Source organism: Tenacibaculum sp. MAR_2009_124, assembly GCF_900105455.1.
GTDB lineage: Bacteria > Bacteroidota > Bacteroidia > Flavobacteriales > Flavobacteriaceae > Polaribacter.
On sequence record NZ_FNSF01000002.1, the window covers coordinates 117,501 to 348,186 of the forward strand.

The window sequence follows — 230,686 nt, forward strand, 5'->3', positions numbered from 1 at the left end:
AATACTTTTTATGTCAAGAAGTTCATTCTCCAAAAATTGTATAGAAATAGAGGTAGTATCATTTTTTAGTACCGTTTCGTACAACTTACTTTCTAAACTAATAATTCTATCCTCAATACCTGGAAAGGTTAGTTTTCTTTTCAATACTCTGACATCACGATAGTAATTCTTTATGATGGCTTCTTTTAGCTTTTCAGAAACTTTTAAGGTTGTTTCTGGAGTTACGAAAGGATTTCCATCTCTATCACCACCAGGCCAAAAACCTATGTTAATTACATTGTTTATTAGTTCCTCAGCATCTCCGAAAATGTTTTCCTTTATATAGTCGTATATGTTTCCGAATGAACGATAGAATACATTTTCCAAATACCAAATTAAACTGATAGCTTCATCATACGGTGTAGGTTTACTTTGTCTGAAAAAAGGAGTTTTTCCAAGTTGAGCTAACAGTTGTGTAATTTGTTGTAAATCATTTTCTTTAATGGCTTCCGATAGTGCTGTAATGATTCCAAGAACAGAGCCAGGATAAAATTGTGTTGGATGTGCTGTTAAAACAATTCTTACTTTAAAATCTTGCAAGAATTCCCTTAGCTGCCCCATTTTATTGTTAGTGGAAGCAAATTCTTTTAAATTTCTTAGTGTACCAATACCATCCATATTATTAACCGTAGGAAAAGCAGCATCTTCAATGGCATCGAATAAAACAACTTGTCTTTCGATATATTGAATAAATCTAAAGAGTAAACTTATTTGACTTTTTTCGTCTCTTCGGGCTTGATATTTTTCAAAAAATGTTTTTACGATAGTAGTTGGGTCATCACCTCGTTCGTATCCTTTTTTACAAGTTTCATGAAATAGTGGTAGCAGTACACCTGTTTTGGTAATGCTGCTAAAAGGCAATGTCATAAAAATACTGTTGTATATTTTATATCGGGCCTCTACACTTTCTTCAAATCTTTTTATTTTAGGTAGTTTGGACATTGTAGTTTTATTTGTACTGAAAATTATAAAACGTTACGCAAGAATTCCCATTTTATATGGAAATTCTACGAAAACGTTTTAAACTAATAATTTATACACCAGGAAGATCTCCATAACCTTTAGTTCCTAAATAACTAGAACTAGTTAAGTATTTATCAATACCTATAGCGGCTTCCCTTCCTTCTGAAATTGCCCAAACGATTAATGATTGACCTCTTCTCATATCCCCAGCGGTGAATACATGAGGAACATTTGTTTGGTAGTTATTGGCTTTATAGTTGCTTCTTTGATCTAGGTCTAACCCTAATTGATCGCTTAAAGTCGTTTCAGGCCCTGTAAATCCGAGAGCAAGAAGAGCTAAATCACAAGGCCAAATTTTTTCCGTATCAGGTTTTTCAATGAGTTTTGGTCGTTCTCCTGGGATGATTTCCCATTCTACTTGAACAGTTTTTAACGCTGTTAAATTTCCGTCATTATCAGTAATAAATTCTTTGGTATTAATTAACCAATTTCTATCGCAACCTTCTTCGTGAGATGAGCTTGTTTTTAACTGTAATGGCCAGTAAGGCCAAGGAGTTTTTACACTTCTATCGAAGGGAGGTTTAGGCATAATTTCAAAATTTGTAACCGATTTTGCACCATGTCTATTGGATGTTCCTACACAATCTGATCCTGTATCACCACCACCAATAACAATAACATTCTTGCCTTCTGCTGATATATGTTCTCCTTCAATCTCTTTGTTAAATACTAATTTTGTTTGTTGCGTCAAGAAGTCCATAGCTTGATGAACCCCATTTGAATTGATTCCTTTAATAGGAATACTTCTTCTTTTTGTTGCGCCTCCACATAATAATATCGAATCGAAGTAATCGAGATTTTTAATATCGTAGTTAACACCAACATTTACGTTGGTTTTAAAAATAACACCTTCTTTTTCCAGAATTTTTACACGTCTGTCGATAATTTCCTTTTCAAGTTTGAAGTTAGGAATTCCATATCTTAGTAAACCTCCAATTTCGTCGTCTCTTTCGAATACTGTAACATTGTGTCCAGCTCTATTCAATTGTTGAGCAGCTGCTAAACCAGCGGGACCAGAACCAATAACAGCAACGGTTTTACCAGTTCTTATTTTTGGCGGGTTTGGTTGAATCCAACCGTTAGCAAAGGCTCGTTCAACAATGTTTTTCTCTATATTCTCTATTGAAACAGGATCATTCACTAGTCCCAGTACACATGCTTTTTCACATGGAGCAGGGCATAACCTGCCTGTAAATTCAGGAAAGTTGTTTGTAGAATGTAATATTTCAGAAGCTTTTTGCCATTCTCCTTTATATACCATGTCATTAAAATCTGGAATAAGATTCCCTAATGGACATCCACTATGGCAAAAAGGAATTCCACAGTCCATACATCGGGCTCCTTGCTTTTTTATTTCAGACTCTTTTAAGGCAATGGTAAACTCGTCATAGTTTTTAACCCTTTCGCCTACTGTTATACTTGATTCGTCTTGTCTTTCTATATCTATAAATCCTCCAATTTTACCCATAACTTATGCTGTAATTTTTTTTAACACTATTTTTTCTTCAGATAACCTCTTTAACGCCTTTTTGTAATCTTTAGGAAACACCTTAACAAATTTCTTTTTTATGGTTTCCCAATTTTCAAGTTGTTCTTTAGCAAGATCACTACCTGTATAGTTGTAGTGAACCTCAATATGTGTTTTTAGTTCGAAAAAGTCGTTGTCATCTAGAGGATCGATATCGATCATTTCTTTATTACATAAGTTGTTTACAAATTCGTTGTCTTCATCAAATACATAAGCGATTCCTCCACTCATACCTGCGGCAAAATTTCTTCCCGTTTTACCAAGAATAATAACTTTACCCCCAGTCATATATTCGCAACCGTGGTCTCCGACACCTTCAACTACGGCGGTTACTCCAGAGTTTCTTACAGCAAAACGCTCTCCTGCGATTCCGTTGATAAATGCTTTTCCTTTTATACCTCCATAGAAGCTAACGTTTCCAGTAATAATGTTTTTGGAAGCATCAAACGTGGCTGATTCAGGTTTTTTAACAATTAAAGTGGCTCCGGATAAACCTTTTCCGAGGTAATCGTTTGTTTCTCCTTCAACGGTAAGTGTAAGTCCTTTAGTTGAAAAAGCTCCAAAACTTTGTCCAGCAGAACCCTTAAATGTTACGTTAAGTGTATTTTCTGGAAGACCGTCTTCTCCGTATTTTTTGGAGATTTCATTGCTGAGAATAGCACCAACGGCCCTATCTGTGTTTTGAATTGGATATTGCAGATCTGTTTCTTTTGAGTTGATAATTGCGGACTTTGCATCGTTTAAAATTTTAAAATCTAGAACATTGTCTAAATTGTGGTTTTGTTTTTCTGTGTTATATTGAATTGTTTCTTTCTCTTGTTGTGGCTTGTAAAGTATCGCGGAAAGATCTACACCTTTAGCTTTATAATGATTAATTGCCTTGTTGGTGTTTAACTTATGGCTTTGACCAATCATTTCATTTAAAGTTCTGAAACCTAATTGAGCCATAATTTGTCTTAATTCTTCTGCAACGAAGTACATGAAGTTAATAACATGCTCTGGAGTACCTTTAAAGTTTTTACGCAATTCTGGATTCTGAGTAGCAATTCCTACAGGACAAGTATTTAAATGACAAGCTCTCATCATGATACATCCAGAAGCTACTAATGGTGCAGTTGCAAAACCGAATTCTTCGGCTCCTAATAAGGCTGCTATAGCTACGTCTCTACCTGTTTTTAATTGACCATCTACTTCTAATACAATTCTATTTCTTAATCCATTTAAAACAAGTGTTTGTTGAGCTTCTGCCAGACCTAGTTCCCACGGTAAACCTGCATGTTTTAGCGATGTAAGAGGAGAGGCTCCTGTACCTCCATCGTAACCAGAGACTAAAATTACATCAGCTTTAGCTTTGGCAACACCAGCAGCAATCGTTCCTACACCAACTTTGGATACTAATTTTACATTAATTCTAGCTTTTCTGTTGGCATTTTTAAGATCAAAAATTAGCTGAGCTAAATCTTCAATAGAATAAATATCATGGTGTGGCGGAGGAGAGATCAAACCTACATAAGGGGTCGAATTTCTCACATCAGCAATCCAAGGAAGTACTTTTTCACCAGGTAATTGTCCGCCTTCTCCTGGTTTTGCTCCTTGAGCCATTTTAATTTGAATTTCTTTGGCGTTGGTTAGGTAATTACTTGAAACACCAAACCTTCCTGAAGCAACTTGTTTTATAGCACTGTTTTTCCAGTCTCCATTAGATTCTTTTATGAATCGTAATTTGTTTTCACCACCTTCTCCAGAATTACTTTTTCCTCCAATCCTATTCATTGCAATGGCCAAGTTTTCATGGGCCTCTGCACTAATAGATCCATAAGACATGGCTCCCGTTTTAAATCTCTTAACGATTTCTGTCCATGGTTCTACTTCATCAATTGAGATAGGATCGAGGTTGTTAAATTCAAACAAGCCTCGTAGAGTCATTAAGTTTTCACTTTGTTCATTAATCTTATCGGCATAGGTTTGGTAACTCTCTTTACTTTTACCTCTTACAGCTTGTTGTAGTTTAGCAACAGTAGTTGGATTAAACATGTGTTTTTCACCATTCCTTCTCCATCTATAATCACCTCCAATTTCTAAATCTAGAACTGATTTATAGTTTTCAAGCTTGAAAGCCTTATCAAATCTTTTTTGAATGTCTTTTTCAAGAACAACTAGCCCTATTCCTCCAATCCTTGAAGGCGTATATGGGAAATATTTACTAGCGAATGTTTTCTTTAAGCCTAAGGCTTCAAATATTTGTGAAGCTCTATAAGAATGTAAAGTAGAGATTCCAATTTTGTTCATTATTTTAAGAAGCCCTTTTCCTATAGCTTTATTAAAGTTTTCGACAGCTGTTTCTTCATCTAAATCTTTAATAACATTTGTTTTAACTTGATCTCTAATGATTTCATTTACAAGATATGGATTAATGGCACTTGCTCCATAACCAAAAAGTGTAGCAAAATGATGTGGTTCACGAGCTTCTGCAGTTTCAACTACAATTCCGAATTTTGAACGTTTTTGTTTACCATTTAATGAATGATGTACATAGGAACAAGCTAATAAGGCTGGAATAGGGGCATACTCTTTGTCAACATTTCTGTCAGAAAGAATTATGATATTCTTACCTTCGTAAACCGCCTTTTCAACGGCAATTAGTAAATCATCTAATGCTTTTTCTAATCCGTTTACACCTTTAGAAATTGGATATAATATCGGAATCGACACCGCTTTAAAATCAGGATGATCTACGTTTTTTATTTTATCTAAATCGTCATTTGAAATAACGGGATTTTGAATCCTTAATTTTTTTGCTTGTTCGGGGATGACATCAAATATGTTACGATCACCACCTATAGCAAGACTGATATCGGTAATTAGCTCCTCTCTTATTCCGTCTAATGGAGGATTGGTTACCTGAGCAAATAATTGTTTGAAATAGTTGTAAAGTAACTGAGGTTTATCGGAAAGAACTGCTAGAGGAGTATCTGTACCCATTGACCCAAGTGCCTCTTTGGCTTTTGTCGCCATCGGAACTATTACTGTATTTATTTCTTCTATGGTATATCCAAAAACACGTAGCCTAGTTTTATAATTGGTAGGTTCAATAGGACACATGTTGTTGGTGTATGGAACCTTAGCTAATGGCAGAGTATGTTCAGAAACCCATTCTTGATAAGGTCTTTTAGAAACAATTTCTGACTTTATTTCTTCATCTTCAATAATTCTTCCAGCATTCATGTCAACTAAAAACATTTTTCCTGGTTCTAATCGACCGTGTCTTTCAACGTTTTCAGGAGCTACTTCTACAACACCAATTTCTGAAGACATAATAACGAACCCATCTTTAGTAACGGTATATCTAGAGGGTCTCAGTCCATTTCTATCTAAAAGAGCACCAATAAAATTGCCATCAGTAAAAGGGATAGAAGCTGGACCATCCCATGGCTCCATAATGCATGAGTTGTATTCATAGAAAGACTTTTTATCGTCAGACATGGTTTTATGTTTTTCCCATGCTTCAGGAACCATAATCATCATAACCTCTGGAAGAGATCTACCAGTCATTAATAAAAGTTCTACAACTAAATCCATAGAGGCAGAATCTGACTTTCCATCTCTAACAATAGGAAATAGTTTTTTAATATCTTCCCCGAACAAATCACTTTTCATAAGCTCTTCACGGGCTCGCATTCTACTTACGTTTCCTCTTAAGGTATTAATTTCTCCATTGTGGCACATATAGCGGAAAGGTTGTGCTAAGCTCCATGCGGGAAATGTATTTGTTGAAAAACGTTGATGTACTAGAGCTAATCTTGTAACAACATCTTTTTCTTTTAAATCTTTATAATATCTACCTATATCCTCAGGAATCAAAAGCCCTTTATAAATTAAAGTCGTTGTTGAAAGGCTTGGTAAATAAAAGTAATCAGCTTGAGAGAGTTTTGATTTAGCAATGATGTGCTCGGCTATCTTTCTCGCTGCAAAAAGTTTGGCATTAAACTGTAAATCTGTTAGATCTGAGTTGTTTTTATCAACAAAAAACTGTTTTATTTTGGGTTCTGTTTTCGACGCTATTTTTCCAATAAAAGAAGTGTCTACTGGAACATCTCTCCAACCTATAATTCTTAAACCCTGTTTGTTTATTTCTTTTTCAAGAATTGAAGTACAATAGTTTGATTGATTAGAACTTTTAGGAAGAAATACCATTCCAACGGCATATTCTTTAGGAGAAGGAATTGTAAAAGAGCAAACTCGTTTAAAGAATTCATGCGGAATGTCTATCAAAATACCTGCGCCATCACCCGTTCGTCCGTCAGAACTAACAGCTCCTCTATGCTCCAGTTTTACTAGAATTTCAAGAGCATTATGGATAATAGTATTAGATTTTTCTCCATTTAAATTACAAATAAATCCAGCACCGCAGTTATCTCTTTCGAACTCTGGGTAATATAATCCTTGTTGTTTCATTTGTTTGCTATTTTACAATAATTAATGTTTAACATAACTAACACCGTTAGTTTAGTATACTCAAGACAAACAGTTTATATAAACCATTCATCTTGAGTAAGCTTACACTAATACGCTATTTTTAATAGCGTATAGTTATCTATTTCTATTTTTGTATTAAAGAATACTTGTTTTTATTCACCTCTATCTCTTTTACCAGGATACGCAATTGTTCCATGCTCAGCTATATCTAATCCTTGTTCTTCAATTTCTTTTGAAACTCTTAGACCTATTGTTTTCTTTAAAGTAAAGAGTACAATAAAAGCAAGAACAATAGCCCATACAGCGTATGCAAAAGCACCGACAGCTTGCACTCCGAGTTGAGAAAAACCGCCACCATTAAAAAGGCCAATCGCTTTATCTCCATTTACACCCCAAAGTCCAATTACTAAGGTTCCCCATACACCTACAACTCCATGAACAGAGGCCGCACCAATGGCATCATCAATTTTTAATTTTTTCTCTATAAATTCAATTGAAAAAACAACTAATATACCTCCTATTAAACCTGCTAAAGCGGCACCTGTATCGGTCATGTTTCCACACCCAGCAGTAATACTTACAAGACCAGCCAAAGCTCCGTTTAAAGTTTGAGCTAAATGAGGTTTACCATACCATATCCATGTGGTAATTAAGGCGCCTAACCCACCAGCAGCTGCAGAAATATTTGTGAGGAGTACTACATTTGATGCAGCAATAGCGTCATCACCACCCCAAGCTAATTGAGAACCCCCGTTAAAACCAAACCATCCCAGCCATAGAATGAAAACACCTAAAGTGGCTAGTATTTGGTTGTGGCCAGGAATTGGCATTACTTTTCCGTTTACAAATTTCCCAATTCTTGGTCCTACTAAAATGGCTGCAACAAGAGCGGCCCATCCACCAACGGAATGAACGATTGAAGATCCTGCGAAATCAATGAATCCTATTTTTGTTAACCATCCTTCACCTTGCCATTGCCATCCTCCTGATATTGGGTATATAAAAGCTGTCATGATAACTGAAAATATAACATAGGTTGAATATTTTGTTCGACCTGCAATAGCTCCAGATACAATAGTAGCAGCAGTAGCGGCAAACATTGTTTGAAAAAGGAGATCTGCTCCCTCTCCTTGAAATAAACCGCTCCAGAAAAACCATCCATTAGTGGTATTCCCATACATTAAAGAATAACCAACTATCCAGTATGTTAAAGATCCGACACAGATATCTAGTAAATTTTTCATTGCAATATTTACTGCATTTTTTGATCGAGTCATTCCTGATTCAACTAGAGTAAATCCAGCTTGCATAAAGAATACTAGGATTGCTGAAAGAAGCATCCAAAGCATGCCCATATCTCCTTTAATTTTAGCAACTTCAGCTGCTAATTCAGAAGCGTTATTGTCTTGAATTATTGTTAAAATTAAACTCATAATAAATGATATTTTTATTCAAAAGAGTAAATAGCTGCAAGCGTTACTCCTGTTATACTTTTGTCGTTAAAAAATGTAACATCATCAGATGTATCATACCTAAGCTCCGTGATCACTTTTAAGTTTTTCATAATACTCTTGTTAAGAGTTAAGGTAAAAGCTGATTGACTTAAATCTCCAGCTGCTGATGTAGTTGTAAAGAATTCTGGTCTCAGTCCTAATGAAAAGTCATTTTTGAATTCTTTTTGTAAGTATAACGCAACTCCATAATAACCAGAATCAGCATCATCTGAATTTGCATATGCACCGTTTATTCCTAAATAGAAGTCATCTGTAATGTCGAATCCTCCAGTATAATCTAGATATAAAAAATCTTTAAAGCCAGAACCATCGGCTCCATATACTAAATTTAAGTACTGACCTTTGTAACCCGTTTGAAATCCTAGTTGATAATCGTCGGTAGGATTTGTTCCAGCCGTAATTATATGAGGATTTGTAACAGCCAACATAAAGCTTAAATCCTCCGATGCTGTATAGTCTACTTTTAATCCTGTATGTGAAAAGGGACCTGCATTAAATAGGTAGGACACACTGTAATTGAAATTTGCCGCTGGAGCTATAACTTCATATCCAAAAAATGTATTGAATTGTCCTAGCGTGAATTTTAAATCATCAGTAGCTTGGTAGTATACATACAATTGATTGATCGCTCCGTCGTATGCGTTTGCGGCATTGGCTCTTGGACCAAAAGCCAAGTCAGCAACTGCACCAATTTTCTCTTTTTCATAAGAAATAACGGCATTGGCCATTCCAAGCCCGAAGCCATTGGCAGAGTTATCAGACAAAATACCGGTAGTACCGATATCGCTTGAACTTAAATTGGTTGTGTAATACGTATCCACGCTTCCGCTTAGCGAAAAATTACTTTTTGTCTCCTTGGTTTGAGAAAAAGAGTTGAAACAGAGCATGGTTATCGTAACTGTAATAGGATTAAATTTTACCATAACTATTCGAATTTTTGATTAAATGAAGTGCTAATTTTCAACTTTTTATAGATATAACCAAATGGTATATAGTTTGTTAAGGGGGAAAAACGTTTTCGTAACCTGTTTGTTTGTCAAAAAAAGGGGGGTAAAAATTTTAATATGATAAATGAGGTAGATTTAAGTAGATATAAAATGAGAAGTACTCAAATAAAGTTTAAAATAATACCGATTTAATAAAAGTGCATTTTTATTGAAAAAAAATTGATTTATAATATGGATTTTTAGGTAAAATGGGTTTTTTGTTGATTTATTTTTATTAAAATAATGGATTTATTGAATTATCAATAATTTGTTTAGAATGATTCAAAATAAGGATTAGACTTAAAATGGTTGTAGATTTGGGGTATGAATTATAGTTATTCTTATCTTGTTAGAGTTCAGTATCTTGGGTTTCGATTTCATGGTTGGCAGAAACAACCTGGATTAAAAACGGTTCATTGGGCAATAGATAAAACATTAAAGTTTGTTTGTAAAGGTATACGCAATAAATCAGTTGGAGTTGGAAGAACGGATGCTAAAGTGTCTTCTGTCGATTATGCTTTTCAGTTGTTTATTGATATAGAGCTAACGGAGAATGATTTTGTTAATAGCTTTAATATAAACTCGCCGTCTGATATTAGGGCGGTGTCTATGAAAAGAATAACTGACGAGACCTTTAATATCATTCAGCATCCAAAAATTAAGGAATACAGGTATTATTTTTCATTTGGAGAGAAAAATCATCCATATTGTGCTCCGTTTTTAACGGGAGTTTTAGAGAAACTCGATATAGATGAAATGAAAAAGGGAGCGAAATTATTTGAAGGATACCACAATTTTATAAGGTATTGTACAAAACCATCTAAAGACACAAAAGTAGAAAGGACCATTAATGAGTGTGTTATTGTTGAAAATACCGAGCTGTCAGCATCGTTCTTTCCTGAAAAAAGTTATGTTTTAATTATTAAAGGACAAGGTTTTTTGAGGAATCAAATACGTTTGATCATGGGAGCATTATTTGAATTAGGAAAAGGAAATTATGATATAGATTTTATAAAAGAATCGTTAAATCCTAAAAGTAATATTGATTTTATGAAGACTATAGCGCCGTCTTCAGGATTGCATTTGTCTGAAGTCGATTTTAAATAGTTACTATACTTTTAGATAATGTCTCCATACCATTTTTCGAATACTCTTAAATCCTAAATCATTGTATAATTTTATAGCACCAGTATTTTCTTCGGCAACGTGTAAAATTGGAGTTTTATTCTTTTTTAAAATTTGTTCAGAAGTATATGCAACTAGTTGTTTTGCCATTCCTTTTCTAATATGATTTGGATGGGTTACAACGGCGCTTAATTCAATATACTTATCCATTTGAAGTCTTTCTCCTGAAACAGCGACTAGTTTATTGTCTATAAAAATGCCAAAGTAATCACCCATTTCGAAGGTTCTCTTTTTAAAGTAACCTGGCATGACTAACCAAACAAGCTTATAGAGTTCTTCAATATGGTTCTTAGTTAGTTTTTTAATTTTATAAGTATATGTCGGTTGTATTAATTTAGTGAGGATCATTTGATCACAAATAACGGTTCTATCCGAAATAATAGTAGGTGTATGTAAAGGTTCATTACCAACAACAAAAAAATCATCGCATAAATTACTGTATGCTTCCAGTGCATTTTGAGTTTTTTCAAGGTTTGAAAAACCACCAAACGGACAAATATCAGGATCGTAAAACTTCATACCTTCATATTCTATTGCGTATAATTTGTGTGTTTCCGTTAGAGCCTGCCATACAGGATTATTCAAGTCATTTGTATTCATTGTATAAATATAGGAAGAGTAGATAAAACTTATTGAATACTCAGAAACAATACCATTACAGTAATTTCAATTTGTAATGGTGTAAGTAAGAAACAAAAAAGCCCATCCAAATGGATGAACTTTTAAAGAAATATGTTTATGTCTTATAAGCTGAACAATACACCTAAACCAATACTGCTCACACTTCCTCCGTCGGATGAGATTCCATTATAGCTTCCCTGAATAGCAATGTTGTCTGCAACGTCATAACTAACTAAAGGTCTGTAATAAAAACCACCGTCATTACCTGTATTTATTCCAATTCCATATCCAATATCGGCTCCAATGCTGAATTTATCAGAAGCTTGATATCTTGCAGCTGCAGCAATAGGTAAGAATTGAGCATCATCATAACTAATATTACCAACTTCTTTGCCAAAAAAGTTGACGAAAGCTACTGATGGTCCTGCCTTAAAGTTGTCGGCAACATCGAATAAGTAGTTTGCTTCTGCACCAAGAGTAAAGGAAGAAAAATTACTGGCATCACCTACTGGAAGACCAAAGTTTACACCTACATTAAATTCTCCTTCTTGAGCTTGAATAGTAACCCCAAGCATAACTGCAATAATAAAAACTAGTTTTTTCATCTTTTTAAATTTTTAAAGTTGGTGTTGATTATTCAACTTCTGTGCCATTTTTAAAAAAGTTCCTATAAACAATGAAAAAACTAGTTTACCTGTCTGAAGATTAGCTTATCCTTTAATTAAGCTTCTCGAAATTACAATTTTTTGAATTTCAGAGGTTCCTTCATATATTTGAGTGATTTTTGCATCACGCATTAACCTTTCTACATGATAGTCTTTAACAAAACCATTACCACCATGAATTTGAACTGCCTCCACAGTTTGTTCCATGGCAACTTTTGAAGCATATAATTTAGCCATAGCTCCAGATTGATCGTAATTAGTTCCATTATCCTTATCACAGGCCGCCTTCATAACTAAATGGCGAGCAGCTGTAATTTCTGTATACATATCAGCTAATTTAAAAGCAATAGCTTGATGGTTACATATTTCGGTACCAAAAGCCTTACGCTCTTTAGAATATTTTAAAGCTAATTCATATCCACCTGAAGCAATACCAAGTGCTTGAGCGGCAATTCCAATACGACCACCTGATAAAGTTTTCATAGCGAATTTAAAGCCAAAACCATCCTCTCCAATTCTATTTTCTTTAGGAACTTTAACATCGTTGAATTGCAAAGTATGTGTATCTGAACCACGAATACCTAATTTATCTTCCTTCGGTCCAATATGGAAACCGTCCATACCTTTTTCAACAATAAAGGCGTTGATACCTTTGTGTTTTTTGCTTCTATCTGTTTGCGCAATTACCAGAAAAACATCGGCTCTACCTCCATTGGTAATCCAGTTTTTGGTACCATTTAAGAGGTAGTAATCCCCTTTGTCTTCGGCAGTAGTAGCTTGAGAAGTAGCATCGCTTCCAGCTTCAGGTTCACTTAAACAGAAGGCACCTATTTGTTCTCCCGTAGCTAATTTTGTTAAGTATTTTTGCTTTTGTTCTTCAGAGCCATACGCCTCTAAACCATAGCAAACTAATGAATTATTAACAGAAACCATTACTGAGGCTGAAGCATCAATTTTCGAAAGCTCTTCCATAATAAGAACATACGATACCGTGTCCATACCACTTCCTCCATACTTAGGATCTACCATAACTCCCATAAAACCGAGTTCTCCCATTTTTCGGACTAACTCATTTGGAAATTCTTGTTTTTCATCTCGTTCAATAACTCCAGGTAACAATTCGGTTTGTGCAAAATCACGCGCAGCATCACGAATCATTAAATGCTCTTCAGTAAGGTTGAAATCCATTTATCTATTTATTAATTTATTTGTTAAATTCGTAAAAAATGTTTTCAAAGATACGTTTTTGCTGTGAAATATTCAATAGACTTTTCTATTTTTACTGAATATGATAGAAGATTACTATTTTGTTATTGGTGTGATGTCGGGAACGTCATTAGATGGGATTGATTTAGTGTATACTAAATTTAGTAAAACGGATTATACTCGGTTTGAAATAATTTTTTCTGAAACGATTTCCTATTCATCAGAATGGGTAAAGAAATTACAGGAAGCTACGTCCTCTAAAAGAGAAAAGTTACAGATATTGAATATAGAATATGCGAATCTTTTAGCTACTGTTATTAATAGATTTAAAAAAAAGAATAGTATTGGTAAAATTGATTTCATTGCTTCACATGGACATACAATTCTTCATGAACCTAGTAAGGGAATTACATTACAAATTGGAGATGGTCAAACGATAGCAAACCAAACTTTTGAAAAAGTCGTTTGTGATTTTCGAACTCAAGATGTTAAATTAGGAGGGCAAGGAGCCCCATTAGTTCCAATAGGAGATAAACTTTTGTTTTCCAATTATGCATATTGTATTAATTTGGGTGGTTTCGCAAATATCTCTTTTGATAATAATTTTGGAACGCGTATCGCATATGATATTTGTCCTGTAAATATTGTTCTTAATTATTATGTTAGAAAACTAGGCAAAGAATACGATAATGAAGGAGAACTCGCAATGAGTGGAAGTATAAATGAAACGTTACTTGAAGAATTAAATAGTTTGGTTTATTACAGTGAAAAACCTCCTAAATCACTTGGTTTAGAATGGGTTCAAAAAAATGTGATTCCCTTAATCGATAACTATGAGGAAGATATACCTAAAATATTAAGAACTTTTGTTGAACATTCTGCCTTTCAGATAAGTAAATCAATTAAAGGAAATGGGAATGTTCTTTATACAGGAGGAGGAGTATTTAATACTTTCTTAATAAAAAGAATTGAGTTTTTTACCAAGCAAAGAGTAGTTTTGGCTGAAAAGATGCTTATAGAATATAAGGAAGCATTAATTTTTGCTTTTTTAGGAGTGTTGAGGGTTGATGATAAGATAAATTGTTTGGCGTCAGTAACTGGGGCTAGCTCTAATCATTCCTCGGGGGATATTTTTTATGGAGAACTTTCCTGAAACGATTTAGTTTAATTTTTTGTTAAAAGCTATTGGTTCAATGGAAACTTTTTGAGTATATAAAGTTTCCATCGTATTTTAGCAATGTATATAATCAATAATATACAATTTAAAGGTCATTGAAAACAAGTTATGCCCAATATGGGTAGTTAGGTAAAATAATAATACGTAACATATATTTTTTTGGTAAGTTTGTGAGGTAAGAAAAAATTAAAAATTATTTAGATGAATCAGCTTTAACTCCCCTTATAGGGGTACAAAATTATGATATATAATTAGCTATAGAGAGAAAAGAAACTAAAGTTGAACATTACTAAAAAATAAAAGATGAAAGAATTACTAAAAAAATATGAAGAAAAACAACCTGAAATAGTTTTTAACTGGAAAGATTCAGAAACTGAAGCAGAAGGCTGGACAGTTATAAATTCGCTTAGAGGAGGAGCTGCTGGAGGTGGAACCAGAATGAGAAAAGGACTTGATAAGTACGAGGTTATGTCCCTAGCAAAAACAATGGAAGTAAAATTCACTGTGTCTGGACCAGCTATTGGCGGTGCTAAATCAGGGATTAATTTTGATCCACATGACCCAAGAAAAAAAGGAGTATTACAGCGTTGGTATAAAGCAGTAGCACCATTATTAAAGAATTATTATGGTACTGGAGGAGATTTAAATGTTGACGAAATACATGAAGTAATTCCAATTACAGAGGATAGTGGCGTTTGGCATCCGCAGGAAGGAGTATTTAACGGACACTTTAAGCCAACAGAAGCTGATAAGATTAATAGAATTGGTCAGTTACGTCATGGAGTAATTAAAGTTCTTGAAGATGCTAATTTATCGCCAAGTGTTGCAAGAAAATATACAGTAGCCGATATGATTACTGGTTACGGTGTTGCAGAGGCGGTTAAGCACTATTATGAGATCTATGGAGGAAGCGTTGTTGGTAAAAGAGCAATTGTACAAGGTTTTGGTAACGTAGGTTCTGCAGCGGCATATTATTTAGCTCAAATGGGAGCAAAAGTAGTTGGAATTATAGATAGAGTTGGAGGGGTAATTAAAGAGGAAGGTTTTTCTTTTGAAGAAATAAGAGAGCTTTTTTTAAATAAAGATGGTAATACACTAATATCTGAGAATATGATTCCTTTCGAGGAGATGAATGCTCGAATTTGGAATTTACCTTGTGAAATTTTTGCTCCATGTGCGGCATCGAGATTAATTAAGCAAGATCAAATAGATCAAATGATTACTACTGGACTAGAGGTGATATCTTGTGGAGCAAATGTTCCTTTTGCTGACCAAGAAATTTTCTTTGGACCAATTATGGAGGCAACTGATAAGAAAGTAAGTTTGATTCCAGATTTTATATCAAACTGTGGAATGGCAAGAGTTTTTGCCTATTTTATGGAAAGAAGAGTTGAAATGACTGATGAGGCTATTTTTAGTGATACCTCAAATACGATAAAAAAGGCACTACAAAAATCATTTTCAAGAAGTGCCTCAAAAACGAAAATAAGTGAAACAGCTTTTGAAATAGCGTTGAAAGAACTAGTTTAAAAGCTATAAATTAAGTAATATGTTTAAATATTTTTTAGGTAACAGTCCAAAATGGTTTAAAATGACCATGATTGGCTTTTTAATCTTTAACATTTTTTCCTTTTTTATTTTAGGGAAAACAGTAACGGCTTGGCTTTTTATTGGGGAGTTTATTTTTACTCTAGCAATGGCTTTAAAATGTTACCCCCTACAATCAGGTGGTTTATTAGCCATTGAAGCACTAGCTTTAGGATTAACAACGCCTAAAAATGCGTACCATGAGGTTGATCAAAATCTTGAGGTTGTCTTACTGTTGGTTTTTATGGTAGCAGGGATTTATTTTATGAAACCTTTGTTAATGTATATTTTTAGTAAAGTATTTACTAAAATAAAATCAAAAGTAGTTTTATCCGTATTATTTGTGTTGTTGTCTGCCGTCTTATCAGCGTTTCTAGATGCCTTAACGGTAACAGCTGTTTTAATTAGTGTTGCGGTTGGGTTTTACGGGGTGTATCATAAAATTCATTCTAGTTCTTCTGATCATGATGAAGATGGTATTTTGGATAGAAAAGAACTTAGTGGAGAAACATTAGAGCAATTTAGAAGCTTCTTAAGAAGTTTAATTATGCATGGAGTTGTTGGTACTGCTTTAGGTGGTGTTTGTACTTTGGTTGGAGAACCCCAAAATCTTTTAATAGGAGAAAGATTAGGGTGGGATTTTATCGAGTTTTTCATGCAGATGGCTCCAATAACATTACCTGTATTAGTGTTAGGAGTTATTACTACAATAGTTCTAGAAATAACTTGCTGGTTTGGGTTCGGAGCGAAACTTCCGAAGGCTGCAGCTGAGATTATAGAAAGATATACTGAGAAAGAAGATCAGCAACGTACAGAAAAACAAAAATATGGACTTATTGTTCAGGGAGTTTCAGCATTACTTTTGATTGCTGGGTTGGCCTTACATATTGCTCCAGTTGGATTTATTGGTTTGGCATTGATTATTGTACAAACGGCATTCATGGGAATTATAGACGAGCATCAACTTGGACACGCTTTTGAGGAAGCACTCCCGTTTACTGGATTGTTAGTTGTATTCTTTATTATTGTAGCAATGATTCATGATCAACATTTGTTTAGTCCAATAATTCATTGGGCCTTAGAACAAGATCCGTCATCTCAGCCTGGGTTGTTTTATTTAGCAAATGGAATTCTTTCAGCCATTAGTGATAATGTTTTCGTAGCAACAGTTTATATTGGAGAGGTTGAAGCAGCATTTAAATCTGGTCAAATCTCAAGAGAGCATTTTGAAACATTGGCTATTGCTATAAACACAGGTACCAATTTACCAAGTGTAGCAACTCCAAATGGCCAGGCAGCATTTTTATTCTTATTAACTTCTTCGCTAGCTCCATTAATAAACTTATCTTACACGAAGATGGTGAAAATGGCATTACCTTATACAATTGTACTAGGTGGCGTGGGATATATAATGGTAAAGTTAATGTTAGGATAAAATATTAAGAAACATACATTTTATTTTATAATTTTGAATCCTGAATTTTACAATTCAGGATTTTTTTAAACAATTAAAAAAAAACTCATTCGTTATACTAGTTATACTTTGAAGTTACCCCCAAAAATGAAATGGTTAATTTTTTTAAATAGATAAGGCGTGAAAAGAGAGCATAGTGATGTATATGGTCATTTTTTCACGAAGTATAAAGAGAAAAGATGTGGCTTTATTGGGTAAATTTATTTATAAATGGTAGTAGTATTAAAAACTTAAATTCATTTTAATGATAGCATATTTTCAAGATCAAGCTGAGGTAGTAGAAGAAGTGTCACAAGAAAAGACATTATCTATTTATAATTTAATTATGGATGGAGGTATAGGAGGACAAATTATAATAGCTTTATTATTTGTGCTGTTGGCTGTGGCTCTATACATATATTTTGAACGCTTTTTTGCTATTAAAGCTGCTTCGAAAGTAGATAAGAACTTCATGAATCAAATAAAGGATCATGTGATGAATGGTAAATTAGAAAGTGCAAAATCATTATGTGATAATACAACCACTCCAGCTGCTAGATTGATTGGAAAAGGAATTTCTAGAATCGGGAAACCTTTAGAAGATATTAATAAAGCAATTGAAAATGCAGGTAAGCTTGAAGTGTATCAATTAGAAAAAAATGTAAGTGTTATAGCTACAATAGCAGGAGCCGCTCCAATGATTGGGTTCTTAGGGACTGTAATAGGAATGATTGTTGCAATTCATGAAATAGCTAATTCAGGAGGTCAGATAGATATAAAAATGCTTTCAGATGGATTGTATACGGCGATGACTACTACGGTAGCTGGTTTAATTGTTGGTATTATTGCTTATATTTCATATAATCATTTGGTAGTTAGAACCGATAAAGTTGTTTACCAAATGGAAGCGAAATCTGTGGAATTTTTAGATCTTTTAAATGAACCTGTATAGTTATGAATTTAAGAGGTAGAAATAAGGTTGACCCTAGTTTTAATATGTCGTCAATGACAGATATTGTGTTTCTGTTGTTAATATTTTTTATGTTAACTTCAACACTGGTTACGGTAAGTGCAATTGATGTATTATTGCCAAAAGCAGGGGGTAAAACAGAAAATAATACTTCTGTTGCAGTTTCAATTACTAAGAATTCATCTTTTTATATTGATAAATCTAAGGTTAGTTCTCGGAATTTGGAAAGAGAAATATTAGCAAAAGTAGGAGCGGATAAGAAAAAAACAGTTGTAATTCGAGGTGATCAAAATGTAGCGTATAAAAACGTGATGAAGGTTATCGATATAGCCAATAGGAATAAATTGAAAATGATTTTAGCTGTTAAAGGAAAATAATTTTATGCCCATATTAGAAACGAAACATAAGAAAAAATCTGCAGTAATAACAATAATCATTTTGTTATTACTTCTTTATGGTGTGTTTAATTTCGGAATGCAATATTTAGATCCTCCAATAGAATATGGGGTTGCTATAAATTTCGGAAATTCGGATGTAGGTAGAGGAGAACCTGTTGAAAAAACAAAGCAACAAGCAACAAAAGAGACGGTTGAAGAAGTTCAAGAGGAGCAGGTTGAAGAGGTTAAAGATGATGTTATAAAAGAGGATGTTATTACTGATGATACTTCTGAAGATGTTCCAGTGATAGAAAAAAGTAAAGAGGAAAAAAAGGAAGTAACAGAAACTCCTGAAAAGACGAAACCAAAAGAAAAGCCGAAGCCAAAACCTTCAAAAGCTACAAGTGATGCTTTAAATAGTTTATTGAATGGGGCTTCAAAAGACGGGGCTTCTGGAGGAGAAGGAGATGATGATAAAGATGGAACGAAAGGGAATCAAAATGGAGACCCTAATTCTTCTAAGTATTATGGTAAAGGAGGAAGTGGTTCTGGAGGGAATTATAATTTAGCAGGAAGAAGAGCTCTGTCTAAGCCTGTTGAGAAGCCCAATTGCCAGGAAGAAGGAACAGTGGTTGTTAGTATCGAGGTGGATAAAAATGGAAAAGTTATTCGTGCTATTCCTGGGGTAAGAGGAACAACTAATTCGGCATCTTGTTTATACGATGCTGCAAGAAAAGCAGCGTTAAAAACAAAATGGAATCCGGATTCAAAGGCTCCTACAAAACAAAAAGGAACTATTATTTATCAGTTTTCACTTTCACAGTAAATTCTTATTTAAATATTTTACAATAAATGACATACCAAGAAACACTCGATTGGATGTTTGCTCAGTTACCAATGTATCAAAAACAGGGTAAGACTGCGTTTAAAAAAGATTTAACCAATACGATAGCTTTAGCCAAGCATCTAGGAAACCCCGAAAGAAAATTTAAATCTATTCACGTTGCAGGAACTAATGGTAAAGGTTCTACGAGTCATATGATCGCTTCCATATTGCAAGAAGCTGGTTATAAAGTAGGATTGTATACTTCGCCACATTTAAAGAATTTTACTGAAAGAATTCGAATTAATGGAGAAGAGATATCAGAGGAATCTGTAAAGGATTTTATTTATGAAAATAAACAATTTTTAGAGAAGCAAGGACTGTCTTTTTTTGAGATGACTGTTGGTCTGGCTTTTAATGAATTTGCTAAGCAGAAGGTTGATATCGCTGTTGTTGAGGTAGGACTTGGTGGAAGACTAGATTCTACCAATATTATTACTCCTCAAGTGTCGGTAATAACCAATATTGGTATAGATCATACTCAGTTTTTAGGTGAAACATTACCAGAAATAGCTTTTGAAAAAGCAGGAATCATTAAAGATAATGTTCCAATAGTGATTGGAGAAAGACAAAAAGAAACTACACCAGTTTTTGAAATAAAGGCAAAAGAATGTAATGTAGAGTTAGTTTTTGCTTCAGATATGAAGGAGGAATATAAAACTGATTTATTAGGAGATTATCAATTGCATAATTCAAGAGCCGCTGTAACTGCAGTTAAGAAGTTAAATGGGTATGTTGTTTCTGATAAAAATATAAAATTAGGGCTTTTAAATGTTGTTCGTAATACTAATTTAAAGGGTAGGTGGCAAATTCTTCAAGATTCGCCAAAGATCATTTGTGATACCGCTCATAATAAAGAGGGGTTATCTTACACGTTAAAACAATTAAAAAAAGAAAATTTTGAACAACTTCATATCCTTTTAGGGGTTGTTTCTGATAAAAAATTGGAGGATGTTTTACCTATGTTTCCAAGAGAAGCTCGGTATTATTTTTGCAAACCGAATATTCCAAGAGGGCTTTCAGAAGAAGAATTGAAAAAAAAATCAAAAAAATATGGGTTGAAAGGGAAATCGTATTCTTCAGTTGATATTGCATATAAGTCTTTGAAAATTAATTTAAAAGAAAATGAAGTGGCTTATATAGGTGGAAGTACTTTTGTTGTTGCTGAAATTTTATAGAAAAAAACTTTGTAAAAAGCATTGTCAATTCTAAAAACTGTTATATATTTGCACCCGCAATTAGCAATTACTTTTATAGAGAATTGAAATGCAAAGCTCATCCTTAGTGAGTGTAAATAATTAAGGGCGCGTAGCTCAGTTGGTTCAGAGCACTTGGTTTACACCCAAGGGGTCAGGGGTTCGAATCCCTTCGCGCCCACAAACTCATCCTTAGTGAGTCTAAAAAAATAAGGGCGCGTAGCTCAGTTGGTTCAGAGCACTTGGTTTACACCCAAGGGGTCAGGGGTTCGAATCCCTTCGCGCCCACAGAAAAAAAGCTTTATCGATGTCGATAAAGCTTTTTTGTTTTTTGAAACTTAATCAAACATTTTTGTAACTTCGTAAGCTAAATTTTCTAAAGGAATTAATGAGTAAACCAATTATAGGTATTATAGGTCTCGGTTATGTTGGACTCCCATTGGCGAGGCTTTTCGCTACAAAATATAAGGTGGTGGGGTTTGATATTAAAGAAAAAAGGATTCAGGAGTTGAAAGAAGGTCTTGATTCAACATTAGAGGTTAATGAAGAGTTGTTAAGAGAGGTTTTGATAAGTCAATTAGATGTTGATAATGGTTTGTTTGTTACTTCAGATTCATCTTTACTTAAAGAATGTAATTATTATATCGTCACTGTTCCTACATCTGTAGATAAGAATAATCAGCCCGTTTTGAAACCTTTATTGTCTGCCAGTAAAACGATAGCAGAAAACCTAGTAACGGGTGATATTGTGATATATGAATCTACGGTTTACCCCGGAGCAACCGAAGAGGATTGCGTTCCTGTTTTGGAGGAAGTTTCTGGTTTAGGATATAATAAAGATTTTTATGTTGGTTATTCTCCAGAGAGAATAAGTCCAGGAGATAAGGTAAGGACAGTAGAAAATATATTGAAAGTTACCTCAGGTTCTACAAAAGAAACGGCATTAAAGGTTGATGAATTGTATAAATCAGTATTACAAAAAGGAACCCATTTAGCTTCTTCGATTAAAGTTGCAGAGGCTGCTAAAATTATAGAAAACTGCCAAAGAGATATTAATATTGCTTTCGTAAATGAGTTGGCAAAGATTTTTAATTTAATGGATATTGATACAAACGAAGTTCTTGAAGCAGCCGGTACTAAATGGAATTTTCTTCCGTTCAAACCTGGTTTAGTAGGAGGTCATTGTATTGGTGTTGATCCGTTCTATTTGGCTCAAAAAGCGCAGCAATTCGGTTATTACCCTGAAATAATATTATCTGGTAGACGGTTAAACGATAGCATGGGAGCGCATGTTGCTTCCGAAGTGATTAAATTAATGATAGATGGAGAAGTTAAGATAAAAAAAGCGCATGTGTTAATTCTTGGTTTTACCTTTAAAGAAAATTGCCCTGACGTTAGGAACACCAAGGTTATAGATGTTTATCATTCATTGAAAAGCTATGGTGTGGAAGTAGATGTTTTTGATCCTTTAGCTAAAGATGAAGATGTTAGGAATGAGTATGGTATAAGTTTGATACGAAATCTTCAAAGTAATTTCTATGAGGCTGTAGTATTGGCTGTACCTCATAATGAGTTCAAAACCCTAAAAATTAAAAGGTTGAAAAAGGAGGGTGGAGTTATTTATGATGTGAAGAACTTCTTGGATGATAAGGATAAAACATTATAGTCTATAGGTTTGGTAAGAGTAGTTCTTAAGTAATCTTTAAAGCAAAAGTAAATAGAGATCTGAAATGAAAAATTTTGCACTTATCGGAGCAGCAGGTTATGTCGCTCCTAGACATATGAAAGCAATAAAAGAAACTGGTAATAATTTGGTTGTTGCTTTGGATAAGTTTGATAGTGTAGGGGTGCTTGATAGTTATTTTCCGGATGCTCATTTTTTCACAGAGTATGAGCGGTTTGATCGATATATTGAGAAATTAAAAAGAAAAGAAGGAGAGAAGATCGATTACTTTAGTATTTGTACTCCAAATTATCTGCATGATTCACATGTCCGAATGGCTTTAAGAGTTGGAGCAAATGCAATATGTGAAAAACCCTTGGTCTTGAATCCATGGAATATTGATGCTTTAGAAGCTATTGAAAAAGAGTCGAAAGGCAAAATATATACAATTCTACAGCTTCGATTGCATCCAGCTATTATAAAACTTAAAAGAAAAATAGAAAGTGAAAATAGAAAAACTAAATATGATATTGATCTTACTTATATAACCTCACGAGGGAATTGGTATCATAATTCTTGGAAAGGAGATCAGAGTAAATCTGGAGGAATTGCAACTAATATCGGGATTCATTTTTTTGATATGCTGCTTTGGGTGTTTGGAGAATTACAAGAAAGTTTTGTTCACCTGAAGGAAGATGATAAAATGGCTGGTTACCTAGAGTTTCAAAAAGCAAGGGTTCGTTGGTATCTGTCTATAGACTCAAACTCGTTGCCAAAGAAGGCTGTATATGATGAAGTTAAAACCTATAGAAGTATGATTGTTGATGGGGTAGAAATAGGTTTTAGTGAAGGGTTTACAGATTTACATACAAAAAGTTATAGCTCTATTTTGTCTAATTTAGGATTTAAAATAAGTCAAGCAAGACCTTCAATAGAGTTAGTGTCTAAAGTCAGAAATGCAGAAAAGGTAAATTTAGGACAAAAACATTTTTTATTATAAAAGAAGATATATCTTTGTGCAGTAAAAAATAAAAGGAAAATGAAACCGACATGTTTAAACTAATCATTAGTATTTTATAGAATGATTTTTTTTAAATATCAAAGGTTACCTCTGACCATAGAAAAACAATAAAAACAAGCAGATGAAAATTGGTGTAACTTTTAGTGCTTTTGACTTACTACATGCAGGGCATATTAAAATGCTGGAAGAAGCAAAACGTCAATGTGATTATTTAATATGTGGTTTACAGACTGATCCAACCTTGGATAGGCCAGATAAGAATAGACCAGTTCAATCCGTTGTCGAAAGATATATTCAATTACGAGGCTGTAAATATGTTGATGAGATAGTACCATATGCAACAGAACAGGATCTTGAGGATATACTACGATCGTTTCATATTGATGTCCGTATAATTGGTGAAGAATATGCTAATAAGCAATTTACTGGACGTGATTACTGTGAGAAAAAAGGGATAAAATTATATTTTAATAATAGAGAGCATCGATTTTCTAGTAGTGGACTAAGAAAAGAAGTTCATGATAAAGAAAGTTTAAAAGATAAGAAGTGAGGTGGTTTAGTGAAGCAGTGAAATAGTGATGCGGTGAGTTAGTGAAAAAGGAAAGTAGTAGTTTGATGAATGTATATACCATACAGACTCATCCAATTAGTAAGTCACTATCTAATCAATTCACCTTATCACAATAAAAAAAGTAAAGACACCGAATCACCGAAAACTGATTCACCGTGTCACCAAAAAAAAGAAAATGAATCACAAAGAGCTAGAAGTTTGGAAAAGAAGTGTTGATTTGGTGATGAAAATATATGATATTTGCAGCGAGTTACCAAAAGACGAAAAGTATGGTCTGATTTCTCAAATGAAGAGAGCAACAGTTTCTATACCTTCCAATATAGCTGAAGGATGCGCAAGAGAGTCAACTAAAGAATGTATTCGGTTTTTGGATATAGCGAATGGTTCTCTAAGTGAATTAGAAACACAGTTAGTTATTATAGAGAGATTAAAATATTCTGAAACAGAGGCGCTGATTAATTCTGAAATTACGATCATCAGAAAAATGATTTACAAATTGAAAGAAGCGCTGAAAAGAAAGATTAGATAAAGTAGTGAGACAGTTAAATAGTGAGATGGTGAAAGCAATGAATTTGTGAAACAGTGAAATAGTGATGCAATGAGAGTGTGAAGTAGTGAAGTTTTGAAATTGTGAGAGGTGAAAACCGTTTTACTAATTCCAAGAATCACCGACCACAGATTCACTGAATCACCAAAAAAAACACCGAATCACCGACCACCGGTTCACTGTATTACAAAAATAATACCGATTCATCCAACATCGACTCACCGAAAACTGAATTACTGAATCACCGAAAAAAGACACTGAATCTCCGTGTCACAATAAAAAAAACAAAGACACCGAATCACTTAACACCGATTCACCGTGTCACTAAAAAAGAGTAAATGAATATAGCCGTTATTGGTTCGGGCTACGTTGGCTTAGTATCTGGCGTGTGTTTTTCGGAAATGGGAAATACTGTGACTTGTGTAGACAATGATTATGAAAAGATAGACAAGCTTAAAAAAGGTATAATACCAATTTATGAGCCAGGATTAGAACATTTGGTTCGAAAAAACGTTGAAAAGGAAAATCTTTTTTTTACAACATCTTTAGAGAGGGTTCTTGATGAGGTTGAAATTATTTTTATTGCGGTTGGAACACCCATGGGAGATGACGGTTCGGCTGACTTAAGTTCTGTTATTTCTGTAGCGAAGGATATTGGCAGAAGAGTTCAAAATGAAATAATAATAGTAAATAAATCTACAGTGCCAGTAGGGACAGCGGATAAGGTAAGAGAAACAGTGAACAACGAATTGGGGAAAAGAGGGGTTGAAGTTAAATTTGATGTTGTTTCTAATCCTGAATTTTTGAAGGAAGGGGATGCTATTAATGATTTTATGAAACCAGATAGGATTGTTATCGGGACTGATTCGGAAGTTGCGCTGACTAAAATGAAAGAATTGTACAGCCCTTTTTTTAGAACCCATGACCGTTTTATAACCATGGATATCCGTTCTGCAGAGTTGACCAAATATGCGGCGAACGCCATGTTAGCGACCAAAATCTCCTTTATGAATGAAGTAGCTAATATTTGTGAAAGAGTTGGAGCCGATGTTAATGATGTAAGAATAGGTATTGGATCGGACTCAAGGATTGGATACAGTTTTATTTATCCTGGGGTTGGATATGGAGGCTCATGTTTTCCTAAGGATGTTAAGGCTTTAAAGAAGATTGGTGAAGAGTACGGTTATGAAGCTCAGTTGATTAAATCTGTAGAGGATGTCAATAACCGCCAAAAAAATATCATTTCAGAGAAGGTTATTAAGAAATTCGGAGAAGATTTATCGGGAAAAACTTTTGCAGTATGGGGCTTGTCTTTCAAACCAGGAACAGATGATATGCGCGAAGCTCCTTCAATTTACACAATTAAGGAGTTAGTGAGAAGAGGCGCGAGAATAAAGGCTTACGACCCAAAGGCGATAGAAGAAGCTAAGAGATATTATTTAAAAGAATTTAAAGAAGTAGAATATTTTGACTCAAAATACGATGTTTTAAAGAAATCTGATGCCCTTATCTTATTAACAGAATGGAAAGAGTTTAGGTCTCCAGATTTCTCTGAAATAAGAAAGCAATTGAGGTCACCAATTATTTTTGATGGCAGAAATCAATATATCGCTTATAATTTAGAGAAGAAAGGAATAGAATATTATAGAATCGGGAAATAATGAAAAAAAAGAACTTAATTATATTTGGAACCAGACCAGAGGCTATTAAAATGGCTCCTCTAGTAAAAGAGTTTTTAAAAAATAAGGATGATTTCGAAACTAAAGTTTGTATTACAGCACAGCATAGAGAAATGTTAGATCAGGTATTAGATTTTTTTGAAATAGTACCAGAATATGATATGAACTTAATGAAGCCTAATCAAAATTTATATTCGTTAACAGCTGATATAATAACTGGTTTAAAACCGATTTTAGAAGATTTTAAGCCTGATTTTGTATACGTTCATGGTGATACAACTACAACAATGGCTTCTAGTATAGCAGCTTTTTATTCAGGAGCAAAGGTGTGTCATGTCGAAGCAGGTCTTCGAACTTTTAATAAAAGATCACCATTTCCAGAAGAAGTAAATAGAAGTGTAGCAGGAAGTATATGTGATTACCATTTTTCACCAACAACTATCTCTAAAAGTAATTTATTAAGAGAGAATATCTCTGAAGAATCAATATTAGTTACGGGTAACACAGTTATTGATGCTTTACATTTTAGCTCAAATAAAGTAGTTTCTGAAACTTATATAGATGAAGAGATTTTCATGCTTAAAGATTTAGTGAATCCTTCGAAAAGATTAGTCTTGGTTACTGGTCATAGACGCGAAAATCATGGGAAAGGGTTTATTTATATTTGTACTGCATTAAAAGAAATCGCTAATGCAAATGAAGATATAGAAATTATCTACCCAGTTCATTTAAATCCTAATGTACAAAAACCAGTTTATGAATTATTAGATGGTATAAATAATGTAAAGTTAATAGCACCATTATCGTATCCAGCATTTGTTTGGTTGATGAATCAATCTCATATAATTATAACAGATAGTGGAGGTGTTCAAGAGGAAGCTCCAAGTTTAGGTAAACCTGTTTTAGTTATGAGAGACACAACAGAAAGACCTGAAGCTGTTGAAGCAGGAACGGTGTTATTAGTAGGGACGGATAAAAATAAAATAGTAAAAGAAGCTCAAAAATTATTAAATGATGAAGATAGTTATTTGTCAATGAGTAAACTTCATAATCCTTATGGAGATGGAAAAGCATGTGGGCAAATAGTTAACTTTATTAAAGAATTATAAAAAAATGAATAAACCAGAAGTTGTAATGATTGGTCTTGGGTATATTGGATTACCTACGGCTGCGTTAATAGCACAAAATGAAGTGAATGTTCATGGTGTTGATATTAATCCAAAAGTTGTTGAGACTATTAACAGAGGTGAGATTCATATTGTAGAGCCTGAATTAGATCAAGCGGTTGAGAATGCTGTTAAAAATGGTTATTTAAAAGCTGCTACTAAAGCTGTAGTAGCAAATAACTATTTAATAGTGGTGCCAACTCCTTTTAAAGGTAAAAATGAGCCAGATATTTCTTTTGTTGAAGCAGCAACACGCGGTATTATTCCATTATTAAAAGAAGATGATTTATACGTGATTGAATCTACTTCACCGGTAGGGACTACGGAGAAGATGAGGGACTTAATCTATCAAGAGAGACCTGAGTTAAAAGATAAATTATACACGGCGTATTGTCCTGAAAGAGTACTTCCAGGAAATGTAATGTATGAACTGGTCCATAACGATAGAGTAATAGGGGGTATAGACGAAGAATCTACTCAAAAAGCGCTTGAATTTTATGGAAAATATGTAAAAGGAGAATTGCATAAAACTAATGCCCGCACAGCAGAAATGTGTAAGTTAGTTGAAAATTCTTCAAGAGATGTACAAATTGCATTTGCTAATGAGTTATCTTTAATTTGTGATAAGGCAGATATTAATGTTTGGGAATTAATAAATTTAGCAAATAAACATCCAAGAGTAAACATTTTGCAACCAGGATGTGGTGTTGGAGGACACTGTATTGCAGTTGATCCTTATTTCATTGTTTCTGAATATCCAATGGAATCTAAAATTATTGGTACAGCTAGAGAGGTAAATAATTATAAATCTTTTTGGTGTGCAGAAAAAATTCAAACTGCAAAATTACAGTTTGAATTAGAACATGGAAGAAAGCCAAAAGTAGCCTTAATGGGATTGGCTTTTAAGCCGAATATTGACGATTTACGAGAGTCCCCAGCAAAATATATTGTAAATAAAGTTTTGCAAAATGATAGTAATGGTGAATACTTTATCATAGAACCTAATATTGTAGAACATAAAGTTTTCAAATTAACTGATTATAAAGAAGCAATTGAAAAAGCCGATATAATTACTTTCTTAGTTGCACATAATGAATTTAGAGATGTTCAAATTAGTAAAACCAAAATTGTTTTGGATTTTTGTGGAGTTAAAAAAGTAACTTATGAATAGAAAAATATTAATAACAGGTGGAGCAGGCTTTATAGGATCTCATGTAGTTAGATTTTTTGTAAAGGAGTATCAAAACTATGAAATATACAATTTAGACGCTCTAACCTATGCAGGAAATCTGGAAAACTTAAAGGATATTGAAAAAAGGCCAAATTATAAGTTTATTAAAGCAGACATTACAAATGAAAACGAAATTAGGCGGCTTTTTCAAAAGTATAAATTTGATGGAGTTATTCATTTGGCTGCTGAATCTCATGTCGATAGATCAATTAAAGATCCTTTAGCTTTTGCAAGAACAAATATATTAGGAACATTAAATCTATTAAATAGTTTTAAAGAACTTTGGTTTAACGATTGGACAGGTAAAAGATTTTATCATGTTAGTACGGACGAGGTATATGGAACTCTTGGGAATACAGGCTTATTTACAGAAGAAACATCGTATTCTCCTAACTCACCTTATTCCGCTTCTAAAGCAAGTTCAGATCACTTTGTTAGATCGTATGGAGAAACTTATGGATTACGATATGTAATTTCTAATTGCTCAAATAATTACGGGCCTAATCATTTTCCGGAAAAATTGATTCCATTATTTATTAATAATATTATAAATAATAAATCACTACCAGTTTATGGTAATGGTAATTATACTAGAGACTGGTTGTATGTGATAGATCATGCTATTGCTATAGATAAAGTTTTTCATCAAGGTGTAAATGAGAATACCTATAATATTGGTGGTTTTAATGAATGGAAGAATATAGATTTAGTTAATCTTTTATGTAGTTTAATGGATGAAAAATTAGGTAGAGAGAGTGGAAGTTCTGAAAAGCTAGTAACATTTGTTAAAGACAGGCCGGGGCATGATTTAAGGTATGCAATTGATGCCAATAAGATAAATAAAGAACTGGGATGGAAACCTTCTGTTACTTTTGAGCAAGGGTTATCCATGACTATTGACTGGTATCTTCAAAATTCTGAATGGTTAGAAAGAGTTACTAGTGGAAATTACCAGAATTACTACAACAATTTTTATAGTATTAGATAAAAAGTATGAAAGGTATAATTTTAGCAGGCGGATCAGGAACTAGACTTCATCCGCTTACACTTGGAGTTTCAAAACAGCTTTTGCCAGTTTATGATAAGCCGATGATATATTATCCTCTATCAGTATTGATGTTGGCAGGGATTAAAGAGATTTTAATTATATCCACTCCTTATGATTTGCCAAATTTCAAAAAACTTTTTGGAGATGGAGCGCAGTTTGGTCTTAAGCTATCGTATAAAGAACAACCTTCTCCTGACGGATTAGCACAAGCTTTTATTCTTGGAGAAGCTTTTATAGGAAATGATGATGTGTGCTTGGTGTTAGGTGATAATATTTTTTATGGTGCTGGGTTACAAAAATTGTTAACATCTTCTGTACATATTGTGAAGAATGAAGGAAAAGCAGTTGTATTTGGAAACTATGTAAATGACCCCGAAAGATATGGCGTTGCAGAATTTGATAAGTATAATAATGTTATAAGTATTGAAGAAAAACCTAATGATCCAAAATCTAACTTTGCGGTAGTAGGATTATATTTTTATCCCAATTCCGTTGTAGAAATAGCTAAGAATGTAAAACCATCAGATAGAGGTGAATTAGAAATTACCTCGGTAAATCAAGAATATTTAAAATTGTCTCATTTAAAAATGCAGATTTTAAGTAGAGGTTTTGCTTGGTTAGATACAGGTACACACGAGTCCTTAACAGAAGCTACAGAATTTGTTAAAGCGGTAGAAAAAAGAACGGGACTAAAAATTGCTTGTTTAGAAGAGATCGCTTTAAAAATGAATATGATTGACAGATTAAAATTAAAAAACTCAGTAAAGGATTTGAAAGGAGATTATTATGATTACATAAAGAATATATTGAAATCTAATAATTGAATTTAAATTATAAAGAATCAATAATATTCTAAAAAAAACTAAAAAATAATTTTAGATTAATTTTGTTGATGTATAATATATAACTTATGAAAATTACAATTTTAACAGATAATCCGAAAAGTTGGGTATTACCGTACATTGAAGATTTAAAAAAGAAGTTATGTATTCATGACGTAAATCATATTTTTAGCTCAAAGGAAATTAAAAAAGGAGATTTAATGTTGATTCTAAGTTGTGAAAGTATTCTGAAAAAATCACATTTATCTTATCATACTAGCAATATAGTTGTTCATCCAAGTAAATTACCAATGGGTAAGGGGTGGTCACCAGTTGCATGGCAGATTCTTGATGGTTTTGATAAAATACCGTTAAGTTTGTTTGAAGCTAATGAAAAAGTTGATGCAGGTGATATTTATATTTTAGACTATTTCTATTTAAAAGGAGGTGAATTGAATGATGAAATTAAGCATAAACAAGGGACTAAAACAATTGAAATGGTTTTAAAATATATCGAAAACTTTGCCACAATTGAGGGGGTACCTCAAACAGGAGAAGAAACTTTTTATAAGAAAAGATCCATCAAGGATAGTCAACTTGACATAAATAAAACAATTAAAGAACAATTTAATCTTTTGAGAGTTGTTGATAACGAAAGATATCCTGCTTTCTTTTTTAAAGATGGTCAAAAATATAAATTAAAAATTTTAAAAGCTGATGATTAATTTTCTTAAGTCTGTGCTAAGAGAGGAGAATCAGTTTTTTTTAATTAAGGAAGTAGTTAAGTGTTAGAAAGAGAAGGGTTAAGTTGTAAGAGTGAAAATTACAAAAATACCATTTAGAGAATTGTATATTAGGTATTTTGATAAAGAATCCCATTACATATATGATGCTGTAAGTACGGGAGTTTTATCTAATTTGTTTCTGGAGGTAACAGAGATTAAAGAAATAAAGATAAAATATAGAATATTGTTTTACATAAAAAATATTAAGAAGCAAGCATCATTATTGAAATTAAAAACTACTTATTGTGGAGAAAATTGAATCAATAGAAACATCTTTTTTAAAGTCTGCTTTAACTGAAGAAAATCCATTTATCAAAACGGAAGATATTATAAAATGGTTAGAAATAAGGAATAAAGAAGTAACAGTAAATGTTAAAAAAGTTACATTTAATGAGCTTGAAAATTGGAAATTAAATAGAACAGCAGGGAAATTAAAGCACAGTTCAGGTAGTTTTTTTTCAATAGATGGACTTAAAGTAAAAACCAATATAGGGAAAGTACGACAATGGGAGCAGCCTATAATAAATCAACCAGAAATAGGCTATTTAGGTATTATTACGAAAGAATTTAATGGTCTTTTATATTTTTTATTACAGGCAAAAATAGAACCAGGTAATGTTAACAACGTGCAACTTTCCCCAACATTACAAGCGACAAAAAGTAATTATACTCTGGTGCATAAGGGAAAAAAACCATTGTATTTAGAATATTTTCAAAATGCAAAAAAAGAAGAAATCCTTATAGATCAATTGCAGTCAGAGCAAGGTGCTCGTTTTTTAAGAAAAAGAAATAGGAATATTATAATAAAAATAGAAGAAGAAATAGAGGTTCAAGAAAACTTTATTTGGCTTACATTAGCTCAAATTAAAAAGCTTATTTTACTTGATAATTTGATTAATATGGATACCCGCACAGTAATTTCGGGTATTACATTTCAATCTTCAGAGGGATGTCTTTCTGTGGGGCAGGAAGTTAACTCTATGTTGTTTAAAGATAGTTTTGAAGCGAAAATGTTACTATCGATATTACACACTAAACTTTCACTATATACATTTGAAGAAATTATAGGGTGGCTAACTTTTTTGAAATGTAAATACGAATTAGAAACCAGACCTATTTCCATCTTTGAAACAAAAAACTGGTTAATAAAAGATAATGAAATATATCACGCTGAAAATAAGTATTTTAAAGTAATAGCTGCTCAGGTGGAGATTACAAATAGGGAAATTTCATCTTGGTATCAGCCACTTATTGAGCCAATAGAAGAAGGTTTAGTAGCTTTTGTAGTAAAAGAAATAAAAGGTGTCTATCATTTTTTAGTACAAGCTAAAGTAGAATGTGGGAATTTTGACACAATAGAAATGGCTCCCACTGTTCAATGTATCACTGGAAGTTATAAGAATAGTAAAGAAGTACCTTTTCTAAATTATGTTTTAAGTGCCTCTAAAGAGCAAATAAAGTTTGATACTTTACAATCAGAAGAAGGGGGGCGCTTTTATCAAGAACAAAATAGAAGTATAATTATTGAAGCAGATAAAGATTTTTCAGAACAAGTTCCGGAAAATTATATATGGCTCACATTGAATCAGTTAACAACTTTTTTAAAGTTTAATAACTTTTTAAATATTCAATCTAGAAGCTTAATTTCGGCTATCAATTTTATTTAAAATATTTAATATGAGAATACCTTTTAACAAAGTATATATAGCAGGGGATGAAGAAAAATACCTTTTAGATTCGTTATATTCAGGTAGGCATTGCGGAAATCATTCATATTGCAAAAAAGTAATTTCTCTTATGAAAGAGAAACATTCATTTAATGAAATTTTTTTAGTGCCATCAGGTACGGCAGCTCTTGAAATGGGTGCATTATTAGCAGGGATAAAACCAGGAGATGAAGTTATTTTACCCTCTTATACATTCAGCTCTACAGTAAATTCTATTGTGATTTTTGGAGCAATACCTGTTTTTTGTGAAGTAGAAAAAGAAACTATGAATATTGATGCTTCCAAAATCGAGGAGTTAATTACACCGAAAACTAAAATGATTCTTCCTATTGATTATGCAGGGATTTCATGTGAAATTGATAAAATAATGGAAATAGCAGAAAAGTACGAGCTCATTGTTATGCAAGATTGTGCTCAATCTTATGGAAGTTATTATAAAGGTAAAGCGTGTGGTACACAAGCCCATATAGCTACATTTAGTTTTCATGAAACAAAAAATTTTAACGCAGGAGAAGGAGGAGCTTTAATGGTTAATAAAAAAGAATGGCGAGAGAGAGCTTATTTTTTACAAGAAAAAGGAACAGATAGAAGATTAGTACTAAAAGGAGTAAAAAATAAATATAGTTGGGTTGATATAGGTTCAAGCTATTTATTATCAGATATTCTAGCAGCTATTCTATTAGCTCAATTGGAAAAAGAAGATGAAGTGAAAGAGATTAGAAGTAAAATAACCAAAGCTTATTTAGAACTCTTCTCAGATTATAACAATAATATTTCTTTTTTCCAACTTTCTAAAAATGTTGAAATTAATCATCACGCATTTTGGGTGGTTTTTGATACAAAAGAAAATTCAGAACAGTTTATGACTTTGTTGAGAGAGAAAAATATTGCAGCTTATATTGGGTATCTGCCTCTTCATTCTTCAAAAAAAGGTATGACATTTGGTTATCAACCAGAAGATTTACCGATTACTGAACATTTGGCGTCAAAAATTGTAAGAATGCCTTTCTATACCGATTTAGGAAAGGAAGGTTTAGATTACTGTATTAAATCTATGAAAGAAGTATTAAATAAAATTTATAATTAATTCATTATGTTAAAATTTGCGGTTGTTGGATGTGGTAATTTAGCATTAAAATACTCAATACCAGCTTTGATTAATTCGAGAGAGAGTGAATTAATAGTTTGTGTAAATACTAGTGAAAAACCAAAAAAAATAATAGAACAAGAGTTTAATATTCCATTCGAAATATCTTTTAAAGAAGCTATAAGAAAATATGATTTTGATGCCGTTTATATATCAACTCCTACAGGGAGTCATGCAGAAATAGTTACGATAGCTGCTCACAACAAGAAACATATTCTTTGTGAAAAATCGCTCGGTGTAAACCCAAATGAAGTTTCAAAAATGATTGAAATTTGCAAAAAAAATAAAGTTGCCATTTTTGAAGGATTTATGTATCAATTTCACACACAGCATCGTTTTGTTAAAAAATTAATAGATAAAGGTGAAATAGGTACACCTTTACATTTTAAAGGATGGTTTGGTTTTCCTCCAATTAATCCAAATGATTTTAGGTATGATAAAAATAAAGGAGGAGGAGCAGTTTTAGATGCAGGATCCTATACAGTTCATGCGGCGAGACATTTTTTTAAAAGAGAGCCTATCAAAGGTTTTTCAATTATAGAAAATGAAGGGTATAAAGTAGAAATAAGAGGTAATGTATTGTTGAATTTTGATAATAATAGAACAGCAAGTTTAGCGTTTGGGTTTAATAATATGTATCAAAACAAATATACAATATGGGGTACTAAAGGAATAATTACTTTAGAAAGAGCGTTTGCAGTTCCACCAGATTTTAGTCCTATTTGTATATTAGAGAAGCAAGGTTATAAAGAAAAATTTACTTTAGAGCCATGCAACCATTTTATTGAAGAAATAAAATATTTCGTAGATAATTTTGTTAATGAAAAAATAAAAAAAGAATGGAGAAATGAAGCTTTAATTCAATCTCACCTATTAAATTTAATAAAAGAAGAAACCTTATTTTAACTTATTATACATGAAAGTACACGTATTTAGTAATGTACAAAATAAAAAAATACAATTATTTTTTTCTGATTATTATTTATATAAATTGGTAAGACTTACTTTATTACCTGAATTATCTGATAAAGATATTAAAATATATTCAGGTGCAAATTTAAAATTTCTGTAATGAATTTTGTTAAGTCATCATTGCTGACTGGAATTTCAGCTATAATAAGAGTTCTTAGTAATTTAATAATTACAAAAATTGTCGCAATTACAATGGGAGCATCTGGTATGGTTTTGTTAGGTCAGGTTACTAATTTAATAGGTTTTGTAAGAGCATTATCAACAGGAGGAGTTCAACAAGGTACAGTTAAGCTTGTAGCTGAAATATCAGATAATCAAGCAGAATTTAAAGATCCAATAAATGCTTCCATACAGATTTCTTTGCTTTGCTCAACAGTCTTGGTTTTGTTACTAATTCTTTTTAGAAAAACCATAGGCCTTTATTTTTTCTCAACTACTGATTATAACTACTTGTTTTTCGTAATTTCTGGTGCTGTTTTTTTTTATTCTTTAAATGTAATTTATTTATCAGTTTTAAACGGTTTAAGACACCTTAGGCTTTATATAATAGCAAATATAGTAGGTAATATAATCGGATTGTTAGTTAGTTTAATATTAATAAGTTTTTTTGAATCCCACGGTTTATTAATTGCCTTTTCCATAAATCAATCAATAGCGGTTGTAAGTACGCTCTATTTAATTAGAAATCAAAATTGGTATAGTGTTATTTTGGCATTGAAATCTAAAATAAATAAGAAGTATATAAAAAAATTATTAGCGTACTCATCTATGAATATTGTCAGTGCGATAACAGTTCCTCTGGCTTATGTTTTAATTAGAAAAATAATTATTAAAGAAAGAAGTGTTGATGAAGCTGGTTATTGGGAAGCTTTAATAAGAATTTCATCAGTTTTTGTAATGATTATTGCTACGGCTTATAGTACATACTTATTGCCTGCCTTTTCCATTTTAAAAGAAAAAAAATTAAGATTAGAATTATTGAACATATATAAAATAGTCATACCATTAGCAATAGTGTCTTCATCATTAATCTTTTTATTTAAAGATTATATTATTACCATATTATTCTCAAGGGATTTCGAATCTGTAGCAGGTTTTTTCAGGTTTCAATTAATTGGAGACACTTTTAAAATAATCACTTATGTAACAGGTTTTTTACTAATAGCTAAGGGAAAGGTTAAATATTATATAATTAATGAGATTATTCAGTTCTCAGTATATGTTGGTTTTTCGTTATTGCTTATATCGAAAAAAGGAATTGAAGGAGCCACAATGGCATATATGGTTACAGCAATTATTTGTTGTGTTTATCAATTATTGGTTTTTAGAAAAATATTATGGTTAAAAGATTAAAAATATTATTATTGGGTGAGTATAGTAATTACCACAATAATTTAGCTAAAGGATTATTAGAATTAGGACATGAAGTAATACTAGCTAATGCAGGAGATCATTATAAAAATTACTATCGAGATATTGATTTATCATATCATTCTAAAAATAAGGTTAAGTCTGCGGTAAAGAGGATTTGGATAGAGAATAAAAAAATAGGATTATTGAAAGGTTTTGATATTGTTCAAATCATCAATCCAAATACCTTTTCTAGATTTGGAAATAATATTTCCTTGTTTAGGCAATTGTTTTTAAATAATGATAAAGTTTTTTTGAGTGCAGTAGGGGATGATTATTTTTGGTGGAAAGCATATAGAGAGGGAAAATTTGAAAAATCACCACATAAAGGGACTTTGGAAGATGAAGGGAAAATGCAATCAATATGGGAAACGTCAAAGTCATTAATAAAGGCTAACGAATTTTTGGTGCAAAACGCAAGCGGTATAATACCAGGTTGTATTTCATATAAAATACCGTATGAACATTTTTCTAATTGTAGAAAAATAATTTTACAACCTATTGATGTTATGAAACATGATTTTATTGAAAATATAATAAGAGATAAGATTGTTTTTTTTCACGGAGGTCAAATAGGTCGCTATGGTTTTAAAGGGACAAGGGTTATAGATCAGGTTATGAGTGATTTATCTAGTAAGTATGCTTCAGATCTTATTTATAAAAGAACTGATAGTATACCATATGATGAATACATAAAAATAATAAATGAAACCAATATTTTAATAGACCAAATAAATTTTATAGAACCAACAATGAATGCATTAATTTCTATGTTAAAAGGTAAGGTTGTTATGGGAGGTTGTGAAGAAGTTTTTTTAAAAACACATGGTATTAAAGAATTACCTCTTATAAATATTTCAGAAAATAAAAAACAATTTACGTCTAAAGTTGAATGGATTTTAGATAATAGAATGTTGGTTAAAAATATGTCGTTATTAGCGAGTGATTATGTTAAAGAAAAACATTCGAACATAAAGATAGCTAGAGAGTTTGTAAAAGAATGGAAAAATTAAGTTAAAATGGAGCTTTTTTATTTTTTTACAATTCTGGTTTTAATTATTTTTTTCATTAATAAGAGGTTTTCAATACTCCTTTTAGTGTTAGGAGGGATGTTTTTTTTAATTAATTTACCATCTACAGGTTTGGATTATGATGTTTATAAATTGTCTTATGAAAGTTCTTTCATGGGAAATGAATTTCCTTTTTTTTCAACAGAATCAAAATTGGTGTCTGAGCCATTGTATTTGTTTTATACTTCTTTAGTTCGCTGTTTGACAGGGCTTAGTTTCTCGCAATTTTTGGCGTTTAATTTTTTAATTTGTTTTTATATTTCTTATTTGGCATTTAAAAATATATCATTAAATCTTTTTTTTTACTTTTGGTTACTTTTTTTACCTATTTTCTTTCCAACAGTTTTTTATTTTTCACCGAGATCATCTCTGTCATTTTTTATGGTTATGTTTGGTTTTTTAACTACAATTAAAAGTAAGCGTAAAGATAATCATGCAAGAAATTTAATTAGAGGTCTCATCTTTATGTTTATAGGTATGATGATACATTCTCAATTTATACCCATTGTTTTATATGTTTGCTTTATATCTTTTTTTTGTATACATCTTAAATCAAATTTTAAGGTTTACCGAAACAAGATTCTTATTATATCAATTTCAATTTTTCTCATTTTGAAATTTTCATTATCTTTTTTAAGTTATTTCGAGTCTTTCTTATCTTTACTTCCTTCATCAAAACTAGCAGTTAATAAATTACATTATTTGGAAGATGCGAGAAAAGGATTCAGATTATCAGGTTTATTCTCTATTTTTGTTTATCCAATAATGTCTTTTATTATTATGAAATATTTTTTTAAACAGAGAAGTTTTATTGGAGATAGAGACTTAAATAGATTTAAAACTTTAACTATGTTTCTTTTTGGAATTGCTATGTTCGGAGCAGCTGTTAACCTTGCCTTTATTGATACTCCACATCTAGCGGGTAGATTGGTTAGGTTTTCTGATTATTTTTGTTTCAGTGTTGCTATACCCTTAATTTTAAAAATAAGATACAATAATAAATTAGACTTAGTGATATTAATAGCTTTATTTTTGTTGATTCCAATAGTTTTTCCTGCAGTCTATCATAATACTATTTGGGGGTTTTAGTAATTGATTATTATAAATGACAAGAATGTTTAAAAAAAAGAAAATAATAATACTAGGTAAAAGACCTTTACCAATTGGAGGAGTAACAATTCATGTTGATAGATTACTTTCAAAATTAGAACAAGAAAAAAGCATAGATTATACTTTTCTCGAAAATAATAAATGGAATTTGATTAAGGCTCCTTTTATTATTCTAAATAAAACAATACATATACATAGTTCAAACCCTTATATTAGATTTTATTATGTTTTTTTAGCAAAGGTATTATTTAGTAAATCCATCTTGACAGTTCATGGAGATTTAAATAGATATAAATCTAGAGTAAAAAATAAAATAGATAGATTTTCTATAATGTTATGTAATATTCCAATATTATTAAATACCAAAAGCTATGCTATGGCTAAAAAAATTAATAATAAATCAGTTATTATTTCATCATTCATACCACCAAAAGAGACACATGGTTTGGAATTGAAATTGAGAAGTAAGCTAAAAGAATTTAGAAAAAAGTATGAATATATTTATTGTACTAATGCTTTTAATTTTGCTTATGATAAGAATATGAAAGAAATTTATGGAATTTATGAAATTATAAGTTTTTTTAAAAAAAAGAAGAATTTCGGATTAATTTTTTCAGATCCATCTGGTGCGTATTGGAACGAGTTTAAAGAAAAAAATATTGAATTAGGAGAAAATATAATAGTAATTAATGAACCTCATTCCTTTTATGAAGTGTTAAAGGTATCAGATGCTAGTATAAGGAATACATCAACAGATGGCGACTCTTTATCAGTTAAAGAATCATTATTTTTAAGGAAGAAAACTTTTTGTACGGATGTAGTTAATAGACCAAATGGAGTTGTCTTGTATGAGCTTGGGGGTTTAGAACAAATATTAAATGAGAGTAAAACGCAAGTTGAAATGTTAGAAAAAGATATAGAGATTAAAGATGCCTCGCTAGATTTAATAAAATTATACAAGAAACGTTGAAATAGTTAAAGATAATAATTTTAGCAAAAGAAGATTTTTAGAAACTATTTAGAATTTAATCATAGAAAAGAGAGATTTTGGTTGTTAAACCTTATGTGGGCTTAAATTATTTAATATGAAACAAATCATACAAGACCTTAAAAAAGGTCATACAATATTAGAAGAAGTACCAGTACCATTGGTGAAAAAAGGACATGTACTTATAAAAACTTCTAAATCATTAGTTTCTCTTGGAACTGAGAAAATGCTGGTAGAATTTGGTAAGGCAAATTTTATTCAAAAAGCGAAGCAACAACCGGATAAGGTGAAAATGGTTTTAGATAAGGTGAAGACTGATGGATTAAAACCAACAATAGATGCTGTTTTTAATAAACTAGGACAACCATTACCTCTTGGATATTGTAATGTAGGGGAAGTTTTTGGCGTGGGAAAAGGTGTTTCAGAGTTTAAAATTGGAGATCGAGTTGCGTCAAATGGAAATCATGCAGAATTTGTTTTAGTTCCTAAAAATTTAGTAGCAAAAATCCCAGATAACGTATCAGATGAAGAAGCAGCTTTTACGGTAATTGGTGCAATTGGTTTACAGGGAATTAGATTGCTAAACCCCACATTTGGAGAAACAATTGTAGTTGTAGGATTGGGGCTTATTGGTTTAGTAACTGCAGAACTTCTAAAAGCCAATGGGTGTAATGTTATTGGTTTTGATTTTGATCCTGAAAAAATTAAAATAGCAAAGTCAAAAGGAATAACAGCAATCAACCCATCGGAAGGAACAGATCAAGTAAAATTTGTAGAAACGTTTACGAATGGAGTAGGAGCAGATGGAGTTATTATTACAGCTTCAAGTAAGAGCAATGAAATTATCTCTCAATCAGCACAAATGTGTCGAAAACTTGGTAGGGTTGTTCTTGTAGGTGTAATAGGATTAGATATTAGTAGAGCAGATTTTTACAATAAGGAGATATCTTTTCAAGTTTCATGTTCTTATGGTCCTGGAAGATATGATGAAGAATATGAACAAAAAGGTAACGATTACCCAATAGGTTATGTTCGATGGACAGAAAAGAGAAACTTTGAAGCCGTACTAAAAGCTATTTCTGTTGGTTCATTAGATGTTAATCCGTTAATAACAGAGAAAGTTCCTCTTAAGGATTTTGAAACTATATATGGAGACATGTCTTCATCAAAATCAATTGCCTCAATTTTAGAATACAATTCAACGGAAGAACCTAAAAACACCGTTACATTAAACGAAAAAGAGTTTGGTGGAAATAAAGGAGTTATTGGTATTGTTGGGGCTGGTAATTTTACAAGTGCTACTATTTTACCAAATCTTAAAAAATTAGAAGCAGATATAAAATTTATCGCTAGTTCTGGAGGCTTGTCATCTACAACAATGGCAAAACAATATGGTATTACTAATTCAACAACGAATTACAAAGAAATACTTAGCGATAATGAAGCAGATTTAGTTTTTATTACAACCAAACACAATATGCATGCATCAATGGTACTCGAAACATTGAGAGCAGATAAAAGTGTTTTCGTTGAAAAACCATTAGCTTTAAATAGCGATGAACTTGATGAAATTATAGAAGAATATAATTATAGAAATGTTTCAATTTCTGTTGGATTCAATAGACGATTTGCTCCTTTGGCAAAACAAATGAAGAAAGTTTTAGGTAATGATAATACTCCTATGAATATTGTAGCAACAATGAATGCAGGGTTCATCCCTTCTGATGTTTGGGTACATGATATGGAAGTAGGGGGAGGTAGAATAATTGGAGAAGCATGCCACTATATTGATTTATGTACATATTTAGCTGGAAGTAAAGTAAAATCTGTTTGCATGAATTCTATGGGAGTTAACCCAGAAGAAAATACAGACAATGCGAGCATACTTTTAAAGTATGAAAATGGTACAAATGCAGTTATTAATTATTTTGCTAATGGTTCAAAAGCTTACTCAAAGGAGAGGGTTGAGGTATATTCTCAGGAAAGAACATTAGTTATGGATAATTGGAGAAAATTAAGAGGATTTGGATTTAAGAAATTCTCAAAGTGTTCTTCTAAACAAGACAAAGGTCATTATAATCAATTTAATGAATTAATTCGTAGTCAAAAATCGGGTGGTGAATCAATCATACCATTTGGAGAAATTGTAAATACAACTAAAGCATCCTTTGCTGCTATTGAATCTTTGAAAGAAGGAAGATGGATAGAAGTAAAATAATTACGTTATATCATACAATTAAATACTTAAAGTCTGTTCAAGTTTATTACAGGCTTTACTATTTATTACGTAATCGATTTATTAAAAAATCTTATTCTAATAAAGGAATAGATCGAACCAAAGATTTAATTTGGAGTGACGAAATTTTTAATAATAAATCTTATTTAGGAGCCAAAGATTTTGAGTTTTTAAATATTTTAAAGCGTTTTGAGAATAAAATAAATTGGAATTATTCTCAATTCGGAAAATTATGGACATATAATTTGAATTACTTCGATTTTTTAAATCAAAAGGAAATCTCTGTCGATGATGGATTAGAATTAATAAAAAATTACATCCGTCAAGATTCAGACTTGATAGATGGAAAGGAACCTTATGTTATTTCTTTAAGAGGGATTAATTGGGTTAAATTTTTGTCAAAGAATACTATAAAAGATAAAATCATTGATGAAACACTTTATTACCATTATCAAATTTTATTAGATAATTTGGAATATCATCTTTTGGGAAATCATTTACTTGAAAATGGATTTTCTTTACTTTTCGGAGGATATTATTTTAATGATGAAAGATTGTTAAATACAGCTCGAAAAATTTTAAAGTCAGAATTAGAAGAACAAATTCTAAAAGATGGAGCGCATTATGAACTTTCTCCAATGTATCACCAGATTTTATTAGGACGACTTTTGGATTGTATTCAATTAGTTAGGTGTAATGATAAAATTGATAACAAAAAATTATTAGGTTTTCTAGAAGAAAAGGCTTGTGTTATGTTGTCATGGTTGTCTAATCTTACCTATAAAAATGGTAATATTCCTTTGTTAAATGATAGTTCTATTGGAATAGCGCCAACTTCAAAAGAGTTATTCAGTTATGCTAAATCTTTACATTTAAACTGGAGAAAGATTAAATTATTTGATTCAGGCTACAGAAAATTCCAATCCCATATATTTGAAGTAGCAATAGATGTTGGGAATATCCAACCATCTTACCAACCAGGACATTCGCATTCAGACACTTTTAGTTTTGAACTATACGCTCAGAATATCCCAATTATCGTTGATCCTGGTGTTTCTACATATGAAAAGAATGATAGAAGACAGAGAGAACGAGGAACTTACTATCATAATACTGTTCAAATAGGTAACTTAGAACAAACTCAAGTTTGGGGAGGGTTTAGAGTAGCAAAAAGAGCTAAGGTTTTTGGTGTAATTGAAGATGAGAACAAAGTACTTGCCAAACATGATGGTTATAAAAATAAAGGAGTCATTCATTCGAGACAATTTCATTTGGATCGAAATACTTTCTCCATAAAAGATTCCTTGGAAGGCAAATCATCATTGGACAAAAAAATGATTTTACATTTTCATCCTGATGTTAATATAAGCGAAATTAGTAAATCTGAGTTCCAACTAAATAATCTAATATTGAACCTTACAGGGGAGTATGATAAAGTTGTTATTCAAGATTATGAATTTAGTATGGGGTTTAATAAAACAAGAAAAGGAAAAAAAATAGTGGTGTTTTTTAACGAAGAGTTGGAGACACGTATTACCGAAATGCAATTATGAAAATATTATTTTTAACATTCTATTTTGAACCCGATTTGTCAGCTGGGTCTTTTAGAAATACTTCCTTATTTAAAGAACTTTTAAATCACTTGAATGATGATGATACACTTGAGGTAATAACAACACATCCCAATAGGTATGACTCTTTCAAAGCAAAAGCCAAGGATAAAGAGGGAATTAAAAAAGGAGTAGTAGTTAACAGAATTAAAATTCCTGAGCATGGAAGTGGAATTATAGGACAAATTAAGTCGTATAAAGAATTTTATTTTAGAGCTTTAAATCTTACGAAGGATAAAAAATATGATCTAGTTTATGCTTCTTCTTCTCGTTTATTTACGGCATATCTTGGTGCAAAAATTGCCAGAAAGAAAAAAGCAAAACTTTATTTAGATATTAGAGATATCTTCAGAGAGACCATTACAGATTTATATAAGAATAAGATTATCAATTTAGGATTAAATTTAGTTTTGAAACCTGTTGAAAATTATACTTTTGGAAGAGCTGGGCATATAAACTTAGTTTCAAAAGGATTTAAGGGTTATTTTGAAAACTATAAAAAAGCAGAATATTCATTTTTCACCAATGGTATTGACGAATTGTTTTTATCCCTACCTATAGATAATATTGAAGAGAAAAAGAGTGAGGTTAAAACCATAATATATGGCGGTAATATTGGGGAAGGACAAGGATTAGACTTAATTATACCAGATATAGCTAAGAAATTGTCGAGGACACATAAATTTCAGATTATTGGTGATGGTGGTGCTAGAGAAAAACTAGAAGAAAAGTTAAAAGTAAATAATATCGAAAATGTTGAAATGATTCCTCCGGTCAGTAGAAATGAGCTAATAAATTATTACCAAAAAGCTGATTATTTATTTTTACACCTGAATAAGCATAAGGCATTTGAAAGAGTATTGCCATCTAAACTTTTTGAATATGGTACTTTTAATAAACCTATAATTGCTGGTGTAGATGGTTACGCTAAACAATTTTTAAAAGAAAATATGTCCAACTTAATTTTATTTGAACCAACAAATGCTGATGAACTTTATAATAGTTTGACGAATTTTGGATATAAGAATGAGGAAAGAATACAATTTAAGAAGAATTATAGTAGAGAAGAGATTAATAAGAGAATGACAAAGTCAATAATAAGTTTTGGGAATGACTAATAATGTTTTAATTAGTGGTATAACTGGGTTCGTTGGATCTAACTTATTTAATTATTTAAAAGAAGATTATAAAGTTCAGGGAGTTTCTAGGAAAACAACAAATGAATTGATTTCATATGATGCTTTGGATAGAGATATTTTAAACACAAATAAAGCGTTTATTCATCTTGCGGGTAAGGCTCACGATTTGAAAAATACTACTAAGGAGAATGAATATTTTGATATTAATTTTGAGTTAACAAAAAAGGTATTTGATAAGTTTTTAAAGAGTGGATGTGAAGTCTTTATTTTTATGAGCTCTGTAAAAGCTGTAGCCGATGAAGTAGAAAAGGAATTAACAGAATATCATAATCCAAACCCAATAACAGCTTATGGAAAATCTAAATTAGCAGCAGAAAACTATATTTTAAGTAAAGAAGTACCTAGGAATAAAAGGGTGTATATTTTAAGACCATGTATGATTCATGGTCCAAATAATAAAGGGAATTTAAATCTACTTTATAATTTTGTGGCTAAAGGAATTCCATATCCTTTCGGTAAATACGAAAATTGTCGTTCGTTTTTATCGATAGGTAATTTATGTTTTGTTCTCAAAGAACTACTAGAGAATGAAAATATTCCTTCAGGAATTTATAACGTTGCTGATGATGATCCACTCTCAACAAAAGATTTAGTTCTAAATATTGGCGCAGCAATATATAAAGATGTTAAAATTTTAAATCTACCAAAGTTTATGTTTGGTGTTTTGGGTAAAATAGGTGATATACTACCATTTCCTATTGATAGTGAGAAAATTCATAAATTAACAGGTAATTATGTTGTTGCAAACAAAAAACTCAAAGAAGTTTTAAAGAAAAAACTACCATTATCTGTAGAAGAAGGTATACATTTGACAATTAAAAGTTTTACAAAATAGAATTATAATAATGATACGTCTTTTTGATTTTATATTCTCATTATTTGGAATATTGGTTTTATGGCCTTTTGGCTTAATAGTTTATGTTTTAGGTTTGTTAGACACTGGATCACCAGTTTTTAAACAACAAAGAGTAGGGAAAAATAAAAAACCATTTACTTTGTTAAAATTTAGAACAATGAGTGTTAATACAAAATCAGTAGCAACGCATTTGGCTAGCAGTAGTTCTGTTACCAAGTTAGGGGCTTTTTTAAGAAAATCTAAATTAGATGAATTACCTCAGTTAATTAATGTTTTAAGAGGAGATATGAGCTTGGTAGGTCCGAGGCCAAATCTTTTTAATCAAGAAGAGTTAATAAAAGAGAGAGAGGAAAGAGGTGTTTATAATTCTTTACCGGGAATAACAGGTTTGGCACAAATAAACGAGATAGATATGTCTACTCCTAAGAAACTAGCGGAAGTTGACGCCGAAATGTTGAGTAGTTTGACTATAAAAAAGTACTTTCAATATATACTGGCCACAGTCGGAGGTAAAGGATCCGGAGATAGAATTAAAGAATAAATAAAAATAAGCTCAGCAATTTTCTGAGCTTATTTTTTTTATAACTTCGCTTAACTATCATTGCAACAAATATGAAATGATCCATAGTAAATCTTGATATGTATCGAGATTATTGTTGGCGAATTACATCTAGCCTAATTAAAAACAGTAAAAAATAAGCAGATGAAAGGCATCATCTTAGCAGGAGGTTCAGGAACACGATTATACCCTATAACCAAAGGGGTGTCGAAACAATTATTACCAGTATATGATAAGCCAATGATTTATTATCCGTTGTCAGTGCTTATGTTAGCTGGTATTCGAGATATACTCATTATTTCAACACCACAGGATTTACCTAATTTTGAAAAATTATTAGGGTCGGGAAAGGAATTAGGAATACGATTAAGTTATGCAGAACAACCTTCGCCAGATGGTCTAGCCCAAGCATTTGTAATTGGTGAAGAATTTATAGGAGAGGATGATGTGTGCCTAATTTTAGGTGATAATATCTTTTACGGACATGGGCTTCCTGAAATGCTTCAGAGAGCTATCCATAATGTTAAAGTAGAAAATAAAGTAACTATTTTTGGATATAATGTTAAAGATCCAAATAGATATGGTGTAGTAGATTTCGACGAGGGAGGAAATGCAAAGTCTATAGAAGAAAAACCGATCAAGCCTAAATCAAATTATGCTGTTGTAGGATTATACTTTTATCCAAATGATGTGATTTCAATTGCTCAAAAAGTAGAGCCTTCTGAAAGAGGAGAATTAGAGATAACTTCCGTAAATCAATCCTACTTGAATAAAGAATCTTTAAAAGTAGAACTTATGGGAAGAGGTTTTGCTTGGTTAGATACTGGAACTCACAGCTCTTTAATGGAAGCTAGTCAATTCATTGAAACCATTGAAAAGAGACAAGGGTTAAAAGTGGCCTGTTTAGAGGAGATAGCATTTCACATGGGGTATATTGATGAAAAACAACTTAGAAAGCTTGCTAAACCTCTTTTAAAAAGTGATTATGGTCAATATTTATTACATTTGATTGAAGATAAATAGTAATATGCCACCTCGAGCATTACTGGAAACCAAAATGTGTTATGATTGAGAGTAAACTGCGAATCAGTTGACAGGTTGTTTGCAGATGTCACCTCGAGCGCAGTCGAGAGGTTGTTCAATTAAAAATATTATTTTAGTTATGTGTGTATATCAAGCAGTATAGAAAAAATAGTTTCTTAATAGTAGACTACATCCGCAATGAATCTCGACTGCGCTCGATTTGACAAAAGTTAGAAAATACTATGAAAAAATATTATGTCTATATACTAAAGTGTTCAGATGGATTTCTTTATACAGGAATAACTAACGATTTGAATAGGCGAATTAAAGAACATCAAAAAGGTTTATTGAAAAAATGTTTTACTTACAAGAGAAGACCGTTAGAGTTAATTTTTAGTCAAAATTTTAATGATGTAGAGCAAGCAATATTTTTTGAAAAGAAAATTAAGAAATGGAGTGGTAAAAAGAAATTGGCATTAGCTCATGGTGATTTCGACATGTTAGTTATTTTGGCTGAGTGCAGGAATGCCACACACTATAAATACAATCCGAATAATGATTAGTTCTCGACAGAGTTTATCTTGAGCATTAGTCGAAAGGCTCGAACTGACATTATAGTCTATCAGTTGTTAATTTGATGCCTATTTTTAAAAAGTTGTCAGCTCGAGCGCAGTCGAGAGGTTGTTCAATTAAAAATATTATTTTAGTTATGTGTGTATATCAAGCAGTATAGAAAAAATAGTTTCTTAATAGTAGATTTAAACTACATCTAAAATGAATCTCGACTGCGCTCGATTTGACAAAAGTTAGAAAATACTATGAAAAAATATTATGTCTATATACTAAAGTGTTCAGATGGATTTCTTTATACAGGAATAACTAACGATTTGAATAGGCGAATTAAAGAACATCAAAAAGGTTTATTGAAAACATGTTTTACTTATAAGAGAAGACCGTTAGAATTAATTTTTAGTCAAAATTTTAATGATGTAGAACAAGCAATATATTTTGAAAAGAAAATTAAGAAATGGAGTAGTAAAAAGAAATTGGCATTAGCTCATGGTGATTTCGACATGTTGGTTATTTTAGCGGAGTGCAGGAATGCTACACACTATAAATACAAATCAAATAATGATTAGTTCTCGACTGCTACACAGGGTGTTTTCAATCAAAAAGTATTTTGATTTCAACCAATGCTCGAACTGACAAGTTTTTTAATTGATTTGCATATGTCACCCTGAGCGCAGTCGAAGGGTTGTTTGTGAGTAAGCTTTAAGTATGATTGTGGGGTTTAGGTTCACTACAGAGTTTATCTAGAGTGTTAGTCGAAAGGCTGGAATTGACACTATAGCCTGTCAGTTGTTAATTTGATAGCTATTTTTAGAAAGTTATCACCTCGAGTATCCCTGGAAACTAAAATGTTTTTTGATTGAGAGTAGACTGCGAATCAGTTGTTTGCAGTTGTCACCTCGAGCGCAGTCGAGAGGGTGTTTTAGGCGTATTCAAGTAATTTGTTCTCGACTGCGCTCGAACTGACAAGCAAAAAATATAATTTGTAAGGAGTAATGAAGAATATCTTAGTAACAGGAGGAGCTGGTTTTATAGGCTCACATCTAGTTCGTTTACTTGTAAGTAAGTATCCGAATTATCAAATTATAAATCTAGATCTTCTTACCTATGCTGGTAATTTGGAGAATTTAGTAGAGGTTCAAAATAAAAGCAATTATCATTTTGTTAAAGGAGATATTTGCGATCATGAACTGGTAAAAGAAGTTTTTCAAAAATATCAAGTTGATACGGTTATTCATTTAGCAGCAGAATCGCATGTAGATCGTTCTATAAAAGATCCGTTTTCTTTTGCTAAAACGAATGTATTAGGAACTTTGAGTTTGCTTCAAGGGGCTAAACAGGTTTGGGGTAATAATCTTAATAATAAGCTGTTTTATCATATTTCAACAGATGAAGTATATGGAACACTTGGTAAGTCGGGATTCTTTACAGAAAACACATCGTATGACCCTCATTCTCCATATTCAGCTTCGAAAGCCTCTTCGGATCATTTTGTACGATCTTTTTATGACACATATAACCTACCCATTATTATTTCAAATTGCTCAAATAATTATGGTTCCCACCAATTTCCAGAGAAATTAATACCACTTTTTATTAAAAATATCTGTAATAATAAACCCTTACCAGTTTATGGGAAGGGAGAAAATGTTCGTGATTGGTTGTTTGTTAATGATCATGCTCGGGCAATTGATGTTATTTTTCATAAAGGGAAAATAGGAGAAACCTATAATATTGGAGGTTTTAATGAGTGGAAGAATATCGATTTAATAAAAGTAATTATAAAAACTGTAGACAAGCTTTTGGGACGTCCTGAAGGAGCTTCGGAAGAATTAATAACTTTTGTAACGGATCGAGCTGGACATGATTATCGATATGCCATTGATTCAAGTAAATTAAAGAATGAATTAGGATGGGAACCCTCTCTTCAATTTGAAGAAGGGATTGAGAAGACTGTGAAATGGTACTTGGAAAATAAAGACTGGGTAGATAATGTTACGAGCGGAAATTATCAAAAGTATTATCAAGAAATGTATGGAAGCCAAGGGGATTAATCCCCTTGATTTTCTATTTTTACTTAAGTCTTTTTAGACTTAAATCCGGATTGTATTTCACAATAAAAAGACCTTTATTTTCAGGAGAACCAAATGTCTTTTTGTGATAGTCAAATTTGTTTTCAACTCTTAAAGAAACTCCTTCTTTGAAAGTTTCTGATAGTTTATTGCCAGAAGCAAGTCTCATAAGGACGTCATAAGTTACATCAAAGCCTTTTACTGCATAACTAGAAGGTAAAGTATTATTATTCTCTTTAAACTTGTTATAGAAAGCTTGTACTTCATCAGAGCTTTCATCTGCATAGCTATCGGAAACGTAGGTGAAATTAATGTTAGCTAACTTATTGTTATCTATGTTGTCATAGACTTTGTTTTTATTTGAAGTGAATACTTGAACAGTCATATTATCAGGTAACCCAATCATACTGTTAAGCGCATCTTTAATGGTAACATTATCTTCAGTAGCAATAATAACCCAATTATCTTGCTTCTCATTCATTTTACCTGTAAAACGCTCTCTTTTTATATATCCTTTTTCAGGTTTTAAAATATTCAATTTAGAAATTGAATCATGTTTTTTTAGGGAAGAGCTAATTGAATTGGCGATTCCTTTTGAATACTTGCTGTCATCACTTACAATAAAAATATTTTCTCCTTTATATACGTTCTTAAGATATGTAGTTAAGAAGTTAGTGTATGATTCTTTATCTGGAGATGACTTTACTATTTTAGAAGCAGTTAAACTATTCTGTTTATTTGAATAATGAGGGAAGATTACGACACCATTGGTTGCTTTAGAAACTTCTGTCGCTTTTTTAGAATAAAAAGGACCAATTACAACATCTTGATTTTCTAACTCATCATTATCTATTATAGAAGAGATGTTTTTCCCTTTTGTACCAGTATCAAAAATACGTGTATTTATAGTTATTCCTTGATTTCGTAAGGAATCAATAGCCATTTTCGCTCCCATATAAAAATCAGTAACCAAATTGGCTAGTCCATTTTTAAATATTCTTTTAGCACTTAACGTATCGTATTTTTCGGTTCTAAAAGGAAGTAATAGAGTCAAATTAATGGTTGATTCTTCTTGAATACTGTCTCTATAAAAAGAAAGCGTTTCACCTTTCTCAACATCTTCTTTTAGTTTTATTTTCAGAAGTTGTCCAATCGATAGTTGATTCTCTTTAATCTCAGGGTATTCAGGATTCAAACGAACTAAATCTTCTTTAGAAATATTATAAAAACGAGTAATACCATATACTGTTTCTTTACTTTGTACAGCATGGGTTAAGTATTTGTTTTTTATTTCTTCTTTATCTAATGTTACAGTTTCTTCAATTGTGTTAACGTTCAAAACTTGACCAATAGATAAAGTATTATTTTTTAACTCTGGGTAATCGGGGTTTAACTCGATGAGTTTGTCTTTCGTGATACCGTATTGTTTTGTAATTCGGTAAACGGTTTCCCCTGCTTGGACGGTATGAGTCTCATACCCACTAATAACAGTAGTTTGAAAAACAGTTTTTTCTTTTTCTTCAGAAGTATCATCAACAGCATCGGTTGTCGTTTCTTCTTTATCCTGAATTACAGCATAACCATTGTCATCTGACGTATTTGAAGAATTACCGTTTTTAATTTTAGGGTTGGGTATAACAATAACAGTATTTGGCGATGGGGTTTTACCGACGTCAGGATTGAGTCTTCGTAGATCTTTTGAGTCTATATTCAAACGTTCTGCGATATCATTCATCGTTTCCCCGTCTTGTACCTTATAGGAAACATAGCGCTTCTGCTGACCACATGAAATCGAAATTGTTAATATACCTGTTAAAATTAAAAACTGTAATTTCTTCATTTACTTTGTATATAATTTAATGAGTGATTTTGTATATAAACGTTATTCCCACTCAATTGTTGCAGGTGGTTTAGAACTGATATCGTAAACAACTCTATTAACACCTTTTACGTTATTTATTATTTTATTTGAGGTTTTTTGTAAAAATTCATAAGGTAAATTAACCCAGTCAGCAGTCATACCATCTGTACTTTCAACAGCTCTTAAAGCAACTACTTTTTCATAAGTACGCTCATCTCCCATTACTCCAACAGAGTTTACAGGTAATAGAATAGCTCCAGCTTGCCATACCTTGTTATAAAGACCACTTTCTTTTAATCCATTAATAAAAACGGCATCTACTTCTTGTAATATGCGAACTTTTTCAGCAGTAATATCCCCTAAAATTCGGATTGCTAAACCTGGACCGGGGAAAGGATGACGACCTAATAATTCCTTATCTATTCCCATTGAAGCACCAACTCTTCGTACTTCATCTTTGAAAATCATTCTTAATGGCTCAACGATTTTCAATTTCATAAAATCAGGTAACCCTCCTACATTATGATGACTTTTTATTGTAGCAGAAGGACCTCCTGTTGCAGAAACAGACTCGATCACATCAGGGTAAATAGTTCCTTGTGCTAACCATTTAGCATCTTCTATTTGATTTGCTTCATCATCAAACACATCTATAAATACCTTTCCTATTGCTTTACGTTTAGCCTCAGGATCAGATAATCCAGCTAATTCACCCAAGAAGCGTGCCGAAGCATCAACTCCTTTTACATTTAAGCCCATACCTTCGTATTGCTTCAATACATCGGTAAATTCATTTTTACGTAAAAGACCATTGTTTACAAAAATACAATGAAGATTACTTCCGATAGCTTTGTGAAGTAATACTGCGGCTACTGTAGAGTCAACTCCCCCAGATAAACCAAGAACAACTTTATCGTTACCAATTTTTTCTTTTAATTCAGCAACGGTTTCGTCAACAAAAGAATCTGGTGTCCAAGACTGATCAACCCCTGCAATTGATACTAAAAAGTTTTCTAATAATTGTTTTCCGTCTGTAGAATGATAAACTTCAGGATGAAATTGAATAGCATATGTAGTTTCTCCTTCAATTCTATATGCGGCATTTTCTACATCATTAGTACTTGCTAAAAGTACTGCATTTTCAGGTAATTCTTTAATGGTGTCGGAATGACTCATCCAAACCTGACTTCCCTCAGAAATTTGAGAAAGAAAATTTTCATTTTCTTTGATATACGAAAGATTAGCTCTTCCGTATTCTCTGGTATTTGACGAAGCAACCAAACCACCAGAAAAATGTGCTAAGTATTGAGCTCCATAACATACAGCCAATAAAGGTTTTTTACCTCTTATTTCCGATAAGTCAGGATGAAGAGGATCATCTGATCTAACAGAAATTGGGCTTCCAGACAAAATAACTGCCTTATAATTATCTAAGTTTTGTGGTAATTTGTTGTATGGGTGAATCTCACAATAAATATTCAACTCCCTTACACGGCGCGCAATTAACTGCGTGTATTGCGATCCGAAATCTAAAATAAGTACATTGTGTTGTTGCATCCGCAAAAATAATATTTAGATTTTAGATTAGCGATATATATAACTGTTTTTTTAAGTGTTAAGCAACACTAGCTTTATTTTTAATATTCTTATCAATAATACCACTGCCTACTGCTTCACTATCAACTACTTCACCGCCTCACTGTTCGCTAATATTTATAGACAATTGCATTTATATTCATCCCAGCACCAACTGATGCTAACATGATAACATCACCTTTGTTAATTTTTTGATCTTCAACCTCACCTTTTAAAACTAAATCGAGTAATGTAGGTACTGTCGCCACCGAACTATTTCCTAATTTGTGAATACACATTGGCATAATATTACTAGGGACTTGCATTTTATAAAGACGATAAAATCGCTTAATGATGGCTTCGTCCATTTTTTCATTGGCTTGGTGAATAAAAATCTTTTTTAAAGCGCTTATTTCAACTCCACTTTTATCCAAAGCTTCTTTCATGGCTAAAGGAACATTTGATAACGCAAATTCATAGATTTTTCTTCCATGCATTTTAATGTACCGAACATCTTTATCACTACTTCCATTATGTGAACTTCCGAAAAATAAATGATAAGCTTCGTCTTTGGCAAAAGTTTGGGCAGCATGACTCAAAACACCTGAATCGGATTTTTCAGATTTTTCAATAATGCAAGCTCCAGCGCCATCACTATATATCATAGAATCTCTGTCGTGATGATCAACAACTCTCGATAAGGTTTCTGCACCAATCACAAGAACTTTTTTTGCAATGCCAGATTGAATGAATGATTGTGCCTGAATAACTCCTTGAATCCAACCAGGACAACCAAAAAGTAAGTCGTAGGCAATACAATTAGGATTTTCAATTTTAAGCAAGTGTTTTACTCTTGTGGCTAAACTTGGTATCATGTCACTTTGAATGGTATTCGATCTGACATCACCAAAATTATGAGCAAATATAATGTAGTCTAAAGTTTCAGGATCAATATTAGCATCTTCAATTGCTTTTTGAGATGCGAGATAACCTAGGTCGGAAGTGTTTAAATTATTCTTAGCATATCGGCGTTCTTCAATACCTGTTATGGATTTAAACTTTTCTATGATAATAGTATTGTTATTCTCAAATGGAGTTCCATCAACATGTAAAAATCTGTTATCCGAAAACTGGATATTTTCCTTAGTTACGCTTGGAATGTAGGTCCCCGTTCCTGTGATTATCGAATTGATCATTTTTTGCTTCCTTTCTTGTGTAATTAACAAAGAAAGCATTTTTAATGACTTTTGGGTAAGTATTTGAAGACCTTTTGTTTTTTTTTACGATTTTGATAAAAAAAGATATCGAAAATTATAAATATGAGCTATCAAATGAAAAAGGAAGAAGTGATAGTAACGATTCTGTTTTTACAACTTGACCAATTTCACCCATAAATATGATTTCAATAGGCTGTTTTTGATTGATTTCGTATTCTGAAAGTGTTTGCCTACATGCTCCACAAGGACCAACAGGTTTATTTACTTCGGTTTCAGAGGAAGCAGCGGTTATAGCTATTTTTTTTACAATCATATCAGGAAACTCAGAGCCTGCTTTCCATATAGCGACGCGTTCAGCACACATACCGGAAGGATACGCAGCATTTTCTTGGTTATTTCCCGTCATAATTTTCCCATTGTTTAAAAGTAGAGCAGCACCAACATTAAACTTCGAATAAGGCGCATAAGCTTTGCGTCTGGCTTCTATGGCACAATGCATTAAATCGAAATCTTCTTTAGGTAATTCTGAAAGATTCTCAAAGATGGTAGCAGAAGAGTTAATTTGTATTTTTTTCATGGGTATAGTATATCAAAAAAGAGAGAAATTATACCAACTAAGTTTTAAAAAGAAACGGTTCATATGTGTCATTTTAGTGTTTAATTGGTATTCCATATTTAAAGTCAAAAAAAGCTGTCGTTTACGACAGCTTTATATTTTTTTCTAAGTTACTAAAAAAAATGAATTTTTAATAATCGTCATAAATTTGCCCCAAATCAAATGATAAAGAAAAACGCAATGTGTTTTCTAAAGGGTTGTTTACGTTAGATGTGTTCATTAAATATGATAAATCTAAAGAGAAGGCTCTGGCTTTAAACCCAGCTCCCATGGTGAAATATTGACGTTGTCCTTTTTGTTCACTTTCATGGAAATAACCTGCTCTTAATGCAAATGCTTTATTGTATAAATATTCAGCTCCTAAAGCCCAAGTAACCTCTTGTAGTTCCTCACTAAAGCTTCTGTCTCCCAGAGATGTAAACATACCTTCGAACCAGCCTCTTGTAGAGTTAGGGCTTGAAGGAACGAGTAGTTTTGTGAATTCTACATTCAACCCTAATAAGTTATAGTCATCCAAAATAAAGTCAAAACCTCCACCAAGTTTTAAATTTGTTGGAATAAAGTTAGGGTCCCCTGGAGTGTATTCAACTTTTGGGCCTATGTTGGCAATGTTGATACCTAATCTATAGCGACCATTGAAGCTTCCGTAGTTTTCTTCTTCTGATCTATAATACGCAGAAATATCAACAGCAAAAGAGTTTACCGCATCTAAATTATTAGAAACATCGAGATTTGAATTAATGTATTTTAAACCGACTCCCATAGAAAATGTTTCGCTTAATTTCATAGAGTAAGTACCCGTAATAGCTAATTCATTCGGGCTAATATTACCAGTTGAGGTTCCAGTGTTATCAGTTAGATCAATTCTACCAAGAGAAAAATACTTTAAATCAACCCCAAAAGCTGCATTTTCTTTGAATCGTTGAACATAGGAAAGGTTTCCTGCAAAAATATCATCTGTTAAATTTCTTAACCATGGAGTATAATTTACACCAATGCTAATTTCGTTTTCATTGAAAGCCGTTTTCGAAGCGTTGTGGAAAATAGAAAAAGCATCAGATGATGTTGCTACTCCAATATCTCCCATACCTCCAGCCCTAGCGTCAGAAGTAATTAATAAAAATGGAGTTGCAGTTGTAATACCTTGTTGAGCCCTAGTTGTTAAACTAAAACCTAATAAGAGTAGTAAAAGGGTCGTTAATGTTTTCATTTATGTTTTGATTGTTGATTTTGCAAATATAGGATTTTACGTTCTATTTATAGTATAACTAGTTTTTCATATTTCTCAAATGTACCATTGGAAACTGTGGATCTTACGTTTAATTTATAGACGTAAACTCCTTTACCAATTTTGTTTCCGAAGTCATCTAAACCATTCCATGTTATACTTCTGGACAAATTTCCTGTTGTTTGTGATATTTGATTTATCGTTTTAACCAATTTACCAGAAACTGTGAAAATTTGTACTCGAACTTCTAATGGCTCGTTGGGTTTGTTATGATTAAACCAAAATTCAGTATAGTTAACAAACGGATTAGGATAGTTTAAAACATTACTGATGTTTAGTTCCGAGTCACTCACAACCACAAACGATAACGTTATCTCTGAAGAATTATTGTAAGTGTCCCAAGCTTTTATTCTTAAGGTATGTAAACCTTCTGATAAATCTCGAAGTTTGTAAGATACATTTCCTTTGGTAAAGTCGTCCAGTTCGGTTTGATAATAATCGTTCAAAACAATAGGATCGGATTCGTTATTATCAAGAATTGCAACGATATCATGATCAACGGCAGTAATCGAAGTGTTAATGCCACTGGGATCGGCTAAGTTTATAAGTAAATTAGGAGAAGCATTCGTAGTTCCACCATCAACAAAAGATTCATCGTTTAGGAAAGCTTGTAGTTCTGGACCAATATTATCTTCTGGAGCATCGGGATTAATACCTCCTATAGTAACATCAAAGTTAGCTCCACCTTTGTCAATGGATTTATTATTCGCGTAGAGACTAATTTTGCCTTTTCCGAAGGCTATTTTGATATCTTTAGGAACAATAAACTCAAATTTAAACACACCATTATTTACCGAAGATTTTCCTCTGAATAATTTACTTTCTTGAGAATCGAAAGTATTGATAACTCCGAAACCGTCATTGTCTAAAGTTTGTTTGTCAACCGATTTGTCATAAATAGTAGTGCTTAAACTACCATTGAAATTTGACAGAATGTTGTCAGAATCGTCAGTAACAATTCCTTCTATAGAGACTCGTGACAAGGCTTTTAACGTATCTATAGACTGAGTAATGTCCTTATCATTAATTTTTGTTAGCTTAATGTTTGGTTTTGGTATAGCTAGTTTCATCGCAGGGTCTCCGAAATAGTAAATAAAATATTTCTGGCTACTGGAAGTTCTGTTTTTTGTTTCAATCAGATTTTCAGAAATTGTTAAATCTCGGTTGTTAAAATCAAGAACGTCTCTCGTTAACTCTTTATTAAAACGTTCTCCAAGGGAGATAAAAACATTTCTAGTAGTTGTAATCATGCTTACTGCTCCACCATTTTTATTTAAAAACAATTTCTCTCCAGCTGTATCTCTTGACGGATTGTCAAATCTAGAAAACTCGCAAGTTACCGTTATAAATAGAGGAAGTGTGTTAAAGTTGTTTAAAGCTTCAATTTGGGGGATTTCAAGAAGCCTTTCATCTGCTAATCCGTCCTCACCTCCATGTCCAAAATAATCGAATACTAAAGTCCCTTTTTCTATGGTGTTACTAATTGCGTTCTTTACTTGGGGATATCTTTCTCCTCCTGAAGTAGTTTCTTGTCTAAAGGCATCTGCATATAGTTTATTAATATTATAAAAAGGTTTATTCCTTTTAATGGAATCGGCAACTTCTTCCAAACCTGCTTGAAGAGTTCTATCGGCATCTTGATCAATATCATCAGCCAAAAGTGTAATTGAATTTCTCCAATCGCCAAAGGATTTTGAGCTGTAATAATTTAAAATCTTATCGATTACTTGTTTTGCTTCTTGTGGAGATGTGACAGGAATTCTACCAGAAGCGATATCAATGTCATTAGAAGTAAGCATTGAGCCATCAGAAGGGTCTATCATTACGAAATAGTCGTCTGTTACATAAGAAGAAACGTAATCAAAACTTTGGGTCGCATGAAACGTAGGGACCACATTGTTGTTGTTTGCTAGTCTGTCTTTATAATCATATGATGAATCTCCTAAAAAACAAACATACCGCAGCTTTCTTGCTGACGATGAGTTATCATAAAGTTGCTTAATAAAATCTCTAATTGCGGTAACATCGGGAGAACCTGATGAAAACTCATTATATATTTGATTAAGTTTTACTGCGACCGAGGATAAATTACTGTTGTTTTCATGATAATCTGTTAATCTTCTAGCTTCATTGTACAAATCGTCGTTTGTAATCACTAAATATTGAATGTTTTCTAAACTGTGTAAGTCTTGATTTTCAATAGGGTATGTTTCTTCAATGGAGGGTGTGTAAAAACTATTCGAAGGAATTGCAATAAACTCATCTAAAATATTACCATTAGTTTTAAAGCTAAAGATACCCGAATTGCCATTATTTTCTATGTTTTTCGGAGTTGTATGGTCTGATACATCCCATACTTTATCGATATTATTTCCTTGAATATCAAATTGAACAATTCCATTTGTATTGAATGCTTCAAAGCTTCTAAAGTTAAATTGATTTGTTTGGACGATTAAGTTTTTCTTTCCTGAAATTTCTATAAAATCCAAATATGCTTCTGCTGAAGGCAATCCACCGTTGTTATAATCTAGTTCAATTTGAATAGTATTAGACGAAGAACTAGGAATAGAAACTTCACTTGTTCTGAGAATAGCCAAAGAAGTGACACCTGAGCTTGAGCTAGGAGGGAAATTTAATGTCGTTAAATTCGTTCCTGAACTAGAAATGCTCATTTGAGATGATAAGGAAGAATTGGCAACAGTGCTAACTTTAATTTTTATGTTAGAGTTGGCCAATTGATTGGGAAAAGGAATACTAAATGTTTGGAAGTTTTCAGAACTAAAATCTTCTCCAAACCATAGTCTTCCGACTTCAAATAAATTTTTAGTCTCTCTTTCGTAAAAGATGAAATCATCAAAAGACGTTATCGTACGTATACTAGTTTGATTAGGTTGATTTAAATTTTGAATTCTCTTACCAGGAGTATCATCAATAATTAAAAAATAATAAGATTTATCTGAGTAAATATTTTGTCGATGATTTGTTTCCTCTGTTATTGGAGATACTTCCCAGTCATGAGGACCTTTTCCATAAAATAGGATATAATCGTCATTGTTAAAAACACCATCATCTTGCCCATGAACATAAATAGCGTTCTCTTTTAGGTCATTAATTCGAGGTGAATTGACAATTTCTGGTAACATAGTCCCTCCATTTCCAAATATTTTTATATTTTTAGGATCAATAGAGTTTGAATTGATTCCGAGTTGATTTAAAAAATTATTATCAATTTTAAAAACACCAGTAGTATCAATTGAAAATTTATACCAATTCCCCTTGGATAAAACAGAGTTAGATTGCCCATATCCTAAAAAAGCAACCAATAGGTAAAAAAGAGTTGTGTATACTTTCATATTTGCTACAAAATAACGAAATTCTAAGTAAGTTATTTTCATCTTTTGTTTAATTCATGATAATAAAGTAAAAAAAGAATCGTTTGAGACTAAACGAATAACATTGTTTTTAATCAATTTGTGTTTGAAAATAAAAGTGAATATTGTTGTTAGAAGTGATAAATATTGTAAATTGCAGCACCCTTAAAATAGTTAAAAATACATGAAAAGTACGTTAAGATTATTTAGTTTATTAGCCATCTCAGGATTGCTAATTACTTCTTGTAGTAGTAAAAGAAGTGGTTCAGGACAATCTTCCCTCACTGGATGGAACTTTAATGACCCAAGTTATGGAGGTTACCTAAAAGGGAAGTACAAGGAAGGAAATAATGTGCCGCCAGGAATGGTGCATATTGAAGGAGGAACCTTTACTATGGGATTGGTTCAAGATGATGTGATGTTCGATTGGAATACTACTCCAAGACAAATGCATGTGCGTTCTTTTTATATGGATGAAACGGAAGTTACAAATTCAGAGTATAGTTTATTCATGCAATATACAAAGGATATTTTTCCTCCTGAGGATCCACAGTTTAAACATATTTACGAAGCAATTTTACCTGACACCTTGGTTTGGAGAAAAGGTTTAGGAAATACAAATTTATTATCTGAGAGTTATTTACGTCACCCATCATATGCTGAGTATCCTGTAGTTGGTGTAAGTTGGATTCAGGCAAATAAATATTGTAAGTGGCGTACAAATGCAGTGAACTTAAAAATATTAATGGATAAAGGAATTATTACAAACATTTTTAAGGAAGATTCTTTAGCATTTAAAGGAAAGAATAATTTTGATACTGATGCTTACTTAACGAATCCTTACGCCTTGTTCGATGGAGATTCTGCAATTTATAAGCGTGGATTACCTGTCCCAAGAAAGAAAGGGCAACCAAAACAAGAAAAAGGAGCTTTCTCTGGAAGACATGTTACTTCGACAGATGGTATTTTATCTCAAAAATTTAGATTACCAACGGAAGTGGAATGGGAATATGCTGCGAAAGCTATTTTTGAAAATAGAGAATATAATAATATCCGAGGAAGAAAGAAATATGCTTGGCACGGTAAATATACTCGTGATAGAGATAAAAGAAGAAAAGGTGATCAGCTAGCTAACTTTAAGCAAGGAAAAGGAAACTATTCTGGTATTGCTGGATGGAGTAGTGATGGATCAGATATTCCTAATGCTGTACGTAGTTATCCACCAAATGCTTTTGGATTATTTGATATGTCAGGAAACGTTGCAGAATGGGTTTCTGATGTTTATAGACCAATCATTGATTCTGAAGCTAATGATTTTAATTACTTTAGAGGGAATATTTTTGCTAAGAAGTTAATTAACGAAGATGGTAAAGTTGTTATTGTTGGAGATGAGCTTGGTGAAATAGAATATGATACTTTAGAAAATGGTAGAATTGTACCAAAAGAAATTCCTGGATCTGTAAAGTATATTCCAATTACAAAGGAAGATACGTATATGAGAAGAAACTATAACTTAGCTGATAATTCAAGTTTAGGTGATGGAGATCAAGCATCTTCAAAGTTTTTTGAATTGGATAAAGATGAGTTAACAGGAAAGCCAAGAATGTACAACTCTCCTCAAAAACCTGAAGCTGAAAAAGACTCATTAGGTAGAGTCATTAACAATTATAAGTACGATAATAAAGGAAGAACTACTTTAATAAGTGATAAATCACGTGTATTTAAAGGAGGAGCTTGGGCAGATAGAGAATATTGGTTAGACCCAGCGCAAAGAAGGTATTTTCCGGAGTACATGGCAACAAATTATATTGGATTTAGATGTGCTACTGACAAGATGGGACCTATGATGATGAACCAAAGAAAAACGGCAACGCCTCGATATTCAAGCAAGAATAAATAAAAATATATTTATATAACTTACAAATAATAAACCTCATTGATCTCAATGAGGTTTATTATTTTTGCATTATGAATGTGAAAGATATTTATAAGTTATATGCAGATTCTTATTTAGTTGATACAGATACTAGAACAATTAGAGAAGGATCCGTGTTTTTTGCTTTAAAAGGAGAAAACTTTAATGGAAATAGGTTTGCTCAAGAAGCTTTAAAGAAAGGAGCACGTTATGCTATTATTGATGAAAAAGAATATATAGTAAATGATAAAACTATAGTAGTTGAGGATGTTTTAAAAACACTTCAGGAGTTAGCGACGTATCATAGGAATAGATTAAATATCACAATTATTGCTTTAACAGGAAGTAATGGAAAGACGACAACAAAGGAATTAATAAATGTCGTCCTTAGTGAGAAATATAAAGTTACCGCCACAAAAGGAAATTTGAACAATCATATTGGTGTGCCTCTAACCTTATTATCAATGACTCCAGAAACTGAAATTGGAGTGGTTGAAATTGGAGCAAATCATCAAAAAGAAATAGCTTTATTATCAACAATAGCAAATCCAGATTATGGTTTAATAACTAATTTCGGTAAAGCACATTTGGAGGGATTTGGTTCAGTAGAAGGAATTATAAAAGGTAAGTCCGAATTATATGATTTTCTAAAGGATAATTCTAAGATAGCAATTGTGAATCCAGAGGATTCAATTCAGATGGATAAAACATCTAAGATTAAAAGAATATTGTTTGACGACTCAATCAAATATAATAGTGCATCACCATTTGTATCGTTGTCTTATAAGAATCAAGAGATAAAAAGTAATCTGATAGGAAATTATAACTATAGCAATATTTGTACGGCAATAACTATTGGTGCAGTTTTTGAAGTAAACTTATTGGATATAAAAAAGGCTATCGAGAAGTATGTACCTGCAAATAATAGATCTCAAGTTATAAAAAAAGGCAATTTAAAAATTGTACTCGATGCTTATAATGCAAATCCAACGAGTATGAAATGTAGTTTAGAGAGTTTCAGAGAAATGGATGGGATTTATAAAACGGTTATTTTGGGGGATATGTTTGAGTTAGGTGGGAGTAGTGGTGAGGAGCACCAACAAATAGTAACACTATTAGAGAGAAGTAATTTTGACAACTGCTATTTGGTAGGAGAGGAGTTTTTCAAAACAAATACAAGTTTTAAGAAATTTAAAGAATTTGATGACTTAAAAACATTTATGATAGAAAAACCAATCAACAATGGTAGAATTTTGATAAAGGGGTCTAGAGGGATGTCTCTGGAGAGAGTTTTAGATATTATTTAATAGTAGTTTTAATATAAGATATATGTTTTTCCTTAAGAAAAAAGAAATTCCTTTAAAAGAAGTATTTACTAATGATTTCGTAGATATTCATTCACATTTATTACCAGGCATAGACGACGGAGCAAAGGATCTTGAAAATTCTATTCAGCTAATCGAGAAAATGAGTTCGTACGGTATCAATAATTTTGTGACCACACCACATGTTTTGGGGGATGTATATCCTAATTCAAGTGAATTGATTTTGGAAAAGTCAAATGAAGTCAAAAGCGAATTGATCAAAAGAGGATATAAGAATATTCAGTTTCGTGCAGCTGCCGAATACATGATGGATGAAAAGTTTGTGGATAGGTTAGCTAATGATGATATACTTACTTTAAAAGACAATTATATTTTAGTGGAAATGTCTTATTTCAACGCCCCTTTTAATTTATTTGATATTTTATTTGAAATCCAGTTAAAGGGATACAAGCCGGTTTTAGCGCACCCTGAACGTTATAATTTTTATCATAAAGATTTTCAAATGTATTATAAGTTAAAAAAGGCAGGTTGTGTTTTTCAGCTAAACTTATTGTCATTAACGGAGCAGTATGGTAAGGGAGTACAAAAAATAACAAATAAATTATTAGAAGAAGGACTTTATGATTTCGTGGGGACAGATACGCATCATATGAATCACTTAAGACTTCTAAATAAAATTGGAGAAAAGAAAACAATAAAGAAGATAGAAACCTTAATAAAAAATAATACTATATTTAAATAGAAAGAGCAGCTTTTAAGCTGCTCTTTCTATTTGAATATATTGTGGACTCTCTATTTGCCAAATATTTTTTTATACCATGGTTTATCTATATCATCAGCTACTCCATAACCATAACCATAACCGTATCCGTAGCCATAACCATATCCACGTTTAAGATCGGTGTCATTTAATAGAATCGCAAGATTCGGTAGTTTTTTATCTCTATATAAAGTTTCTGGAACTATAAGCATTCGTTTATCCAAATAGTTGGCTCTAGTAACATAAAGTACTAAGTCGGCCTTTTTAGATATTAAAAGAGTATCTGTTACAAGATTAACAGGAGCAGTATCTATAATAACATAGTCATAATCACCACTTAATTCTTCAAAAAGCTGATCTATTTTAGAAGTCATTAACAATTCTGCCGGGTTTGGAGGAATAGCACCAGAGGCAATTATATCTAACTTAGGAATCTCAGGGATTGAAAACTTAAGAGAGTCTAAAGTAATACTGTCATTCGTAATAAAGTTTGTAATACCTTTTCTGTCTGGTATTTCTAAATACTCGGTAATTTTTGGAGCTCTTAAATCTAATCCTACTAACACAACACTTTTTCCAGATAAAGATAAAGATGCGGCTAAATTGATAGAACTAAATGATTTTCCTTCACCACTCGTAGTTGAAGTAACAAATATCACATGACCATTACCATCATTTTTTTGCGGAATCATAAAATCCAAGTTGGTTCTGATTAACCTAAATGCCTCAGCAGTACTTGATCTTGCACTAGCATTTATTACGATCTTCTCTTTAACTTCAGAGTGAGGAATGTCACCAACAAATGGGATCGATGTTAATTCTTGAATATCCTTTTTCGTATGAACTTTTGTGTCTAATAAATCTCTTAAATAGATTATAATGAAAGGAATAATGATTCCTAACAATAATGCGGCTAAATAGATGATTTTCTTTTTTGGGCTAACAGGAACGTCAGATCCATAGGCTTCATCTATAATTTTCGCATTTGGAACGGCCGTCGCTGTTAATGAAATGGCAGTTTCTTCTTTTTTCTTTAATAAATAAGAATAGAGTCCAGAAATTATTTCTTGCTGTCTAGCAATATCTAAAAACTCCCTTTCTTTTGAAGGTATAGTAGAAATTTTAGAATTATTACGCCCTGATTCACTTCTTAAGTTGTTAAGGTTTATTTCTAGAAGTCTTTCTCTATTGGATAAACTCCTTTTCAAGGAATTTCTTAAATTATTTATGTTATCTTCAACTTGAATCAGCACAGTATTCTTTTGACCTGCGCTTTGACTTAGTCGTTTTTTCTGAAGAATAAGTTCATTGTATTCAACGATAGCTTTCGAAATATTTGGGTCTTCAAGTCCTAAATTAGCGGGTAATAAATCGTCATCAGAATTTACTTCATTACTTAGAGCTTTTACAAGACTTAATTCGGTACTAGCTTGAATTAATTTTTCACGATTGATTGAACTGGTTTGAAGTATCAATTGTGCTTCCGATTCGATATCAGTAATTTTATTTTTACTTTTAAAACTTTTTACATTGTCATCTAATAAAGCAAGTTGTTTTCCGATGTTATGAAGTCGCTCAGATATAAAAGCACTTGTTTTTTCGGATACTTCTTTTTTGTCTGCAATGGCATCCTTGTTATATTGCTGAACAAGTTCGTCTAAAATATCTTCAGCCTTCTCTTTAACAGCGGATTGCAAGGAAAGTTTTAAAACACTCGATTTTTTATTAATAGGAGAGACAGAAATAGCCTTTAAATATGAATCGATTACAAAATCTAAAGAGCGTATTACAATTTTATAGGTATTTCCTATCTCTTTTTCACTATAGAAATTGGTTTTATTAATTTTAAGAGATCTTAGTTTGGAGTCCTTAATTGTGTCTCCAAATTTTAAATTGGATGATATTTCATTGTCATTCGCATCATAAAGAGAATAGCTGTTGGCAGAGTTAATCTTTATAGAAAACACAGAACCTAATGTTGTTTCTGTCTCACTAAATGAAATTCTTATCGGTAGATTATCATATATTTCACTCTCTTTTATACGTCCTTGGGTAAAATAGGTAACATCGAGGTTGAGCTTATTAATAACTCTAGAGATAAGTGTTCTTGATTTGATGATTTCTATTTCATTATCGATGTTTTTACTAGATCCACCAACTATTCCTAGATCTTCAAAAGCTGCCAATTCGTCTGATATACCACCTTTCTTGTCGTTTTTTATTAATACGGTTGTAGAGACATTATATTGAGGAGTAGAGTACCTCAAATATAGAAATGCTCCTGTAATTGCCAATATTATTCCCAAGGCAAACCACTTCCAGTGAATTAAATATTTTTCGAGCTCCGCTCTTATATTTATTGTGTCGTTATTTTCAATTTGATTTGTATACTGTTCTTGTTTCATTACAATTATCTGGAAATTAAAGTTATTATGGAAATTAAAACCCCTGCGATGGAAATAAATAATCCAGCGTTTTGGTTGGCCGATGCTGATTGAGATCTAGCATAGTTAGGTTCCACATAGACAATGTCATTTTGCTGTAAATAATACACAGGAGATATAAACAGGTTATTTGATTTAAGGTCTACTTCATACGTTTTTATCTGACCATTCTCTTCTCTCTTAACTTGAATATTCCTGACTCCAGAAATATTCAAATCCCCTGCTAATCCAACGGCCTGTAATATGGTAATTCTTTCGTTAGGGATAGTATAGGTGCCTGGCAGTTTTACATCTCCAAGTACGGTAACGGAAAAATTGGATATTCTTATAATTATTGTAGGGCTCTTGATATAATCAGGATCAAGTTTTTCTATCAGCAAGTCAATCGCTTCCTGTCTTGTCAATCCTCCAATTTGTAACCTTCCTAAAACAGGGAAATCAATATAACCATCGTTATCTACTAAATATAGCTGTTGCCTCGGTGTCCCTATTACACTGTTTGTTGTTGTAGCATAGGAAACCGCCGGTAAATTAAAAGGTTTTACAGCGTCAATATCTAAAGCTGAAATAGTAATTTGAAGAAGATCGTCAGGTTTAAAAATAGTTTTATAACTATTTGAAAACTTTGATTGATCTATTTGATCATTTTGGAAATAGACAATCTTTTTTTTTGAAACACATGAAGTGAAAATTGTAATAATAAGTAATAGAACAATCGATTTTACTTTTTGCATTGTTGAAATTTTTTGCGAAAGTACTAATTTAATTTTTTACAGAAGTATCTAATTTTTCATAGATAGAATTGTTAGATATATATTCAGGGATGATAGCTTTTATTAACTTAACTGTTAACCCACTATCATTATTTTTATTTGCTATACATAATTCCTGAATTTTTTTTGAAATAAAATCATAATTTATCTGTTGATTTTTTGCTATCATTATTTTGTCATGATAAGTAGGAGTGGTGTTTTCCCCATTAGCTAATAGCTCTTCATATAGCTTTTCACCTGGTCTTAACCCCGTTATTTTAATATCAATATCTTCAGGGAATTTTAGTCCTGATAGGTGTATCATTCTTTTGGCAATAGCATAAATTTTTACAGATTTACCCATATCAAAAATATAGATCTCCCCTCCATTCCCCATGGTTCCAGCTTCGAGAACTAATCGACACGCTTCAGGGATAGTCATAAAATAACGAGTAATATCTTTATGGGTTACAGTTAAAGGTCCGCCATTTTCAATTTGTTTTTTAAATAAAGGGATTACTGATCCGTTAGAACCAAGAACATTACCAAATCTAGTAGTTGTAAACTTGGTAGAATGATCCGTTCTGTTGCTTAAACAACTAATATACATTTCAGCAACTCTTTTGGTTGCTCCCATAACGTTAGTTGGATTCACAGCTTTATCTGTTGAAACCATAACAAATCTTTCTATATCATACATAATTGAAAGGTCCGCAATGTTTTTAGTACCACCAATATTGACTTTTACAGCTTCATAAGGACTCATTTCCATTAAAGGAACATGTTTATAGGCGGCTGCATGAAAAACTTTATTAGGATGATATTCTTCAAAGATACTGGACATCCTTATATTATCCCTTACATCAGCAACGATAGTCGTGAAGTTTATTTTACCTTTCTGATTTAATTCTTGCTGTAAGTCATATAAAGCAGATTCTGCTTGATCGACAAGAACTAGATGTTTATAGTTGTAATTACTGATCTGTCTAGAGATCTCAGAACCAATGGACCCAGCGGCTCCCGTAACCAATATTGTTTTATTATTTACATCCCTTTTTACAATAGGGTTGTCAATAGAAATTGGCTTACGGTCAAGTAGATCTTCTATTTTAACTTGTTTAATTTGATTTGCTTCTAAATCTCCATCTATCCATTTAGAAAGAGGAGGCACAATTTTGACTTTTACATCAAGAGGCAAAAGTTTATCAGTTAAGATAAGGAGCTTCTCAGATTTAATATTTTGAATTGATATAATGATTTCATCAATTTCTTTGTTTAGAATAAAATCTTTATTTATTTTATTACCATCATAGATTTTAATTCGATCAATTTTTTTTCCAACTTTTTTAGAGTTGTCGTCTGCAAAGCCAATAACTTGATAATTATTTCGAGTATCTCGGTTAAGGGCTCCATAGGTTATTAACCCAGAGTCACCAGCTCCATAAATCAAAACGTTTGTAATGTCATCCAATTCTGAGGAGATGATTTCATAGAATGCTTTAAATACATATCTGCTAATAACTAAAACCAATATCGATATTAAATAATGTATGATAACAACAGATTTGGGAATAGTAAAGTTTGGGAAGATGTTGAATGTGTTGTTTATAAGGACGATAAAAATCGTAATCATAGATAAAAGAGTTACTCCAACAAAAACATTAAAAGCATCCCTTGTTCCTGTATGTCGAATAATTCCTCTATAGGATCCTACAGTTAAAAAGCTTACTAGAGATACTAAAATGATAAAAGGTATCTGCATGTAAAAATTGTTTAAATCGAAGTTTAAACTTGCATTGAAACGGACCGCATAAGCTAGAACAAAGGAAATACATATTAGTATTATATCTATCGCCAACACAAGCCATTTAGATGCATATTTATCTATAAGCTTAAGAAATAAGTTTTTTATCATTTGATTTTTTGTAATTGTAAATCTACAAAAATATTTTTGCTACTACCTAATAATAAAAAGGTTAAATCCTTTTCATTTGCTGTTTCATCATCTGAATTTGTTCTTTCAGCATTCCTTGTTTATCAAGTTTTTTGGCTTCATTCATTAATATAGTAGCTTCTCTTTTGCGTCTTTTAGTCATAGCAATACCTGCTAGTTGTAACTTAGCCATGGCTAAATCATGATTCATGGCCAGACCTAATTTAATAGCTTTTTTTAAGAATTTCTCAGCTTGTGTTATGTTGGTTTGCGATAACATAATACCATGAAGGTAATTATAGTAGCCTTCCTGCTTTTGAGTAAGAGCCGAAGAAGGATTTTTAATATAGGATAACCATTTTTTTGCTCCTTCAAAATTTTGTTTACGTAATTGCATAAAAGCTAACAAAATGAACTCATTTTTAAAGTAAAAAAGAATGAAAATCCCTACTAGAAGTAAAATAGCAATCCCGTTACCAATATGCCCTTGAGTAAACTCATAAATAGACCAAGCAAAAGTGAGAGCGGCTAGAGTTAATTTAATATTTTTATTGAACATAATTTTTTTTTATAAGGCGTACAAAAGTACATTTATTATAATAAACTGCTTACTATTTCTTGTAAAACTTCTTGTTTTTAAACCAAGCAAGCAACCCTAGAATAAAAACAAACCCAAGCGAGTAATATACAGAAGTCGGTGTTATTACTTTATCACCACTTGCATATGAATGAAGGCCTGATAAGTAAAAATTAACCCCAAAATAAGTCATCATAATAGATGCGAAAGCGATAATCGATAACAGGTTGAATGTATATTTTCCTCGTAAACCAGGTATTAATCGCATATGTAAAACAAAAGCATAGATCATTATAGAAATTAATGCCCATGTTTCTTTTGGATCCCAGCCCCAATAACGGCCCCAACTTTCATTAGCCCACATACCTCCCAGGAAGTTTCCAATGGTTAGCATAATCAATCCAACTGTTAAAGCCATTTCATTAATAGTGGTCAGTTCCTTTAAATGTAGATCCATTTTCTTCTTGTTTTTACTATTAGTAAACAGTATTAAGAATAAAGCAAATATTCCTAAAATCAAACCAAGTGCAAAAGGCCCATAACTTGCTACAATGATAGATACATGAACCCAAAGCCACCAAGAGTTTAATACTGGTACAAGGTTTGCTATTTCTGGATCTAACCACTGTTGACTCGCAAAAAACAAAATGACCGAAGTTAAGAAGGCAGTTGCAGCAATAGTTAGAGATGATCTTCTTCCTAAAATTAGACCAAACATCATAGAGGCCAGACCAACAAAAATTACTGTTTCATAAGCATTACTCCACGGTGCATTACCACTAATATACCAACGAGCAGCCAATCCTAAGATATGCGCGGTAACTAAAATGATTATAGTTCCAATAAACAATTTAACTACAAAATTAACCCAAGGTTTGCTGTTGAATATTTGAAGAAAGACAAAAAAGATCATAAGTATACTGACGTAGCCATAATATTTCGATAGTTTAACAAAAACATTTGCTTTGTTATAGCTAATCTCAAGTTGAATTTTATCATCGCTAGGAATAACTTCTGAACCAAACTTTTTTTGAAACCTTTTGATACCATCTAGAATTTTGTCCGTTTCTGCATAATCTCCTGTTTTTTTTGAGTTTTGAAGTAGTTGAAAATAAACAGGTAAAGATTGACGAACAAAAACAGAATCAGTTCCTTTAAAGCTAGCCTGAAGCGTTTCTGGTTGAGATACCCACTTGTTTTCTTCATTGTTTGGAATTGGATAAATTCTCAATAAAGTTCCACTAATTGCCTGCGATAGTAAGTAAATACGTCTAGATATTTTTATAGCATCTTGTTCGAATTTGTTTTGGATTTTCTTTTTTTGAGCTGCGTTAACGAGTTGATCAATTTTAGATTGACCTTTATCAGTGTAAAAATCTATAAAACGAGCGTATTTCGCATCTTCTGGGAGTCCAAGTGTTTTACGGATTTCTTTGTTCCCTTTTTCAATATATATGAAAGGTATATTAATCCATAACATGGGTGTTTCTGTAATAGAGACTAATATCTGACTAGGAGATAATCCTCTAAAATTATCTGTATGGGTGACTTTTCTTATAAGTTCGGAAGCAAAAGTGTGGGCTGGCTTCATTCTTCCTCCAGCATCTTGGATAACTAAACTACTAAAGTTACTTGCATGTTCTTTACTAACAATCATTTTAGCTAAAATAGAATCTATTTTTTGTTCAGAAAGAGCTTCAGGTTTTTGAGTGTTATGTTGAGCGTTAACAACGGAAATGCTAAGTAATAACAATATACTTAAAGCTAATTTTTTATCCCTTATTTTCAATAGAGTCTTTTTTAAGTCGTAAAAACGTGTGTTTTTAATGAATAATGAAGCAACTAACCCAAAGAAAAGAAGGAAGTAACCTAAGTAAGTTATGCCTGTTCCCCAAGAATCGTAATTTACTGATAAATGAGTTTGCTCAATTTCTTGACCAGCATTTGCGTAGCTGGCTTGAAATAATCGATAACCTTTGTAATTTAAAATATGGTTCATAAATATTCTAAAATCAAAAGACTCCTTAGCGTCGGATACCGTAACTTCACTAGCGAACGATGCCGCATTTTCCGATCCAGGGTATTTTTCTAGTTGAAAATCGTTAAGTTTTACATTAAATGGAGCCTTTAATTGTTTTGCTCCATACCAAGCTCTAAAGTTAAGATCTCCAATAGAAAAACTTTCTTGGTTGTCAATGTTAAATTGACCTCCGTAAAAATTGACTCTTTTGGTTTCTTCGCCAACCGTTATATCAAAGACTAACGTGTCGTATTTGCTGTTATCTTTTTTACCACTTATGGTTTTCATTTCTCCTTTTTCAGGAGTTTTCGGAATAACAAATTGCAAACCTCCAATGTTGTGGAGTGTTAAAAGTTGAAAGTGGTGTGCGCTATCCTTTACAATTAAACCTCTTTTTTGATCAGCCATCCTAAGCCAGTCGCCGTTGTTTTTGGCTTTTATTTTTAGACTACTATCTTCATAAAAGAAATTTATAGAGGCGTTATTTTCAGGGCTATCAAACCCTACCAATATGTTGTGAATGTTTTGGATAGTTCCTCTTTTGATATAGTGTTCATGTCTTGATCCTGAAGAACTCTCTACCAAAAATAAATGTTCTACACCATTTTCGTCAAGAATTAATTTTTTTTCAGACCAAGGAATATAGTCAACTAAGTTAAAATTAACATCGTAGTTTTTACCATCTTTTCTGGGTTTAAAAAATTCGTTAAAGGATATGTTATTTTCCCCCCAAGCAGATAAAAGTAGTTTGTTATGTGTTTCTTTTTGAAATTCGTTATCGTCAATAACAACATTTAGGTAATTTGTGTCTGATAAAATAATATTTGTAGTTTCTCCTTCATCTATAATCATTAAACCTTCAAAACTTATATATCTTGTAACGGATGCTCCTATTAATATAAAAAGGAAAGCTATATGAAATAGAAAGACACTCCATTTTTCTTTTTTATAGAGGCGGTATTTAAAAATATTTCCAAAAAAATTAATTATAAAAAATACCATGATCAACTCAAACCACCATGTATTATAAATTAGTGCTTTTGATGTTTGAGTACCGAAATCATTTTCAATAAAAGTAGCTGCTCCCATAGCTATGGCAAAAACAAAAAAGAGTACAGCCATTAAGCGAGTTGAGTAGAGAATATTCAAGATTTTTTTCATCTGTATATCGAAATGTGTAAAACATTGCAAATTTACGGATAAATCACAGATTTTGTTGTGTGAAGGTTGTTTTTTTCTTACCTAGAACAGGTTGAAATAATATGAAATTGTTAAAGTTTATAATAAAAGCTTGTTAACTTTGAATCTGACAATGGAAAAAAGTGCAATTGAGTGTTAAAATATTAAAATTAGAGATATTTAATTACCTATTTGATCTCCCATTTTTACAAATGTTTCTCTATTGTTTTTGGTGTTGTTTAATATGTCTTGATCGATAGAAAAACTACCTTTCTCTAAAAGTAGAACAATGGTAGATCCTCCAAATGCAAAATATCCCATTTCATCTCCTTTGTTTATTTCTTTATTTGGGGTATAAGTTTCTATAATACTGCCTACCATGGTTGCTCCTACAGGAGCTATTAACATATGTCCTTTTGAGGCCATTTTTAGTATACAATACTCTCTTTTATTTTCACAAAATACCTTCGTGAAATTACTAGCCAAGGCATATGGCGATACTGATAAATAATTTCCTTTTATTTTCGTCATTGAGGTAGGAGTACCGTCAAAAGGAAAATGATATCTGTGATAGTCGTTTGGTGCCAGTCTTAAAATTAATAAAGAGCCGTTTTCAAATCTCGATGCTAATTTTTTGTCCGATAGAAATTCTTCAAGATTGAATTTTCGTCCTTTAACAAAAAAATCATTTACCTGACTAATATTTTCGAAAGCTAAAAGCTTTCCATCACCGGGTGAAATTAAACCTTCTTTTATAGGGCGTGCTTCTTTTTTTAACTTTCTGTAGAAGAAATCGTTGAATGAAATGTAGTCTTCAATTGATCTTTCCGCATCTTCCATGTCAATTTTTAAATCTTTTACAAAACCTTCAATTTTGTTTATAGAGCTTGGTTTATCCATTAATTTACCATAAAGAGAAGATAAAAACTTTCTTTTAACCAATGGTATTAGCATCATTTTTCCAAAAGGATTGTTATAAAGTAGTTTTAGAAAACCTTCTCCTGGAGGTGTTTCAGTTTTTAATTCTCCTGTTTCTCTATCAATAAATTGAATGTTCATTATGAGGAAAGTAATTTCTTGATTTAAGCACAAATATAGCTAAACCTGAGGTTAGTTTTACTTAAAAAGGGAACAATAGTGTTAAAGTTATTTTTGTTGCGTTACTAATTATTAGTTGGAATTTTCTTCTTATCAGGAGACCAGTCTGGAGGCATAAATATTAACTTGATTTTATTTTTCCAGCTAGGTGTGTATTTCAAATCTTTATAAAGGTCTTTTAATAAGCCGAATTGACTACTAATAAGGTTTTCACTATTGATTGTTTTTCCTTCACTTTCTGTAATTCCGTATTTAGGTTGAACTTCGTCAATTTCTTCTTGATAGGTTTTAAATAGTTTATCCCAAAAAGAAAACATATTTGAAAAGTTTGTATCTAAGTATAATTCGTTACTAGAATGATGAACCCTGTGAAGCATCGGAGTGATTAGGAAGCTGTTAAAGAATGCTGTTTTACGGAATCGTTTTTCATTTATATGGGTAAAAACACCATAAAGTCTGGAGATAATGTCAACTGCAACAACCATGTATGGATTGAATCCTAAAATAGGTAGCCAGGCAACTACATGGAAATATTGAATAAAGTCAAAAACAGAGCCTCTAATGGCAACACTCATATTCATTTCTTTTGGAGTATGATGTACGCCATGGATGCACCATAAAATTCTTACTTTATGACCTGCATAATGTACAATCCACCACATGAAGTCGTAGCAAACAAAGCATAAAAGCCATGTATACCATGCGTTGTCAAGTTTCCAAATGCTTAAGTTTGTGTATATCCAATTCATCGCTTGAAATTCTAAAGCAGCATAGAATAAAATGTAAGGAACGGTTCCAGTAGCTAAACATAAAAAACTAGTAAGTCCTTCTTTTTTTAGTTTGATTTTTTTACCAATGAAAAGAAGGAGAAGTTCAATGATGATCACACTAAATAATAAAGGAGTGGTAATAGAAGCTATTTTGTCAACGAGAGTAACAAAGTTAGAGTACATAAATCTGTTTTTTATAGAAGACCAAAGTAGGAATTGGAAATTTGTAAAAAAGACGATAAGGTGCAAAAAAAAGACGTTATCTATTATTAACGTCTTTTAATAAAAATATGTTTTTTTTAAATCTATTCGGTACTATCGATAAGAATGGTTAACATGTCAATAGCGGCTTGCGCTATTTTTGTTCCAGGTCCAAAAACACCAACGGCTCCTGAATCGAATAAAAATTGATAATCCTGAGCAGGAATAACTCCTCCAACAATTACCATAATGTCTTCTCTTCCATATTTTTTTAACTCCGAAATAACTTGAGGGACAAGTGTTTTATGCCCTGCCGCTAAGGAAGATATCCCTAAAATATGAACATCGTTTTCTATGGCTTGTTTTGTAGCTTCCTGTGGAGTTTGGAATAAAGGGCCGATATCTACGTCAAAACCCAAATCAGCATATCCTGTAGCGACAACTTTTGCGCCACGATCATGACCATCCTGACCTAATTTGGCAATCATTATTCTAGGGCGTCGTCCTTCTAAACTAGCAAATTCATTTGCTAGTTTAGAAGCTCTTTGAAATAAAACATCATCCTTAATTTCTTTACTATACACACCTGATATGGTTTTGTGAACTGCTTTATGGCGACCAAAAACATTTTCTAGAGCATCGGATATTTCTCCAAGAGAAGCTCTGTTTTTTGCTGCATAAACAGCAAGTTCTAAAAGGTTTCCGTCACCTGTTCTAGCACATTCTGTTAATCTGTTTAAAGATTGTTTAACTTTTTTATTATTTCTCTCTGCTCTAAGAGTGTTTAATCTTTCGATTTGAGATTGTCGAACAGCTTCGTTATCAACTTCAAGAATATGTAGAGGATCCTCTTTTTCTAATTGATATTTATTTACTCCAACAATAATATCTTGGGTGCTATCTATTTTGGCTTGTTTTTTGGCTGCAGCTTCTTCAATTCGCATTTTTGGAATGCCTTTTTCTATAGCCTTGGTCATTCCTCCGAGTTCTTCAACTTCTTGAATTAGTTCCCAGGCTTTATTGGCTATGCTTTCTGTAAGCTCTTCAAGGTAGTAGCTTCCAGCCCATGGGTCAACAGTTTTTGTTATGCAAGTCTCCTGTTGCAGGTATATTTGTGTGTTACGAGCGATACGTGCAGAAAAGTCAGTTGGTAGAGCAATTGCTTCATCTAGAGCGTTGGTATGGAGGCTTTGTGTACCTCCAAAAGCAGCTGCCATTGCTTCAATAGTTGTTCTAGCAACATTATTAAAAGGATCTTGCTCTGTAAGGCTCCATCCACTTGTTTGGCAATGCGTTCTTAAGGCAAGAGATTTAGGGTTTTGTGGGTTGAATTGTTTAACAATTTTAGCCCACAACATTCGTCCGGCTCGCATTTTTGCAATTTCCATAAAGTGATTCATTCCAATAGCCCAGAAAAAAGATAGGCGAGGAGCGAATGTATCTATGTTCATTCCAGAGGCAATACCTGTTCGTATGTACTCTAATCCATCGGCTAAAGTATAAGCTAATTCTATTTCGGGTGTAGCTCCTGCTTCCTGCATGTGGTAGCCAGATATTGAAATAGAATTGAATTTAGGCATATTATCGCTTGTATACTTAAATATGTCAGCTATAATTTTCATGGATGGTGTGGGAGGGTAGATGTATGTGTTCCTTACCATGAACTCTTTAAGAATATCGTTTTGGATAGTTCCTGATAGTAATTCAGGAGTTACTCCTTGTTCTTCTGCAGCGACAATATAGAAAGCTAATATAGGTAGTACAGCGCCATTCATGGTCATAGAAACAGACATCTTATCGAGCGGTATTTTGTCGAATAAAACTTTCATGTCTTCTACAGAATCAATAGCTACACCTGCTTTACCAACATCGCCTTGCACTCTCTCATGGTCAGAGTCGTATCCTCTGTGTGTGGCTAAATCAAAAGCAACAGAAAGCCCTTTTTGTCCGGCAGCTAAATTTCTTCTGTAAAAGGAGTTGCTCTCTTCGGCTGTGGAGAAGCCTGCGTATTGACGAATCGTCCAAGGTCTTCTGACGTACATTGTAGAATAAGGACCGCGTAAATTGGGAGCGATACCCGCTCCAAAGTCTTCATGTTGAAAGTTTTTGGGGGTATTCGTTTTTTGTTCAGTTAAACTTATGTTTGATACATCTTTTCTGCTCATCTTTCTATTCGTCCTTTAAACGTTTTTGCTCAAGTTCTTCTGCTAGTCTTTTTTCAATAATTGGCTCTATAAGTGTTTTTTCTTTTCGGATCTTAACAAAAATAGGAGTGTTTAGTTTGTCCTTCATGCGATCCTTAGGATTTTGAATTTTGTTAGTTCCCAGTAAAACCAATTCGTCATTGTTGAATTGCTCTTGTTCTTTGTTGGCCGATTCTTTAATTTTCTTTTGTATAGTTCCTTCTTTTAGTTGTTTAAGGAAACCACCACCTTTTTCAATTTGTTTGAAAATCTCCAGAGCCTTATTGACAAGTTGTTTTGTTGTGTCTTCAATAAAGTAGGATCCATCAGCTATATTTTGAGCTTCTTTTAATTCACTTTCTTGTTGTAGTATCAATAGTTGGTTTCTTGAGATACGCTCTCCGAACTCGTCAGATGGTTGAAACGTTTTATTGTATGTTTGGTTTGAGATTACGTTTGATCCTCCCAAAATAGCGCTCATGCATTCTGAAGTCGTTCGAAGCATGTTTACGTTATAATCGTATAGTGTTTTATTTCTCAAACTGGGTTGTGAGAATATTTGAGTATTGTTTTCTTCTATTTCGTACTCTTTAAGAAGAGAGGCCCATAGTATTCTGAATGCTCTTAGTTTTGCTATTTCAAAAAAGTAATTATTTCCAATTGAAAAATTAAAATGAATATGTTTAGCAATCTCTTTGCCAAAATGATTTAGATATTCATTGGCGTGAGCAAGGGCGTATGCTAATTGTTGAGTTATATTGGCACCTGCATTTTGATAAATCGAAGCATTTACACCTAAAAAATTCTTAACATTTTTTGAAACATTTTCTAATTCTAAGTGGTCAGTTTTTAGGTTGTTGTACCAGTTTCCAGTTGTTCCAAGATTGCCAATAATATCAATATTGAAATAACAGTTGCTAGAATTAGTAAACTCTGAAAGTTCCAAAATGAATTTAGATGATAAAAACTTGAAGTTAAAGAATGTTTTGATCTCTTTAAAGTTAATGTCTTTCAGAAGCGTTTTGTAGTCAATAGGGTTTTCTAATGTAAATTCTAAGCTATTGGCTCCTCTTTGAAGAGATTTTAAGGCAAATGTATTGGCTTCTATCTCGTTTTTTACTTCAATTGTTTGACAAATTTCAAAACCCTTTTCTGGAAGGGAGATTTGTTCAAACGTTCTATCTTCTTTAGTGTAAAATGGTTTTACCGTTATGCCCTCGTTGGTTTTCCAAAGTAGTGAGTCATTATAGTCAGCACCTTTCAAGTCAACTTGGATTTTTGTTTTCCAGGCCTGAGGTGAAACCGTTTCAAATTCGTTGAACAAATATTTTTTCATTAATCTTTTATCGTGTCAAATTCAATTATATAAATATCTTCATTTTTCTTTTTCATCAGATAATTTTCTCTTGCGTATCGTTCTAACTCCAAGGAGTCTTTTAGTTTTTCTATAACTTTCTTATCTATTGCTATTTTTTCTTTATGGTATTCAATCCAAGTTTCTAATTCTTTTATTTCTTCATTAAACTCTCTGTGAGTAAGGTAAGAATTTTCGTCTAAAAATAACATCCAAATAACAAACCCAGTTAAAATAATTACATAGATGTTTGTCATAAATTTAAAGAGTGGTTTCTTTTTCAATGATTTTAATTCCATTATAAGCGGTCGTTTATTACGGTTCTAACAATATCAATAGCAACTTTGTTATGTCCTCCACCAGGAATGATGATGTCGGCATAGTTTTTTGTAGGTTCAATGAATTGTTGATGCATAGGTTTTAGAGTGTCTTGATATCTTCCGAGGATTTCGTCTACATCTCTCCCTCTTTCTTTTATGTCTCTTCTTACCCTTCTAATGAGTCGTTCATCTGCATCTGCATGTACAAAAACTTTTATATCGCATAGATCTCTGAGGTTTTTACTATTAAAAATAAGTATGCCTTCAACAATAATAACTTTTCTTGGATGGGTTTTTATAGAGTCTTTAGTTCTATTATGAGAAACAAAAGAATATACTGGTTGCTCAATTATTTCTCCATTTTTTAGAGCTGTTAAGTGCTCTACTAAAAGATTAAAATCAATAGCTCTAGGGTGATCGAAGTTTATTTTCGTTCTTTCTTCGTAACTCAGGTCGTCTGTTTTACAGTAATAAGAATCTTGGGAGATAACGCAAACTTCATCTGTTAACTCATTTATTATTTGATTCACTACAGTTGTTTTACCACTTCCTGTTCCTCCTGCAATGCCAATTACGAAAATGTTCTTCATTTAATGTTTAGATATTATATTCAACAAATTTAGAAAAAATAAGGCATAAAAAAAGTGCTAACAAAATTGTTAGCACTTTTCTATTTTTGAGCCGATAGAGGGACTCGAACCCACGACCTGCTGATTACAAATCAGCTGCTCTAGCCAGCTGAGCTATATCGGCGTTTGCCTTAAAAGCGAGGCAAATATATAATGTTTTCGGGTAGTGAAAAAACTTTTTTCAATTTTTTTGATGTTTTTTTTGTTTAGTGTTCAGCGTCAGATTTTTATAGTTTTATAATTTTAAAACGATTGTATGATCTTAGGACTTCAATCATGATTTTTTTACATTGGAGCTTCATTTTATTTTTAGAAATAATCTTTAAATTTTCATTGTCTTCAAGAAGAACAGTGATTAATCCGTTCGGAAAATAAATTTTAAGAGCATCTCTGTCTGTTTCTTGAAAATACAAATCAAATTCTCCACTTAACCATATTTTTAGTTCTTTATAAAAATAATTGGTTGATTTCTCTTTAAATGTTATGCTGAAATGAATATCGTTATAATAGAGGTCCGATAAAACATTTTCTTCTTGTGTAGATAAATTGTAAGGGAGCATGTTGTTATACTTTGAGAAAAATTTTCTTTTTAAATAAAAAGTACGCTAAATAAAGGTAGAAAGCGACCACACTTACCGCATACACAAAAGAGGCGAGTTTTAAGTTATTTAAATGAATGAAAATGGAATCAAATAACCAAGAATGGATGTTTTGATTGTCGTTTAGTTTGATCGTATAGAAAAACTTAGAAATAATCATTGAAAGGAAGTAAACGGTAATTGCGTTTTTACTAACATATGCAATAAGTTTCGGGGTGTTTAGTTTTTTTAAGTCATTCAAATAATACGCAATTGCTAAAATAAGCGTAGCCCATCCGGCTGTAGCTAGAACGAAGCTGCTGCTCCAGATAGACTTATTGATAGGGAACCAAATGTTCCATACATATCCTGAGGTTAAAAGAATAGCTGCATAATAAACCAATTGCAATACTTTCTTTTTAATGGTGTTTTCTGAGGTTATAATTTTTCCAGCTAAAATACCAAGTAAGCAGGTTGCTATGGAGGTAAAAGTACTTAAAATCCCTTCTGGATCGTAAGTAGGTTGCCACATATGCTTTCCTAATAAAAGGTTGTCAATATAAATAGTCCAATTACTAGATGACTTTGCGAACGTTGGAATTGCTCCATTTGGTAATGGTAAAAAACCTGTAAGCAAATAGTATCCTACTAGTATTAATGATGTGGAGATAATTATCCCTTTTTTATTAAGGTTTAGAAATATAATGGAAGAAAAAAAGAAAACGATACCAATGCGTTGAAGTACTCCAAGTATTCTAACGGTTTCTAAATCTTCAATAAAAGGTATTGTTGGTGTAATAACATTAATAAGAAGCCCTAAACCAATAAGTTTAAGACTTCTTGTTAAGATCTTTTTGTAAGTATTATTATCTGGTGTTTTGTTTTTGTAGGCTAAAGAAATTGAAATTCCAACAATGAACAAGAAAAATGGAAATATCAAATCAGTAGGGGTTAACCCATGCCATTTGGCATGTAATAAAGGAGTATAAACATGACTCCAAGATCCAGGATTGTTTACCAAAATCATAGCGATTATAGTAACGCCCCTAAGTGTGTCAACGGATTGTAAACGTGCCATTAAATTAAATTAATATTGATGTTACTTTTTAAGACCCAGTTTGTGTCCTGCAACAGCATAATATAATATAAGTGCGTAGCAAGGGAAGAGTATCCAATAGCTAGATGTAGAAGCTTCAGCCAAAGCAACTGCTTCTTCGATTCCTTGTTCAATTAGAGCCGCTTTTTTGCCGTCAACAAATTGGCCGTACAAAGGAGGTATTATTGCTCCACCTGCAATCGCCATAATTAATAAAGCAGAAGCTGTTTTTGTGAACTTCCCAAGCCCTTTAAGAGTTAGAGGCCATACAGCCGGCCATACTAGGGCGTTTGCGATACCTAAGGCAGCTACAAATAGAACAGAGGTAAAACCACTTGTACATATAATGCAAGTTGTGAATACAATACCAAGTACAGCACTTACTCTAAGAGCCAAAGCTTGACTTATAAATTTAGGTATTAAAACAGCCCCGAGCGCGTAAGTTGCAACCATTGCCATTAAGGTATATGTTGTGAAAAATTTAGCTTCTGCACCTGGAATTCCAAGAGAAATACCATAAGCAATTATAGTGTCTCCAGCAATTACTTCAGCACCAACGTATACAAATAATGTAGCTACTCCTAACCATAAATGAGGGAATTGAAAAATACTTGTTTTTGCTTCCTGACCATTGTTTTCTTCTTCTTCTGAGCTAGCTTCTACATGAGGAAGAGGTGCTTTTCTTATTAAAATACCTAGAATAAATAAAACTGCGGCCATAACTAAATATGGAGTGACTACACTGTCAGCCATCGTATTTAGAAGCCCAATTTTTTCTGTGTCACTTACAGTACTTAATTTATCCTTCATGGCATCAATTCCTGATAAAAGAATTGCTCCAAAAATTAAAGATCCTAGTGATCCAGCCACTTTATTAGCTATACCCATAATAGCAATACGTTTCGCAGCACTTTCAATTGGTCCCAAAATTGTAATATAAGGGTTTGAAGCGGTTTGCAATAGCGTCATTCCTATACCTTGAACAAAAATACCTAAAAGAAATATCCAGTAGGTTCTCGCTCCAGCTGCAGGGATAAAAATAAGTGCTCCAATAGCCATTATTATAAGTCCTAAAGACATTCCTTTTTTGTAGCCTATTTTGTTTATCACATAAGAAGATGGCAGTGCCATTACAACGAAAGAAATGTAAGAAGCTGAGGCTACTAGGTAAGATTGGGCATCTGTTAACTCGTTGATGGTTTTCATGAATGGAATTAGAGCTCCATTAATCCAAGTAACAAACCCAAAAATAAAAAACAATCCTGCTATAATAATTATAGGTACTAGCGTGCTTTTGCCATTTGAGGCATCTCTAGGAGTCTGAGTCATATTTTGTTTAGTTTTGTTTGTATAAAGTAATCAGGTTAAATCTGTCTATAAATTAACCTGAATGGCAATATATGTATTAAATAATAAATGAACGTGTAAATTTCTACTAGTAACACAAAATTTAGGCTAAACAAAATAAATTACTCGCTGAACATATTAAACGTTTGGTGTTTTTAGAATTATTTGTTTGGTGTTGTTTATGTATTTTCTACCAATAGGTAATCTTTTTGCGTTGATCTCTACTGAGTTGCCTTCTATTGATTTAACCTTGTCTATAGCTATGGTGTAAGATCTATGAATTCTCAGAAAATTGTTTTCTGGAAGTTCTTCAGTAATACTGGTTAGCGATTTATGAACAATATAGTTTCCAGCAGTAGTGCAAACTTTAATATAATCTTTTAAACTTTCTATAAATAAGATGTCGTCGTATCTAACTTTAACCAGTTTTTTGTCTACTTTAAGGAAAATGTAAGATTCGTCTTTTAGCGTGCTGCTTTTTACATTGTCATTATTGTGAATACGCTGTGTTAGTTTATTTATACATTTTAAAAATCTAGGAAAAGGAATCGGTTTAACAAGGTAGTCTAGTACATCTAAATCATAACTGTCTGCTGCAAATTCTCTATAGGCAGTAGTTATTATAACATGAGGTTTTACTGGGATGTTCTTAAGGAAGTCAAGGCCGTTCATTTTTGGCATGTTTATATCTAAGAATAATACATGAACTTCATTATTCTCTAAAGTTTCCAGAGCATCGAGGGGGTTATTAAACGTATCTACAATTGAAATGTTTTGAAACTCTTGTAGGTGGTTTTTAATTACATTTATAGCTAAGGGTTCGTCATCTATGATAACACAATTTATTTTCACTTTTCTTATTTTTTCGTTATAGGAATCTCTAGGTAAACTGTATGAGTATTGTTTTGTTTTGAAATTTTTAATTCATAGTTTTTTCTATAAATTAAATCTAGTCTTCTTTTGGAATTAATATTTCCAACTCTATTTTTTGATCTTTTACTTTTTTCTGCCGTTTTCGTGGGGTCATACGAGTTTTTTAAGATGAAAATTAAGCTGTTTCGAGCTGTTTTTTCGAAACTAAGATAAATATAAAAATCGTTATTATTTTTATTTCCGTGCTTAAAACTGTTTTCTAAGTATGATAAAAATATCAAAGGAGGTACTTCGGTATTATTGATATCACCTTTAATATCAATGTTTATACTTACGTTTTTATGGCATCTTAGTAATTCTAAATCTATATAATTTTGTATGTAATCAATCTCTTTTAGTAGAGGAACTTTAGGGTCTTTTACATCATAAATTACATATTGCATTATATCAGATAGTTTTAAAACAACATCTGAGGCTCGGTTTGATTTTTCAAGAGTTAAGGAGTAAAGATTGTTTAATGTATTAAAAAAGAAATGGGGTTGTATTTGGGTTTTTAAAAAGTTTAACTCGCTTTTGAGGTGTTCTTTTTTTAGTTTTTCAATCCTTGTTTTTTGATTTACCCAATCGATGGTGAGTTTAATAGCGGTAGCAAGTGCGAGTACATAAAGTTCACCAAGAGAAACTGCAATAACATGATTGAAGGTAAATGCTTCTTGAATACCTTCGGCTTCAGGCCAAATGTTTTTGGTGACTAGGAAGTAGTTTAAACCCGTTCTAATAACATACTGAATGCATAATGATAGGAACAAGAAAAATACATATCGTTTATATTTTTTAGGCACAAGAAATCTCGGAATGAAAAAATATACATTGGCGTAGACTAAGATAATGTGAAGAGGAAACTCAACAAGGTTCGATTTTAAGGAGTACCAATAATCATCAAAATAACTTCCCCATCTAATCACATTAAAAGCAAAATAGCTTACCCAAAATACAATGTGGTATTTTCTTTTTATCGTGCGATTAGAGTTAATGTTTTTTATAAAATTCAAGACAAGCTTAGGTTAGATGATTAAAGCGTGAATTTAAAGTGTTTTTTTATGTGAAACAAGTATTAAAATAATCATAAAAGAATCATAAGATGATTATCCTTTAAATAGGGTTGTTTGTTGCCTATTTTATGCAGTTTGTATATAATATTTTTTTAACGTTTTTAGAACAACATAACTTTAAGCAAACAATTAATTAACTTATTCATGAAAAAAAGTAAAATTCTACTACTATTATGTTTTTCTTTTTTGCTTGTTCAATTTGCGAATGCACAAGAGAAAACGTTGTCAGGGGTTGTTACAGCAAAATCTGACGGAATGCCTTTACCTGGTGTAGGGGTGCTTATTAAAGGAACCTTAAAAGGGGTCGAAACCGATTTCGACGGAAAGTATCAAATCAAAGCTTCAACTGGTGATGTTTTGGTGTTTTCTTATGTTGGAATGAAAAGCCAATCTATTACAGTTATTAATCAGCAAACAATTAACGTGGCTTTAGAAGATGCTAATGTCTTAGATGAGGTGGTTGTAACTGCACTTGGTATTAAGAAGGAAAAAAAGGCGTTAGGATATGCTGTAAGTAATGTGAAGGCAGAAGATCTTCAAATGGCTAAAGATCCAAATGTTGTTAACTCTTTACAAGGAAGGGTTGCAGGATTAGAAATTAACCAAGCATCAGGTGGTGTTGGTAGTGCAAATAGAATGGTTATTAGAGGTAATAATTCTCTTACTGGTAATAATCAAGCATTGTATGTTGTTGATGGTGTGCCAATTAATAACTCAGAAAATGAGGGAGATGTCGATGAGTGGGGTAATGGAGTTTCTATAGGAAACGGTATTGCCGATATTAATCCAGATGACATTGAAAGTGTTTCTGTTTTAAAAGGAGCAAACGCAGCTGCATTATACGGAGCAAGAGCTTCAAATGGTGTAATTATGATTACAACTAAGAAAGGTAAGAAAGGAAAAATGTCTATCGGATTCAATTCTTCTGTAACTTTCGAAGAGGTAGCATTTTTACCAGAATTTCAAAACACTTATGGGCAAGGGTCTTTAGGTGCAATTCCTACTGATGGTTCTTTAAGATCTTTTGGTAGTTGGGGACCAAGATTAGATGGTTCTACTCAGTTGTTATGGACTGGAGAAAATGGAAGATATGAAGCGAATCCTAATAATGTGAAAGACTTTTTCTCTGGAGGGAGTACTGTGCTTAATTCATTTTATGTTGAAGGAGGAAGCGAGAAAATGACATCTAGAATTTCATATACTAGAAGTGATATTCAAGGAGTAGTGCCAAATAATGAATTAGAGAAGAATGCTTTTGCGGCATATTCTAAATTAGATATAGGTAAATTAACCGTTGATTTAAAAGGAAACTATATAAATCAAAAGGTTAATAATAGACCGTACCTTTCGGTATGGCCAGATAACGTTGTGAACGCATTATATTCTATGCCTCGTAACGTTAATATTAATGAATTAGAGGCAAACCCTCTAATTGTACCTCGTTCGGGTTCATTTAATAACCCTTTTAGTTCAGTTAATACCGTTGGTACAGAAGATAGAAGAAATAGAGTGTTTGGTTATGTAAGAGCAAATTATCAGTTTAGTGATAACTTAACTGCAATGGTAAGAGCTGGTAGTGATTATTCAGTACAGAGCTTCTTAGGGTGGGCACCAATAAATCACCCAACAATTGCTGGAGGTCAGGTTTCGGATAATACCTATACGAATCAAGAAACTAATATTGACTTTTTAGTTACTTATAATAAAGAATTAAGTGAGGACTTAACTGCAACTATTGTTGGAGGAGGTAACCGTTTAGATTATAGAGGAACTGTAAGAGGTGGTGTTGGTAATGGATTAAGAGTTCCTGGTATCTATAATATTTTAAATACAGAGAGTTATGTTCCAAACTTAGGAACTGGTGTGTATACAAGAAGAGTAAACTCTTTATACTCTACTTTAGATCTTGATTTCAGAGGGTATTTATTTGCTCAAATTACTGCTAGAAATGACTGGTCGTCAGTTTTACCTGCAAATAATAACTCATTCTTTTACCCATCTGTATCTTTAAGTGCTATTGTTACTGATATGTTTGATATAGGGTCAGAAAACTTAAACTATTTAAAGTTGAGAGGTTCTTGGGCGCAAGTAGGTAGTGATGGAGAGGTTGGACCATACGGTATTCACTCGAGATATTTAACAGAACCAAATTATTTAGGTAATGGTGTTTTAACTACACCTAGTACAAAGCCAAATCCGAATTTAGTTCCTCAAACAACAAATTCTATCGAACTTGGTTTAGAAGGTAAATTTTTTAAGAATAGGTTAGGTTTAGATTTTTCTTACTATAACACACAAACAGAAGACCAAATTATTAATCTTCCTGCACCAGTTGAGTCTGGGTATACTCGATTCTTGTTAAATGAAGGGACTTTAATTAATAAGGGAATTGAAGTAGGTTTGAATTATGATATTATAAAAAATGACGATGTTTCTTGGAATGTAGGAGTAAATTATTCACATAACAGAACTACGGTTGAAGATTTAAGTTCTGATTTTATTCCGTTAGCGGCAATTACTGGAAATACACCATTTAGAATTTTAGCTACTAATAATGGTAGGTACGGTGATATTGTAGGTTTCGGGTATAAGAGAAATGATCAAGGTCAGATTTTAGTAGGTGATGATGGGAGGCCATTGGCGTCAGATGATCAACAGACATTTGGAAACTTTAACCCAGATTGGTTAGGTGGTTTTACAAGTAACTTCCGTTATAAAGATTTTTCTTTCCGTTTCTTAATCTCATCGAAAGTTGGTGGGCAAATATTATCAAGAACTGATATGATATTAGACGTTAATGGAAATAGCATGAGAACTCTTGAAGGTAGAGAAGGAGGAGTCGTTGTTCCTAATAGTGTTGTTGAGTCTACTGGAGCTATTAATACAACGGCTGTACCAGCTCAAGAATATTATCAAACAGTTGCAGGAGAAAGAATTATTGAAGATTATGTTTTCGATGCTGATTATATTAAGTTAAAGGAATTGGCTATTGGATATAACTTACCTCAATCGTTAATTAGTAAGTTAAAAATTTCAAGTGCTTCTATTCAATTAATTGGTCGAAACCTTTTCTTCTTCCATAGAGAAACTGATAGTTTTGATCCTGAAGTGTCAGGGTTTAACACAAGAAATGCGCAAGGAGTTGAGCTTTTATCATTACCTGGAACAAGAAGTTATGGTTTAAACTTATCAGTTAAATTTTAAATCTTAAAAAAATGAAAGCAATTAATTATATAAAAAAAGCACTAGGCGTTGCTGCACTTTGTTTTGGAGTGTATTCGTGTACATCTGATTTTGAAAAAATCAATACTGATCCTAATAATGTTTCGTCTGAAACATTAACGAATATTTCTCCTTTATTAACACAAGTACAGAGGCATGCTTTTGTTGAAGCTCGTTATAATACTTGGAGAGGGAACTTAATTTTCGGAGGAAGATTAGCTGAACAGTTTTCTTTTAGTTTTTCTGGAACTTGGTTTGGGAACGGTGCAGGATTCAGATATGATAATACCGCGTGGAATGATGCGGCATGGGATACTCCTTTCGCTGAGGTTTCAGCACCGTTAGCGGAATTATTAAAGTTAACTACTGAAGGAGGAAGACTAGAAAATAATTGTGGAAATGCAGTTGTCAAAGTGATAAAAGGTTTTTTCTATCAAAGAATGACAGATATTTTTGGAGCTGTACCTTATGTTGAAGGTGGTTTAGGAGGTATTCCTAAGTTTGAAAATCAGCAGGAAGTATACACTATGATAATGCAGGATTTATCAAGTGCTATTACAACATTAAAGTCTTGTAATGGAATTATTGATGCAATAGCCGATGGAGATATGGTGTATGCAGGAGATTCACAAAAATGGTTAGCAGCAGCAAATACTTTACTGTTAAGAATGGCTTTGAGAAGTAAAGAGGCTAATGGAGGTAATCAAGCAATTATTGACGAAGCTTTACAAGGTCCTTTTATAGCGAGTTCAGCTGATAATTTCCAGATTGCTCAAGATCCATCTAATAATGATCCTGTGTTTAATGGGTATTATGATATTTGGCATACTTTTCAAGGGTGTTGTGGAAATGCTGCTTCTTGGGTTGTTTCTGAAACACTAGTAGAGTCTTTTAAAGCTAATAACGATCCTAGATTATTCGGTTTTGCTACTCCTGTAGATGGAGGTACTGCTGGAGTTTGGGGAGATTATTCAGGAGCTAAAGTAGCGGCTAAAGCTGCTTATGCTGCTAGTAGAACTTTTGAGAGTTTTTCAAAGCCAAATGAGCGTATGTGGAACGATGAGAGTTTTGCTTTTGTTACTATGACATATGCGGAATCTGAGTTGTTACAAGCAGAGGCTAAATACACTACAAACCTAGGAGAGGCTCAAGGTCATTTTGAGAATGCAATACGAGCTAATGGTCAAGAGTGGGATGCAGACTCTGCAGCAGTTGATATGTATATAGCAAACGAAGCATCGGCTCAGTTATCGGTAACTCCTGCTGTTGCTTTGCAACAAATCGGACTTAACAGATGGTATTCAGCATATACTAATGGTTATGAATCTTGGGCTGTAATGAGAAGGTTTGATTTGAATATCTTTCCAGATAAAAGATATACTGCTAATAATGATTGGGCAGATACAACTGGAGGAGTAAATAATCAAATGGGTAAACGTCTAAATTATTCTCAAGCAACAAAATCACAGAACCCAGATGCAGTTCAGTATGCTATTGGTGTTCAGGGTGCAGATGCTTATTCTACTTCATTATGGTGGGATGTTAATTAAAAAATAATTTGAGGTATATAATATAACTTAAATTTCCTTGAAATCGGAAGCAGTTTTAACTGTTTCCGATTTTTTTTATGTGTTAATTTTTGAAATAAAAATTGTTAAAATAGGGGCGAAAAATGCTGTTTTTTCATGGGGTAATTTTGTTTTTTCTGACTTTAGTGTAAAATAAGTGTGTTTAATGTAATTTTTAGGTTAAAAAGACGTGTAAATGCTAGTTTTTTAACCAAAAACATAAAATGTTGTTTGTGTGTAGAATAGCGTCGTTTGTTGTTTTTTTGATGTTGTTTAGATGTATTTTTTTTTAACATTTCCTTAACTCTCTAACTTTAACAAATAATTAATTAACTTATTCATGAAAAATAGTAAAATTTTACTCTTGTTATGTTTTTCTTTTTTGTTAGCTCAGTTAATGGTAGCGCAAGAGAAAACTATTTCAGGAGTTGTTACATCAAAAAATGATGGAGCGCCCCTACCGGGTGTTGGGGTTATTATCAAGGGGACATTAAAGGGGGTTGAAACTGATTTCGATGGGAAATATCAGGTTAAAGCTTCAGTTGGAGATGTTTTACTTTTTACCTATGTGGGGATGAAAACTAAGTCAATTGTTGTTTCTACTCAAGAAACATTAAATGTGGCTTTAGAAGATTCAAATGTATTAAATGAAGTGGTTGTAACCGCTTTAGGGATCAAAAAAACTAGAAAATCTTTAACTTATGCGGCGCAGGATGTAAATGCGCAGGAGTTAAGCAGGGTTAAACAAACGAATCCCGTAAATAGCCTTTCGGGAAAAGTAGCTGGTTTAAATATTACCAGAAGTTCTTCAGGAGCTGGAGGTTCGGTAAAAGTAGTATTAAGGGGTAATTCATCAATTGGGAATAACCAACCGTTGTACGTAATCGATGGTATTCCTTTAAATAATCCATCTTCTGGTCAACCAACTACGACGTTTGGTGATATCAACGGAGGTAACAGAGATGGAGGAGATGCTTTGTCTTTAATAAATCCTGATGATATTGAGTCATTAACAGTGTTAAAAGGAGCATCTGCATCTGCATTATATGGTAGTGCAGGTTTAAATGGTGTTATTGTTATTAATACAAAGAAAGGGAAATCAGGTTCATTCAAAGTTGATGTGTCTTCGAATTTAGTAGTTGAAAGCGCCGCTTATATGATGGACTTTAACGATGAAGCGCAGAAGAATATTGATGGTTTTTATAGTGCAGGAACTACCAATATTAATTCATTTTCAATTTCTGGAGGTGTAGAAAAAGCTCAAACATATTTTTCTTACAGTAATACGTTTGCTGATGGTATTTTACCTACAAATTCTATGAAGCAACATACATTCAATGTAAGAGAAACAGCAAAGCTTTTTGAAGACAAGTTAACTGTAAATGCGAGTGTAATGGGAACTACGCAAAGTATAGGGAATAGACCAGTTTCTGGTTTATACTTCAATCCATTAGTAGGAGTTTACGGGTTCGAATCTCAAACAGAAAGTTTGTCAGACTATGAAAGATTTGATCAATATGATCCATCGAGAAATATTATGGCTCAACGATGGTTTAGAGGAACTTCTGATATTGAGCAAAATCCTTATTGGATTTTAAATAGAAATGCAGGAGAAGATAAAAATAGTAAGTTAGTAGCTTCTTTAAACTTAAACTTTAAGATTAATGATTGGTTGTCTCTTCAAGCAAGAGGAACATATGATCAGTCAATTGTTGATTTTGAAAAGAAAATATACGCAACAACAGAAGCAACTTTAGCGCCAGCAAATGGACGTTATATAGTAAGAGAAGATGAGTTTACTCAAATGTATGGAGATCTGTTAGCTACTGTAAATACAAATATTACTGATGAAATTTCGCTTTCTGGAATAGTAGGTGTAAGTACTACAAGAAATACAATAGATCGTTTTGCAGCCGATTCAGGAACGAATGGAGGTCTACAGTTTGCGAATGTTTTTGCTTTACAAAATTTCAATGCAAATGCATCGGTGAGTTTTACCGAGAATTCTTTTGAAACAAGAACACAATCAATATTCTCAAGTGCAACAATAGGATTCAATGAAAAAATATTTGTTGATTTAACGGCAAGAAATGACTGGACATCAACGTTACCAGAATCTAGTAATTCTTTCTTCTATCCATCAATTGGGGTTACAGGGATTATAAGTGATATAGTAAATGTTCCATTTGCAAAAGTGAGAGCTTCATATGGAGAAGTTGGTAGTGGATTCTTACCAGATCAAATCAGTCCTAATAATAGTATTTTATTCGGAGGAGGAGTAAATCCAATTGATCCAATTCGTCCGTATCCTGGAACCGTTCCAAAACCACAAAGACAAAGATCTTTTGAAATAGGTACTGAGTGGAAGTTTGATAAATTTGGATTTGATATTGGGTACTATTATACAAGTACGGTAAACCAGTATTTTGCAGTTCCAGTATCAACAACTATTGTTTCTTCGGGGATTGCAGGTTTAAATGCAGGTGACATTGTGAATAAAGGGGTTGAGGCTTCTTTCTATGTAACTCCAGTTGATAATGATAACTTCAAGTGGACATCTACATTAAATTTTGCAACTAATAAAAATGAGATAGTATCTATTACTGGTGATGATGTAGATGGATTAATTCCTACAGATTTCTTTACCATTTCTCCTAAAGGGGTAAATACATTTGGATCATATTTAGTAGAAGGTGGTTCTTTTGGAGATATTTATGCACAAGTAATTAAAAGAAACGCTGAAGGGTTACCAATTTATGATAATGGAGCTTTAGTGATGGAGGATAGCGATTTAATTGACGGACTAACGAAAGTTGGTAATGCAAATCCTGATTTTGCTTTAGGGTTAAACAATTCTTTCCAGTACAAGAACCTTAGCTTAGATTTCTTAATTGATGGTAAGTTTGGAGGAGAAACAGTGAGTATGACTGAATCTATTATTGAAGGCTTAAGTAATAACTCGGCAAGAGAAACGGCTAATGCGAATGTAACGGTAGCTGATTTAGGAGGTCAAACTTCGACATTAACAGCACAAGAGTACTATGGTTTAGCAGGAGGAAGAAATAGTTTTACTGGAGAATACGTGTATAGTGCAACGAATGTAAGATTAGCAGAATTGGCAGTTGGGTATAATTTTAATTTACCTGAAAACTCATTCTTTAGGAGAGTAAAAGCATCATTAGTAGGAAATAATTTATTTTTCTTCTATAAAGATGCACCACATGATCCGAATATTGCTTTAAGTACCGGTAATGCATTACAAGGAGTTGATGTTCTTGGTTTACCTTCAACAAGAAGTGTCGGTTTAAATGTTAATTTATCTTTTTAAAATTTAGACAATGATGAAAATAAGAAAATATATACCACTTGCTTTAGCTGGCTTATTATTTGTTAGCTGTGGTGATTTGGAACAGTTTAATGTGAATGATAAAAACATTTCACAAGAACAATTAGAAGTTGATTTTCAGCATGTAGGATCTAAGTATAGACCTATCTTTGAAAATATTTATCAGTACCAACCAGCATGGTCTTATCAGTTGCAGCAAAACTTAAATGCTGATGTATATTCTGGTTATTTGACAAACCCTAGACCTTTTGTTGCGGGAGCAAATAATACTACTTATAATTTAGTTAGTGGTTGGAATAATTTTATTTGGACGGTTCCTTATCAAAATGTGATGAACAATGTTCAATCTATTAGTGAGTTGACTGAAAATGACTTTCCTACGTTATATGGTGTCAATTTAATTTTAAAAGTTGCTGCAATGCACCGTGTAACTGATGTTTTCGGACCAATAGTTTATACAAATTTTGGAGACTTAAATAATGCTGGGGTATACGATTCTCAACAAGAAGTATATAATGCATTCTTTAGTGAATTAGATGTAGCTGTAGCTAATTTAAATGCTGATATCAGTAGTACTCGATTTAGTGAATTTGATATGTCTTATAGTGGAGATTATTCAAAATGGTTAAAATTGGCGAATTCATTACGTTTGCGTTTGGCTATTCGTATATCGAAAGTTGATCCTGCTAAGGCACAACAAGAAGGAGAAAAGGCATTAGCTGAATCGAATGGTTTAATGGAATCAAATGCTGATGGTTTCTTTGTAAATGGATCTCTTCCTCATCCTTTATCTGTAATTGATAATTCTTGGGGAGATATTCGAATGAATGCTTCTATGGAATCTATACTTGTAGGTTATAATGATCCAAGAGCTGATAAGTTTTTTCAAGAAGTGAATCCTGGAGACCAATCAACAACTCCAGTATCTCCTGGGAACTTGAAAGGAGTTAGAGCGGGATTACCTTTATTACCAGGTTATGCGGATGAAATTGCGCAAAAAGCAGATTATATTACTTTTGGTGTTATTAATGATGAACTTCATACATCACAAGTACAATTAATGACTGCAGCAGAAGTAGCTTTTTTGAAAGCTGAAGCATCTTTAAGAGGTTGGACTGGAGCAGGTGATGCGAAAGCCAACTATGAACAAGGAATTGATTTGTCATTCCAACAGCATCAAGCAGGAGGATCGTCGACTTATGTTATGGATAATACGTCTGCACCTGCAGATTATGTAGATCCAGTAAATGCTGCTAATAATATTGCAGCAATGAGTACAATTACGATTGCTTGGGATGACGCTGGTACAAATGAAGAGAAATTAGAAAAAGTGATCACTCAAAAATGGATTGCAATGTTCCCAGAAGGACAAGAAGCATGGAGTGAATATAGAAGAACTGGATATCCAAAAATTTTCCCTGTAGTAAGTAACCAAAGCGGGGGAACTGTTGATACCGATATTCAAATTAGAAGAATTCCTTTTGTAGATAGTGAGTATTCTACAAATGCAGCAAACGTTCAAAATGCTGTTACTTTATTGGGAGGATCCGACAATGGAGGAACCCGCCTTTGGTGGGATACTGGAAACAGTAACTTCTAATTATTAAACTTTGTTAAGATAATCGAGAATGTAAACACATTCTCGATTGTTTTTAGTGGCATTTTTATAGCGTTTAGTCGAAAAAACTATAAAAAACTTAGGTATGCCTATAATTTTACCGTTGTATTTACATTAAGTTAGAGATTAGTATGGTTATGTCAAATTTTAAAGAGATAAGTTTTCAACCTGCAGGACAGTTTGAGGAAACACGTTTTGAAAAAAATCACAACGTAATATTTGAAAATTCACTAGAGGCTTCAAAAGTAGTTGCTAAGGAGATAGCTGATTTAATTGTTAGCAAAGCAAGCCAAGGAGCAAAATGTGTTTTAGGATTGGCGACAGGTTCTTCTCCTATTAAAGTGTATGAAGAATTAGTAAGGTTACATAAAGAAGAAGGATTAAGTTTCGCTAATGTAATTACATTTAATTTAGATGAATATTGGCCAATGCAGCCAGATGATATTCAAAGTTATCATTACTTCATGCATGAGCATTTGTTCAATCATGTTGATATATTACCTGAGAATGTTCATGTTCCTGATGGAACAATTAAACCTGAGGATGTTTATCAATACTGCGTAGATTACGAATTAAAAATAAAAGAAGCTGGTGGATTGGATTTTCAATTATTAGGAATTGGAAGAACAGGACATATCGGATTTAACGAGCCAGGTTCTCATTATAATTCAAGTACTAGAAGTATAACTCTAGATCATATTACCAGAGAAGATGCGGCTTCTAGCTTTTTAGGGCTAGATAATGTTCCAAGAAGAGCTATTACAATGGGAATTAGTACCATTAAAAAAGCTAAAAGAGTTGTATTACTTGCTTGGGGAGAAGGTAAAGCAAAGGTACTTCAAAGAACTATTGAAGGAGAAATTACTTCGCAAGTACCTGCAACTTACTTACAAGAGCATGATAATTCTACTTTTGTAATGGACAAGGAAGCAGCTTCTGAATTAACAAGAATAAAAACACCATGGTTGGTAACGTCATGTGTTTGGACAGAAGAGCTTAAAAAGAAGGCTATTTTCTGGTTGAGCGATGTTGTAAATAAACCAATTTTAAAACTTACGGATAAAGATTATAATGATAATGGAATGGCTAGTTTACTAGTTGAGGAAGGTACTTCATATGAGTTAAATATTAAAATGTTTAATAGTCTTCAAAGAACCATTACAGGTTGGCCAGGAGGAAAACCGAATGCAGATGATTCTAAGCGACCTGAAAGAAGTACACCAGAGAAAAAAAGAGTTATAATTTTTAGTCCTCATCCAGATGATGATGTAATCTCAATGGGAGGAACATTTGATAGATTGGTTGAACAAGGACACGAAGTTCATATAGCTTATCAAACTTCAGGAAATATTGCAGTGTCTGATGAAGATGCTCTTCGCTTTGCTGAGGTGTCAAAGATGTTAAGCCCAGATTCTGATAGGATTGGTAATGTAATTAATGCTATTAGAAATAAAGGAGCAAATGAAATTGATGCATTGGATGTGAGAAAGTTAAAAGGGGAAATTAGAAAGGCAGAATCGTTAGGAGCGACAAGATATATGGGAGTTCCTGATGAGAATGTACATTTCTTAAACTTACCTTTTTATGAAACAGGAAAAGTAAAGAAAGATAAATTATCTAAGGCTGATATTGATATTATGTGTAGCCTAATTGAAAAGGTAAAACCTCACCAGATATATGCAGCTGGAGATTTAGCTGATCCACATGGAACTCACAAAGTTTGTTTAGATTCTCTTTTCGAAGCTTTAGATGTTTTGAAGAAAGAAAACTATATGAATGATTGTTGGGTTTGGTTATATCGTGGAGCTTGGTTTGAATGGCAACCGCATGAAATAGAAATGGCGGTTCCAATGAGTCCTGACCAAGTTGTTAAAAAAAGACATGCAATTTTCTATCACCAATCTCAAAAAGACAACGTTATGTTCCAAGGAAATGACGCGAGAGAGTTTTGGGTAAGAGCAGAAGATAGAAATAGGTTAACAGCGGAAAAATATAGAAATCTTGGAATGGCAGATTATGCAGCCATAGAAGCGTTTAAACGCTACCATTTCTAAGAAGAGAATTGTCTTAATAAAACTTCTTCATTGGCTTTGTATTTAGAAAACTTAGCCAATGGAGATTTATGCTTATAATTCTTTTTGTTGTTTGTATTGGTTCTAAATAACAGAAGAAGGGTCTAAGTGGAACATTGAATAAAAAAAAGAAAATATATAGATTACAAACGATTAAAAAAGAAAACAATAATGACTACCAGAATAGTGAAAATTACATTTTTAGCCCTAATACTTGTTTCTTCTGCAATATGCGGTCAGGTCAAGCTTTCAGAAAAGTATAATTTAATGCCTTGGCCAAAGAAAATTGAAAGTAATGAGAATCGGGTTAAAATAGTTAATGATTTTACTATTTCTATAAATAAAAAAGAAGGTCGTGTTTATGATTACGCAGTAAATATTCTTCGAAGAATAACAAACCGAACAGGGGTTTTTGTGGAAAGAGGTTTTCCTGTAATTAATGGAAAAAACGCTACAGTTAAAGTTGACTTTGCTGAGGTGGCTGAATTAAAACTTGGGGTTGATGAATCATATGAATTAAAGGTAAACAATGGTTCTGTCGAGATTAGCTCAAAAACTGATATCGGAGCACTTAGAGGTTTAGAAACTTTAGTTCAACTAATTGATCACAATGATAGCGAGTTTTTTATTGATGGTGTAACAATCGAAGACACTCCGAGGTATGATTGGAGAGGTGTGATGATTGATGTGTCAAGACACTTTCACCCAATGGAGGTATTAAAAAGAAATTTAGATGCGATGGCATCTATGAAAATGAATGTTTTTCATTGGCATTTATCAGATGATCAAGGATTTCGTTTTAAGTCTGATACGTATCCTCGATTACATGAATTAGGGTCAGATGGTTTGTATTATACAAAGCCTCAAATAAAAGATATTGTCTCTTATGCAAATGAAAGAGGTATTAGAGTGGTTCCAGAAATTGATGTTCCTGGACATGCAACGGCAATATTAGCAGCGTATCCAGAATTAGGAAGTAAGGATGGATTCGATTATAAAGTAGAAAGGTTCTCTGGCGTTTTTGATCCTACATTAAATCCTATTAATCCAAAAGTATATACATTTTTAGATAACCTATTTGCAGAAATTGTTCCATTATTTCCTGATGCTTATTTCCATATTGGAGGTGATGAAAATGAAGGGAAACATTGGGATGAGAATAAAGAAATTCAGCAATTTAAAAGTAAAAAGGGATTTAAAAACAATCATGATTTACAAACCTACTTTAATATTAAATTGCAAAAGATACTTGCTAAGTATGATAGAAAATTAATGGGATGGGATGAGATTATGACCGATGGAATGCCTAAAAGTGCTATTATTCATTCTTGGAGAGGAGTCAACGAAGGTTTTAAAGACGGTACTTTAATTGAAGCCGTTAAAAATGGATACCAAGCTGTATTGTCAAATGATTATTATATCGATAGACTTCAATCTGTTGACCATCATTATCTTTTTGATCCAGCAGGAGATGTGCCATTGACAAAAGAAGAAGAAAATAGAGTTTTAGGTGGTGAAGTTACAATGTGGAGTGAGTTGGTTACACCATTAACAGTAGATTCACGAATTTGGCCAAGAACCGCTGCAATTGCAGAAAGATTTTGGTCTTCAAAAGAAGTGAAAGATCTTAAGAGTATGCGTAAGCGATTAGCTGTAGTTAGTCTTCAGTTAGAAGAATTGGGAGTAACTCATTTAAGCTATAGAAATCAATTATTAAGAAATATAACAAAGTCGAATAAAACCGAGTCTTTAGAGGTATTAACTTCAATTTTTGAACCTTTAAAAATATATACGAGAAATGAAGGAGGTACAGAATATAAAACATTTTCTCCTTTTACCTTGTTTGCAGATGCCTGTGTAGTTGATGCGGAAGATGCATATAAATTTAATCTGTTGGTAGATTCATATACAAATAATCCAACAGTTGAGGAAAGTGAAAAATTACAGGTTCATTTTGGAAAATGGATAGATGGTTACACAAAATTTAAAGAATTAAAGAAAAACCCAATTCTTAACGAATTAGGAGGTCATTATAAAAACTTACATAAAGTGTCTTCAATATACCTTGATGTTTTACGAGGCGAAGGAGTGAATAAATCGCGATTTTCGGAAATAGAAAAAGTTATAGAAGAGCTTAAGAAGCCTATGGTAGATACGGAATTGGTAATTGTATCTGGAATGGAAAAACTTCTTAAAACGCTTAAAAGTAAAGGGAATATAAAATAGTATAGGTAAAACGAGGGAGTAATCAATTATGATTAGAATAGGGAGAAGGTTTTAGTTATTTAAAATCTTAAAACTCTTTAAATACTGTTATGGATATGATAGTATAAGGTTCTATGTTTATATAAACATAGATTATAAAAGTTGTTTTTGGGGGATTCTTAGCTTTTCAATGAAGAGTATGAGATCATTTTGAAAATAAGTGATAGGGATAATTTTTACAACACAAGTTTCTTAAAGTTATGATATTAATTGCGGACAGCGGTTCAACGAAATGCGACTGGATTTTATTGAATGAAAACGATAATACTATTGTTAATAGAATTAGAACAAACGGAGTTAATCCGTCGGTATTAAAAAAGAAAAATATAAAAGAAGTTATCGCGAATTGCGATGAGTTAAATGAATATAAAGGCTCGGTAAGTTCTATTTATTTTTTTGGAGCTGGTTGTAACAATGCAAAAGGAGAAGATAAAATAAGGAAAGTTTTTAGTGATAACTTTCCCGTAGTAGAGAAAATAGTAGTAAAAGAAGATTTAATGCTAGCTGTGTTCGCGGCCTCACAAGATGCATCAGTAGTATGTATTTTAGGTACGGGATCTAATTGTTGTTTTTATAATGGTGAAGAAATTGATCAAAGAGTAAAGGCAATGGGATATATTCTTATGGATGAAGGTAGTGGTAATCATTTGGGAAAAGAGGTTTTAAAAGGGTATTATTATAAAGATTTACCAGAAGATTTAAAGTTTTCCTTAGAGAAAGAGTTTCAATTGGATGATGATAGGGTACTATCGAAATTGTATGGAGCAAAAATGCCTAATAAATATCTTGCTCAGTATGCAAGATTCTTATTTGAAAATATAGAACATCCATATGCTAAAAATATTGTAATCAAATGTATTTCTGAGTTTATAGACAAACAGCTGGTTAAATATAAAGATGAACTAGGTAAAGTTCCTTTGTATTTTATAGGCTCTGTTGGGTATCATGCGAGAGATATTATTAAAGAAGAATTGGAAAAAAGAGGATTTAGAGCACCTGAAAACTTTATAAGAAGACCTTTAACCGCGTTTATACAATCGGTGAAGGAAGATAAAGCGTTTTTAAGTAAGGTGGTTTAAGAGTTCTAGCTAAAAACTGATACTATGGGGCTTCATAATAACTATTAGTTATTATAAATAGTTCATATAGAAATAAAATAAAAGCCAAAAAACGTCTGCAAGTGCACTTGCAGACGTTTTTTAATTTATAAGATTAAGAAGTTGTAGTAAAATAATTTGTAAAATTTTTATAAAAGACTTCTTTGTCCTTTATGAAAATCTGCTTAATTTTGTCATAAATAGTTAATGTATGTTTTCAAAATCTTGCGAATATGGTTTAAGAGCGACAATTTACGTCGCGGAACAGTCTTCACTTGGCAATAGAGTGGGATTAAAGACTATCGCACTAGCTATTGATTCTCCCGAGGCCTTTACTGGTAAGATTTTGCAAACACTGACAAGAAACAATATTATCACGTCTATAAAAGGACCTTATGGAGGTTTTGTAATAGAAGATCATCAGGTAAAAAAACTAAAGTTGAGTGAAATTGTAAAGGTGCTGGATGGAGATAAAATTTATACTGGTTGTGGTTTAGGTTTAAAGCAATGTAATGAGAAATCACCGTGTCCACTTCATTACAAGTTTGTAGAGATAAGAGAACAGCTAAAAAACATGTTGGAAGAAAATACCTTGCATGACATTTTATATACGAATGGAAGAAAAAATTTACTATGGTTAAAAAGGTAAAAAAATTTAAATATATAAAAGACAAAAATATCCGTTATAAAACAAATAAAAGGATAAAGAAAATATTACTTTATCTAGTTGCACTTTGGACAGGTTTTGTACTGGCAATTAGTTTTATGGAAGCATGGCTAAAATTTCAAGCAGATGGAGTTACCAGAGAAATAGGTTTATCTATTGGTTCACTCGTGTTTAAGGCTCTAAATTTAGTTGAACTTTTTATAGGTGGAACTGTCGTTGTTCTGATTCTATTGCCTAGGTCGTATCACATGTTAAATCTGTATAGATTTTTACCAATAATACTCATTCTCTTGCTACAAACATTTTTTCTTCTCCCAATATTGGATTCGAGAGCAATGCTAATAATTAAAGGAATTTCAGTGGCAGAAAGCTACGATCATCTCTATTACATAGTTCTAGAGGTAATTAAAGTTGTGCTACTTACTAAGGTTGGAATGCAAATAATAAAAACAAATGAATATAAATAGTCAAACACTAATATCAGATATTGTCGCGGAGAATTATAAGACTGCGACCGTATTTAAAAAGTATGGAGTCGATTTTTGTTGCAACGGAAATAGAACTCTTTCGGAATTATCATCAGATAGTAAAGTCGATGTTAATTCTCTAATTAATGAGATAGATAATACACTAAATGAAACTTCTAATGAAGGTAGTTTTATTGATTGGGAAATTGATTTTCTAAGTGATTATATATACCAAAACCACCATCTTTATATAGAGAAACAGATACCAGAAATTAAAGAATATTTACAAAAAGTGTGTGGAGTGCATGGTTCTAAAAACCCAGAGTTACTTGAGGTTAGTAAATTGTTTAATGAAAGCGCGGGCGATTTGGTAATTCACATGAAAAAAGAAGAGCTCATACTTTTTCCTTATATAAAAAAAGTAGCTAAAGCAAAACGTGAAGGATGTAAGTTAGAAGCAACATCTTTCTCAAGTATCGAAAATCCTATAGAAATGATGCATGTGGATCATGATAATGAGGGTGAAAGGTTCAGAGAAATAGCTAGATTAACAAATAACTACACTCCACCGAAAAATGCTTGTAACTCATATAGAATTGCTTATAAGTTATTGAAGGATTTTGAAGAAGATCTACATAAACATATTCACTTAGAGAATAACATTTTATTTAGAAGGGCAATTTCCCTTGAAGCAGAACTTAATAGAAAACAATAATGAAAAAAGTTTGGACAGCATTTATAACCGTAGTGGTACTATCGTTTGTGGCACTAATATGGGTAGGAACTGAAATATATCAAAAACAGCCTCCAATACCACTAGAAGTAAAAATAAAAGAGAACAATGAGATTTTATTTTCAAAAAAAGATATTCAAGAAGGACAGAACATTTGGGAATCTATAGGAGGGATGGAAGTTGGTTCAATATGGGGGCATGGAAGTTATGTTGCCCCCGATTGGACGGCTGATTGGATTCATAGAGAAGCTATTGTTTTATTGAATAAATGGGCTCGAAATGATTTCTCTTTAGAATATGAAGATTTAAATGAAGAGAAAAAAGCGGCATTAAAGGCGCGTTTAGTTAAAGAAATTCGAACGAATAGTTTTGATAACTTAAATAAAACTCTCTGGGTCTCTAAAATAAGAAAAGAAGCAATTCAATTAAACTCGGAATATTACTCAAAAATTTTCTCAGAAGGCCATGAAAAATACGCAATACAAAAAGCAGCGTTAACTGATCCAATTAAGTTAAAAAGACTTAATGCCTTTTTGTTTTGGACTTCTTGGGCGGCAAGTACTAATAGACCTGATAAAGATTATACTTATACATCAAATTGGCCGCATGAACCACTTATTGATAACACCATTACCCCTGACTCTCAGATGTGGTCTGGTTTTTCTGTAGTGCTACTAATATTATTTATTGGAATATTGGCATACTATTATTTAAGAAATCATGAAAAAGGAGAGGCTATCGAAAATCCTAAATATGATCCTTTATTGAATATGAAACTATATGCCTCTCAAAAAGCTGTATTGAAATATTTTATTGTGATATCGCTTTTAATCTTCTTACAAATCATATTAGGGATTGTTACCGTGCACTATTCCGTAGAAGGGCAAGCATTTTTCGGATTTGAATTGTCCGAGTATTTTCCTTATTCCATTACAAGAACGTGGCATACTCAACTTGCGGTTTTTTGGATTGCTGCCACCTGGTTAGCTACAGGAATCTTTTTGGCTCCTATGATTAGTGGAAAGGAAATGAAATATCAAGTGCTGGGTGTAAACTTTTTATTTATAGCTCTTCTAGTTATTGTTCTTGGTTCAATGCTAGGTGAGTGGCTCGGAATTCATCAATTTTTTAGTCTAACAACTAATTTCTTTTTCGGACACCAAGGATTTGAATACATGGATTTAGGAAGGTTTTGGCAAATTCTTTTAGGTATTGGAATGATATTATGGATGCTTATGGTAGGGAGGAATATATTTTATGCTATAAAAAGGAACGACGACTCTAAACATTTATTGATAATGTTGCTCATTGCCGTAATAGCTATTGGAATGTTTTTCTTTTCTGGGTTAATGTATGGAGAAAATAGTTCGTTACCTGTTATTAATTATTGGAGATGGTGGTTGGTGCATTTATGGGTCGAAGGTTTTTTTGAAGTATTTGCTACAGTAACCATAGCCTATATATTTTCAAGAATGAAAATTATTTCATCCAAAACTGCGGGAAAAGCTTCTATAGCTTCCGCTACAATATTTTTGGCAGGAGGGATTATAGGAACACTCCACCATTTGTATTATTCTGGAACACCGGTTCAGGCTATTGCTCTTGGTGCCACATTTAGTGCTTTAGAAGTTGTGCCTTTAACCTTAATGGGATTTGAGATTAGAGAAAATTGGAATATACTAAAGCATAACGAATGGGTACAGCGTTATAAATGGCCAATATTTTTCTTTATTTCTGTGGCATTTTGGAATATGATTGGAGCTGGTGTTTTTGGCTTTTTAATAAACCCTCCAATTGCATTGTATTATATTCAAGGATTAAACACAACCTCGGTACATGCGCATACTGCAATGTTTGGAGTATACGGAATGTTAGGGATGGGATTCATTTTAATTTGCTTAAGGCTTTATTCAAATAATAAATGGAATGAAAAGCCTTTAAAGAGAGCATTCTGGGGATTAAACATAGGATTAATATTAATGGTTATATTAAGTCTGCTACCCGTTGGAATAATTCAAGCATATACGTCAATCACGAAAGGGTATTCCTTTGCAAGGGATGCCGAATTGTTATATAGCCCGACAGTACAAGTGTTAAAATGGTTGAGAATTGTAGGAGATATTGTTTTTTCGATTGGTATATTTTATTTCTGCAGTTTTGTTATTAAGCAAACGATAAGGTGCTTGTTTAATAAAGAAAGGAGTACAGAAAATGCTAAATAATAAGTATTATTAATCTTAGTATTCTCTAAATCTATCTAACAATATCAACAATGTTAGGGTTCCTTACTATATTTGTTTTGATAACATTAAAACAAAAAAAAATGAATTCCAAAACATTAAGGATTAACATTTTTACATCAGTGCTTATAGCTTTTTTAGGAGTTTTTAATGATGCAAAAGCTCAAAAAAAGACAAATAATTATGATAATGAGGATTTTCAGATACTACACACACAAATTACTCACAATAAAGACTTAGGAGTTACTATTTGGGAGATTAGGGTGAATGGTGAAGCGGGAAAAACGAAACCAAAAGCAAAAGGGCAACTCGATGGTGCTCCTGTATTGGGATATGTTTTTCCTACTTCATTAAAATCAGCGGATGTCGGATTCAATGACGTAAAGGGAATAGTGGCTTTGGCATTAACTTCCCATCCAGATTTTGATGATACACCTCTTTGGGATGAAGATATGGATGGTGATCCTAAAAACAAAGCAGATGGTCTTATTTGGCATCCTCACTGGGTTGTTTTAAAGGAAGACAAAAGAGTGGCGGGAGGACTTTCTGTGAAGCAATTTGTAAAAGAAGATGATGCTGTGATCTTACCAGCAACGAATCCAGGAATGCCTATGTATATGGATTCTCCTGGTTTTCCCGTAAAAACGATTGGTCAAAGCATCAAGGTAATTGTGCCTGATTATAGAATTAAAAACAAAACATCTTTTTCTTACGACGGAGTGGCTGCATATATGATGGTTAACACCAGCAAAACAAACAAACCAATGCTTGGGGTTTATAAAGTATATAGCATTGCAAGTGGGAATTTATCGCTTCCTTATAAAGTTATTCAGAAATAATATAAAAAGTAATACAATATGAAAATTTCAGTTTATGATACCTATGTGCCTTTGAAATCAGGTAAAACAATGCATTTTGATATTCTTGTGAATGAAAATACAACAGTAGATAAAGTCTATAGCTATGGAAATACTTATTTAAAAAGTAAAGAAATAGATAATTATAAGCTAACAATGAAAGAATGTCAATTCTGCCATATAGAAAAGGCCTCTGAATCGCTTGAAAGAGAAATTTTGGAGAAAGATTTTTACATCATAGAAATGGAAAATTGCCATTTTTAAAAAACAAATAAGAAAAGTCGGGATGAAAGGATTCGAACCTTCGATCTCTGGTCCCCCAGACCAGCACTTTAACCGGACTAAGCTACATCCCGATGGATGCAAAAATAATAAAAAATCTAGGAGTAATCCTAGATTTTTTTTCAAGAATAAATTTTATTTATGAGAAGTTTTATACAACATTAAACAACTCATAATCTATAACGGCTTAATTTCAATTTTATTATCTATACCGTTAAAGGAGCTCCTTTTAATCGTTTTTCTATTTTTTGTTTTACAACTGTTAAGCGCTTCATTAAATCCATTAACTGACTATCTTTCGTTTCTTTATAAACCTCGTTAATCTCTAAAATTATAGCCTTAGCTTCTCTTGAAGCCACAATTCTATCACTAGTTGTTACAAATTTGAATTTTCTGCTTTCAAACTCTTCCGCTTTACTAATTAACTCTGTATTCATATTTCCTTCTTTCGTATTAAATTAAAACCATCTTTATATAGTTCTCAGTATCTATATGTTGAATTTAATAAAATATTTTCGGCTTATTAAATTCTAAATTCTTTTTGTTCACAAAATAGCGACAAAATTGGGGGTCAAATATATAGCTATCTTTGAATTTTTTATGTTAAAAAAGAATCAAAAAATTTTATTTTGTAATAAATTTTTATTACTGGCTGTAAAAGTAAGTATTAGATTTCAAAAGTTAATGCAATATATTCAAATATAATAAATGTTTTCTATTAACATAATAAATATTATGGAATTTTAAATGGTAATTTTTAAAATGTGTGAATATAGGTTTTGGAACGTATGATGGTATTGCATTATCTTAGCTATTCATAAGTTAAATAAATGATGAAAATGAAGGTAGTATTTGCGTTAATTTCAATGTTTTTTTTCGTGTCTTGTAGTTCTCAAGGTAAAAAAGAACTCCTTGGTAAGACCGATTTTCAAAAGAAAATGAATACCAAATTTAAAGATGCGTCAACCTCGCCATTGACTAAAAAAGGACTAAAAAAGTTTAAAGGACTTGATTTTTTTCCTGTAGATACTAAATACGAGGTAAAAGCGAAACTTATAAAAACTCCTGATGCACTTACATTTAATTTTCCAACCACAACTAATAGAATCGCAGTGTATAAAAAGTATGGAGAAATACATTTTACAATCGATGGAACAGAATTAAAACTTAATGTTTACAAAAACGAACTTCCAACTATTGGTTATGAAAACCACCTTTTTCTTCCGTTTTTAGACAAAACGAATGGATCAACCTCGTACGGAGGGGGTAGGTTTATTGATGTTTTAACAACTGACGAGTTAAGCGATGGTAGCATAGAAATAGATTTTAATAAAGCATATAACCCATATTGTGCTTATAGCGATCGTTATTCTTGTCCTATTACACCAGTGGAGAATTCTCTTAATATTGAAATAAAGGCGGGAGTAATGGCTTATAGAAAATAAAAAAAGCTCTTTTTTAAGAGCTTTTTTTATTTCGAAGGAGGTGTAAGTCCTTCATCAATATCTTGCTGAATAGCTTTTTCTATTTTTCGTAGGTAATCTTTTCGAACTTTAAGTTTGGTTGCAGCATGAGCTTTTGCATTTAATTGGCCGAACATTTCGGCTATTTTAATGGCTGTAGGTAGCAAATGATCTTGAGGAACAACTTTATCAAGAAACCCTGCAGATATAGCGTCTTTTGGTTTATAAATTTCCGAATTATTAACACTTCTTTCTAAATAAACTGAGCTTAAGCGTGATTTTGCAATTTCAATACCAGCGTTGTGCATGGTCATACCGATCATGACCTCGTTTAATCCAATTTTGAAGTCACCTTCTGTCCCTAATCGATAATCTGCTGATAATAATAAGAAAGCTCCTTTGGCAATTGCATGTCCGTTACAAGCTATAATAATTGGAAAAGGAAAGCTTAGCATTTTTAAAGACAATTTAGATCCTTTAGTAACTAAATCGAGCGCAGATTGAGGAGAAGCAGTCATTGATTTTAGGTCATATCCACCAGAAAATATTCCCGATTGACCTGTTAGAATCACTATTTTTTTATTGGCCTCCGCTTTATCCAAACAAGCGTTTAATTCATCAACTACTTCGTGAGAAATTGCATTTACTTTTCCATTGTTAAGTGAGATAATAGCATAATTACTATCCTCAGAATATTGTACTAGTTTACTCATTATTAAACTATTTTAGTTATAAAAATCCCTGCAAAAACAGCTAAAAAACCTAGAATAAAACTGGCTAAAGTGTAGATAGCAAATGATAGAAAGTCTCCTGATTTTAGGAAAACATGATTTTCGTAAGCGAAAGAAGAGAAAGTGGTAAAACCACCACAAAACCCTGTAGCTAAAAATAATGTTTGACTTTGTGTTAAAGTTTGATTTTTGGCTGCTAGGCCTAAGATTAATCCAATTAAAAAACTCCCTATAATGTTCGCAACAAAAGTTCCGTATGGAATACCATTTTGAGTATCATTTAAAAGTTTACCTAATAAATAGCGCAGTGTACTACCAACGCCTCCTCCAAGAAAAACTAAGATTAACTGTTTCATTTCCTGCGAATATACTAAAACCCCAAAATTAATTGAGGTTTTAAATAGAATTGATTATGTGATATTTCAAAAATAATTTTAGAAAAATTATTCTTCAATAGGATAGTATATATCAGTTTGAATATCTTCAGGTTTTACATCGGCAGGATCATTCACATAAAGTTCCCATATAGGATATTTCATTGTTAAATTATTACTTTTCAAATAAGTGTCAATAGCCATATGAGCTTCTAGGTCGCCATCACCGTAGTTTCCACATTTTGATACTCTAACCGCTTTCCCTGAAGGAATATTTATTAACTCCATACCTTCTGCGGGTTTTAATTTCTTATGAAGCAGTAAACCAATGTAAAACTCGGTTTCATTTGAAACTTCATCATATTTGCTATAAACAGCTCCTGGGATATAATCTCCAAAAGTCAATCCATTTTTGGTTGCATAAATACCTGCTTTAGGCATATCCTGCATAAATAACTGAGTCATTTCTGCATGGTTTATTTTTATTTTGTGAGGATATCCAATAAATGTTCCAGCAGTTAACTCTGCTTCTGATATTTTTCCTATAGTATAAGAAGGGGAAGGAATAGTACTTTCTGCATGGGCAGCAAGATTGCTTAATCCATCATCTTCCATTTTGCCAAACATGGCATTCCAACCTCCTGATATAGCAGCAAAGAATTTGAACATTAGAGGAGAGTCTTCTGCTTTCATTCCCCATGTTACTTCTGTACCTTCTTCAATTTCTTTGAAGTTCCAATAAATATCACTTGGGTCATTATCCATAAATGATATTTTTTGATCTATAGATTTATTGGTTTCAACGGCGACGGTTTCCATTTTACCGGGACCATCTTTACTAGTCCAGCTATCTGAAGCTCCTACACCAACAGTTTTATCACCATAAGTAACAACTATAGTAGAGTCTGTATCGTGCCAAGGTCCCCACTTTTCCCAAGTTTTTAGGTCGTTAACTGTATTGAATACATGTGAAATTGGAGCTTTAATTATTTTGGTTCTTGCGATATCATATTTACCTGAATAAGTAAAAACATAGATTACTCCGGCTATAAGCACTAATAGAAGAAATAGAAAAAAAAGTTTTAAGTATTTCATGAGAATAAAGTTTATTTTCGAAGTTAATTTACAAAAAAAAATAAACGTATAGTGTTGTATGTTAGTTTTTTAATTGGTGTTTTGTGTGCGGGTGAGAAAAAATAAAGCCCCAATATTTAATTAAATATTGGGGCTTCTTTATTGTGAATGTTTTTTATTTTAAAACAACATCGTCGGCATCTGTCCAATTCCATTTACCAACAATAATTCCTTTTTCTACGGTTATTATACCTGGGTTAGCACGAATAGCTGTTTTTAAAGCAGTTTCATCACAGAACCCAAATGAATAAGGTAAGTTGTATTCTTTTTGAATAGCTTCTAAATCTTCGATATAAGATGCAGTTAAAACATATACTTCATAACCTTTGTTTTTTGCTTCTTTAGTTACATTGGCAACAGCGGCTATTCCTTTTTGCTCAGTCTTTTCAAAATTATACATAATAACGAGCATTGCCTTTTCTTTTGCCAACATTGGCTCAAGTTGATCTCCATCATCAGTTTCAATCATAAAATCATGAATAGGAGGAATCTCTCCATCTCCTTTATATTCCATACCATCAGCAATATCAGTACCTACAGAATATGCTCTAAAATCAATAATTGGTAGATGATTTAAAACATGGTTGACGATTAACAATGAAATAACAATGGAAGCCATTGAAGTTATTAATGCAAACTTACTTGATATAACGGATTTAACATGTTTTAACCCTATGATTAAAATTATAATGAAAACCATAAATATGATATTCTTATAAAATGTTTCTTTAGGAGTTAATTTGATAGCGTCACCAAAACAACCACAGTCCGTTACTTTATTATATGTGTATGAATACCAAGTTAAAAAGAGAAAGATTAAATTAAGTCCAAACAAACTCCAAACGGTAAGTTTAGGTTTGTATCCAACCAACAACATTACACCGAGTGCTAATTCTGCAACAATTAATAAAATTGAAAAAGGTAGTGCAAATGGAATAAGGAATTCAATATTTAAAACACTTTCGCTAAAGTATTCTTCAAATTTAAATTGCGATCCAATAGGATCAACTAATTTCACAAAGCCTGAGTAAATAAATAATAAACCTACAAGTACTCTAGAAACATGGGTTAATAATTTTAATATCATAATTAGGGGTTGTTTTTATTCTTTTAACGTTCTAATTCTGAGTGATGAATCAAAGCAAAAATAGCATAATTAATCATATCTTGATAATTTGCGTCAATTCCTTCAGAAACAATAGTTTTTCCTTTATTATCTTCTATTTGTTTTACTCTTAGAAGTTTCTGCAATATTAAATCTGTTAGTGAAGAAATTCTCATATCCCTCCAAGCCTCTCCATAATCATGGTTTTTATTTTCCATGAGTTGCTTTGTAATTGAAACATGCCTGTCATATAAATCAACTGCTTGTTGAGAGGATAAATCTGGTTGATCAACAATACCTAATTCTAATTGAATTAAGGCCATAACGGAATAATTGATAATTCCTATAAATTCTGATTTTTCTCCTTCATCTACTTTTCTAACAGTATTTTCTTGAAGCTGTCTAATTCGTTGGGCTTTAATAAAAATTTGATCGGTTAGCGAAGGGAGTCTTAAAATTCTCCAAGCCGCCCCGTAATCTGTCATTTTATTTGCAAACAAGCTTCTACATTCCTTTACAATCGCATCGTATTGTTTTGAGGTATCCTTCATCTTCTATTTTCTGAAATAATAAGGTAAAAATAAGAAATCAATTAGGTTTTCCTTTATTTTTACGTAATAAATTATTTTTAAGAATGGGGTTACACAACATTGCAGTTTTCTGTGGTTCGAGTATTGGTTTTAACAATTTATATCGAGATTCAGCCAAAGAATTAGGAGAGTATTTTGTTCAACATAAAATTGGTTTGGTTTATGGAGGAGCTAAAATCGGATTGATGGGAGCAATATCAAATACTATGATTGAACAAGGAGGGAATGTAATTGGAATTATTCCTGGGTTGTTAGAAAAGGAAGAAGTTATAAATAAAGAAGCTTCAGAGGTCTATGTTACCAAAACGATGAGCGAGAGGAAAATGAAAATGAGCCAGATGGTTGAGGCCTATATAGCATTGCCTGGAGGTTATGGAACGTTAGATGAACTTTTCGAAGTCTTAACGCTGCAACAGTTATATATTGAAACAAAACCAGTAGGGATTTTAAATGTGAATGGGTTTTTTGACCATACTATTAAACAATTGGATTTTATGGTTGAAGAAGGTTTTTTAAAACCAGATAATAGAAAAATGCTTTTAGTAGATGAAACTGTAAATGGATTAATGGAGAAAATTAAAAACTATAAGGCACCCGAAAAATCGAATATCATTAATAAAGTAGTGCGATAGATGACAATTAATTGTAACGGTACATTGGTCGATTTGAGTTCTCCAAAAGTTATGGGGATTCTTAATTTAACACCCGACTCTTTCTATGATGGAGGCAAGTACAAGAAAGAAAAAGAAATATTAATTCAAGTAGAAAAAATGTTATATGAAGGAGCTACCTTTATAGATGTTGGAGGGTATTCGTCTCGACCTGGCGCTAAACATATTTCTGAAGAAGAAGAGCTGAGTAGAGTAGTACCAATTGTTTCTTTATTAGTGAAAGAATTTCCTGAAATATTAATTTCTATAGATTCATTTAGGAGTAGAGTTGCTGGAGAAGCAGTTCATGCAGGTGGGGCAATAATTAATGATATTTCAGGTGGTAAAGTGGATGAGGAGATGTTTGCTAAGGTTGCTGAATTACAAGTTCCTTATATTTTAATGCATATGAAAGGAACTCCTCAAAATATGCAGTCAAATCCTAATTACAATGATATTGTAAAAGAGCTTATTTTGTTCTTTTCTGAACAAATATTCAAATTAAGAGAGCTTAAGGTTAATGATATTATCATAGATGTAGGTTTTGGTTTTGGGAAAACAATTCCTCATAATTTTGAGTTGTTAAAAAAATTAGAGCTGTTTTCTAGTTTAGAAGTACCAGTGCTAACTGGAATATCAAGAAAGTCAATGTTATATAAAACACTTAAAATAACACCTTCTGAAGCATTAAATGCAACGACAGTTGCTAATACAATTGCTCTATTAAACGGAACAAATATTTTAAGAGTGCATGATGTGAAGCAAGCAGTTGAAGCTATTCAAATTGTAAATAACTTATAATAATACCCCCAATATGAAACGACGTAAATTTTTAAAGAAGGCAACCTATGGATTATTAGGCTTGGGAGCAGTTACTGGTTTGTACACTTGGCAAGTTGAGCCATTTTGGCTTGAATTTGTAAGACATAAAATGCCAATTAAAAATTTACCGAAAAACATGTACGGAAAAACTGTTATGCAAATTAGCGATGTACATGTAGGGAATCGATTTGATTACCAATATTTAATTGATGGTTTTGTAAAGGCACAGAAGCTCAATCCTGATTTTGTTGTTTACACAGGAGATTTTGTAAGTTATGAAAATGAAGAGCAGTTTGCACAGTTGAAAAAAGTTATGAAACATGCTGTTAAAGGGAAAGAAGCTACTTTAGGAATTTTAGGGAATCATGATTACGGTGAGAATTGGAGGGAACAGCATGTAGCTGATACAATTACTCAAATATTAGACGATAATGGAGTAACAATTTTAAGCAATGAACAAAAGAATGTTGATGGTTTAAATTTTATTGGATTAGATGATTACTGGGGATTGAATTTCAATCCACAAAAAGTATTACAATATTACGATAAAACAAAAGCCAATATTGTTTTATGTCATAACCCCGATGTATGTGATTTGGATGTATGGAATGGTTATAAAGGGTGGATTTTATCAGGGCACACCCATGGAGGTCAATGTAAAGCTCCATTTCTTACACCACCAATGCTTCCTGTAAAAAATAAAAGGTATTCTTCTGGAGAAATAGATCTTTTTGATGGAAGAACATTGTATATTAATAGAGCAATTGGTCATTTATGGCAAGTTCGATTTAATGTTCGGCCAGAAATTACAATTTTCGAATTAGAAACAGTATAACATTACTTCAAATAAAATAATTACATTTACATAACTACTAAAAACTAATTGAGTTTGGGTTTTATCGATTTTTCCTTTTTAGATATATTAGATATTATTCTAGTAGCTGCGCTTTTGTATTATACCTATAAATTGTTAAAAGGTACGGTTGCTATAAACATTGTAATCGGAATTGCTTTAATTTTTATTATTTGGAAAATTACTCAAGCATTACATATGGAAATGCTAAGTGGAATATTAGGGTATTTATTATCAGGAGGAGTTATTGCTTTGTTGATTGTCTTTCAGCAAGAAATAAGGAAATTCTTATTAATGATAGGAACTACAAATTTTTCAACAAGAAAGAGTTTTCTGAATCAACTAAAATTTTTGCAGTCAGAGATTAATACAGAAATAGATACAGGAACCATTTTAGAAGCGTCTGTTAATTTATCAAAAACGAAAACGGGAGCGCTAATTGTTATAGAGCGGACAAATAATCTTGATTTTATTGCAACAACTGGAGATAAAATGAATGCCCAAGTAAATATTGCTATTTTGGAAAGTATCTTTTATAAAAATAGTCCTTTACATGATGGAGCAATAATAATTAGAGATAATTATATTGTTGCTACTAGAGTAATTCTGCCAATTACAGAAAACTCGCAAATACCATTACGCTTTGGATTGCGTCATAGAGCGGCAATAGGAATATCAGAAAGAACGGATGCTTTATGTTTGGTAGTCTCTGAAGAAACCGGAGCTATATCTTATATCAAAGACGGTGGATTCGAACTCTTTGATACTTTTGAAGAATTGTCAAAAAAAATACAAGAAGATGTTATGGCATAAAAAAAGGCTCTTTTTTAAAAGAACCTTCTTTATTTTTATTTTTTAGCTATTACTTAGCAGGAGCCATTTTAGCTTGAATAGCGCTCATTACACTATTAAACTTCTTTTTACCCTCATCATCTAAATTTTTAACTAATTCAGCACCTTTAGTTGCTAACTCAACACCTTTTTTAGCAAGGCTAGCGTTTTTCAAAACATCACCTTTAGCAGCAACATAGTCTTTTGCGTAAGTAGCATAATTTTTTAAGTGGTCTTCTACCTCTTTATTATCAAAGCTAGGAATAGTAACCCCGTCTAATGCAGATTCTACCGCTCCAGCAACTTTGTCAACAGCTTCTTCAGTTTTTTCTACAACCTTTGTAGCTGTATCTTCAACAGCTTCAGATACTTTGTCAGCAGCTTTTTCTGTTGCTTCAACTGCAGTTTCTGCTGCACTCTTTGTTTCTTCTTTTGCTTTTTTACATGAAGTTGCCATTAATGAACCAACAACTAAAGCAGATAAGATTACTCTTTTCATGATATTATGATTTTTAGTTTTAAGATTGAATAACAAATGTAGCAATTTGATTCAATGAAACAAATAATGCTAATGTTTTATTAACGTAAAAAGTGAATTATTAATTTTATCATAAAATTTTGAGTGATTTATAATCATTGATTGATTATTTCTCGAAAATAGAATCCAGTTAAAACAAAATTTGCACTGAAGAGGTTCGTTTAGCAAGCTATTTGTTACTCAGCTATTTCTTGAAATTGAGCCTCATATAAATTCTTATAATAACCATCGGAAATTTTAAGAAGCTCATTATGATTTCCTTGTTCTACAATTTGTCCTTTATCCATAACAATGATGGTGTCAGCTTTTTTAATCGTTGCTAATCTATGAGCAATAACAATAGAAGTTCTGTCTTTGGTAATTTGATCAGTTGCAAACTGAATCATTTGCTCAGAGTGAGAGTCAACCGAAGAGGTCGCTTCATCTAAAATTAAAATACTAGGCTTGCTAACATAGGCTCTTAAAAAGGCTATTAGTTGGCGTTGACCTGAAGACAACATGCCCCCTCTTTCTTTTACATTGTAGTTATAATCATTCGGAAGAGTCATAATAAATTCATGAATTCCAATCTGCTTCGCAGCTTGTTTAACTTCCTCCAAAGAAATAGAATCATTATTTAAGGTAATATTATTAAGAATAGTATCTGAAAATAAGAAAACATCTTGAAGAACAATGGCTACTTTACTTCTTAAAGAAGTTACATCATATTCATTTACAGGAATTGAATCAACACAAATTTGACCACTGTCAATTTCGTAAAACATACTAATCAAATTAATAATAGTAGATTTTCCTGCCCCTGTTGCTCCAACAATGGCAATTGTTTGTCCCTTTTGAACATTAAAACTGACTCCTTTTAATACTTCTTCATTTTCTATATAGCTAAATCTAACATCTTTAAAAGATATATTTCCTTCTAAATTATCCGCCGAAGTTGTACCGCTTTTGTCAATAGAACTATCGGTATCAATAACATTAAAAACACGTTCACCAGAAACAATTCCCATTTGAAGTTGATTAAATTTATCTGCAATTTGACGAAGTGGTCTAAAAAGCATCTGAGCCATTTTGATAAATCCGATAATAGCACCAACAGATACGTTACTATCTTCAACAACCTGAAACCCTCCATACCAAACAATTAATCCAATAGCAATAGAGGATAAAATTTCAGCAATAGGAAAGAATATAGAATAATACCATACGGTTTTTACGTGTGCTTTTTTGTGCTTGTTATTAATCTCAACGAAATTTTTGTATTCAATATTTTCACGATTAAATAACTGAACTATTTTCATTCCTGTAACGCGCTCTTGTACAAATCCATTTAGGTTCGCGACCTGATTTCGTACATCTTGAAATGTGGCTTTAATAGCTATTTGAAAGAGTTTTGTGGCATAAATTAAAATGGGTAAAACAGCCAAGGCAATTAAGGCTAGCTTCCAGTTAATGACAAACATTAAGGCAGTCACAACAAACATTTTTAAAATATCACTTACAATCATAAAAACGCCTTGTGTGAAAAAGTTGGCGATTGTTTCAATGTCAGAAACTACTCTTGTAACTAATTTTCCAACGGAGTTTTTATCGAAATATCCCATTTTGAAAGCAATAATTTTTCTAAATGTTTTTGCTCTGATATCTCTAATTATATGCTGTCCAACCCAGTTGGCATAGTAAATAAATGAAAATTGTAATATTACTTGAAAGATTAGTAAAGCAACTAATATCATGGTGTTATTAATAAGTCCAGCAAGATCTTTTGTTTCACTAAAGTCATTAATTGCATGTATTAATACATACGGATCAGCTGCCGCTGCAACCGCTAATAATATGGTTGATAAAGCAGCAATTGTAAACTTTAATTGATACCTTTTTGCAAAACTCATGAGTCTTACAAAAATTTTAAGATCAAATGCTTTTCCTGAATTTGTACTCACTTATATATAATTATATGAAACGTTTGTTAAAAATAAACCTTTTGCGGGAACTGACATCCCTGCATTTCCTCTGTTTTTACTTTCTATGATTTTCCTAAAGTCCTCAACAGTTATTTTTCCTAATCCTACATCTAATAAAGTACCCACAATAGCCCTTACCATATTTCTTAAAAATCGATCGGCAGATATAAAAAATGTAAGTTCGTTTTCTTGAAGTTTCCACTCAGCATTTGTTACTTTACAAATAAAGGTGTTTACATCAGTTTTTACTTTTGAAAAACATTCAAAATCTTCATATTCATACAAGATTTTGGCAGCCTTGTTCATAGCATCGATATGAATGTTTTTATAATGTAATTGCCATGTAGTGTCTAATAAAAAAGGATTCCTCCCTAGCCATATTTTATACTCATAGCTTCTACTCGTTGCATCAAATCTTGCATGAGCCTCCTCATCTACTTTAATCGTATTGTAAATAACAATATCATTTGGTAACATAGTATTGAGTTTATAAGTAAAATTAGCATCCAAATCTTTTGGCGTATCAAAATGAGCATACATTTGTGAAGCATGTACACCGGCGTCAGTTCTTCCAGCTCCTACAATGCTAATATCTTCTTGCAATGCTATACAAATTACTTTGTTTATTTTTTCTTGAACAGAAATTGAATGAGGCTGTACTTGCCAACCATGGTAGTTTTTTCCGTTATATGATAACTCAATAAAATATCTCAAAAACTAAAAAATTTAAACAGCTAAATTATGGAATTTAAGTCGAATAATATCAATGATTTTTTCGGGTGTGCTTCTTCTTTATAATTTACAGTTTTTTAACATGAATTAAAAGGTATTTTTGTTGTTAACTAACTGATTTTTAGTTATATTTGAATAAGTAGAGAAACGTCCCCCGTATTTCTGTCACTTAATAGAATAAACTCGCAATTTACATTGCGAGTTTATTTTTTTTCGATGGTGTTTATAGATGTTAATATCGTTTGCGAATTGAAATTAACGTGAGTTCGATATAAGAAAATCAATGTCAGTTTGAGTGTTTTTCCAAGAAAAATGTATCGAAAACAATTGATTTTGGACATTAAAAAGCTATTCTCGATACAAAAATCCTACGATTTTCACTCGAATTGACACTTTTTAAGTTTAATAATCCTTACATCGAACTCACGTTAAATTACTCTAGTAGCCCCACTTTCTTTTTCTTGTGCAGTAACTTCAAATTATAACCTGCATAAATTATTTTAAATAGTAGGAATGTCACCTCGATCGGAGTATAGAGGTCGTTTTTTGCTGTGGACTAATAAGAGTAGGTACAGACTGTGCTCGATCCGATATTAAGGGCATGTTTAATCCATTTTTCTGAAAAGGAAAATATAAATGTATAATTCTTCTACAGCATAATATTGGTTAACCGATGGCTTTGTTATATTTGAGCCTAATTAAAGATGATAAGTTCGAATACATGAAGAAAATTTTATTGTTATCTGATACGCATAGTTTTATAGATGATCAGATCTTAAAATATGTAGATATGGCTGATGAGGTTTGGCATGCAGGTGATATTGGTGATTTACAGGTGACTGATACGATAAAAAAGCACAGGCCTTTACGTGCTGTTTACGGAAATATAGACGATAAAGATGCTAGAGTTGAGTTTAAAGAAAACGAGCTTTTTGAGCTAGAAGGGGCACGTGTTTTTATGACTCATATTGGCGGGTATCCAGGGAAATACAAACCAAGAGTACGCGATATATTTGCTTCAGAAAAGCCTACGATTTTTATTTGCGGACATTCTCATATATTAAAAGTTCAGTATGATGAGAAATACAACGCATTACATTTAAACCCAGGGGCGGCTGGAAAACATGGATTCCATAAAGTAAGAACCATGTTACGATTTGAATTAAGTAACGGTGGTATAAAAAATTTAGAAATCATTGAACTTGCTAAACGAAGCTAGTTTGTGATTTGATTAGAACTGGTACTGAAAAAGTAATTTTAGAACCTTGATTAACTCCTGATTCAACTAAAAAGTTACCATTCATCATTTGAATTCTAGCTTCTATTTGGTTTAAGCCTAAACCATCAGAACCACTATTACTGACTTTGTAATTAAATCCGATACCGTCATCTTCTATACGAACAGAAAGAAAATTGTTTTTCTCCTCAATTATAAGATAGGCGTTAGCAGCTTTACTGTGCTTAATAATATTATTAACAAGCTCGTGGATTACGTTATACAATTTAATTTCAAACTCCTGACTATAACGATGTACATTGCTAATTTCTGTATGAAATTCTAACTCGCGATTAGAGTACTTTTTTGCGATATCTTTTATTGCATACTCCAAACCAAACTTTAAAAGGATGGAAGAAACTAAATTATGCGAAAGATCTCTCACTTTTTCAGAAGCTTCCAAAATTATATCTTGAGTTTTTTCTAGTTCAACAGGTGTAGTTCCATTAAACTGCTTTTTAGTGGCACGAAGATGCATATTGGCAGAGGATAGCAAGGCACTTACGCTATCATGTAAGGTTTCTGCAATTTGCTTCCGCTCGGTTTCCTTACCGTCAATAGTAGCATTTAAAATTTTAACTTGCGCTTCCGATTTTAAATGGTCAATTTTTTGTTTTTCAACAAGCTTACTTTGTTCTAATTTCAGTTTAAGGTTTCTTTGGCGAAGTTTAATATTATATATAATAACGGCAGAAACAATTACAATTAATATAGTTAGACCACCTAAAAGTTTATCCGTAGAATCTTTCTTAATTTTAGCAATTTCTACTTCTTTATCACTTTCTAGTTTTTTTAATGATTCAAAGTGTTTTAATTCAGTTTGTTTAATTCTTTTTTTCGTTTCATTTGCTTCGAGATTCTTTAAAAGTTCATTAGAAATCTCAAGATTATCATAAGCTTTGTAATCTTTCAGGTTTCTCATGGCCCAAGCAATATTGTAATACAGAGCATATTTTAATTCAACCGCATGTTGGGTTTTTAAATTTTTAATCGCATCAAGCGCAAAGTAATAACGTTTTTTAGCATTTTCAAAATCGCCTTTGTATAGAAAAATACTGGCAAAGTTTGTGTGGGCTTTGGCTAGATTAAGTTTGTCATTACTTTGCTTATAAATATTAATAGCATTGTTGGCAAAATTTTTGGCTTCGGAGTATAAAGAGTCAGAGAGGTATAATGCAGATAATGTAATATATGATTTCCCTTTAATGTCTATTACGTCATTATTCAATGAGGGCGTTCTTTCTAGTTGATTAAAGAAATAGATAGCACTGTCCCTATAGCTTTTAATGGTTTCAATGGTCTTTTTCTGAATTTCTTTCTCAGCTCCTCCCAAACTTTCAATTTTCTCTTTTAGCTCTTTTAGTTCATGGGTTTTTAAGTCAGAATTATTATAGAGTTGAACATAAGCATTACCAAGTCTAAAATATAACCTTGGCTTATTCTTAGTCAAAAAAATACTAGAGGAGTTGTCATTTTGTAACAAATTATCATGTATGTCCCTTGAGGAGGTATTCAATAATCGACGATAATATTGCACCGCTCTTTCGTATTGTCTACTTTCAAAAAAGATTCTGCCAATTAAAAGGCATGAGGAGAATTGAATCTCCTCATACTTATTGTTTTTTGATTGAGTGTATACATCTAATGCAATATCTAGAGCCTCTTCAAAATTAGATTTTCTGAATAAGCTTCGCGCTTTACTTAGTTTTTGTTTTGTAGAAATAGAATCATTTTTTGTTTGATCTTCAACGTTCTGGGTAAAAGAAATATTACAGTGATTTATTCTTTCCTTGTTAAAGCTATAACAAAATAAAAATTGATTATTTAAAATTATAAATGTAAAAATATAAAAAACGGATCTCCTCATATAATAAATAAAGAACTATTTTATTGAAAATAATTGCTTAATAAATTGAAGGTGAGTCTCCAAGAGAACCAACTACTAATATTGGCTTTTTTGACATTGACACCTTGTTCGATCTCCCTGAATATTTATGATTAACAAAATCTATTTTTAAAATTTTATTAGTTGAAACATTTAGAGTTCTTGAAAACCTCTTGTTTTTAGTTTTACCCGATTCCAAATGAATCTCATAGGTCTCACTTTCATCGTCATATACAAAATCCGTTGTTACATTATTGTTCACCTCAAAGTCTAAAGTAAAAGTACCATCAATATTTTTTGTAATGCTGTAATCATATAGAAATTCAGTTACACCACGTCCTGATTTGTTGATACCATCATCTTCAATCGAAATATACGATTTTTTCCCGTTTTTGGCTTCAAGTATGTTTACTTTTAACAAGTTGTTGTCTAAAGTAAATTGAGTTCCCTGTCTGCTAACAGTAACTTGGTTTCCTTCAGATAAAACAACCTCATTTGAATTGTCTGCGTTTTTGTACGTGTCGATTTGCGTATTTTTGGCAACATCGAAGTCCATATAATACGAACCATCGGCATTTCTTTTTAAAGTATAGGACTTTAATTGAGACGCTTCTGCATTGTCAATATTTTGCAACGTGTTGATGTCCCCTTCGTTAGATGAACAAGATGCTAATAATACGATACTGATTGTTGCGAAAAATAAATTGATTTTTTTCATGATTTCTGCGTTTAAGTAATTTAAGGAATATTTAAAGGTTTAATATTTAAGAGTAAAAAAAAGGCGATGCACTTAGTATAGACAGATGGAGATACGGGGGACGTTTCTCAAAGTTAGGGGATAAAGAAAACAAAATGAAGGGGTTTTCTAAACTATGTTATTTTTTTAATAACGCGCACATCGCCAGGTAATGATTTTAATATTTTAATTGTTGTAGTTCTTAGCGATGTATTTCATTAGGAATTATAGGATGGGGGGGAGTATTTTCTTTGGGGGCAAAGAAAAACAGAATGAAAGGATTATACTATCTTATTCCTAACTGCGTACATCGCTAAACCTACTACATTTTTTACTTTCAGTTTTTTGTAAAGGTTTCTGCGATACGATTCTACAGTTTTTACACTAATGCTTAACGTATCCGCTATTTCAGATGAACTTCTCTCTTGTGCTATTAATTTTAGCACTTCGATTTCTCTATCGGTTAAATCTTTATGCGATTCTTCTTTATCATTATCTTTTTTGGAACTCGCAACATAAAGGTTAAACAATTTACTTTTAATGTCTTCATTAAAGTATTGTAATCCTTTATCTACTGCTCTAATGGCGTCAACGATGTATTCACTGGCACAGCTTTTTTCTAAAAAGCCATTTGCACCCAACGCGATCATTTCTTGTACTAATTTTGGATCGCTTAAACTCGATAGTATAATTGTTTTAATTCTTACGTCTCTCTGCTTAAAGACTTTTAAAACATCTATTCCATCCATTTCAGGCATGTTAATATCTAGTACTAACACATCTGCGGTGTTTGTTGCTGACCAGTTGATTACCTCTTTACCCGTTAGAGAGAAGCCTTCAACTTCAATGTCATCTTCAATATTTATTAGAGCCATCACTCCTTCTATAAGGATTTTGTGATCATCGGCTATATGAACTTTAATCTTTGTACTCATTGTTTACATATACAAATTTAGGTGACAACTAGTTAATCCACAATACTCAAAATCCCTAAACCCATTTTAAGGGTTTGTACTAAATCTATCAGGGTTAACCCTTAATTTTTCTTTAACATTTGGGGGTAATGCTTTGCTTTTTAGTAGTTTAAGTCGTTAATATTTTGGTTATAGCTGGGGAAATTAATAATGTAAATTTAAGAGAAAATAGTTAATTAACCTTCTTAGAAGGCTATTATTTAACTATTTGCGAATATTGCAAACTCTTATATAAAACAAAAACCGAGAATTAATTCTCGGTTTTCTCGCACTAAATATACTAAGATGTTAGGTTTATCGCAATCTGTCTACTGATTTTACAAGATCCTCATCCTTTTTAATGGCCTTGTTTGCTAAAACAATAAGCAAAATAACCAAAATTGGAATAATCATCCCAATACCTTTCTCAGAAACAGCTGTTTCTCCAGATAATGTTAGCGACAAATAAATCAATAATCCTAATAAAAAAAGATTAATCAAAATTGCAATCCGACCTACAACAAATTGTAGCTTCCTATTATTATATAGAAATATGGTGATCAATGACACCAAAGCCGAAATTAAAAAACACACAGGAATTAAGTTTTCAAGAATACTATTACTCGAAAACATATCGAATACATATATAGGTGTATTTTCCTTGGTTTGAGTCCATAGACTTATAATAAGAGGCAATGCCCCTGATAGTAAGGAAGCTATTAATAGATATATGCTCTGTATTCGCTGTATCATGTTTTTTTCTTGGAAGGCAAAAATAATACTTCTTTTTTTAAAAAGAAATATTACAAGTTAAATTATTTGTATATATTTGCCTTGTAAGTAACCGCACTTTTAACTGTTATACACTTCATATAACAAAGCAATCAAGCAAAACAAATTAATAAATATAAATTCTTTGGAAGTGGGAATTTTTAACCTAATATTTTAACGAATGTTCGAGATTTCGGAATTAAAAGCTAAGAAATTAACTGATTTACAGTCTATAGCTAAAACTATTGGTTTAACTAGAATTAGTCAGTTGAAAAAATTAGATTTAGTTTATAAAATTTTAGATGCTCAGGCTGAAGCTGAAAATAAAGAAGAAAAAAAACCAGCTCCCAAAAAAGCATCAACAGAGGTTGCTACAAAAGAGAAGCCTAAGAGAAGAAGGATATCAAAGAAAGCAGGAGAGGCTGCAACTCAATCTGAAAAAGAAATTGTAAAAGATAAAAAAGAAGCCACGGAGGATAAAAAAGTTGCTACTAGAACTGTAAAGCAGGAGGATACTCGAAAGAAAGAGGCTCCAGTAGTTAAAACTCCGAACAATGGAGCAGAAGAAGCGGTAAAGAAAGAAGTTGTAAAGAAAGAGGTTGTAAAGAAGGAAGCTGTAAAGAAAGAAGTTACAGAAGATAAGAGAACTCAAAGCAACCAGAGCAATACTAATTCGAACAGCAACAGCAGTAATAATAACAATAATAGAAGACCTGCTAAAAACCACCAGAACGGACATAACCAGAACAATAATCAAAACCACAGCAAGAATAAGCATCATCAAAACAAGAATAAAAATCAACATCAGCATAAAAGCGGTAATAAGTACCGTGATCCTGATTTTGAATTTGATGGAATTATAGAGAGCGAAGGTGTGTTAGAAATGATGCCTGATGGATATGGTTTTTTAAGGTCGTCAGACTATAATTATTTATCATCTCCAGATGATATTTATGTATCTCAATCGCAAATAAAATTATTTGGATTAAAAACTGGAGATACTGTAAGAGGAAATGTTCGTCCACCAAAAGAGGGAGAGAAATATTTCCCTTTAATTAGAGTGTCAAAGATTAATGGACTAAATCCTAACATTGTTAGAGATAGAGTTTCATTTGAACATTTAACACCTCTTTTTGCAAACGAGAAGTTCAATTTAGCTGAAAGAGGAAGTTCTCTATCAACGCGAATTATCGATTTATTCTCTCCTATAGGAAAAGGACAGCGTGGTATGATTGTAGCACAACCAAAAACTGGTAAAACCATGTTGTTAAAGGATGTTGCAAATGCAATTGCAGCCAATCATCCGGAAGTTTACCAATTAGTTTTGTTAATTGATGAGCGTCCTGAAGAGGTTACTGATATGCAAAGAAGTGTAAGAGGAGAGGTTGTTGCTTCTACTTTTGATGAACCAGCTGATAAGCATGTAAGAGTAGCAAATATTGTTTTAGAAAAAGCAAAGCGTTTAGTTGAATGTGGTCATGATGTAGTAATCTTGTTAGATTCTATTACTCGTTTAGCAAGAGCGTATAATACCGTAGCTCCGGCATCTGGTAAAATATTATCAGGAGGTATTGATGCGAACGCATTGCATAAACCAAAACGATTCTTTGGAGCTGCACGTAATATAGAAAATGGAGGTTCCTTAACTATTATTGCGACTGCCTTAACTGAAACTGGTTCAAAAATGGATGAAGTTATTTTTGAAGAATTTAAAGGTACTGGTAATATGGAGCTTCAATTAGAGCGTAATATTGCAAATAGAAGAATTTATCCTGCTATTGATTTAATTAAATCTAGTACGCGTCGTGATGATTTATTACTAGACGAAAAAACAGTACAACGTATGTGGGTGCTGCGTAAATACTTAGCAGATATGAATCCAATAGAGGCTATGGAATTTATTCAACAAAGAATTAAAACTTCTTTGAATAATGATGAGTTCTTAATTTCAATGAATGGATAAGTCAAATAATATTTAAAAATGAAGCCTGCTTAATAAGCAGGCTTTTTTTATGCTGGATATATAATTTTATTTAAAGGAACATCAAGTTTGTTGATATCCGTTATAGATTCAATGGGAGGGTAGAAATTAAGTCCTATGGTAGTAATATCTTTTCTGCAGGAAGCTAAAAATCGGTCGTAAAAACCTTTACCGTATCCAACGCGATAATTCTTTTTATCGGCCACTAATAGAGGTACAAATACTAAATCTATATTTTTAACTTCTACTTGTTGGGCATTAATAGGCTCTGGAATTCCATAATTGTTTTCAATTAATTTAGTATTCTCCGTTAATATATAATGTTGTAATGTATTGTTTTCAAAATTACTTTTACTAACAATAACTGTTTTGTTATGCTTATGCAAAAAATCAACAATCGGATAGGTATTAATTTCTTTATGCCTTGTTATTGAAAGGAAAATATGAATGTTCTGAATTTTGGAAAAGTCTAAATCATAAATTTGATCATAAATTGATTTTTGAAAGAGGTCAATTTCTGTTTTTGATAATTCCGTTCGTTTTTGCTTATATAGTTTCCTAGCGTCTTTTTTATTCACGATTATAATAGCTTTAATTCTTCTTTTAGTTTTTTAGTAAGCCCTTTTACAACAAGGTCATAGGAGTGGTCAATTAGTTCAAAAGCAAATTTATCTGAAACATCGTCATTTATAGTAATGGTATTCCAATGCTTTTTATTCATATGGTAACCAGGATTGATACTGTTGTATTCTCCTCTTAGTTCCTCGGCCCATTCAGGATCACATTTTAAGTTGATTTGAGTGTCTCCATTTTCCCATTTTTCCAATCCAATAAGTGCAAACATTTTTCCCATTACTTTAAAAACGAGTGTTACTTTATCAAAAGGAAACTCTTCTGATACTCCTTTTTTAGAAATACAGTACTGATGTAGTTGTTCAATATTCATGATTTTTTTATTAGTTTAATTACAAATAAACCTAAAGACATTAAGGAGACTAAAAATAAAAAATATTTTATAATATTTACGGTTATAAAAAAGCCTAGTCCACCTGAAATATCACTATTATCAAACTGTAATTGCCAAGTTTTTATTGATTGAGAGTTTTTTATCCAAACGAATAGAAGTCCAGAAAAGATAGAGGTGATTACTAATTTTATTTTTGGCTTGTTAACCATTTCTATTATTCTAGAAGGTGGTTATTTCCAGAAGGCAGTTCTAAAGAAGAATAATCAAGTTTCCAGCCAATAGTTTCTACTAGGTTTGTCATTAAAATGATAGCATCTAAAGCTTCTTGATTGGCTGTTTGCATTAAATTACTTTCTGGTACTTTCTGAAGAATATGTTCTTTAGCCTCTTTGTTTACTGAGGTCAGATCTTCAGAACTGAACTTGTTTAAAAATCCATTTTGAATATCATAAAAACGAATGTTTGGTTCAATAGAAAAAATTTCTGCTTCTGGGAATTCAGATAAAACAATGCTTTTTGTTTTATTATTAGCTTGCATTTTTATTTTTCTAAAATCAAAACCAATATGAACTTTGGCGTTAATTAGGATGATCGCTTTTTTCTTACTGGTAAAAAGTCCCATAAACTTTTCTTTTGAGTTTTCATGATGATAAATTTCAGCGAATTCACCTTCAACTGTAATAAGTTTTGATACTTTTTTAATTTTATCTAATAAAACAACTGATTGTTTTTCGGTCAAATTCTTTTTAGTTCGATAAGAGAACTTTTTGAATATAAAATATGATATGATAGCTCCAGAGGCTAATCCTAAAAAGAGTAATTCCATGAAGACGAAGTTACTAAAAATAAAAAAAGACTATAAAATTAAGTCTGTATTTTTTCAGAGAGAAAGTGTTTAGGCTAATTTTAGCCTTTAGAAGTTAAAACTTTAAGAAGAGTTTATAATAAACGGGTGATTTCTCGAAGCTTACGTTGGACTAGTTGACTTAAACGATATTTTTTAGGTTTAGGTTTAGAGAAAAAGTTGTGCTTTCATTTATTGTAGAACTTACTTCGATGTTTCCATGATACTTATTAATAATTTCTTTTACAATATATAATCCTAATCCAGAACCTTGAGTTCCCGTTGATGATTTTCCTCTTTTTAGTTGTTTGAATATGTTTTCAAAATCTTTTTCTGGAATTCCTTTACCGTTGTCCTTTACAGTAATTGAGAAAGCATTTTTTTTCTTTGACAAAATAGTAATATCTATTTTAGGAGGAATATCTTTTTTAGCATAGGTTAAGGCATTTTCCATCAAATTTTGCAATATTCTAGAGAAATCGGTTTTATCCATCGTTACTTCAAAATCCTGGATTTCATGATTTATAAAAGCATTTGTTTTTTCGACTAGATGACTTAAGTTAAACAGTACATTATTAAAAGAATCTTTTATATTGAAAGTCGTGTAAGATTTTCGTTTATGAATTCTATTAATTTCCGTTAATCCATTAATTAAGTCTAATAGATTGTTTGAGTTTTCTGAAATGTAATTTAAATACTTATCAAGGTCTTCTTCCTTATTTTCTATAAGGTCACTGGCAATCATTTTTAGGGTAACAACAGGGCTTCTTAAATCATGAATTAAATTGGCAGTTAAAGATTTTAGGTTTTTGTATTGATCGGTAGATTCCTGAAATGTTTTAAGGTTGTTGGTGATTTTAAATAATAAGATTTGTAAATCAAAAGGTTTCGTGATAAAATCAACAACCCCCAATTTCCAAAGCTTCATATGGCTATGATTTTCTTCAAGAGCACTCATTACAATAATGGGAATGCCTTTGAATTCAGGTATGGTTTTTATAGTTTCAATGAATTCAATTCCATTCATAACCGGCATCATAATATCTGTAACAATAATATCCGGTCTTTTCTTTTTTAAAGTTTTTAAAGCTTCCTTACCATTAAATGCGGATATAGTTTTGAAATGGTTGGTTAATTCCGAGTTAATAACATTGTTCAGGTCTGGGTTGTCTTCAATCAATAAAACAGTAGGTGTGTTTTCTGTATGAATTACATCTGGTTTTGTAAGGGTGATGTTGTTCTCGGGAATAGGATTTACAAGAGTATTATTTGGGGTGATGTTGTAGTTAGCATACTTGAGGTTTTTGGAAATTTCAACTTTCGAATTATTAGGGAAAGTAATGCAAAATTCACTTCCTTTTTTTAATTCACTTTTTACCTGAATATTTCCCTTTACTAATTCCACTAACTGCTTGGTTAGTGCTAAGCCTAAACCGCCAGTCGATGCTCTGTCTTCATGTAAAGGAGCTCTGTAATAACGTTCAAAAATATAAGGAATTTCTTTAGTGTCTATTCCAATGCCATTGTCTTTTACAATTAAACTCCAATAGGTGTCTTTAAACTCAATAATAATTTTGACTAGCCCACCGTTTTGAGTAAACTTAATAGCGTTAAACACTAAGTTGATAATTATTTTTCTGAGTATTTTTTCATCCAAAGAAATCATTACAACCGAAGACGGGGCTTTTAGTTTGAGTTGTATGTTTTTCGATTCCGCAAATGATTGAACCTGCTCCAATAATTGTTTCGTTAACCCAGCAACATCTATAGGTTTAATATTGAGATTTATTTTCTTTTCACTCAGTTTAGAAATATCCAACATCTGATTCGTTAGATCAATTAAATGATTGGTGTTTTTTAATAAAAGCTTTGAATTAGCAATGTCATTTGTTTTTTCGATTGAAGTTTTTAAAACTGTTAGAGGTGTTCTGAATTCATGAGAAATGTTGGCGAATAGGTTGTCTCGAGTTTTTCTATATTCTTGCTCTTGATCTACAATTTGTTTGTTTTTCTTAGCTAATTCTTGTTGTTGACTGGCTAGTTTTTTGTTTTTAATACTATTTTTTCTTGCAGAGAGTAAGCTTACGAATAGAAATAGTGTAATTAAGATAGCTATACCTATAAAATAATTACGAGAGATGATTTGTTGAGACTTTTGTTCGTTTTCTAATTTTTGAATGTCTAGTTCACGAACACTTTGCATATTGATAAGCATGGAGTCGATTACCGCTTGGTTGGTTTGCTTTATTTGGGTTTTACTTAAGGAATATTTAAGTTTATCATATTCTAAGGCTTTTTTATAGCTCTCTTTTTTTTCATGTATGGCGGTTAAAAGTTCAGTTCCTTTAATTCTATCATTTAAATTGTTTGCATTTAAAGTTTTTAGAGCGTGAGATTCAGCAATTTTTAAACTGTCAAATCTTAAATAGCATTCACTTAAACCTAAATAGAAAGAGGAAAAATCTCCTGTAGAACTCAATTCCTTCCTAATAAAAAGGCCTTGTTTATACTTTTCTATTGCTTTTTCGCAGTTTCCTTTTACTTTGTCAAGGTTTGCAAGGTTATATAGAGTCGAAGAGATTCCATTTTTATCTCCTAGCTCTTTTCTTATAGCTAAGCTTTGTTGATAAACTTTAACGGCTTCATCATAGTTTTTTTGATTATAATAGGTGCTTCCTAATCTATTCAGGCAGTAAGCCATTCCTCCTTTTCGCCCCAATTTCTCAAAAATAGCTAAACTTTCCTTGAAAAGATTGATAGCTTCTTTATGATTCCCCTGAATTCCATAGATGCTACCTAAATTATTTAGGTTTATCGCTACACCTTTTTTGTTGTCTAGTTCATTGTTAATTGTTAAGCTTTTTTTGAAAAGATTGATGGCTTCTTTATAGTTCCCTTTTTCTCGATATATATTGCCTAAATTGTTTAAAGTTATTGCAATTCCTCTTTTGTCTCTTAGTTCCTTTCTTAAAGTTAAAATTTGTTGATAAAGATTAATAGCCTCTTTATAATTTCCTTGGTTTTTATAGATCTGAGTTATACTGGTGAGTATAATAGCAATGTTATTTTTGTGTCCAAGTTCTCTATTAATAATTAAACTTTGTTCGCAAAATTGGAGAGCTTTTTCATAATCTCCCTGATTTGTATAAATTAACCCTAAGCTCAGTAATATTCTACCTGTTATAAGTTTGTATCCTTTTTTTTTACTAATAGTTAAACCTTGCTCGCATAATTCGATTGCCTTTTTATAATTTCCCCTTTGCTTGTTGAAAATTCCTAGAGAGTTTAACAAATCTGCTTCTATTTTCTTATGACCAAGATTTCTACTTTGTTCAAGATAAATAGCGCCTTTCTTTAAGCCTTCTTTATAAACCCCTTGTCTACTTAATAAGTATATCTCAATAGCATGTGCTTCAAGTAGTTTTTTTTTATCTCCTTTTTTAAGAGCTAATGAAATACTGAGCTTGTTAATTATTTTACTACTATCTATGTTATGGTTATAATATTCATGGGTGAGTTCATTTAATACATCTATCTTTTTGTTAATTTCAGGAGTTGTATTATAAATACTCCACAAGCTATCTATTACAGGTCTGTTTTGTGAAAACCCTACACTAATACAACAAAAAAGGATGATGAGAATGTAATAATATTTAGTTTGTAGCATGATGAAAATGGGTAAGTTTTTTTAACGAATAAAACTAATTTACTTGTCTGTTATCAGTTGCAATTACAATATTATCTGAATTCCGAATTTATTTCGAAACCTCATTGTGCTGTAAACAGTTATTTATAATAAGGGGCTGAAACAAGTTCAGGTTGACTTTTACAGTTTATTATAAATTACACATAATCATTACCGTTCGGTTAAAAATAAGATTTTAATACAACTATTGATAATAACAAGGATAGTCCATTATTGAACTAGTTAAAAAGGGAGAGATATCTTTATTAGTGAAATCATATAAACATTACGAAAATATTACACTAAAAAAGAGATTTAAATCTACGGTTTTTTATCGAGCTAACCAAACTGGTTCTCGCTGGTTTTTCTGTTGAATAAATAAGCTTTGATGGAGCCTTAGTATTGTTAGAAAACACGGATAAGAATATAAACTTCTAGGCTACATTATTTAATCTTCGAAAATACGTGGAAAAGTGTTAATGTGAGTTTGTATTCAGAGATAGATTCGTTTTTCTGAAATTAAAGGATGATTTGTATTCTTTTCATGTGGTGGTTATTTTCTAATTATGCCTATATAAAAAAGTAATTCCCATTTAAATGGAAGTTGCTGAAAATTAAACAATGCTTTTTAAATTTAAGGTTAGTGAGAAGGTTGTAAGTTCATTTACTTTTGAATTCACCTCAATATTACCATGATATTTATTGATAATTTCTTTTACGATATATAATCCTAATCCAGAGCCTTGAGTTCCAGCTGACGATTTTCCTCTTTTTAGTTGTTTGAATATATTTTCAAAATCTTTTTCAGGAATTCCTTTGCCATTATCCTTCACGATAATTGAGAGAATATTTTTTTTCTTTGGAAGAATGGTAATATCTATTTTAGGAGGAATGTCATTTTTAACATAGGTTAACGCATTTTCAATTAAATTTTGCAATATTCTGGAGAAATCAGTTTTATCCATCGTTACTTCAAAATCCTGAATTTCATGATTTATAATAGCATTTGTTTTTTCGATTAAATGACTTAAGTTAAACAATACATTATTGAAAGAATCTTTTATATTGAAAGTTGTATAAGATTTTCGCTTATGAGTTCTATTGATTTCTGTTAATCCATTAATTAAGTCTAATAGATTGTTTGAGTTTTCCGTGATGTAGTTTAAGTACTTTTCAACGTCTTCATTTTCTTCTTTATTTTCTATTAGATCATTTGCAATCATTTGTAAGGTAACAACAGGGCTTCTTAAATCATGAATTAAATTGGCAGTTAAAGACTTTAAATTTTTGTATTGATCGGTTGTTTCCTTAAATGTGGTTAGGTTGTTCTTTATTTTGAATAATAACACGTGTAAATCAAAAGGTTTGTTCACAAAATCTACAACACCCAGTTTCCAAAGCTTCATATTGTCATAACTCTCCTCCAGAGCACTCATAGCGATAATAGGAATGCTTTTATAGTCAGGATTACTCTTTATAATTTCTATAAATTCAATTCCATTCATAACAGGCATCATAATATCGGTAACGATAATATCAGGTTTATGCTTCTCTAATGTTTTTAGAGCTTCTTCTCCATTGAAGGCCGATATGGTTTTAAAATGATTAATCAATTCTTCTTGAACCATTTTGTTTAAATCAGGATTATCCTCAATTAATAAAACTGTAGGAGCGTTTTGAGTCTGGTCGTTTTTAAAATGTATTCCAGTACCTTTTTTTTGAATTAGACTATTGGTTGAATTACTGATGTGTGTTATTATATGACTTTTATATTCGCTATTTTCCGAAGTTGTAAATATAGAGTCATTAGGAAAGCTAACGTCAAACTGACTTCCTTTGTTTAATTCGCTTTTAACCTCAATAGTACCTTTTAGTAATTCAACCAATTGTTTGGTGAGGGCTAAACCTAGACCACCTGTTGAATCTTTATTTTCATTTAAAGGAGCTCTGTAATAGCGTTCAAATAAATGAGAGATTTCCTTTGCATCTATACCAATACCATTGTCTCTTACGATTAACTTCCAAATATTATTTTTAAACTCTAGAAACACCTCAATTAGACCTCCATTCTGAGTGAATTTAATGGCATTAAACACTAGGTTAATCACTATTTTTCTATACACACTTTCATCTAAGGAAACCATGACGACCTTAGAGGGAGTATTTAATTTTAGTTCTATGTTTTTAGATTCGGCAAATGATTGTACTTGTTCTAATAACTGTTTTGTCAACTTGATAATATCTAGTTGTTTTTTGTTTAGAGTAATCTTCTTTTCGGTTAATTTAGAAATGTCTAATATCTGATTTGTGAGATCAATAAGATGATTAGTGTTTCTTAATAGAAGATTTGAATCTGGTACATTTTTCGTTTTTTCGATAGATGTTTTTAGTATGGTTAAAGGAGTTCTGAATTCATGAGATAGGTTGGCAAACAATTGATCTTGTTTAGCTCTGTAATCTTGTTCTTGTTTTGCTAGTAGTTTGTTTTTTCGATTGTTGTTTTTAAAATAAAACAAACCGAATAATAGCGCCACAGTTAAGGAAAAAGCCGCTATCATTAAATAATTTCTTGATTTGAGTTGCTGATTTTTTAATTCATTCTTTTTTTGTTCAATTTCAAGATCTTTCAATGATTTCATTTCTAGTAACATGCCGTCAATAATAGCTTGATCATTAGCTTTATGAAATTGGTCTTTTAAAATAGGAATGCTATCACTGTATTTAAGGGCTTTCTCATAGTTTCCTCTGTTTTTAAAAATATCCGTTGCGTTATTAAAAACTCTTATTTTTTCTTCTATGTCAGTTGTTATAAAGGCCTTGTTTATATAAACCTCAGTTGAATCGAATCTATTTAACTTTTCATAAGTATTAGCAAGTCCAATATAATATGGTGTTGCACTATGTTTTTTGTAAGAATTATTCCTTAATTCAAGTGCCTTTGTGTAATATTCGAGCGCTTTTTTGTAATCTTTATTATCATATTCTATTTTTCCTAAAGAATTAAAAATGGAGAGTAAGCAAACCTTATTTGGAGAGTTTTTATTTAAATCAATGGCTTCTAATAAGTATTGTTTTGCTTTTTGTTTATCAGAGTTTATGAGTAGTTTACCTATTCCGACAATACTTTCTAAGTAGTAAACATGTGAGCTACCAGAATTTCCTATTAATCGAATGCTTTCTTGATAATGATAGAGAGCTTCTTGAGCAAAAATGGAGTTGTTTTTACGAAGTTTTGAATAACAGTTAGCTAATTTAATGTGTGAAATGATTTTGCCAAATTTATCATTCGACTTATTCATCAGGGACAGGGCTATTTTGTATGTATGTATCGTTTTTTCATACTCTTTTTGATCTTCATAAACTGTTCCGATGTCAAGTTTGGTGTAGGCTTTGTCTAGAATAATGTTAGAAGCTTTATTAATCTCCTCTATTTTACCGTAGAGGGTTAAGGATTTAGTGTAATTTTTGTTAATTCTGTGTATGTCGGCGAGACTTGTAAGAATGCTTCTAGTTCGATCAGTATCTTGGGTTTTTTCCGCTACAATCAATGCTTTTCTGAAATAATCTATGGCATTCTTATTTTCACCTTTTAATTTATAAATGTAGCCTGTATAATTTAAGATTTTAACTTTTAAATAATAAGCATCCTCAAAATCATCTATAAGTTGAAGAGCTTCCTGCTCATATATCAAAGCTTTTTGATAAAGATTTTTTCTAGATTTTATAATTCCAATATCACTTTTACTTTTTGCTGAAATCCAACTAAATTTGTATTGAGCGGCTAGTTTTTCCGTAGTTAAAATAATATTTTCACCTTCTTCATAATTACCTATATATAGATTACACACTCCTAATTGATACTTAGAGTTTAAATACTGATACACATTGTTTGTAACCTTTAGAAGTTTTATGTTTTTTATGCATAACTCTTTACATAATTTGTACTTTCCTTGAGTTAAAAGAATTAATTCTTTATTTCTTAATGCATGCAGCTTTAGGTCTTTATATCTACTATTAGTATCTTTAATTTTTTTATAAACTTCATTGGTAAGTATTTCAGCTTTTTCAATATCCTTTTTTATTATAAATTGGGCATGATAAAGTGTTGCTGAGTATTTTAAAAGATTATTATTAATCGAATCCGCTAGTGTTTTACTTGTTTCTATCGTTTTTATTGCCTGATCTATATTATATTGTCGGTAAAAGCACACAGCTATTTGCGTTAAACATTTTATTTTACCTTGTATATTATTACTAGATTCACTTAATGCGATAGCATTATTAGCAATATTTAATGCTTTTATTATTTTACCAAGTCTTATATAGGCTTTACTTAGAATTAAATTAGCATTAACCGTTTCATTATTGTTCGGTATAGAAGAGCTTATGTTTTTACTTTTTTCAGCAATGATAATAGCGCTGTCAATATCAAAACCTAAATATTCATTAGCTAAATGATTTAGCTTTTTTACTTTTTGGTTTTTATTTTCTTCTTGTTTATATGAGTTCCATAGTTTTTTTAAGTCATTACTGTTTTGAGAGTATAAACTAGTACTCACAAAAAAAATGATCCATAAAACTAATTTATTTATAGGCATGATTTAGGGTTGGTTGTTCACTTAATAAAGGAGGGAGGAGGCTTTTGATACTCAAATGTAAAGAAATAAATTAACTGTTTGTTAGTTTTCTTTTGTTAAGTTTACTATCAGTTAATGTGTTACATAGATTCCTCAGAATGAATTTTTACTTCTTTTAATTTTTCTTTAAGAAGAACATTGCCAAGAAACTTTGATTCAATATTTATCTTTAGGTCATTTAGAGTTTTTCAGAAATTAAAAGAGTGGTATTATAGGTGTTACGTTCTATTTGAATTCTGGCTGAGGTATTAATAATATTACTATGATATGCAAGTTCTTTTTTTACCGAACCAACTTCAGTTACCATAAGTTTTCCTCCATGTAACCCCGCTTTGAATTCAGAAAAAGTATTGTACTTCTTTTGATGATAATCTTTTCGTTGTTGTCTCTGAGTTTCAAAAGCAAAGAATATACCTATGCAATTATTGTTAACTAGCCCTTTTTCATATAACCAACTTAAAACAGCTTCATCACCTACGTACTGATATATTTCAGCACTTGAATTCAACAGTATCTTTAGAAAGTTACTACCTACAATATTAATAAAAAAACCTTGACTAAAAAGTCAAGGTTTTGTCGGGGTGGCAGGATTCGAACCTGCGACCTCCTCGTCCCAAACGAGGCGCGATGACCGGGCTACGCTACACCCCGAAAGTGTATTAGTAATAGTGAAACTTAACTCAAAAATGATTGAGTAGTAATCACCCCGATTATTTGGGATTGCAAATATATAAAAAAAAACAAATCACGAGCACAAAATGTAATATTTTTATTTATTATCGACCAATAATCAAAATGTATAAACCTTAGAGGAAAAAAAGTAAAAATAAACTACATTTGTAGTCACTAAATATATTACAAAGAAATGGCAGAAAAAATTAAATGTTTAATAATAGGTTCTGGGCCAGCAGGATATACAGCAGCAATTTATGCGGCAAGAGCAGATATGAAACCAGTAATGTATACTGGTTTACAAATGGGTGGGCAATTAACAACAACGACTGAAGTTGATAACTTTCCTGGATATCCAAATGGTACAGATGGGACAGCTATGATGGAAGATTTAAAGAACCAAGCAGAACGTTTTGGAAGCGATGTTCGTTTTGGTTTAGTAACTAATGTTGATCTTTCTAATAAAGAAGGAGGAGTTCATAAAGTTACAGTCGATGAATCTACTGAAATAGAAGCCGAAACTATAATTATTTCAACAGGAGCCACTGCCAAATATTTAGGGTTAGAAAGTGAGCAACGTTTAATAGGAGGAGGAGTTTCTGCTTGTGCTACTTGTGATGGATTTTTCTATAAAGGGCAGGATGTTATTGTAGTTGGAGCAGGAGATACAGCCGCTGAAGAAGCGACGTATTTAGCTAATATTTGTAATAAGGTTACTGTATTGGTTAGAAAAGATTATATGAAAGCTTCTAAGGCAATGCAGCACAGAGTAAATAAAACAGAAAATATAGAAGTGTTATTTAATACAGAAATAGATGAAGTTTTAGGAGATAATGTTGTTGAAGGTGTAAGAGCTGTTAATAATCAGACAGGTGATAAAATTGATATTCCTGTAACTGGCGTGTTTATAGCAATTGGTCATACCCCAAACACACAATTATTTAAAGGTACTTTAGATATGGATGAGACTGGGTATTTAATCACCAAAGGAAAGTCTACAAAAACAAATTTACCAGGTGTATTTGCTGCTGGTGATGTTCAGGATAATGAATATCGTCAGGCAGTTACGGCAGCGGGAACAGGATGTATGGCAGCTTTAGATGCTGAACGTTATCTTGGTGCTCTAGAGTAGAGTAAAATAAATTTATTGATATAAAAAAAGGAGGCTGTAAAAACCTCCTTTTTTGTTACAGTAACAATTGTTATCGTAACGATTTCCCCCAAAATAATCGTAATTCAATATTAATAATAACTCAATTCTTCTATTAAAGGTGTTGATCCCATGTCTTTTTTCATGTCATCAACAAACAAATCTATTTGATCCTTAGTAACATTCGGCATACAAATAATGTGCGTTACATCATCTTCAGTAGCCAATTGCCATTTGTTTTTTAAGTGATCTGTTACTTTGGGAAAAACAACAGTTATTGAACCAGGGTTACTCCAAGCTTCAATTCCCGTTTTTTGTAATTCTTTTTTACAATATTTAGTTATTTCTAAACTGTGTTTATATCTGGCTTGTAATCCTTCAACTCCAAGTTTCTGAATGGCATACCACAAAAATAAAGGGCTATGTCCATTTCTAGAGCCAGTAATAGTAGTGTCTAATGAACCTATGTAAGAAATTCCTTTTGACACTCTATCTCTTAACGAACGTTTTGTTATAATGACACCCGCAGGAATAGGAGAGCCAATAAATTTATGTCCACTAATAGAAATACTATCCGCCCCATCAACAAAATCGAAAGGAGTTTGAGGCTCTGCAAAGGCTCCAAATGCTCCAGAAAGAGCACCGTCGCAATGTACATAGTGATCTTGTATTGCCAGTTTTTTTAGTATTTTCTTTATCTCAGAAACATCATCTTTAGCTTCTTTCATAGTTGTACCATGAGTGGCCAGAATAATCGCAGGTTTGTGTCTATTAAATTTTAATGTTTCTTCTAAATCAACATAGTCAATTTCACCATTTTCTTGTGATCTTATAACAATACTCGGGATATTTAACAAATGAATGTTTTTCTTAACGCTATAGTGAGTCGATTCTGAATAATATACCATCGCTTTTGGATACATCTCTCTAGCAATATAAAGTCCATATAGGTTACTTTCGGAACCTCCATTGGTAACATATCCCCAATAATCTTTTGGATTTGCTCTGAAGAGCTTCGCAAAAAAATCAACAACTTCACGCTCAATTTCATGAGTATGTACTTTGTAAGTACTGTTTTCAAATGGATCACCTAAATTATTTATCGGGTACTTTAAGAAGTCATACAGTGGTGAATAGTCAAAATCTTTAGAAACAGGATATCCCAAAAAAGAATCTCGTGCATCTCTAATTTTACTGACTAAATCATCTAAACGACTTGCTATGGAGGGATTTGTATTCATTCTTTATTAAAACGATTAATATTTGATGCGAAATTACATTTTTATAGAATTAAAAACTTTTTAATTGTTATATTTAGAGAATTAATCTTTATGAGTTACGTGGTGTAAATAATATATCTTTTTATGACACTGTAATAACTTGTTTTTAGAAATATATTCTAATAATGGATAGAATTGATAAGGAAATATTAAATGAATTGCAGAGAAATGCGAAACAGAATACGAAACAAATAGCTTCTAAAATAGGGTTGTCCGTGACTCCAACTTATGAAAGAATAAAAAGATTAGAAAAAAATGGAGTAATAAAGAAGTATGTAGCATTAGTTGACCGACAAGTAATCGGTAAACACATTATTGCTTACTGTCAGATAACATTATTTAAACATCAAAAAAGTTTAATAGATAAATTTAAGCATGAAATGACTGAGTTACTTGAAGTAATGGAGTGTCATCATGTTTCTGGAAATTTTGATTTTTTACTAAAAATATCGGTGAATGATATGAATAATTTTCAGAAGTTTATAAATGAGAAACTATCTGTTGTCGAAGGAATTTCTACAATTCATAGTTCCTTTGTTATGGATTCTCATAAGGATTCAACAAGTTATATATTGTAATCATAGGGTAAGTTAGAATCCATAAGTTGATCGAGCGCTTTTAACTTGTGCATCTTCTGTGGTATCTGGATATAGAATATATTTAGGAGCAATAATTTTATGATGTTCTTTAATAGTAATTGATGTTAAAGAGTTAAAAGGAAATTTACCTTCTGTAATTTTCAATAGTTCTAGCTCCCTATCTTCAAATAATTCATTTTTTTTGTTAATTATTGAAGCATGCCCTTTTACTTTATAACCCTTTTGTACGAGTATATCAATAAAACTGATACAAACTAAGGAGTTTGTAAGAATATTTTTCACGGTTTGAGGAGATGCAATGTTCGCTATTATTATTTCATCTTTAAAGTAGGTAAACACTTCTTTTGGGGAAACATTAGGCATTCCCTCGGAAGAAACTGTAGCAAGCCAGCAAAGTACGCTCTTATCCATTGATTCTTTGATTTCTTCTGGAATTTTCATGATTATTATTTTTTTTGATTTTTAGAAAGTTCATCCAACCTTTTTTTCTCTTGATCATTTAATTTATCGATTCCTTTTTTATTGATTTTTTCTAAAAGTGCGTCAAACTCTTTGTGATCCATTACTTTTTTTTCACTGTATTGATCATCTATAGTCTGTTTTCTAATCTCTTTATAAAAGGAAGAACCGGGAAATAATGCTCCTGGCTTTATGAAAATTAGCAGTAAGAAAACAAAAGTAGGAATTAATGTCAACGCAATAGGAACAAAATTTTCTACGATGGCATTTGGGTATAAGGCAATTGCGGTTATCATTCCTAATATTGCTCCTCCTAAATGAGCTTCATGGCCAATGTTATCGTTATTCGACTTGATTCCGTATAATGTGTAACCCACATATAATAAACCGAATAACCAACTAGGAATGCCAATAGGAAGAAAAAACAAACTAATTCGTATATCTGGAAATAAAGCAATAGCGGCGAAAATTATTCCACTTACCGCGCCAGAAGCTCCGATAGCACTATAATTAGGATGGTTTTTATGAATAATAAGAGCAAATAAATTTCCAGCTAAAAGACTGATGAAATAAATTAAAGAAAAGTATAAGGCTCCTAAACTTCTTTCAAGAATAGCTGCAAATGAAAAAAAGCTAAACATATTAAAGAGAAGGTGAGTCCAGTTTGCATGTAAAAAACCAGAGGATAGCATTCTGATATATTCCTTGTTAACTATTATTTTGCCTACTTGGAATTTATATCGTTGAAAAATATTCCAATTTTCAAAACCGCTGTAAGAAAATAAACAATTAGCAATTATAATAAGTAAACCTACGGTACCTGGCTGAGACATAGAAATGTATTTTAAAGGCAATATAAAAAATAAAAAGACCGTTAAAGTTTATTTTAACGATCTTTTAAACAAACAACTAAATTCTAAAACCTATAATAGTTAAAGAAGATGGTTAGCTCACGAGTGAACTAATATTTTTAAAAGCAGTATTTATTTTCTGCTTTAAGTTTATCAGCAATAACATTACGTAACTCAATTACGTTAGGGTAATTTGCATACTTTGTAAAACGCTTTAATCCCATTAACATCATTCGTTGTTCATCACCTTCGGCAAAAGAAATAATACCTTCTTTAGCATTTTTGTTAATGATTTCTACGGCATTGTATAAATATAATTTAGCCATAGCAATTTGTTCTTTTTGAGAATCTTCACCAAAACGATTAACGTTTTTCTCTGTTCTTAAAATTCCTGATTCTGCCATATATATTTCAATTAAAATATTAGACGCAGCATTCAACAATTGTTGATGTTGTTCCAATTCGGGACCAAATTTTTGAATTGCAGCTCCGGCAACCATTAAGAATACTTTTTTAAGTTTTCTAATGATTTCTTTTTCTTCTGAGAAAAGTTCCGAATAATCAGGAGTATCGAATGAAGGAATTCCCATTAGTTCATCGGCTACCTTCATAGCAGGGTTTAGTAAGTCAACATGACCTTTCATTGCCTTCTTAACCAACATTCCTACTGAAAGCATACGGTTAATTTCGTTAGTACCTTCATAAATTCTCGCAATCCTGGCATCTCTCCATGCAGCTTCCATCGGAGTTTCTTCCGAGAATCCCATTCCTCCAAAAATTTGAATACCTTCATCAGCACAGTTTTGTACATCTTCTGATACAGCAACCTTCAAGATAGAACATTCAATAGCGTATTCTTCAACACCTTTTAATTCAGCTTCTTGATGTGTGTTCCCTTCAGATTCACGAATAGAGATTCTGTCTTCAATATTTTTAGCAGCTCTATAAGATGCCGATTCTCCCACATAAGCATTAGCAGCCATTTCTGCTAACTTTGATTTAATTGCTCCAAATTCGGCGATAGGAGTTTTAAATTGTTTACGTTCATTAGCATACTTAACCGCTTCAGTAGTAATTCTTCGTTGAGAATCTAAACAGGCTGCTGCTAATTTAATACGTCCAACATTTAAAGCATTCATGGCTATTTTAAATCCACCACCACGAACAGAAAGCATGTTTTCAACAGGTACTAAAGTATCGTTGAAAAATACTTGACGTGTAGAAGAAGCTCTAATACCCAATTTATGCTCTTCTTCGCCAAGAGTTACACCATTTGGATTGTCTTTGTCAAACTCAAGAATAAATCCTGTAATATTTTTATCATCTTCAATACGTGCAAATACAATAAAGATTTCGGCAAATCCTGCGTTTGAAATCCACATTTTTTGACCGTTAATTTTATAATGTTTACCGTCTTCAGTTAATTCGGCAGTAGTTTTTCCCGAATTAGCATCAGAACCAGCACCTGGCTCAGTTAAACAGTAAGCACCAAATCTTTCACCAGAAGCTAAAGCGGGAACATATTTTTGCTTTTGCTCGTCGGTACCGTATAAAGTGATTGGCATTGTTCCAATCCCTGTATGGGCTCCAAAAGCTGTGCTAAAGGAACCAGTACCACTTGAAATATAATCACATGTTAGCATGGTAGAAACAAAGCCCATTCCCAAACCGCCATAAGCCTCAGGTACAGCAACACCTAAAAAACCTAATTCACCTGCTTTACGCATCGTTTCTTCTGTTAAAGCATAATCTTTCGCCTCAAAACGATTTTTGTGAGGAATAATCTCACGGTCATTAAATTCTTTAACCGCTTCCTTCATCATTGTTTGCTCCTCAGAAAAATCTTCTGGGGTAAACACATCTTCACATTTTGTTTCTTTCACTAGGAACTGTCCTCCTCGTAAAATATCTGTTTTCACTTCTGACATAATTATTTAGACTTTTTGTTAGAGGTAATATTGAGGCTTAGCATTCCGGGACAAATATTGTATAATAAGTGGTATAAAAACGAACTTTTAAATTTGCCATTCAATAACTAAGAACTAATCTCCATCTAATATGTTTTAATATATTTTTTTCACTGTTGTATTGAAATTCAATACTCATTTACCATTACTATTTTAAGAATTCAAAAATTCCCGCAGCACCTTGCCCTGTACCGACACACATAGTTACCATTCCATATTTACCGCTCATTTCGCGCTTACGCATTTCATCGAATAGTTGAACAGAGAGTTTACCTCCAGTACATCCTAATGGGTGACCTAAGGCAATAGCTCCTCCATTTACATTGATAATTTCTGGATTTAAATCTAATTCTCTTACTACTGCTAATGATTGAGAAGCAAATGCTTCGTTCAATTCAATTAAATCAATATCACTTTGTTTAAGTCCAGCTTGCTTTAATGCTTTAGGAATAGCAGCAACAGGACCGATCCCCATAATTCTAGGAGGAACACCAGCAGCGGCATAACTAACCATACGAGCTTCTGGTTCAATGTTTAATTCTTTAACCATATCCTCACTCATAACCATTACAAAAGCAGCTCCATCACTAGTTTGAGATGAGTTACCTGCGGTTACTGAACCATTTGCAGCGAAAACTGGGCGAAGTCTAGCTAAAGCTTCTACACTTGTGCCTCTACGAGGCCCTTCGTCTTTAGTAACAGTATAGTCACGTGTAGCGCGTTTTCCTTTACTATCAATATAAGTTTCTTCAATATTAATTGGAACAATTTGATCTTGAAAACGATTCTCATCTAGTGCTTTAAGAGCCTTTGTATGTGATTCGTATGCGAATTTATCTTGGTCATCACGAGAAATATTAAATTGTTGGGCAACAGCTTCTGCTGTATTTCCCATTCCCCAATAGTAGTCCTCATGACCTTCATTTACAATATCATAGTTTAACTCTGGTTTAAACCCTGTCATAGGAACCGAACTCATACTTTCAGTACCACCAGCGATAATACATTCGGCCATTCCTGATTGTATTTTCGCAACTGCCATACCGATAGTTTCTAATCCTGAAGAACAAAAACGGTTAACTGTTACCCCAGGTACATCAACAGAATCTAATCCTATTAATGAGATAATTCTAGCCATATTCAGACCTTGAGAACCTTCAGGCATTGCATTTCCTACAATAACATCGTCGATTCTTTTAACATCAAATTCAGGTAATTTACCCATCATAAATTTGATAGTTTCGGCCGCCAATTCATCAGCTCTTTTAAATCTGAACACACCTTTTTTAGATTTACCTACGGCGGTTCTGTATCCTTTTACTATATATGCTGTTTTCATAAATTTAGTTTTTAGTGCTTAGTTTTAAGTTTTAATACTCATAACTAAAAAATAACAATTAAGCACTCGCAACTATTAGTTGCGAAGTGGTTTACCAGTTTTTAACATATGCTGAATGCGCTCTAATGTTTTGCGCTCAGTAGTCAAACTTAAAACAGCTTCGCGTTCAATGTCTAATAAATATTGCTCAGTAACTTTTGTTGGTTCTGACAAATCTCCTCCGGCCATAACATAGGCTAGTTTATTCGCTATTTTTTGGTCGTGTTCGGATATAAATCTTGAAGCCTTCATCGCATCCGTACCAACCATAAATGTACCTAAGGCTTGTTTACCAAGTACTAATACATCTTTTCTTTTTGTAGGTTGCGTATAACCAGCTTCAGCCATTAAAACAGCATGTTTTTTAGCTTCGGCTATCTGACGATCTTTATTCACTACAACAACATCTTTCCCTTTTTCTAAGAATCCTAAATCATAGGCTTCATAAGCTGAGGTAGAAACTTTTGCCATAGCTACTGTAAGAAAATATTCCTGTAATACATTTAACTGAACATCTCCTTTATGAAATAAATCTGAAGCTCTTAGTGCCATTTCTTTCGAACCTGCACCTCCAGGGATAATTCCAACACCAAATTCAACAAGTCCCATATAGGTTTCTGATGCAGCCACAATTTTGTCAACATGCATTGATAGCTCACAAGCCCCTCCGAAAGAATATCCGTGTGGAGCAGAAATCGTTGGAATTGATGAGTAACGCAAGCGCATTACAGTATCTTGGAAGTACTTAATGGCCATATTTAATTCATCATATTCTTGCTCTACGGCCATCATGAATATCATTCCAATATTTGCACCAACCGAGAAGTTAGCCCCTTGGTTACCTATAACAAGTCCTTGGAAATCTTTTTCTGCTAAATCAACAGCTTTATTCAAACCAGCTAAAACATCACCTCCAATGGTGTTCATTTTAGATTGGAATTCACAGTTTAAAATCCCATCTCCTAAATCTTCAATAACAACACCAGAGTTTTTAAATACTTCTTTAGTTTTTCTAATGTTATCAAGAATAATAAATGAATCTTGTCCTGGTTTTTTAACTTGTGCTTTTTGTGTTACATCATAATAGTAAGTGGCACCTTCTTTTACTGTATAGAAAGAAGTTTCTCCCTTACTTGCCATTTCCGATATCCAAGCAGCAGGCTCGTTTCCTTCTGCTTTCATTAACTCAATACCTTTTTCTAAACCGACAGCGTCCCAAATTTCAAAGGGCCCGTTTTCCCAGCCAAAACCAGCTTTCATAGCATCATCAATACGATACAATTCATCTGAAATTTCAGGAATTCTATTTTGAACATAAGCAAACATTGCTGCAAAATTCTTACGATAGAATTCTCCTGCTTTGTCTTTTCCTCCAACTAAAACTTTAAAGCGATCAATAGGCTTGTCAATCGTTTTGGTTAACTCTAAAGTGGCAAATTTTGCTCTCTTCTTTGTACGATATTCCATCGTATCAAGGTCAAGAGATAAAATTTCTTTTTTACCTTCGGCATTTACCGACTTTTTATAAAAACCTTGTTTTGTTTTACTACCAAGCCATTTATTTTCCATCATTGTGGTAATGAAGCTAGGAAGTTTAAACAATTCATGTGCCTCATCATCTGGGCAGTTGTCATAAATACCGTTAGCAACATGTACTAATGTATCTAATCCTACTACATCTACAGTGCGGAAAGTAGCCGATTTTGGACGACCAATAACTGGCCCAGTCAGTTTATCAACTTCTTCAATAGTTAACCCTAATTCCTTTACTTGATGGAATAACGATTGAATCCCGAAGATTCCTATTCTGTTACCAATAAAGGCAGGGGTGTCTTTTGCTAATACTGAAGTTTTACCTAAAAACTTAGATCCGTAATCCATTAAGAAATCAATGATTTCAGGTTTACAGTCTGGTCCAGGTACAACTTCAAATAATTTTAAATATCTAGGAGGATTAAAAAAGTGAGTAACTGCAAAATGCTCGCGGAAGTCTTCACTTCTTCCATCATTCATGAATTTAATCGGAATTCCTGATGTATTCGAAGAAATAATGGTACCAGGAGTACGATATTTTTCAATTTTTTCGAAAACACTTTGTTTAATGTCTAATCGCTCAACAACAACCTCCATAATCCAATCGACATCTTTGATCTTATGCAGATCATCTTCTAAGTTTCCTGTTGTGATTCGACTCGCAAACTTTTTACTATAAATAGGAGATGGTTTCGATTTTAACGAAGCGGTTAAAGCATCATTCACTAAACGATTTCGAACTACTTTGTCTTCTAAAGTTAATCCTTTTGCTTTTTCTTTGTCGTTAAGTTCTCTTGGAACAATATCAAGTAATAAAACTTCAACGCCAATATTAGCAAAATGACATGCAATTCCAGATCCCATGATTCCAGAACCGATAATTGCAACTTTCTTAATTCTTCTTGTCATTTGGTTTATAGTTTTTATACAGCTTTATTGTTAATGTTATTGTAAATTAACTTGTCTGTAATAAGTTTATTTATAGTTTCCGTTACTTTAAAAAAACTGTCAAGTTCTTTTTCTGTAATGTATTCTCTTATTTTGTTGTTAAACTGATATACGTGTCCTTTCGAAACTTTACGCATTTCTTTACCGAAATCTGTAAGTTTAATAATAACACTTCTTCCATCATTAGGATTTTTTGTTCTACATATTAATCCTTTATCTTCCATTGTTTTTAATAATCGAGAAAGACTAGTGGGTTCCATACCCATTAAAGGACCTAATGAAGTTGATGGGGTTCCTTCTGTAAAATCAATATTTAACAAAGCAAATGCAGTAGCCATGGTGCTATTGTGTTTAGCAGCTTGCTCATTATACATCTTGGCGACAGCTTGCCAAGTGGCTCTTAATTGATGGTCTATCGATTTATTTTTATCCATATAAGGTCAAATATATAAAAAATATATTATGCACGCATAGCAAATGTGAAAAAATTATGCGTGCATAGCTTTTTTTATCGTATCTGTTAATTATGTGTCTTGTTTTTAAAATGTTTATTTTTAGTGTTTTAAATGTAATTATGAAGGGTTTAGTATTTGTTTTTTTCTGTTGTTTACAGACAGTTTTCTCATTTTCACAAGAATTTCCGATTGATTTTTCCGATGATGCCGATGTATTTATAGGTTTTGAAGGGAGTGGCTTCAGTAAAAGATTAGATCCAGGAAATAGTTCAAATACGGTTGGACAATTTTTTAATGATGGTTCAAGCCTAACGCAGGGTTTTTTTATTGATTTCGCGGAAGAAGTTAATTTAAATGAAGAAAATACTCTAACACTTTCTTTTTATTCCTTCGATCCTAATGCACATACTATTAAATTGAAGTTAGAAAATGGAGGAACCGACCCCGATATTGAAATTGACGTAACTACCCAGGCAATATCTGGATGGCAACATGATATTAGCTTCGATTTTGTGGAAACCACTGGAACATATAGTAGATTTACTATTTTTATTGATTTTGGAACTACACAAACAGGAACTTATTTATTAGATGATATTCATAATGGATCTGAAACACAAAACCCTAATCCAGATGACCCTGACGTCGTTTATGATGTTTTAGTTTGGTCTGATGAGTTTGATAGCGGAAATACTCAAGAAGTTATAGATAACAGTAAATGGTTTCATCAAACACAATTGCCAGCAGGAGGAAATTGGTTTAATGGTGAGCAACAACATTATACGAATAGAATAGAAAATTCTTATATTCAAGATGGGTTTTTACATGTTAGTGCGAAGAAAGAGGTTTTTACGGATCAAGGGGAAACTAAAAATTATACTTCCGCCAGATTGAATTCTAAATTTGCTTTTACTTATGGTAGAGTAGATGTTAGAGCTAAACTACCGGAAGGAGCAGGAACTTGGCCAGCTATTTGGACTCTTGGGAAAAATATAAACGAGTCAGGGGCGTATTGGCAGACACAAGGCTATGGAACAACGTCATGGCCAGCTTGTGGAGAAATCGATATTATGGAGCACGGTTTAGGTGCTGTAAATCATACTTCAAGTGCTATTCACACGCCTTCCAGTTTTGGAAATACTGTAAATGTGGCCTCTCAAGAAATAACAGATGTAGCTCATAATTTTCATGTGTATTCTGTGAATTGGTCTCCGTTTAAAATTATCTTCTTGGTTGACAATACAGCCTTTTATACTTATGAACCAGCTCAACAAAATTCAAATACTTGGCCGTTTGATTTAGATCAATATTTATTACTGAATGTGGCAATGGGAGGAGTCGCAGGAGCGATAGATCCGAATTTTTCTGAAAGCGATATGATCATTGATTATGTGAGAGTTTATCAATCAGAAGATATTTTATCTATAGAAGAATTTGAAGAAACATCTATCAATATATTTCCTAATCCTACAGAAGATTTCATTAATATTAGCAGTGATGATTTGATTGACGAGATAATATTGTTTAATGTGTTAGGAAAAAAGGTGTTAATCAGGAAAGTTAATAATTTTAGCTACCGTTTACCTATTCATGATTTTTTCAAAGGAATCTATTTTTTAGAAACATGGTCCAATAAGAAAAAAAATAGGAACAAAATTATTATTAATTAAGGATGTTATTTGGAATTCAAGGGTTTTGAAATAAAATAACTTTTGGTTGGTGTCAGAAACAAAGTTTTAAGAATAAAGATCTTCTTTGTAACAATTAATAAGTCTTCAATACTAATTGAATAGAAATATGTAAGTTTGTTCGTACTTACGGATATAGAAAACAAAAATCAACTATTAAAATCAATGGATAATTTATTAGAAATTAATAATGTGGTAAAACGCTATGGAGATTATACTGCATTAAATAATGTTTCCATGCATATTCCAAAAGGAAGTGTTTTTGGGTTATTGGGACCCAATGGGGCAGGAAAGACTTCTTTAATTAGGATAATCAATCAAATAACAATGGCAGATAGTGGTTCTGTAATTTTAGATGGTGAAGCGCTAGCTCCTCATCATGTGGAGCATATTGGTTATCTACCAGAAGAAAGAGGGTTGTATAAAAGTATGAAAGTTGGAGAGCAAGCTCTGTACTTGGCTCAGCTAAAAGGATTGTCGAAATCGGAAGCCAAAAAAAGACTTAAGTACTGGTTTGATAAGTTTGACATTGGTGCTTGGTGGGGTAAGAAAATAGAAGAGTTATCGAAAGGAATGGCTCAAAAGGTGCAATTTATTGTGACGATAATGCACAATCCGAAGCTACTAATATTTGATGAACCATTTTCAGGTTTTGATCCTATTAATGCCCAATTAATTGCTCAAGAGATATTGCAACTAAGAGATCAAGGAGCTACCATAATTTTTTCTACACATAGAATGGAAAGTGTGGAAGAAATGTGCGACTACATTGCTTTAATAGATAAATCAAATAAAGTACTTGATGGTAAATTGGTCGATATAAAAAAGCAATTTCGAACAAATACATTTCAAGTAGGTATCAATACGACGGGTTCAGTTGAGCTGAAAGGTCTTTTGAAAGAAAAATTTACTGTTTCGCCTGCTGATTTTGCTACTGTAAATGAAGGGTTAAAATTAAACGTAAAACTTCAGGAAGGAGATTCTCCGAACGACTTATTATCGTTTCTGATGAATAGGGGCGAGGTACACCATTTTGTTGAATTAATTCCGAGTGCCAACGATATATTTATTGAGGCCGTAAACAAAAACAGCTAGTCAAATGAAAAAATTAAGATTAATAATTGAACGCGAGTTTATAGCCAAAGTAAGAAATAAATCCTTTATTATTATGACTTTTTTGAGTCCTATAATAATGATAGGAATGGGGTTTTTAGTCTTCTTTTTAATGAAGAAGAATGATGAGAAAGTAAAGAACATCGTTTTTGTAGATGAATCGGGGCTTTTTAAAGAAGATGTTTTTTTAGATACGAAAACAGTGAAATACCAAGATTTTACAAAACTAGGTATCGAGGATTCAAAGGAGAAAGTTAACAATGGTGATTTTTACGGGGTATTATATATTCCGAAATTAGATAGTTTGGAAGTGCTTGCTAACTCTGTTGAGTTTTTCTCGAAGGATACGCCAAGTATGACGGTTATTTCTTCACTTGAAGGAAAAATCGAAAGGAAAATTAGAAATGAAAAATTAACAAAATTTGGAATTGATCTTGAAAAAATAAAAGCGTCGAGAATTTCTTCAGATATAAAGATGTTTGACTTTTCTGGAGAGAAATCTTCTAAGCTCAAAAATGGATTGAAAATTGGAGTAGGAGCCATTGCTGGGTACCTTTTAATGATGTTTGTGATGATTTACGGTACTTCTGTAATGAGAAGTGTTATTGAAGAAAAAACAAGTAGAATTATTGAGGTAATTGTTTCTTCTGTAAAACCTTTTCAACTAATGATGGGGAAAATTATAGGAAACGCCTCGGCAGGGTTATTACAATTTATTATTTGGGGAATTCTATTTCTAATATTAAGTACAGTTCTTTCAGCTGTGTTTGGTATGGATTTAATGGAAATGCAATCGGCTAAAGTGCCGCCTGAACAAATGGAGGCTATGGCTAAAGCAACTGAAGGTAAAGGTGAAATGATTCTTCAAGAGTTTTTTAGATTGCCGTTATTACAATTATTCTTATTGTTCATCTTTTATTTCTTAGGTGGTTATGCTTTATATAGCTCATTGTTTGCAGCAGTTGGTGCAGCAGTTGATAATGAAACCGATACACAACAATTTATGATGCCAATTATGTTACCATTAATTTTGGCGGTATACGTTGGTTTTGCAACAGTAATTGAAAATCCTCATGGGCCTATAGCGACTATATTCTCTTATATTCCATTAACCTCACCAATTGTTATGCTAATGCGTGTTCCTTTTGGTGTAGCATGGTGGGAAATAGCATTATCAATGTTATTATTAATAGGAACATTCTTGTTAATAGTTTGGGTAGCTGCCAAAATTTACCGAGTGGGTATATTGTCCTATGGAAAAAAGCCTTCGTATAAAGATTTATGGAAGTGGATTAGATATAGCGGATAATTGATAAATTTGAAATCTATTTATAGATCAATAAAATATTTTCAAAAAGAAATCAATAAAGCAGTTCTATTTTTTAAAGAACTGCTTTATTTTTGATGTCTAATCAATTTTGTCATGGAAGAACTGAATAAACTACTTGACTATACTTTTAAATTTAGTAAAGATATTAGTATTAGTATAAGAGCAGTGCTCACGCTAATAATAGTATTAATCATAGCTTCTTTATTATTTAATTTTCTAAAGAAAATAGTAATTAAGAGGTTAAGAAATGATGATAAAAACAAGTTTGATACTGTTTTTTCTTTTACCAGCTGGTTAATGTATATCATTATCTTTTTGGTTACTCTCAGTTCTTCAGGTGTTAATGTAACCGCAATTTTTGCGGCCTCTGCAGCGCTTTTAATTGGTGTTGGTTTGGCTTTACAAACATTCTTTCAAGATATTATATCTGGAATTTTTATTATCATAGATCAAAGCGTGCATGTTGGGGATATTATAGAGTTAGATGGAAAAGTAGGAAGAGTAGAGGAAATTAAGTTAAGGACAACTAGAGCTGTAACTATTGATAATAGAGTTTTGATAATTCCTAATCATAAATATTTAACGAAAAGTTTATTTAATTGGACGCAGAATGGAACGCTTACCAAAGAAAATATAAAGGTTGGAGTTGCTTATGGAAGTGATGTAGATTTAGTTAAAAAATTATTATTACAAGCGGCAAGCGAGCATCCTAAAGTTTTTAAAATACCTGCTCCAATAGTAATTTTTGAAGATTTTGGAGATAGTGCTTTACAATTTACCTTAATATTCGCCTTAAATGATAGCTTTCAAGCAGTAATACCGAAGAGTGATATACGTTTTAGGATAAACGAACTGTTTAAGGAACATGAAATTTCAATACCTTTTCCTCAAAGAGACATTCACATTATTAAAGAATAAAAAAAGCAAAAGGAGCTAATGTTAACTCCTTTTAAGTAATTATTCCCATGTAGCAACGACTTCTCCATATTTAAAATGAATAGGAGTATCATTGTCAAACTTCATTAGTTGTAGTTTGTGATTCTTTTCAAACAGTACTATAACATCAGATCCTCCAAAAGCAAATTTCCCGAATTCTTGTCCTTTACAAACATTTTTTCCAAGCAAGTGGTATATGTGTATCGGTGAAATTCGAGTCATTCCCAAAGGAACAATAGCAATTTTTCCAATTTCTTTTGTTTCTATAATAACAATACCTTTTGTTTGCGCAAACTCATAGTTGTTTTCATTTCTATCAAGAGCATCGAATTCGCCATTATTATTTATCATAACATTTAAATAAGCTTTACCAATAACTGATTTAGATTCTAATATTTTACCAGAAACAGGGGTGTGAAACCGATGGTAATCAAAAGGACTTAAAAAATAATGTGCAAAAGTTCCTCCATTAAAGTCATTGGAATAAGGGCTTTTGTCTAAAAGTTTTTGAATCAAAGAAGTGTTGTGTTTCGATTTTAAAGTTATCTCAGGAATATTCCCATTTTCATCTATTTGATAGTCTTTCATGTAAGTGCAATCTGCAGGAGAAGAGATAATACTGTTTTTATTGGGGGCTGATACGGAACGAAGTGGAGAAATACCTGTTTCTGGATTGGCGCCATTTAATTGACGAAAGAAGAAATCGTTAAAACAGCTCCAGCTTACTTCATATTCCGAAGAATCGTTTAGGTTGTATGAATCATTGAGCTTAAGAGTTTCTATAGTTTTTGGTGTAAAGGAAGAAGGTGTATTTAAAAATTCACCCCAAAGAGAATCGAAATTATCTATCCAATTAGAGAAATCAAACTTTGTTTTTGCGTTTTTGTAATTTCGAAGGATGAAGGTTTTATTTTTTACAGTTACTTCTTGATTGATAAGCCAATTAAACTGGAGCAAAAGATCTTGGATTTTTTGATTACAACCGTTTTTAGTGTTGTTGCTTTGCCATACATCAGGGTATTCTTTGTCGTTAACTTCGGTAGGTATAAGTTCTGAATACGCAGTTAAATATGCAATATATTGTTCAATACTTTCAGGCCAAGCGTTCCCATTGAATTCTTGATTAATAGCCTTATATAGTAAAGGTTTTAATTGTTTTTTTGCTAGAGTTTTAGCTTTTTTCAATGAACTGACTAATGCTTCTGAAAAGACTTTGTCAATAACGAGTTGTTTAGAAAGTTCAATTAAAGGTTTGCTATGTTTTTTAACATAGGCAGATCCATTTAAAGGTTTAAAAACTTCTAAGGTCGATTTCCAAATAGCCATAGCAGGAGGAGCCGAAGTATCACAAATAAATCTATAATTAATTCCTGCAAATGCTTGTTTGGCAACTAAAAGAGGTTTGTAATACATGCCATGTATGCTATCATTTGCTTCGTTAAAAACAACAAAATCGTCTGTTGTTAATGGCTTGTAAGGAGACCACTCTCCTAACAGAGTGCTTCTTTTCTTCGTAGTTTTAGTTTCCATTGTTATGGGGCTAAGATTGGTTAAAATATTCTTTTCAAAATCTGATAGTGTAGTAGTTAGGTTAGATTTTTTAATTGAAAAGAGCGATATAAACAAATATAATTTTCTTTTTGGATAAAACATATAATAAATGTTTAAGTATAAGTTATTTGAGTATGAAAAATTGTTAAATAAAATGAATAGAATTGATATGATATTACACTGTGTGAAAATTCTTACGTATTTTTAAGCGATTCTTAAAAAGAGAGGTTTTCTTCTTTAAAGGAATCTGACTAAATATTCCGAAATCTTAATTTCTGGCATGAACTATGATTGGTGTATTTAGATATTTCAAGTCAAGATTATAAATTAAAAAGACATCTATTATATATGAGCAAAATTCTAATTATTGAAGATGAAGCTGCGATTCGAAGAGTTTTAAAGAAGATCATTTCAGAAGAGAATGATAGTTATGAGGTTGAAGAAGCAGAAGATGGATTGTTGGGGATAGAGAAAATTAAAGAAAAGGATTATGATTTAGTTCTTTGTGATATTAAAATGCCTAAAATGGATGGCGTTGAGGTGTTAGAGAAAGCTAAAAAAATTAAACCTGAAATTCCAATTGTAATGATTTCTGGCCATGGAGATTTAGATACCGCCGTTAATACTATGAGATTGGGTGCTTTTGACTATATTTCAAAACCACCAGATTTAAATAGATTATTAAATACTGTTCGAAATGCCCTAGATAAAAAGGAGTTGGTCGTAGAAAATAAACGATTAAAGAAAAAGGTAAGTAAGAGCTATCAAATGATTGGAGAGAGTGATGCTATTACACATATCAAAGACATCATTGAAAAGGTAGCTGCTACCGATGCAAGAGTATTAATCACAGGACCAAATGGATCGGGAAAAGAACTGGTAGCGCATTGGCTTCATGAGAAGTCAGATAGATCAAAAGCTCCAATGATTGAAGTAAACTGTGCGGCTATACCCTCAGAATTAATAGAGAGCGAATTATTTGGTCATGTAAAAGGAAGTTTTACAGGAGCTAATAAAGATAGAGCAGGTAAGTTTGAAGCGGCAAATGGAGGAACAATTTTTCTTGATGAAATTGGAGATATGAGTTTGTCTGCTCAAGCTAAGGTTTTAAGAGCACTCCAAGAAAATAAAATATCAAGAGTCGGTTCTGATAAAGACATTAAGGTGAATGTTAGGGTTGTTGCTGCAACAAATAAAGATTTAAAGAAGGAGATTGAAGAAGGAAGGTTCCGCGAAGACCTTTATCATAGGTTAGCTGTTATTTTAATTAAGGTGCCTGCTTTAAATGATAGAAGAGAAGATATTCCATTATTGATTAATTTCTTTGCAAATAAGATAGCAACGGAACAGGGATCGCCTAAGAAAGAATTTTCAGATGCGGCGATAAAATTATTACAGGAGTATGACTGGACAGGAAATATTCGTGAATTAAGAAATGTAATTGAACGATTAATTATTTTAGGAGAGAAAACTGTTTCAGAAAACGATATTAAATTGTTTGCTAGTAAATAGTATAGAAAAAGAGGTTACGTTTCGTAACCTCTTTTTCTATTTAATTATCTGTATATTATTTCAAATCGAATCGATCCGAATTCATCACTTTTACCCAAGCTTCAACAAAGTTGTTTAAAAATTGTTCTTCACCATCACTCGAACCATAAACTTCAGCGATAGCTCTTAGCTCAGAATTGGAACCAAAAACCAAATCTACTCTGGTAGCTGTCCATTTTAGAGTTCCTGTGTTTCTATCCTTTCCTTCGAAAATAGCTTTGTCATCAGAAATAGGTGTCCATTCCGTGTTTAAATCTAGTAGGTTCAAAAAGAAATCATTAGTTAAAGATTCTGGGGAGTTGGTAAATACACCATGCTTTGACTCATCAAAATTGGTGTTCAGAACACGCATTCCGCCAACTAAAGCAGTCATTTCAGGAGTGGTTAGTTTAAGTAATTGTGCTTTATCGACAAGTAGCTCCTCTGCGGAAATACTATGTTTAGTTTTTTTATAGTTTCTAAAACCATCAGCCCAAGGTTCCAAAACGGCAACCGATTCAATGTCTGTTTCCTCTTGCGAAGCATCATTTCTTCCTGGTGAAAATGTAACAGAAATATCGTGCCCTGCATTTTTCCCAGCTTTTTCAATTGCTGTTGAGCCAGCAAGAACAATTAGATCTGCAAGTGATATTTTTTTATTACCTGATTGACTATTGTTAAACTTCTGCTGAATTGCCTCCAAAGTACTCAACGTGGTAGATAGTTGAGAAGGGTTGTTTACTTCCCAGTATTTTTGGGGAGCTAAACGAACTCTAGCCCCGTTTGCACCACCTCTTTTGTCAGAACCTCTAAAGGTAGAAGCACTTGCCCATGCCGTTGAAACTAATTGAGAAATAGATAGGCCACTATCAATAATTTGAGCTTTTAATTGTTCAATATCTTTATCATTAACTAATTCAAAGTCAACTTCGGGTATAGGATCTTGCCAAATTAAATTTTCACTAGGAACTTCCGAACCAAGATATAGAGCTTTAGGTCCCATATCTCTATGTGTTAGCTTGAACCAAGCTTTAGCAAAAGCATCAGCAAATTCACCTGGATTTTCGTAAAACCTTTTTGAAATGGGTGCATAAGCAGGGTCAAATTTTAAAGCCATATCAGCCGTGGTCATCATTAAATCTTGTGTAGCCGAGCTATCATGAGCTTGCGGAGCTTTTCGTGCTTTTGAATTTTCCGTAGGTTTCCATTGATGCGCTCCTGCAGGGCTTTTAGTTAATTCCCATTCATATCCAAAGAGAACATCAAAGTAATCGTTGTCCCATTTAATAGGGTTTGGAGTCCATGCACCTTCAACACCACTGGTAATAGTGTCATTACCATGACCAGAACCAAAGGTGTTTTTCCATCCTAATCCTTGCTCTTCAATAGAGGCACCTTCAGGTTCTCTGCCAACATGCTTATCTGGGTCAGAAGCTCCATGAGCTTTTCCGAAGGTATGTCCTCCTGCTACTAGAGCAACTGTTTCTTCATCATTCATTGCCATTCTACCAAAGGTTTCTCTAATATCTTTCCCTGAAGCAATTGGATCAGGAGTTCCATTAGGTCCTTCTGGGTTTACATAAATTAACCCCATTTGAACCGCACCTAAAGGGTTCTCAAGTTCTCTGTCTCCAGTATATCTTTTGTCACCCAACCATGTAGTTTCTTTTCCCCAATAAATATCTTCCTCTGGTTCCCAAATATCTTCTCGTCCTCCAGCAAATCCATATGTTTTAAAGCCCATGGTTTCTAAAGCTCGGTTTCCTGTGTAAATCATCAGGTCAGCCCAAGAGAGTTTTTTACCGTATTTTTGCTTAATAGGCCAAAGTAACCTTCTTGCTTTGTCGAGATTTCCGTTATCTGGCCAACTATTTAGAGGTGCAAAACGAAGTGTTCCTGAACCAGCGCCACCTCTTCCGTCATGTATTCGGTACGTTCCGGCACTGTGCCAAGCCATTCTAATAAAGAAAGGGCCATAATGTCCGTAATCTGCTGGCCACCAATCTTGGGAGTCCGTCATTACAGCGTCAATATCTTTAGCTAGTTCTTTTAGATTAATTTTTTTGAATTCGTCAGCATAGTTAAAATCTCTATCCATAGGATCAGATAAAAAAGATTGTTGCCTGAGTATGTTTAGTTTTAGTTGGTTTGGCCACCAATCTCTATTAGAAGTTCCATGACCCGCTCCATGGTCGAGGGGTCCATGAGAAAAAGGACACTTGCCTTTTCCGTTACTTGAATGTGAATTAGAATTTTCCATTTGTTAGTAATGTTTTAAAAATTAGAATAGATTAAAGATAGCCCAAAGCTAAGATGATTAATTGGATAATTTTTATTTATAATTTTTATGAACCTATAAAATTAACTTATCCAGATAGTGGTTTTTAAATTTAATTCATTGTTTTTTAAGACCTTAATAAATTTCATAAAAATAAATGATAAGTAACAGGTCTCTTTATTGATTATTTCTATTAAACCATAGGAAAATATTTTTGTTTTTACGCTTTTAAAACTAATAAAGAGAATAAATTTGCCCTCAATAAAATAGAATACATTAATTAATAATTTATAAAAAAAATAAAAAGATGGCAACATTAGTTGGTAAGAAATTTCCAAATTTAAACGTAGACGCAATGAACGAGATGGGAGATACGTTCAAGTTAAATGTTTTAGAAGAAGCAGTAAATAACAAGAAGAAAGTTGTGTTATTTTGGTACCCAAAAGATTTTACTTTTGTTTGTCCAACAGAACTACACGCTTTTCAAGCTGCTTTGCCAGAGTTTGAAAAAAGAAACACGATTGTAATCGGAGCTTCTTGTGATACTCCAGAGGTACACTTCGCTTGGTTAAATCAGTCGAAAGATAATGGAGGGATTGAAGGAGTTTCATATCCATTATTAGCGGATAGCAACCGTAACTTATCTTCAATTTTAGGTATTTTAGATATCGCTAATGAAACTTATGATGAGGCTACTGGAACTGTACAAGTAGAGGGAGATAATGTAACTTATAGAGCAACTTACATTATTGATGAAGAAGGAACTGTTGTACACGAAGGTGTTAACCATATGCCAATCGGTAGAAATGTAAACGAATACTTACGTTTAATCGATGCTTATACTCACGTACAAGAAAAAGGTGAAGTATGTCCAGCTAACTGGGAAGAAGGAAAGGAAGCAATGCAACCTAATGCAAAGGCTACAGCAGAGTATTTAGCTGTAAACTAAAAAAAATGGTTCGTATTTGCAAAATTTTGTAAATACGAACTTTCTTTTCTATTAAATACCTTATGAGGTATTTCTTAATGAGTTCTACTCTAACAATAAAAAATGAAATTATGGTACAAGAATTAAATCAAGACAATTTAGGTCAAATTGTTTCTGATAATAAAAAAGTAGTGGTTCAGTTTTCTGCTACATGGTGTGGGAATTGTCGAATTATGAAGCCTAAGTTGAAAAAGCTTTCTTCTGAAAATGAGGAGGTAGTATTTGTTATTGCTGATGCAGAGAAGTTTCCAGAAAGTAGAAAGCTAGCAAATGTTGATAATTTACCAACTTTTGCAACTTATGTTGATGGTGAGTTCGTAAATCAGGTGCAAACCAACAAATTTGATGTTTTAAAAGAATTGGTTAACGAAGTAATTTAAATTGATATGAAATTACCTATAATAAAACACTTAACTTCTTTTATAGAAGAAAACGATCAGGACTATGTTCTTGAAACAATTGAAACATTAGAAGCATTAACTGAAGTTCCTTCGTTAAAAGATGAGGAACTTGATGTTATAGGAGAGCTAATTTCTAATATGTATGGAGCTGTTGAGGTTTCAAAAATGATGAAAGATGGAACTCCTAAGAAGGAAGCATTGAATAGCTTTATGCAACGAGTTTTAGGTGCTATAGATAAGTAAACAACCGACTTTTATCGGTTGTTTCTTATAATTATTTTAATGCTTTGGAAATAAAATTTCCCACATTCCTTCCTTGCTTTAGTCCCTCATCAATTGCGGCTCTATAATGTATACCACCGTATAGTCTACTTACAGCAGCTTCTTCAGCAGCTTTTCTAAATGAATTAAATGATCTTATTGGTAAGCCATAAGGTACTTCAGTGTCGTCGTTAAATTTAAAGTTATCTCCGAATAACATTGTTAGTACTTCTGAAGCGGTACCAGAAACGACAGAGTGTCCACTAGTATATTCAGGAAATGGAGGTGTTTGTAAAATAGGCTCCCAACTGTCATCAATATATTGTTTAATTAAAGTTTCGGGTCTAACGAGATTGCTTCTATATTTTTCATCCCAACAGTTAATAAAAGCATCGGCAATGGCGATAGAGGTTTTTGCATATGCATTCACAGTAGACTCAAAATCTGAATTGCTATTTCTACATGCTATTTTACAAATACCAATCCAGTGTCCTCCTGGTGTAATTTTCTTTTTAGCAAACATATAATGACCTTTTGCTACGGATACATATGGGTTGCAGTCCCAAAATTGAGCAATGGCAATTTCACTAGAATTATCTCCTATTTTCCTGATTTTTTGATCAACATGATATACCTCGAGTAATTCCTTATAAAAATCGCTTTCTGGCTTCATTGAAAATTGAGGATGTGTTTTTGGTTTAAATTGATCTGCCGAATTAAGAATAAAAGGTCTAATCTTATTCCAATGTGGTTCAATAGCATCCATATATGAAGGAGGTGTAGGAGTCCATTTTGAAATATCACCTTCGTTTTTCGCAATGTTATATTCTGGTAATGTTCTTGTTTCTGAATAATTATCGGAATTCATCCATTGTATAACTTCATTTCCGTAATGCTCGCCATATGTTTTCGATGCTTGAAAAACTCTTTGATTTTGACCTTTCCATACTTGGTATAAACTATCTCTAAAGTTGATAATTTCATGATCAGAAAAAACAAGTTCTTTTGCAACTTCTAAAAAAGCAATTGTTGATGAAAGTTTTAGATTGATATTATGGTCAGGTTTTATTTTCTTTATTGCGATCTTACTTTTTGAATTTAAAAATATATTCAGCCCACTATTTTTATGATTATTCAGTGTTTCGAATGCCGCGGCATTAGGGTAGGCATAAACTCTACTGGCTACTGGAGGAGAAAAAACATCATGAGTAATTGTTACGCTAAGTTTATCAACAACCGTATGATAAAACTCTGACGTAATTTGAATTTCGGTCTCAGTTTTTGAACAATTTGTAAATAAAAAAGTTATTGTAATAATTACGATTATTCGATTAAATAATTGCATTGATATAGTTTTATTTTTGAGTGGTGTATTGTTTTATACTGTCGTTGTTTTGAATAATCAGAAGCAGTTGTTTGTCTTTCATTTTAATGACTTCAGATAGTTTTACTTGGCTATTAATAGGTGATACTCCTAGAGAGGTTAAATTTTGATAATTGTTAATGTCTTTTATTAAAAGGCCTTTATTGCCTTCATATCCACCATGATAGGTGTTCACTGATTTTAAGTTTCCAAATACGAGTAGTTGTGGTTGCTCATCTTTAAATACGATTTCTTTGAAAGAACTTATAGGGGCAAGTTGAAAGGTTTTAGGAAGTGTGTTAAATTTATCAAAGTTTCCGTTATTGTTTTCCAGGTACCCAGAAGCTAATTCAGTAATTTCGTACTTCGTTGCCTTATTTAAAGCTTCTTGAGTTAAAACATCCTCAATAGGTTTAAGAGCATAATCGCTATAATTGATAAAACGCTTTTTGATAATATTCATTTGAGATGCCAATTCATCTTTAGAATGGATTGGGTAATATTTTCCCTCTATTTTATAAGCTAAAACAGTTTCATTTTTATTATTATTATCAAAATCACCGTGGTACATTAGAATAGGGTTTTCTTTGGAAGTTCTAAATCTGGTATTCAACCCCCAGTTTCCAAATACGATATCCAAGTCGCCATCATTGTCAATATCAAAAGTTGTTACCGTTTGCCATAACCCATTCGATAATGGAGTCTCTTGTTGTTCTAATTTCCCTTTGTTATTAAGGTAAATTTTAGGAGTATCCCACTCCGTAGTAACTATTAGATCTTTTATATTATCGTTATTGATATCTGACCAGACTGCATCGGTAACTTTCGACTCAAGAGTAAAGTTTTCGTCAGGAGTGAAATTTCCTTTACCATCATTCTTTAATAAATATGATGATACTTTGCTTCCAAAATCATTAGGATTTGATCTATTCCCTATAAATACATCCATGTCTCCATCATTGTCGTAATCATAAGGTTTAATACAAGATGTGTTGTTTGTGTTTTTGAATACATTTTTGGCTTTTTTAAATGCGCCCTTTTCGTTTATATACAATCTGTCCTGTTCAAAAGAGTTCATTCGAATAGAGTGTAGCCCTGAACCAATATATAAATCCAAATCGTTATCATTGTCTACATCAATAAAAGTTGCACAAGTGTCCTCAAATATTGAATCTTTTGCTATTTCGGGGAAGTTTACTTCTTTAATAGTTTTTCCGTTATTTATATAAATATGAGATTGTTTTTCTGATGCATTACCAATAAAGAAATCTTCAAAACCATCATTATTGATATCACCTTTCGCAAAACCAGGCCCATTATTTGATATCTTATAAGGAATCAATTTTTCATTATAAAAATCATTGTAGAAATCTTCTTTGTGTATATAGTTTACATAGTCAGTTCTATTGAACTTTACTTCATTTTTATTTTTTCGATAAGCGTATTGCTTGTCAATTTCTTTATTGTAAGAAACAACATTTAGTTTGTTGATTTCAGGATTTGTAATTATTCTATATGTGTTGTCAGGCCATATAATTTTAACGGAGTCTATTTTATTCTGATGGTTAATTCCAAAATGTAAACTATTTGAAACCGAAGAAATAAAACCTCGAGAGTTGAATAGTTGTTTGGTCTGTTTTTTGTTATCATTATGAACAATTACTTTCGTACCTATTCCGTTTTCATTGCCTTTCTGATATTCGAATTTAAACTTAATGAAGTTTCTTGTTGAGTTGGTTTGGTTTTCAAAAACCTGAGCTGGTTGATTAATGTTGTTTGTAATTAAATCAAGATCTCCATCATTATCTAAATCCGAGTAAATAGCACCGTTTGATAATGTGGGGTTGTTTTCTAGCCAGTTACCATTACGGTTTTTGAATTGGACAGAATTTCCTTCGAAAATTTGATCAGGATAGGCTCCGTTAGGCATTTCTTTCAATGATTCTAGTAGCCAATTTTTATTTTTCTTTTGAAGGGCTCTGTCCTTAATTTTACTTGAAATATACATTCGGAAGTCTAAATCATTTGGTCTTCTTAAAATACCATTTGCAATAAATAAATCCTGATGTCCGTCATTATTAAAGTCTGCCAATAAAGGGCTCCAACTCCAATCAGTATCAGCAATATCATTGTACAATGCTTCCTCATGAAAATAATTTCCTTGATTGTTTATTTGAAGCATATTTCTGGCATATTGATCTTGGTAACCGAGTTTTTTAAGAATGTATTGAATGTTTAGCATAGCGTCATCTCCTTCAGATTCTTTTACCACACGTTCATCTTTTGGAAGCATATCCAAAGTAATTAAATCTTGAAGACCATCGCCATTAATATCTGCGGCATCACTTCCCATGGAAAATCTACTGATTGTGGAAAATGATTTCGTCAATGATTCAGTAAACGTACCATCTTGATTATTTAAGTAATAATAATCATCTTCATGGAAGTCATTACAAACATAGATGTCATCCCAACCGTCATTATTAAAGTCAGCAACGGAAGCACTTAGTCCATAACCATTAACACCTCCGTAAATTTTAGCATCCTTACTTGCATCTTCAAACTTTTGATTGGTGTTTTTTAACAAAACATCTCCTGTAAGCGAGGTGCGTTTTTCTCTGAGTAAAGCCGGACCATTTGAAGTTTTGGTATGAACGGCGTGATTTACTATATAAACATCGAGGTCATTGTCTTTATCGTAATCAAAGAAATAGGACTGGGTGGAGTATCCAACATAGTCCAAATTGTATTCTTTTGATTTTTCGGTAAAGGTATTGTCACCATTATTAATATATAATTCATTGTGTCCTTTAAAACCTATGAGTTCACTTACTGCACATATATAAACATCCAAGTACCCGTCGTTATTAATATCTACCATAGTAACTCCGGTTTGCCAATCTGCCATTCCTTCAATACCAGCCGTTTTACTGATGTCTTCGAATTGAAGATTTCCCTTATTTAAGTATAATTTGTTTTGACCTTTATTCGAAACGAAAAACAAGTCAGGCAATTCATCATTGTTGATATCGCCAACGGCAACACCACCTCCATTGTAGTAATAGATGTAATTGATGATGTTATGATTTACTTCATCACTAATTTTATTAACAAAGTTAATGTTCGTTTGTTTTGGTGGTAATTTGGTTAATAGATAGTCTTTTTTCTGAATTTCATTACTACAGGATATGATTAAGTTTAAAGCGAATAATAAAATGATTTTTTTCATTAATAGAGTTTCTAATAATTAAGAGATAGTTTAAGTCAGTTTACATCTAAAGTTGCGGGGTTTGCGATTATAGGTGATGGGTAAAAGTACTAAAAAATCATAATTTTTTGTTAAAATATGTGTTTTTCGTTTCTTTTTAACTTTTTAAAAGGTGTTTTTGTGTTAAATAAAGTTAAAAAAGTGTTGTTGTTTTTAAGGGAGGAGTTTTGTTGTATGAAGCAAAAAAAACCGAGCAATTGCTCGGTTCAACGTTTTTTAAAGTAAAATTTAATTATTTACTCTGTGGGTAATTCTTCTATTGGTAATAATAGTAGTGAAGGCAAGACCGATAGTAAACCGTCTATTGTTAGATATTGAAGAAATTCCATTGAAACTATAAATATTACTTCCTAGGCTAACTGATCCTGAAATAGGTGTCTCGTCATTGAAGTTACCATCATTATCGGTATCTACTAGAAGACGAAGATTTCCAGTGGAAACACCGGTTATTCCTGTTAAGTCGAATCTCATATCAATGCTCCCTACATCTATGGCCCCACCAGAAGTATTGGTTTCACTAACTCTCCATGTTCTTGTTAATCTGTTTTTAATAATACTCGGGGCATTTAATCCAGTATTCATCTGTAAGTCAGCATTATCATGACCCCACATAAAAAACTCATTGTTTCCTAAATTAGTAGGGTTTAAGATTCTGACAATTCCAGTTCCTTGAGAATCATTGTGTAGGTTTGAAGCATCTACTCTTCCTATTCCAGCGACTTCATGATCATAGTTTCCAGCGCCAGCATTGTCTTCATTGTAGAGATCACTTTGAGATAAGGTAAAATTATACTTTGCTGCTACATAGTTTTGAATAATTATTATTTGTGCATCATTTATTAATTGATCAAACATTATTATTTCAGAAATGTTACCATTAAAATAATAGTTTGGAGTATTGGATTCATTTCTACCTGCACCTATTCTAAAGGGTCTAGAGGTATTAAGAGTCATGGTTTGAGTTGCAGTTGTATAGTTGTTATTGTTAATGGAAATATTTTTTACATTAGTATTGCCATTGTATCTCATCATTTGAGAGGCCCAATTACCAGTTGTGTTAATATTTCCTTCAACAGTTTGCCAAGACCCTGAATCTCGTCCTGTCCAAAAAGACCAGTTATTATTATTTGGTCGAGAGTACAATATAAAACCTCTTGTCGGTGAACCAGGAGGGTCATCTCTATTTGAAAGTACAGCTTTGTAGCTTCCTGAGTTAGCAACTCTTGAAACAGAAAAAATGGTAAAAGTATTAGGGTTTAAGCGGTTTTCGTAAGCTAATTCAAAATAATTACTAGAATCATTGAAGCTAAAAGAAGGATAACTGTTGATTGAATTAGTGTTAAAAATAGCGCCGTTACCACTATTAAAATTATGGACATAGCCAGAACTATCACCCCAATTGTTTGTCGTAGTGCCATTAGGTAGGTTAACATTGTTTGCGTCTAACCATAAAACTAAGTTAGAATTACCGCTATTTGTACCAACTCCTCCAGGTCCCGTTTGAGCAAATAATCCTATAGAGTAGAATATCAAATAAGATAAAAGGGGAATTTTAAACTTCATTTGAAATAAATATTATTTCTAGTATAATGAAAAAAATAGAATCCGAACACTGTTTTTAAGTGGTACTTTGTTTTACGAAGCAAAGAAAAAACAGCAATTGCTCGGTTCAACGTTTTTTAAAGTAAAATTTAATTATTTACTCTGTGGGTAATTCTTCTATTGGTAATAATAGTAGTAAAGGCAAGACCGATAGTAAATCGTCTATTGTTAGATATTGAAGAAATTCCATTGAAACTATAAATATTACTTCCTAGGCTAACTGATCCTGAAATAGGTGTCTCGTCATTGAAGTTCCCATCATTATCGGTATCTACTAGAAGACGAAGATTTCCAGAGGAAACACCGGTTATTCCTGTTAAGTCGAATCTCATATCAATGCTCCCTACATCTATGGCTCCACCAGAAGTATTGGTTTCACTAACTCTCCAAGTTCTTGTTAATCTGTTTTTAATAACACTAGGTGCATTTAATCCAGTGTTCATTTGTAAGGCACCATTATCATGACCCCACATGAAAAATTCATTGTTTCCTAAATTAGTAGGGTTTGAGATTCTGACAATTCCAGTTCCTTGAGAATCATTGTGTAGGTTTGAAGCATCTACTCTTCCTATTCCAGCGACTTCATGATCATAGTTTCCAGCACCAGCATTGTCTTCGTCATAAACATTTATAGGAATGTTGATGTTGCCAAATTTAGCGGAAAGATAATTATCAATAATAATTTTTTGAGCATCGTTTACTCTGCTATTAAAGAAGATAATTTCGAAGAAATCTCCACTGGCTTCATCAGCACCGTTCGAGTTTCTACCAATTCTATCTAGCGGAATTCCAGCGGTTGTTGATCCGATGTTTAAATTTTGAGTAGCACCATTCACTCTTACTTCGACTATTGATGATCCTGTTGGTTTATGATATGATATAATTGAGTTAATATTAAAAGGAGAAGTTATGCTAGTTGAATAATCGGAAACGCCATATCGTGTAAGACCAACTCTATTGGTATTAAACCATTGTTCAACTCTTAATGACGCTGAAGAATGATCTAACAAAGTATGTGAATTCCCAGTGTTCACTGGATTAATAGCGATAAATGTACTTGCATTGGGGAAAATTCCAGCTGTTGAACCCGACATAAATTGAGCGGCAGCTAAACTCGAATTAAAATTAACTGCATCAAATGTTCCTGAAGAATTGTAGCTTGGTCTGTTTGTTCCTGTTTGTGTGAAATTGTTTGTATTTCCACTAAAATCAGACCAAGTGGAAACTAAACTTCCATTAGTAGGGTTGTTAGAAATATTACCATCAGCATTTAAATCATTTGCTCTAAGCCAAACAATTAAAGAAGAAGAACCGTTGCGAGAACCAACACCTCCAGGGCCAGTTTGAGAAAACAATAAAACAGAGAAAAATTGTATTAGCAATAGTAAGACGTATCTTTTTTTCATTTAAAATGTGGGGTTAGCAACTAAAATTGCTGATAAATATACCTTATTTAGATTGAAAAAAAGAAAAAATCGTATTTTTATAGCCAAGAATGAAAACTAATTATTTGTTATCGGAAAGATAAAAACTTAACATTATGAAACTAAAAATATTATATGCTTTATTATTTGTTACCAATATTATTGTTGGGCAAATAGATGCTAATTCATTAATGGGGTTACCTACTGCTACTAATACCGAAATGACTTCATTAACTGGCGTGAATATTGGTTCGATTTTATTTAATACAACCGATGAAAAAGTATATCGCTACACTAGTGCGGGTTGGCAAGTGGATACAGACGATCAGAATGCTTCAGAAGTAAATGTTGTTACAGCTGTAGATGTTAATAATGTTACGGGTGATCCAGGAGCTGGAAATGAATTAACAGTAGAAGAGGTAGTGCAAGCAATTGCTCCAATTACTTCTAAGGCTGCAAGGGTATTTTACCCGCCTTCAATAGCTATAGATGCAAGTTCTAATGGAACGTTTACTTTAAATTTATATAACGAGTATACCGCTCAGTTCGCAACTCCTGTAGCAGGAAGTACTGGAGCACCTAATGCGATACCAACGTATGCTGCTACAGATTTATATTATTACGTAACCTTTGCAGATACTACTGTGTTTAATACAGGAACAATGTCTATTGATGCGAATGGTGTATTGACTTATACGATAATTGGTCAACCAACCGATTTAAACGCTTTGATAAACGTAGTTTTTGTTGTTAAGTAGAAATGTTTATAAAGACTAGTCCTAAATAATCTGTATCGATTATTTTAGGACTAGTCAGAAGGTTTCAAATTTTTTAATGATGTGTTAAACGAGTAATAATTTTTTTATGTTCAGGGAACAACTCAATAAGCTCTTCTCTTTTAGGTAGTACAAAGTCATTAAAATCAAAACCAGGAGCAACGGTACATCCTGTAAATGAATAAGAATAGTCACCTGTAACTTCCGCAGCAAACCAATATCCGGCGGGAACAACAAACTGAGGAATTTCATTTACTTCAAAATTATTACCTATTAAAACGAATGAATAATTTCCATCGGGAGAAATCATATGAAGTTTCAAATGACTTCCTTTATAGAAATGCCAAATCTCATCTTGATTTATTTTGTGAAATGCAGAAAATTTTTCTGAAGTCAATAAAAAATAAATAGCGGTGCCATAATTTCTATTTCCAGTGAATTCATCGGGTAGGTTTTCATTGTTAATTTCACCTATACTTCTATAGGTTTCTTTATAATATCCCCCTTCAGGGTGTTCGGTTAAATCGAACTTATTTATCAGTTGTTTGGCTGTCATTTAAATCGTTGTTTTGTTCATTAGCTTTTTTAATAATAGCTTTCAATTTTTCTTTTCTTTGTTGTTTTTCAGATTTAACCTTATTCGTTTTCTGTTTCATTAATCTACTGTGTTTGGCCTTATTCACAGTGTTTTTCTCTTTTCCTTTTTTACTCATTTGAAGTCTGCGTTTGAATACTTAATAAACCTATGAAAGTTAATGCTCCATTAACTATTAAAATAAAGAAACCAAAATCGAAGCCCAATTGAGTTTTACTCAGGTGACTTATTAAATAAGTGATGAATGGAGATATTAAACATATAAATGGAACCAGGTTATCTTTAACTTTTAATTTTGTGAATAATCCAAAGGCATATAACCCTAACAAAGGACCATAGGTGTAACCAGCGAACTGAAATATTTTAGCAATTACGCTTTCATCTGCTATGAAATATTTAAAAACAAGGATAGTGGCAACAAGAACAAAAGAAAATATTATATGAATTTTTTTACGAATCCTTACTTGCTCTTTTTCGTTTTCTTTTTTATCGATTTCTAAGATATCAATACTGAAAGAAGTTGTTAAAGATGTTAATGCGCTATCAGCACTTGAATATGCAGCAGCAATTAATCCTAAAAGAAAAAATAAAGAAGTCGCAAGACCTAAGTTACCATTCATGGCAATAAGCGGAAATAATTGATCTTTATGAGCGTTTATTTCTAAAGATTCTGCATAATCAGTAAGTAGAACTCCTAAAGAAAGGAAAAAGAAATTTACGATAACCAGAACAATTGTAAACCAAAACATGTTTTTCTGAGCATCTTTTAAATTACGACAGGTAAGATTTTTTTGCATCATATCTTGATCCAGTCCTGTCATAACAATAGCAATAAAAGCACCAGAGAAGAATTGTTTCCAAAAGTAGTTTCCGGCATTAATATCTTCAAAGAAGAACATTTTTGATAATCTATTTTCTGACACATAGGTAAACAAATTGTCAATTTGTAATTCCTCAGAAATCATAATTATACAAACCCCAACAGAAATTAACATGAATAAGGTTTGTAGAGTATCGGTCCATACAATTGTTTTTATACCTCCTTTGAAAGTATATAGCCATATAAGTAAAATGGTAATGATAACCGTAACCCAAAAAGGAATTCCATAACCATCAAATAAAATTAATTGTAAAACATTCGCTACTAAAAATAGTCGGAAAGAGGCACCTATGACTCTTGATAGCAAGAAAAAAGAAGCTCCAGTTTTATAAGAAAACCTACCAAAGCGATCTCCTAAATAGGTGTAAATAGAGGTAAGGTTTAATCGATAATAGAGGGGTAGTAAAACAAGACCAATAACAGCATAGCCAATAACATAGCCTAAAACCATTTGCATATAACCCATTTGTTGACCTTCAACCCACCCTGGAACAGAAATAAAAGTTACACCCGAAAGGGAAGCGCCAATCATTCCAAAGGCAACTAAATACCAAGGAGATGAATTATTAGCTTTAAAAAAAGTAGTGTTATTTGCAGATTTTCCTGTTAAAAAAGAAATACCTATTAATACCCCAAAATATCCAAGTATTAATAAAACTATGTGAAGTGGTTGCATACAATAGAATTATGAACTACGAATGTACTAAATTTTAAAGTTTATAGCGTAGTTCATAACTCGTATTGAAAAGATATTATGATAACTCAATAACAATATCTTCTGTTTTTTTTCTAACTTTTTCTAGGTCTTTCATAAAACAATCTTCAGCTCTAATTCCTAAAGGAAGTACTAAAACTGATCTTAAATTCAATTTATCCAATCCTAAAATTTCATCGTATTTTTCTGGTATAAACCCTTCCATTGGACATGAGTCTATTTTTTCATTTGCAGCTACGGTCATTAAATTACCTAAGGCTAAATAGGCTTGATTCTTCATCCATTCAAATAACTCTTCAGGCGATTTACTACCTAAACTATTTGACAACATATCTCTAAAAGGCTTGATAACATCATCTGGCGTGTTTCTTATTTTCTTAACAAGTTTGAAATACTCTTCAACATCTTCAGAAGTGATCTCTGTTGGAACTGTAATAACAAATACATGAGATGCCTGTGCTACCTGTTGTTGATTCCAAGAATGTTCAACCAGTTGTTGTTGTAGTTCTTTATTGCTTAATACAACTAATTTATAAGGCTGTAAACCATAAGAAGTTGGGGTTAGATTAAAGGCCTCTTTGAGGATGTTAATTTTTTCGTCAGAGATAATTTTATTGTTGTCAAATTTTTTAACAGCGTAACGCCATTTCAAATTGTCTATACTATTGCTCATTTATAAAAATTTTATTTTGTAAAAATAGGTTAGATTTAATTTAGATACGTTGTAAATGTATTGTAAATAATTATAGAGGGCTAGTTTTTACTTATAATTAAAAGGAAGTTTAAAAACGATTTTTTCGTAAAGACTTTATTTTTTAAATTTAACGTAATTAATTGCTAAATAATTGTTCATGAAAGAAGATTTACTGCATTTTTTGTGGTGCCAGAAACTTATTTATACACACAAGTTAACCACAATATCTCAAGAGAGAATTAAAATTGTTAAAACCGGAATTTGGAATAAAAATACAGGGCCTGATTTCTTAAATGCCCATATTCTTTTCAATGATCAACTTTGGATTGGAAATGTTGAAATGCATTTGAAATCGTCAGATTGGTATGTTCATCAACATGAATTTGATGAGAACTATGATGCGGTAATTCTTCATGTGGTTTGGGAACATGATGTTGGTGTTTTTATGAAAAATGAAAAACTGTTACCAACGTTGGTCTTAAAAGATTTTGTAAAACCAAATGTATTGAGAAGTTACAAAAGGTTGATGTTTAAAGGAAATAATTGGATTTTTTGTGAGAAGCAACTAGTAAGTGTTGATAGTTTTTTATTAGGTAATTGGTTAGAAAGACTTTACTTTGAAAGGCTTGAACGAAAAGCGATGGTTATTCATGAGTTACTAAGTTTGACGAATAATGATTATGAAGCTGTTTTGTTTTTTTTGATGGCGAAAACTTTCGGCTCAAAAGTGAATGGCGAGGTTTTCTTGAAATTAGCGAGATCTTTTCCTTATCATGTTTTAAGAAAACTACGTTTTAATAAAACACAGCTTTCCGCTTTGTTGTTTGGACAAGCTGGATTTTTGGAAGACGAAATGGAAGGGGCTTATTTCAAAGAATTAAAGGATGAGTATACTTATATGAAGCATAAGTTTAAATTAAAAGGACTTAAGAAAAGAGAGTTTCAATTTTTTCGAATGCGTCCTTCGAACTTTCCAACGATCAGGATAGCCCAACTTGCGGCATTGATTCTAAAATATCCAGATTTGTTTTCCAGAATTATCAAGGTAAATGAACTTCATAAGTTTTACGAACTATTTTCTGTACAGGTCGATGAGTTTTGGAAAGAGCATTACACTTTTGAAACGAGCAGTAAAAAGAGTAATAAGTTTACAACAAAATCTATGATAAATTTATTGGTAATCAATGTAATTGTTCCAATGAAGTTTGTGTTCATGAAAAATTCAGGAGAGTTTAATTCAGAAGAAGTTTTGACAGTTTTGAAAAGGATGGGGCCAGAGCAAAATAATATTATTTCAAAATTTTCTGAAAATCAATTAGTTTCAACAAATGCCTTGCATTCTCAAGCATTAATTGAACTTAAAACGAGTTATTGTGATAGAGCTAGATGTTTAGATTGTGTTATTGGTTGTTATCTTCTGAAAAAGTAAGAGTTAAATTTTTAGAGCCTCTAATTTAATTGTATTACGTGTTAATGTGTTGTTTATTATTATGTTAGTGTTTGTTGGAAGTAGGCAAGAAAATACAGCATTATAGGGATTACTCAAAAGAAAAGTTATATTTGTGCAAAATTTATTTCAGATGAAAAAACTATATATTGCTATTATGTCAGTAGCGGTTTTGTTTACAAGTTGTAAGGAAAACGCAAAAAACGAAACAAAAAAAGAAACTACAGAAACTATTTCAGAGGCTGTTAAAAAAGAGGATGCTAAATCGAATGACGCTATCTGTTTATTAGAAAAGCTTTCTGTTAGAGAGACTCCAGAAGCTAAAGGAAAGTGGTTGACTTCAATGAGTTTAGGAGAGAAGATTGGTTTAACAGGTGATGAAACAACAGATCCAAAATCTAAAAAAGTATATGTAAAAGTCAGATTGGTTGACGGAAAAGAAGGATGGACTCCTGTTCGCTTTTTAGCAGTTGATGGAAAAGTTGGAGCTTTACTTGAAGATGCTACAGTATATAAAAGACCCGATCTTCTAACTAAAACTGATAAAAAGTACAGTGCAATGGATATTATTGCTGTTACTTTAACTCAAGATGATTGGGTGAAAGTAAAAGGAAAGAGATCAGAAGGAGAGTATATTGAAGAAGGATGGATAAAAACTTCTAATATTTCAGAGAATTCAGTTGATATTGCAACTGCAAAATATGCGGCACTAGCAGTTAAAAAAGAAACAATGACTGATAGAATAAAAGCATTAAAAGAAATTATTGAAAACTCTGATTTATCATCTTCGACTTTTATTGAAGCACTTAAGGTAAAAATAAGTGATTATGAGTCAAGGAATACTCCTATTGATGAGCAAGATGTTAAGGCAGATGAGAAAACTGAAGAGTAATCTTATCTCTAAAAATTTGATAAAAAAAAGCGATTTTAGAATTTTCTAAAATCGCTTTTTTTTATCCGATAAATTTAGGATTAATATAATTTCTTGAATTTTTGAGGATCTGCTTCATGCATTATTTCATATACTTTTTCGAAGACGTCTTCAGCGGAAGGTTTAGAGAAATAATCCCCGTCGGTTCCATAAGCTGGTCTGTGTTCTTTTGAGGTAAGTGTTGCTGGTTTGCTATCTAAATGTTTGTAAGCATTTTGATTTTCTAAAATTTCTTGCAATAAATAAGCTGAAGCTCCACCAGGAACATCCTCGTCAACAACTAATAATCTATTAGTTTTAGCTACCGACTTTACGGTATCTTGATGGATGTCAAAAGGTAATAAACTTTGAGCATCGATGATCTCTGCATGAATTCCAACCTGAGCAAGATCTTTTGCTGCTTCATCAACAATTCTTAATGTTGATCCATAAGAAATAATTGTGATATCAGTACCTTCTTTAATAGTTTCAACAACTCCAATAGGTGTAGTAAAATCACCTAAATTGGTTGGTAGGTTTTCTTTTAAACGGTATCCATTTAAACATTCAATAACCAAAGCAGGGTCATCTCCTTTTAATAAAGTATTGTAAAATCCAGCTGCCTTTGTCATGTTACGTGGAACTAAAACATGAATACCTCGTATATTATTAATTATTCCGCCCATTGGAGAACCAGCGTGCCAAATACCTTCTAATCTATGTCCTCTTGTACGAATTATTAACGGAGCTTTTTGTTTTCCATATGTTCTATAACGTAGTGTTGCTAAATCATCACTCATTATTTGAAGAGCATATAATAAATAATCTAGGTATTGAATTTCAGCAATAGGTCGTAATCCACGCATTGCCATTCCAATTCCCTGACCTAAAATTGTTGCTTCTCTAATACCAGTATCAGAAACACGTAATTCTCCAAATTTTTCTTGTAAACCTTCTAACCCTTGATTAACATCTCCAATATGCCCAGCATCTTCACCAAAAATTAACACTTCTGGATGTTTTTTCAAGATCGCGTCGAAATTATCACGCATGATAATTCTAGCATCTACTAAATTTTCTTCTCCAACATACTTAGGTTTAATTTCGGTCGCTTTTAATGGCGAATTTTCGGTTTCACTAAGTAAAGTTGACGAGTATTTATCATAAGCATGTTCTAAAGAAGCTTTAATAAAGTTTTGAAGCTCTACTTTTTCAGGAAGATTCTCATCTCTTAAATATCTTAGAGCTTTACGTGCAGTACTTAAAATATCTTTGCGAATAGGTTCGTTGGTAGCTGCAAGATCATTTTTTAGTTTAGAAATAAAGGTTCCATTACTGCTTTTTTCTGCAAGTTTTTCCAGAATAGTAATCGCAGCTCTTGCTTCATTTTTAATCTCGCCGGTAAAAGCTGTCCAAGCATCTCTTTTTGCTTTAGAAACATCTTTTTTAGCATTCTTATCTATATTGATTAATTCTTCTTCAGAATCAACTAATTTGAGTGTGTCGCCATTTTCATCTTGTAATTCGAAATCAAGAATCCATTTGCGCATTTGAATAAGACAATCATGTTCTTGTTCCCATTGTAAGCGTTCTTTCGATTTATACCTTTCGTGAGATCCTGAGGTAGAATGCCCTTGAGGCTGTGTTAATTCTTTAACATGTATTAAAACAGGAGAGTGTTCTTCTCTTGCAATTCGCGCAGCTTTGTTATAAGTATCAATTAATTGAACATAATCCCAACCGTTTATAACAAAAATCTCATAACCTTTTTGTTTTTCATTACGCTGGAACCCTTTTAAGATTTCGGAAATACTCTCTTTTGTAGTTTGGTGTTTTGCATGCACTGAAATTCCATATTCATCATCCCATACACTCATAACCATAGGAACCTGCAATACACCTGCAGCGTTTATGGTTTCAAAAAACAGTCCTTCGCTTGTACTAGCATTTCCTATAGTACCCCAAGCGATTTCGTTACCTTTTTGTGAAAAATTTGTATGATTTTTTAATTCCTTAACATTTCTGTAAATCTTAGAAGCTTGAGCTAGTCCTAATAGGCGGGGCATTTGCCCTGCGGTAGGTGAAATATCAGCTGAAGAGTTTTTTTGTTGAGTTAAATTTTTCCAATTTCCATTTTCATCCAATGAATGTGTAGCAAAATGTCCACCCATTTGACGCCCTGCTGACATTGGATCTGCTTGAATATCGGTATGTGCATATAATCCCGCAAAAAACTGTTGAGCAGTTAACTGGCCTATGGCCATCATGAACGTTTGGTCACGATAGTATCCTGAGCGAAAATCACCATTTTTAAAGGCTTTTGCCATGGCTAGCTGAGGAACTTCTTTACCGTCACCAAAAATTCCAAACTTTGCTTTTCCAGTCAAAACTTCTCTTCGACCTAGTAAGCTGCACTCTCTACTGATGCGAGCTATTCTATAATCGTTTAAAACTTCGTGTTTAAAATCTGCAAAAGAAAGTTTTTGGGTGTTAACAACTTCAGTTTTTTCCATCATACTGTATCTAATTATAGGTGAGGTTACAAAGATAGTTTTTTTAATTGAATTTTAAAAATCTTTACTTTTGTTAAGAATAATTCAAAAAAAAGTTAAAAAAGAAGGTTTTATTGAGTATTTGGTAATTTTTATTAAAACTTAAGATGATATTATATTCTAAGGGAATCTTATTATAGAATTGGCAATAACACTGAGTTTAAAAACTTTGTTATTAGAGAATACCTCTCCTAATAAAATTATAAATTCTATCTAAATTAGTCGTAATAACAAATCGTATTTTAGAAGGGTAGGCATGTTTTGTTACTTCCCAACCTTGGTTGCTATAAATGGGGAAATAAAATTCAAATATGTTGGGAACAAAATTCAGGCGAATACCATTTTCATAATAGAAGTTAGGACTACTGGATTTATTTTTTAGCATAGCAAAGTCATTATATATTTCAGCCCATTTCCAAACACTTACGCTTGTATTCCCTGCTAGTATAAATTGATTTGCTGTTTGAGGAGTATTATATTTAGATTTAAACCCAGCATCGGAGATAATAAATTGCTGACTGAATAAACCGGAACTCTCCGAGCGACCAAAGAGGTTTTGCTCAAATAGATAATCTGAGCTTCTATTTAGTCCGAAACTAAAATAATCACCAACTGAATTATTTGTCACAAACATTCCTCCGAAGAAACGCAGATCGAAGCTTCTTTCATTATCAAAAAATTTTAAATAACGAATGTCGGTAGACAACTTTGTGAAATTATTTCCAAGTTCAAAATTAACAGCATATTGGAGTCGTTCAATAATATTAGGTTTACTATAGATGTATCTAAAGTTTAAAACCTTGTATCGATCTTGCTCTGTTATAGGGCTTGCTTGAGGAACTTCTTTGTTTATATAAAAAAGTCGAGTAGTAAGGGTTTTAGAACCTACATCGCGCAATGTTTTTCTTCGGAAAGCAATACTAACGTAGGGAACTAAAGTGTTATAGCCCAGTTCAGGAGCGTAATGAAAATTACTTCCGTTTATACCGTACTTTATTTTATAGATTGAAGAAGTTTCAAAAAACTGATTATACGCAACGGCAAAAGCACCAGTAAAATTTCTACTTTTAGTACTATAATTTGGAGTTAGTGTAAATTCAAAATTATGCGGAATAATCGGTTGATTTTTTAGTTTAACTCCTAAACTAATACCGTCATACAAATTGTACTTAATATTTGGATAGTAAAAGAGTTGATTGTAATAAGGGTCTTCTGCATCTTGGAAAAATCGAAACTGAAGAGGTTTATTAATTAACTTATTATTTGTTTTTCTAAAATTATTTAGTGAGTTGTGTTCAGGATAAGTGTTTTCATAATTCAGTGCCAGTTTGGTATAATCACCTTTCTTAACTTTTATAGTTTTTTTTGAATCAATATCAGAAATCCATTTTTTAAATTTAATTTCTTTTTTATTGATTCCATACAGTGCTACTGGAGCTGTAAAATTTCTTTTATTTTTGATTGTAATCTTTAAGGAATCTTTTCCTTCGATCTCTTTAATAGAGGTGATTTTATAATCAATTTTTTTTGCAGTTTTTAAATAATCTTTGGCGAACCAATCGATGTCTTTGGAAGTGTTTTTTTTAAGAATGGATAGAAAATCAGAAGGTGAACTAAGTTTTAAGTGATTTTTATATAAGAATTTCTTTATCGACTTTTGAAGAATGCTATCATTCAGATAGTCTTGTAAATAACGAAATCCAAGTCCTGATTTATATTTGCTAACTATTTTTCTGTTAAAATTAGAAAGAGAGTCAGCTGTGGTTTTAAGAGGTTGATCGTAAAATTTCCGAGCGCTAAACTGGTAAATGAACGGAAATTTATCACTTTGTTTTAACTTGCTTAAATTGTAATTTTTAATAGGCCAGTACTTCGAATACTTACCAAGAATAGTTACGTCAGGATAATATTCTTTTAAGTACTCCATCATTAAAAATGTTTCTAACCCATTAATAAACCAGTAATCCTTTCTTTTATTATGAATTAAAATATCATTGATGTACTTGGAACTAAGTGCATAAAAAAAGTTAACATCCCATCGAAAGTTTTCAGGAAAAGGCTTCATCCATCGAGGTAAGCCATAAAGTTCTTGCAGTGAGTTTTTTTTGACTGAAATTCTGTCAACAAATATTTCTGTATGCGGATGCTTTCCGATATGTTTTTCAATAAAACGAATCTGTTTTGTTATGATTTTTTCCGATTCTTCTATTGATATATGTTTGTCAAACGCATCGGTTTTAATTTCTTGAGTTTTAGTTTTAAACGATTTAAATCTTGGATTTGAATCGATATTTAAAATAATATCCTTCTTTTGATTTCCAACTAATTGATAGGTTGTGAAATTTTCTTCGGTAGTTTTATATTGGTATAAATTACTTTCAATTTTGTAGGTATTAGGAACCTTGATTTTAATATCGTAATCGGCAACATCTTGATATAAATCATCCATATTCAAATTACTCATCAAGTTCCATTTTGTATCGTATACGGCGGGAGTAATTTGCCAAAAACGTAGATGATATCCCGATTTTGTTTTACCATATCCAGTAAATTTGGAATTTGGAGCCTTCAGAGAATATAGAACTGAAATAGTAATGCTGTCTTTAGGGTTTAAAGCCTTGTTTAACGTTAATTCAAGGATGTCCTGTTGGTTCGGTAATTCTTGAAATTTTACGAGTTGATAGTTAACTGTTAGGTTTTTGATTTTGGAAAATCCTCTTTCATTTTCTTCTGAAAAATAAAAATCCTTCCGATAATCTTCAATAAGCCGCTTACCGAGAGGAGTGTCATTTCCTGAAAAACTATTTGCCCAGTTATGAAGATATATCTTACTCAGGTTATGTGTTGATTTATTGATAAAAACAATTCTCTGTTGAATTTTAAAAGTTCTGCTGCTGTCGTTGAGAATAATATTAGAAGAAATGGTATTGGTTTGAGCAAATAAGCTGTGTATTGAGACAAAAAGAACTAAGGAAAGAAAAAGAAGAAATCTATTTATCATGGTACACAAAATAAAAACTCGTTATAAAATATAATTCATAACGAGTTTTAAATATAGGATAATTTTCTAGAAATTAGGTTTTAATTGGTATTTCGCATAGAATTTATTGAAATGTTCAACAGCTTCGTCTGCCGTATCCACCAATCTAAATAAATTCAAATCTTCAGGGCTAATATTCCCTTCTTCTAAAAGTGTGTTTTTAATCCAGTCGAGCAAACCACTCCAGAATTTTTTACCAACCAAAACAATTGGGAACCTTCCAATCTTTTTGGTCTGAATTAAGGTAATGGCCTCAAAAAGTTCATCTAAAGTTCCAAAACCGCCTGGCATAACAACAAATCCTTGAGAGTATTTTACAAACATTACTTTTCTAACGAAAAAGTAGTCGAAATCTAAACTTTTTCCTGGGTCAATCCAAGGGTTATCATGTTGTTCAAAAGGAAGGTCAATATTTAATCCAACCGAGGTTCCTTTTCCTCTGTTGGCCCCTTTGTTACCTGCTTCCATAATTCCAGGCCCACCTCCGGTAATTACACCGAAACCATTTTCAGTAAGTTTAAAAGCTACTTCTTCTGCTAATTTATAGTAAGGATGATCAGGTTTGGTTCTTGCAGATCCGAAAATAGAAACACAAGGGCCGATTTTACTTAATCGTTCATAACCATCAACAAACTCTGCCATGATTTTAAAAATGGCCCATGAATCGTTTGTTTTTATTTCATTCCACGTTTTTTGTTGTAATTTTTCTCTTATTTTTCTGTCATCATTAGGAGTCATACTCAAATCTTTTTTAAATTAATTCTTCCGAAAAAAGGAAGCTTGCTAATTTAGTGGTTTTTCTTTTGTTAAAATTAAAAAAGAGTTAAAAAAACTTAGTAAAATGTGAAAATACTCTAAAGATAATTAGGAGCGTATACTGATATCAAAAGAAACGTGTGAAATAAATTGATAAAGAAAAAGACCGCCGTTGGTATATGGCGATCTTTTCTTCTTTTTCAATGTAGCCTTTGTAATAGGCAATGTCTTAATTAGGTTTTTCTAGCAATTTCCCCCGAATTTTACGACGCGCATAAAACAGATTAAATCGATAATACAAATGAGAACAAGGTTTGATTTATCTATTTATGCTATCCAATATTTTTCATAAACTTTAAAAGCAAATGCATCATATCAGATTATTTACTAGTATGTTCAAGGGGAGGGGAAGTGTTACCCTCTTTTTTTGAGAAAATATATAAATAATAGTATTACAGCGATAAGTAGTATTGACAAGTGAAGAGTTAGGTTGCTTTCAAAAACAGGATTGGTGTCACCAATTAATACAAAAGAAGCCCAATAATAAGGTGATTTTTCAGAAAGACTATGGTTTTTTAAATACGTTCGTTTGGCATTATTTAGCGCCAAAGTTTTTGATTGGTTGTTTTTTAAATTCTTATAAAAATCTGACATGATTTCTGATGTGCTTGCATCATTAATTTTCCAAAGAGAGGAAACTACGGAGTTTGCTCCAGAATGGAAGAAACCTCTTGCTAAACTCAATACACCTTCACCTTTTTTAATCTCTCCAAGGTTTGTTTCGCAAGCACTTAAAACAACTAAATCAGCATTGTTTTTATAAGTATACAATTCATGTAGAGGAAGAATAGAATCATAAAATTGAATTCGAGGATAACCACTAGCATTCGCATGAGTGGCTAAATGAATGATTTTTGAATTAGAGCTCTTACTTAAAAAATTGGATTTACTAGCCTGATTCCTTTTATAAAAATTACCATTTAATACCTTTTCAATATTGTCAGATTCTTTTTCGGTAAATGAAAGCGAAGAAATATTGGTGTTATCAAACATTATAGGAGAATATAGCGAAAGATCATTATTAGTCTTTCTGATAACGCCCTTATTTAATTCAGAAAAAGTCAAAGAATAGGCGTGCTGATATTACAATCTTCGACCAAATAATGTAATGAATCTTTCTTAGAAACTAAAGCTTCTAACGGAGTATTCTCCATGGTAATATCTGGTACAATAAGGACATTTTTGTTTTTTATGAGGTCTTTAATCTCTGAAGAGGGGAATAGTTGATTATATAAAAAATAGGCAGTTGTCTTGAATTTATTTAACTCTTGTTTTGTTTTTAAAGGAGAGGAAAGAAGTTTTCGGTATAAACTTAGATTCTCTATGGTTTTCTCGCTGTTAGGAATTTTAAAAGGGATTGTTTTATCTTTAGAAATGGCTAAGCCAATTAAACTAGATTTTTCATTACCTATTTTGATATTGTTTGCAGAGAAACTTATAACGACGTCATTTTTACCCAATCCTTTTTTAACTGTTTCCAAAGTTACTGGTTCTATTTTTTGATCTAGGGATAGATATTCTGGGTAAATTAAATTAATCGAATCTCGAAAGTTTTGGTATCTATTTTTTAGGTCTAATATAGTACTTCGTTCTTTTGATATTTCAAGAGAATCTAATGAGCTTTCTAAGTTTAAGATTCTTTTCTTAAACTCATTATTCTTCAGCTTTTGTTCAATAGGAAGATTTAAATGATCTTTTTTTACAAGTATATTTTGATTTAAAATAAAGGACTTGTTTTGTTCAATTAACCTGAAAATTAATGTTGTGTTCTCCAAAATAGATGCAGCATAAATCCCTAGATTAAAGATTTTAGAAACTTCTTTTAACCATATATACTTGCTGCTTGTTTCAGTAGTATTTTGTTGTAAGATGTATGCTGCTCGTTTAGTAAACAGAACTGTTTTAATAGCATCTTTCAAAAAAAGATTTTTCTTAGTTTGGAAGTATAAGCTAATAAAAGCGACTGTTTTTAATTCTAAAGCTTGAAATAGTGGTTCTTTTTCTGTGGCATTAATTATATCTGATGGATTTATCTTATCAAAACTGGTACCCTCCTTTTTTTTTAGGCAGTTGTATAAAGATCTATTGCTTTTTGGTATTGCTTTTTTCTGGAATAAAAACGTGCTAGGTTTTTACAGGTTTCAAATTTGAATAAATTTTTTCTATCAAAAAATAAACTTTTATGTAAAAATGCCAGTGCACTATCCTTATTTTTATTTAAATATAATTCACCTAGATTTAAAAAATTAAGAGCCAGTTCTTTGTGGTTTTTTTCTTTGTTGGCTAGAGCGATATTTTTTTTGTAAAAATGCTTTGCTTTTTCGAAATTATATTGATGTTTTAAAGCATAAAGGTTTGCGAAGGTTGTATTTATTTCATAAAAAAGTTGGTTGTAGGCCTTTCTATTAGTTAAAGTTCCTGCAATACTGTCTGCTTTTTCCAAATAAAACAATCCAAGTTTCACACTTTCTTTTGTGTTTAATTTGTTGCAGGTGGCAGCTAGTAATCTACTATGAGCAATATAGCTTTGTTTACTTCCGACTTTTAAAAGTAGAGGGAGACCTAAAGAATAATGATTTAAGGATTTATAATAGTCTCCTAATGCTCTGTAACATCTACCAAGTTGGCAGTATGATTGGGCAACTTTTTTAGGAAACTGATTAGATTTAATTGCTTGCTCAAAATAATTAATAGCCTTGGTGTATTGAAATTTAAGAAAATGATATTTTCCTAAATTATAGAGTATGTTATTATATTCCTTATTGTTTAATCTTAAATTTTCAAAAGTATTTTTTTCTATAATTCCATATTTTATTGCCAGATCGTAATTACGTTTTATCCGATAGAAAAAAAACGAAAAGCTGTGGGCTATATTAGCGTAAGATTTGCCTCTATTAGTATAAGTTTTTAGAATACTATCAACTACTTTTTCAGTTACTTTTCGTTTTTTACTTAATTCAACAACTTGTTTGTAATTTTCAAATTGAGAAAAAGCAGGGGAGTAGTTCAAGAAAATTAGAAAAAGAATGGTGAAAATTCTATAGACAGGCTTTTGCATGATATTTTTATTGTTTTCGAGCTTTTCGCCACAAGAAAAGAAATACTAAAAAACTAAAAGTAAAAATAATGGAAATATATAAAATAAAATTACTTTCAAAAACAGGATTGGTATCACCAATTAATATAAAAGAAGCCCAATAATAAGGTGATTTTTCAGAAAGACTATGGTTTTTTAAATACGTTCGTTTGGCGTTATTAAGAGCTGAAGTTTTAGATTGATTGTCCTTTAGATTTTTGTAAAAATCAGCCATGATTTCTGAAGTACTAGCGTCATTAATTTTCCAAAGAGAAGAAACTACGGAGTTGGCTCCTGAATGGAAAAAACCTCTAGCTAAACTCAATACACCTTCTCCTTTCTTTATTTCACCTAAATTGGTTTCACAAGCGCTTAAAACAACTAAATCTGCGTTGTTTTTGTACGTGTACAATTCATGTAAGGGTAAAATAGAATCGTAAAACTGAATTTGGGGATTGTCACTAGCATTAGCATGAGTGGCTAGATGAATAATTTTTGAATTAGCACTATTTTTTAAAAAGTTACTTTTATTGGCATTATCGAATTGATGAAAATAACCATTCACTATGTTCTTAATATCGTTGGATTCCTTTTCTGTAAATGGAAGTGAAGAAATGGTGGTGTTATCAAACTTTACGGGAGAATATAGCGAAATATCGTTATTAGTCTTTCTAATAATATCTTTATTTAATTCAGAAAAAGTTAGTGAATAAGCATAACTGATATTGTTGGATTCTATGAGGAATTCTAACTTTTGATCATTCTTGTTTAACGATTCGAATGGTAAATTGTCTAAGTTGGTGTCAGGAACTATAATCAAGTTTTTATTTTCAATTAAAGGTCTTATTGTTTCAGGTATTAGTTGATTATATAAAAAGTAAGAAACTTCTTTAAATTTTGTGAAATCAGATTTTTTACTGAATGGATTTGAAATCATTACTCGGTAATTATCGATATTTTTTATTAATTTTCGAGTGTCTTCTATTTCAAAGGAAATTGTATTTTCTTTGGAAATTGCTAAGCCTAACAAAAAACCTTTTTCGGGAATAGTTTTATTAAGGGAGTAATAAATTACAATTGTGTTTGAAGGTAGTTTTTTTTGGATTTCAACTAAAGTATTTACTTTAAGAGAAAAAGAAGAGTTAAATGATTTAGGGAAGTTTTTTTCGAGAGAATCTAAGTATATATTAAATTCTCTCTTTTTTTTAAACAACGAGTCTTTTAAGTAATTATAAGAACTTTTTTTAACTTGTTCTTCAATGCTCAATATTTCTTTATATTGTTTGTTCTTTTTATTAAAAATATGATTGGGAAGATTTGTCTGATTGATATTTTTCCTAATATCTTGTGCTAGTAATAAAGATCTGTTTTTTTCTAGAAAAAGAAGTGCTTTCTCATTATCATTTAAAAGAAGCGAAGCTTCTATTCCTGCATTATAAATATCAGAAGCTTCGCTTCTCCATAGTAGCTTCGTGTCTATTTCATTACTGTTATTTATAGTGATATCAAATAAACGGTCGGCAATATGAACAGTAGAGATGAGTTCTTTGAGGTAGCGGTTTTTTTTTGTTTTTTTATAAAAGTTTCTTAGTATAAGAACTTTACTGCTCAGTGCTCTTACAATATTCCGCCTATTATTGGTTTCGTTTAACTGAAGTTCCGTAGGTGCTATGTCGTTAGAAGTATTGTCATCATGGCTTCCAAAGCTAATACCAAGAGATATATTAATAGTTTCAAGTCCTTTTTCTAATTCGTTTTTTTTGAAGTAGTAATTACTTAGGTTCCTGAAGCTTTCGGCCTTTCTTGAATTATTTTTCCGGTTAAATAAAATACTTTTTTTTAAGAAAAGAAAAGAACTGTCTAATTTGTCATTCTTTAAATAAAGTTCTCCAAGATTCATGCAGCTACTGCTAATAACATTAGAGTCTCTAGTTTTAATAGCCAATTGAAGGTTCTTATTATAGTACTTGGTAGCTAATAAATAGTCCTTTAAATGGAGAGTAGCATATAAATTTGCAAAAGATGAATTCAAGGAGTATGGCGGGAGAAATGGTCCTACTTTGTTAATTGAATCCAAAAGTCTACTAGCTTCATTTAGATGAAAGATTCCTTTGTTTATAGACTCTTTGGTGTTAATTAAGTCACAGGTGATGGATATATTTACATGTTGAGTATGAATACTTTTGAGTATACCTTTATATTGTCTGTTTTCTTTTTTTTGTAATGAACTTAAACATTTATCAAAAAAAGATAACGATTTGAATAAATCCCCTTTTTTCGAATAACACCTTCCTAATTCCCCATAAGCTCTTAGAATCCATATGCTATTTTTCTCTAGAGAGGTTAACTTATTATATGCAGTTATTGCATTCTCATATTGTAAGTCAGAATAATAAAAGCGACCTAAATTATATAGAGCTTTTTCGTACTGTAAGCTGGTAATGTTTTGTTTTTCAAGAGAAAAAACTTCTTTTTTTGCATAGTGAATTGCCTTGGCATATTTTTTGTTTTTGTAATTTTTTATTGAAAAAAGATGAAATATTTTGGCGGAGTGCACAATGTTTTTAGAGCAGAAAAGAGCTAAACTGTCAATTTGATCGTCTGAGTATTTTGTTTGTTTGTCATTTTTTAATCTTAGAATTAAATCATCACAATTTTGGCCATTCATATTAAATGTTAATATGAATAGCCAAGTGCTAAAGATTTTAATTAAATAATGACTTAAATGCATTGATTTGTTGATATAGGTCTATCGGCTATGTCATCTTCAGCTTCAATTACATCCTTTGGGCCTCCAGGGTCAATAGAACTATGCCTTCTTATTGTCCAAAGCTCTGACTCTTTATTGTTTGAGCATTTTACCCAAGTAAATAAATCCCAGTTATTTGAAGTGTTTGTGAAAAATTTATTTCTAATTTCATTTCGTCTAGCTTCACTAGTACCTGGGATATATGTTACTAATAAAGTTTCATAAATCCATTCGTTTGGAGTTGGGTTATTCGGGTCTACATGTTCAAAATCTCCAAAATCTTCATGAGTAGTAGGGCCGCTAAAATTTCTACCATTTGTGACTTCTATTTGTTTTGTCACATTGCTAACATCTTCTGGAAGAAAAGTGTCTTGTTGATCGCTACAACTAAATATTAATACTAAAACAGTTGTTAATGTTAAATAAATTTTTTTCATTGTTTTAATTTTTGTTTTCTATGTTCATGTTCATTAACATGAAATTTGTTACCCCACAACAAATATAATTTTTTTATTTTTGATTATTAAAATTTTAAAATGGACGGGAAAACTTTCTTAAAAGCTTTGGAAACCAACAACTCAAAAATTATAAATCAAATTTACCAAAAGAATTTTTTTAGCATTAAAAACTTTATTCTCCAAAACAAAGGGAGTGTTGAAGATGCTGAAGATATATTTCAAAAAGCGCTATTACAACTAGCGGTTCGCTTGAAAAGAGAAAATTTTGAAATAAATTCGAGTTTTGGAGGCTTTTTATACACTGTTTGTAAGAATTTATGGAGAAGAGAGCTAAATAAAAACAAAAATTGGGTAACAAATAACGAAGTGGTGGAACGTGTTAGTGAAGAGCGAGAAAATGCAGAAGCCTATTTAGAGATAAAAAAGCAGGAATTGTTTATTGAAATGATGGGGAAACTATCAGAAAACTGTAAACATATACTCAACTTGTTCTTTGCCAAACTATCGTATGCTGAAATTTTAACCAAAACAGAGTATAATTCAGAAACTGTAATAAGACAACGAGTATTTAAATGTAAAAAGAAACTCACCGAGTTAATAAAATCTGATGTTCGTTATTTAAAACTAGCTACCATATGAGCTTAGAAGAAGACATACTAATTGAACGTTATCTAAAAAATGAATTAGATAATAAGGAGAGAACTGTCTTTGAAGAACGCTTGAGGACAGATGGCGAATTCAATGAAAAGGTTAATTTCGAAAAAGAGTTGTTTAATACTTTTAATGAGAATGAATGGAGTTTTCATCATAACAATGAAGAAGACCTAAAGGATTTAGAGAGCTATTTTGAAAAAGAAGAAGTAAAAGAACTACAACAAAATATTAAAAGCAGTTTTGAATCTATTAAAAAAAAGAAACCCACAAAGGTTAGGAAGTTGTATTTTATTAGTATTGCTGCAAGTATAACAGTCCTTTTAGGTCTTTTTCTATTAAAACCATTTAATACCAAACTAAATTCGAACGCACTTTTTGAGTATTATTTGCCTACAGAAGAGTTGCCAACCTTCGTCAATAGAGGAGATAATGATTTAGAGGATCTGGTAAGAGGAGAAAATTTTTACAGAAGTAAGAATTATAAAAGAGCTTCTGATACTTTTAATACAATTTTAGAAAAAAAGGATGCATCTGTGGGTGCATACATTTATGCAGGCTTATCTTATGCGCAATTAGGAGAGTACGAGAAATCAGAAAAAATTTTTGATCGTTTGATTCAGAGTGATTTAATAGATGCCGAAAAAGGATATTGGTATAAGTCATTAGTGAATCTTAAGTCTAACAATATTGAAAAGGCAAAAGAGGATTTGAGGTACATTATTACAAACTCGTTATACCACAAAAAAGAAGCTCAAGAATTACTTAAAAAGCTAGATTAATACATGTTGTAAAAAACTGCTATTTAGATAAATAGCGGTTATTTTTTTAAAAAATGTTTGATGCAGATGAAAAAAGCTGTATTTTAGCGCTCAGATTTTATAGACGTCCCCCGGAACGGTTTTAGAAATACTAAAGCTAGAACAAAGTATAATAAGTACAAATAGTAGTACGAGGTGTATACGGGGTTGTAAGGGGACTATATAAAATTAAGAGAGACTTCTTAGAGCGATTTCAGAATATTTATACCTACGAAACTACTTAATTAGTGAAAACTAAAATTAAAAATTTTAAGGGGTATGGTAAAAAGAATTACTTTTTTTGTTTTTGTAATTGCTTTTAATTTTCAAAACATTCATGGTCAATTTGTTGTTGGCGCATCGGAGGTAGATAATGCAGCACAGTTAGACGTTGTGTCTTCAAATAAAGGAGTGTTGCTTCCAAGAGTTCAATTAACTGGAACGAATGATGTAACAACAATCAGTAATCTATCTGTAGGATCAAAGGAAAGTTTATTGGTGTATAATACGACTACAGCGACTGATGTTGTTCCAGGGTATTATTATTGGGATAAAAACCGATGGGTTGCTTTAAGTGGAACAGACAATCAACAATTATCTTTTTCAGGAGGAACTTTAGGTATTTCAAATGGAAATACGGTGAATCTTTCAGGAATCAATACCGATAATCAGAATTTAACATTATCTGGAAACAGTTTAAGTATTGAAGGAGGGAACAGTGTTTCCCTGTCTACTTTAGATACTGATGATCAAACATTGACTATTTCTGGAAACAGTTTAAGTATTTCAGAAGGGAACAGTGTAAACTTATCAGGAATCAATACAGATGATCAGAATTTAACATTGTCAGGAAACAGTTTAAGTATTGAAGGAGGAAATAGTGTTTCTCTTTCTGCATTGGATACTGATGATCAAACACTTTCGATTTCAGGTACAAACCTTGCCATTCAAGATGGGAATACAGTTAGCTTAAGTGGTTTGTTAGATGATCTAGGAAATCATACAGCTACCCAAACACTTGATATGAGTGGTCAGAGTATTACGGATGGTAATGCAATTACTGCTGGTGGGACGAATGAAGGTAGGTCATCTATTAGACAAGGCGGAGCAAATAACACAGGATATCTTGAAGTTAGAAAAGCTGATAATACGAGATTAGGGTATATTGGATACAACAATATCAATTTACAATACAACTCAGAGAACGGAGCAGATCACTATTTCAGTGGAGGAAATATTCAGATTAGAAATACAAAAGGTTCCAATATTATAAATGTTCTTTCTGGAGGAGATGGAAATGGTTGGGGAAATAGAGGAAACGATTATGGAATTAATTTCCAAACGGCTTCTTCAGTTCAATCTGGAAACCTTGCTCGTATTAGTGCTGGAGATGTTTCGACGGGGTCAAACTCAGGGAACAGGTATTTAGGGTTTCAAGTAGGTAGGAAGACAGAAAACGCTGATACAAAATTATTGTATTTATTGGGTCAGACCAATGGAACTCAAAGAGTAGGAATACTTAATGAGAGTCCTACAGCAACTTTAGATGTAAATGGAAATGCAAGAATAAGAGCAATTGCTACGGGAACTGATAATGATCAAGTGCTAACTGTAGATGCTAACGGAAATATAAGAAAAATCACAGCTGAGGAGGTAGGTGCAAAGGGAGATACAGATGATCAAACCTTAAGCTTTTCAGGGACTAATCTAGCTATATCAGAGGGTAATAATGTGAATTTGTCAGGATTAAAAGATGATTTAGGAAACCATAATGCAACAACAAGATTATGGATGAATGGGCAAGAAATTCAGGGAGCAGGCAGTAATACCTTAATAAATGGAGTGGAAGTTGGTCAAGTAGGTCATGGAGGAACGTGGCTAGGTTTAGCAAATAAAAATCAGGCTACAACTACTGGATATGCATTAATTCAAAATAATTCAGGGCAAACGTTATTGAATGCACAAACAGGCGAAAAAATAGGATTTAGAGTAGCCAATGCTGAAAAAATGACCATGACCTCGGCAGGTAGTTTCGGTATTGGAGTAACTTCTCCTTCCGCTAAATTGGATGTCAATGGTAACGCAAGAATTCGGTCAATTGCTGGAGGAACCACGTCAGATCAGGTTTTAACCGTTGATGGAAATGGAAATGTTAGAAAGTTAGCGATGTCTGCTGTTGGAGGTCAGGGAGGTAGTGATAATCAAACCTTATCTTTTTCAGGAACAACCTTGTCAATTAATAGAGGGAACTCTGTAAATCTTAATTCTTTAAAAGATAATTTAGGAAATCATACGGCAACTACAACGTTACAAATGGCTAAGAAAAAAATAGCAAATGTTGGATATATTGAGTTTGCTGCTGGGAGTGGAGCAAGAGAAGGTTATATTGGGAATGATAATAACAATATGCAATATGTTTCAGAACAAGGAAATCACTTATTCAAAGGTGGTAGAGTAAATATAGCCAGCTTACCAAATGTTTCAAGTTCTACTTTAGCTGTAGTTACAGAAAGTGACGGGACTTTGAGAAAACAGACTTGGGCAAGTATAAAAAACTCAATAGCTGATGGTGATGCTTGGGGAGTTACGGGGGAGGATAGAACTAGCAGTATTTCAAGATCTGGAAATGTAGGTATTGGTGGAGCTCCTTCGTTTAAACTTCATGTGAGGGGTAGAGCAAAACTTGATGGTTCTGATGCAGGTACTTGGTTTGAGGCAGGTGCTAACGATTGGTTTTTAGGGCGTAATAGTGCCGACTTGAGACTTTACAATAATGGAGATAAAGTTACCTTTAAACCTAATGGAGATGTAGGAATTGGTACTTCGAATCCTCAGTCAAAGTTGACGGTTGAAGACGGTAATATGAGAATAAAATCTGATCAGCCGAACTTGTTTTTTGATAGGGATGGAATAGTTGTTTGGAGAATGTATGTTGATAATAATTTAGGAGGAACAGATTCGAACGATTTTGTAATTAGAAAACAAGGAGTAGGTAAACCATTTATGGTTTTTAACGATGTAAACCAAAATCTTTGTATCGGAGGGAACAACTCGAATCCTAAATATAAATTGATTGTTGAGGGCGAAGTAAAAGCTACTTCTTTTAGATCAGATACTAAGACATATCCAGATTACGTTTTTGATCAATATTATGATGGGAGATCATCGTTAAACGATACTTATAAATTTCCAAGCTTAGAGGAGGTAGAGAAGTTTGCTAAAGAAAATCACCATCTTCCTGGAGTAACACCTTATAGTGGGGTAAAAGAAGGAATCGATTTAACTGAAATCTCGGTTCAGAGTTTAGAAAAAGTAGAGGAGTTATACCTTCATATTATTGAGTTGAATAAAACTATTAAATCATTAAAAGAGGGAAATAAGGAGCTAAATAAAAAGTTAGATTCAGAAATGACTCAAATGAATGATCGCATAGAACAACTTTCTAAATTGATTAAAAAGTCTTCAAAATAATAGTAATATAATTTGATTAAAATTAATTTCTATATGGAAGATAGATTAAGAATAAAATTCGAAAATTTAAACATTAGAATGAAACATATCATTTCTTTTTTGCTATTTATGGTGTTTATTTGTCATGAGATTAGTGCTCAGAAAAATATAATGTCAGATGAAAGCAGGAATGAAGGTGTTTCTGCTACCTATGATGAATTATTAGTAAGTTCAACAGGAAGTTTTATAAACAACGGAGAAATGTTCGTTTATAATGATCTTAGCAATGAAGGAGAAATCTTATTTGAAACTCAAGCTTCAGTGTTTAATTTTAAAGGTCAAATACCTCAAAAATTGGCAGGTTCAGGGACTTCATTATTTAGTAATGTTCTTTTTGATAACTCAAGTGAAAAGGCCCCATTTTTAATAGAAAAAAACATCACTATTAGAGGTAATGCTGATTTCTCAGATGGGATTATTAGCTACTCAACAAACGGATTAATGATTTTTGATGAATCGGCAGATGTATCAAATGTTTCTCAAGAGAGTTTTGTAACTGATAAGGTTCGTAAAAAAGGAAATCAAGAATTTGTATTTCCTATTGGTGACAATAGGTCTGCAAATTATGTATACAGAAAACTTAAAATGGAGGCTCCATCGAATAACTCTTCGGTTGTGGATGCTCAATATCTATGGGAAAACCCAGGGAGTTCGTATAACACAAATTTAAAAGAAGATAGAATTGAAATTATTGATAATCAAGAATATTGGGAGGTTGATGATTTCAACGGGAGTACGTTGCCTGATTTAACTTTTTATTGGAATACAACTACAACACCGTCTTCAATTTTGACTTCTGATTTTCTCGATAGAATAACAGTGGCTAGGTGGGATGGAGAAAAATGGATTCAAGAAGAAATAATAACAATTGATGCAGCGAATTCTTCAATAAAAATTAAACCTTCAGGAGATGGTCCGTTTACTTTTGCTCTGCTAAAAACAATATTGCCAGATTACTTTCCCACACTTTTTACTAGCAAGACTCAAGTAGTTGGGAGTAAGGGAAGAATAGATTTTGTAGTTTTTGTAGGAGAGGCAAATGGTGAAAATTCGAACGGGATTAACCCCGTTGAATTGAGGATTTCTGACAGCGATCGTTTTCAGTTTAGTTTTAATGCCGGATTGAATACGTTAAATGGGCAAACTCTAGATAATTCGGATTGGTCTTATGTGTTGGAGAGAGGCTTGCATAAGTTTAGATATACAGGTAATGGAGGGATCTTTCCTGGGAATACAATTTCAAAGATTGGGATAAAAGCAATTTTTGTTTCCCCTTCGAATTCTGCTGGGGAAGTTCCTTTAAAGGTAACTATTAAAGCAGATTCAGGAGGACAACAATTTACAGGAAATGATAATGACCAAGATGTTATTCGATATACAGCTACAGAGTCAAGCCCTGAAAAAGACAAAGAAGATGACGATTAAAATACTAACCTAAAACTGATCATGTATATTTAATTCCAAATATATTTTGTTTTAACCAGCGGGTGTGATGAAAATTACACCCTTTTTTCTACTTAAAAGTTAGTGATTTTGTTGAGTTTTAAATTAAAGGAAAGTGTTTGTAATGAACAGGGTTTTCCAGTTGTAGAAATGTTGGTTTTGTTGATAAGATAAATCTTCTAGGTAAAAAATACAGCTCATAATTTATTGGACAAAAAAGATCTGAAAAGTATCATTTACTTTCAGATCTTTTTTTTGTTATCACCAGTTTAAAAAAGCATTCGCTTTCTAAGAGACTATTTTTTTAATTCCTTTTTTAAAAATTTAGCTGTATAACTTTTTTTGTGTTTTATGATTTCTTCGGGAGTACCTGAAACTAGTATTTTTCCTCCACCTTTTCCACCTTCTAACCCGACATCAATAATATGGTCAGCTAATTTAATTACATCAAGATTGTGTTCTATAATAAGGACAGTATTTCCTTTATCAGTTAGTTTGTTTAATACCTCCATGAGTACTCTAATATCTTCAAAATGTAATCCAGTTGTAGGTTCGTCAAGGATGTAAAATGTATTTCCAGTATCTTTTTTCGAAAGTTCGCTTGCTAATTTAATGCGCTGTGCTTCTCCTCCTGATAGGGTGGTCGATTGTTGTCCGAGTGTAATATAACCTAACCCTACATCTTTAATCGTTTTTAATTTTCTATATATTTTTGGAATGTGCTCAAAGAAATCTGTAGCATCATTTATTGTCATTTCTAATACATCAGAAATAGACTTTCCTTTATATCTAATTTCTAAGGTTTCACGATTAAAACGCTTTCCTTGACAGGTTTCACATTCAACATGAACATCTGGTAAAAAGTTCATTTCAATAACTCTAACTCCTCCTCCTTGGCAAGTTTCACAACGACCTCCTTTTACATTGAAACTAAATCGACCAGGTTTATAACCTCTTATTGATGCTTCGGGTGTTTTGGCAAATAAACTTCTAATTTCACTAAAAACGCCAGTATAAGTTGCGGGGTTAGATCTTGGAGTTCTACCTATTGGAGACTGATCGATATCGATAACTTTGTCAATGTGCTCTAATCCTTCAATGCTTTTATAAGGCATTGGTTTCTTTACTCCGCGATATATATGAGCATTTAGAATTGGGTAGAGAGTTCCATTGATTAAGGTAGATTTTCCACTACCAGAAACTCCAGTAACACAAATCATTTTTCCTAAAGGAAATTCAATAGAAACATTTTTTAAGTTATTTCCAGTAGCACCTTTTAATTTAATATAATTCCCATTCCCCTCTCGTCTTTTTTTAGGGATTTCTATTTGTTTTCTTTTTGATAAATAGTCAGCAGTAAGGGTATTGTGTGATTTTAAATCATCAAAAGTGCCTTCGCTCACAATTTCACCTCCATGCTTTCCAGCTCCTGGGCCAATATCTAAAACAAAATCGGCATGTTTGATCATGTCTTCATCATGTTCAACTACTAAGACAGAGTTTCCAACATCTCTTAGTTTTACTAATGAGTTAATCAACTTTTCATTGTCACGTTGATGTAAACCAATACTAGGTTCATCCAAAATATACAACACTCCTACCAATTGAGACCCAATTTGAGTAGCCAATCTAATTCGCTGTGCTTCTCCTCCAGAAAGAGATTTAGAAGTTCTGTCAAGAGTTAAATAATCAAGTCCTACGTCAAGTAAAAACTGAATTCTTGTTCGTATTTCTTTTAAAATTTCAGAAGCAATTTTTAATTGTTTTTCAGAAAGTTTAGGCTCAATGTTTTTAAACCAATTGAAAAGTTCAGTGACATCCATTTGAGCTAATTGACTGATGTTTTTATCATCAACCTTAAAATGGAGCGCTTCTTTTTTCAAACGCTTACCATCGCAAACAGAGCAAGAAACTTCGTCCATAAAGCCTTTAGCCCATCTTTTAATTGAAGAGCTATCAGAATTTTTATATTGGTTTTGAATGAAGGCAATAATTCCTTCAAAATCTATTTCATATTTTCGAGTAACACCTGCCGTTTTTGATTGAACTGAAAATGTTTCCTTACCTCCGCTAAGAATAACATTTAAAGCTTCTTTTGGAATGTTTGAAATGGGGTCAGATAGCCTAAAATTATAGCGTTCGGCAATTGTTTGTAGTTGTTTAAAAATCCAACTATTTTTTTGTTCACCAAGAGGAATAATCCCTCCGCTTTTTATAGAAATACTATCATCGGGAATAACCTTTGCTAAGTTTATTTCATTAGTTGTACCAAGACCATTACAGTGATCACAGGCTCCTTTAGGAGAATTGAATGAAAATGTATTTGGTTCTGGATTTGGGTAAGCAATACCAGTAGTAGGGCACATGAGTTCTCTACTAAAATATCGAGGTTTTACATCATCAACATCAATAACCATTAAAATATTGTTTCCTGTATATAAAGCAGTTTTAATGGTTTCATCCAATCGTTTCTCAGACCCTTTATTAATAACCAATCGATCAATTACCACTTCAATATCGTGGGTTTTGTATCGATCAAGCTTCATTCCTTTCTCTATTTCTCGAATTTCGCCATCTACACGAACTCTTACAAATCCTTGTTTGGCTATTTGTTCGAACAATTCTCTATAATGACCTTTTCTAGATTTTATTAAAGGAGCAAGAACGGCAATACGTTTACTATCGAAATCTTTTAGGATGAGTTCTTTAATTTGTTCATCCGAATAGCTAACCATTTTTTCGCCAGTGTTGTATGAATAAGCATCAGAAGCACGAGAAAAAAGTAAACGGAGAAAGTCGTAAATCTCGGTAATAGTTCCAACCGTTGATCTGGGACTTTTGTTTGTGGTTTTCTGTTCTATAGAGATAACTGGTGATAAGCCATCGATTTTATCTACATCTGGGCGCTCGAGACCTCCTAAAAACTGACGAGCATAAGCAGAAAATGTTTCAATATATCGTCGTTGACCTTCGGCATAAATAGTATCAAAAGCTAAAGAAGATTTCCCACTTCCACTTAAACCAGTGATAACAACTAGTTTTTCACGAGGAATTTTTAAATCGATATTTTTCAAATTGTGGGCACGAGCCCCATAAATTTCAATGTATTCTTGCTCTTTCAAATTCAGTTGTTTACGGAAAAAAGCAAATTTACGGAATACTTATGTATTTTTAACTAGTGAGTTATACATAAAATTAAGATTGCTTGAGTTTTGAAATTCAGAGTATAACCGAGCTAAATTCTAATTCTTTTTGCTGCCTAAGTCATCAATAACTCTGATCAAAGAAGTAATTTATTCTTTTCAATCATTACTAATTTCTGTAATTGTAATATCTTTATCGTTTATATTGTTTAAATTGAAAATAAAAAAATGACATTTATTCATTCTGTACGTTATTTTTTCGAAAGAAACGGTTTTTATGTATCATCACGATTGGCTGATAGATTAGGAATTAGGGCTGTAAATGTTAGGTTGTTTTTTATTTATATATCTTTTGTGACCATCGGGCTTTCTTTTGGTTTATACTTAACAATGGCTTTTCTCCTGCGATTGAAAGACATGGTATATACGAAAAGATCTTCAGTTTTTGATTTATGATAAATACAATATTTAAATCTCGTTTATATAAAGCAATTATTTTCTCTACACTAATTTTAAGTGTTGGAATAGGAGGGTATGCTATACTTTTTGGGTATTCCTTTATAGATGCTTTATACATGACTGTCATAACTATTACAACTATTGGTTTCGGAGAAGTACATCCTTTCGGACCAGAAGAGAAAATTTTTACGATAGGTTTAATACTCTCTAGCTTGTTTATTTTTGGTTATGCAGTATCATCGTTTTCTGAATATTTAATTAGCGGCCAATTTTTTCATCAATTAAAAGTAAAAAAAGTGCAAAAAAAAATAGAAGAATTACAAGGGCATACTATTGTTTGTGGTTTTGGTAGAAACGGTAAACAAGCTGTGTCAAAGTTAAGAAGCTACAAGCAAAAAGTAGTAATGATTGAAAAGAATAAAGAGCTAATTCAGGAGTTAGATGTCGAAGGAATATTAAATGTAGAAGGAAATGCTACAACCGATGAGACACTCATCAAAGCTGGTATAATGAAGGCGAGTAGTTTAGTAACTGTATTACCTTCTGATGCGGATAACTTATTTGTTGTTCTTTCTGCTAGGCAGTTAAATAAAAAATGTAAAATTATTAGTAGAGCCTCTAAAGAAAGTTCTTACAGCAAGTTGAAAATAGCCGGAGCGGATAACGTTATTATGCCAGACAAATTAGGAGGAGCTCACATGGCTCTGCTGGTTGTAACACCAGATGTAATTGAGTTTGTTGATAGGTTAACAATTGAAGGAGATACCACGGCAAATTTAGAAGAGGTTTCTGTTAATGAATTGCCATCAGAATATCTTGGAAAAACAATATTGGATCTTGATTTACGAAAAAAAACAGGCTGTACCGTAATAGGGTATAGGTCTCCTGAAAAAGAGTATACAATTAATCCAGATGTATCGGTAAAACTAATAACAGATTCCAATCTTATTGTTCTAGGGCGACCAGAACAGATTAGTAAATTACGAGAGTTGTTTTAAAAGGAAATCATAAAATTTATAATTGAATGAAGAAAGTTATTGTTACTGGAAGTAACGGTTTATTAGGTCAGAGTTTACTGGCTTTATTGCTAGATGAAAAGGATGCATACGAAGTTGTTGGTTTTTCCAGAGGAAAAAACAGAAGTGGAAGAGATGATTTTCAATACGTATCTATTGATCTGACGGATAAAAAAAAATTAATAAAAGAATTAAATGAAATAAAGCCCGACGTTATAATAAATACGGCAGCAATGACGCAGGTTGATCAATGTGAAGAAAAGAAAGACGAGTGTCATATTTTAAATGTAGAGGTAGTTGAAAGTTTAATTGAGTTTTCTAATGATAATGATGTTCATATTATTCATCTGTCTACCGATTTTATTTTTGATGGAAAAAAAGGGTATTATAAAGAAACAGATATACCGAATCCAGTTAGTTATTATGGACTTTCAAAATTAAAGGCGGAAGATAAATTAATCAACTCTGGAGTCGATCACACTATTTTGCGTACCATTTTAGTTTATGGAAAGGTGTTCGATATGTCGAGGAGCAATATTGTACTTTGGGTAAAAGAATCACTGGAGGCAGGTAATCTAATTAATGTGGTAAATGACCAGTATAGAATGCCTACTTATGTAAAAACATTAAGTGAAGCATGTAAGTTAGCAATTGATAAAAGAAAATATGGAATTTATAATATCTCATCTACTGAACTTTTAAGCGTATATGATATAGCTATTCAAATTGCTGAAGCTTTTAATTTAAACAAAGGATTGATATCCCCAATAGCTTCGAAAGAATTGAATCAACGAGCTCAACGACCTGAAAAAACAGGATTTGATCTTAATAAAACCAAAAAAGAACTAGGAATAGAACTTAGAAAATTTAAAGAAGATCTTCAAAATTTTAAACAAATAATAACTTAAAAAAACACTTTTAACTAAGAAAAGTTGGGGGAACTTCAATTTTTTAAGATATTGCAACCCACTAAATCTAAAAAACTAATCACATACATACATATTATGAGGAAAAAACTAATGTCTTTTTTATTGTTAATGATTCCAATGTTAACATTTGCACAAGAAAAAGGACTAGCAGAAAGAATAAATGAAGGTTTTAAACCCGTAGCAGATGCCTGGGGAAGTATTGTTTTTTATCCAGTAAAGCTTGGAGGAGGAGTTGAAATGCCTTTAGTAATTATTATGTTACTTCTTGCTGGGTTAATTTTTACTATTATTTTCAAATTTGTAAATATTAGGTTATTTCCAACTTCTATTAATATCGTAAGAGGAAAATATGATGATGTTGATCATGCTACTTCCGGAGTTATGGCAGGAGATCCTACTCCAGGAGGAGATGCTATTGAAACAATTAGAGTAGAAGGTAATGAAGGAGAGGTGACCCATTTTCAAGCGTTAACGGCAGCTTTATCTGGTACTGTTGGTTTAGGTAATATAGCTGGTGTAGCGGTTGCCCTATCTTTAGGAGGTCCGGGAGCTACGTTTTGGATGATTGTTGCAGGTCTATTAGGAATGTCTTCGAAATTCGTTGAATGTACATTGGGAGTAAAATACCGCGATGTGGGTGAAGATGGAACGATTTATGGAGGTCCGATGTATTATCTTAGAAAAGGATTAAAAGATGTCGGCAAAAGTGGATTAGGTAAAGTATTAGCTGTAATATTCGCTATTATGGTTGTAGGTGGTTCTTTCGGTGGAGGAAACATGTTTCAAGCTAATCAAGCAGCTCAACAATTTGGAAGTATGATAGGATCAAATGATTTGTCAACAGCATTAGTATTTGGTGTTGTGATGTCAGTTTTGGTAGCTATTGTTATTATTGGAGGGATTAAAAGAATTGGAAATATAACCGAAAAAATTGTGCCATTTATGGTAGGAATTTATTTCTTAGCTGCGATTATTATTTTAGTGGCCAATTTTTCTCAAATAGGAAATGCATTTAGTCAAATTATAGATGGAGCATTTAATGCTGAAGGTATATCAGGAGGTATACTAGGTGTGTTGATTGTTGGTTTTCAAAGAGCAGCATTTTCAAATGAAGCAGGAGTTGGTTCAGCTGCAATAGCGCATTCTGCAGTGAAAACAAAATATGCAGCATCTGAAGGATTAGTTGCTTTATTAGAGCCATTTATCGATACTGTTGTGGTTTGTACGATGACAGCCTTAGTAATTATTATTACAAACGGAAGTGGAGATATCATGACTTATGGTGTAAAATCTCCAGATGGGGTATTAGCAACGTCTAAAGCGTTCGCATCGGTGCTTCCTTGGTTCCCATATGTTTTAACGATAGCGGTTGTGTTATTTGCTTTTTCAACAATGTTATCTTGGTCTTATTATGGTTTACAAGGTTGGATGTTCTTATTTGGACGTTCAAAAGTATCTGATTATGTTTATAAAGTATTATTCTGCTTATTCGTAATCATAGGTTCAGCAGCAAGTTTAGGTGCAGTTACCGATTTTTCAGACGCAATGATTTTTGCTATGGCCGTTCCCAATGTAATTGGATTATTTTTCCTTTTCCCTAAAGTTAGAGAGGAGTTAAGTAGATATTTGAAAGCTATAGGAGTTATAAAGACGTAAAAAAAAAATATAAATGAAAAATTTAAAGCCCCATTTCTTATTTGATAAGCATTTAAGAAATGGGGCTTTTCTTTTGGTATTAATTATTGTGTTTCTCCAGTTTGTATATACCTACTTCGATTTTTCAGTTAATCAGTCGGAAAACAATAATGAAGAGGCTTTTAAACAGTTAAACGAGAAGCTTGATAGTTTAAAGAATTTAAAAAAAGCAAAACCTACCCATAAAATATTTCCATTTAATCCTAATTATATATCAGATCATAAAGGATATCAATTGGGGATGTCTGTTCTTGAAATTGATCGACTCCATGAATTTAGAAAGAAAAATAAGTTTGTGAATTCGAAAGAAGATTTTCAAAAGGTTACCAAAGTTTCTGATAGTTTGTTGGTAGTAATATCACCCTATTTTAAATTTCCAGATTGGGTGAATAAAAAGAAAAGTAATACAATAAAAACATCTATTGTAGTTTCCTCAAGTAACAAAAGAAAGAAGATCATTGAAATACGAGATATCAATAAAATATCGGAATCAGAATTGATTGAAACGTTAGGGATGAATCAAAGTTTAGCGGCAAGAATAATTAAATATAGAAGGAAGCTCAAAGGGTATACCTACAAGACACAGCTTAATGAAGTATGGGGTGTAAATGAAAATGATATAGACGAGCTTTTAAAGTATTTTCAAATATTAAGCAAGCCGAATATCAAAAAACTGAATGTGAACACAGCGAGCTTTAAAGAGGTGTTGAAACTCCCGTATATTGATTATGATTTATGTAAGCGAATATTTGACTATAAAGAAGAAGTTGCAGAAATTCAGGATATTGAAGAATTAAAAAAGATAACAAACTTTCCTTTAAAAAAATACGATAGAATAGTCTTATATTTGTTAGCAAAATAAACAACAACTAATTTAAGAATCAATGAATACTATGTACTTTACTGAAGAGCATGAATCTTTTCGTCAAAGTTTTAAAGACTTTTTGCAAAAAGAGGTTGTTCCTCATATTGATAAATGGGAGAAAGAAGGTGCAGTAGAAAGGTTTATCTGGAAGAAATTTGGAGAGATGGGCTATTTTGGATTGAATCAGCCTGAAGAATATGGAGGATTAGGACTCGATCTTTTTTATACGGTTATATTTCTAGAAGAATTACAAAAAATAAATTCAGGTGGTTTTGCGGCAAATATGTGGGCTCATGCTTATTTAGCAATGACACATTTGAAAGAAGAAGGAGATGAAAGAATTAAGAAAGAATATTTAACACCAAGTATTGATGGTGATAAAATAGGATGTTTATGTATTTCTGAACCATTTGGAGGAAGTGATGTTGCCGGAATGAGAACTACTGCTATAAAAGATGGAGACAACTATGTTATAAATGGATCAAAAACATTTATAACGAACGGAGTTTATTCTGATTATTTGGTTATTGCAGCTAAGACGAACCCTGAAGGAAAGCATAAAGGAATTAGCATTTTTTTAATAGACAGAGAAGCAGAAGGAGTTTCGGCAACCAAATTAGATAAATTAGGTTGGAGAGCTTCAGACACTGGAGAAATAGCCTTTGATAATGTTGTAGTACCTAAAGAAAATCTTATGGGAGCTGAAGGTCTAGGGTTTTCTTATATTATGCAGCATTTTGCGTTAGAAAGACTTATTATGGGAGTTAACGCCCATGCAAGAGCAGAATATGCGGTTGATTACGCAATACAGTATATGAGTGAACGCCAAGCTTTCGGAAAACATTTAAATGAATTCCAAGCATTACGTCATAAAGTTGCTGAAATGGCGAGTAGAGTTGATATGTGTAGAGAATATAATTACTCTATTGCAAAAAGACTCAACGATGGTAACTATGTTGTAAAAGAGGCAAGTATGAGTAAATTGCTTTCAACCAAAATGGCCGATGATGTTATTTACGATGCACTTCAGTTATTGGGAGGGTATGGCTATATGGAAGATTATCCAATGGCAAGACTCTTACGAGATAGTCGATTAGGGCCTATAGGAGGTGGAACTTCTGAGATTTTAAAAGAGATTATAGCAAAAATGGTTATAGATAAGAAAGAATATAAACCAGCTACATAAAATAGAAACCGCTCAATTAAGAGCGGTTTTTTTGTTATTTCCTTATTATAGAATAACTTTTCAACACGAAATCGTTTTCGTAACGATACCGATTTCGTAAAATGATTTTCAATGCATAATTTGAGAGAAATTAAAACAAATTATCATGAAAATCCTTCTAAAGAAGTGTTGGTTCATTATACCAGTACTTATCTTCTTAGCTTGTTCTAATGAGCAAGAAATCCAGCAATTACAGACAGCTGTTGAAATTGAAACTAAAGATGCCTCCAGAACAGGGCTAAAGCCAATTGGAACGGGTGTGATGATGCAAGCTTTTTATTGGGATGTTCCGCCGGGTGGAAATTGGTGGAACACAGTAAGAGGAAAAGTTAAAGATTGGAGTAATGCTGGAATTGATGCTATTTGGTTGCCTCCAGCAACGAAAGCTCAAAATGGACCTTTTTCGATGGGGTACGACCCATTTGACTATTTTGATTTTGGAAAGTTTAATCAAATGGGAAGTATTGAAACTCGTTTTGGTTCAGAAAAAGAACTTAAATCTTTGATATCAGAAGCGCATAATGAAAAGTTGAGTGTAATAGCTGATATTGTATTAAATCATAATAGTGGTGGACAAAGTGAGGTAAACCCAGTCAATGGTCAACCAAATTGGACAAAATTTGTTCCGAAGTCAGGAAGGTTTATACGTGATTATAACGATTTTCATCCAAATCACAATTATAGCAGTGATGCTGGTGTTTTTGGTGGTTTTCCCGATTTGTCACATAGTCAAATTAGAGTTCAAAATGAGTTATGGAAAAATTCGAACTCTGTAGCTAAGTATTATAAAAATGTAATAGGTTTTGATGGATGGCGATTTGATTATGTAAAAGGCTTCGAACCTTGGGTAGTAAGAGAGTGGAAGAATGCAGTAGGTGGTTTTTCTGTGGGAGAATATTGGGATGGTAATGCAGGTACATTAGATTGGTGGTCTGGACAGGCTGAGGTAAGTGCCTTTGATTTTGCCTGTTATTATCGAATGAGAGATGCTTTTAAAGGAAATAATTTAAATAGATTGAATGATGATATGCTTTGGAAAAGAAATGCAGCTAAGGCTGTTACTTTTGTAGCGAATCATGATACAGATGAAATTCATCATGGTAAAATGCTAGCGTATGCATATATTTTAACACATGAAGGGTATCCGACTATCTTTTATAGCGATTATGAAGAATGGTTGAATAAAGAAAGGTTAAATAACTTAATATGGATTCATAATAATCTAGCAGGAGGTGATACAACCATTTTGTATACTGATAATGATGAATACGTGGCAAGGAGGAATGGATATAATAGTGCAGGGTTAGTTGTATACATAAACAATGCTAATCATTGGCAAGAAAGATGGATTCAAACCAATTGGTCAAATACAAGAATTAAGGATTATACAGGGCATTCCAATTGGCAGCCAGTTACCCAAGGAGGGAAGTGGGTTAAAATACAGGTTCCTCCGAAAAGTTATACTGTATGGGCTCCAAAATAAAATAAAAAAAAGTTGCTAGTTTAAAAACTCTCTATATCTTTGCAGTCCGAAAAATAAAAATATCGAGTAATTGTTCTAAGGATCAGTTGCCTAAACAGTATAAAGAGACTACATTGAAGGGAGGTGCCAATATATGTTAATCATTCCAGTAAAAGAAGGAGAGAATATCGATAGAGCGTTAAAGCGTTATAAACGTAAATTTGATCGTACAAAAACAATCAGAGAACTACGTAATAGAAAGCAGTTTACGAAACCTTCAGTAGAAAATAGAGCTCAAAAGATTAAAGCTACTTACGTTCAAGGATTAAGAACAGCTGAAGAAGTAGGTTAAGAAATACTTCCAATTAAGAAATCAACCCGCATTATTAAATGTGGGTTTTTTGTTGTTATATATTTAGTAAATTTGAACTAAACCCAATTCTTATTATGAGTGTAAATTTAGTTAATAAGTTTTTAGAGTATTTGGAATACGAAAAAAAGTATTCTAAACACACAGTGTTGGCTTACCGTAAAGATTTATATGATTTTGCGAATTACTGTAGGAAGGAATTTGGTCAAGAGGATATTAAAGAAATTCATTACAATCAAATAAGAAGTTGGATCGTGTTATTGGTTGACGAAGGTTTGGTGAATAGAAGTGTTAATAGAAAAATTAGTTCCTTAAAAACATGTTATAATTTTCTTCAGAAAATTGGTGAAATAAAAGTAAGTCCTTTAGCAAAACATCAATCATTAAAAATACAAAAGAAGATAAGTGTTCCTTTTACTGAAAAAGAAGTTGGTGAAGTTATTGATCTTTTAAAGGTAAAAGATGATTTTGAAGGAGTAAGGGATAGGTTGATTGTGGAGTTGTTATATTCAACTGGAATAAGACGAGCGGAATTGATTAATATTAAAGTGAGTGATATTAATTTTGAAGAAAGGTTGTTAAAAGTTCTGGGGAAGAGAAATAAAGAGCGATTTGTGGTCTTGTTACCGTTTGTTATTGATACTATAAGGAGTTATCAAGGAGAGAAAAATAAGCTCAATAAAGTAGAAGATAATGATTACTTGCTACTTACAAAAAAGGGTGTTAAAATATATGAAACTCTTGTCTATCGAATAATAAATTCGTACTTTAGGGGGGTGTCCACTAAGGTTAAGAAAAGTCCGCATATCCTTAGGCATGCATTCGCTACCCATCTACTTAATAAGGGAGCGTCTTTATATTCGGTTAAAGAATTGCTAGGGCATTCAAGTTTAGCCTCTACCCAAGTCTATACGCATAGTAGCTTGGAAAAATTAAAACAAGTGTATAATAAAACTCACCCTAGAGAGTTGAATTAAAAATTGGAAGATTATGAAGGTATTCACTCAATCGGTTAACTTTACAGCAGATAAAAAGTTGTTAGACTACATTGAAAAAAAAGTAGGAGGATTGGAAAAGTTCCATGATAAGATTGTTGATGTCGAAGTGTATTTGAAAGTTCAAAAGACTAGCGAAAAAGAAAATAAAATTACTGAGGTAAAAATAAATATTCCGGGTAATGAATTAATGGTGAAAAAACAATGTAAGTCCTTTGAGGAAGGGGTGAGTGTAGGTGTTGAATCACTCAAAAGGCAGCTTCAAAAGTCAAAAGAGAAAGCGAGAGTAACAATAGCTTTGTAAAAAATAATGAAAAAAGTTTTTAAAAATTAAAAAATACTTTTACATTTGCAGTCCGTTAGAAATAGCGGACTGTTTTTTATACAGGAAAAGCCGATATAGCTCAGCTGGCTAGAGCAGCTGATTTGTAATCAGCAGGTCGTGGGTTCGAGTCCCTCTATCGGCTCAAGAAAAGATCATTAAAATATTGTTTAATTATGGGGAGATTCCAGAGCGGCCAAATGGGACGGACTGTAACTCCGTTGTCTTACGACTTCGCAGGTTCGAATCCTGCTCTCCCCACAATGATTTTTTTTTAAGCGGGAGTAGCTCAGTTGGTAGAGCGTCAGCCTTCCAAGCTGAATGTCGCCGGTTCGAACCCGGTCTCCCGCTCAAAATTTTTTTAGGCCGGTGTAGCTCAGTTGGTAGAGCGCATCCTTGGTAGGGATGAGGTCACGGGTTCAAATCCCGTCATTGGCTCTTTTAGAGTTTATGAAACAATAGGTTTTAAAGTAACACTAAATATATTTAACTAAGAATTAAAATTAATAATCATGGCAAAAGGAACTTATGATCGTTCGAAACCACACTTAAATGTTGGTACTATCGGTCACGTTGATCACGGTAAGACTACTTTAACTGCTGCAATAACTAAAGTATTAGCTGATGCAGGATATTCTGAAGCAAGTGCTTTTGATCAAATTGATAACGCTCCAGAAGAAAAAGAAAGAGGTATTACAATTAACTCTTCTCACGTAGAATATGCAACTGAAAACCGTCATTACGCTCACGTTGACTGTCCAGGTCACGCGGATTACGTAAAGAACATGGTAACTGGTGCTGCTCAAATGGACGGTGCTATCTTAGTAGTTGCTGCTACTGATGGTCCTATGCCACAAACTCGTGAGCATATCTTATTAGGTCGTCAAGTTGGTATTCCACGTATCGTTGTTTTCTTAAACAAAGTTGATATGGTTGACGATGAAGAGTTATTAGAGTTAGTAGAAATGGAAGTAAGAGAATTGTTATCTTTCTATGAGTATGATGGAGATAATGGCCCTGTTATTTCAGGTTCAGCTTTAGGTGCTTTGAATGGAGAACAAAAATGGGTTGATACAGTATTAGAGCTTATGGCTGCTGTTGATACTTGGATTGAAGAGCCACCAAGAGATACTGAAAAAGATTTCTTAATGCCAATTGAAGATGTATTCTCTATTACTGGTCGTGGTACTGTTGCTACTGGTCGTATTGAAACTGGTATCATCAATTCAGGTGAGGCTGTTGAGATTATTGGTATGGGTACTGAGAAATTAACTTCTACAGTAACTGGTATCGAAATGTTCCGTCAAATCTTAGATAGAGGTGAAGCTGGAGATAACGCTGGTATCTTATTAAGAGGTATTAATAAAGAAGATATTAAAAGAGGAATGGTAATCTGTAAGCCAGGTTCTGTAACTCCACACGCTAAGTTTAAAGCTGAGGTGTATATCTTAAAGAAAGAAGAAGGTGGTCGTCACACTCCTTTCCATAACAATTACCGTCCTCAGTTTTACGTACGTACAACTGATGTGACTGGAAATATCGTTCTTCCTGATGGAGTTGAAATGGTAATGCCTGGAGATAACTTAACAATCACTGTTGACTTAATTCAGCCTATCGCATTAAACACAGGATTACAGTTCGCTATCCGTGAAGGAGGTAGAACAGTAGGAGCTGGTCAGGTAACTGAAATTTTAGACTAATTTAGTTATATTAGCTATATAAAAAATAAGGAGTCTCTTTAAGAGGGACTCCTTTAAAATGAAACACGGGTTTAGCTCAGTTGGTAGAGCACTGGTCTCCAAAACCAGGTGTCGGGAGTTCGAGCCTCTCAACCCGTGCAACTCTCAAACGAGTTATGGTGTTTTACTGTAACTCGTTAAAAGGATAAAAAGATATGAGTAACTTTATACAATACATCAAAGATTCTTTCGAAGAATTAAATACAAACATGACATGGGTGTCTCGTGAAGAGGCTCAGAAGTCTACGGCTGTTGTGGCTGCTTTTACAATTATTTTTGCATTAGTAGTTGCAGGGATTGATAAAGTCTTCCAATTAGGTTTAGATAACTTCTTTCAAATGTTTTAAAGATGGCAGAGTCAGTGATGAAGTGGTATGTGGTGAGAGCTATAGGTGGTCAAGAAAATAAGGTGAAAACTTATATAGAAACTGAGATAGCTCGACATGGGTTGTCTGATTTTGTAGATCAAGTAATAGTTCCTACTGAAAAGGTTATTCAAGTAAGAAATGGAAAAAAAATAAATAGAGAACGTGTTTATTTTCCAGGATATGTAATGGTAGAAGCAAATCTTGCTGGTGAGGTTCCTCACGTTATTAAAGCCGTTACAGGGGTTATTGGTTTTCTTGGAGAAACAAAGGGAGGTGATCCTGTTCCAATGAGAAAATCAGAAGTAAACAGAATGTTAGGTAAGGTGGATGAATTATCTGTTAGAGATGAAAATGTCGCAATTCCTTACAATGTTGGAGAAACTGTGAAAGTAATTGATGGACCATTCAACGGATTTGATGGTACTGTTGAAAATGTAAATGAAGAAAAGCGTAAGTTAGAGGTGATGGTTAAGATTTTCGGAAGAAAAACACCATTAGAGTTAAATTACATGCAAGTAGAGAAAATATAATTGTTACACCTATATATTTTGGTGTGTTTTAGGCTTCCACTTAAAACATATCTTTAAATCTTAAACAATGGCAAAAGAAGTAAGTAAGTTAGTAAAACTACAAGTTAGGGGAGGTGCTGCGAATCCATCGCCACCAGTTGGACCCGCTTTAGGTGCTGCCGGTGTTAATATCATGGAGTTCTGTAAGCAGTTTAATGCTCGTACACAGGACAAACAAGGTAAGGTTTTACCTGTTGTGATAACGGTTTATACAGACAAATCATTCGAGTTTGTTGTAAAAACACCACCAGCTGCAGTACAGTTATTAGAAGCGGCCAAAATTAAGAAAGGTTCGGGCGAGCCTAACAGAAATAAAGTAGCGAATGTTACTTGGGATCAAGTAAGAACAATTGCGGAAGACAAGATGGTTGATTTAAATGCCTTCAAAGTAGAGTCTGCAATGAGAATGATCGCAGGTACAGCTCGATCTATGGGATTAACAGTAACAGGTGATGCTCCTGAATAAACTAAAAGAGATTTAGAAAATGGCAAGATTGACTAAAAAACAAAAAGAAGCTCGTGCTAAGATTGATAGCTCTAAAGTTTATAATTTAAATGAAGCATCAGCTTTAATAAAAGAAATTACAAACGTAAAATTTGATGCATCTATTGATTTAGCAGTGCGTTTGGGAGTAGATCCTCGTAAAGCAAATCAAATGGTACGTGGAGTAGTAACACTACCTCATGGAACTGGTAAAGATGTAAAAGTTTTAGCATTGGTAACTCCAGATAAGGAAGCGGAAGCTCAAGAAGCTGGAGCAGATTATGTAGGTTTAGATGAATACCTGCAAAAAATAAAAGGAGGATGGACAGATGTTGATGTAATCATCACCATGCCAAGTGTTATGGGTAAATTAGGACCATTAGGACGTATATTAGGACCTAGAGGTTTAATGCCAAATCCAAAAACTGGTACGGTAACTATGGATGTAGCGAAGGCTGTGCAAGAAGTTAAGGCTGGTAAAATTGACTTTAAAGTTGATAAAACTGGTATTGTACATGCGTCAGTCGGAAAAGCTTCTTTCGATGTTGAGAAGATTGCAGAGAATGCAAATGAATTACTTCAAACACTTATTAAATTAAAGCCAACTGCAGCAAAAGGGGAATATATTAAAAGTATATTTATTTCTTCTACTATGAGCCCTAGTGTTGCAATAGATGAAAAATCTGTATCATAAGGCAGTTAAAACTTTTTAATCATGACTAGAGAGGAAAAATCACAAGTAATACAAGATTTAACAGCACAATTAGCAGATACAAGTACCATCTATTTAGCAGATATTTCTGGTTTGGATGCGATTACTACGTCTAATTTACGTAGAGCATGTTTTAAATCTGACGTTAAATTGTCTGTTGTGAAGAATACGTTGCTTGCAAAAGCAATGGAAGCTTCAGATAAAGATTTTGGTGAATTGCCAGAAGCTTTAAAAGGTAATACTTCAATGTTAATAGCAGAGGTGTCAAATGCACCTGCTAAGGTTATTAAAGAGTTCAGAAAAAAATCAGACAAGCCTTTGTTAAAAGGGGCTTTTGTTGAAGAAGCAGTGTACCTTGGTGATGACCAATTGGATGCTCTTGTTAACATCAAGTCTAGAGAAGAACTTATTGGAGATATTATCGGATTATTACAATCACCTGCGAAGAATGTTGTTTCAGCACTTCAATCAAGTGGAGGTAAACTTACTGGTATCTTAAAGACGTTATCAGAAAAATAATTAAGCGCACTAATAAACTAAATAATAAAAATTTCAAAAAACAATTAAAATGGCAGATTTAAAAGATTTCGCAGAACAATTAGTTAACTTAACAGTAAAAGAAGTTAATGAATTAGCTGATATTTTAAAAGATGAGTATGGTATTGAGCCTGCAGCAGCAGCTGTAGCAGTAGCAGGACCAGCAGCTGGTGGAGGAGACGCAGCTGAAGAAAAGACAGAGTTTGACGTAATCTTAAAAGCTCCAGGAGGATCTAAATTAGCTGTTGTAAAGTTAGTTAAAGAATTAACTGGATTAGGATTAAAAGATGCTAAGGCTATCGTAGATGAGGCTCCTAAAGCAATTAAAGAAGGAGTATCTAAAGATGAGGCTGAAGGTCTTAAAAAATCTTTAGAAGAAGCTGGAGCTGAAGTAGAGCTTAAGTAATTACTTACTCCCGATTAGCGGGAAAAACAATAAAGGTTTAGGTACTAGGAATTTAGGTTTCTAGGCCTAAACCATTTTGTGTATATATTCGTTCTTTATTTCATCACATATTTTTTAAGATGTGATATGGCATCTGTAAGCTTTTGCATTACAGTTGATTACAGCAAGAAACTGCTTGTTGAAACATAAAGTTTCAAAAAAAATATTTTTAATTAAAAAATAGTATCTCTTTTGGCAACGAAAAACACTACTGAAAGAATTAATTTCGCATCATCGCAGTTGGGAACTGATTATCCAGACTTTTTGGACATTCAGGTAAAATCTTTCCAGGATTTTTTCCAATTACAAACTAAAGCGGAAGAGCGTGGGAATGAAGGTTTGTATAAAACTTTCTTAGATAACTTCCCGATTACAGATACCCGTAATCAATTTGTTTTAGAATTTTTAGACTATTTTGTAGATCCACCAAGATATAGTATTGAAGAATGTATTGAAAGAGGATTAACATATAGTGTACCTTTAAAAGCACGCTTAAAATTATATTGTACAGATCCAGAACATGAAGATTTTGAAACCATAGTTCAAGATGTTTATCTAGGGACCATTCCTTATATGACCAACTCTGGAACATTTATAATAAATGGAGCAGAGCGTGTAGTGGTATCTCAACTACACCGTTCACCAGGGGTATTCTTTGGTCAATCTTTCCATGCCAATGGAACAAAGCTATATTCGGCAAGAGTTATTCCTTTTAAAGGATCTTGGATCGAATTTGCTACAGATATCAATCAGGTAATGTATGCCTACATTGATAGAAAGAAAAAATTACCAGTAACAACGTTATTCAGAGCCATTGGTTTTGAAAGAGATAAAGATATTTTAGAAATCTTTGATTTAGCTGAAGAAGTTAAAGTAACGAAGGCTGGTCTGAAAAAAGTATTAGGTAGAAAGTTAGCTGCAAGAGTTTTAAAAACATGGCACGAAGATTTCGTTGATGAAGATACTGGAGAGGTAGTTTCGATTGAACGTAACGAAATTATATTCGATCGTGATACGATTTTAGAAAAAGAACATATTGATGAAATTATAGAATCTGGAGCGAAAACTATCTTACTTCATAAAGAAGATAATTTGCTTGCAGATTATGCTATTATTCATAACACATTACAAAAAGATCCTACAAATTCAGAAAAAGAAGCTGTAGAACATATATATAGACAATTACGTAATGCAGAACCGCCAGATGAGGAAACTGCAAGAGGAATTATTGAAAAATTATTCTTCTCTGAGCAGCGTTACAGTTTAGGTGAAGTAGGACGTTTTAGAATGAATACGAAACTTGGTTTAGAGGAAGCTATAGATCAAAAGGTATTAACTAAGAATGATATTATTACTATTATCAAATATTTGATTGAGTTAATTAATTCAAAGGCAGAAGTTGATGATATTGATCACTTATCAAACCGTCGTGTTAGAACCGTAGGAGAGCAATTAGCTGGACAATTTGGTGTTGGTTTAGCACGTATGGCACGTACAATTCGTGAGCGTATGAACGTTCGTGATAATGAGGTGTTTACTCCAATTGATTTAATTAATGCAAAGACATTATCGTCTGTTATTAATTCTTTCTTTGGAACGAATCAATTATCTCAGTTTATGGATCAAACAAATCCATTAGCGGAGATTACTCATAAGAGACGTTTGTCAGCATTAGGACCTGGTGGTTTATCGCGTGAAAGAGCAGGATTTGAGGTACGTGATGTTCACTATACTCATTATGGTCGTTTATGTCCTATTGAAACACCTGAAGGGCCAAATATTGGTCTTATATCATCGCTAGCAGTGTTTGCGAAGGTGAATAATTTAGGATTTATTGAAACACCTTATAAAAAGGTGGAGAATGGAGTTGTTTCTAGTGAAGAACCTGGGTATTTATCAGCGGAAGAGGAAGAAGGTATGAAGATTGCTCAATCGAATTTACCTATTAATGAAGATGGAACTTTCGGAACAGATAGAGTAATTGCTCGTGAAGAAGGTGATTTCCCTGTAGAGACACCAGAGGCTATTAATTATATGGACGTCGCACCTAATCAAATTGCGTCTATATCAGCATCATTAATTCCGTTCTTAGAACATGATGATGCAAACCGTGCATTAATGGGATCAAACATGATGCGTCAGGCCGTTCCATTATTACGTCCTGAGTCGCCAATTGTTGGTACCGGATTAGAAAGAAGAGTTGCAAAAGATTCTCGTATTCTTATCAATGCTGAAGGAGCAGGAGAAGTAGAGTATGTTGATGCAAATAAGGTTACTATTAAGTATGATAGAACTGATGACGAACGAATGGTGAGTTTTGATCCAGATGAAAAGTCATATGACCTTATTAAATTTAGAAAAACAAACCAAGGTACTTGTATTAACTTGAAGCCAATCGTACAACGTGGTGACAGAGTTGAAGAAGGACAGGTACTTTGTGAAGGATATGCAACGCAGCAAGGAGAATTAGCTCTAGGAAGAAACATGAAGGTTGCCTTCATGCCTTGGAAAGGGTATAATTTTGAGGATGCAATTGTAATTTCTGAAAGAGTTGTAAGAGAAGATATCTTTACTTCTATTCATATTGACGAGTATTCTTTAGATGTTCGTGATACTAAGTTAGGAGCAGAGGAATTAACTAATGATATACCAAACGTTTCTGAAGAGGCTACGAAAGACCTTGACGAAAACGGAATGATTAGAATTGGTGCAGAAGTTAATCCTGGAGATATTTTAATAGGTAAGATTACTCCAAAGGGAGAGTCTGATCCAACTCCAGAAGAAAAACTATTACGTGCTATCTTTGGTGATAAAGCTGGTGATGTAAAAGATGCATCTTTAAAAGCTTCACCGTCATTAAGAGGTGTTGTAATTGATAAAAAGTTATTTAAACGTGCCGTAAAGGATAAAAACAAAAGAGCTCGTGATAAAGAAGCAATAGCTACTTTAGAAGCTTCTTTCGTTTCAAAGTTTGATGGCTTAAAAGAAAGATTAGTTAATAAGTTATTTGAGTTAATTAATGGAAAAACTTCGCAAGGAGTATTTAACGATTTAGGAGAAGAAGTATTACCAAAAGGTAAGAAGTTTACTCAAAAAATGTTAAACTCTGTTGAGGATTTTACACACTTAAGTGGAACTTGGACAACTGATAAGGAAATTAATAAATTGGTTATTGAATTAGTTCATAACTATAAAATTAAATTAAACGATTTACAAGGAGTTTTACGTCGTCAGAAGTTTACTATATCTGTAGGTGATGAATTACCAGCTGGAATCTTAAAGCTTGCTAAAATTTATGTAGCTAAAAAACGTAAATTGAAAGTAGGAGATAAGATGGCAGGACGTCACGGAAACAAAGGTATTGTTGCTCGTATTGTTAGACAAGAAGACATGCCTTTCTTAGAAGACGGAACACCTGTAGATATTGTATTAAATCCATTAGGGGTACCATCGCGTATGAATATCGGTCAAATATATGAAACTGTTCTTGGTTGGGCAGGATTGAAATTAGATCGAAAATTCGCTACTCCTATTTTTGATGGAGCTTCATTAGATCAAATAAATAATTATACTGATGACGCAAGTATTCCAAGATTTGGTCATACATATTTATATGATGGAGGTACAGGAAAACGTTTCGATCAACCAGCGACAGTTGGGGTAATTTATATGATTAAGTTAGGTCACATGATTGAAGATAAAATGCACGCACGTTCTATTGGACCTTACTCATTAATTACTCAGCAACCATTAGGAGGTAAAGCTCAGTTTGGTGGTCAACGTTTTGGTGAGATGGAAGTATGGGCACTTGAAGCATATGGAGCATCGAGTATCTTACGAGAAATCTTAACGGTAAAATCGGATGATGTTTTAGGTAGGGCAAAAACTTATGAGAGCATTGTAAAAGGTGAGGCAATGCCTGAACCAGGTTTACCAGAATCATTTAACGTATTAATGCATGAACTTAAAGGTTTAGGCTTAGACGTTAAATTAGAAGAGTAATCACAGTGAAATGCCTCAGAGCTATTGCTTTGAGGCAAATCATTTTTTCAATATCAGTCTTGTTAAAGACATTTATTTTTAATTCGAATCCATTATTATGGCAAGAAAAAACGAAAAATACACTGTTAAGAAGTTTAACAAAATTTCAATAGGTTTAGCATCTCCAGAGTCTATTTTAGAGGCTTCAAAAGGTGAGGTGTTAAAACCTGAAACAATTAATTACCGTACGCACAAACCTGAAAGAGATGGATTGTTTTGTGAGCGTATTTTTGGTCCGGTTAAGGATTATGAGTGTGCATGTGGTAAATATAAAAGAATCCGATATAAAGGAATCGTTTGTGATCGTTGTGGAGTTGAAGTAACTGAGAAAAAGGTTAGAAGAGATAGAGTAGGTCACATTAATTTAGTAGTACCAGTAGCTCATATTTGGTACTTCAGATCATTACCTAACAAAATGGGATACCTATTAGGTTTACCATCTAAGAAGTTAGATATGATCATATACTACGAGAGATACGTAGTTATTCAGCCAGGTATTGCTAAAAATACTGAAGGGGAGCCATTACAAAAAATGGACTTCTTAACTGAGGAAGAATATCTAGATATTATAGATGAACTTCCACAAGACAATCAATATTTAGAAGATTCTGACCCTAATAAGTTTATAGCTAAAATGGGAGCAGAGTGTTTAATTGATTTATTAGAGAGAATTGAATTAGATGAGCTTTCTTTCCAATTACGTCACAAAGCAAACAATGAAACTTCAAAGCAACGTAAAAATGAAGCTTTAAAGCGTTTAAATGTTGTAGAGGCATTCAGAGATTCACAAAAGAATCGCGAGAATAAGCCAGAGTGGATGATAATGAAAGTAGTTCCAGTTATCCCACCAGAATTACGTCCATTAGTACCATTAGATGGTGGTCGTTTCGCTACTTCTGATTTAAATGATTTATATCGTCGTGTTATTATTCGTAACAACCGTTTAAAGCGTTTAATGGAGATTAAAGCTCCTGAAGTAATTTTGCGTAACGAAAAGCGTATGTTACAAGAATCTGTTGATTCATTATTTGATAACACGCGTAAAGCATCAGCAGTAAAAACTGAATCTAACAGAGCATTAAAGTCATTATCTGATAGTTTGAAAGGTAAACAAGGTCGTTTCCGTCAAAACTTATTAGGTAAGCGTGTTGATTACTCTGCTCGTTCGGTTATTGTTGTAGGACCAGAATTGAAATTATATGAATGTGGATTGCCTAAAGATATGGCAGCCGAATTATATAAACCTTTTGTGATTCGTAAGTTAATCGAAAGAGGTATTGTTAAGACGGTAAAATCTGCGAAGAAAATTATAGACAGAAAAGATCCTGTTGTTTGGGATATTTTGGAGAATGTAATTAAAGGGCACCCAGTATTATTAAACCGTGCTCCTACGTTACACCGTTTAGGTATTCAAGCATTTCAACCTAAATTAATAGAAGGAAAGGCGATTCGTTTACACCCATTAGTTTGTACGGCATTTAACGCCGATTTTGATGGGGATCAAATGGCAGTTCACTTACCTTTAGGACCTGAGGCAGTATTAGAGGCTCAATTATTAATGTTGGCTTCTCATAATATATTAAACCCTGCAAATGGTGCACCTATTACGGTACCATCTCAGGATATGGTATTAGGTCTTTATTATATGACTAAAGAGCGTAAGTCAACTCCAGAAGTGCCTATTATGGGTGAGGGGTTAACGTTCTATTCACCTGAAGAGGTAACTATAGCGTATAACGAAGAGAGAGTAGACCTAAATGCGGGTATTACTGTAAGAACAAAGGACGTTAACGAAAATAAGGAGCTGATTACTAGATTAATCAAAACTACTGTTGGTAGAGTATTGTTTAACGAAGTAGTGCCTGAACAAGCTGGATATATTAACGAAGTACTTACTAAAAAGTCACTGCGTGATATTATTGGTGATATATTAAAAGTAACCGATATTCCTGCCGTAGGTAAGTTCTTAGATAATATTAAAAATATGGGATATAAATTTGCCTTCCAAGGTGGTTTATCATTCTCATTAGGTGATATTATTATTCCTAAAGAAAAGTACACGATGATTGCTAAAGCCAATGAAGAGGTTGACGGAATCATTACGAACTATAATATGGGTATGTTAACCCAAAAGGAACGTTATAATCAGGTAATTGATATTTGGGGTAGAACCAATAACCAATTGACTGAATTATCGATGAAACGTTTACGTGAAGATCAGCAAGGATTTAACTCGGTATTCATGATGCTTGATTCTGGAGCTCGTGGATCTAAAGAGCAAATTCGTCAGTTAACTGGTATGCGTGGTCTGATGGCAAAACCTAAGAAATCTACAGCTGGTGGTGGAGAGATTATTGAAAACCCGATTTTATCGAACTTTAAGGAAGGACTTTCAATTTTAGAATACTTTATATCTACTCACGGTGCTCGTAAAGGTCTTGCCGATACGGCATTAAAAACAGCAGATGCGGGTTACTTAACACGTCGTTTAGTAGATGTATCTCAGGATGTAATTGTAAATGAAGATGATTGTGGTACATTAAGAGGTTTAGAAATTACACCACTTAAAAAGAACGATGAGATTGTTGAATCAATTAGCGCTAGAGTTCTTGGACGTACGGCATTACATGATGTATATGTTCCAAATTCTGATGAAGTAATTATTCCTGCAGGAGAGTTAATCTCAGGAAAAATAGCTGATGTAATAGAAGGAGCAGGTATTGATAAAGTAGAAGTACGTTCACCATTAACATGTGAATCTCAAAGAGGTATTTGTGCTAAATGTTACGGACAAAGTTTATCAACTGGTAAAAAAGTTCAAATTGGAGAAGCGGTTGGAGTTATTGCAGCACAATCGATTGGAGAGCCAGGTACACAGTTAACATTACGTACATTCCACGTTGGAGGGGTTGCAAGTAACACTTCTTCTGATAACAAGTTAATAGCTAAGTTTGAAGGTAATGTAACTATTGATGATTTAAGAACTGTAAATGGTAAAGATAATACAGGAGAAGCTATTGAAATAGTAATCTCTCGTACTACTGAAATCAAAATTACAGATAAGAAAACTGGAGCAACTTTAAGTACGAATAATATTCCTTACGGATCTATTATCTTTAATAAAGACCGTAAAGAAATAAAGAAAGGTGATGAAATCTGTCAATGGGATCCATTTAACGGAGTTATCGTTTCAGAATTTGGTGGTAAGGTTAAGTTTGATAATTTAGAGCAAGGTATTAATTACTCTGTTGAAATTGATGAACAAACTGGTAAGCAAGAAAAAGTAATTACTGATTCTAAAAATAAGAAAATTATTCCATCATTAATTATTGAAGATGTCGATGGAAATGCACTACGTTCATATAGTTTACCTGTAGGTGCTCACTTAATGGTAAGCAATGGAGACAAGGTTGAAGAAGGTAAGACTTTAGTTAAAATTCCACGTAAAGCTGGTAAGGCTGGGGATATTACAGGAGGTTTACCACGTGTAACAGAATTATTTGAAGCGCGTAATCCTTCAAACCCTGCAGTGGTTGCTCAGATTGATGGTGTTGTGTCATTTGGTAAGATTAAGAGAGGTAATCGTGAAATTTCAATTGAATCTAAAACTGGTGAAATTAAGAAATACTTAATTAAGTTATCGAACCAGATATTAGTTCAAGAGAATGACTTTATTAAAGCGGGTATGCCATTATCTGATGGGGCAACGACTCCAATAGATATCTTAAATATTAAAGGACCTGCAGCTGTTCAAGAATACTTAGTAAATGAAATACAAGATGTATACCGTTTACAAGGAGTAAAAATTAATGATAAGCACTTTGAAGTAGTTGTACGTCAAATGATGCGTAAAGTTAGAATTATTGATTCAGGGGATACATTATTCTTAGAGAATCAATTAATTCATAAGAACGATTTTATCCAACAGAACGATGATATCTTCGGTAAGAAGATAGTTGAAGACGCTGGAGATTCTACTAAGCTGAGATCAGGGCAAATGGTTACAGCTCGTCAATTAAGAGATGAAAACTCTTTCTTAAGAAGATCGGATAAAAACTTAGTAGTAGCGCGTGATGCTGAACCAGCAACGGCTGAGCAGGTATTACAAGGTATTACTAGGGCATCGTTACAAACTAGATCATTTATTTCCGCAGCGTCATTCCAGGAAACTACAAAAGTACTGAATGAAGCAGCAGTAAGTGGTAAGGTTGATAGCCTTGAAGGATTAAAAGAAAATGTAATTGTTGGTAAGAGAATCCCTGCTGGTACAGGAATGAGAACTTACGATTCATTGGTTGTTGGTCCTAAAGATGAAATAGAAAGAAGTTTGTAAGAACTTTTATTAAATAATGAAAAGACCTCTATTATAGAGGTCTTTCTTTTTAAAAATTAAATTTATGGAAGACAACAATAAAGATCCACAATTAAATATAGAGTTAGATCAAGATGTTGCAGAAGGAACATATAGTAACTTAGCGATCATTAATCATTCAACAGCTGAGTTTATAGTAGATTTTATTAATATTATGCCTGGAGTACCAAAGGCCAAAGTAAAGTCTAGAATAATTTTAACGCCTCAACATGCTAAAAGATTAGCAAAGGCTTTATCTGAAAATGTTCGAAAGTTTGAGAAAGCGCATGGAGAGATAAAAGATTATGAGCAACCTCCAATTCCTATGAATTTTGGTGGAACTACAGGGGAAGCATAATTTCTTCCTGATTGCTTAAAAAATAAAAGGTCGGATATTTCCGACCTTTTTTCATTAAATCTTAAATGTAATCACGGGTAAAGTACTGTGATTTGCGATGTCTTCAGAAATGCTGCCTTCAAAGAAATGAGCAACACCTTTTCTACCATGTGTAGCGAGTGCTATAATATCTACTTCAGAAGTTTTAGCGAAGTAAAAAATACCTTCTTCAACTGAGTAATCAGTAATAATGGCTACATTATCTCGAATCTCAGAGGCTTCTTCTCCAACTTCCTCCATAAACTTTTTGATTCGATCTTTGATTTCTCCTGTACTTTTAAACTTCGAGGTAGGAGTGATCACATAAACTAATTTTAAACTACAGTTTATAGCATTAAACAGTTTTTTAGCTTCAAGATAAGGCTCTATATCATTGTTAGAAAAATCACATGCAAAAAGAGCATTTTTAATATCTTTTTTAATGGCTTCTTCTTTAATTATTATTACAGGAACTTTAGAGTGTCTAATAACTTTTTCGGTATTCGAACCAATGAATATTTCTTTCATACCACTGGTTCCTTTTGATCCCATGATAATTAAATCGGCGTTTTCCTCTTTTGCTAAATCATCTAGTTCACTAAAAATTTTAAAATGCTTTATAATTGGTGTAACCTTAATGCCTGATAGATAATCGGCTTTTAAAAAATCTTCAAACTTCTTTTCCGTTAATTTATATAGGAATAATGTTTGTTCTTGGAGATATGATTCAGACTGTGAGGCAATAGCATGTGATAGTTCTAGCATATGTACTGCTATTAATTCGGCATTGTTTTTTTTAGCTAAGAATGCTGCTGACTTTAGAGCGTTTTCCGAATAGGTAGAAAAATCGATAGGAATTATTATTTTTCTCATGATTTATAGTTTTGTTTGATATATACTAAAGTACCTCAATCTATAGTCAAAAAACATGATTTTTGTCAGTCTCAATAATAAGTTAGTGACAACCTTTTATAGGTTCATAAATATTAGAAACATTTCCTGAAGGAGAAACATAAGGAATATCTAAACCTAATCCTCTAAGGATAAAAAGGACACCAATAAATACAACGATAAAAGGAATTACTTTTTGTATTTTTTGTCGGATAGAAATGTTTGCAAAGTTTCCAATATAAACCACTGTTGTCATTAAAGGAATGGTTCCCAATCCAAACAATAACATATATAAACTACCTTCTAGAGCATTCGAGGTGGTTAGGGCAGCAAATACGGCCATATATACTAAACCACATGGTAAAAAACCATTTAAAAAGCCGATAGTAAAAAAGGTATCATTACCTTTTTTTCGTAACTCATTCCCTAAGGCTGATTTCACCTTCATAATAAGTTTGTTAAGAGGGTTTGAAATGCGATTCAGTCGATTGAATATTTTAGGTAAAAAGACAATTAAAATCATGAGTGCACCAACGGCAATAGAAAGCTGTTGTTGAAAACCAAAGAAATAAAAACCTCTACCAAGAAACCCAAAGAGTAGCCCAATTAAGCCGTAGGTAAAAAGTCTTCCAAAATGATAACTCGTAATCTGAAAAAACTGTTTAACTGGGTTTTTTCTATTTACAGGTAGCATAAAGGCAATAGGGCCGCACATTCCAATACAATGGAAACTTCCGAGTAGCCCTAATATAAGTGCAGAGAGTAACATTAGTAGATTAATTCTTCTTTGTATAAAAAATCTTTACCTTCGTATGACCATTTAATGGTAATGTTCCATCGACCACCCAATAAACGTTTCTCAGGCACGAGCAAATATGTATTGGAAAGCGAAAGTGGCAATTCGAAATCCAATTGTTTATTAGATGGTCTGTATAGGAACACTTTTCCTTTGATTTTATGATATTCAAAATTTTTAGGAAAATGAACAGTCAACCCTTCTTTAGACTGTGTTATTTTAATATTTTTTTCTAATGATTTAGCATTTCTACTTGCTTCAATATTATCTTGATATTCTAATTCTTTCTGATAATATTTTTCAGTAACCAAATCGTGATTAAACTTTTTGTCCGTACTCATTGTAATAACGAAATACAATATAAAAGCAATAAATCCTACGATTGCTACTACGATACCCGTGCCCCAGTTTAGTTTCATAATTTTAGTTTTAAACTTCTTTAATAATATATTTTAACGATAACTTCTAGGTCCTAAAAAATTAGTATTAGTCGTTTCTATGAGTTTACCGCCACTATAAACTCCTATGGTTAATTTTTCTTTTTCTTTTTTCATTTGTGATTGATGTAACTCAATGAAAAGAGTTCCTTCTGCTAATCCTTGGTTAGGAATCACAAAGTTTTGATGTGTTACTGTTTCTATTTTTCCTTTATGAGATATCAGTTTATAACTAACATCATCAATTTTATGCGTTGTTTTATTAATTATTTTATATGTATAAATATTGCTAATAATACCATCGTCCTTGTGTTGATACAATTGTCCGGGGAGCCTTAGAATTGTTGCTTCAACTTCATTTCTTAGGAAAAGCATTCCAATGAAAATACCAGATAGTATTACAAGTACAGCTGAATATCCTTTCATTCGAGCAGTAAACTTGAATGGTGCTTTTTTACTGATATTTTCTTCACTAGCATAACGAATTAAGCCAGTTGGCAGACCAACCTTTTCCATCATATGGTCACACTCGTCAATGCATGCAGTACAGTTTACACACTCTAATTGTGTGCCATTTCTAATATCAATTCCTGTTGGACATACATGAACACATTGCATGCAATCAATACAATCACCTTTTTCAGAAGCGATTCTGTCTTCATTCTTCTTGAATTTAGCCCTCCCTTTAGTTTTTTCACCTCTCACATAGTCATAAGCTATGTTAATGGTTTTGTTGTCTAGTAATACACCTTGTAATCTACCATATGGGCAGGCTATAATGCACACTTGTTCTCGGAACCAAGTAAAAACAAAATAGAAAATACTCGTAAATATCAAGAGAGAAATTAAGGTGCTAACATGATCAAATGGATTCCCTGTAATATATGTGAGTAATTGATCACTTCCAATAAAATAAGCAAGGAACACGTTTGCAATAATGAATGAAATGATAAAAAAGATAAACCATTTTAAAACACGTTTTTTGATTTTATCAGCGTTCCAAGGCTGTTTATCGAGTCTTATTTGTTTTCCTCTATCACCTTCAATCCAGTATTCAATTTTTCTGAATACCATTTCCATGAATATGGTTTGCGGACAAATCCATCCACAAAATATTCTACCAAATACAACTGTAAAAAGGATTACAAATACAACACCAATAATCATTGAAATAACCAACAAATGAAAATCTTGTGGCCAAAAAGGGAAACCGAAAATATTGAATCGCCTTTCTAAAACATTAAAAAGTAGAAACTGATTTCCATCGACTTTTATGAATGGTGAAGCAAACAGAATTGCTAATAAAACATAGCTAACAACTGTTCTGTATTTATAAAAACTACCGCTTGGTTTTTTAGGAAAAACCCAAGAACGTTTACCTTCACTGTTTACAGTGCCGATACTGTCTCTAAATTGTTCGTTCTCGGGTGTCTCCATCATCTAAAATAGTTATCAATAATTTACTTGGTTTCGGTTGTAGAAGCTTCTTCAGTGATTGTATTATCACTGTTTTCAGTTGTTTCTTCAACCTTTTCTTTTTTATTTTCCTTTTGACCTGAACTTTCTTCTTCGTATACATCTCCCTGAGGTTCTTTTGCCTTCGCAGGAGTTGTACCTTGTAAAGACATAACGTAACTAGCTACTTTATGAACATCAGCTGGTTTCAAAGTTTTTTCCCAGGCAACCATCCCTTTTCCGTCTCTACCACCTTTGGCAATAGTTTTGAACACATTTTTGATTCCTCCACCTAGTATCCAGTATTGGTCAGTTAGGTTAGGACCAATACCTCCACCACCATCTTTTTGGTGACAAGCAGCACAGTTTAAGTTAAAAACTGCTTTACCTCTGTTTAAAGAAGATTCATCAGTCAAAGAAGTAATGGTTTCCATATCTATTACAGCGTCTTTTGAAGTAGTTCTATAGGCCTCCAATTCTCTTTTGGCAATAGCAACCTCTTTTTGATATTCAACAGTTTGATTGTCGCCATTGAAAACGTGATATCTCACTAAATAAACGGCTCCAAAAACGATAGTTGCATAGAACATATACACCCACCATGGCGGTAATGAGTTATCTAGCTCTTGAATCCCATCGTAGTTATGATTAATAATAATCTCTTCTTCATCTTCAACAGCTTTTGCTTTGGTCCATTTCTTTAATAAATCTTTTACCCAAGCCCAATTGTCGATTTCTTCAGGATGTATACCGTCTTTTTCTAATTGAAGATCTTGTGCCTTTTTTAAGGCAACTATATTCACAAGTTCTTTTAAAAGAAGTACCGATAATAAAGCCACAATAGCTATCCAAACTAATGGGTTTTCATATAGGCTAAATGGATTTTCATATGCTGTTATAGCTTTTATAATAGCAAAAGAGGTAACTATAACAAAAGTGATATATGCTAATGATTGAAAATATTTTTTCATCAGAATGTTTTTTACTAGTTATCTAATGGCAAGTGACTTACCTTACTTATATATTCTTTCTTGGCAGTAAAAACCCACCAAAACAACACTACAAAGAATGTGAAGAAAATAGCTAACGAGATAATTGGATAAATTTCAATACCCGTAATGGTCTCTAAATGATTTTTTACAAACTTCAACATAGTTTCTAGTTTTTAGCACTTAATTGATTTTTAACGTCTTTTATCTTAATATCTGTACCTAATCTTTGTAAGTAGGCAATCAGAGCAACAATTTCTCTATCTTTCATTTCAATGAATTCAAGTCCGTTATCTTGAGCATATTTTTTATCAGATTGATAGGTTTTTGCAAAGTCAGGATCCCCGTGAAGATTTTCTTCTATTTGTTTCCCTTGTGCATCCATTGCTTCTTGCGCTTTAGCAATATCTTCCTCTGTGTATGGAACTCCTAAAGAAACCATGGCTTTCATTTTACTCTCCGTGTCCGACTTGTCTAGTCCGTTTTTCAATAACCACTGATATCTAGGCATAATTGAACCTGGGGAAGTACTTTGCGGATCGTACATATGATTTAAATGCCAGCTATCGGAATATTTTCCACCAATTCTTAATAAATCCGGACCAGTACGTTTACTACCCCATAAAAATGGATGATCATAAACATATTCACCAGCTTTTGAATATTCTCCATATCGCTCAACTTCACTTCTAAAAGGACGTATCATTTGAGAGTGACATCCAACACATCCTTCACGTATATATAGATCTCTTCCCTCTAATTCTAAAGCAGTATATGGTTTAACACTTGTTATCGTAGGAATATTAGATTCAACTAATAATGTTGGTATAATTTGAACGACACCTCCAATTAAAATAGCAATGGTTGCATAAATGGTTAATTTAATTGGCCTTCTTTCTAACCAAGTGTGCCATCCTTCGCTTGAAGTTCTGTGTTTTGAAACTTTCGTTAAAGGTGCAGCTTCTGCTAATTCATCAGTAACATTTCTTCCATGCTTTACAGTTTTAATCACATTATATAGCATAACGATAGCTCCTACTATGAATAAACTACCACCAACAGCACGCATCCAATACATTGGAATAATCTCATTTACTGTTTCTAAAAAGTTACCATAGGCAAGAGTTCCATCAGGATTAAATTGTTTCCACATAGAAGCTTGAACGAATCCTGCGACATACATAGGAAGTGTGTAAATAATAATTCCTAAAGTACCAATCCAAAAATGGAAGTTTGCTAAGGCATTAGAATAAAGTTTAGTTTTAAATAAACGAGGTATTAACCAATATAACATACCGAAGGTCATAAAACCATTCCAAGCTAATGCACCCACGTGAACGTGTGCAATAACCCAATCACTAAAGTGAGCAATAGCATTTACATTTTTCAATGATAACATTGGTCCTTCGAAAGTAGCCATACCATAACCTGTAATTGCAACAACCATAAATTTTAATACAGGACTTGTTCTAACTTTATCCCAAGCACCACGAAGAGTCAATAAACCATTAATCATACCCCCCCAAGATGGAGCAATTAGCATTACGGAGAAAGCAACCCCTAAATTTTGAGCCCAATCAGGTAAGGCTGAATATAGTAAATGGTGAGGACCTGCCCATATATAAATGAAAATCAAAGACCAGAAGTGCACGATAGATAAACGATATGAGTATACAGGTCTGTTTGCAGCTTTAGGAACAAAATAATACATTAATCCTAAAAACGGAGTAGTAAGAAAGAATGCTACGGCATTATGCCCATACCACCATTGAACTAATGCATCCTGAACTCCTGCATATACAGAGTAACTTTTAAGGAAACTTACAGGAAGTTCTAAACTATTAAATATGTGTAGTACAGCAACGGTAACAAATGTTCCAAGATAAAACCATACGGCAACATATAAATGTCGTTGTCGTCTTTTAAATATGGTCCATATCATATTAACTCCAAAGGCAACCCAAACTAAAGCGATAGCAATGTCAATAGGCCACTCCAATTCAGCATATTCTTTAGAAGTTGTATACCCCATGGGTAGAGTAATAGCCGCTGCGACAATAATTAATTGCCAGCCCCAAAAATTAAAATTACTTAAAAAATCACTGGCCATTCTAGCTTTCAAAAGCCTTTGTAAGGAATAATAAACCCCAGCAAAAATTGCATTACCTACAAAGGCAAATATTACTGCGTTGGTATGTAGTGGACGGATACGACCAAAACTTAACCAAGAAATTCCATCAGTAATATTTGGGAATAAAAACATAAAAGCCAACAGCAAACCTACCGAGAAACCTACAATCCCCCAGAGTAAGGTTGCGTAGATGAATTTTTTTACGACTTTGTTATCGTAATAAAATTGTTGCATTTCCATAATCTATCTGAATTTAATATCTATTGTTAGTTGTTAATATTTGTGTCTTCTTTAACTAATTCATCATCAAATAAGATGCGTACTGAAGGAGTATACGAATCGTCGTACTGTCCTTTTTTTACGGAAACAATAAATGCAATAAAAAAAATGATTGCCACTATAATGCTAAGTGAAAGTAATAGGTAAATAACGCTCATATCTTGCCTGATAATTGTACGCCAAAAGTAGTTTTGAAAAGAGATTTAAAATATGATTTTTGTCATGTTTGGAAAATTTCCTCTTACTTTTTAGGAATAAATTAGAAGCCGTTTGTCGAAACGTATCGATGTTTTATCATATAAATACAGCTAGAGAACTAAAAAGGTAATAACGTGCTTAAATATCTCTTAATTTAGTGGCAAGCTTAGAGATAGAGTGTGAAAATATAAAGTGTTGTCCTCCCCATAAAAAAGAGTTCCTATATAGGAGCTCTTTTTTGTTAATCATTTATCATGTTTTTATTTGTTTAGATGAACGAAAAATAAAAAGAGAAGAAATATTCGAAAACATTTCTTCTCTAAACTACCTATTAAAACGAACTTTTAAACTAAAAAGTTTTAAAAGCACCTATAATTTACGAATAAAATACCTAAAAAACGAAAGTTTTAATTTATTGATTTGATTATATAGTTCAGTGAAAAACACCATTATTATGCTGGTAATCTGGAAGATGGAGAGCGATAGTTTTTCGAAAAAAGGAAATGTGAAAATCTAAGATTAAAATGAATTAATAATAGATTTGAGGCTAATAAACATAGAGGCTAATAAGAGAACATTAACATGAAGTATATGATAACCTATAAAAGGAAGTTTATTTTTACCATTCGTTACTTGTTTTATTGCGTTTAAAATTATAAAACGAGAAAATTAACCTTTGTAAATTTCACGAGAATAATGAAAAGAACAGCTCTACTATTACCTTTAATACTATTCTTAGTTAATAAGACAGAAATAGAACTAGTAAATAAAAAAGGGAAAAATGAAGATAAAATCACACAAAAAAATACCATTGAAAAAATTAAGTTGTTTAATGGCTCGGATTTAAAGGGGTGGTATACTTTTATTAAAAAGAGAGGACGAGATAAGGATCCTAAAAATGTTTTTACCGTTAATGATGGTATGATAAAAATATCTGGTGAAGAATGGGGAGCACTTATAACAGATAAAAAGTATCAAAATTATACACTTTTGATTGAGTATAAATGGGGTAACAAAACCTATGAGCCAAGATTAAATAAAGCAAGAGATTGTGGTGTGCTGTTTCATTCAAAAGGGATGGATGGGGCTTTTCAAGAAGCGTGGATGTGTTCAATAGAGTGCCAGATTATGGAAGGTGGTACAGGTGATTTTGTGGTGGTAGGTGATGGAAGTGAGGAATTTCAAATAACTAGTAAAGTTAATCCTAAAAAACGTGGTTGGGGGTACGACTTTGATCCAAATGGAATATCAAAAACTATAACAGAGGGACGTTTTAATTGGTTACGGAGAGATCCGAATTGGGTTGATATACTTGGAGTACGTGGTAAGTACGACGTTGAAAAAGAACATGGAGAATGGAATAGACTTGAATGTAGAGTTATAAAAGATGAAATATCAATAATATTAAATGAGGTTTTAATAAATAAAGTGACAAACGTTAAACCGAGTAAAGGGAAAATTCAGATTCAGTCGGAAAGTGCAGAGATTTTTTTTCGACGTATAGAGTTAACTCCAATTATAGGAAAATAGGGTTTATTTTTTAATTCATTATATTAAGAATATAAATTATGTAGTTAAATTGTTTTCTAAATTAACAGCAATAATGAATTAAAATATGATAAGACATTATTCGATATTAAATTTCTTTTTTTTATCACTTATAAATATAGTTTCAGTAAACTGCCAAACTGAGGTAGAAAAACATAATGATGGATGGAAATTATTTGTAAATGAAAAAGAATACAATATTAAAGGTGTAACCTTCGGCTATGAAGATGACGTCGAGAATTATGATACTTATTTTAAAGAACTTAAGTTTTTAGGAGTTAATACAATTAGAACTTGGGCATCAGGAAATAACATGAAAGAATTACTCGATGTAGCTCATAAGAATGGTATTAAAGTAATGGTTGGTATTTGGATGCGTCATGGAAGACCAGGAATGGAAGATGATGACAGTTTTAATTACTTAGAGGATACGCAAGGAAAAGAAGAGATGTATAACAATGCCATCAAAACTGTAAATTTATTTAAGAACCATGAAGCTGTGTTAACATGGGGAGTTGGGAACGAGGTTTATTTAAATATGGCTACCGGTAAGGAAAAAATAGCCTATTCTGAATTGTTAGAACGCATTTGTAGTGATATAAAAATTATTGACAAAAATCACCCGATTACTTCTGTTGAAGCTTGGACATATGGGTTAGATTGGTGGAGTAAATATGTGCCTTCAATTGATATTTATGGACTTAATTGCTATGGGCAAGGAGCTGTTTTATTATCAGATGAGTTGGTCAAAAAACATATTGATAAACCATATATTATTACTGAGTTTGGTGTTCAAGGAGAATGGGATGTTACTCGTAAAACAAATGGAGTAAAAAATGAACCTTCAGATTTTAGAAAGTATAATGCAATAGCTAAAGGGTATCCAAATTGGATAAAGAACAAACCAAATAATCTCGGAGTATTTGTCTTTCATTACGCTTCAGGGAGTCAATTTATAGCCCCTTGGTTCTTTACCCACTATAATAAAATGAAACGACCGCAATATTGGGCGATTCGAGAAGCATTTACTGGCAAACTCCCTGAAAATAATATTCCTGAAATAAAAAATTTCAATATAAAAGGTTCTTCATTTAATAGTGAATCATGGATTTCGGTTGATTTAGAAGCGATTGATACCGATAATGATAGCCTGACTGTAAGTTTTAGTTATAATCAAAGAACTGGAAGTCGTGTAAGACGTGATCAAATTAAAACGTTAATTTATAAGGGGAATTTAAAGGATGGATTTAGAATTAAATTACCTAAAGAAAATGGGGCGGTAAAAATATATGCAATGATTAAGGATAGCTATGATAACCTCGCCATAGCCTCAACAGGAGTTGAGATTAAAGATGAAGAGGTTGCAAAAAGAAAGTATCTGGTTCCTAAGGTTGAGCTTCCATTTTATGTTTATAAAAACGGTGTAAGCAATGCCTACTCTCCATCGGCTTATATGGGAAATTATAAGAAGATGAAGGTAGATATGGAGCATATAGAAAAATTGGATTCTAAACGAATTTGTTTAAAATTAAGCTATCATCAACCGTATGATTGGTTTGGTTTAGGACTTGTTAACCCTGCAAATGATTGGGGTAATATATTGGGAGGCTATGATATTTCAGGAGCTAGAAAATTTAGTTTTCTGGCTAAGGCTAATAAAAAGAATATAAAAGTAACCGTTGGATTTGGACTTATTGGAAAAGATAAAAAGTATCCAGATACAGCAAAAAAATCTAAAGAAGTTAAACTAACAACAAAGTGGAAAAAATATTCATTTAGTATTAAGAAACTCGATTTAAGTTGTATCCGATCAGGATTAACTATTTTCTCAAGTGGAAACGGAGATACCGTTGATATATTCTTGGATGATGTTGTTTTTGAATAACTCATACTTTTGTATGAATTAACTGCTTTCCAAAACATTCCTACTCTTGTATGATGGTTTTCTCATAAATCAGATAATATACTTGCACTCTCAAAAAGTATATTAATTATGATTAAAAATACAATAATTTTAGTATCATTCCTTCTAAGTTTAACGCTTTCAGCACAAGAATATCAAACCAAAGAGGATAAAAAAATCAAGAAGTTCGCAGCCTTTGAATTAGGGCAGGCCATTGTAAATGATTTTAAATCGTATTCTGGTGAAATAGGAGTTCGTTTTAAGAATGACCATATGATTCGATTGGTACATATGAATATTAAGTTAACTGAAGCGCATTTGTCTTCGGATTTTGCTTCCGCCGTTGAAGGAGATCACTTGATTGGAGAACAATTTGGTTTTGAAGTTTTTTATGATTTTCCTGTTCTTTGGAAAGGAGTGTATTTAAGTCCATCATTGGGGTGGTATAGAAATTTTTATGAACATATTTTTCTAAAAGAAAACTTAGAGAAAAGTTCGGCAACAATTGGAGCAGCTATTAGTTATAGAGAAACGGATGTTTTTGGTTTAAAAGGATTGTATTATACGATTTCACTTCCTTTTAGAACGCCTTTTAACCCGATAAAAGAAACAAGACTTGGAGAAGCTATTGTAAAGAATAATATTTTAGATAGTAATATTTTTCTTTTTATAGGTTTTGAATTTTAAGTAATCTGAGAAAGAAACTTAGAGCTCTTTTTGATTTCTATATTGATTCAAATTATGGTAACATAAAGTGTTTTTTTTAATAGAGAAAGGAATATTTCAATCATACCCCTTTCTCTTTCTCCCCCTGAAGTGGAATTCCCCAAAACCACTGTATTTTTATTATTAAGACACGAGTAAAAACAAAAAGTCACACTAAATGAGTGTTTTAGGTGTAGTTTTGATATGTTGTTAAAGCAAAGAAGGCAATCATTTTGGGAATTGTAAAACGATTGTAAAGTAGATTTTCCTACTAAAGAGTTTGTAAGATGAATAAAAAGCAACCTAAAAGATTGCTTTTTTTTATTCAATATGTTTTTATGTTACCAACCAGCACAAATTGGAGATTGTCCATTTGGACATGTTTCATTACAATAGAATTTATGAGGTACCCCATTAATAATGCAAACACCAATTGAGTTGCCTACGGCTCCTTGAATTGATTGCTTTTCAGTTTTTGTTAGAACTTGTACATTTTTTAAGTTTTTCAGAATTTTTAACATAATAGTAGTTTTTTGGTTAAACAGTTTTAAAAATAATAAACAGCCAATTTGAATACAACTGTTGGGGTATTATTAACAGATTATTATGATTGAGAAAAAGAGATTTCGTTGATAGGAGTATAAAAAAAACAGAAACCGAAGTTTCTGCTTTTTCAAGGTAAAATCCCCCAATTCCCCTTATAAAAATTCTCATTATATCACATAAGTCGAAAAGAAAACATCAAGCTTTCAAAGCTGATCAAATTTTTTCGAAATTGGAATTTAAAAGGTGGGAGCAGAGAATGAAAAATAAGAGTAACCTAAAATGTATTTTCTGTGGAAAAGTTATTTTAATGTAATGGAAATAAAGATGAAGAGGGGTTAACGCTTGATTAGAAGCATATGTTTTCTAAATAAAATAAGTTCAAAAAAAAACTTACCTAGTTTTGAAACCAGGTAAGTTATAAGTGAAAACTAACCAAACTTTAATCATTTGCTTTAACCACCTCAAAGATAGAACAGAGAAGGATTACTGATTTTTTGATTTTCGACTTTTCTTGTTAATATATATCACTTGATATCTTAAAAACGACAAATCATTTAGATTTTGAGATTAAGTGGCTGTTTTTTAGGTTTTTAGGGTTTTGTTTTGTTCTTTTTCGATACTTCAGTTTTAATCGGGTAGGAAAATTACCGAAGAAAATATATGTGAGGTAGATTTATAATATTCATGAAACGGTTATTCCACAAAAACGAGTGCAATTAATTTTAAAAATTCTTTCCTGTTATTTTATGACTATGAAGAAAAGAGAAATTATAAGTGAGACTATCGTAGAAGGATTTGGGGTAATAAAAGGAGGAAATGATTTTTTGAAAACTCGAATTGTTTTTGAATGAAATTATGATTTAAGTTCAGTAGTAAAGTTGAACTTTGTGTTTTTAAAAAAGAAGTTGTGATTAATGATATGGAGTTAGATTTTTTTTCTCGAAAAAGGAAAGCAAAAAAAACTTACCGAGTTTGAGAACTCGATAAGCTTAAGTGAAAACTAACCAAACTTTAATCATTTGCTTTAACCACTTCAAAGATAGAACGGGAAAAGATTAGTGGTTTTTTGATTTTCGACTTTTCCTATTGATATATTGCATCTGTTGTCTTAAAAGCGACAAATTGTTGTGTTTTGTTGTTTAAGTGTTTGTTTTGCAGTTTTTTAGATTTTTTTTTGGTTTTGTTAATATTTCAGTTTTAAGTTTTTATGACCATATAATTATGGAAATAGATGTAAAAGTAGTAGTTGGATATACAATAATCAGTGCATTATTTTTTTAAGAAGGTTGTCTTAATAAAATGAAGAAGAATACAATTGTAACAAAATGATAACTATAGTTTTTTATAAAGTATTTTTCAATGTTATATACCGTGAAGAAAAGGGCTTTTAGGTAGATCGAAAATTAATAAGCGAAAACTAATATTTTTCAGGAAATGAAATATTTAGTAGTTGGAGTATTTTTTTGGGAAAAATGATTAAAATTTAATTTTTAGAGTCTTCTTTTTTTAAACAATAGATCAAATAAAAGGTGTTAGAGAATTGAGGTTTTGGTTTTTTATTAAAAGAATGAAATTATAATTGTGAATGGATACTTTTTCCAAGTAAAATAAGTTCAAAAAAAAACTTACCTAGTTTTGAAACCAGGTAAGTTATAAGTGAAAACTAACCAAACTTTAATCATTTGCTTTAACCACTTCAAAGATAGAACAGAGAAGCATTACCGGTTTTATGATTTTCGTCGTTTCTTATTAATATCTAGTAGCTATTGTTTTAAAAACGACAAATTGTTTAGTTTTTAGTTTAATTGCATGAAATCAAGGGTTTTGGAGTTGTTTTTTGCTACCTGTATAACAGAACGAAAACCAAATAGAATCTAAATTGTCATTGAAAATAACTTGGTGTCGGGTTGTCTTTGATGCAGTTTTTTATCAAATGCCATACAAATATTTCGGACAAATGGACGAGCCATTTCTGGAACTTTTAATTCTTTTTGATTGATGGTAACCAATCCATCAGTAATCATTTCGGCTAACTTATTAATAGGATTATCAACTTCAGAAATTTCTAATAGAGGTGTTTCCCATGAAGTTTCAAAGTGGCACATAATGTTTAAAATGTGTTTTCTTATGGTCAAGTCTTCTTTGGAAAGAATATGCCCTCTGAATACTGGTATTTTTCCATTATTTACAAGTGCTTCATATTCCTTAACCGTTTTTACATTTTGAGCAAAACCATACCACGAGTCCGAAATTG

Annotated in this window: 183 protein-coding genes and 10 tRNA genes (2 of these 193 only partly in view); 105 read left to right on the forward strand and 88 right to left on the reverse strand. The window is 32.4% G+C overall.

From position 1 onward, the window contains the following. From BLW23_RS07055 to BLW23_RS07075, 5 genes are all read right to left on the reverse strand, one after another. Window positions 1-981, reverse strand: partial view of a phosphoenolpyruvate carboxylase gene (locus BLW23_RS07055; protein ID WP_093668554.1) — the 5' end (the start) only. 1,605 nt of this gene lie to the left of the window's left edge; 981 of the gene's 2,586 nt are visible here — the first part of the coding sequence; it begins with the start codon at window positions 979-981; its stop codon lies off the left edge, out of view. A 91-nt stretch (window positions 982-1,072) separates the two neighbouring features. After that, a complete protein-coding gene (locus tag BLW23_RS07060; RefSeq protein ID WP_093668555.1) occupies window positions 1,073-2,530 on the reverse strand; it encodes a glutamate synthase subunit beta in 1,458 nt (485 codons plus the stop codon). 3 nt (window positions 2,531-2,533) lie between these two features. Further along, window positions 2,534-7,045: a glutamate synthase large subunit gene (gltB, locus tag BLW23_RS07065; RefSeq protein ID WP_093668556.1), complete on the reverse strand. Its 4,512-nt coding sequence runs from the start codon at window positions 7,043-7,045 to the stop codon at window positions 2,534-2,536. A 173-nt stretch (window positions 7,046-7,218) separates the two neighbouring features. Further along, window positions 7,219-8,499, reverse strand: coding sequence for an ammonium transporter (locus tag BLW23_RS07070; protein WP_093668557.1), 1,281 nt, complete (start codon window positions 8,497-8,499; stop codon window positions 7,219-7,221). Window positions 8,500-8,513: 14 nt separating this feature from the next. Then, a complete protein-coding gene (locus BLW23_RS07075) occupies window positions 8,514-9,503 on the reverse strand; it encodes an outer membrane beta-barrel protein (protein WP_255362761.1) in 990 nt (329 codons plus the stop codon). 387 nt (window positions 9,504-9,890) lie between these two features. On the opposite strand from BLW23_RS07075, the gene BLW23_RS07080 reads away from it, so the two are divergent. Next, the gene (locus BLW23_RS07080) at window positions 9,891-10,673 is read left to right on the forward strand and encodes a tRNA pseudouridine synthase A (RefSeq protein ID WP_093668558.1); all 783 of its coding nucleotides are present in this window, start codon (window positions 9,891-9,893) and stop codon (window positions 10,671-10,673) included. Window positions 10,674-10,676: 3 nt separating this feature from the next. Here the strand turns inward: BLW23_RS07080 and BLW23_RS07085 are convergent, their stop codons facing one another. The 3 genes from BLW23_RS07085 to BLW23_RS07095 all read right to left on the reverse strand — a co-directional run bounded on the left by BLW23_RS07085 (window position 10,677) and on the right by BLW23_RS07095 (window position 13,225). Continuing rightward, window positions 10,677-11,351, reverse strand: coding sequence for a GNAT family N-acetyltransferase (locus tag BLW23_RS07085; protein ID WP_093668559.1), 675 nt, complete (start codon window positions 11,349-11,351; stop codon window positions 10,677-10,679). Between the two features lie 143 nt (window positions 11,352-11,494). Further along, entirely contained in the window at window positions 11,495-11,977 is a 483-nt protein-coding gene (locus BLW23_RS07090; protein ID WP_093668560.1) for an outer membrane beta-barrel protein, read from the reverse strand. 105 nt (window positions 11,978-12,082) lie between these two features. After that, complete coding sequence (locus tag BLW23_RS07095; protein ID WP_093668561.1) at window positions 12,083-13,225, reverse strand: acyl-CoA dehydrogenase; 1,143 nt, start codon at window positions 13,223-13,225, stop codon at window positions 12,083-12,085. A 100-nt stretch (window positions 13,226-13,325) separates the two neighbouring features. On the opposite strand from BLW23_RS07095, the gene BLW23_RS07100 reads away from it, so the two are divergent. The 36 genes from BLW23_RS07100 to rfbB (BLW23_RS07275) all read left to right on the forward strand — a co-directional run bounded on the left by BLW23_RS07100 (window position 13,326) and on the right by rfbB (BLW23_RS07275) (window position 49,949). After that, on the forward strand, window positions 13,326-14,396 hold the full coding sequence (locus BLW23_RS07100) for an anhydro-N-acetylmuramic acid kinase (RefSeq protein ID WP_093668562.1): 1,071 nt from the start codon (window positions 13,326-13,328) through the stop codon (window positions 14,394-14,396). Between the two features lie 327 nt (window positions 14,397-14,723). Then, window positions 14,724-15,950 carry a Glu/Leu/Phe/Val dehydrogenase dimerization domain-containing protein gene (locus tag BLW23_RS07105; RefSeq protein WP_093668563.1) on the forward strand — a complete coding sequence of 409 codons (1,227 nt, stop codon included), beginning with the start codon at window positions 14,724-14,726 and terminating at the stop codon, window positions 15,948-15,950. Between the two features lie 19 nt (window positions 15,951-15,969). Further along, window positions 15,970-17,442, forward strand: a complete 1,473-nt coding sequence (gene nhaB / locus BLW23_RS07110; RefSeq protein WP_093668564.1) for a sodium/proton antiporter NhaB — start codon at window positions 15,970-15,972, stop codon at window positions 17,440-17,442. Window positions 17,443-17,725: 283 nt separating this feature from the next. Continuing rightward, window positions 17,726-18,412 (forward strand): MotA/TolQ/ExbB proton channel family protein, encoded by a 687-nt coding sequence (locus tag BLW23_RS07115; RefSeq protein WP_093668565.1) that lies wholly within the window; start codon window positions 17,726-17,728, stop codon window positions 18,410-18,412. A gap of 2 nt (window positions 18,413-18,414) precedes the next feature. Then, on the forward strand, window positions 18,415-18,807 hold the full coding sequence (locus BLW23_RS07120; protein ID WP_093668566.1) for an ExbD/TolR family protein: 393 nt from the start codon (window positions 18,415-18,417) through the stop codon (window positions 18,805-18,807). 4 nt (window positions 18,808-18,811) lie between these two features. Beyond that, window positions 18,812-19,633: an energy transducer TonB family protein gene (locus tag BLW23_RS07125; RefSeq protein WP_093668567.1), complete on the forward strand. Its 822-nt coding sequence runs from the start codon at window positions 18,812-18,814 to the stop codon at window positions 19,631-19,633. Between the two features lie 26 nt (window positions 19,634-19,659). Further along, the gene (locus BLW23_RS07130) at window positions 19,660-20,868 is read left to right on the forward strand and encodes a bifunctional folylpolyglutamate synthase/dihydrofolate synthase (RefSeq protein WP_093668568.1); all 1,209 of its coding nucleotides are present in this window, start codon (window positions 19,660-19,662) and stop codon (window positions 20,866-20,868) included. Window positions 20,869-20,992: 124 nt separating this feature from the next. Continuing rightward, window positions 20,993-21,067 (forward strand) — tRNA-Val (locus tag BLW23_RS07135). A 32-nt stretch (window positions 21,068-21,099) separates the two neighbouring features. Further along, window positions 21,100-21,174 (forward strand) — tRNA-Val (locus BLW23_RS07140). 100 nt (window positions 21,175-21,274) lie between these two features. Beyond that, on the forward strand, window positions 21,275-22,552 hold the full coding sequence (locus BLW23_RS07145; protein ID WP_093668569.1) for a nucleotide sugar dehydrogenase: 1,278 nt from the start codon (window positions 21,275-21,277) through the stop codon (window positions 22,550-22,552). 64 nt (window positions 22,553-22,616) lie between these two features. Then, window positions 22,617-23,549: a Gfo/Idh/MocA family protein gene (locus BLW23_RS07150; protein WP_093668570.1), complete on the forward strand. Its 933-nt coding sequence runs from the start codon at window positions 22,617-22,619 to the stop codon at window positions 23,547-23,549. A 142-nt stretch (window positions 23,550-23,691) separates the two neighbouring features. Further along, on the forward strand, window positions 23,692-24,120 hold the full coding sequence (locus BLW23_RS07155; RefSeq protein ID WP_093668571.1) for an adenylyltransferase/cytidyltransferase family protein: 429 nt from the start codon (window positions 23,692-23,694) through the stop codon (window positions 24,118-24,120). 196 nt (window positions 24,121-24,316) lie between these two features. Further along, complete coding sequence (locus BLW23_RS07160) at window positions 24,317-24,670, forward strand: four helix bundle protein (RefSeq protein ID WP_093668572.1); 354 nt, start codon at window positions 24,317-24,319, stop codon at window positions 24,668-24,670. Window positions 24,671-25,026: 356 nt separating this feature from the next. Further along, window positions 25,027-26,349 carry a UDP-glucose dehydrogenase family protein gene (locus BLW23_RS07165; RefSeq protein ID WP_093668573.1) on the forward strand — a complete coding sequence of 441 codons (1,323 nt, stop codon included), beginning with the start codon at window positions 25,027-25,029 and terminating at the stop codon, window positions 26,347-26,349. Further along, complete coding sequence (wecB, locus tag BLW23_RS07170; RefSeq protein ID WP_093668574.1) at window positions 26,349-27,476, forward strand: non-hydrolyzing UDP-N-acetylglucosamine 2-epimerase; 1,128 nt, start codon at window positions 26,349-26,351, stop codon at window positions 27,474-27,476. Before BLW23_RS07165 ends, wecB begins: the two co-directional genes overlap by 1 nt. 4 nt (window positions 27,477-27,480) lie before the next feature. Continuing rightward, window positions 27,481-28,704, forward strand: coding sequence for a UDP-N-acetyl-D-mannosamine dehydrogenase (gene wecC / locus BLW23_RS07175; protein WP_093668575.1), 1,224 nt, complete (start codon window positions 27,481-27,483; stop codon window positions 28,702-28,704). After that, complete coding sequence (gene rfbB / locus BLW23_RS07180; protein ID WP_093668576.1) at window positions 28,697-29,752, forward strand: dTDP-glucose 4,6-dehydratase; 1,056 nt, start codon at window positions 28,697-28,699, stop codon at window positions 29,750-29,752. The genes wecC and rfbB (BLW23_RS07180) overlap by 8 nt, the downstream gene beginning before the upstream one ends. Before the next feature lie 5 nt (window positions 29,753-29,757). After that, entirely contained in the window at window positions 29,758-30,636 is an 879-nt protein-coding gene (gene rfbA / locus BLW23_RS07185) for a glucose-1-phosphate thymidylyltransferase RfbA (RefSeq protein ID WP_093668577.1), read from the forward strand. Between the two features lie 86 nt (window positions 30,637-30,722). Continuing rightward, on the forward strand, window positions 30,723-31,358 hold the full coding sequence (locus tag BLW23_RS07190; protein WP_093668578.1) for a formyltransferase family protein: 636 nt from the start codon (window positions 30,723-30,725) through the stop codon (window positions 31,356-31,358). Between the two features lie 305 nt (window positions 31,359-31,663). Then, window positions 31,664-33,085, forward strand: a complete 1,422-nt coding sequence (locus BLW23_RS07200; RefSeq protein ID WP_255362762.1) for an NDP-hexose 2,3-dehydratase family protein — start codon at window positions 31,664-31,666, stop codon at window positions 33,083-33,085. A 10-nt stretch (window positions 33,086-33,095) separates the two neighbouring features. Further along, the gene (rffA, locus tag BLW23_RS07205; protein ID WP_093668580.1) at window positions 33,096-34,232 is read left to right on the forward strand and encodes a dTDP-4-amino-4,6-dideoxygalactose transaminase; all 1,137 of its coding nucleotides are present in this window, start codon (window positions 33,096-33,098) and stop codon (window positions 34,230-34,232) included. 6 nt (window positions 34,233-34,238) lie between these two features. Beyond that, window positions 34,239-35,198 (forward strand): Gfo/Idh/MocA family protein, encoded by a 960-nt coding sequence (locus tag BLW23_RS07210; protein WP_093668581.1) that lies wholly within the window; start codon window positions 34,239-34,241, stop codon window positions 35,196-35,198. 10 nt (window positions 35,199-35,208) lie between these two features. Then, entirely contained in the window at window positions 35,209-35,364 is a 156-nt protein-coding gene (locus BLW23_RS23165; RefSeq protein ID WP_176829773.1) for a hypothetical protein, read from the forward strand. Further along, window positions 35,364-36,617, forward strand: coding sequence for an O-antigen translocase (locus tag BLW23_RS07215; protein WP_093668582.1), 1,254 nt, complete (start codon window positions 35,364-35,366; stop codon window positions 36,615-36,617). The genes BLW23_RS23165 and BLW23_RS07215 overlap by 1 nt, the downstream gene beginning before the upstream one ends. Further along, on the forward strand, window positions 36,602-37,687 hold the full coding sequence (locus BLW23_RS07220; RefSeq protein WP_143032124.1) for a hypothetical protein: 1,086 nt from the start codon (window positions 36,602-36,604) through the stop codon (window positions 37,685-37,687). Before BLW23_RS07215 ends, BLW23_RS07220 begins: the two co-directional genes overlap by 16 nt. Before the next feature lie 6 nt (window positions 37,688-37,693). Then, window positions 37,694-38,833 (forward strand): EpsG family protein, encoded by a 1,140-nt coding sequence (locus BLW23_RS07225; RefSeq protein WP_093668584.1) that lies wholly within the window; start codon window positions 37,694-37,696, stop codon window positions 38,831-38,833. 25 nt (window positions 38,834-38,858) lie between these two features. After that, window positions 38,859-39,824: a glycosyltransferase family 1 protein gene (locus BLW23_RS07230; RefSeq protein ID WP_143032125.1), complete on the forward strand. Its 966-nt coding sequence runs from the start codon at window positions 38,859-38,861 to the stop codon at window positions 39,822-39,824. A gap of 115 nt (window positions 39,825-39,939) precedes the next feature. Beyond that, on the forward strand, window positions 39,940-42,060 hold the full coding sequence (locus BLW23_RS07235) for a bi-domain-containing oxidoreductase (RefSeq protein ID WP_093668586.1): 2,121 nt from the start codon (window positions 39,940-39,942) through the stop codon (window positions 42,058-42,060). After that, window positions 42,042-43,631: an alginate lyase family protein gene (locus tag BLW23_RS07240; protein WP_093668587.1), complete on the forward strand. Its 1,590-nt coding sequence runs from the start codon at window positions 42,042-42,044 to the stop codon at window positions 43,629-43,631. The genes BLW23_RS07235 and BLW23_RS07240 overlap by 19 nt, the downstream gene beginning before the upstream one ends. After that, the gene (locus BLW23_RS07245) at window positions 43,628-44,806 is read left to right on the forward strand and encodes a glycosyltransferase family 4 protein (RefSeq protein ID WP_093668588.1); all 1,179 of its coding nucleotides are present in this window, start codon (window positions 43,628-43,630) and stop codon (window positions 44,804-44,806) included. The genes BLW23_RS07240 and BLW23_RS07245 overlap by 4 nt, the downstream gene beginning before the upstream one ends. After that, window positions 44,799-45,722 (forward strand): NAD-dependent epimerase/dehydratase family protein, encoded by a 924-nt coding sequence (locus tag BLW23_RS07250; RefSeq protein WP_093668589.1) that lies wholly within the window; start codon window positions 44,799-44,801, stop codon window positions 45,720-45,722. The genes BLW23_RS07245 and BLW23_RS07250 overlap by 8 nt, the downstream gene beginning before the upstream one ends. 10 nt (window positions 45,723-45,732) lie before the next feature. Then, the gene (locus BLW23_RS07255) at window positions 45,733-46,284 is read left to right on the forward strand and encodes a sugar transferase (RefSeq protein WP_093668590.1); all 552 of its coding nucleotides are present in this window, start codon (window positions 45,733-45,735) and stop codon (window positions 46,282-46,284) included. Window positions 46,285-46,446: 162 nt separating this feature from the next. Beyond that, window positions 46,447-47,325: a glucose-1-phosphate thymidylyltransferase RfbA gene (rfbA, locus tag BLW23_RS07260; protein WP_093668591.1), complete on the forward strand. Its 879-nt coding sequence runs from the start codon at window positions 46,447-46,449 to the stop codon at window positions 47,323-47,325. 242 nt (window positions 47,326-47,567) lie between these two features. Then, entirely contained in the window at window positions 47,568-47,888 is a 321-nt protein-coding gene (locus BLW23_RS07265; RefSeq protein ID WP_093668592.1) for a GIY-YIG nuclease family protein, read from the forward strand. A gap of 255 nt (window positions 47,889-48,143) precedes the next feature. Then, window positions 48,144-48,464 carry a GIY-YIG nuclease family protein gene (locus BLW23_RS07270; protein WP_093668593.1) on the forward strand — a complete coding sequence of 107 codons (321 nt, stop codon included), beginning with the start codon at window positions 48,144-48,146 and terminating at the stop codon, window positions 48,462-48,464. A 426-nt stretch (window positions 48,465-48,890) separates the two neighbouring features. Then, complete coding sequence (gene rfbB, locus BLW23_RS07275) at window positions 48,891-49,949, forward strand: dTDP-glucose 4,6-dehydratase (protein WP_093668594.1); 1,059 nt, start codon at window positions 48,891-48,893, stop codon at window positions 49,947-49,949. A 19-nt stretch (window positions 49,950-49,968) separates the two neighbouring features. On the opposite strand, the gene BLW23_RS07280 is transcribed toward rfbB (BLW23_RS07275), so the two are convergent. The 6 genes from BLW23_RS07280 to porU form a co-directional block, all read right to left on the reverse strand. Further along, window positions 49,969-51,807, reverse strand: a complete 1,839-nt coding sequence (locus BLW23_RS07280; RefSeq protein WP_093668595.1) for a PBP1 and LysM peptidoglycan-binding domain-containing protein — start codon at window positions 51,805-51,807, stop codon at window positions 49,969-49,971. A gap of 42 nt (window positions 51,808-51,849) precedes the next feature. Next, complete coding sequence (guaA, locus tag BLW23_RS07285; RefSeq protein ID WP_093668596.1) at window positions 51,850-53,385, reverse strand: glutamine-hydrolyzing GMP synthase; 1,536 nt, start codon at window positions 53,383-53,385, stop codon at window positions 51,850-51,852. Window positions 53,386-53,534: 149 nt separating this feature from the next. Beyond that, on the reverse strand, window positions 53,535-54,599 hold the full coding sequence (locus tag BLW23_RS07290; RefSeq protein ID WP_093668597.1) for a 3-oxoacyl-ACP synthase III family protein: 1,065 nt from the start codon (window positions 54,597-54,599) through the stop codon (window positions 53,535-53,537). A 115-nt stretch (window positions 54,600-54,714) separates the two neighbouring features. Then, on the reverse strand, window positions 54,715-55,197 hold the full coding sequence (gene cdd, locus BLW23_RS07295) for a cytidine deaminase (protein ID WP_093668598.1): 483 nt from the start codon (window positions 55,195-55,197) through the stop codon (window positions 54,715-54,717). 169 nt (window positions 55,198-55,366) lie between these two features. Next, a complete protein-coding gene (porV, locus tag BLW23_RS07300; protein WP_093668599.1) occupies window positions 55,367-56,446 on the reverse strand; it encodes a type IX secretion system outer membrane channel protein PorV in 1,080 nt (359 codons plus the stop codon). A gap of 47 nt (window positions 56,447-56,493) precedes the next feature. After that, a complete protein-coding gene (porU, locus tag BLW23_RS07305; protein ID WP_093669358.1) occupies window positions 56,494-59,877 on the reverse strand; it encodes a type IX secretion system sortase PorU in 3,384 nt (1,127 codons plus the stop codon). A gap of 202 nt (window positions 59,878-60,079) precedes the next feature. Here porU and gldJ point away from each other — a divergent pair, with 202 nt between their 5' ends. From gldJ to BLW23_RS07320, 3 genes are all read left to right on the forward strand, one after another. After that, window positions 60,080-61,795: a gliding motility lipoprotein GldJ gene (gldJ, locus tag BLW23_RS07310; RefSeq protein ID WP_093668600.1), complete on the forward strand. Its 1,716-nt coding sequence runs from the start codon at window positions 60,080-60,082 to the stop codon at window positions 61,793-61,795. A 68-nt stretch (window positions 61,796-61,863) separates the two neighbouring features. Then, on the forward strand, window positions 61,864-63,117 hold the full coding sequence (locus tag BLW23_RS07315; protein ID WP_093668601.1) for a UDP-N-acetylmuramoyl-tripeptide--D-alanyl-D-alanine ligase: 1,254 nt from the start codon (window positions 61,864-61,866) through the stop codon (window positions 63,115-63,117). A 22-nt stretch (window positions 63,118-63,139) separates the two neighbouring features. Beyond that, complete coding sequence (locus BLW23_RS07320; protein ID WP_093668602.1) at window positions 63,140-63,877, forward strand: tyrosine-protein phosphatase; 738 nt, start codon at window positions 63,140-63,142, stop codon at window positions 63,875-63,877. A 50-nt stretch (window positions 63,878-63,927) separates the two neighbouring features. On the opposite strand, the gene BLW23_RS07325 is transcribed toward BLW23_RS07320, so the two are convergent. From BLW23_RS07325 to BLW23_RS07405, 17 genes are all read right to left on the reverse strand, one after another. Continuing rightward, entirely contained in the window at window positions 63,928-66,300 is a 2,373-nt protein-coding gene (locus BLW23_RS07325; RefSeq protein ID WP_093668603.1) for a GumC family protein, read from the reverse strand. Between the two features lie 5 nt (window positions 66,301-66,305). Then, the gene (locus tag BLW23_RS07330; RefSeq protein ID WP_093668604.1) at window positions 66,306-67,073 is read right to left on the reverse strand and encodes a polysaccharide biosynthesis/export family protein; all 768 of its coding nucleotides are present in this window, start codon (window positions 67,071-67,073) and stop codon (window positions 66,306-66,308) included. 28 nt (window positions 67,074-67,101) lie between these two features. Beyond that, on the reverse strand, window positions 67,102-68,853 hold the full coding sequence (locus tag BLW23_RS07335; RefSeq protein ID WP_410529747.1) for a polysaccharide biosynthesis protein: 1,752 nt from the start codon (window positions 68,851-68,853) through the stop codon (window positions 67,102-67,104). 214 nt (window positions 68,854-69,067) lie between these two features. Then, entirely contained in the window at window positions 69,068-69,583 is a 516-nt protein-coding gene (locus BLW23_RS07340) for a hypothetical protein (RefSeq protein ID WP_093668606.1), read from the reverse strand. 52 nt (window positions 69,584-69,635) lie between these two features. After that, window positions 69,636-72,743, reverse strand: coding sequence for a cytochrome c biogenesis protein (gene ccsA, locus BLW23_RS07345; protein WP_317039308.1), 3,108 nt, complete (start codon window positions 72,741-72,743; stop codon window positions 69,636-69,638). Window positions 72,744-72,980: 237 nt separating this feature from the next. Then, window positions 72,981-73,859: a phosphatidylserine decarboxylase gene (locus tag BLW23_RS07350; RefSeq protein ID WP_093668608.1), complete on the reverse strand. Its 879-nt coding sequence runs from the start codon at window positions 73,857-73,859 to the stop codon at window positions 72,981-72,983. A gap of 104 nt (window positions 73,860-73,963) precedes the next feature. After that, window positions 73,964-74,851 (reverse strand): sterol desaturase family protein, encoded by an 888-nt coding sequence (locus BLW23_RS07355; protein WP_093668609.1) that lies wholly within the window; start codon window positions 74,849-74,851, stop codon window positions 73,964-73,966. 122 nt (window positions 74,852-74,973) lie between these two features. Continuing rightward, window positions 74,974-77,034 carry a methylmalonyl-CoA mutase gene (gene scpA / locus BLW23_RS07360; RefSeq protein WP_093668610.1) on the reverse strand — a complete coding sequence of 687 codons (2,061 nt, stop codon included), beginning with the start codon at window positions 77,032-77,034 and terminating at the stop codon, window positions 74,974-74,976. Window positions 77,035-77,038: 4 nt separating this feature from the next. Further along, entirely contained in the window at window positions 77,039-78,388 is a 1,350-nt protein-coding gene (locus tag BLW23_RS07365; RefSeq protein ID WP_093668611.1) for a methylmalonyl-CoA mutase subunit beta, read from the reverse strand. Continuing rightward, a complete protein-coding gene (locus BLW23_RS07370) occupies window positions 78,388-78,663 on the reverse strand; it encodes an FtsB family cell division protein (RefSeq protein WP_317039309.1) in 276 nt (91 codons plus the stop codon). The genes BLW23_RS07365 and BLW23_RS07370 overlap by 1 nt, the downstream gene beginning before the upstream one ends. A gap of 41 nt (window positions 78,664-78,704) precedes the next feature. Further along, on the reverse strand, window positions 78,705-79,307 hold the full coding sequence (gene udk, locus BLW23_RS07375) for a uridine kinase (RefSeq protein WP_093669360.1): 603 nt from the start codon (window positions 79,305-79,307) through the stop codon (window positions 78,705-78,707). Between the two features lie 98 nt (window positions 79,308-79,405). Beyond that, a tRNA-Thr gene (locus BLW23_RS07380) sits at window positions 79,406-79,479 on the reverse strand. Window positions 79,480-79,582: 103 nt separating this feature from the next. Continuing rightward, the gene (locus BLW23_RS07385) at window positions 79,583-79,915 is read right to left on the reverse strand and encodes a hypothetical protein (protein WP_093668613.1); all 333 of its coding nucleotides are present in this window, start codon (window positions 79,913-79,915) and stop codon (window positions 79,583-79,585) included. A gap of 4 nt (window positions 79,916-79,919) precedes the next feature. Further along, entirely contained in the window at window positions 79,920-81,011 is a 1,092-nt protein-coding gene (locus BLW23_RS07390; RefSeq protein WP_093668614.1) for an acyltransferase family protein, read from the reverse strand. A gap of 21 nt (window positions 81,012-81,032) precedes the next feature. Next, window positions 81,033-82,358 (reverse strand): sugar MFS transporter, encoded by a 1,326-nt coding sequence (locus BLW23_RS07395; protein ID WP_093668615.1) that lies wholly within the window; start codon window positions 82,356-82,358, stop codon window positions 81,033-81,035. Window positions 82,359-82,514: 156 nt separating this feature from the next. Continuing rightward, window positions 82,515-83,228: a LytR/AlgR family response regulator transcription factor gene (locus BLW23_RS07400; RefSeq protein WP_093668616.1), complete on the reverse strand. Its 714-nt coding sequence runs from the start codon at window positions 83,226-83,228 to the stop codon at window positions 82,515-82,517. Window positions 83,229-83,233: 5 nt separating this feature from the next. After that, complete coding sequence (locus BLW23_RS07405) at window positions 83,234-84,301, reverse strand: sensor histidine kinase (protein ID WP_255362763.1); 1,068 nt, start codon at window positions 84,299-84,301, stop codon at window positions 83,234-83,236. Window positions 84,302-84,505: 204 nt separating this feature from the next. Here BLW23_RS07405 and BLW23_RS07410 point away from each other — a divergent pair, with 204 nt between their 5' ends. The 13 genes from BLW23_RS07410 (at window position 84,506) to BLW23_RS07470 (ending at window position 104,777) form a co-directional block, all read left to right on the forward strand. Further along, complete coding sequence (locus BLW23_RS07410) at window positions 84,506-87,565, forward strand: SusC/RagA family TonB-linked outer membrane protein (protein ID WP_093668617.1); 3,060 nt, start codon at window positions 84,506-84,508, stop codon at window positions 87,563-87,565. Window positions 87,566-87,576: 11 nt separating this feature from the next. Beyond that, window positions 87,577-89,133: a SusD/RagB family nutrient-binding outer membrane lipoprotein gene (locus BLW23_RS07415; RefSeq protein ID WP_093668618.1), complete on the forward strand. Its 1,557-nt coding sequence runs from the start codon at window positions 87,577-87,579 to the stop codon at window positions 89,131-89,133. Between the two features lie 358 nt (window positions 89,134-89,491). After that, window positions 89,492-92,479 carry a TonB-dependent receptor domain-containing protein gene (locus BLW23_RS07420; RefSeq protein WP_093668619.1) on the forward strand — a complete coding sequence of 996 codons (2,988 nt, stop codon included), beginning with the start codon at window positions 89,492-89,494 and terminating at the stop codon, window positions 92,477-92,479. A gap of 10 nt (window positions 92,480-92,489) precedes the next feature. After that, on the forward strand, window positions 92,490-94,097 hold the full coding sequence (locus BLW23_RS07425) for a RagB/SusD family nutrient uptake outer membrane protein (RefSeq protein WP_093668620.1): 1,608 nt from the start codon (window positions 92,490-92,492) through the stop codon (window positions 94,095-94,097). A 155-nt stretch (window positions 94,098-94,252) separates the two neighbouring features. After that, entirely contained in the window at window positions 94,253-96,169 is a 1,917-nt protein-coding gene (gene nagB / locus BLW23_RS07430) for a glucosamine-6-phosphate deaminase (RefSeq protein ID WP_410529748.1), read from the forward strand. Between the two features lie 189 nt (window positions 96,170-96,358). After that, entirely contained in the window at window positions 96,359-98,413 is a 2,055-nt protein-coding gene (locus BLW23_RS07435; RefSeq protein ID WP_093668622.1) for a beta-N-acetylhexosaminidase, read from the forward strand. Between the two features lie 239 nt (window positions 98,414-98,652). After that, window positions 98,653-99,531, forward strand: a complete 879-nt coding sequence (locus tag BLW23_RS07440) for a BadF/BadG/BcrA/BcrD ATPase family protein (protein ID WP_093668623.1) — start codon at window positions 98,653-98,655, stop codon at window positions 99,529-99,531. Between the two features lie 229 nt (window positions 99,532-99,760). Further along, the gene (locus BLW23_RS07445; protein WP_093668624.1) at window positions 99,761-100,198 is read left to right on the forward strand and encodes an RrF2 family transcriptional regulator; all 438 of its coding nucleotides are present in this window, start codon (window positions 99,761-99,763) and stop codon (window positions 100,196-100,198) included. Beyond that, on the forward strand, window positions 100,183-100,683 hold the full coding sequence (locus BLW23_RS07450; protein ID WP_255362764.1) for a hypothetical protein: 501 nt from the start codon (window positions 100,183-100,185) through the stop codon (window positions 100,681-100,683). The genes BLW23_RS07445 and BLW23_RS07450 overlap by 16 nt, the downstream gene beginning before the upstream one ends. Continuing rightward, window positions 100,670-101,398, forward strand: a complete 729-nt coding sequence (ric, locus tag BLW23_RS07455; protein ID WP_176829775.1) for an iron-sulfur cluster repair di-iron protein — start codon at window positions 100,670-100,672, stop codon at window positions 101,396-101,398. The genes BLW23_RS07450 and ric overlap by 14 nt, the downstream gene beginning before the upstream one ends. Further along, window positions 101,398-103,638, forward strand: coding sequence for a nitric-oxide reductase large subunit (locus tag BLW23_RS07460; RefSeq protein WP_093668625.1), 2,241 nt, complete (start codon window positions 101,398-101,400; stop codon window positions 103,636-103,638). Before ric ends, BLW23_RS07460 begins: the two co-directional genes overlap by 1 nt. A gap of 101 nt (window positions 103,639-103,739) precedes the next feature. Beyond that, the gene (locus BLW23_RS07465; protein WP_093668626.1) at window positions 103,740-104,495 is read left to right on the forward strand and encodes a hypothetical protein; all 756 of its coding nucleotides are present in this window, start codon (window positions 103,740-103,742) and stop codon (window positions 104,493-104,495) included. An 18-nt stretch (window positions 104,496-104,513) separates the two neighbouring features. Next, the gene (locus BLW23_RS07470; RefSeq protein ID WP_093668627.1) at window positions 104,514-104,777 is read left to right on the forward strand and encodes a DUF2024 family protein; all 264 of its coding nucleotides are present in this window, start codon (window positions 104,514-104,516) and stop codon (window positions 104,775-104,777) included. A gap of 17 nt (window positions 104,778-104,794) precedes the next feature. Here the strand turns inward: BLW23_RS07470 and BLW23_RS07475 are convergent. After that, a tRNA-Pro gene (locus BLW23_RS07475) sits at window positions 104,795-104,869 on the reverse strand. Between the two features lie 132 nt (window positions 104,870-105,001). Further along, window positions 105,002-105,232, reverse strand: a complete 231-nt coding sequence (locus BLW23_RS07480; RefSeq protein WP_093668628.1) for a hypothetical protein — start codon at window positions 105,230-105,232, stop codon at window positions 105,002-105,004. Window positions 105,233-105,634: 402 nt separating this feature from the next. Between BLW23_RS07480 and BLW23_RS07485 the strand changes: the two genes are divergently transcribed. Beyond that, entirely contained in the window at window positions 105,635-106,240 is a 606-nt protein-coding gene (locus tag BLW23_RS07485; RefSeq protein WP_093669368.1) for a DUF1684 domain-containing protein, read from the forward strand. Window positions 106,241-106,266: 26 nt separating this feature from the next. Here BLW23_RS07485 and BLW23_RS07490 read toward each other — a convergent pair whose 3' ends face one another. The 5 genes from BLW23_RS07490 to BLW23_RS07510 all read right to left on the reverse strand — a co-directional run bounded on the left by BLW23_RS07490 (window position 106,267) and on the right by BLW23_RS07510 (window position 110,153). Then, a complete protein-coding gene (locus BLW23_RS07490; RefSeq protein ID WP_093668629.1) occupies window positions 106,267-106,971 on the reverse strand; it encodes a crotonase/enoyl-CoA hydratase family protein in 705 nt (234 codons plus the stop codon). Between the two features lie 2 nt (window positions 106,972-106,973). After that, a complete protein-coding gene (gene crcB, locus BLW23_RS07495; protein WP_093668630.1) occupies window positions 106,974-107,345 on the reverse strand; it encodes a fluoride efflux transporter CrcB in 372 nt (123 codons plus the stop codon). A gap of 87 nt (window positions 107,346-107,432) precedes the next feature. Further along, window positions 107,433-108,458 carry an SRPBCC family protein gene (locus BLW23_RS07500; RefSeq protein ID WP_093668631.1) on the reverse strand — a complete coding sequence of 342 codons (1,026 nt, stop codon included), beginning with the start codon at window positions 108,456-108,458 and terminating at the stop codon, window positions 107,433-107,435. 154 nt (window positions 108,459-108,612) lie between these two features. Next, entirely contained in the window at window positions 108,613-109,584 is a 972-nt protein-coding gene (locus BLW23_RS07505) for a DoxX family protein (protein ID WP_093668632.1), read from the reverse strand. 23 nt (window positions 109,585-109,607) lie between these two features. After that, window positions 109,608-110,153, reverse strand: a complete 546-nt coding sequence (locus BLW23_RS07510; protein WP_093668633.1) for a DUF1599 domain-containing protein — start codon at window positions 110,151-110,153, stop codon at window positions 109,608-109,610. A gap of 83 nt (window positions 110,154-110,236) precedes the next feature. Here BLW23_RS07510 and BLW23_RS07515 point away from each other — a divergent pair, with 83 nt between their 5' ends. From BLW23_RS07515 to cdaA, 4 genes are read left to right on the forward strand one after another with little or no spacing between them, the layout of a single operon-like run. After that, a complete protein-coding gene (locus BLW23_RS07515; protein ID WP_093668634.1) occupies window positions 110,237-110,824 on the forward strand; it encodes an LOG family protein in 588 nt (195 codons plus the stop codon). After that, entirely contained in the window at window positions 110,825-111,643 is an 819-nt protein-coding gene (folP, locus tag BLW23_RS07520) for a dihydropteroate synthase (RefSeq protein WP_093668635.1), read from the forward strand. It begins immediately after the preceding gene. 13 nt (window positions 111,644-111,656) lie between these two features. Then, window positions 111,657-112,499 (forward strand): metallophosphoesterase, encoded by an 843-nt coding sequence (locus tag BLW23_RS07525; RefSeq protein ID WP_093668636.1) that lies wholly within the window; start codon window positions 111,657-111,659, stop codon window positions 112,497-112,499. A gap of 48 nt (window positions 112,500-112,547) precedes the next feature. Then, the gene (cdaA, locus tag BLW23_RS07530; RefSeq protein ID WP_093668637.1) at window positions 112,548-113,330 is read left to right on the forward strand and encodes a diadenylate cyclase CdaA; all 783 of its coding nucleotides are present in this window, start codon (window positions 112,548-112,550) and stop codon (window positions 113,328-113,330) included. Between the two features lie 49 nt (window positions 113,331-113,379). Here cdaA and BLW23_RS07535 read toward each other — a convergent pair whose 3' ends face one another. From BLW23_RS07535 to truA, 3 genes are all read right to left on the reverse strand, one after another. Beyond that, a complete protein-coding gene (locus tag BLW23_RS07535; RefSeq protein WP_093668638.1) occupies window positions 113,380-113,847 on the reverse strand; it encodes a hypothetical protein in 468 nt (155 codons plus the stop codon). 215 nt (window positions 113,848-114,062) lie between these two features. Then, complete coding sequence (locus tag BLW23_RS07540; protein WP_093668639.1) at window positions 114,063-115,826, reverse strand: ABC transporter ATP-binding protein; 1,764 nt, start codon at window positions 115,824-115,826, stop codon at window positions 114,063-114,065. After that, window positions 115,827-116,561, reverse strand: coding sequence for a tRNA pseudouridine(38-40) synthase TruA (gene truA, locus BLW23_RS07545; protein ID WP_093668640.1), 735 nt, complete (start codon window positions 116,559-116,561; stop codon window positions 115,827-115,829). 739 nt (window positions 116,562-117,300) lie between these two features. Here truA and BLW23_RS07550 point away from each other — a divergent pair. Then, window positions 117,301-117,798, forward strand: coding sequence for a metallophosphoesterase family protein (locus BLW23_RS07550; RefSeq protein ID WP_093668641.1), 498 nt, complete (start codon window positions 117,301-117,303; stop codon window positions 117,796-117,798). Here BLW23_RS07550 and BLW23_RS07555 read toward each other — a convergent pair. From BLW23_RS07555 to BLW23_RS07570, 4 genes are all read right to left on the reverse strand, one after another. Beyond that, window positions 117,785-119,722, reverse strand: coding sequence for an ATP-binding protein (locus tag BLW23_RS07555; protein WP_093668642.1), 1,938 nt, complete (start codon window positions 119,720-119,722; stop codon window positions 117,785-117,787). The genes BLW23_RS07550 and BLW23_RS07555 overlap by 14 nt on opposite strands. A gap of 37 nt (window positions 119,723-119,759) precedes the next feature. Beyond that, on the reverse strand, window positions 119,760-120,458 hold the full coding sequence (locus tag BLW23_RS07560) for a hypothetical protein (RefSeq protein ID WP_093668643.1): 699 nt from the start codon (window positions 120,456-120,458) through the stop codon (window positions 119,760-119,762). A 299-nt stretch (window positions 120,459-120,757) separates the two neighbouring features. After that, window positions 120,758-121,411 (reverse strand): response regulator, encoded by a 654-nt coding sequence (locus BLW23_RS07565; RefSeq protein WP_093668644.1) that lies wholly within the window; start codon window positions 121,409-121,411, stop codon window positions 120,758-120,760. Between the two features lie 333 nt (window positions 121,412-121,744). Beyond that, window positions 121,745-122,182, reverse strand: a complete 438-nt coding sequence (locus tag BLW23_RS07570; RefSeq protein ID WP_093668645.1) for a DUF4293 family protein — start codon at window positions 122,180-122,182, stop codon at window positions 121,745-121,747. Between the two features lie 199 nt (window positions 122,183-122,381). Here BLW23_RS07570 and rho point away from each other — a divergent pair, with 199 nt between their 5' ends. Further along, complete coding sequence (gene rho / locus BLW23_RS07575) at window positions 122,382-124,163, forward strand: transcription termination factor Rho (protein WP_093668646.1); 1,782 nt, start codon at window positions 122,382-122,384, stop codon at window positions 124,161-124,163. Between the two features lie 47 nt (window positions 124,164-124,210). On the opposite strand, the gene BLW23_RS07580 is transcribed toward rho, so the two are convergent. From BLW23_RS07580 to BLW23_RS07615, 7 genes are all read right to left on the reverse strand, one after another. Further along, window positions 124,211-124,759 carry a 5-formyltetrahydrofolate cyclo-ligase gene (locus tag BLW23_RS07580; protein WP_093668647.1) on the reverse strand — a complete coding sequence of 183 codons (549 nt, stop codon included), beginning with the start codon at window positions 124,757-124,759 and terminating at the stop codon, window positions 124,211-124,213. Between the two features lie 2 nt (window positions 124,760-124,761). Beyond that, window positions 124,762-125,127, reverse strand: coding sequence for an MmcQ/YjbR family DNA-binding protein (locus tag BLW23_RS07585; protein ID WP_093668648.1), 366 nt, complete (start codon window positions 125,125-125,127; stop codon window positions 124,762-124,764). Between the two features lie 235 nt (window positions 125,128-125,362). Continuing rightward, window positions 125,363-125,974, reverse strand: a complete 612-nt coding sequence (locus BLW23_RS07595) for a DUF4230 domain-containing protein (RefSeq protein WP_093668650.1) — start codon at window positions 125,972-125,974, stop codon at window positions 125,363-125,365. 160 nt (window positions 125,975-126,134) lie between these two features. Continuing rightward, entirely contained in the window at window positions 126,135-129,659 is a 3,525-nt protein-coding gene (locus BLW23_RS07600) for a tetratricopeptide repeat protein (RefSeq protein WP_093668651.1), read from the reverse strand. Window positions 129,660-130,291: 632 nt separating this feature from the next. Beyond that, window positions 130,292-134,275 (reverse strand): ATP-binding protein, encoded by a 3,984-nt coding sequence (locus BLW23_RS07605; protein WP_093668652.1) that lies wholly within the window; start codon window positions 134,273-134,275, stop codon window positions 130,292-130,294. Window positions 134,276-134,492: 217 nt separating this feature from the next. Beyond that, entirely contained in the window at window positions 134,493-134,822 is a 330-nt protein-coding gene (locus BLW23_RS07610; RefSeq protein WP_093668653.1) for a nucleotidyl cyclase domain-containing protein, read from the reverse strand. A 68-nt stretch (window positions 134,823-134,890) separates the two neighbouring features. Further along, window positions 134,891-134,965, reverse strand: a tRNA-Pro gene (locus BLW23_RS07615). A 214-nt stretch (window positions 134,966-135,179) separates the two neighbouring features. Here BLW23_RS07615 and trxB point away from each other — a divergent pair. Then, a complete protein-coding gene (trxB, locus tag BLW23_RS07620; RefSeq protein ID WP_093668654.1) occupies window positions 135,180-136,118 on the forward strand; it encodes a thioredoxin-disulfide reductase in 939 nt (312 codons plus the stop codon). A 110-nt stretch (window positions 136,119-136,228) separates the two neighbouring features. Here trxB and BLW23_RS07625 read toward each other — a convergent pair whose 3' ends face one another. Then, window positions 136,229-137,377, reverse strand: coding sequence for a histidine decarboxylase (locus BLW23_RS07625; RefSeq protein ID WP_093668655.1), 1,149 nt, complete (start codon window positions 137,375-137,377; stop codon window positions 136,229-136,231). Between the two features lie 164 nt (window positions 137,378-137,541). Here BLW23_RS07625 and BLW23_RS07630 point away from each other — a divergent pair, with 164 nt between their 5' ends. Further along, window positions 137,542-137,994 carry an Lrp/AsnC family transcriptional regulator gene (locus BLW23_RS07630; RefSeq protein ID WP_093668656.1) on the forward strand — a complete coding sequence of 151 codons (453 nt, stop codon included), beginning with the start codon at window positions 137,542-137,544 and terminating at the stop codon, window positions 137,992-137,994. Between the two features lie 12 nt (window positions 137,995-138,006). Here the strand turns inward: BLW23_RS07630 and BLW23_RS07635 are convergent, their stop codons facing one another. The 6 genes from BLW23_RS07635 to BLW23_RS07660 form a co-directional block, all read right to left on the reverse strand. Then, the gene (locus BLW23_RS07635) at window positions 138,007-138,456 is read right to left on the reverse strand and encodes a pyridoxamine 5'-phosphate oxidase family protein (RefSeq protein WP_093668657.1); all 450 of its coding nucleotides are present in this window, start codon (window positions 138,454-138,456) and stop codon (window positions 138,007-138,009) included. Between the two features lie 5 nt (window positions 138,457-138,461). Beyond that, window positions 138,462-139,307, reverse strand: a complete 846-nt coding sequence (locus BLW23_RS07640) for a rhomboid family intramembrane serine protease (protein ID WP_093668658.1) — start codon at window positions 139,305-139,307, stop codon at window positions 138,462-138,464. A gap of 137 nt (window positions 139,308-139,444) precedes the next feature. After that, on the reverse strand, window positions 139,445-141,253 hold the full coding sequence (locus BLW23_RS07645; RefSeq protein ID WP_093668659.1) for an acyl-CoA dehydrogenase family protein: 1,809 nt from the start codon (window positions 141,251-141,253) through the stop codon (window positions 139,445-139,447). Between the two features lie 187 nt (window positions 141,254-141,440). Further along, window positions 141,441-142,631, reverse strand: coding sequence for an acetyl-CoA C-acyltransferase (locus BLW23_RS07650; protein WP_093668660.1), 1,191 nt, complete (start codon window positions 142,629-142,631; stop codon window positions 141,441-141,443). A gap of 75 nt (window positions 142,632-142,706) precedes the next feature. Continuing rightward, window positions 142,707-145,112, reverse strand: coding sequence for a 3-hydroxyacyl-CoA dehydrogenase/enoyl-CoA hydratase family protein (locus BLW23_RS07655; RefSeq protein ID WP_093668661.1), 2,406 nt, complete (start codon window positions 145,110-145,112; stop codon window positions 142,707-142,709). A gap of 14 nt (window positions 145,113-145,126) precedes the next feature. Continuing rightward, window positions 145,127-145,585, reverse strand: a complete 459-nt coding sequence (locus BLW23_RS07660) for a MarR family winged helix-turn-helix transcriptional regulator (RefSeq protein ID WP_093668662.1) — start codon at window positions 145,583-145,585, stop codon at window positions 145,127-145,129. A gap of 140 nt (window positions 145,586-145,725) precedes the next feature. Between BLW23_RS07660 and BLW23_RS07665 the strand changes: the two genes are divergently transcribed. The 4 genes from BLW23_RS07665 (at window position 145,726) to BLW23_RS07680 (ending at window position 150,655) form a co-directional block, all read left to right on the forward strand. Then, a complete protein-coding gene (locus tag BLW23_RS07665; protein WP_255362765.1) occupies window positions 145,726-147,276 on the forward strand; it encodes a family 16 glycosylhydrolase in 1,551 nt (516 codons plus the stop codon). A gap of 183 nt (window positions 147,277-147,459) precedes the next feature. Then, the gene (locus BLW23_RS07670) at window positions 147,460-148,389 is read left to right on the forward strand and encodes an ABC transporter ATP-binding protein (RefSeq protein ID WP_093668664.1); all 930 of its coding nucleotides are present in this window, start codon (window positions 147,460-147,462) and stop codon (window positions 148,387-148,389) included. 4 nt (window positions 148,390-148,393) lie between these two features. Further along, window positions 148,394-149,716, forward strand: coding sequence for an ABC transporter permease (locus tag BLW23_RS07675; RefSeq protein ID WP_093668665.1), 1,323 nt, complete (start codon window positions 148,394-148,396; stop codon window positions 149,714-149,716). Window positions 149,717-149,830: 114 nt separating this feature from the next. Then, window positions 149,831-150,655 (forward strand): mechanosensitive ion channel family protein, encoded by an 825-nt coding sequence (locus BLW23_RS07680; protein WP_093668666.1) that lies wholly within the window; start codon window positions 149,831-149,833, stop codon window positions 150,653-150,655. Between the two features lie 39 nt (window positions 150,656-150,694). On the opposite strand, the gene BLW23_RS07685 is transcribed toward BLW23_RS07680, so the two are convergent. Continuing rightward, window positions 150,695-152,203, reverse strand: coding sequence for a phosphatidylserine decarboxylase (locus BLW23_RS07685; RefSeq protein WP_176829776.1), 1,509 nt, complete (start codon window positions 152,201-152,203; stop codon window positions 150,695-150,697). Between the two features lie 369 nt (window positions 152,204-152,572). Between BLW23_RS07685 and BLW23_RS07690 the strand changes: the two genes are divergently transcribed. Beyond that, on the forward strand, window positions 152,573-153,736 hold the full coding sequence (locus BLW23_RS07690) for a sigma-54-dependent transcriptional regulator (protein ID WP_093668668.1): 1,164 nt from the start codon (window positions 152,573-152,575) through the stop codon (window positions 153,734-153,736). A gap of 55 nt (window positions 153,737-153,791) precedes the next feature. Here the strand turns inward: BLW23_RS07690 and katG are convergent, their stop codons facing one another. After that, window positions 153,792-156,014 (reverse strand): catalase/peroxidase HPI, encoded by a 2,223-nt coding sequence (katG, locus tag BLW23_RS07695; protein ID WP_093668669.1) that lies wholly within the window; start codon window positions 156,012-156,014, stop codon window positions 153,792-153,794. Window positions 156,015-156,339: 325 nt separating this feature from the next. Between katG and BLW23_RS07700 the strand changes: the two genes are divergently transcribed. The 3 genes from BLW23_RS07700 to BLW23_RS07710 all read left to right on the forward strand — a co-directional run bounded on the left by BLW23_RS07700 (window position 156,340) and on the right by BLW23_RS07710 (window position 157,664). Next, window positions 156,340-156,981, forward strand: a complete 642-nt coding sequence (locus BLW23_RS07700; protein ID WP_093668670.1) for a peroxiredoxin — start codon at window positions 156,340-156,342, stop codon at window positions 156,979-156,981. Window positions 156,982-157,091: 110 nt separating this feature from the next. Further along, on the forward strand, window positions 157,092-157,400 hold the full coding sequence (locus tag BLW23_RS07705) for a thioredoxin family protein (protein ID WP_093669370.1): 309 nt from the start codon (window positions 157,092-157,094) through the stop codon (window positions 157,398-157,400). 6 nt (window positions 157,401-157,406) lie between these two features. Further along, window positions 157,407-157,664, forward strand: a complete 258-nt coding sequence (locus BLW23_RS07710; RefSeq protein WP_093668671.1) for a DUF6952 family protein — start codon at window positions 157,407-157,409, stop codon at window positions 157,662-157,664. 31 nt (window positions 157,665-157,695) lie between these two features. Here the strand turns inward: BLW23_RS07710 and BLW23_RS07715 are convergent, their stop codons facing one another. The 4 genes from BLW23_RS07715 to BLW23_RS07730 form a co-directional block, all read right to left on the reverse strand. Beyond that, complete coding sequence (locus tag BLW23_RS07715) at window positions 157,696-159,027, reverse strand: vanadium-dependent haloperoxidase (protein ID WP_093668672.1); 1,332 nt, start codon at window positions 159,025-159,027, stop codon at window positions 157,696-157,698. A gap of 10 nt (window positions 159,028-159,037) precedes the next feature. Continuing rightward, complete coding sequence (locus tag BLW23_RS07720) at window positions 159,038-162,274, reverse strand: VCBS repeat-containing protein (RefSeq protein ID WP_093668673.1); 3,237 nt, start codon at window positions 162,272-162,274, stop codon at window positions 159,038-159,040. A 267-nt stretch (window positions 162,275-162,541) separates the two neighbouring features. Further along, complete coding sequence (locus tag BLW23_RS07725; RefSeq protein ID WP_093668674.1) at window positions 162,542-163,876, reverse strand: DUF8202 domain-containing protein; 1,335 nt, start codon at window positions 163,874-163,876, stop codon at window positions 162,542-162,544. Between the two features lie 128 nt (window positions 163,877-164,004). Then, on the reverse strand, window positions 164,005-165,321 hold the full coding sequence (locus BLW23_RS07730; protein WP_093668675.1) for a DUF8202 domain-containing protein: 1,317 nt from the start codon (window positions 165,319-165,321) through the stop codon (window positions 164,005-164,007). Window positions 165,322-165,455: 134 nt separating this feature from the next. Between BLW23_RS07730 and BLW23_RS07735 the strand changes: the two genes are divergently transcribed. Continuing rightward, complete coding sequence (locus tag BLW23_RS07735; RefSeq protein ID WP_255362766.1) at window positions 165,456-166,097, forward strand: hypothetical protein; 642 nt, start codon at window positions 165,456-165,458, stop codon at window positions 166,095-166,097. Between the two features lie 73 nt (window positions 166,098-166,170). Here BLW23_RS07735 and BLW23_RS07740 read toward each other — a convergent pair whose 3' ends face one another. The 4 genes from BLW23_RS07740 to BLW23_RS07755 form a co-directional block, all read right to left on the reverse strand. Beyond that, entirely contained in the window at window positions 166,171-166,671 is a 501-nt protein-coding gene (locus BLW23_RS07740) for a cupin domain-containing protein (RefSeq protein ID WP_093668676.1), read from the reverse strand. After that, window positions 166,646-166,828, reverse strand: coding sequence for a hypothetical protein (locus BLW23_RS07745; protein ID WP_093668677.1), 183 nt, complete (start codon window positions 166,826-166,828; stop codon window positions 166,646-166,648). Before BLW23_RS07745 ends, BLW23_RS07740 begins: the two co-directional genes overlap by 26 nt. Further along, window positions 166,821-168,266, reverse strand: coding sequence for a sodium:solute symporter (locus tag BLW23_RS07750; RefSeq protein WP_093668678.1), 1,446 nt, complete (start codon window positions 168,264-168,266; stop codon window positions 166,821-166,823). Before BLW23_RS07750 ends, BLW23_RS07745 begins: the two co-directional genes overlap by 8 nt. Before the next feature lie 76 nt (window positions 168,267-168,342). Next, window positions 168,343-168,978, reverse strand: coding sequence for an NAD(P)H-dependent oxidoreductase (locus BLW23_RS07755; protein ID WP_093668679.1), 636 nt, complete (start codon window positions 168,976-168,978; stop codon window positions 168,343-168,345). Between the two features lie 178 nt (window positions 168,979-169,156). On the opposite strand from BLW23_RS07755, the gene BLW23_RS07760 reads away from it, so the two are divergent. Both BLW23_RS07760 and BLW23_RS07765 read left to right on the forward strand, forming a co-directional pair. Beyond that, a complete protein-coding gene (locus tag BLW23_RS07760) occupies window positions 169,157-170,428 on the forward strand; it encodes a DUF2851 family protein (RefSeq protein WP_093668680.1) in 1,272 nt (423 codons plus the stop codon). A gap of 151 nt (window positions 170,429-170,579) precedes the next feature. Then, a complete protein-coding gene (locus BLW23_RS07765) occupies window positions 170,580-171,338 on the forward strand; it encodes an SH3 domain-containing protein (RefSeq protein WP_093668681.1) in 759 nt (252 codons plus the stop codon). Between the two features lie 80 nt (window positions 171,339-171,418). On the opposite strand, the gene BLW23_RS07770 is transcribed toward BLW23_RS07765, so the two are convergent. From BLW23_RS07770 to BLW23_RS07805, 8 genes are all read right to left on the reverse strand, one after another. Beyond that, window positions 171,419-173,872 (reverse strand): alpha-ketoacid dehydrogenase subunit alpha/beta, encoded by a 2,454-nt coding sequence (locus tag BLW23_RS07770; protein WP_093668682.1) that lies wholly within the window; start codon window positions 173,870-173,872, stop codon window positions 171,419-171,421. Between the two features lie 211 nt (window positions 173,873-174,083). Beyond that, entirely contained in the window at window positions 174,084-176,909 is a 2,826-nt protein-coding gene (locus tag BLW23_RS07775; RefSeq protein ID WP_093668683.1) for a gluzincin family metallopeptidase, read from the reverse strand. A 66-nt stretch (window positions 176,910-176,975) separates the two neighbouring features. Beyond that, window positions 176,976-177,686, reverse strand: a complete 711-nt coding sequence (locus tag BLW23_RS07780) for an LOG family protein (protein WP_093668684.1) — start codon at window positions 177,684-177,686, stop codon at window positions 176,976-176,978. Between the two features lie 432 nt (window positions 177,687-178,118). After that, complete coding sequence (locus BLW23_RS07785) at window positions 178,119-178,757, reverse strand: CHAT domain-containing protein (RefSeq protein ID WP_143032126.1); 639 nt, start codon at window positions 178,755-178,757, stop codon at window positions 178,119-178,121. Window positions 178,758-178,825: 68 nt separating this feature from the next. Further along, window positions 178,826-179,683 carry a hypothetical protein gene (locus tag BLW23_RS07790; protein WP_093668686.1) on the reverse strand — a complete coding sequence of 286 codons (858 nt, stop codon included), beginning with the start codon at window positions 179,681-179,683 and terminating at the stop codon, window positions 178,826-178,828. Window positions 179,684-179,826: 143 nt separating this feature from the next. After that, entirely contained in the window at window positions 179,827-180,822 is a 996-nt protein-coding gene (locus BLW23_RS07795) for a tetratricopeptide repeat protein (protein ID WP_093669374.1), read from the reverse strand. Between the two features lie 7 nt (window positions 180,823-180,829). Continuing rightward, on the reverse strand, window positions 180,830-183,508 hold the full coding sequence (locus BLW23_RS07800) for a CHAT domain-containing protein (RefSeq protein ID WP_176829777.1): 2,679 nt from the start codon (window positions 183,506-183,508) through the stop codon (window positions 180,830-180,832). Window positions 183,509-183,561: 53 nt separating this feature from the next. Next, complete coding sequence (locus BLW23_RS07805; protein WP_093668688.1) at window positions 183,562-184,026, reverse strand: hypothetical protein; 465 nt, start codon at window positions 184,024-184,026, stop codon at window positions 183,562-183,564. Window positions 184,027-184,125: 99 nt separating this feature from the next. Between BLW23_RS07805 and BLW23_RS07810 the strand changes: the two genes are divergently transcribed. The 4 genes from BLW23_RS07810 (at window position 184,126) to BLW23_RS07825 (ending at window position 190,433) form a co-directional block, all read left to right on the forward strand. Next, window positions 184,126-184,686, forward strand: a complete 561-nt coding sequence (locus tag BLW23_RS07810; RefSeq protein ID WP_093668689.1) for an RNA polymerase sigma factor — start codon at window positions 184,126-184,128, stop codon at window positions 184,684-184,686. Continuing rightward, the gene (locus tag BLW23_RS07815) at window positions 184,683-185,480 is read left to right on the forward strand and encodes a tetratricopeptide repeat protein (protein ID WP_093668690.1); all 798 of its coding nucleotides are present in this window, start codon (window positions 184,683-184,685) and stop codon (window positions 185,478-185,480) included. Before BLW23_RS07810 ends, BLW23_RS07815 begins: the two co-directional genes overlap by 4 nt. 297 nt (window positions 185,481-185,777) lie before the next feature. Further along, the gene (locus tag BLW23_RS07820; RefSeq protein WP_093668691.1) at window positions 185,778-188,969 is read left to right on the forward strand and encodes a beta strand repeat-containing protein; all 3,192 of its coding nucleotides are present in this window, start codon (window positions 185,778-185,780) and stop codon (window positions 188,967-188,969) included. 33 nt (window positions 188,970-189,002) lie between these two features. Continuing rightward, a complete protein-coding gene (locus tag BLW23_RS07825; RefSeq protein ID WP_093668692.1) occupies window positions 189,003-190,433 on the forward strand; it encodes a hypothetical protein in 1,431 nt (476 codons plus the stop codon). 314 nt (window positions 190,434-190,747) lie between these two features. Here BLW23_RS07825 and uvrA read toward each other — a convergent pair whose 3' ends face one another. Beyond that, on the reverse strand, window positions 190,748-193,573 hold the full coding sequence (gene uvrA / locus BLW23_RS07830; protein ID WP_093668693.1) for an excinuclease ABC subunit UvrA: 2,826 nt from the start codon (window positions 193,571-193,573) through the stop codon (window positions 190,748-190,750). Window positions 193,574-193,822: 249 nt separating this feature from the next. Between uvrA and BLW23_RS23650 the strand changes: the two genes are divergently transcribed. From BLW23_RS23650 to BLW23_RS07955, 25 genes are all read left to right on the forward strand, one after another. Then, window positions 193,823-194,050, forward strand: a complete 228-nt coding sequence (locus BLW23_RS23650; protein WP_093668694.1) for a PspC family transcriptional regulator — start codon at window positions 193,823-193,825, stop codon at window positions 194,048-194,050. Next, complete coding sequence (locus tag BLW23_RS07840) at window positions 194,047-195,051, forward strand: potassium channel family protein (protein ID WP_093668695.1); 1,005 nt, start codon at window positions 194,047-194,049, stop codon at window positions 195,049-195,051. The genes BLW23_RS23650 and BLW23_RS07840 overlap by 4 nt, the downstream gene beginning before the upstream one ends. A gap of 26 nt (window positions 195,052-195,077) precedes the next feature. Then, a complete protein-coding gene (locus BLW23_RS07845; protein WP_093668696.1) occupies window positions 195,078-195,977 on the forward strand; it encodes an SDR family oxidoreductase in 900 nt (299 codons plus the stop codon). 96 nt (window positions 195,978-196,073) lie between these two features. After that, on the forward strand, window positions 196,074-197,654 hold the full coding sequence (locus BLW23_RS07850; RefSeq protein ID WP_093668697.1) for an alanine/glycine:cation symporter family protein: 1,581 nt from the start codon (window positions 196,074-196,076) through the stop codon (window positions 197,652-197,654). A 13-nt stretch (window positions 197,655-197,667) separates the two neighbouring features. Further along, the gene (locus tag BLW23_RS07855) at window positions 197,668-198,555 is read left to right on the forward strand and encodes a ComEA family DNA-binding protein (RefSeq protein WP_093668698.1); all 888 of its coding nucleotides are present in this window, start codon (window positions 197,668-197,670) and stop codon (window positions 198,553-198,555) included. Between the two features lie 22 nt (window positions 198,556-198,577). Then, a complete protein-coding gene (locus tag BLW23_RS07860) occupies window positions 198,578-199,744 on the forward strand; it encodes an acyl-CoA dehydrogenase family protein (protein ID WP_093668699.1) in 1,167 nt (388 codons plus the stop codon). Between the two features lie 145 nt (window positions 199,745-199,889). Continuing rightward, a complete protein-coding gene (locus BLW23_RS07865) occupies window positions 199,890-201,266 on the forward strand; it encodes an alpha-amylase (RefSeq protein WP_093668700.1) in 1,377 nt (458 codons plus the stop codon). Between the two features lie 133 nt (window positions 201,267-201,399). Further along, window positions 201,400-201,597 (forward strand): 30S ribosomal protein S21, encoded by a 198-nt coding sequence (rpsU, locus tag BLW23_RS07870; RefSeq protein ID WP_093668701.1) that lies wholly within the window; start codon window positions 201,400-201,402, stop codon window positions 201,595-201,597. A gap of 95 nt (window positions 201,598-201,692) precedes the next feature. Beyond that, on the forward strand, window positions 201,693-202,592 hold the full coding sequence (locus tag BLW23_RS07875) for a tyrosine-type recombinase/integrase (protein ID WP_093668702.1): 900 nt from the start codon (window positions 201,693-201,695) through the stop codon (window positions 202,590-202,592). A gap of 13 nt (window positions 202,593-202,605) precedes the next feature. Then, on the forward strand, window positions 202,606-202,914 hold the full coding sequence (hpf, locus tag BLW23_RS07880) for a ribosome hibernation-promoting factor, HPF/YfiA family (RefSeq protein ID WP_093668703.1): 309 nt from the start codon (window positions 202,606-202,608) through the stop codon (window positions 202,912-202,914). Window positions 202,915-203,003: 89 nt separating this feature from the next. After that, window positions 203,004-203,077: transfer RNA gene (locus BLW23_RS07885), tRNA-Thr, on the forward strand. A gap of 33 nt (window positions 203,078-203,110) precedes the next feature. Then, window positions 203,111-203,193: transfer RNA gene (locus BLW23_RS07890), tRNA-Tyr, on the forward strand. Between the two features lie 17 nt (window positions 203,194-203,210). Next, window positions 203,211-203,283: transfer RNA gene (locus BLW23_RS07895), tRNA-Gly, on the forward strand. Window positions 203,284-203,297: 14 nt separating this feature from the next. Then, window positions 203,298-203,370, forward strand: a tRNA-Thr gene (locus tag BLW23_RS07900). A gap of 74 nt (window positions 203,371-203,444) precedes the next feature. Further along, window positions 203,445-204,632 carry an elongation factor Tu gene (gene tuf / locus BLW23_RS07905; protein WP_093668704.1) on the forward strand — a complete coding sequence of 396 codons (1,188 nt, stop codon included), beginning with the start codon at window positions 203,445-203,447 and terminating at the stop codon, window positions 204,630-204,632. Window positions 204,633-204,697: 65 nt separating this feature from the next. Continuing rightward, window positions 204,698-204,770 (forward strand) — tRNA-Trp (locus BLW23_RS07910). Window positions 204,771-204,826: 56 nt separating this feature from the next. Next, window positions 204,827-205,018 (forward strand): preprotein translocase subunit SecE, encoded by a 192-nt coding sequence (secE, locus tag BLW23_RS07915; protein ID WP_093668705.1) that lies wholly within the window; start codon window positions 204,827-204,829, stop codon window positions 205,016-205,018. Window positions 205,019-205,020: 2 nt separating this feature from the next. Then, on the forward strand, window positions 205,021-205,569 hold the full coding sequence (gene nusG, locus BLW23_RS07920) for a transcription termination/antitermination protein NusG (RefSeq protein WP_093668706.1): 549 nt from the start codon (window positions 205,021-205,023) through the stop codon (window positions 205,567-205,569). A 67-nt stretch (window positions 205,570-205,636) separates the two neighbouring features. Then, complete coding sequence (gene rplK, locus BLW23_RS07925) at window positions 205,637-206,074, forward strand: 50S ribosomal protein L11 (RefSeq protein WP_093668707.1); 438 nt, start codon at window positions 205,637-205,639, stop codon at window positions 206,072-206,074. A gap of 19 nt (window positions 206,075-206,093) precedes the next feature. Then, window positions 206,094-206,786: a 50S ribosomal protein L1 gene (rplA, locus tag BLW23_RS07930; RefSeq protein ID WP_093668708.1), complete on the forward strand. Its 693-nt coding sequence runs from the start codon at window positions 206,094-206,096 to the stop codon at window positions 206,784-206,786. Window positions 206,787-206,807: 21 nt separating this feature from the next. Next, window positions 206,808-207,323, forward strand: coding sequence for a 50S ribosomal protein L10 (gene rplJ, locus BLW23_RS07935; RefSeq protein WP_093668709.1), 516 nt, complete (start codon window positions 206,808-206,810; stop codon window positions 207,321-207,323). Between the two features lie 49 nt (window positions 207,324-207,372). Further along, a complete protein-coding gene (rplL, locus tag BLW23_RS07940) occupies window positions 207,373-207,747 on the forward strand; it encodes a 50S ribosomal protein L7/L12 (RefSeq protein ID WP_093668710.1) in 375 nt (124 codons plus the stop codon). Between the two features lie 231 nt (window positions 207,748-207,978). Beyond that, a complete protein-coding gene (gene rpoB, locus BLW23_RS07945; RefSeq protein WP_093668711.1) occupies window positions 207,979-211,788 on the forward strand; it encodes a DNA-directed RNA polymerase subunit beta in 3,810 nt (1,269 codons plus the stop codon). Window positions 211,789-211,885: 97 nt separating this feature from the next. Continuing rightward, window positions 211,886-216,160 carry a DNA-directed RNA polymerase subunit beta' gene (gene rpoC / locus BLW23_RS07950; RefSeq protein ID WP_093668712.1) on the forward strand — a complete coding sequence of 1,425 codons (4,275 nt, stop codon included), beginning with the start codon at window positions 211,886-211,888 and terminating at the stop codon, window positions 216,158-216,160. A gap of 64 nt (window positions 216,161-216,224) precedes the next feature. Continuing rightward, window positions 216,225-216,536, forward strand: coding sequence for a DUF3467 domain-containing protein (locus BLW23_RS07955; protein WP_093668713.1), 312 nt, complete (start codon window positions 216,225-216,227; stop codon window positions 216,534-216,536). A 54-nt stretch (window positions 216,537-216,590) separates the two neighbouring features. Here the strand turns inward: BLW23_RS07955 and BLW23_RS07960 are convergent, their stop codons facing one another. From BLW23_RS07960 to ccoS, 8 genes are all read right to left on the reverse strand, one after another. Next, window positions 216,591-217,427, reverse strand: coding sequence for a universal stress protein (locus BLW23_RS07960; RefSeq protein ID WP_093668714.1), 837 nt, complete (start codon window positions 217,425-217,427; stop codon window positions 216,591-216,593). A gap of 82 nt (window positions 217,428-217,509) precedes the next feature. Then, window positions 217,510-218,214: a sulfite exporter TauE/SafE family protein gene (locus BLW23_RS07965; protein WP_093668715.1), complete on the reverse strand. Its 705-nt coding sequence runs from the start codon at window positions 218,212-218,214 to the stop codon at window positions 217,510-217,512. After that, the gene (locus tag BLW23_RS07970; RefSeq protein ID WP_093668716.1) at window positions 218,214-218,660 is read right to left on the reverse strand and encodes a FixH family protein; all 447 of its coding nucleotides are present in this window, start codon (window positions 218,658-218,660) and stop codon (window positions 218,214-218,216) included. The genes BLW23_RS07965 and BLW23_RS07970 overlap by 1 nt, the downstream gene beginning before the upstream one ends. A 33-nt stretch (window positions 218,661-218,693) precedes the next feature. After that, complete coding sequence (gene ccoG, locus BLW23_RS07975) at window positions 218,694-220,115, reverse strand: cytochrome c oxidase accessory protein CcoG (protein WP_093669376.1); 1,422 nt, start codon at window positions 220,113-220,115, stop codon at window positions 218,694-218,696. Window positions 220,116-220,138: 23 nt separating this feature from the next. Continuing rightward, window positions 220,139-221,104 (reverse strand): cbb3-type cytochrome c oxidase N-terminal domain-containing protein, encoded by a 966-nt coding sequence (locus BLW23_RS07980; RefSeq protein WP_093668717.1) that lies wholly within the window; start codon window positions 221,102-221,104, stop codon window positions 220,139-220,141. 14 nt (window positions 221,105-221,118) lie between these two features. After that, window positions 221,119-221,286 carry a CcoQ/FixQ family Cbb3-type cytochrome c oxidase assembly chaperone gene (locus BLW23_RS07985; RefSeq protein ID WP_093668718.1) on the reverse strand — a complete coding sequence of 56 codons (168 nt, stop codon included), beginning with the start codon at window positions 221,284-221,286 and terminating at the stop codon, window positions 221,119-221,121. A 5-nt stretch (window positions 221,287-221,291) separates the two neighbouring features. Beyond that, entirely contained in the window at window positions 221,292-223,493 is a 2,202-nt protein-coding gene (ccoN, locus tag BLW23_RS07990; RefSeq protein WP_093668719.1) for a cytochrome-c oxidase, cbb3-type subunit I, read from the reverse strand. 26 nt (window positions 223,494-223,519) lie between these two features. Beyond that, window positions 223,520-223,690, reverse strand: a complete 171-nt coding sequence (gene ccoS / locus BLW23_RS07995; RefSeq protein ID WP_093668720.1) for a cbb3-type cytochrome oxidase assembly protein CcoS — start codon at window positions 223,688-223,690, stop codon at window positions 223,520-223,522. A gap of 736 nt (window positions 223,691-224,426) precedes the next feature. Between ccoS and BLW23_RS08000 the strand changes: the two genes are divergently transcribed. From BLW23_RS08000 to BLW23_RS08010, 3 genes are all read left to right on the forward strand, one after another. Then, a complete protein-coding gene (locus BLW23_RS08000) occupies window positions 224,427-225,260 on the forward strand; it encodes a 3-keto-disaccharide hydrolase (protein ID WP_093668721.1) in 834 nt (277 codons plus the stop codon). An 85-nt stretch (window positions 225,261-225,345) separates the two neighbouring features. Then, complete coding sequence (locus BLW23_RS08005) at window positions 225,346-227,163, forward strand: glycoside hydrolase family 2 TIM barrel-domain containing protein (protein WP_093668722.1); 1,818 nt, start codon at window positions 225,346-225,348, stop codon at window positions 227,161-227,163. Window positions 227,164-227,271: 108 nt separating this feature from the next. Next, window positions 227,272-227,868, forward strand: a complete 597-nt coding sequence (locus tag BLW23_RS08010) for a hypothetical protein (protein ID WP_093668723.1) — start codon at window positions 227,272-227,274, stop codon at window positions 227,866-227,868. Between the two features lie 359 nt (window positions 227,869-228,227). Here BLW23_RS08010 and BLW23_RS08015 read toward each other — a convergent pair whose 3' ends face one another. After that, window positions 228,228-228,407, reverse strand: coding sequence for a hypothetical protein (locus tag BLW23_RS08015; RefSeq protein WP_093668724.1), 180 nt, complete (start codon window positions 228,405-228,407; stop codon window positions 228,228-228,230). A gap of 1,899 nt (window positions 228,408-230,306) precedes the next feature. Continuing rightward, window positions 230,307-230,686, reverse strand: partial view of an oxygen-independent coproporphyrinogen III oxidase gene (hemN, locus tag BLW23_RS08020; RefSeq protein WP_093668725.1) — the 3' end only. It continues 982 nt past the right edge of the window; only the last 380 of its 1,362 coding nucleotides appear in the window; the start codon falls outside the window, past its right edge; its stop codon occupies window positions 230,307-230,309.

Excerpts from the sequence above, each read along its gene's own strand:
- BLW23_RS07060 (WP_093668555.1), bottom strand. The coding sequence starts at position 2,530 with ATGGGTAAAATTGGAGGATTTATAGATATAGAAAGACAAGACGAATCA.
- gltB (WP_093668556.1), bottom strand. The coding sequence starts at position 7,045 with ATGAAACAACAAGGATTATATTACCCAGAGTTCGAAAGAGATAACTGC.
- BLW23_RS07070 (WP_093668557.1), bottom strand. The coding sequence starts at position 8,499 with ATGAGTTTAATTTTAACAATAATTCAAGACAATAACGCTTCTGAATTA.
- BLW23_RS07075 (WP_255362761.1), bottom strand. The coding sequence starts at position 9,503 with ATGGTAAAATTTAATCCTATTACAGTTACGATAACCATGCTCTGTTTC.
- BLW23_RS07080 (WP_093668558.1), top strand. The coding sequence starts at position 9,891 with ATGAATTATAGTTATTCTTATCTTGTTAGAGTTCAGTATCTTGGGTTT.
- BLW23_RS07085 (WP_093668559.1), bottom strand. The coding sequence starts at position 11,351 with ATGAATACAAATGACTTGAATAATCCTGTATGGCAGGCTCTAACGGAA.
- BLW23_RS07090 (WP_093668560.1), bottom strand. The coding sequence starts at position 11,977 with ATGAAAAAACTAGTTTTTATTATTGCAGTTATGCTTGGGGTTACTATT.
- BLW23_RS07095 (WP_093668561.1), bottom strand. The coding sequence starts at position 13,225 with ATGGATTTCAACCTTACTGAAGAGCATTTAATGATTCGTGATGCTGCG.
- BLW23_RS07100 (WP_093668562.1), top strand. The coding sequence starts at position 13,326 with ATGATAGAAGATTACTATTTTGTTATTGGTGTGATGTCGGGAACGTCA.
- BLW23_RS07105 (WP_093668563.1), top strand. The coding sequence starts at position 14,724 with ATGAAAGAATTACTAAAAAAATATGAAGAAAAACAACCTGAAATAGTT.
- nhaB (WP_093668564.1), top strand. The coding sequence starts at position 15,970 with ATGTTTAAATATTTTTTAGGTAACAGTCCAAAATGGTTTAAAATGACC.
- BLW23_RS07115 (WP_093668565.1), top strand. The coding sequence starts at position 17,726 with ATGATAGCATATTTTCAAGATCAAGCTGAGGTAGTAGAAGAAGTGTCA.
- BLW23_RS07120 (WP_093668566.1), top strand. The coding sequence starts at position 18,415 with ATGAATTTAAGAGGTAGAAATAAGGTTGACCCTAGTTTTAATATGTCG.
- BLW23_RS07125 (WP_093668567.1), top strand. The coding sequence starts at position 18,812 with ATGCCCATATTAGAAACGAAACATAAGAAAAAATCTGCAGTAATAACA.
- BLW23_RS07130 (WP_093668568.1), top strand. The coding sequence starts at position 19,660 with ATGACATACCAAGAAACACTCGATTGGATGTTTGCTCAGTTACCAATG.
- BLW23_RS07145 (WP_093668569.1), top strand. The coding sequence starts at position 21,275 with ATGAGTAAACCAATTATAGGTATTATAGGTCTCGGTTATGTTGGACTC.
- BLW23_RS07150 (WP_093668570.1), top strand. The coding sequence starts at position 22,617 with ATGAAAAATTTTGCACTTATCGGAGCAGCAGGTTATGTCGCTCCTAGA.
- BLW23_RS07155 (WP_093668571.1), top strand. The coding sequence starts at position 23,692 with ATGAAAATTGGTGTAACTTTTAGTGCTTTTGACTTACTACATGCAGGG.
- BLW23_RS07160 (WP_093668572.1), top strand. The coding sequence starts at position 24,317 with ATGAATCACAAAGAGCTAGAAGTTTGGAAAAGAAGTGTTGATTTGGTG.
- BLW23_RS07165 (WP_093668573.1), top strand. The coding sequence starts at position 25,027 with ATGAATATAGCCGTTATTGGTTCGGGCTACGTTGGCTTAGTATCTGGC.
- wecB (WP_093668574.1), top strand. The coding sequence starts at position 26,349 with ATGAAAAAAAAGAACTTAATTATATTTGGAACCAGACCAGAGGCTATT.
- wecC (WP_093668575.1), top strand. The coding sequence starts at position 27,481 with ATGAATAAACCAGAAGTTGTAATGATTGGTCTTGGGTATATTGGATTA.
- rfbB (WP_093668576.1), top strand. The coding sequence starts at position 28,697 with ATGAATAGAAAAATATTAATAACAGGTGGAGCAGGCTTTATAGGATCT.
- rfbA (WP_093668577.1), top strand. The coding sequence starts at position 29,758 with ATGAAAGGTATAATTTTAGCAGGCGGATCAGGAACTAGACTTCATCCG.
- BLW23_RS07190 (WP_093668578.1), top strand. The coding sequence starts at position 30,723 with ATGAAAATTACAATTTTAACAGATAATCCGAAAAGTTGGGTATTACCG.
- rffA (WP_093668580.1), top strand. The coding sequence starts at position 33,096 with ATGAGAATACCTTTTAACAAAGTATATATAGCAGGGGATGAAGAAAAA.
- BLW23_RS07210 (WP_093668581.1), top strand. The coding sequence starts at position 34,239 with ATGTTAAAATTTGCGGTTGTTGGATGTGGTAATTTAGCATTAAAATAC.
- BLW23_RS23165 (WP_176829773.1), top strand. The coding sequence starts at position 35,209 with ATGAAAGTACACGTATTTAGTAATGTACAAAATAAAAAAATACAATTA.
- BLW23_RS07215 (WP_093668582.1), top strand. The coding sequence starts at position 35,364 with ATGAATTTTGTTAAGTCATCATTGCTGACTGGAATTTCAGCTATAATA.
- BLW23_RS07220 (WP_143032124.1), top strand. The coding sequence starts at position 36,602 with ATGGTTAAAAGATTAAAAATATTATTATTGGGTGAGTATAGTAATTAC.
- BLW23_RS07225 (WP_093668584.1), top strand. The coding sequence starts at position 37,694 with ATGGAGCTTTTTTATTTTTTTACAATTCTGGTTTTAATTATTTTTTTC.
- BLW23_RS07230 (WP_143032125.1), top strand. The coding sequence starts at position 38,859 with ATGTTTAAAAAAAAGAAAATAATAATACTAGGTAAAAGACCTTTACCA.
- BLW23_RS07235 (WP_093668586.1), top strand. The coding sequence starts at position 39,940 with ATGAAACAAATCATACAAGACCTTAAAAAAGGTCATACAATATTAGAA.
- BLW23_RS07240 (WP_093668587.1), top strand. The coding sequence starts at position 42,042 with ATGGATAGAAGTAAAATAATTACGTTATATCATACAATTAAATACTTA.
- BLW23_RS07245 (WP_093668588.1), top strand. The coding sequence starts at position 43,628 with ATGAAAATATTATTTTTAACATTCTATTTTGAACCCGATTTGTCAGCT.
- BLW23_RS07250 (WP_093668589.1), top strand. The coding sequence starts at position 44,799 with ATGACTAATAATGTTTTAATTAGTGGTATAACTGGGTTCGTTGGATCT.
- BLW23_RS07255 (WP_093668590.1), top strand. The coding sequence starts at position 45,733 with ATGATACGTCTTTTTGATTTTATATTCTCATTATTTGGAATATTGGTT.
- rfbA (WP_093668591.1), top strand. The coding sequence starts at position 46,447 with ATGAAAGGCATCATCTTAGCAGGAGGTTCAGGAACACGATTATACCCT.
- BLW23_RS07265 (WP_093668592.1), top strand. The coding sequence starts at position 47,568 with ATGAAAAAATATTATGTCTATATACTAAAGTGTTCAGATGGATTTCTT.
- BLW23_RS07270 (WP_093668593.1), top strand. The coding sequence starts at position 48,144 with ATGAAAAAATATTATGTCTATATACTAAAGTGTTCAGATGGATTTCTT.
- rfbB (WP_093668594.1), top strand. The coding sequence starts at position 48,891 with ATGAAGAATATCTTAGTAACAGGAGGAGCTGGTTTTATAGGCTCACAT.
- BLW23_RS07280 (WP_093668595.1), bottom strand. The coding sequence starts at position 51,807 with ATGAAGAAATTACAGTTTTTAATTTTAACAGGTATATTAACAATTTCG.
- guaA (WP_093668596.1), bottom strand. The coding sequence starts at position 53,385 with ATGCAACAACACAATGTACTTATTTTAGATTTCGGATCGCAATACACG.
- BLW23_RS07290 (WP_093668597.1), bottom strand. The coding sequence starts at position 54,599 with ATGATCAATTCGATAATCACAGGAACGGGGACCTACATTCCAAGCGTA.
- cdd (WP_093668598.1), bottom strand. The coding sequence starts at position 55,197 with ATGAAAAAAATACAAATTAACTCTTCTGCTACCATCTTTGAGAATCTT.
- porV (WP_093668599.1), bottom strand. The coding sequence starts at position 56,446 with ATGAAAACATTAACGACCCTTTTACTACTCTTATTAGGTTTTAGTTTA.
- porU (WP_093669358.1), bottom strand. The coding sequence starts at position 59,877 with ATGAAAGTATACACAACTCTTTTTTACCTATTGGTTGCTTTTTTAGGA.
- gldJ (WP_093668600.1), top strand. The coding sequence starts at position 60,080 with ATGAAAAGTACGTTAAGATTATTTAGTTTATTAGCCATCTCAGGATTG.
- BLW23_RS07315 (WP_093668601.1), top strand. The coding sequence starts at position 61,864 with ATGAATGTGAAAGATATTTATAAGTTATATGCAGATTCTTATTTAGTT.
- BLW23_RS07320 (WP_093668602.1), top strand. The coding sequence starts at position 63,140 with ATGTTTTTCCTTAAGAAAAAAGAAATTCCTTTAAAAGAAGTATTTACT.
- BLW23_RS07325 (WP_093668603.1), bottom strand. The coding sequence starts at position 66,300 with ATGAAACAAGAACAGTATACAAATCAAATTGAAAATAACGACACAATA.
- BLW23_RS07330 (WP_093668604.1), bottom strand. The coding sequence starts at position 67,073 with ATGCAAAAAGTAAAATCGATTGTTCTATTACTTATTATTACAATTTTC.
- BLW23_RS07335 (WP_410529747.1), bottom strand. The coding sequence starts at position 68,853 with ATGCAGATACCTTTTATCATTTTAGTATCTCTAGTAAGCTTTTTAACT.
- BLW23_RS07340 (WP_093668606.1), bottom strand. The coding sequence starts at position 69,583 with ATGTTCAATAAAAATATTAAATTAACTCTAGCCGCTCTCACTTTTGCT.
- ccsA (WP_317039308.1), bottom strand. The coding sequence starts at position 72,743 with ATGGCTGTACTCTTTTTTGTTTTTGCCATAGCTATGGGAGCAGCTACT.
- BLW23_RS07350 (WP_093668608.1), bottom strand. The coding sequence starts at position 73,859 with ATGAACATTCAATTTATTGATAGAGAAACAGGAGAATTAAAAACTGAA.
- BLW23_RS07355 (WP_093668609.1), bottom strand. The coding sequence starts at position 74,851 with ATGTACTCTAACTTTGTTACTCTCGTTGACAAAATAGCTTCTATTACC.
- scpA (WP_093668610.1), bottom strand. The coding sequence starts at position 77,034 with ATGAGCAGAAAAGATGTATCAAACATAAGTTTAACTGAACAAAAAACG.
- BLW23_RS07365 (WP_093668611.1), bottom strand. The coding sequence starts at position 78,388 with ATGAAAAAATATTTGTTCAACGAATTTGAAACGGTTTCACCTCAGGCC.
- BLW23_RS07370 (WP_317039309.1), bottom strand. The coding sequence starts at position 78,663 with ATGACAAACATCTATGTAATTATTTTAACTGGGTTTGTTATTTGGATG.
- BLW23_RS07385 (WP_093668613.1), bottom strand. The coding sequence starts at position 79,915 with ATGCTCCCTTACAATTTATCTACACAAGAAGAAAATGTTTTATCGGAC.
- BLW23_RS07390 (WP_093668614.1), bottom strand. The coding sequence starts at position 81,011 with ATGGCACGTTTACAATCCGTTGACACACTTAGGGGCGTTACTATAATC.
- BLW23_RS07395 (WP_093668615.1), bottom strand. The coding sequence starts at position 82,358 with ATGACTCAGACTCCTAGAGATGCCTCAAATGGCAAAAGCACGCTAGTA.
- BLW23_RS07410 (WP_093668617.1), top strand. The coding sequence starts at position 84,506 with ATGAAAAAAAGTAAAATTCTACTACTATTATGTTTTTCTTTTTTGCTT.
- BLW23_RS07415 (WP_093668618.1), top strand. The coding sequence starts at position 87,577 with ATGAAAGCAATTAATTATATAAAAAAAGCACTAGGCGTTGCTGCACTT.
- BLW23_RS07420 (WP_093668619.1), top strand. The coding sequence starts at position 89,492 with ATGAAAAATAGTAAAATTTTACTCTTGTTATGTTTTTCTTTTTTGTTA.
- BLW23_RS07425 (WP_093668620.1), top strand. The coding sequence starts at position 92,490 with ATGATGAAAATAAGAAAATATATACCACTTGCTTTAGCTGGCTTATTA.
- nagB (WP_410529748.1), top strand. The coding sequence starts at position 94,253 with ATGTCAAATTTTAAAGAGATAAGTTTTCAACCTGCAGGACAGTTTGAG.
- BLW23_RS07435 (WP_093668622.1), top strand. The coding sequence starts at position 96,359 with ATGACTACCAGAATAGTGAAAATTACATTTTTAGCCCTAATACTTGTT.
- BLW23_RS07440 (WP_093668623.1), top strand. The coding sequence starts at position 98,653 with ATGATATTAATTGCGGACAGCGGTTCAACGAAATGCGACTGGATTTTA.
- BLW23_RS07445 (WP_093668624.1), top strand. The coding sequence starts at position 99,761 with ATGTTTTCAAAATCTTGCGAATATGGTTTAAGAGCGACAATTTACGTC.
- BLW23_RS07450 (WP_255362764.1), top strand. The coding sequence starts at position 100,183 with ATGGTTAAAAAGGTAAAAAAATTTAAATATATAAAAGACAAAAATATC.
- ric (WP_176829775.1), top strand. The coding sequence starts at position 100,670 with ATGAATATAAATAGTCAAACACTAATATCAGATATTGTCGCGGAGAAT.
- BLW23_RS07460 (WP_093668625.1), top strand. The coding sequence starts at position 101,398 with ATGAAAAAAGTTTGGACAGCATTTATAACCGTAGTGGTACTATCGTTT.
- BLW23_RS07465 (WP_093668626.1), top strand. The coding sequence starts at position 103,740 with ATGAATTCCAAAACATTAAGGATTAACATTTTTACATCAGTGCTTATA.
- BLW23_RS07470 (WP_093668627.1), top strand. The coding sequence starts at position 104,514 with ATGAAAATTTCAGTTTATGATACCTATGTGCCTTTGAAATCAGGTAAA.
- BLW23_RS07480 (WP_093668628.1), bottom strand. The coding sequence starts at position 105,232 with ATGAATACAGAGTTAATTAGTAAAGCGGAAGAGTTTGAAAGCAGAAAA.
- BLW23_RS07485 (WP_093669368.1), top strand. The coding sequence starts at position 105,635 with ATGAAGGTAGTATTTGCGTTAATTTCAATGTTTTTTTTCGTGTCTTGT.
- BLW23_RS07490 (WP_093668629.1), bottom strand. The coding sequence starts at position 106,971 with ATGAGTAAACTAGTACAATATTCTGAGGATAGTAATTATGCTATTATC.
- crcB (WP_093668630.1), bottom strand. The coding sequence starts at position 107,345 with ATGAAACAGTTAATCTTAGTTTTTCTTGGAGGAGGCGTTGGTAGTACA.
- BLW23_RS07500 (WP_093668631.1), bottom strand. The coding sequence starts at position 108,458 with ATGAAATACTTAAAACTTTTTTTTCTATTTCTTCTATTAGTGCTTATA.
- BLW23_RS07505 (WP_093668632.1), bottom strand. The coding sequence starts at position 109,584 with ATGATATTAAAATTATTAACCCATGTTTCTAGAGTACTTGTAGGTTTA.
- BLW23_RS07510 (WP_093668633.1), bottom strand. The coding sequence starts at position 110,153 with ATGAAGGATACCTCAAAACAATACGATGCGATTGTAAAGGAATGTAGA.
- BLW23_RS07515 (WP_093668634.1), top strand. The coding sequence starts at position 110,237 with ATGGGGTTACACAACATTGCAGTTTTCTGTGGTTCGAGTATTGGTTTT.
- folP (WP_093668635.1), top strand. The coding sequence starts at position 110,825 with ATGACAATTAATTGTAACGGTACATTGGTCGATTTGAGTTCTCCAAAA.
- BLW23_RS07525 (WP_093668636.1), top strand. The coding sequence starts at position 111,657 with ATGAAACGACGTAAATTTTTAAAGAAGGCAACCTATGGATTATTAGGC.
- BLW23_RS07535 (WP_093668638.1), bottom strand. The coding sequence starts at position 113,847 with ATGAAAAGAGTAATCTTATCTGCTTTAGTTGTTGGTTCATTAATGGCA.
- BLW23_RS07550 (WP_093668641.1), top strand. The coding sequence starts at position 117,301 with ATGAAGAAAATTTTATTGTTATCTGATACGCATAGTTTTATAGATGAT.
- BLW23_RS07555 (WP_093668642.1), bottom strand. The coding sequence starts at position 119,722 with ATGAGGAGATCCGTTTTTTATATTTTTACATTTATAATTTTAAATAAT.
- BLW23_RS07560 (WP_093668643.1), bottom strand. The coding sequence starts at position 120,458 with ATGAAAAAAATCAATTTATTTTTCGCAACAATCAGTATCGTATTATTA.
- BLW23_RS07565 (WP_093668644.1), bottom strand. The coding sequence starts at position 121,411 with ATGAGTACAAAGATTAAAGTTCATATAGCCGATGATCACAAAATCCTT.
- BLW23_RS07570 (WP_093668645.1), bottom strand. The coding sequence starts at position 122,182 with ATGATACAGCGAATACAGAGCATATATCTATTAATAGCTTCCTTACTA.
- rho (WP_093668646.1), top strand. The coding sequence starts at position 122,382 with ATGTTCGAGATTTCGGAATTAAAAGCTAAGAAATTAACTGATTTACAG.
- BLW23_RS07585 (WP_093668648.1), bottom strand. The coding sequence starts at position 125,127 with ATGAATATTGAACAACTACATCAGTACTGTATTTCTAAAAAAGGAGTA.
- BLW23_RS07595 (WP_093668650.1), bottom strand. The coding sequence starts at position 125,974 with ATGGAATTACTCTTTTTAGGATTAGCCTCTGGAGCTATCATATCATAT.
- BLW23_RS07600 (WP_093668651.1), bottom strand. The coding sequence starts at position 129,659 with ATGCTACAAACTAAATATTATTACATTCTCATCATCCTTTTTTGTTGT.
- BLW23_RS07605 (WP_093668652.1), bottom strand. The coding sequence starts at position 134,275 with ATGCCTATAAATAAATTAGTTTTATGGATCATTTTTTTTGTGAGTACT.
- trxB (WP_093668654.1), top strand. The coding sequence starts at position 135,180 with ATGGCAGAAAAAATTAAATGTTTAATAATAGGTTCTGGGCCAGCAGGA.
- BLW23_RS07625 (WP_093668655.1), bottom strand. The coding sequence starts at position 137,377 with ATGAATACAAATCCCTCCATAGCAAGTCGTTTAGATGATTTAGTCAGT.
- BLW23_RS07630 (WP_093668656.1), top strand. The coding sequence starts at position 137,542 with ATGGATAGAATTGATAAGGAAATATTAAATGAATTGCAGAGAAATGCG.
- BLW23_RS07635 (WP_093668657.1), bottom strand. The coding sequence starts at position 138,456 with ATGAAAATTCCAGAAGAAATCAAAGAATCAATGGATAAGAGCGTACTT.
- BLW23_RS07640 (WP_093668658.1), bottom strand. The coding sequence starts at position 139,307 with ATGTCTCAGCCAGGTACCGTAGGTTTACTTATTATAATTGCTAATTGT.
- BLW23_RS07645 (WP_093668659.1), bottom strand. The coding sequence starts at position 141,253 with ATGTCAGAAGTGAAAACAGATATTTTACGAGGAGGACAGTTCCTAGTG.
- BLW23_RS07650 (WP_093668660.1), bottom strand. The coding sequence starts at position 142,631 with ATGAAAACAGCATATATAGTAAAAGGATACAGAACCGCCGTAGGTAAA.
- BLW23_RS07655 (WP_093668661.1), bottom strand. The coding sequence starts at position 145,112 with ATGACAAGAAGAATTAAGAAAGTTGCAATTATCGGTTCTGGAATCATG.
- BLW23_RS07660 (WP_093668662.1), bottom strand. The coding sequence starts at position 145,585 with ATGGATAAAAATAAATCGATAGACCATCAATTAAGAGCCACTTGGCAA.
- BLW23_RS07665 (WP_255362765.1), top strand. The coding sequence starts at position 145,726 with ATGAAGGGTTTAGTATTTGTTTTTTTCTGTTGTTTACAGACAGTTTTC.
- BLW23_RS07670 (WP_093668664.1), top strand. The coding sequence starts at position 147,460 with ATGGATAATTTATTAGAAATTAATAATGTGGTAAAACGCTATGGAGAT.
- BLW23_RS07675 (WP_093668665.1), top strand. The coding sequence starts at position 148,394 with ATGAAAAAATTAAGATTAATAATTGAACGCGAGTTTATAGCCAAAGTA.
- BLW23_RS07680 (WP_093668666.1), top strand. The coding sequence starts at position 149,831 with ATGGAAGAACTGAATAAACTACTTGACTATACTTTTAAATTTAGTAAA.
- BLW23_RS07685 (WP_176829776.1), bottom strand. The coding sequence starts at position 152,203 with ATGGAAACTAAAACTACGAAGAAAAGAAGCACTCTGTTAGGAGAGTGG.
- BLW23_RS07690 (WP_093668668.1), top strand. The coding sequence starts at position 152,573 with ATGAGCAAAATTCTAATTATTGAAGATGAAGCTGCGATTCGAAGAGTT.
- katG (WP_093668669.1), bottom strand. The coding sequence starts at position 156,014 with ATGGAAAATTCTAATTCACATTCAAGTAACGGAAAAGGCAAGTGTCCT.
- BLW23_RS07700 (WP_093668670.1), top strand. The coding sequence starts at position 156,340 with ATGGCAACATTAGTTGGTAAGAAATTTCCAAATTTAAACGTAGACGCA.
- BLW23_RS07705 (WP_093669370.1), top strand. The coding sequence starts at position 157,092 with ATGGTACAAGAATTAAATCAAGACAATTTAGGTCAAATTGTTTCTGAT.
- BLW23_RS07710 (WP_093668671.1), top strand. The coding sequence starts at position 157,407 with ATGAAATTACCTATAATAAAACACTTAACTTCTTTTATAGAAGAAAAC.
- BLW23_RS07715 (WP_093668672.1), bottom strand. The coding sequence starts at position 159,027 with ATGCAATTATTTAATCGAATAATCGTAATTATTACAATAACTTTTTTA.
- BLW23_RS07720 (WP_093668673.1), bottom strand. The coding sequence starts at position 162,274 with ATGAAAAAAATCATTTTATTATTCGCTTTAAACTTAATCATATCCTGT.
- BLW23_RS07725 (WP_093668674.1), bottom strand. The coding sequence starts at position 163,876 with ATGAAGTTTAAAATTCCCCTTTTATCTTATTTGATATTCTACTCTATA.
- BLW23_RS07730 (WP_093668675.1), bottom strand. The coding sequence starts at position 165,321 with ATGAAAAAAAGATACGTCTTACTATTGCTAATACAATTTTTCTCTGTT.
- BLW23_RS07735 (WP_255362766.1), top strand. The coding sequence starts at position 165,456 with ATGAAACTAAAAATATTATATGCTTTATTATTTGTTACCAATATTATT.
- BLW23_RS07740 (WP_093668676.1), bottom strand. The coding sequence starts at position 166,671 with ATGACAGCCAAACAACTGATAAATAAGTTCGATTTAACCGAACACCCT.
- BLW23_RS07745 (WP_093668677.1), bottom strand. The coding sequence starts at position 166,828 with ATGAGTAAAAAAGGAAAAGAGAAAAACACTGTGAATAAGGCCAAACAC.
- BLW23_RS07750 (WP_093668678.1), bottom strand. The coding sequence starts at position 168,266 with ATGCAACCACTTCACATAGTTTTATTAATACTTGGATATTTTGGGGTA.
- BLW23_RS07755 (WP_093668679.1), bottom strand. The coding sequence starts at position 168,978 with ATGAGCAATAGTATAGACAATTTGAAATGGCGTTACGCTGTTAAAAAA.
- BLW23_RS07760 (WP_093668680.1), top strand. The coding sequence starts at position 169,157 with ATGAAAGAAGATTTACTGCATTTTTTGTGGTGCCAGAAACTTATTTAT.
- BLW23_RS07765 (WP_093668681.1), top strand. The coding sequence starts at position 170,580 with ATGAAAAAACTATATATTGCTATTATGTCAGTAGCGGTTTTGTTTACA.
- BLW23_RS07770 (WP_093668682.1), bottom strand. The coding sequence starts at position 173,872 with ATGATGGAAAAAACTGAAGTTGTTAACACCCAAAAACTTTCTTTTGCA.
- BLW23_RS07775 (WP_093668683.1), bottom strand. The coding sequence starts at position 176,909 with ATGATAAATAGATTTCTTCTTTTTCTTTCCTTAGTTCTTTTTGTCTCA.
- BLW23_RS07780 (WP_093668684.1), bottom strand. The coding sequence starts at position 177,686 with ATGACTCCTAATGATGACAGAAAAATAAGAGAAAAATTACAACAAAAA.
- BLW23_RS07785 (WP_143032126.1), bottom strand. The coding sequence starts at position 178,757 with ATGTTTGATAACACCAATATTTCTTCGCTTTCATTTACCGAAAAAGAA.
- BLW23_RS07795 (WP_093669374.1), bottom strand. The coding sequence starts at position 180,822 with ATGCAAAAGCCTGTCTATAGAATTTTCACCATTCTTTTTCTAATTTTC.
- BLW23_RS07800 (WP_176829777.1), bottom strand. The coding sequence starts at position 183,508 with ATGAATGGCCAAAATTGTGATGATTTAATTCTAAGATTAAAAAATGAC.
- BLW23_RS07805 (WP_093668688.1), bottom strand. The coding sequence starts at position 184,026 with ATGAAAAAAATTTATTTAACATTAACAACTGTTTTAGTATTAATATTT.
- BLW23_RS07810 (WP_093668689.1), top strand. The coding sequence starts at position 184,126 with ATGGACGGGAAAACTTTCTTAAAAGCTTTGGAAACCAACAACTCAAAA.
- BLW23_RS07815 (WP_093668690.1), top strand. The coding sequence starts at position 184,683 with ATGAGCTTAGAAGAAGACATACTAATTGAACGTTATCTAAAAAATGAA.
- BLW23_RS07820 (WP_093668691.1), top strand. The coding sequence starts at position 185,778 with ATGGTAAAAAGAATTACTTTTTTTGTTTTTGTAATTGCTTTTAATTTT.
- BLW23_RS07825 (WP_093668692.1), top strand. The coding sequence starts at position 189,003 with ATGGAAGATAGATTAAGAATAAAATTCGAAAATTTAAACATTAGAATG.
- BLW23_RS23650 (WP_093668694.1), top strand. The coding sequence starts at position 193,823 with ATGACATTTATTCATTCTGTACGTTATTTTTTCGAAAGAAACGGTTTT.
- BLW23_RS07840 (WP_093668695.1), top strand. The coding sequence starts at position 194,047 with ATGATAAATACAATATTTAAATCTCGTTTATATAAAGCAATTATTTTC.
- BLW23_RS07845 (WP_093668696.1), top strand. The coding sequence starts at position 195,078 with ATGAAGAAAGTTATTGTTACTGGAAGTAACGGTTTATTAGGTCAGAGT.
- BLW23_RS07850 (WP_093668697.1), top strand. The coding sequence starts at position 196,074 with ATGAGGAAAAAACTAATGTCTTTTTTATTGTTAATGATTCCAATGTTA.
- BLW23_RS07855 (WP_093668698.1), top strand. The coding sequence starts at position 197,668 with ATGAAAAATTTAAAGCCCCATTTCTTATTTGATAAGCATTTAAGAAAT.
- BLW23_RS07860 (WP_093668699.1), top strand. The coding sequence starts at position 198,578 with ATGAATACTATGTACTTTACTGAAGAGCATGAATCTTTTCGTCAAAGT.
- BLW23_RS07865 (WP_093668700.1), top strand. The coding sequence starts at position 199,890 with ATGAAAATCCTTCTAAAGAAGTGTTGGTTCATTATACCAGTACTTATC.
- rpsU (WP_093668701.1), top strand. The coding sequence starts at position 201,400 with ATGTTAATCATTCCAGTAAAAGAAGGAGAGAATATCGATAGAGCGTTA.
- BLW23_RS07875 (WP_093668702.1), top strand. The coding sequence starts at position 201,693 with ATGAGTGTAAATTTAGTTAATAAGTTTTTAGAGTATTTGGAATACGAA.
- hpf (WP_093668703.1), top strand. The coding sequence starts at position 202,606 with ATGAAGGTATTCACTCAATCGGTTAACTTTACAGCAGATAAAAAGTTG.
- tuf (WP_093668704.1), top strand. The coding sequence starts at position 203,445 with ATGGCAAAAGGAACTTATGATCGTTCGAAACCACACTTAAATGTTGGT.
- secE (WP_093668705.1), top strand. The coding sequence starts at position 204,827 with ATGAGTAACTTTATACAATACATCAAAGATTCTTTCGAAGAATTAAAT.
- nusG (WP_093668706.1), top strand. The coding sequence starts at position 205,021 with ATGGCAGAGTCAGTGATGAAGTGGTATGTGGTGAGAGCTATAGGTGGT.
- rplK (WP_093668707.1), top strand. The coding sequence starts at position 205,637 with ATGGCAAAAGAAGTAAGTAAGTTAGTAAAACTACAAGTTAGGGGAGGT.
- rplA (WP_093668708.1), top strand. The coding sequence starts at position 206,094 with ATGGCAAGATTGACTAAAAAACAAAAAGAAGCTCGTGCTAAGATTGAT.
- rplJ (WP_093668709.1), top strand. The coding sequence starts at position 206,808 with ATGACTAGAGAGGAAAAATCACAAGTAATACAAGATTTAACAGCACAA.
- rplL (WP_093668710.1), top strand. The coding sequence starts at position 207,373 with ATGGCAGATTTAAAAGATTTCGCAGAACAATTAGTTAACTTAACAGTA.
- rpoC (WP_093668712.1), top strand. The coding sequence starts at position 211,886 with ATGGCAAGAAAAAACGAAAAATACACTGTTAAGAAGTTTAACAAAATT.
- BLW23_RS07955 (WP_093668713.1), top strand. The coding sequence starts at position 216,225 with ATGGAAGACAACAATAAAGATCCACAATTAAATATAGAGTTAGATCAA.
- BLW23_RS07960 (WP_093668714.1), bottom strand. The coding sequence starts at position 217,427 with ATGAGAAAAATAATAATTCCTATCGATTTTTCTACCTATTCGGAAAAC.
- BLW23_RS07965 (WP_093668715.1), bottom strand. The coding sequence starts at position 218,214 with ATGTTACTCTCTGCACTTATATTAGGGCTACTCGGAAGTTTCCATTGT.
- BLW23_RS07970 (WP_093668716.1), bottom strand. The coding sequence starts at position 218,660 with ATGAAACTAAACTGGGGCACGGGTATCGTAGTAGCAATCGTAGGATTT.
- ccoG (WP_093669376.1), bottom strand. The coding sequence starts at position 220,115 with ATGGAGACACCCGAGAACGAACAATTTAGAGACAGTATCGGCACTGTA.
- BLW23_RS07980 (WP_093668717.1), bottom strand. The coding sequence starts at position 221,104 with ATGAAAAAATATTTTCAATCATTAGCATATATCACTTTTGTTATAGTT.
- BLW23_RS07985 (WP_093668718.1), bottom strand. The coding sequence starts at position 221,286 with ATGTTGAAGTTTGTAAAAAATCATTTAGAGACCATTACGGGTATTGAA.
- ccoN (WP_093668719.1), bottom strand. The coding sequence starts at position 223,493 with ATGGAAATGCAACAATTTTATTACGATAACAAAGTCGTAAAAAAATTC.
- ccoS (WP_093668720.1), bottom strand. The coding sequence starts at position 223,690 with ATGAGCGTTATTTACCTATTACTTTCACTTAGCATTATAGTGGCAATC.
- BLW23_RS08000 (WP_093668721.1), top strand. The coding sequence starts at position 224,427 with ATGAAAAGAACAGCTCTACTATTACCTTTAATACTATTCTTAGTTAAT.
- BLW23_RS08005 (WP_093668722.1), top strand. The coding sequence starts at position 225,346 with ATGATAAGACATTATTCGATATTAAATTTCTTTTTTTTATCACTTATA.
- BLW23_RS08010 (WP_093668723.1), top strand. The coding sequence starts at position 227,272 with ATGATTAAAAATACAATAATTTTAGTATCATTCCTTCTAAGTTTAACG.
- BLW23_RS08015 (WP_093668724.1), bottom strand. The coding sequence starts at position 228,407 with ATGTTAAAAATTCTGAAAAACTTAAAAAATGTACAAGTTCTAACAAAA.